This is a genomic window from Vibrio sp. 14G-20, from assembly GCF_026241515.1.
Lineage (GTDB): Bacteria > Pseudomonadota > Gammaproteobacteria > Enterobacterales > Vibrionaceae > Vibrio.
Genome location: NZ_JAPHPW010000001.1, coordinates 172,628 through 388,235, shown reverse-complemented (window position 1 = coordinate 388,235; position 215,608 = coordinate 172,628). Strand labels below are relative to the sequence as shown.

The 215,608-nt window shown below is 44.5% G+C and carries 179 protein-coding genes, 2 tRNA genes and 1 pseudogene (1 of these 182 only partly in view); 119 read left to right on the top strand and 63 right to left on the bottom strand.

What is annotated here, in order from left to right; all coding sequences use genetic code 11:
* Positions 1-429: 429 nt before the first annotated feature.
* The 9 genes from OQJ75_RS01730 (at position 430) to luxS (ending at position 10,977) form a co-directional block, all read left to right on the top strand.
* Positions 430-687, top strand: a complete 258-nt coding sequence (locus OQJ75_RS01730) for an oxaloacetate decarboxylase subunit gamma (RefSeq protein WP_010435831.1) — start codon at positions 430-432, stop codon at positions 685-687.
* A 31-nt stretch (positions 688-718) separates the two neighbouring features.
* A complete protein-coding gene (oadA, locus tag OQJ75_RS01725) occupies positions 719-2,503 on the top strand; it encodes a sodium-extruding oxaloacetate decarboxylase subunit alpha (protein ID WP_265970612.1) in 1,785 nt (594 codons plus the stop codon).
* Between the two features lie 9 nt (positions 2,504-2,512).
* Positions 2,513-3,643, top strand: coding sequence for a sodium ion-translocating decarboxylase subunit beta (locus OQJ75_RS01720; protein ID WP_004735495.1), 1,131 nt, complete (start codon positions 2,513-2,515; stop codon positions 3,641-3,643).
* Positions 3,644-3,815: 172 nt separating this feature from the next.
* Complete coding sequence (locus OQJ75_RS01715) at positions 3,816-4,769, top strand: NADP-dependent oxidoreductase (RefSeq protein ID WP_265970611.1); 954 nt, start codon at positions 3,816-3,818, stop codon at positions 4,767-4,769.
* Positions 4,770-4,775: 6 nt separating this feature from the next.
* Positions 4,776-5,237 (top strand): YqaA family protein, encoded by a 462-nt coding sequence (locus OQJ75_RS01710; protein ID WP_004741880.1) that lies wholly within the window; start codon positions 4,776-4,778, stop codon positions 5,235-5,237.
* Between the two features lie 9 nt (positions 5,238-5,246).
* The gene (locus tag OQJ75_RS01705) at positions 5,247-8,105 is read left to right on the top strand and encodes a M16 family metallopeptidase (protein WP_265970610.1); all 2,859 of its coding nucleotides are present in this window, start codon (positions 5,247-5,249) and stop codon (positions 8,103-8,105) included.
* A gap of 99 nt (positions 8,106-8,204) precedes the next feature.
* Positions 8,205-9,773, top strand: coding sequence for a glutamate--cysteine ligase (gene gshA, locus OQJ75_RS01700; RefSeq protein ID WP_265970609.1), 1,569 nt, complete (start codon positions 8,205-8,207; stop codon positions 9,771-9,773).
* 10 nt (positions 9,774-9,783) lie between these two features.
* The gene (locus OQJ75_RS01695; protein ID WP_017629422.1) at positions 9,784-10,434 is read left to right on the top strand and encodes a hypothetical protein; all 651 of its coding nucleotides are present in this window, start codon (positions 9,784-9,786) and stop codon (positions 10,432-10,434) included.
* Between the two features lie 24 nt (positions 10,435-10,458).
* Entirely contained in the window at positions 10,459-10,977 is a 519-nt protein-coding gene (gene luxS, locus OQJ75_RS01690; RefSeq protein WP_017056597.1) for an S-ribosylhomocysteine lyase, read from the top strand.
* A gap of 121 nt (positions 10,978-11,098) precedes the next feature.
* Here the strand turns inward: luxS and OQJ75_RS01685 are convergent, their stop codons facing one another.
* Positions 11,099-12,370 carry an HlyC/CorC family transporter gene (locus OQJ75_RS01685; RefSeq protein ID WP_248372811.1) on the bottom strand — a complete coding sequence of 424 codons (1,272 nt, stop codon included), beginning with the start codon at positions 12,368-12,370 and terminating at the stop codon, positions 11,099-11,101.
* 127 nt (positions 12,371-12,497) lie between these two features.
* Entirely contained in the window at positions 12,498-13,292 is a 795-nt protein-coding gene (locus tag OQJ75_RS01680; RefSeq protein ID WP_248372806.1) for a cytochrome C assembly family protein, read from the bottom strand.
* Positions 13,293-13,492: 200 nt separating this feature from the next.
* On the opposite strand from OQJ75_RS01680, the gene ffh reads away from it, so the two are divergent.
* From ffh to rplS, 5 genes are all read left to right on the top strand, one after another.
* On the top strand, positions 13,493-14,887 hold the full coding sequence (ffh, locus tag OQJ75_RS01675; protein WP_010435884.1) for a signal recognition particle protein: 1,395 nt from the start codon (positions 13,493-13,495) through the stop codon (positions 14,885-14,887).
* A gap of 212 nt (positions 14,888-15,099) precedes the next feature.
* On the top strand, positions 15,100-15,348 hold the full coding sequence (gene rpsP / locus OQJ75_RS01670; protein ID WP_004735508.1) for a 30S ribosomal protein S16: 249 nt from the start codon (positions 15,100-15,102) through the stop codon (positions 15,346-15,348).
* A gap of 24 nt (positions 15,349-15,372) precedes the next feature.
* A complete protein-coding gene (gene rimM, locus OQJ75_RS01665) occupies positions 15,373-15,927 on the top strand; it encodes a ribosome maturation factor RimM (RefSeq protein WP_265970608.1) in 555 nt (184 codons plus the stop codon).
* Between the two features lie 26 nt (positions 15,928-15,953).
* Positions 15,954-16,694, top strand: a complete 741-nt coding sequence (trmD, locus tag OQJ75_RS01660) for a tRNA (guanosine(37)-N1)-methyltransferase TrmD (RefSeq protein WP_265970607.1) — start codon at positions 15,954-15,956, stop codon at positions 16,692-16,694.
* A gap of 59 nt (positions 16,695-16,753) precedes the next feature.
* Entirely contained in the window at positions 16,754-17,107 is a 354-nt protein-coding gene (rplS, locus tag OQJ75_RS01655) for a 50S ribosomal protein L19 (protein WP_004735514.1), read from the top strand.
* A 363-nt stretch (positions 17,108-17,470) separates the two neighbouring features.
* On the opposite strand, the gene yacG is transcribed toward rplS, so the two are convergent.
* From yacG to nadC, 8 genes are all read right to left on the bottom strand, one after another.
* Positions 17,471-17,668, bottom strand: a complete 198-nt coding sequence (gene yacG / locus OQJ75_RS01650; RefSeq protein ID WP_004735515.1) for a DNA gyrase inhibitor YacG — start codon at positions 17,666-17,668, stop codon at positions 17,471-17,473.
* 81 nt (positions 17,669-17,749) lie between these two features.
* On the bottom strand, positions 17,750-18,490 hold the full coding sequence (zapD, locus tag OQJ75_RS01645) for a cell division protein ZapD (protein ID WP_265970606.1): 741 nt from the start codon (positions 18,488-18,490) through the stop codon (positions 17,750-17,752).
* Between the two features lie 26 nt (positions 18,491-18,516).
* Positions 18,517-19,131, bottom strand: coding sequence for a dephospho-CoA kinase (coaE, locus tag OQJ75_RS01640; RefSeq protein WP_265970605.1), 615 nt, complete (start codon positions 19,129-19,131; stop codon positions 18,517-18,519).
* A 2-nt stretch (positions 19,132-19,133) separates the two neighbouring features.
* Positions 19,134-20,003 carry a prepilin peptidase gene (locus OQJ75_RS01635; protein ID WP_108092801.1) on the bottom strand — a complete coding sequence of 290 codons (870 nt, stop codon included), beginning with the start codon at positions 20,001-20,003 and terminating at the stop codon, positions 19,134-19,136.
* Between the two features lie 67 nt (positions 20,004-20,070).
* Positions 20,071-21,300 carry a type II secretion system F family protein gene (locus OQJ75_RS01630; RefSeq protein ID WP_265970604.1) on the bottom strand — a complete coding sequence of 410 codons (1,230 nt, stop codon included), beginning with the start codon at positions 21,298-21,300 and terminating at the stop codon, positions 20,071-20,073.
* A gap of 14 nt (positions 21,301-21,314) precedes the next feature.
* On the bottom strand, positions 21,315-23,000 hold the full coding sequence (pilB, locus tag OQJ75_RS01625; RefSeq protein ID WP_265970603.1) for a type IV-A pilus assembly ATPase PilB: 1,686 nt from the start codon (positions 22,998-23,000) through the stop codon (positions 21,315-21,317).
* Entirely contained in the window at positions 23,000-23,488 is a 489-nt protein-coding gene (locus tag OQJ75_RS01620; protein ID WP_265970602.1) for a pilin, read from the bottom strand. Before OQJ75_RS01620 ends, pilB begins: the two co-directional genes overlap by 1 nt.
* A 254-nt stretch (positions 23,489-23,742) precedes the next feature.
* A complete protein-coding gene (gene nadC / locus OQJ75_RS01615; protein ID WP_265970601.1) occupies positions 23,743-24,633 on the bottom strand; it encodes a carboxylating nicotinate-nucleotide diphosphorylase in 891 nt (296 codons plus the stop codon).
* Between the two features lie 83 nt (positions 24,634-24,716).
* On the opposite strand from nadC, the gene ampD reads away from it, so the two are divergent.
* The 5 genes from ampD (at position 24,717) to lpdA (ending at position 32,876) form a co-directional block, all read left to right on the top strand.
* On the top strand, positions 24,717-25,316 hold the full coding sequence (gene ampD, locus OQJ75_RS01610) for a 1,6-anhydro-N-acetylmuramyl-L-alanine amidase AmpD (protein ID WP_265970600.1): 600 nt from the start codon (positions 24,717-24,719) through the stop codon (positions 25,314-25,316).
* 483 nt (positions 25,317-25,799) lie between these two features.
* Complete coding sequence (pdhR, locus tag OQJ75_RS01605; protein WP_016768209.1) at positions 25,800-26,561, top strand: pyruvate dehydrogenase complex transcriptional repressor PdhR; 762 nt, start codon at positions 25,800-25,802, stop codon at positions 26,559-26,561.
* Between the two features lie 62 nt (positions 26,562-26,623).
* The gene (aceE, locus tag OQJ75_RS01600) at positions 26,624-29,287 is read left to right on the top strand and encodes a pyruvate dehydrogenase (acetyl-transferring), homodimeric type (RefSeq protein WP_265970599.1); all 2,664 of its coding nucleotides are present in this window, start codon (positions 26,624-26,626) and stop codon (positions 29,285-29,287) included.
* A 26-nt stretch (positions 29,288-29,313) separates the two neighbouring features.
* The gene (gene aceF, locus OQJ75_RS01595) at positions 29,314-31,206 is read left to right on the top strand and encodes a pyruvate dehydrogenase complex dihydrolipoyllysine-residue acetyltransferase (RefSeq protein WP_265970598.1); all 1,893 of its coding nucleotides are present in this window, start codon (positions 29,314-29,316) and stop codon (positions 31,204-31,206) included.
* 242 nt (positions 31,207-31,448) lie between these two features.
* Positions 31,449-32,876, top strand: a complete 1,428-nt coding sequence (gene lpdA, locus OQJ75_RS01590; RefSeq protein ID WP_004735450.1) for a dihydrolipoyl dehydrogenase — start codon at positions 31,449-31,451, stop codon at positions 32,874-32,876.
* A 358-nt stretch (positions 32,877-33,234) separates the two neighbouring features.
* On the opposite strand, the gene OQJ75_RS01585 is transcribed toward lpdA, so the two are convergent.
* Positions 33,235-33,840, bottom strand: a complete 606-nt coding sequence (locus tag OQJ75_RS01585) for a LuxR/HapR/OpaR family quorum-sensing transcriptional regulator (protein WP_019824386.1) — start codon at positions 33,838-33,840, stop codon at positions 33,235-33,237.
* Positions 33,841-34,177: 337 nt separating this feature from the next.
* Here OQJ75_RS01585 and hpt point away from each other — a divergent pair, with 337 nt between their 5' ends.
* On the top strand, positions 34,178-34,708 hold the full coding sequence (gene hpt / locus OQJ75_RS01580) for a hypoxanthine phosphoribosyltransferase (protein ID WP_016784912.1): 531 nt from the start codon (positions 34,178-34,180) through the stop codon (positions 34,706-34,708).
* Between the two features lie 74 nt (positions 34,709-34,782).
* Here hpt and can read toward each other — a convergent pair whose 3' ends face one another.
* Positions 34,783-35,451, bottom strand: a complete 669-nt coding sequence (gene can, locus OQJ75_RS01575; RefSeq protein ID WP_248397756.1) for a carbonate dehydratase — start codon at positions 35,449-35,451, stop codon at positions 34,783-34,785.
* Between the two features lie 286 nt (positions 35,452-35,737).
* On the opposite strand from can, the gene OQJ75_RS01570 reads away from it, so the two are divergent.
* From OQJ75_RS01570 to OQJ75_RS01560, 3 genes are all read left to right on the top strand, one after another.
* The gene (locus OQJ75_RS01570) at positions 35,738-37,369 is read left to right on the top strand and encodes a SulP family inorganic anion transporter (protein WP_265970614.1); all 1,632 of its coding nucleotides are present in this window, start codon (positions 35,738-35,740) and stop codon (positions 37,367-37,369) included.
* Positions 37,370-37,705: 336 nt separating this feature from the next.
* The gene (locus OQJ75_RS01565) at positions 37,706-38,623 is read left to right on the top strand and encodes an ABC transporter ATP-binding protein (protein ID WP_265970597.1); all 918 of its coding nucleotides are present in this window, start codon (positions 37,706-37,708) and stop codon (positions 38,621-38,623) included.
* Between the two features lies 1 nt (position 38,624).
* Entirely contained in the window at positions 38,625-39,395 is a 771-nt protein-coding gene (locus tag OQJ75_RS01560; protein WP_176680421.1) for an ABC transporter permease, read from the top strand.
* A gap of 106 nt (positions 39,396-39,501) precedes the next feature.
* On the opposite strand, the gene panC is transcribed toward OQJ75_RS01560, so the two are convergent.
* The 7 genes from panC to sfsA form a co-directional block, all read right to left on the bottom strand.
* Positions 39,502-40,392: a pantoate--beta-alanine ligase gene (gene panC, locus OQJ75_RS01555; RefSeq protein WP_265970596.1), complete on the bottom strand. Its 891-nt coding sequence runs from the start codon at positions 40,390-40,392 to the stop codon at positions 39,502-39,504.
* Between the two features lie 8 nt (positions 40,393-40,400).
* Complete coding sequence (gene panB / locus OQJ75_RS01550) at positions 40,401-41,195, bottom strand: 3-methyl-2-oxobutanoate hydroxymethyltransferase (RefSeq protein ID WP_017059433.1); 795 nt, start codon at positions 41,193-41,195, stop codon at positions 40,401-40,403.
* Between the two features lie 22 nt (positions 41,196-41,217).
* Complete coding sequence (gene folK, locus OQJ75_RS01545) at positions 41,218-41,703, bottom strand: 2-amino-4-hydroxy-6-hydroxymethyldihydropteridine diphosphokinase (protein WP_265970595.1); 486 nt, start codon at positions 41,701-41,703, stop codon at positions 41,218-41,220.
* Entirely contained in the window at positions 41,700-43,055 is a 1,356-nt protein-coding gene (gene pcnB / locus OQJ75_RS01540; protein ID WP_016787820.1) for a polynucleotide adenylyltransferase PcnB, read from the bottom strand. The genes folK and pcnB overlap by 4 nt, the downstream gene beginning before the upstream one ends.
* A 195-nt stretch (positions 43,056-43,250) precedes the next feature.
* Positions 43,251-44,114: a tRNA glutamyl-Q(34) synthetase GluQRS gene (gluQRS, locus tag OQJ75_RS01535; RefSeq protein ID WP_265970594.1), complete on the bottom strand. Its 864-nt coding sequence runs from the start codon at positions 44,112-44,114 to the stop codon at positions 43,251-43,253.
* Positions 44,115-44,333: 219 nt separating this feature from the next.
* Complete coding sequence (gene dksA / locus OQJ75_RS01530; protein WP_004738189.1) at positions 44,334-44,780, bottom strand: RNA polymerase-binding protein DksA; 447 nt, start codon at positions 44,778-44,780, stop codon at positions 44,334-44,336.
* A 135-nt stretch (positions 44,781-44,915) separates the two neighbouring features.
* Entirely contained in the window at positions 44,916-45,659 is a 744-nt protein-coding gene (gene sfsA, locus OQJ75_RS01525) for a DNA/RNA nuclease SfsA (RefSeq protein ID WP_265970593.1), read from the bottom strand.
* A gap of 34 nt (positions 45,660-45,693) precedes the next feature.
* On the opposite strand from sfsA, the gene hrpB reads away from it, so the two are divergent.
* From hrpB to OQJ75_RS01475, 10 genes are all read left to right on the top strand, one after another.
* Positions 45,694-48,192: an ATP-dependent helicase HrpB gene (gene hrpB, locus OQJ75_RS01520; protein WP_265970592.1), complete on the top strand. Its 2,499-nt coding sequence runs from the start codon at positions 45,694-45,696 to the stop codon at positions 48,190-48,192.
* Positions 48,189-50,588 (top strand): penicillin-binding protein 1B, encoded by a 2,400-nt coding sequence (gene mrcB, locus OQJ75_RS01515; RefSeq protein WP_248397744.1) that lies wholly within the window; start codon positions 48,189-48,191, stop codon positions 50,586-50,588. The genes hrpB and mrcB overlap by 4 nt, the downstream gene beginning before the upstream one ends.
* A 38-nt stretch (positions 50,589-50,626) precedes the next feature.
* A complete protein-coding gene (locus OQJ75_RS01510) occupies positions 50,627-52,960 on the top strand; it encodes a patatin-like phospholipase family protein (protein WP_265970591.1) in 2,334 nt (777 codons plus the stop codon).
* 272 nt (positions 52,961-53,232) lie between these two features.
* On the top strand, positions 53,233-55,821 hold the full coding sequence (gene acnB, locus OQJ75_RS01505; protein ID WP_265970590.1) for a bifunctional aconitate hydratase 2/2-methylisocitrate dehydratase: 2,589 nt from the start codon (positions 53,233-53,235) through the stop codon (positions 55,819-55,821).
* A 267-nt stretch (positions 55,822-56,088) separates the two neighbouring features.
* Positions 56,089-56,457, top strand: coding sequence for a YacL family protein (locus tag OQJ75_RS01500; RefSeq protein ID WP_248389247.1), 369 nt, complete (start codon positions 56,089-56,091; stop codon positions 56,455-56,457).
* A 239-nt stretch (positions 56,458-56,696) separates the two neighbouring features.
* Positions 56,697-57,035, top strand: a complete 339-nt coding sequence (glnK, locus tag OQJ75_RS01495; protein ID WP_004738200.1) for a P-II family nitrogen regulator — start codon at positions 56,697-56,699, stop codon at positions 57,033-57,035.
* 27 nt (positions 57,036-57,062) lie between these two features.
* Positions 57,063-58,292, top strand: coding sequence for an ammonium transporter (locus OQJ75_RS01490; RefSeq protein WP_016790766.1), 1,230 nt, complete (start codon positions 57,063-57,065; stop codon positions 58,290-58,292).
* Positions 58,293-58,587: 295 nt separating this feature from the next.
* The gene (locus OQJ75_RS01485; protein WP_265970589.1) at positions 58,588-59,601 is read left to right on the top strand and encodes a Fe(3+) ABC transporter substrate-binding protein; all 1,014 of its coding nucleotides are present in this window, start codon (positions 58,588-58,590) and stop codon (positions 59,599-59,601) included.
* 244 nt (positions 59,602-59,845) lie between these two features.
* On the top strand, positions 59,846-61,471 hold the full coding sequence (locus OQJ75_RS01480) for an ABC transporter permease (RefSeq protein WP_260811003.1): 1,626 nt from the start codon (positions 59,846-59,848) through the stop codon (positions 61,469-61,471).
* Positions 61,471-62,499, top strand: coding sequence for an ABC transporter ATP-binding protein (locus OQJ75_RS01475; protein ID WP_265970588.1), 1,029 nt, complete (start codon positions 61,471-61,473; stop codon positions 62,497-62,499). Before OQJ75_RS01480 ends, OQJ75_RS01475 begins: the two co-directional genes overlap by 1 nt.
* Before the next feature lie 151 nt (positions 62,500-62,650).
* On the opposite strand, the gene OQJ75_RS01470 is transcribed toward OQJ75_RS01475, so the two are convergent.
* From OQJ75_RS01470 to OQJ75_RS01410, 13 genes are all read right to left on the bottom strand, one after another.
* On the bottom strand, positions 62,651-64,063 hold the full coding sequence (locus OQJ75_RS01470) for a phosphoglucomutase/phosphomannomutase family protein (RefSeq protein WP_017108736.1): 1,413 nt from the start codon (positions 64,061-64,063) through the stop codon (positions 62,651-62,653).
* A gap of 74 nt (positions 64,064-64,137) precedes the next feature.
* On the bottom strand, positions 64,138-66,543 hold the full coding sequence (locus tag OQJ75_RS01465; protein ID WP_265970587.1) for a GH36-type glycosyl hydrolase domain-containing protein: 2,406 nt from the start codon (positions 66,541-66,543) through the stop codon (positions 64,138-64,140).
* 129 nt (positions 66,544-66,672) lie between these two features.
* Positions 66,673-68,619, bottom strand: coding sequence for a beta-N-acetylhexosaminidase (locus OQJ75_RS01460; RefSeq protein ID WP_265970586.1), 1,947 nt, complete (start codon positions 68,617-68,619; stop codon positions 66,673-66,675).
* Positions 68,620-68,631: 12 nt separating this feature from the next.
* Positions 68,632-69,516 (bottom strand): N-acetylglucosamine kinase, encoded by an 885-nt coding sequence (locus OQJ75_RS01455; protein WP_265970585.1) that lies wholly within the window; start codon positions 69,514-69,516, stop codon positions 68,632-68,634.
* Positions 69,517-69,518: 2 nt separating this feature from the next.
* Positions 69,519-71,240 carry a glycoside hydrolase family 9 protein gene (locus tag OQJ75_RS01450; RefSeq protein WP_265970584.1) on the bottom strand — a complete coding sequence of 574 codons (1,722 nt, stop codon included), beginning with the start codon at positions 71,238-71,240 and terminating at the stop codon, positions 69,519-69,521.
* A gap of 98 nt (positions 71,241-71,338) precedes the next feature.
* Positions 71,339-72,334: an ABC transporter ATP-binding protein gene (locus OQJ75_RS01445; protein WP_017063264.1), complete on the bottom strand. Its 996-nt coding sequence runs from the start codon at positions 72,332-72,334 to the stop codon at positions 71,339-71,341.
* Positions 72,335-72,421: 87 nt separating this feature from the next.
* The gene (locus tag OQJ75_RS01440) at positions 72,422-73,405 is read right to left on the bottom strand and encodes an ABC transporter ATP-binding protein (RefSeq protein WP_009847564.1); all 984 of its coding nucleotides are present in this window, start codon (positions 73,403-73,405) and stop codon (positions 72,422-72,424) included.
* A 2-nt stretch (positions 73,406-73,407) separates the two neighbouring features.
* Positions 73,408-74,433, bottom strand: coding sequence for an ABC transporter permease (locus OQJ75_RS01435; protein WP_009847563.1), 1,026 nt, complete (start codon positions 74,431-74,433; stop codon positions 73,408-73,410).
* A gap of 2 nt (positions 74,434-74,435) precedes the next feature.
* Complete coding sequence (locus OQJ75_RS01430) at positions 74,436-75,422, bottom strand: ABC transporter permease (RefSeq protein WP_010436046.1); 987 nt, start codon at positions 75,420-75,422, stop codon at positions 74,436-74,438.
* 169 nt (positions 75,423-75,591) lie between these two features.
* Positions 75,592-77,274, bottom strand: a complete 1,683-nt coding sequence (locus OQJ75_RS01425) for an ABC transporter substrate-binding protein (protein ID WP_016768984.1) — start codon at positions 77,272-77,274, stop codon at positions 75,592-75,594.
* A gap of 708 nt (positions 77,275-77,982) precedes the next feature.
* Complete coding sequence (locus OQJ75_RS01420) at positions 77,983-81,372, bottom strand: response regulator (protein ID WP_265970583.1); 3,390 nt, start codon at positions 81,370-81,372, stop codon at positions 77,983-77,985.
* A 216-nt stretch (positions 81,373-81,588) separates the two neighbouring features.
* Positions 81,589-82,611 (bottom strand): 16S rRNA (guanine(1207)-N(2))-methyltransferase RsmC, encoded by a 1,023-nt coding sequence (rsmC, locus tag OQJ75_RS01415; protein WP_265970582.1) that lies wholly within the window; start codon positions 82,609-82,611, stop codon positions 81,589-81,591.
* Between the two features lie 110 nt (positions 82,612-82,721).
* A complete protein-coding gene (locus OQJ75_RS01410; protein WP_004734536.1) occupies positions 82,722-83,807 on the bottom strand; it encodes an AI-2E family transporter in 1,086 nt (361 codons plus the stop codon).
* Between the two features lie 76 nt (positions 83,808-83,883).
* Between OQJ75_RS01410 and OQJ75_RS01405 the strand changes: the two genes are divergently transcribed.
* Positions 83,884-84,009 (top strand): hypothetical protein, encoded by a 126-nt coding sequence (locus OQJ75_RS01405; RefSeq protein ID WP_004734537.1) that lies wholly within the window; start codon positions 83,884-83,886, stop codon positions 84,007-84,009.
* A 142-nt stretch (positions 84,010-84,151) separates the two neighbouring features.
* On the opposite strand, the gene hemL is transcribed toward OQJ75_RS01405, so the two are convergent.
* Positions 84,152-85,447 carry a glutamate-1-semialdehyde 2,1-aminomutase gene (gene hemL / locus OQJ75_RS01400; protein WP_010436060.1) on the bottom strand — a complete coding sequence of 432 codons (1,296 nt, stop codon included), beginning with the start codon at positions 85,445-85,447 and terminating at the stop codon, positions 84,152-84,154.
* A 296-nt stretch (positions 85,448-85,743) separates the two neighbouring features.
* Here hemL and erpA point away from each other — a divergent pair, with 296 nt between their 5' ends.
* The 3 genes from erpA to OQJ75_RS01385 all read left to right on the top strand — a co-directional run bounded on the left by erpA (position 85,744) and on the right by OQJ75_RS01385 (position 90,579).
* A complete protein-coding gene (gene erpA / locus OQJ75_RS01395; RefSeq protein ID WP_004734539.1) occupies positions 85,744-86,085 on the top strand; it encodes an iron-sulfur cluster insertion protein ErpA in 342 nt (113 codons plus the stop codon).
* Positions 86,086-86,354: 269 nt separating this feature from the next.
* The gene (locus OQJ75_RS01390; protein WP_265970581.1) at positions 86,355-87,479 is read left to right on the top strand and encodes an efflux RND transporter periplasmic adaptor subunit; all 1,125 of its coding nucleotides are present in this window, start codon (positions 86,355-86,357) and stop codon (positions 87,477-87,479) included.
* A gap of 10 nt (positions 87,480-87,489) precedes the next feature.
* On the top strand, positions 87,490-90,579 hold the full coding sequence (locus tag OQJ75_RS01385; protein ID WP_265970580.1) for an efflux RND transporter permease subunit: 3,090 nt from the start codon (positions 87,490-87,492) through the stop codon (positions 90,577-90,579).
* Between the two features lie 103 nt (positions 90,580-90,682).
* Here OQJ75_RS01385 and OQJ75_RS01380 read toward each other — a convergent pair whose 3' ends face one another.
* Complete coding sequence (locus tag OQJ75_RS01380; RefSeq protein ID WP_265970579.1) at positions 90,683-91,972, bottom strand: peptidoglycan DD-metalloendopeptidase family protein; 1,290 nt, start codon at positions 91,970-91,972, stop codon at positions 90,683-90,685.
* 129 nt (positions 91,973-92,101) lie between these two features.
* On the opposite strand from OQJ75_RS01380, the gene tyrS reads away from it, so the two are divergent.
* Together tyrS and OQJ75_RS01370 are read left to right on the top strand one after the other, a co-directional pair.
* Positions 92,102-93,289 (top strand): tyrosine--tRNA ligase, encoded by a 1,188-nt coding sequence (gene tyrS / locus OQJ75_RS01375; protein WP_017059402.1) that lies wholly within the window; start codon positions 92,102-92,104, stop codon positions 93,287-93,289.
* A 441-nt stretch (positions 93,290-93,730) separates the two neighbouring features.
* Entirely contained in the window at positions 93,731-94,576 is an 846-nt protein-coding gene (locus tag OQJ75_RS01370; RefSeq protein WP_265970578.1) for a magnesium transporter, read from the top strand.
* A gap of 135 nt (positions 94,577-94,711) precedes the next feature.
* Here OQJ75_RS01370 and dacB read toward each other — a convergent pair whose 3' ends face one another.
* Together dacB and OQJ75_RS01360 are read right to left on the bottom strand one after the other, a co-directional pair.
* On the bottom strand, positions 94,712-96,130 hold the full coding sequence (gene dacB, locus OQJ75_RS01365) for a serine-type D-Ala-D-Ala carboxypeptidase (protein WP_265970577.1): 1,419 nt from the start codon (positions 96,128-96,130) through the stop codon (positions 94,712-94,714).
* A 111-nt stretch (positions 96,131-96,241) separates the two neighbouring features.
* Entirely contained in the window at positions 96,242-97,288 is a 1,047-nt protein-coding gene (locus tag OQJ75_RS01360) for a porin (RefSeq protein ID WP_265970576.1), read from the bottom strand.
* 513 nt (positions 97,289-97,801) lie between these two features.
* Here OQJ75_RS01360 and greA point away from each other — a divergent pair.
* On the top strand, positions 97,802-98,275 hold the full coding sequence (gene greA / locus OQJ75_RS01355) for a transcription elongation factor GreA (protein ID WP_017059397.1): 474 nt from the start codon (positions 97,802-97,804) through the stop codon (positions 98,273-98,275).
* A 125-nt stretch (positions 98,276-98,400) separates the two neighbouring features.
* On the opposite strand, the gene yhbY is transcribed toward greA, so the two are convergent.
* The gene (yhbY, locus tag OQJ75_RS01350) at positions 98,401-98,697 is read right to left on the bottom strand and encodes a ribosome assembly RNA-binding protein YhbY (RefSeq protein WP_265970575.1); all 297 of its coding nucleotides are present in this window, start codon (positions 98,695-98,697) and stop codon (positions 98,401-98,403) included.
* Positions 98,698-98,811: 114 nt separating this feature from the next.
* On the opposite strand from yhbY, the gene rlmE reads away from it, so the two are divergent.
* From rlmE to OQJ75_RS01265, 17 genes are all read left to right on the top strand, one after another.
* Positions 98,812-99,441: a 23S rRNA (uridine(2552)-2'-O)-methyltransferase RlmE gene (rlmE, locus tag OQJ75_RS01345; protein ID WP_017059396.1), complete on the top strand. Its 630-nt coding sequence runs from the start codon at positions 98,812-98,814 to the stop codon at positions 99,439-99,441.
* 107 nt (positions 99,442-99,548) lie between these two features.
* Positions 99,549-101,516 (top strand): ATP-dependent zinc metalloprotease FtsH, encoded by a 1,968-nt coding sequence (gene ftsH / locus OQJ75_RS01340; protein WP_265970574.1) that lies wholly within the window; start codon positions 99,549-99,551, stop codon positions 101,514-101,516.
* A gap of 87 nt (positions 101,517-101,603) precedes the next feature.
* Positions 101,604-102,434, top strand: coding sequence for a dihydropteroate synthase (folP, locus tag OQJ75_RS01335; RefSeq protein ID WP_248372687.1), 831 nt, complete (start codon positions 101,604-101,606; stop codon positions 102,432-102,434).
* 21 nt (positions 102,435-102,455) lie between these two features.
* Positions 102,456-103,796, top strand: coding sequence for a phosphoglucosamine mutase (gene glmM / locus OQJ75_RS01330; RefSeq protein WP_248397710.1), 1,341 nt, complete (start codon positions 102,456-102,458; stop codon positions 103,794-103,796).
* 278 nt (positions 103,797-104,074) lie between these two features.
* Complete coding sequence (secG, locus tag OQJ75_RS01325; RefSeq protein WP_017633282.1) at positions 104,075-104,407, top strand: preprotein translocase subunit SecG; 333 nt, start codon at positions 104,075-104,077, stop codon at positions 104,405-104,407.
* A 16-nt stretch (positions 104,408-104,423) separates the two neighbouring features.
* Positions 104,424-104,508 (top strand) — tRNA-Leu (locus tag OQJ75_RS01320).
* 53 nt (positions 104,509-104,561) lie between these two features.
* A tRNA-Met gene (locus tag OQJ75_RS01315) sits at positions 104,562-104,638 on the top strand.
* 234 nt (positions 104,639-104,872) lie between these two features.
* Positions 104,873-105,328 (top strand): ribosome maturation factor RimP, encoded by a 456-nt coding sequence (rimP, locus tag OQJ75_RS01310; RefSeq protein WP_004738265.1) that lies wholly within the window; start codon positions 104,873-104,875, stop codon positions 105,326-105,328.
* Positions 105,329-105,363: 35 nt separating this feature from the next.
* Complete coding sequence (nusA, locus tag OQJ75_RS01305; protein ID WP_010436132.1) at positions 105,364-106,851, top strand: transcription termination factor NusA; 1,488 nt, start codon at positions 105,364-105,366, stop codon at positions 106,849-106,851.
* A gap of 22 nt (positions 106,852-106,873) precedes the next feature.
* Positions 106,874-109,564: a translation initiation factor IF-2 gene (gene infB, locus OQJ75_RS01300; RefSeq protein ID WP_248372674.1), complete on the top strand. Its 2,691-nt coding sequence runs from the start codon at positions 106,874-106,876 to the stop codon at positions 109,562-109,564.
* Between the two features lie 134 nt (positions 109,565-109,698).
* Positions 109,699-110,112 carry a 30S ribosome-binding factor RbfA gene (rbfA, locus tag OQJ75_RS01295; protein ID WP_017065964.1) on the top strand — a complete coding sequence of 138 codons (414 nt, stop codon included), beginning with the start codon at positions 109,699-109,701 and terminating at the stop codon, positions 110,110-110,112.
* Complete coding sequence (truB, locus tag OQJ75_RS01290) at positions 110,112-111,065, top strand: tRNA pseudouridine(55) synthase TruB (RefSeq protein WP_017059233.1); 954 nt, start codon at positions 110,112-110,114, stop codon at positions 111,063-111,065. The genes rbfA and truB overlap by 1 nt, the downstream gene beginning before the upstream one ends.
* Before the next feature lie 217 nt (positions 111,066-111,282).
* The gene (rpsO, locus tag OQJ75_RS01285) at positions 111,283-111,552 is read left to right on the top strand and encodes a 30S ribosomal protein S15 (protein WP_010436144.1); all 270 of its coding nucleotides are present in this window, start codon (positions 111,283-111,285) and stop codon (positions 111,550-111,552) included.
* A 378-nt stretch (positions 111,553-111,930) separates the two neighbouring features.
* Positions 111,931-114,051, top strand: a complete 2,121-nt coding sequence (gene pnp / locus OQJ75_RS01280) for a polyribonucleotide nucleotidyltransferase (RefSeq protein ID WP_172379966.1) — start codon at positions 111,931-111,933, stop codon at positions 114,049-114,051.
* A 124-nt stretch (positions 114,052-114,175) separates the two neighbouring features.
* Entirely contained in the window at positions 114,176-115,099 is a 924-nt protein-coding gene (gene nlpI, locus OQJ75_RS01275; protein ID WP_048605659.1) for a lipoprotein NlpI, read from the top strand.
* A gap of 153 nt (positions 115,100-115,252) precedes the next feature.
* A complete protein-coding gene (locus OQJ75_RS01270; RefSeq protein WP_265970573.1) occupies positions 115,253-115,660 on the top strand; it encodes a MarR family winged helix-turn-helix transcriptional regulator in 408 nt (135 codons plus the stop codon).
* An 89-nt stretch (positions 115,661-115,749) separates the two neighbouring features.
* On the top strand, positions 115,750-117,087 hold the full coding sequence (locus OQJ75_RS01265) for an MATE family efflux transporter (RefSeq protein WP_265970572.1): 1,338 nt from the start codon (positions 115,750-115,752) through the stop codon (positions 117,085-117,087).
* Between the two features lie 84 nt (positions 117,088-117,171).
* Here the strand turns inward: OQJ75_RS01265 and OQJ75_RS01260 are convergent, their stop codons facing one another.
* The 3 genes from OQJ75_RS01260 to OQJ75_RS01250 all read right to left on the bottom strand — a co-directional run bounded on the left by OQJ75_RS01260 (position 117,172) and on the right by OQJ75_RS01250 (position 121,302).
* Complete coding sequence (locus OQJ75_RS01260) at positions 117,172-118,050, bottom strand: U32 family peptidase (RefSeq protein WP_176680389.1); 879 nt, start codon at positions 118,048-118,050, stop codon at positions 117,172-117,174.
* Positions 118,051-118,068: 18 nt separating this feature from the next.
* Entirely contained in the window at positions 118,069-119,082 is a 1,014-nt protein-coding gene (gene ubiU, locus OQJ75_RS01255) for a ubiquinone anaerobic biosynthesis protein UbiU (protein ID WP_017068227.1), read from the bottom strand.
* 180 nt (positions 119,083-119,262) lie between these two features.
* Positions 119,263-121,302: a bifunctional diguanylate cyclase/phosphodiesterase gene (locus OQJ75_RS01250; protein WP_248389290.1), complete on the bottom strand. Its 2,040-nt coding sequence runs from the start codon at positions 121,300-121,302 to the stop codon at positions 119,263-119,265.
* Between the two features lie 258 nt (positions 121,303-121,560).
* On the opposite strand from OQJ75_RS01250, the gene ubiT reads away from it, so the two are divergent.
* From ubiT to deoD, 12 genes are all read left to right on the top strand, one after another.
* Entirely contained in the window at positions 121,561-122,088 is a 528-nt protein-coding gene (gene ubiT / locus OQJ75_RS01245; protein WP_265970570.1) for a ubiquinone anaerobic biosynthesis accessory factor UbiT, read from the top strand.
* On the top strand, positions 122,072-122,575 hold the full coding sequence (locus OQJ75_RS01240) for a GNAT family N-acetyltransferase (RefSeq protein ID WP_265970569.1): 504 nt from the start codon (positions 122,072-122,074) through the stop codon (positions 122,573-122,575). The genes ubiT and OQJ75_RS01240 overlap by 17 nt, the downstream gene beginning before the upstream one ends.
* Positions 122,576-122,773: 198 nt before the next feature.
* On the top strand, positions 122,774-123,172 hold the full coding sequence (locus OQJ75_RS01235) for a DNA polymerase III subunit psi (RefSeq protein ID WP_265970568.1): 399 nt from the start codon (positions 122,774-122,776) through the stop codon (positions 123,170-123,172).
* The gene (gene rimI, locus OQJ75_RS01230) at positions 123,165-123,620 is read left to right on the top strand and encodes a ribosomal protein S18-alanine N-acetyltransferase (RefSeq protein ID WP_265970567.1); all 456 of its coding nucleotides are present in this window, start codon (positions 123,165-123,167) and stop codon (positions 123,618-123,620) included. The genes OQJ75_RS01235 and rimI overlap by 8 nt, the downstream gene beginning before the upstream one ends.
* A gap of 173 nt (positions 123,621-123,793) precedes the next feature.
* On the top strand, positions 123,794-125,374 hold the full coding sequence (prfC, locus tag OQJ75_RS01225) for a peptide chain release factor 3 (protein ID WP_265970566.1): 1,581 nt from the start codon (positions 123,794-123,796) through the stop codon (positions 125,372-125,374).
* Between the two features lie 105 nt (positions 125,375-125,479).
* Entirely contained in the window at positions 125,480-125,635 is a 156-nt protein-coding gene (locus OQJ75_RS01220; RefSeq protein WP_265970565.1) for a DUF5363 family protein, read from the top strand.
* A complete protein-coding gene (locus OQJ75_RS01215) occupies positions 125,616-126,428 on the top strand; it encodes a TatD family hydrolase (protein WP_265970564.1) in 813 nt (270 codons plus the stop codon). The genes OQJ75_RS01220 and OQJ75_RS01215 overlap by 20 nt, the downstream gene beginning before the upstream one ends.
* 204 nt (positions 126,429-126,632) lie before the next feature.
* The gene (locus tag OQJ75_RS01210) at positions 126,633-127,895 is read left to right on the top strand and encodes a NupC/NupG family nucleoside CNT transporter (RefSeq protein ID WP_017058833.1); all 1,263 of its coding nucleotides are present in this window, start codon (positions 126,633-126,635) and stop codon (positions 127,893-127,895) included.
* A 528-nt stretch (positions 127,896-128,423) separates the two neighbouring features.
* Complete coding sequence (gene deoC, locus OQJ75_RS01205) at positions 128,424-129,200, top strand: deoxyribose-phosphate aldolase (RefSeq protein WP_010436196.1); 777 nt, start codon at positions 128,424-128,426, stop codon at positions 129,198-129,200.
* A 110-nt stretch (positions 129,201-129,310) separates the two neighbouring features.
* Entirely contained in the window at positions 129,311-130,639 is a 1,329-nt protein-coding gene (gene deoA / locus OQJ75_RS01200; protein WP_265970563.1) for a thymidine phosphorylase, read from the top strand.
* Positions 130,640-130,715: 76 nt separating this feature from the next.
* A complete protein-coding gene (locus OQJ75_RS01195; RefSeq protein ID WP_060982612.1) occupies positions 130,716-131,936 on the top strand; it encodes a phosphopentomutase in 1,221 nt (406 codons plus the stop codon).
* Between the two features lie 65 nt (positions 131,937-132,001).
* Complete coding sequence (gene deoD, locus OQJ75_RS01190; protein ID WP_017066980.1) at positions 132,002-132,721, top strand: purine-nucleoside phosphorylase; 720 nt, start codon at positions 132,002-132,004, stop codon at positions 132,719-132,721.
* A 97-nt stretch (positions 132,722-132,818) separates the two neighbouring features.
* Here the strand turns inward: deoD and OQJ75_RS01185 are convergent, their stop codons facing one another.
* Entirely contained in the window at positions 132,819-133,430 is a 612-nt protein-coding gene (locus tag OQJ75_RS01185; protein WP_076655999.1) for a YtjB family periplasmic protein, read from the bottom strand.
* A gap of 109 nt (positions 133,431-133,539) precedes the next feature.
* Here OQJ75_RS01185 and serB point away from each other — a divergent pair, with 109 nt between their 5' ends.
* Positions 133,540-134,520 carry a phosphoserine phosphatase gene (gene serB / locus OQJ75_RS01180; protein WP_265970562.1) on the top strand — a complete coding sequence of 327 codons (981 nt, stop codon included), beginning with the start codon at positions 133,540-133,542 and terminating at the stop codon, positions 134,518-134,520.
* Between the two features lie 113 nt (positions 134,521-134,633).
* Here serB and OQJ75_RS01175 read toward each other — a convergent pair whose 3' ends face one another.
* Positions 134,634-136,979 carry a PilZ domain-containing protein gene (locus tag OQJ75_RS01175; protein ID WP_265970561.1) on the bottom strand — a complete coding sequence of 782 codons (2,346 nt, stop codon included), beginning with the start codon at positions 136,977-136,979 and terminating at the stop codon, positions 134,634-134,636.
* A gap of 161 nt (positions 136,980-137,140) precedes the next feature.
* Here OQJ75_RS01175 and radA point away from each other — a divergent pair, with 161 nt between their 5' ends.
* A complete protein-coding gene (radA, locus tag OQJ75_RS01170) occupies positions 137,141-138,523 on the top strand; it encodes a DNA repair protein RadA (RefSeq protein ID WP_248372591.1) in 1,383 nt (460 codons plus the stop codon).
* A gap of 234 nt (positions 138,524-138,757) precedes the next feature.
* Entirely contained in the window at positions 138,758-140,845 is a 2,088-nt protein-coding gene (fusA, locus tag OQJ75_RS01165; protein WP_265970560.1) for an elongation factor G, read from the top strand.
* Between the two features lie 150 nt (positions 140,846-140,995).
* On the opposite strand, the gene OQJ75_RS01160 is transcribed toward fusA, so the two are convergent.
* From OQJ75_RS01160 to OQJ75_RS01130, 7 genes are all read right to left on the bottom strand, one after another.
* On the bottom strand, positions 140,996-141,844 hold the full coding sequence (locus OQJ75_RS01160; RefSeq protein ID WP_265970559.1) for a hypothetical protein: 849 nt from the start codon (positions 141,842-141,844) through the stop codon (positions 140,996-140,998).
* Positions 141,841-144,228 (bottom strand): pilus assembly protein PapC, encoded by a 2,388-nt coding sequence (locus OQJ75_RS01155; protein WP_265970558.1) that lies wholly within the window; start codon positions 144,226-144,228, stop codon positions 141,841-141,843. Before OQJ75_RS01155 ends, OQJ75_RS01160 begins: the two co-directional genes overlap by 4 nt.
* Positions 144,229-144,267: 39 nt before the next feature.
* Positions 144,268-144,945 carry a fimbria/pilus periplasmic chaperone gene (locus OQJ75_RS01150; protein WP_265970557.1) on the bottom strand — a complete coding sequence of 226 codons (678 nt, stop codon included), beginning with the start codon at positions 144,943-144,945 and terminating at the stop codon, positions 144,268-144,270.
* A 54-nt stretch (positions 144,946-144,999) separates the two neighbouring features.
* Complete coding sequence (locus OQJ75_RS01145) at positions 145,000-145,548, bottom strand: hypothetical protein (protein WP_266067079.1); 549 nt, start codon at positions 145,546-145,548, stop codon at positions 145,000-145,002.
* A gap of 168 nt (positions 145,549-145,716) precedes the next feature.
* Complete coding sequence (locus OQJ75_RS01140; protein ID WP_265970555.1) at positions 145,717-146,355, bottom strand: response regulator transcription factor; 639 nt, start codon at positions 146,353-146,355, stop codon at positions 145,717-145,719.
* A 237-nt stretch (positions 146,356-146,592) separates the two neighbouring features.
* Entirely contained in the window at positions 146,593-146,808 is a 216-nt protein-coding gene (locus tag OQJ75_RS01135; RefSeq protein WP_017095477.1) for a VF530 family DNA-binding protein, read from the bottom strand.
* A gap of 45 nt (positions 146,809-146,853) precedes the next feature.
* Positions 146,854-147,804 (bottom strand): LysR substrate-binding domain-containing protein, encoded by a 951-nt coding sequence (locus OQJ75_RS01130; protein ID WP_265970554.1) that lies wholly within the window; start codon positions 147,802-147,804, stop codon positions 146,854-146,856.
* 103 nt (positions 147,805-147,907) lie between these two features.
* On the opposite strand from OQJ75_RS01130, the gene OQJ75_RS01125 reads away from it, so the two are divergent.
* The gene (locus OQJ75_RS01125) at positions 147,908-148,114 is read left to right on the top strand and encodes a DUF1127 domain-containing protein (RefSeq protein WP_265970553.1); all 207 of its coding nucleotides are present in this window, start codon (positions 147,908-147,910) and stop codon (positions 148,112-148,114) included.
* Positions 148,115-148,220: 106 nt separating this feature from the next.
* Here the strand turns inward: OQJ75_RS01125 and OQJ75_RS01120 are convergent, their stop codons facing one another.
* From OQJ75_RS01120 to OQJ75_RS01110, 3 genes are all read right to left on the bottom strand, one after another.
* On the bottom strand, positions 148,221-149,126 hold the full coding sequence (locus tag OQJ75_RS01120; protein WP_265970552.1) for a LysR substrate-binding domain-containing protein: 906 nt from the start codon (positions 149,124-149,126) through the stop codon (positions 148,221-148,223).
* A gap of 338 nt (positions 149,127-149,464) precedes the next feature.
* Entirely contained in the window at positions 149,465-151,153 is a 1,689-nt protein-coding gene (locus OQJ75_RS01115) for an AMP-binding protein (protein ID WP_265970551.1), read from the bottom strand.
* A gap of 83 nt (positions 151,154-151,236) precedes the next feature.
* Positions 151,237-151,980 carry a helix-turn-helix domain-containing protein gene (locus OQJ75_RS01110; RefSeq protein WP_265970550.1) on the bottom strand — a complete coding sequence of 248 codons (744 nt, stop codon included), beginning with the start codon at positions 151,978-151,980 and terminating at the stop codon, positions 151,237-151,239.
* A gap of 194 nt (positions 151,981-152,174) precedes the next feature.
* Here OQJ75_RS01110 and OQJ75_RS01105 point away from each other — a divergent pair, with 194 nt between their 5' ends.
* From OQJ75_RS01105 to OQJ75_RS01025, 17 genes are all read left to right on the top strand, one after another.
* Positions 152,175-152,366, top strand: coding sequence for a Flp family type IVb pilin (locus tag OQJ75_RS01105; RefSeq protein WP_265970549.1), 192 nt, complete (start codon positions 152,175-152,177; stop codon positions 152,364-152,366).
* Between the two features lie 169 nt (positions 152,367-152,535).
* Positions 152,536-153,066: an A24 family peptidase gene (locus OQJ75_RS01100; protein ID WP_265970548.1), complete on the top strand. Its 531-nt coding sequence runs from the start codon at positions 152,536-152,538 to the stop codon at positions 153,064-153,066.
* 37 nt (positions 153,067-153,103) lie between these two features.
* Complete coding sequence (locus tag OQJ75_RS01095) at positions 153,104-154,453, top strand: AAA family ATPase (protein WP_265970547.1); 1,350 nt, start codon at positions 153,104-153,106, stop codon at positions 154,451-154,453.
* The gene (gene cpaB, locus OQJ75_RS01090; protein ID WP_265970546.1) at positions 154,446-155,195 is read left to right on the top strand and encodes a Flp pilus assembly protein CpaB; all 750 of its coding nucleotides are present in this window, start codon (positions 154,446-154,448) and stop codon (positions 155,193-155,195) included. The genes OQJ75_RS01095 and cpaB overlap by 8 nt, the downstream gene beginning before the upstream one ends.
* An 8-nt stretch (positions 155,196-155,203) precedes the next feature.
* A complete protein-coding gene (locus OQJ75_RS01085; protein WP_265970544.1) occupies positions 155,204-156,658 on the top strand; it encodes a type II and III secretion system protein family protein in 1,455 nt (484 codons plus the stop codon).
* The gene (locus tag OQJ75_RS01080; protein ID WP_265970543.1) at positions 156,648-156,920 is read left to right on the top strand and encodes a hypothetical protein; all 273 of its coding nucleotides are present in this window, start codon (positions 156,648-156,650) and stop codon (positions 156,918-156,920) included. Before OQJ75_RS01085 ends, OQJ75_RS01080 begins: the two co-directional genes overlap by 11 nt.
* A 16-nt stretch (positions 156,921-156,936) precedes the next feature.
* Entirely contained in the window at positions 156,937-158,205 is a 1,269-nt protein-coding gene (locus OQJ75_RS01075; protein ID WP_265970542.1) for a TadE/TadG family type IV pilus assembly protein, read from the top strand.
* A 2-nt stretch (positions 158,206-158,207) separates the two neighbouring features.
* Positions 158,208-158,636 (top strand): TadE/TadG family type IV pilus assembly protein, encoded by a 429-nt coding sequence (locus tag OQJ75_RS01070; RefSeq protein WP_239828660.1) that lies wholly within the window; start codon positions 158,208-158,210, stop codon positions 158,634-158,636.
* Positions 158,633-159,133 carry a TadE/TadG family type IV pilus assembly protein gene (locus OQJ75_RS01065; protein ID WP_265970541.1) on the top strand — a complete coding sequence of 167 codons (501 nt, stop codon included), beginning with the start codon at positions 158,633-158,635 and terminating at the stop codon, positions 159,131-159,133. Before OQJ75_RS01070 ends, OQJ75_RS01065 begins: the two co-directional genes overlap by 4 nt.
* Before the next feature lie 26 nt (positions 159,134-159,159).
* Entirely contained in the window at positions 159,160-160,380 is a 1,221-nt protein-coding gene (locus OQJ75_RS01060) for an AAA family ATPase (protein ID WP_265970540.1), read from the top strand.
* 33 nt (positions 160,381-160,413) lie between these two features.
* Positions 160,414-161,865, top strand: coding sequence for a CpaF family protein (locus OQJ75_RS01055; RefSeq protein ID WP_265970539.1), 1,452 nt, complete (start codon positions 160,414-160,416; stop codon positions 161,863-161,865).
* A 9-nt stretch (positions 161,866-161,874) separates the two neighbouring features.
* On the top strand, positions 161,875-162,840 hold the full coding sequence (locus OQJ75_RS01050) for a type II secretion system F family protein (protein ID WP_265970538.1): 966 nt from the start codon (positions 161,875-161,877) through the stop codon (positions 162,838-162,840).
* Between the two features lie 3 nt (positions 162,841-162,843).
* Entirely contained in the window at positions 162,844-163,815 is a 972-nt protein-coding gene (locus OQJ75_RS01045) for a type II secretion system F family protein (RefSeq protein WP_265970537.1), read from the top strand.
* Positions 163,812-164,816: a tetratricopeptide repeat protein gene (locus tag OQJ75_RS01040; RefSeq protein ID WP_265970536.1), complete on the top strand. Its 1,005-nt coding sequence runs from the start codon at positions 163,812-163,814 to the stop codon at positions 164,814-164,816. The genes OQJ75_RS01045 and OQJ75_RS01040 overlap by 4 nt, the downstream gene beginning before the upstream one ends.
* Before the next feature lie 34 nt (positions 164,817-164,850).
* On the top strand, positions 164,851-166,614 hold the full coding sequence (locus OQJ75_RS01035) for a hypothetical protein (RefSeq protein WP_265970535.1): 1,764 nt from the start codon (positions 164,851-164,853) through the stop codon (positions 166,612-166,614).
* Positions 166,611-167,540, top strand: a complete 930-nt coding sequence (locus tag OQJ75_RS01030) for a glycosyltransferase family 2 protein (protein WP_265970534.1) — start codon at positions 166,611-166,613, stop codon at positions 167,538-167,540. Before OQJ75_RS01035 ends, OQJ75_RS01030 begins: the two co-directional genes overlap by 4 nt.
* 9 nt (positions 167,541-167,549) lie before the next feature.
* Complete coding sequence (locus OQJ75_RS01025; protein ID WP_265970533.1) at positions 167,550-168,263, top strand: class I SAM-dependent methyltransferase; 714 nt, start codon at positions 167,550-167,552, stop codon at positions 168,261-168,263.
* A gap of 75 nt (positions 168,264-168,338) precedes the next feature.
* Here the strand turns inward: OQJ75_RS01025 and chrA are convergent, their stop codons facing one another.
* Positions 168,339-169,487 carry a chromate efflux transporter gene (chrA, locus tag OQJ75_RS01020; RefSeq protein WP_265970532.1) on the bottom strand — a complete coding sequence of 383 codons (1,149 nt, stop codon included), beginning with the start codon at positions 169,485-169,487 and terminating at the stop codon, positions 168,339-168,341.
* Between the two features lie 101 nt (positions 169,488-169,588).
* On the opposite strand from chrA, the gene OQJ75_RS01015 reads away from it, so the two are divergent.
* Positions 169,589-170,515, top strand: coding sequence for a LysR family transcriptional regulator (locus OQJ75_RS01015; protein WP_265970531.1), 927 nt, complete (start codon positions 169,589-169,591; stop codon positions 170,513-170,515).
* 234 nt (positions 170,516-170,749) lie between these two features.
* Here OQJ75_RS01015 and OQJ75_RS01010 read toward each other — a convergent pair whose 3' ends face one another.
* On the bottom strand, positions 170,750-171,823 hold the full coding sequence (locus OQJ75_RS01010) for a LacI family DNA-binding transcriptional regulator (RefSeq protein WP_146454864.1): 1,074 nt from the start codon (positions 171,821-171,823) through the stop codon (positions 170,750-170,752).
* A gap of 248 nt (positions 171,824-172,071) precedes the next feature.
* Between OQJ75_RS01010 and OQJ75_RS01005 the strand changes: the two genes are divergently transcribed.
* Positions 172,072-174,174, top strand: coding sequence for an alpha-galactosidase (locus OQJ75_RS01005; RefSeq protein ID WP_265970530.1), 2,103 nt, complete (start codon positions 172,072-172,074; stop codon positions 174,172-174,174).
* A 102-nt stretch (positions 174,175-174,276) separates the two neighbouring features.
* Complete coding sequence (locus OQJ75_RS01000) at positions 174,277-175,974, top strand: solute:sodium symporter family transporter (RefSeq protein WP_265970529.1); 1,698 nt, start codon at positions 174,277-174,279, stop codon at positions 175,972-175,974.
* A 167-nt stretch (positions 175,975-176,141) separates the two neighbouring features.
* On the opposite strand, the gene OQJ75_RS00995 is transcribed toward OQJ75_RS01000, so the two are convergent.
* Together OQJ75_RS00995 and OQJ75_RS00990 are read right to left on the bottom strand one after the other, a co-directional pair.
* Positions 176,142-177,482 (bottom strand): MATE family efflux transporter, encoded by a 1,341-nt coding sequence (locus OQJ75_RS00995; protein ID WP_265970528.1) that lies wholly within the window; start codon positions 177,480-177,482, stop codon positions 176,142-176,144.
* Between the two features lie 281 nt (positions 177,483-177,763).
* On the bottom strand, positions 177,764-178,846 hold the full coding sequence (locus tag OQJ75_RS00990) for an ABC transporter ATP-binding protein (RefSeq protein ID WP_265970527.1): 1,083 nt from the start codon (positions 178,844-178,846) through the stop codon (positions 177,764-177,766).
* Between the two features lie 296 nt (positions 178,847-179,142).
* Here OQJ75_RS00990 and OQJ75_RS00985 point away from each other — a divergent pair, with 296 nt between their 5' ends.
* The 4 genes from OQJ75_RS00985 to OQJ75_RS00970 all read left to right on the top strand — a co-directional run bounded on the left by OQJ75_RS00985 (position 179,143) and on the right by OQJ75_RS00970 (position 185,597).
* Positions 179,143-180,063, top strand: coding sequence for a carbohydrate ABC transporter permease (locus tag OQJ75_RS00985; RefSeq protein WP_265970526.1), 921 nt, complete (start codon positions 179,143-179,145; stop codon positions 180,061-180,063).
* The gene (locus tag OQJ75_RS00980) at positions 180,063-180,914 is read left to right on the top strand and encodes a carbohydrate ABC transporter permease (protein WP_004734435.1); all 852 of its coding nucleotides are present in this window, start codon (positions 180,063-180,065) and stop codon (positions 180,912-180,914) included. The genes OQJ75_RS00985 and OQJ75_RS00980 overlap by 1 nt, the downstream gene beginning before the upstream one ends.
* A 177-nt stretch (positions 180,915-181,091) precedes the next feature.
* Positions 181,092-182,318, top strand: a complete 1,227-nt coding sequence (locus tag OQJ75_RS00975) for an ABC transporter substrate-binding protein (RefSeq protein ID WP_265970525.1) — start codon at positions 181,092-181,094, stop codon at positions 182,316-182,318.
* Between the two features lie 162 nt (positions 182,319-182,480).
* The gene (locus OQJ75_RS00970) at positions 182,481-185,597 is read left to right on the top strand and encodes a beta-galactosidase (protein ID WP_265970524.1); all 3,117 of its coding nucleotides are present in this window, start codon (positions 182,481-182,483) and stop codon (positions 185,595-185,597) included.
* Between the two features lie 126 nt (positions 185,598-185,723).
* Here the strand turns inward: OQJ75_RS00970 and OQJ75_RS00965 are convergent.
* Together OQJ75_RS00965 and ebgR are read right to left on the bottom strand one after the other, a co-directional pair.
* A pseudogene (locus OQJ75_RS00965) lies at positions 185,724-185,879 on the bottom strand (amino acid permease); the annotation flags it as partial.
* Positions 185,880-186,302: 423 nt separating this feature from the next.
* Positions 186,303-187,286 (bottom strand): transcriptional regulator EbgR, encoded by a 984-nt coding sequence (ebgR, locus tag OQJ75_RS00955; RefSeq protein WP_017069515.1) that lies wholly within the window; start codon positions 187,284-187,286, stop codon positions 186,303-186,305.
* A 393-nt stretch (positions 187,287-187,679) separates the two neighbouring features.
* Here ebgR and galE point away from each other — a divergent pair, with 393 nt between their 5' ends.
* From galE to galM, 4 genes are all read left to right on the top strand, one after another.
* Positions 187,680-188,690: a UDP-glucose 4-epimerase GalE gene (galE, locus tag OQJ75_RS00950; protein ID WP_265970523.1), complete on the top strand. Its 1,011-nt coding sequence runs from the start codon at positions 187,680-187,682 to the stop codon at positions 188,688-188,690.
* 228 nt (positions 188,691-188,918) lie between these two features.
* Positions 188,919-189,974 (top strand): UDP-glucose--hexose-1-phosphate uridylyltransferase, encoded by a 1,056-nt coding sequence (locus OQJ75_RS00945; protein WP_016784956.1) that lies wholly within the window; start codon positions 188,919-188,921, stop codon positions 189,972-189,974.
* A 231-nt stretch (positions 189,975-190,205) separates the two neighbouring features.
* A complete protein-coding gene (gene galK / locus OQJ75_RS00940) occupies positions 190,206-191,366 on the top strand; it encodes a galactokinase (RefSeq protein ID WP_004734423.1) in 1,161 nt (386 codons plus the stop codon).
* Between the two features lie 111 nt (positions 191,367-191,477).
* Positions 191,478-192,557, top strand: a complete 1,080-nt coding sequence (gene galM / locus OQJ75_RS00935; protein WP_050619971.1) for a galactose-1-epimerase — start codon at positions 191,478-191,480, stop codon at positions 192,555-192,557.
* Between the two features lie 233 nt (positions 192,558-192,790).
* Here galM and OQJ75_RS00930 read toward each other — a convergent pair whose 3' ends face one another.
* On the bottom strand, positions 192,791-193,789 hold the full coding sequence (locus tag OQJ75_RS00930; protein WP_265970522.1) for a substrate-binding domain-containing protein: 999 nt from the start codon (positions 193,787-193,789) through the stop codon (positions 192,791-192,793).
* Positions 193,790-193,986: 197 nt separating this feature from the next.
* Between OQJ75_RS00930 and OQJ75_RS00925 the strand changes: the two genes are divergently transcribed.
* The gene (locus OQJ75_RS00925; protein WP_265970521.1) at positions 193,987-194,319 is read left to right on the top strand and encodes a tRNA-binding protein; all 333 of its coding nucleotides are present in this window, start codon (positions 193,987-193,989) and stop codon (positions 194,317-194,319) included.
* Positions 194,320-194,365: 46 nt separating this feature from the next.
* On the opposite strand, the gene OQJ75_RS00920 is transcribed toward OQJ75_RS00925, so the two are convergent.
* On the bottom strand, positions 194,366-194,920 hold the full coding sequence (locus OQJ75_RS00920) for a gamma-glutamylcyclotransferase family protein (protein WP_017063327.1): 555 nt from the start codon (positions 194,918-194,920) through the stop codon (positions 194,366-194,368).
* A 288-nt stretch (positions 194,921-195,208) separates the two neighbouring features.
* Here OQJ75_RS00920 and OQJ75_RS00915 point away from each other — a divergent pair, with 288 nt between their 5' ends.
* Positions 195,209-196,393 (top strand): NnrS family protein, encoded by a 1,185-nt coding sequence (locus OQJ75_RS00915; protein WP_050619970.1) that lies wholly within the window; start codon positions 195,209-195,211, stop codon positions 196,391-196,393.
* Between the two features lie 91 nt (positions 196,394-196,484).
* On the opposite strand, the gene OQJ75_RS00910 is transcribed toward OQJ75_RS00915, so the two are convergent.
* Positions 196,485-197,495, bottom strand: coding sequence for an adenosine deaminase (locus OQJ75_RS00910; RefSeq protein WP_265970520.1), 1,011 nt, complete (start codon positions 197,493-197,495; stop codon positions 196,485-196,487).
* A gap of 354 nt (positions 197,496-197,849) precedes the next feature.
* On the opposite strand from OQJ75_RS00910, the gene OQJ75_RS00905 reads away from it, so the two are divergent.
* Positions 197,850-198,167, top strand: coding sequence for a DUF3622 domain-containing protein (locus OQJ75_RS00905; protein WP_004734416.1), 318 nt, complete (start codon positions 197,850-197,852; stop codon positions 198,165-198,167).
* Between the two features lie 195 nt (positions 198,168-198,362).
* Here the strand turns inward: OQJ75_RS00905 and OQJ75_RS00900 are convergent, their stop codons facing one another.
* Positions 198,363-199,409, bottom strand: a complete 1,047-nt coding sequence (locus OQJ75_RS00900; RefSeq protein ID WP_265970519.1) for a succinylglutamate desuccinylase/aspartoacylase family protein — start codon at positions 199,407-199,409, stop codon at positions 198,363-198,365.
* A gap of 271 nt (positions 199,410-199,680) precedes the next feature.
* On the opposite strand from OQJ75_RS00900, the gene OQJ75_RS00895 reads away from it, so the two are divergent.
* On the top strand, positions 199,681-200,220 hold the full coding sequence (locus tag OQJ75_RS00895) for a DUF3332 family protein (RefSeq protein WP_065205066.1): 540 nt from the start codon (positions 199,681-199,683) through the stop codon (positions 200,218-200,220).
* 165 nt (positions 200,221-200,385) lie between these two features.
* On the opposite strand, the gene OQJ75_RS00890 is transcribed toward OQJ75_RS00895, so the two are convergent.
* A complete protein-coding gene (locus OQJ75_RS00890) occupies positions 200,386-201,858 on the bottom strand; it encodes an aminoacyl-histidine dipeptidase (RefSeq protein WP_265970518.1) in 1,473 nt (490 codons plus the stop codon).
* Positions 201,859-202,933: 1,075 nt separating this feature from the next.
* Between OQJ75_RS00890 and OQJ75_RS00885 the strand changes: the two genes are divergently transcribed.
* The 14 genes from OQJ75_RS00885 to pgpA form a co-directional block, all read left to right on the top strand.
* Positions 202,934-204,223: an NCS2 family permease gene (locus OQJ75_RS00885; protein ID WP_004734411.1), complete on the top strand. Its 1,290-nt coding sequence runs from the start codon at positions 202,934-202,936 to the stop codon at positions 204,221-204,223.
* 84 nt (positions 204,224-204,307) lie between these two features.
* Positions 204,308-204,772 carry an oxytetracycline resistance phosphoribosyltransferase domain-containing protein Tet(34) gene (tet(34), locus tag OQJ75_RS00880; RefSeq protein ID WP_265970517.1) on the top strand — a complete coding sequence of 155 codons (465 nt, stop codon included), beginning with the start codon at positions 204,308-204,310 and terminating at the stop codon, positions 204,770-204,772.
* Between the two features lie 89 nt (positions 204,773-204,861).
* On the top strand, positions 204,862-206,115 hold the full coding sequence (gene frsA / locus OQJ75_RS00875) for an esterase FrsA (RefSeq protein WP_265970516.1): 1,254 nt from the start codon (positions 204,862-204,864) through the stop codon (positions 206,113-206,115).
* Between the two features lie 144 nt (positions 206,116-206,259).
* Entirely contained in the window at positions 206,260-206,649 is a 390-nt protein-coding gene (crl, locus tag OQJ75_RS00870; protein WP_017060787.1) for a sigma factor-binding protein Crl, read from the top strand.
* 76 nt (positions 206,650-206,725) lie between these two features.
* Positions 206,726-207,910 carry a glutamate 5-kinase gene (proB, locus tag OQJ75_RS00865; protein ID WP_012604650.1) on the top strand — a complete coding sequence of 395 codons (1,185 nt, stop codon included), beginning with the start codon at positions 206,726-206,728 and terminating at the stop codon, positions 207,908-207,910.
* Positions 207,911-207,976: 66 nt separating this feature from the next.
* Positions 207,977-209,227 carry a glutamate-5-semialdehyde dehydrogenase gene (locus OQJ75_RS00860; RefSeq protein ID WP_265970515.1) on the top strand — a complete coding sequence of 417 codons (1,251 nt, stop codon included), beginning with the start codon at positions 207,977-207,979 and terminating at the stop codon, positions 209,225-209,227.
* A gap of 156 nt (positions 209,228-209,383) precedes the next feature.
* Positions 209,384-209,833 (top strand): transcriptional regulator NrdR, encoded by a 450-nt coding sequence (nrdR, locus tag OQJ75_RS00855; protein ID WP_004734394.1) that lies wholly within the window; start codon positions 209,384-209,386, stop codon positions 209,831-209,833.
* 40 nt (positions 209,834-209,873) lie between these two features.
* A complete protein-coding gene (gene ribD, locus OQJ75_RS00850; protein ID WP_265970514.1) occupies positions 209,874-210,962 on the top strand; it encodes a bifunctional diaminohydroxyphosphoribosylaminopyrimidine deaminase/5-amino-6-(5-phosphoribosylamino)uracil reductase RibD in 1,089 nt (362 codons plus the stop codon).
* A 46-nt stretch (positions 210,963-211,008) separates the two neighbouring features.
* Complete coding sequence (locus tag OQJ75_RS00845) at positions 211,009-211,665, top strand: riboflavin synthase (RefSeq protein ID WP_004734396.1); 657 nt, start codon at positions 211,009-211,011, stop codon at positions 211,663-211,665.
* Between the two features lie 108 nt (positions 211,666-211,773).
* A complete protein-coding gene (gene ribBA, locus OQJ75_RS00840) occupies positions 211,774-212,883 on the top strand; it encodes a bifunctional 3,4-dihydroxy-2-butanone-4-phosphate synthase/GTP cyclohydrolase II (protein WP_048615539.1) in 1,110 nt (369 codons plus the stop codon).
* Positions 212,884-213,163: 280 nt separating this feature from the next.
* Positions 213,164-213,634: a 6,7-dimethyl-8-ribityllumazine synthase gene (ribE, locus tag OQJ75_RS00835; protein WP_004734398.1), complete on the top strand. Its 471-nt coding sequence runs from the start codon at positions 213,164-213,166 to the stop codon at positions 213,632-213,634.
* A complete protein-coding gene (gene nusB / locus OQJ75_RS00830) occupies positions 213,634-214,101 on the top strand; it encodes a transcription antitermination factor NusB (RefSeq protein ID WP_004734399.1) in 468 nt (155 codons plus the stop codon). Before ribE ends, nusB begins: the two co-directional genes overlap by 1 nt.
* 114 nt (positions 214,102-214,215) lie before the next feature.
* Positions 214,216-215,190: a thiamine-phosphate kinase gene (gene thiL, locus OQJ75_RS00825; RefSeq protein ID WP_265970613.1), complete on the top strand. Its 975-nt coding sequence runs from the start codon at positions 214,216-214,218 to the stop codon at positions 215,188-215,190.
* Positions 215,190-215,608, top strand: partial view of a phosphatidylglycerophosphatase A gene (pgpA, locus tag OQJ75_RS00820; RefSeq protein ID WP_265970513.1) — the 5' portion only. Its footprint extends 88 nt past the window's final position; only the first 419 of its 507 coding nucleotides appear in the window; its start codon is at positions 215,190-215,192; the stop codon falls past the right edge of the window. The genes thiL and pgpA overlap by 1 nt, the downstream gene beginning before the upstream one ends.

Sequence of the window (215,608 nt, the reverse complement as noted above, 5' to 3'; positions counted from 1 at the left end):
AGTACCTGGCTACGAACCAGGCGGTCGGAGGTTCGAATCCTCCAGGGCGCACCACATTATTAGAGAAAGCCTCGTTTTTACGAGGCTTTTTTTATGCTTGCTGTAAATTTGTTGCGACAATGTTAAATTTACGGTTTTTTTAACTTGTTGTATTTAAAGTAATTCTTGATTGCTTCTTTGTTATTCCACCTTTCTCATATCATTTCCCAGAAAAGCCCCGTTTAAGTCACAGTTTAAATATCTAAAAATGACTCATTTGACAGATTTATGTGATCTGATAGGCGAATAATTAACCTTATGTGTGCGTTATCCGTAACAGAACCTTAAACAAAATTGACAAACTTTTACCAATCGAGATAATCCATGGGTCGGGATCACTATTCGCTGAAATCCTGCACCTATGTCAGGATGACGAAGAAAGGAAGCAACATGACTAATATTGGAAGCCTGCTAGGAGATGCAGCAACTCTAATGATAACGGGAATGTCCGTTGTCTTTATTTTCCTAACTATTCTAGTTTACCTCGTTCGGTTGATGTCAAAACTGGTACCAGAAGAAGTACCTGAACCGATCGCAGCACCTAAAAAAATTAAAAAATCACAATCAAACCCTTCTGCTGTTAGTCCACAGGTAGTGGCAGCAATTTCGGCCGCGGTTCACCAATACCGTGCGTCTACTGCTAAGTAGCATTTAAAGGATTAAAAAGGAGTTTATGAGCATGTCTAAACCACTAGCTATCACTGATGTGGTACTTCGTGACGCGCACCAGTCACTATTTGCTACACGTATGCGTATCGAAGATATGCTGCCTATTGCGGCAGAACTGGATAAAGTTGGTTACTGGTCTTTAGAGACTTGGGGTGGCGCGACGTTTGATTCGTGTATCCGTTTTCTTGGAGAAGATCCGTGGGAGCGTTTGCGTGAGCTGAAAAAAGCGATGCCAAACACACCAATGCAGATGCTACTGCGTGGTCAAAACCTATTGGGCTACCGTCACTACGCGGATGATGTAGTAGAAAAATTTGTTGAACGTGCCCATAAAAACGGCATGGACGTATTCCGTATCTTTGATGCGATGAATGACGTACGTAACTTTGAAAAAGCAGTGAAAGCAACGATCGACGTTGGTGGCCACGCTCAAGGTACCTTGTCTTACACAACCAGTCCGGTTCACAACTCAGATACTTGGGTTGATTTGGCCAAACGTCTAGAAGACCTAGGTTGTCACTCACTATGTATCAAAGATATGTCCGGTTTATTAAAGCCGTATGAAGCGGAAGAGCTGATTACACGTATCAAAGCATCGTGTGACGTTCCTCTAGCGCTGCATAGCCACGCGACAACCGGTCTATCGACTGCAACAGCGGTTAAAGCCGTTGAAGCGGGTATCGACATTCTAGATACCGCTATCTCTTCAATGAGCTGTACTTACGGTCATACGCCAACCGAAACGGTTGTTGCGATGTTAGAAGGTACAGAGCGCGACACCAATCTCAAACTAGACCAAATCGAACCAATCGCAGCTTACTTCCGTGATGTACGTAAAAAGTACGCGAAATGGGAAGGTCAGCTGAAAGGTGTCGATTCTCGTATCCTGATCGCTCAAGTTCCTGGCGGCATGTTAACTAACATGGAAGGCCAACTTAAAGAACAAGGCGCAGCCGATCGCATGGATGAAGTTCTAGAAGAGATCCCACGCGTACGTAAAGAGCTGGGTTACATTCCTTTAGTAACACCAACGTCTCAGATTGTCGGTACTCAAGCAGTTATTAACGTTTTAACCGGTGAGCGCTATAAGAGCATCACGAAAGAGACTGCTGGTCTACTGAAAGGTGAATACGGTCAAGCACCTGCTGAAGTGGATGCTGAACTGCAAGCGAAAGTTCTAGACGGTGCAGAGCCGATTACTTGTCGTCCTGCCGATTTACTTAAGTCTGAAATGGATACGTTAACGACGGATCTGTTAGAGAAAGCGAAATCAGAGGGTATCTCTCTAGCTGAAGATACGGTTGATGATGTACTGACTTACGCGCTCTTCCCACAAGTGGGCCTTAAGTTCCTTAAGAACCGTCGTAACCCTGAAGCATTTGAACCTGCACCGACTGCAGAAACGGCAGCTCCTGTTGCGGCTACACCACAACCTGTTGCTGGTGGTATTGAAAGCTACAGCGTGAAGGTTGATGGTCAAGTTTATGATGTTGAAGTTGGTCCTCAAGGTGAACTGACATCGGTATCTCCATCAGCGAAACCTGCACAAGCGGCTCAAGCAGCACCTGCTGCGGCTTCTGATGCAGAAGCCGTTCCAGCTCCGTTAGCGGGCAACATCTTCAAAGTTATCGTTCAGCCGGGTGCTGAAGTGGCTGAAGGTGATGTGCTACTGATCTTGGAAGCGATGAAGATGGAAACCGAAGTTCGTGCTGCTCGTGGTGGTATCGTTCAAGAGTTAAATGTTAAAGAAGGCGATGCAGTTACTGTAGGCGCTCCACTACTAAGCTTAGCGTAAGGGAGTCCTATGGAAGGATTGATGACCTTATGGTCTGAAACAGGTATTGCTAACTTTGAGTTCGGCCAGATCTGTATGATGTTGGTCGGTTGCTTACTGTTGTTTTTGGCAATTCGTAAAGGATTTGAACCGTTACTTCTACTACCGATTGGTTTTGGTGCCGTATTAGCAAACATTCCAAATGCAGGGTTTACTGATCCTGGTGGTTTGCTTTATTACGTTTACTACATTGGTATTGAAACGGGTATTTTCCCACTGCTGATCTTTATGGGTGTAGGTGCAATGACGGACTTCGGTGCGTTGATTGCTAACCCTAAAACGTTATGGCTAGGGGCTGCAGCTCAGTTTGGTATCTTCGCAACGCTATTTGGTGCGATCTTGCTGAACTATGTTCCAGGAATGGAATTCTCAATGGCCGATGCTTCGTCAATTGCGATCATTGGTGGTGCCGATGGCCCAACCGCGATCTTCTTAGCAAGTAAACTATCTCCTGATCTTTTAGGTGCCATTGCGGTAGCAGCTTATAGCTACATGGCTTTGGTTCCTATTATTCAGCCGCCAATCATGAAAGCGCTAACGACGCCGGAAGAACGCAAGATTAAGATGGCGCAGTTACGTCACGTTGGTAAAGCCGAGAAGATCCTTTTCCCGCTTGCTGTACTACTGATGACAATTCTGTTCCTACCTTCAGCAACACCTCTAGTGGGTATGTTCTGTTTAGGTAACTTAATGCGTGAAGCGGGTGTAGTTGATCGTCTTTCAAAAACAGCTCAAAACGAACTGATTAACGTCGTGACTATTTTCCTAGGCCTAGGTGTTGGTTCTAAGCTTCAAGCGGATACGTTCTTGAACTTAGAGACACTGGGTATTCTAGGTTTAGGTGCGGTGGCGTTCAGTATCGGTACGGCGGGTGGCGTATTAATGGCTAAGCTACTTAATCGCTTCTCTAAAGAAGACATCAACCCACTGATTGGTGCGGCTGGTGTATCAGCGGTTCCTATGGCGGCTCGTGTTGTAAACAAGGTTGGTCTTGAGGCAAACCCTCAGAACTTCTTGTTGATGCATGCAATGGGCCCGAACGTGGCAGGTGTACTTGGTAGTGCGGTTGCCGCAGGTATTCTATTAGCTCTCGTGGGCTAATGAACTGCTTGGTCATGTGTCGTTACGTTAATTGGTCGTCAATTTACGAATGAGCGGTTAACTTCGCCTTATTAAATGGTTTATAGTCAAAGGGATGCTTTCGCATCCCTTTCTTTTTTATCAATTAGGGTGTTTGCTCTCTAGGGCTTTTATCAATCAAGGAAATGTGGAAATGGAAAACAAACAGATTGCGATTACTCAATTCGGCGGCGTCGAAAACCTAAGTATTCAAACCAGTGCTATTCCTGAGCCTAAGACTGGAGAAGTGGTGGTTAAAGTTTCCTTTTCGGGCATTAATCCGATTGATGTGAAAACCCGTGCCGGCCTTGGTTGGGCAGCAGCACAAAACAAAGACAATCTTCCTTGGGTGCCGGGTTACGATATTTCAGGTCAAATTGTCACACTAGGCGATCAGGCTGAACGCTTTACTATTGGTGATAATGTAGCAGGCTTTATTGGTTTTCCGCTGCAAGGCGGCGGTTATAGCCAATATGTGAGTGTTCCAGAGGCTGCATTAAGCATGGTTCCTGATTCGGTTACTCTAGAAGCGGCAGCTGCATTACCACTAGCCAGCCAAACAGCAGCACAGGCACTCAACAAAGCTGAAGTGAAAGAAGGTGACCGCGTGCTCATCTTAGCGGGCGCAGGCGGTGTTGGTCATCTAGCGGTTCAAATAGCGGTGGCAGCGAAGGCTGAGGTTTACACAACCTGCAGCGAAGCCAATCTTGATTACCTTGCGACGTTAGGTGCTCACGCGATTAACTATAAGTTTGCGCCAGCATCAGAAAGAGTATCTGATGTCGATGTACTGATTGATTTGGTCGGTGGCGATACCGCTCTCGATGCGTTGAAGTGCCTGAAAGATGACGCAAGAGTCGTGACAGTCCCCACTCTATCTGCAGAATTGATCTGTGAAAAAGCAACACTATTGGGCTTTACGGCATCAGGCATGTTGGTTGAACCAAATCCTGAGCAAATGGACACTATGCTTTACATGGTCAGTGTCGGATTGCTCAAAACAGAAATTCAAGGTATCTACCAGTTAGACGAGGCGAAGTCGGCGCATCTACAAGTTGAAACCGGACACACCAGAGGCAAGGTGCTACTTAAAATGCAAGAAAGTTGATATGCAGTGCTAGAATTTTTTAACTCTCTTTTTGAAAATATCGCGCTGTGGTTCTCGGACTCGGCGCTGTGGGTACTCTTCATCAGTGGCTTCTTGAGTGCCACGTTACTACCCGGTGGTTCAGAAGCTAGCCTTGTGGCTGCATTGAGCTTAGATCAGTTCTCAACATCGTCGATTATTCTCATAGCGACACTTGGTAACACGTTAGGTGGCCTGACCAATTATTGGATTGGTTTGTGGCTGCCCAATCGAACTCAATCTGAAAAGCATGGTCATAAGGCTATGGCTTGGCTGAGCCGTTATGGTTACTGGACACTGTTATTCAGTTGGTTACCCGTTATTGGTGACCCTTTGTGTCTCGCGGCGGGTTGGCTGAGAATGAAATTTATCCCTAGCGTTATTTTGATAGCGATTGGTAAAGCCGCTCGCTACAGCTTACTTGCTGCTATCTACTTCGGTTTTTTCTAAGGAGAACCTATGAAAAAGGTTTTACTTGGTACATTTTCTCTTATCGCCATCGCTGGCTGTTCTTACAATGTACCTAGCTCAACACCCTTCTTTTCTTCGCTTCCGGAAGGGGTCACCTTGTTAGAAGAAGTTAAGCCTTCTAAAGATAAAGTCGTGATTCCGTATGCGAAATATCAGCTTGAAAATGGCTTGACCGTTATTCTTTCTCCTGATGATTCCGATCCGTTGGTGCATGTTGATGTCACTTATCACGTAGGTTCTGCACGTGAGCAGATTGGTAAGTCAGGCTTTGCTCACTTCTTTGAGCACATGATGTTCCAAGGTTCTGAGAACGTTGGTGACCAACAGCACTTTAAGATCATTACCGAGGCTGGTGGCTCGTTAAACGGCACGACTAATCGTGATCGAACTAACTACTTTGAAACCGTTCCATCTAACCAACTTGAGAAAATGTTGTGGTTAGAATCAGATCGCATGGGCTTTTTGTTGGATGCTGTTTCTCAGAAGAAATTTGAAGTTCAAAGAGGCACGGTTAAAAACGAACGTGCTCAAAGTTATGAAAACCGTCCTTATGGCTTGATGTGGGAACGTATGGGTGAAGCGCTTTACCCAGAAGGTCACCCTTACTCATGGCAACCAATTGGTTATGTTGAAGATCTTGACCGTGTCGATGTTAATGACCTTAAGGCGTTCTTCCTACGCTGGTACGGCCCAAATAATGCGGTACTGACTATCGGTGGTGATATCGATGTTAATGACACGCTAGAATGGGTTAACAAGTACTTTGGTCCTATCCCTCAAGGTCCAGAAGTTAAGGCTGCTGAGAAACAACCTGCAGTGCTGACTGAAGATAAGTACATCACCTTAAAAGATAATATTCGTCAGCCGATGGTGCTTGTGGGGTGGCCAACCACTTATCGTGGTGAAGAAACACAAGCTTCGCTAAATGCACTGTCTAATGTTTTAGGTTCTGGTACCAACAGTTACCTATATCAAAACTTGGTTAAGACGCAAAAAGCGGTGAGTGCAGGTTCATTCCATGACTGTGCTGAATTGGCTTGTACCATGTATGTTTATGCGATGGGCGACTCTGGTAAAAAAGGGGATTTGACGGTTCTTAATAAAGAGTTGATGGATACCTTAGAACAGTTCTCGAAAGAAGGTGTTGAACAAGAGCGCTTAGACCAAATTACCGGTATGGCTGAAGCGGATGCGGTTTTCGCTCTGCAAAGTGTTAAAGGGAAAGTCTCACAGCTGGCTTCGAATCAGACCTTCTATGGTCAACCGGATCGTATTGAATCGCAACTTGATCAAATCCGAGCGGTAACACCAGAAAGCGTCAGTAAGGCATACCAAGATTTCATCGAGGGTAAGCATAAGGTGACACTCAGTGTTGTTCCAAAGAAGCAGCTCGATCTCGCGGTTCGTGAAGCTACATTCACCACTCCAGCTCGCACGTTACCTGAATATGCCAAGGTCACTGAAGATCAGCTTGATTTCAGAAAAGCACCGAACACATTTGATCGCAGCGTTATGCCAGAAGTGAACTTTGGCGTTGAAGCGACTATGCCTGAGCTGTATCGCATGCACTTTTCGAACGGCACTGACTTGATTGGTACTGTGACTAGTGAAACGCCGACAGTACAGTTACAAATTCAACTTCCAGCTGGCGAGCGTTATGTTCGCAAAGGGCAAGAAGGCTTAGCGAACTTAACGGCTTCGATGATGGAAGAGGGGGCGACTAAGCGAACGGTTGAAGAATTACAGGCTACCTTAGATAAGCTAGGTAGCAGTGTGAGCATTAGTGCGGGCAGTTACACCACAGATATTTCAGTCTCGACGCTAGAGAAAAATCTGCCTCAAACCTTAGCGATTGTGCAAGAGGTTCTATTTGAGCCTAAGTTTGATGAGCAAGACTTTGAACGTGTTAAGAAGCAGATGCTTGAAGGCGTTGTCTATCAACACCAACAGCCAAGCTGGATGGCTTCTCAAGCAACTCGTGAAGTGCTATTTGGCGACAGCATTTTTGCTCGCGCAAGTGATGGCACTAAGGAATCTCTATCGAAATTGACCTTAGACGATGTGAAAAAATTCTATGCGCAACATTACACACCAGAAGGTGCCAATATTGTTGTTGTTGGAGACATCTCGAAGAAAGAGGTAGGGAAACAGCTACAATTCTTTGAACAGTGGCAAGGCGATGCGGCACCACTAACGCGTCCACAGATCGTCAAAGAGCTTTCTGGTCAGCACTTGTATTTAGTTGATAAACCGGGTGCGCCGCAAAGTATTGTTCGTTTGGTGCGTAAAGGCTTACCTTTTGATGCGACCGGTGAGTTGTATTTGAGCCAGTTGGCTAACTTTAATTTAGCCGGTAATTTCAATAGCCGTATCAACCAGAATCTACGTGAGGACAAAGCCTACACTTACGGTGCTAACGGTTACTTCGCCAGTACGCGTGAAACGGGCGCGGTGGTATTCAGTGCTCAAGTGAGAGCTAATGCGACGGTTCCATCGATTCAAGAGTTTATCTCTGAGCTAAATGAATTTAGTCAGAGTGGATTAACTGACGAAGAGGTGAAATTTATGCGCCTTGCCGTCGGTCAACAAGATGCACTTAAATACGAAACACCAAGTCAAAAGGCTGGGTTGTTGAGTAATATTGTTGCGCTGAGCCTTGACGAAGATTACCTGCAACAACGTAATCAGATAGTTGAAACTGTCTCAAAAGAGACGTTAAACGAGCTATCTAAGAAATGGTTTGACCCGAATGATTATCAAATAATTGTTGTTGGCGACGCGGCTTCGCTTCGTCCTCAACTAGAAAAGTTAGATATTCCAATAGAAGAGCTTGAAATCATTCGTTAGAGTACACATTAAAGGGGGAGGAAAAAGACTCTATTTTTCTCCTCCGACCTAATTTATGATAGTTCTAATCAGAACGATATAAGATAAGTGAACTGAATTTTGACTGATTTTGCTGCGCGACTAAAGCAAGTTGCAACCAACCCTAAGACCTTCTCTCAATTTGGTCGTGGTGTTGAAAGGGAAACGTTACGCTACACGGAAGATGGGCATCTTGCGATTGGGCCGCACCCAAAGGCTTTGGGATCTGCGTTGATGAACGGATGGGTAACGACCGATTTTTCTGAGTCGCTACTGGAGTTTATTACGCCTGTTTCTAACGACGTTCCGACGCTTTTGAATCAGTTGTCTGATATCCACCATTTCACACAAACCAAGTTAGATGGCGAAAAGATGTGGCCGCTTTCTATGCCTTGTTATGTAGGCAGTGAAGATTACATTCAGCTAGCGCAATACGGCACCTCTAACAATGGCAAGATGAAGACTCTATATCGTGAAGGCTTAAAGCGTCGCTACGGTAGCCTGATGCAGATCATTTCAGGTGTTCACTTCAACTTCTCTTTCCCAGATAGTTTTTGGGATAGCCTTTTTGGAGAGCAAACCGAAGAAGCGCGTTGTGAATCTAAGTCCGATGCTTACTTTGGTTTGATTCGTAATTACTACCGTTTTGGTTGGTTAATTCCTTATTTCTTCGGTGCTTCACCTGCACTATGTCCTTCTTTCATCAAAGGCAGAGAGACAAAGCTACCTTTTGAAAAAATTGGCGAGACGCTGTATCTACCAAAAGCAACGGCACTACGTCTGAGCGATCTTGGCTACACCAACAGTGCTCAAAGTGTATTGAAAATTGGCTTTAATAGCCTAGACCAGTACCTAGAGGGATTGAACCAAGCGATTCGCACACCATCGGAAGAGTTTGCCGAAATTGGTACCAAAGTTGATGGTGAATACCGTCAGTTGAATAGCAACGTTCTTCAAATCGAGAACGAGCTTTATGCGCCAATTCGTCCTAAGCGTGTGGCTAAAAGTGGTGAGAAGCCATCAGAAGCACTAGCTCGTGCTGGTGTCGAGTACATCGAGGTTCGCTCTTTAGACGTAAACCCATTCAGCTCAATTGGTATCAATGAGCAACAAGTTCGCTTCTTAGATTTATTCCTAACTTGGAGTGTGTTAACCGACTCTGCTGAGATGGATAACTGCGAACTTGAATGCTGGCGTGATAACTGGAACAAGGTGATCTTAGAAGGTCGTCAAGTTGGTCTAGAATTGCAAATCGGTTGTCACGGTGAGCGACTGTCTCTGCAAGATTGGGCGAAGCGTGTCTTCAAAGATCTGCGCTCTATTGCCGAGATGATGGACGCTGAACAAGGTGGTCGTGCATACCAAGAAACGTGCGATACGCTTGAAGCTTGGATTGACAACCCAGAGCTGACCATTTCTGGCCAGTTGCTAGAAGAGACCAAGATACTGGGTGGTTTGGGGAAAGTGGGCTGCGCGCTTGGTAAAACATACGCTCAGCAACACAAAGCACACCAATACAAAGTGTATTCAGCAGAGTTGATGGAAGCAGAAGTTCAACGCTCTGTGACAGCTCAGCAACAAAGTGAAGAAGCAAGCACTCAAGATTTTGATAGCTTCTTAGCGGATTATTTTTCGTATTTAAAAGCATAGCGAGACGTTGGTGGAAAGGAAGCAAGCCTTATTAGGTCAGCCTACTCGTGTGAGTAGTAAATGGTTACCTGTAGTGACTGTTGGTGTTGTCTCTAGCCTATTGGTTGGATGTGCAACGCCACCGCCAAAGCAGCAAGATAATTTGTGTAGCATCTTTAGAGAACACCCTTCGTGGTATGAAGATGCACTCGATATGCAAGAAGAGTGGGGCACACCGATCAACGTAGCGATGGCTTTTGTGAAACAAGAGAGTAGCTATCGTCATGATGCGCGCCCGCCTAAAGATTACATTCTTGGCTTTATTCCGTGGGGTCGTGTGAGTAGTGCCTACGGTTATGCACAAGCTCAAGACCCTGCTTGGGAAGATTTCCAAAAGGCGACCAATAACGGTGGCTCAAGAACCAACTTTGATGATGCATTGATGTTCATCGGTTGGTATACCAGCGAAACGCGTCGTCAATTGGGTATCTCGTTATGGGACCCATATAACCAATATCTGGCTTATCATGAAGGCCGTGGTGGTTATAAGCGCAAGTCATACAACAGCAAACCATCGCTGATTAAGGTGGCGCGTAAAGTTGAACAGCAAGCAAAAGATTATGGATGGCAGCTGAAACAGTGCCGCAAAGAACTAGAAGACAATCGAAGCTGGTTTTTTTAAAGCCAGACGTCATGGAGAAGAGCAATGCCTTTATTAGATAGTTTCACTGTTGATCACACACGCATGAACGCCCCTGCCGTTCGTGTTGCTAAAACAATGCAAACCCCAAAAGGGGACACCATCACTGTGTTTGACCTGCGTTTTACCGCGCCAAACAAAGACATCCTATCTGAGAAAGGTATCCATACTCTAGAGCATCTATACGCTGGTTTCATGCGTAATCAATTGAACGGTTCAGATGTAGAGATCATCGATATCTCACCTATGGGTTGCCGTACTGGTTTCTACATGAGCCTGATTGGTACGCCTACAGAGCAACAAGTGGCTGACGGTTGGTTGGCGGCTATGCAAGACGTACTGAAAGTTGAGAACCAGAATAAGATCCCTGAGCTGAACGAATACCAATGTGGTACCGCGGCAATGCACTCTTTGGATGAAGCGAAAGAGATCGCGAATGCAATCATCGCTGCAGGCATCTCTGTAAACAAGAATGATGAACTGGCACTACCAGAGTCGATGCTACAAGAGCTTAAAATCGACTAGTCATTGATAGCTACCCTAGATATAGATAGGGCGAGTTAGATACTAAAAGGCCCGGTTCAATGAACCGGGCCTTTTTCGTCAACGTATTTTAGGGCGAGACAGAGATTCAGTGATAACTCAGTTAGCCGTTCACGATCTGTGGGAACACACGTACCAGCTTGATACGGTTCTCTTCGAGTTCTACGATTTCCATTGGATGACTGGCAACCTGAACACTCAGATGACTCTCTGGAATATCTTCAAGGTGCTCCAATATTAAACCATTCAGTGTTCTTGGGCCATCGGTAGGCAATGCCCACTGCAAGCCTTTGTTGATGTCTCGGATATTGGCACTGCCTTCAATTAAGAAGCTGCCATCGCTTTGCGGCGTGATCTCTTCAGATAAGCTTGGTGCAATTGAAGTGGTAAACTCACCAACGATCTCTTCCAGAATATCTTCCAAGGTAACCAAGCCGTTGATGTCGCCATACTCATCAACAATCAAACCGATACGCTGTTTATTGCGCTGAAACTTAAGCAGTTGAATGTTGAGTGGCGTCGCTTCAGGAATAAAGTAGATCTCATCTGCCGCACGCAGCAGGGTCTCTTTATTGAATTCGTTTTTTTCCAGCATTAAGCGGTAAGCTTCACGCAATCTAAGCATACCAACCACTTCATCTATTTGATCACGATAAAGAACCACACGACCATGAGGAGAGTGAGTCAGTTGGCGAACAATTGATTTCCAGTCATCATTGATGTCGATGCCGGTGATTTCATTACGAGGCACCATGATGTCGTTCACGGTCACGTGCTCTAAATCTAGAATCGACACCAACATATCTTGGTGACGCTGAGGGATTAGGCTACCTGCTTCATTTACCACGGTTCTAAGCTCTTCTGAGCTCAAGTGGTCCGTTGCGTCATGGCTGGCTTTGACGCCTAAGATACGAATGAAGCCGTTAGTAATGAAGTTCACTAAGATCACCAATGGCGACAGAACCTTCATTAGTATCATCAATAGGATACTACTCGCGTAAGAGACACGCTCAGGAAATAAAGAGGCGATGGTTTTTGGTGTTACCTCGGCGAAGACGAGGATCACGAGAGTCAGTACACCTGTAGCGATAGCTACACCGATATCCCCGTAGATGCGCATACCAAGAATAGTAGCGATCGCAGATGCAAGAATGTTGACGAGATTGTTGCCGATGAGAATGAGGCCAATCAATCTGTCTGGGCGGTTCAGAAGTTTTTCTACGCGTTTGGCACCTTTATGACCCGTATTGGCCAAGTGCTTTAAACGGTAGCGGTTCAAGGACATCATGCCCGTTTCGGAACCAGAGAAATAACCAGAAATTACAATGAGACACGCGAGTAGCGCAAATAAGATACCCGTTGATATGTCGTCCAAAACTATTCTTTTCCTATTTGTGTATCTTGATTAATTTATGACCGAACATGGTCGAGATGTCAATTGAATCTAACGGACTCAATATTTTAAAGGCAAGGTGTGTGAGACCTTGCCTTTATTTTACAGACTAGTTCAGGATGATTTCCTGAACGAAGCGGCTACCGAAGTAGGCTAATGTGAGCATGCTGGCGCCCGCAAGTGCGAACCAAGTGACTTTCTGTCCACGCCAACCTTTTTGGTAGTGACCCCATAAAAGAATGGAGTAGATAACCCAAGCGATAAAAGACAATACCGCTTTGTGCGCCTTTCCTTGAGCAAACATATCTTGTACGAAGATAAGGCCTGTCAATAAAGTACCCGTTAATAAGCCATTACCAATCAGAATGATCTTGAAAAGCTGTCTTTCCACCATCATTAAAGGAGGTAGGTTAGGGTTTATCACTAAGGCTTTTTTCTTTTTAAGTTTGTGATCTAGCCACGCAAGTTGCAGGGCGTATAGCGCGCCGATGGTCAGCGTTGCGTATGAGAATAACGCCAAAGAGATGTGTACGAGCAGTTTTGGATCGTTCTCTAAATGCTTGATAAAGGTGCTTGGAAGAAAAGTAGCCGCCATCAAGTTCAACGCAGCGAAGCTATAAACAACAGGCAAGATGAACCACAAACGGGTTTTGAGCATGGCACCGCTCATTACCACAGAGATAATTAAACTGATTAATGAAGCAACGTTCAAGATACTGAGGTTTTGGCCACTGGCATTAAAAATCAAATCGCCAAGCAACAAAGCATGAAAAACTAGAGCAAGTAATGCGCTGATAAACACCGTTTTTACACGGATCCCTGTTTGATGCACGAGACCTGGAATGATCGTGGAAATTGCCATTATATAAAGAAAGGCTGCTGCGATCGCAATAAGACTGTCCATGGTATCCATTTAAATGATTACTAATCGGTGAATTATACCTCGCATCGCTCTTTGGGGCTATGGTGAACCTCATTCAATTCCAAGTGAATAATGTCTCACATCACAAGCACGGATGATTAACGCTCTACAACGGGTATGACTCTAATCCACGCTAATGTATACTCACAGTAATAGTCGCAGTTTTGAGCGAAGAGAAAACTATGTTTGATAATTTAACGGATCGTCTATCCAAAACGCTGAAGAACATCAGCGGTAAAGGTCGTCTGACCGAAGACAATATTAAAGAGACGCTGCGTGAAGTACGTATGGCGCTACTTGAAGCCGACGTTGCACTGCCCGTTGTCCGCGATTTTGTTAAGCGCGTAAAAGAAGGCGCTGTGGGTGTTGAGGTATCTAAATCTCTAACGCCTGGTCAAGAATTCATTAAGATCGTTCAAGCTGAACTTGAAGCTGTGATGGGTGAGTCTAACGAGGCTCTTAACCTAGCAGCGCAACCGCCAGCAGTCATCTTAATGGCGGGTCTACAAGGTGCGGGTAAAACCACATCGGTAGGTAAGCTATCTAAGCTTCTAACTGAGCGTGACAAGAAGAAAGTCTTGGTTGTGTCTGCCGACGTTTACCGTCCAGCGGCGATCAAACAGCTTGAAACGTTAGCAAGCGATGTTGGCGTAGACTTCTTCCCATCTTCAGCTGATCAAAAGCCTCTTGATATTGCAAACGCTGCAATCGACCACGCGAAGAAGAAATTCTACGATGTGCTACTTGTCGATACTGCTGGTCGTTTGGCTATCGATGAAGAGATGATGGGTGAAATCAAAGAGCTTCATACTGCAATTAAACCAGTAGAGACACTGTTCGTTGTTGATGCAATGACAGGTCAAGATGCTGCGAATACTGCAAAAGCCTTTGGTGATGCTCTACCACTAACCGGTGTTATCTTGACGAAAGTGGATGGTGATGCGCGCGGTGGTGCTGCTCTATCTGTTCGTCATATCACAGGTAAACCGATTAAATTCTTGGGTGTTGGTGAAAAAACTGACGCACTAGAACCGTTCCACCCAGATCGTGTTGCTTCTCGTATCCTTGGTATGGGCGACGTACTGTCTCTTATTGAAGACCTACAGAAAAACGTTGATACCGAGAAAGCAGAGAAACTGGCTAAGAAGTTCAAAGAGAAGAAAGGCTTTGACCTTGAAGACTTCCGTGAACAGCTAGGACAAATGCAGAACATGGGCGGAATGATGGGCATGATGGATAAGCTTCCTGGCATGTCTCAGCTACCGGACAACGTAAAAGATAAAGTTGATGACAAGATGTTCAAGCAAATGGAAGCGATCATCAACTCTATGACAATGAAAGAGCGCCAGCGTCCTGACCTAATCAAAGGCTCACGCAAGAAGCGTATTGCCGCAGGTTCTGGTACTCAAGTACAAGATGTAAACCGTATGCTGAAACAGTTCACTCAAATGCAGAAGATGATGAAGAAAATGCAGAAGGGTGGAATGAAAGGCATGATGCGCAACATGCAGGGCATGATGGGCGGCGGTGGAGGTATGGGCGGAATGGGTGGTGGTTTTAACCCGTTTGGCCGATAATCTACAAATGTAAGCTTTAGCTGCGTTACTTTTCATAGTGTTAGCCGTGTCACAGAAAGTGTTCGGTGGCTATGTTGGTGAAAAAATAGCTAAAGCCCTTGCATTGCACCGGAATAAGAGTAAAATTCCGGGGCTTTAATTTGGCACGAGACCCCAAGCTATTTACTTATACTTGGGGTTAATTATTTTATTAAGAAAGCAAAGAGGACGACATGGTAACCATTCGTTTGGCACGTCACGGTGCAAAGAAGCGCCCATTTTATCAAATCGTAGTTGCGGATAGCCGTAACTCTGTAACTGGCCGTTTCATCGAGAAAGTAGGTTTCTTTAACCCTACAGCTCAAGGTCAAGAAGAAGGTCTACGTCTAGACCTAGATCGTGTTAACCACTGGGTTGGTCAAGGCGCATCTCTATCTGATCGTGTAGCTAAGCTAGTTAAAGACGCTCAAAAAGCGGCTTAATTCTTTTTTAAAGAGAAATAGCTTATGTCGATGAAGGGTAAAGAAACGATGAGCGAGCAAAGCAATAGAATTGTCATGGGTAAACTTGGGTCTACCTATGGTATTCGTGGCTGGCTTAAAGTGTTCTCCTACACAGACAATGCTGAAAGCATATTTGATTACAGCCCTTGGTATTTAAAGCTAAAGGGCGAGTGGGTTGAGTATAAAGTTGAAAGCTGGAAACGTCATGGCCAAGGTTATGTATGTAAGCTAGCGGGATTAGATGTACGTGAAGACGCGCAACTGATGACCAACTTTGAAATTGCTATTGACCCTGCTTCATTACCTGAATTGTCAGAAGATGAATTCTACTGGCGCGAATTGTTTGGTATGCAAGTTTTTACCACTAAAGGTTACAACCTTGGTGAGGTCACTGACCTATTAGAAACTGGCTCAAACGATGTTCTAGTAATCAAAGCAAATCTTAAAGATGCTTTTGGCCAAAAGGAACGGTTAGTACCGTACCTTGAAGAGCAAGTGATCAAGAAAGTTGATCGCGAAGCTCGCCGGATCGAAGTTGACTGGGATCCTGGATTCTAACTCCAAATTACAGAGCGAGAGAACACATGTGGGTTGGCGTAATTAGCCTGTTTCCTGAAATGTTCCGTTCTGTTACTGATTTTGGAGTAACAGGTCAAGCGGTTAAGAAAGGTCTTTTATCTATTGAGACATGGAATCCTCGTGATTTCACTCATGATAAACATCGCACTGTTGATGACAGACCTTACGGTGGTGGTCCTGGCATGTTAATGATGGTTCAGCCTTTGCGCGACGCTATCAAAACTGCCAAGCAAGCAGCACCGGGGAAGACGAAAGTTATCTATCTTTCACCTCAAGGTCGTAAACTCGACCAGAAAGGTGTTGAAGAGTTGGCAACAAACGAGAATTTACTTCTTATTTGTGGTCGCTACGAAGGGGTAGATGAGCGCATTATTGAATCTGAAGTCGACGAAGAATGGTCGATTGGAGATTTTGTGATGACGGGTGGTGAACTACCAGCCATGACGTTGATTGATTCAGTCTCTCGGTTTGTTCCGGGTGTACTTGGGGATTTCGCGTCAGCAGAAGAAGATTCTTTTGCAAATGGTTTGCTAGATTGCCCTCATTATACGCGCCCTGAGGTGCTAGACGATAAAGATGTACCATCGGTACTCAAGTCTGGAAACCATAAGGATATTCGTCTCTGGCGGTTGAAACAATCGCTGGGCCGAACTTGGCTAAGAAGACCAGAACTCCTGGAAAACCTAGCTCTGACTGACGAACAGGAACAATTACTGGCTGAATTCATTAAAGAGCATCGCTCTTAACGAAAAGCAAGCAGTAACCTATTAAATTTAGTATCAGTTTATTCTAGGAATTTATACAAATGAGCAACATCATCAAGGCTCTTGAAGAAGAGCAACTAAAATCAGACCTTCCTAAATTCGCACCAGGTGACACTGTTGTAGTTCAGGTTAAGGTAAAAGAAGGTGACCGTGAGCGTCTACAGGCTTTCGAAGGCGTTGTAATCGCTATTCGTAACCGTGGTCTACACTCTGCATTCACAGTTCGTAAGATTTCGAACGGTGAAGGCGTAGAGCGTGCGTTCCAAACTCACTCTCCAATGGTTGATAGCATCGAAGTTAAACGCCGTGGTGCAGTACGTCGTGCCAAGTTGTACTACCTACGTGAGCGTTCTGGTAAGTCAGCTCGTATTAAAGAGAAGCTTACTAAGAAGTAATTCTTTTTGCATTCTATCGATAAAAGCGGAGCCATTTGGCTCCGCTTTTTTGTGTCTGCCATTTGGAGCTTCGCAGGTAAGAGAACCCAACTCACTCATCCCTCACTCTTGAGGATGACGAATGATAAATCTTTATAGCCTGTCGAACAGCTAGGGAGTTTTTTGTTACTAATCTTATGGGGCAACCAGGTCTGTCATTCCCTAGACTGACGAAGGAATGAGTAGGGAATCTCTACTAGCGCCGTGTTATAGGTAATAAAAAAGGATTGACGTTAAACGCCAACCCTTCAAAATTTACTCGTTACGCTAAGTGGTTAAGTGGTTAAGTGGTTAAGTGGTTAAGTGGTTAAGTGGTTAAGTGGCTTAGTGTGGATCTTCCGACCAACCATCGCTATCCGACATATCCGGTGCGCCAGCAATACTGTTCTCTTCGTCTGCCCATTCTCCAAAATCAATCATCTGACATTGCTTGCTGCAAAACGGGCGATGTGGGCTTTGTTCACCCCATTCAACGTCAGCATTACATTGAGGGCATTTAACGATGGTGATTTTTTTCGACATAGTGATTCTTTATTTGGAGGTATAATAACAATGAGTTTAGGCCTGAATAAGTACTCAAGCCAAACGATAAAAGACAATTAATTAGGTGCAGATTGCTAATTCAAATTCGATGTCTTGAGTGCAGGCTTGCCCAGTTTCAAAGCTCACGAACTTAACAGCAAAACGGTTCTTGTGACCTGAGATCATCGGGTAGGCACCGTATTGCATTGGAATAGAAAGGCGAAGGATATTTGCTTCATCAGCATCGCTCTGGAAGAAACCAGCACGCGCAATCTGATCTTTAAAATGACCTGTTTCTCTAGTGAGTTTCAACCATAGCGTGAGCGCTTCATACAAAGGCTGTAGGCTATCCATCCACGTTTTTGCGTCTCTCACTCTCTTATCGAGAGGAAGGTGTAACCAATAATGCAGTGCGGGTAAATCAAAGCAGCATGAGCCACCTGGAAGATTAAAACGTTGGCGAATTGCACTCAGGAAGCGGTCTTCCTTCAGTGATTGACCAAAACGCTCTGCTTGCATTAGATCACGATAGATATTACCAATGTCATTAAGCAGTGATGTCAGCATTTCTTGATCGACACCTTCAACATCCAACCAACTTTTGTAGGTCACACGTTGCTTCTCAATATCTTTTGCGAGTTCGCTCTTGAGTTGGATCTGTTCGAAGATTTCAATCAGATCAAAGATGGAACGGAAAAAGAGTTGATACTGTTGAGCATCGGAAAATGTAGAAGACAAGTGTAGCTGCCTCAAGAGTGATTCGACTCTTAAGTAGATGCGTGTTTTCTCATTTAGCGGATGTTCAAATTTATGGGTGATCATCGAGCAAACCTTCATTCAACATTGTTCTATTCTGACCCATCTACAGCACTGATTGCCAGATACTTTTGATGTAAATCTGTGATTTGAGGCAAAAGTTCTTGGTTTTTAGTATGGTTTTTAATCACGTCATCTGCAACTGCTAAGCGTTGTTCTCTTGAAGCCTGTGATTTTAAAATTGACGCAACTTGTTCCCTAGAAACATTATCACGACTCATCGTTCGTTCTATTTGCACTTCTACTTGCACATCAACAATTAATACGCGATCGGCCATGCCTTGCATTTGGTTTTCGACCAATAACGGTGCAACTAATAAACCATACGGGGATGTGATTTTAGACAGGTCACTGTCAATTTTGTCACGGATCATGGGATGAAGAAGATCATTGAGCCACTGTTTCTCTTTAGGATCCGAGAAGATAAGCTCACGAAGTCTACTTCGGTTTAGTGTTCCATCTTCAAGCAAGATAGACTCACCAAAGTGTTCTGTAATCTGTTTTAAGCCGTCACTGCCCAGCGCAACCACTTCACGTGCTACGATATCAGCATCAACAATATCAATATTAAAATGCTCATTGAACAGGTTAGCGACTGTAGTTTTGCCACTGGCGATACCACCGCTTAATCCGATAATGATTGCCATGGTTAAATTCCTAGTACAGAAGTGAAATACCAACCCATGATGTCGTTACCCCACATCAAGCTTACCCATCCCGCAATCGCAAGGTAGGGGCCAAACGGAAAGGCTTTATCTATGCCCTGCTGTTTCAAGCGAAGTTGAATCAAACCAAACACAAGACCAACAAGCGAAGATAAAAGGATGATCATTGGTAGATGTTGCCAACCAAGCCACGCCCCTAATGCCGCTAACAATTTAAAATCACCGTAACCCATGCCTTCTTTGCCTGTTAATAGCTTGAACAGCCAATAAACAGACCAAAGCGCTAGGTAACCAGCCATCGCTCCAACGACGGAATCTTGCAGCGATACCGGGCTGATATTAAACAGTGCTAAAGCGATACCAGACCAAACTAAAGGCAAGGTGATTTGATCTGGCAATAACATAGTATCGAGATCGATAAAGGTCGCGGTAATCAAAGCAAAGGTGAAAAATATCAGCGCAATCGCGTAATAACTGAAACCAAAGTGGCTAGCAACTACGGTACAAAGTATCGCCGTAAGCAGTTCGACCAAAGGGTAGCGAGCACTGATTGGGTTAGCACAGCTATGACATTTACCTTTCAAGAACAACCAGCTTAGTACTGGAATATTATCGATGATTCTTAATTGGGTTTTGCATTTGGGGCAGGTAGAACGAGGAATGCTGAGATTGAACTTCCCCTCTGGCGCTGGAATTTTATATTGAGAGAAATACTCCGAGCACTCTTGTTGCCACTCTCGCTCCATCATAATCGGTAAACGATGTATGACCACGTTGAGGAAGCTACCGATAAGAAGGCTAAAAATGAAAGCTAATACGGGGAATAGCCAAGGATAGTAGTGAAATACTTCCATAGTGTCCTTTACCACTTGATCTATATGAGCAGAAGTTTGCTACTCATGGGTGTTTAGTTGCTTTTGGCTATCCTAACACACTCATAAGATTAAAGATCGGTAAGTACATCGCAACCACAAGCCCGCCAACAACCGTCCCCAAAAATACGATGATCAATGGCTCTAAGATCTTGCCCAGATTATCGACGGTGTTGTCTACTTCAAACTCGTAAATTGAGGCCACTTTATTAAGCATGTCATCAAGGTTGCCGGACTCTTCACCAATCATCACCATCTGCAGTACCATTTCGGGGAAGGCATTTGTATTACGCATCGCGATATACATTGGCATACCTGCAGCTGTTTCACGGTGAACCTCAATGATCGCCGATTCATAGTGCAGATTACCTGCGGTCTTTGCGGTGGTTTTGAGGCTCATTAAGATGGGAATACCAGAGCTAAAGCTGGTTGATAAGGTGCGGCTGAACTTGGCGATAGAGGCCTTTGCCATTACGCCACCAAGTACAGGAAAGCGTAACACTAAGCGGCTGGCTGATAGTCGAATCGAGTAAGAACGTTGGCACAGTTGATGAACAACCAGCGTGGTAGCCCCGATGCCTAGGGCGGTATAAAAACTGTAAGTTTGCATCCAATGAGACAGGTCGAGGACTTGTTGGGTGAACCAGGGAAGATCGGCACCAAAGCCTGAAAACATCGATTCAAACTCTGGGATGACCATGGTTAGCATGAGATAGGAGACGGTCAGCGCAACCGTGACCACCATTGCTGGATAGATAAGCGCTTTCACCACCTTAGCTTTTAATTGTTCACTTTTTTCACGATATGTCGCTAAGCGTTCAAAGACTTGTGCGAGGTTGCCGGAAAGCTCTCCCGTGGCGACTAGGTCGGTGTAGAGATCGTCAAAGTGGCGGCTTGCGGTTCGCATCGCTTTTGATATCGGGGTTCCTGCCTCAACGCCCTTACATATATGAGACAAAATAGATTTCATTTCAGCTTTGCGGTGATTGTCTGAGACTAGCTTGATGGCTTGTACAATAGGCACACCCGTAGCCAACATAGTCGCGAGTTGCCTAGTTAAAACGGTGATGTCCTTAGCTTTGACTCGGTGTGTTATGCGAGTGATTGCGGAGATACTTTTCTTTTTGATTTTCTTAATTTGGATATGCTGCTCTTTGAGCTTCTCTCGCACTTCTAATTCGGTGAGCGCTAAGCTCTGCCCAGACACTTTCTTGCCAGAACTATTGATTCCCTTCCAATGGTAGTTTTTTAGTTGTGATTGTTTGCTTTTACTACTCATTTTCGCTCCGTGAATTATAGGTATAGAACACGTTGTAGCTCTTGATAACTGGTGGTGCCTTCAAGCAGTTTATCTAGCCCTGACTCTTGTAAAGTTCTCATGCCTTCTCGACGTGCGAGATCTTCAATCGCTAGCGCATTGGGTTTATTGATAAGGCTAGTTTTTAGCTTGTCGGTAAACGGCATCATTTCATAGATACCCACTCGACCTGAGTAACCTTGGTTACATTCATTACACCCTTGAGAGTTAGCTTTGTAGATTATTTGGCTGTTAGGAATCGAGTGACGCAGAAATATGTCCGGCGAGTCGTCTGTTTCTTTGCAATGGTTGCACAAGCGTCTTGCCAGTCGTTGGGCTATGATTAGGCTCAATGACGAAGCAAGGTTGAAGGGCTCTATTCCCATATGAGCAAGCCGAGTCACGGTTTCTGCGGCTGAGTTAGTGTGCAGTGTTGAAAGAACTAAATGCCCGGTTTGGGAGGCTTTGATCGCGATTTCGGCGGTTTCTAAATCTCGGATTTCTCCAACCATCACGATGTCTGGGTCTTGTCGTAAAAACGATCGTAGTGCCTCGGCGAAACCAAAGCCAATCTTAGGCGTCACTTGTACCTGATTGATACCACACAGGTTAATTTCTACTGGGTCTTCAGCTGTTGAGATGTTGCGTTCAGAGGTGTTGAGTACTCGAAGTCCAGTATAAAGAGAAACCGTTTTACCGCTGCCGGTTGGCCCGGTCATTAAGATCATCCCTTGCGGGCGCTTTAGTGCATTGAGGTAGAGGGCTTTTTGAGCCTCGCTGTAACCGAGCTTGTCGATATCGAGATTGGCCGCACTGCTATCAAGCAATCGCAGTACGATCTTCTCGCCCCATAAGGTAGGCAGCGTTGATACGCGCATATCAATTGCCAGTTCGTCATTTAAACGCAGTTTGATACGGCCATCTTGAGGCAAGCGACGTTCGGCAATATCGAGTTTAGCGAGGATCTTTAAGCGAGCTGACAGACGACGGCTTAAATGAGAGGCGGGTTGTTGGATTTCAACCAATATGCCATCACAACGCAGGCGCACACGGAAATTTTCTTCATAAGGTTCGAAGTGGATGTCCGATGCGCCTTTACGTACCGCATCAACCAGGATCTGATTGATAAAGCGACTCACAGGAGAGTCATCTTGGCTGAGATCTTCAATCGACGTTATTTCGTCGTCAGATACCTTCACGAGGTTAGCTAGCTCATCTTGGGTTATCTCTTTACGCTTAGAATCTTGCCCGGAAATAGAGCGGCCATACAGCTTGCGTATCGCACCTTCTAATTCAGAGTAGTTTGCGACAACCAATTCAACTTGCAATCCTGTCGCAAAGCGGAAGTCATCTTCAGCCTGTAAATCCGTAGGGTCGGCAGAAGCGAGTGTGAGAGTTGAGCTAGAAACTGAAATCGGGATAGCACGATACTTAGTAATCAGTTCACGAAGTCCTAATTGTTCACACAGGGATTCGTAGTCAGTATTGACTAATCGTACTAACGGTAAGCCGAAGATGGTTTTAATGTTGTTTGCTAAGGAATCGCCGCTGAAGAAATCCAGAGCGAGTAAAGCTTCAGGTGTAGATATACCTGAAGCTTCCACATGTTCCGCAACAGCTTGTTCCTGAGTCAGGCTAAGTAAGCCAGCCTGACGGAGAACGGTTGGGAGGTTGGTTAGCATTATGTGTTTGGACAGTAATCAGTCGAGCCTAAGTCACAAGCAACGATCCAAGTCACGCCATGTGTAGTTAACTTAGGTGTTATTGTTAAGGTTCCAGATTTTTTAAGACCAGCTTTCCCTTTTGTTGCGTCAACTGTTGCTGTAATTGTTCCTGTAATTGTGGCTGCTGCAGAGCTTGTTGCTGCTGCTGTCACTGTAACAGTAGAGGCGACAGCAAATTTATCGTTCGCAGATTTATCGAATGTTTGAGAGGCTGGAACTCCATTACCGCCTGAAGAACATGCTGTGTTACCACTTAATAAACAAACACTTACGCCTGTTTTTATTGCGGATGAAGCATTTAGCATTTCAGATGCATGCGTTTTGTTTGTATAGTTTTGATAAGCAGGTACAGCAAATGCTGATAAGATCCCAATAATCGCAACCACAATCATCAATTCAATCAGCGTAAAGCCTTTCTGATTTGTTCTTTTACTTTTGTTATTCATTGTTCTATTCCATTGTTTAGTTTATTTCAGTGCAGGCACTGGTTGATTGAAAGAATAGAAGTCGGAATGGGGAAGTGGAATGAGATTCAGGTGTGGTCGCGAGTGGTTTGGTATTTATTAGTGTGATGTTTCATATGGCGCGCAAAATTATGCGATCGACTTAAATAAGTGATTGAAATACTGATAATTTAAGCAATAAAAAAGCACGGTATTTAACCGTGCCTTTAAAGATAAGCTATTTATATTTCAATAAATTAAGCTTTGAATCTCATAGATAAATCCATTGCTTTTAGGTGCTTAGTGAGTGCGCCTACCGAGATGTAATCAACACCCGTTTCAGCGAACTCTGCAATAGTGTCTAAAGTTACATTGCCTGAGTTCTCTAGTGCCGCACGGCCAGCGTTAATTTTAACGGCTTCACGCATCATGTCTGTGGTGAAGTTGTCTAGCATTATGATGTCTGCGCCAGCGCTGATCGCTTGCTCTAGCTCTTCTAGGCTCTCAGTTTCTACTTCAACAGGTTTACCTGGATTAAGCTCTTTTGCCGTAGAGATAGCTTTCTCAATGCCACCACAAGCGATGATGTGGTTTTCTTTGATTAGGTAAGCATCGAATACACCAATACGATGATTGAAACCGCCACCACAAGCGACTGCGTATTTTAAAGCGCTGCGTAGGCCTGGGATGGTTTTACGCGTATCTAACAGGCGGCATTCTGTGTGCTTGATTTTATCTGCGTAGGTTGCCGTCGTCGTCGCGCAGCCAGAAAGCGTTTGAATGAAGTTCATTGCATTACGCTCACCCGTTAACAGCGCGCGTGCTGGGCCAGTTAGCATGCAAAGCGTTTGGTTTGGTTCAACCTTGTCGCCATCTTCTACATTCCACTCGATCGTTACTTCACCGCCCAATTGCTTAAACACTTCATCAGCCCAAGCTTTACCACAGAACACGCCGTGCTCACGGGTAATGATGGTCGCGCTGTTGATTGCGTTTGCTGGGATTAGACTTGCCGTGATATCAGCCTCTGGATCGAGTGTTCCGCCTAGATCTTCTCGGATAGTCTCAGCGACTGCACGAGTGATCTCTAGAGGCAGTTGCTCTTTTAAGTAGTCAAGGCGTTGGTGGCTGTTATGTGTGTTTTTCATCGCAAATCTAATCTTGAAAGGGAGTGGGAATGGAATGATACTCTTGCTTAACTTCAAATTAAAGAGGCTAGCACGACGGCTCTATGGGCAAAGTCACAATCTATTGTGTTAGCGGAAAAGAAAGTGAGATTAAGATGACGATCAGCTCCAACGGATGGTATGACAACGCTCGGCATGTTCCTTCCCCGTATTTTGATGCTAGGCCTAGTGTCGATGATATTTCTTTGCTGGTGGTTCACAATATTAGTTTGCCTCCCGGTGAGTTTGGAGGCCCGTATATTGAACAATTTTTTACTGGGAAATTGAACCCCGCTGAACACCCGTTTTTTCAGGTGATTCACCAAATGGGCGTGTCTGCACATTGTTTGATTCGTCGTGATGGTGAAGTGGTGCAGTTTGTTTCGTTCTTAGACCGAGCTTGGCACGCTGGCCAGTCGAGTTTTGCTGGGCGTGAAAGGTGTAATGATTACTCTATTGGTATTGAACTTGAGGGCAGTGACTTTGTGGCTTATACCGAGCAGCAGTATCAATCCTTGTCGCAGCTGACTGATACTCTAATGTCGAATTTTTCAGAGATCACAGAACAACGCATCACTGGCCATCAATATATAGCGCCTCTACGTAAAACTGACCCTGGCTTGGTGTTTGATTGGCAGAAATTTAAAGGAAAGCTCAAAGCCTAAGCCTCAGTTTTTGATAATGGCCTTACCGCTGTTGGGTGTTGATTAGTCAACGCCTAGCATAATGACTTGTGAATTTTTGTTGTTGCTATGTAAATAAAGTGGTGGAGAGAAGAGCATCAATAAATTGAGAGTGTGACGAGCTTATCAAACACATGTTTATTAAAACTTATGAACAGAATTTCTGTCTCTAATGTGCGCTCGGTTCGATTTTTGACCTAGTTTGACTAATCTTTCTGAAACAATTCATTTTTATCCTGAAACTTTCTAGCACGAATCCTCCCCAAAAGTATTACCTCTGTAAATGGTAAGACCAATTTGGTTGCTGTTTTAAATTTCATTTGTTAAATCGTGGTTAATTCACGCTGCATTCTATGATGCAGGTCAATTTTACGCTGGACAGTGGCGTTTTAATTATGTTAATTTCTGCCCAACTTAAAATTGGTAATACCAATTGTCAGCGAAGAAAAAGAAGAATAACAAACTATGGCTTATCAAAGGATTCGTCAGCCAAAACTCTCGGACGTTATCGAACAAGAGTTAGAAAGGTTGATAGTGGAAGGAACACTGGCTCCAGGGCAGCAGCTGCCGCCTGAGCGCGAACTGGCGAAACAGTTCGATGTGTCTCGTCCTTCAATCCGAGAAGCGATACAACGTTTAGAAGCAAAACGCTTGCTTACTCGCCGTCAAGGCGGAGGTACGTTTGTGAGCGAAAATATCTGGAAAAGCTTTTCAGATCCTTTGCTTAATTTGTTGTCATCCCATTCTGAAACCCAACTAGACTTGTTGGAATCGCGTCATGCGATGGAAGGGATTTCGGCTTACTTTGCAGCATTGCGTGGTACTGATGAAGACTTTGCTCGAATTCAAGCATGCCAAGAAAAGATTCATGGTGCGCAAGATAAGGGTGATATTGAAGCCGAATCTGCAGCAGTGATGGCTTTTCTTATTGCTTTAACAGAGGCTGCACACAATGTGGTGTTATTGCACATTGTTCGTAGTTTGGCTCCGTTACTCGAACAAAACGTCTTAGAGAATTTAAAGCTGTTGCATCGTCGTAAAGACGTTGTGGAGAAAGTGAGTATACATCGAGCTAACATTGTGGATGCGATCGTTTCAGGACAGCCAGAACAGGCACGTGAAATGTCACATTCTCATTTAGCTTACATCGAAGAAACATTGCTGGATTTGACGAAGGAAGAGTCGCGTCGCGAACGTTCTCTACGTCGAATTCAACAGGGTAAATAGCCGTAATACTTCGGCTTTTTACGTGTTTAGTAGAATCCAACTAACAAAAAGGATAGATCGCCATGTCTGACATGAAGCATGACGTTGATGCTCTGGAAACTCAAGATTGGTTAGAAGCTCTTGAGTCAGTAGTACGTGAAGAAGGTGTAGAACGTGCACAGTTTTTACTAGAACAAGTTCTAGATAAAGCGCGTTTAGATGGTGTTGATATGGCTACAGGCATCAACACAAACTACATCAACACAATTCCAGCAGCACAAGAGCCAGCTTACCCTGGTGACGTAACTCTTGAGCGTCGTATTCGTTCGATTATTCGCTGGAACGCAATCATGATCGTATTGCGTGCTTCTAAGAAAGACCTAGACCTTGGTGGTCATATGGCTTCTTACCAGTCAGCAGCAGCGTTCTACGAAGTATGTTTCAACCACTTCTTCCGTGCTCCAAACGAGACTGACGGTGGCGATCTAGTTTATTATCAAGGTCACATCTCTCCAGGTATCTACTCTCGTGCATTCGTTGAGGGTCGTCTAACTGAAGAGCAGCTAGATAACTTCCGTCAAGAAGTGGATGGTAAAGGTATCCCTTCTTACCCGCACCCGAAACTGATGCCTGAGTTCTGGCAGTTCCCGACAGTATCTATGGGTCTAGGTCCTATCTCTGCGATCTACCAAGCGCGCTTCCTTAAGTACCTTGACGGCCGTGGCCTGAAAGAAACTTCAGCGCAACGCGTATACGCGTTCCTAGGTGACGGTGAGATGGATGAGCCAGAATCACGTGGTGCTATCTCTTTCGCTGCGCGTGAGAAGCTAGACAACCTATGTTTCCTAATCAACTGTAACCTACAGCGTCTAGACGGCCCTGTAATGGGTAACGGTAGCATCATTCAAGAACTTGAAGGCCTATTCAAAGGCGCAGGTTGGAACGTTGTTAAAGTTATCTGGGGTAGCAACTGGGATTCTCTACTGGCTAAAGACACGACTGGTAAGCTTCTTCAACTGATGAACGAAACTATCGATGGTGATTACCAGACATTCAAATCTAAAGATGGCGCATACGTTCGTGAGCACTTCTTTGGTAAGTACCCAGAAACAGCTGCACTAGTTGCAGACATGACTGACGACGAAATCTTCGCACTTAAGCGTGGTGGTCACGATTCTTCTAAACTGTTTGCTGCATTCAACAATGCAAAAGAGACAAACGGTAAGCCAACTGTAATCCTAGCTAAAACTGTAAAAGGTTACGGCATGGGTGATGCAGCTGAAGGTAAGAACATTGCACACGGTGTTAAGAAAATGGACATGACTCATGTTCAACATCTACGTGATCGCCTAGGCCTAGAAGACATCCTTTCAGATGAGAAAATCGCTGAACTTCCATACCTAAAACTGGAAGAAGGTTCTGCTGAATACGAATACATGCACGCTCGTCGTAACGCTCTACACGGTTACACACCTCAGCGTCTGCCAAAATTCACTCAAGAGTTCAAAGTTCCTGAGCTAGACGCGTTCGCTCCTCTACTGGGTGAACAGAAGCGTGATATCTCTACAACTATGGCTTATGTACGTACGCTAAACATTCTTCTTAAAGATAAGAACATTGGTAAGAACATCGTTCCTATCATCTGTGATGAAGCTCGTACATTCGGTATGGAAGGTCTATTCCGTCAGATTGGTATCTACAACCCACACGGTCAAGACTACACGCCTGAAGATAAAGGCATCGTTTCTTACTACAAAGAAGCGACTTCTGGTCAAGTTCTTCAAGAAGGTATCAACGAACTAGGTTCTATGGCTTCATGGGTTGCAGCTGCAACGTCATACAGCACAAACGATCTACCGATGATCCCGTTCTACATCTACTACTCAATGTTCGGTTTCCAACGTATTGGTGACATGGCTTGGTTAGCAGGTGACCAACAAGCTCGTGGTTTCCTACTTGGTGCAACTGCAGGCCGTACAACGCTAAACGGCGAAGGTCTACAGCACGAAGATGGCCACTCGCACATCATGGCGAACACAGTACCTAACTGTATCTCTTACGACCCAACGTTTGCTTACGAGCTAGCGGTTATCATGCAAGACGGTATCCGTCGCATGTACGGTGAGAACCAAGAGAACGTTTACTACTACCTAACAGTAATGAACGAGAACTACGCAATGCCAGCAATGCCTGAAGGCGCTGAAGAAGGCATTCGTAAGGGTATCTACAAGCTTGAGTCTTACTCTGGTACTAAGTCTAAAGTTCAGCTAATGAGCTCTGGCACTATCATGAACGAAGCGCGTAAAGCCGCTCAAATCCTGAGCGAAGAGTACGGCGTAGCATCTGACGTATTCTCTGTAACGTCGTTCAACGAACTGACTCGTGACGGCCAAGCGGTAGAGCGTGACAACATGCTTCACCCAGAAGCTGAAGAGAAAGTACCGTACATCACAACTGTTCTTGGTAACGAGCCTGCAATCGCAGTAACGGATTACATGAAGAACTACGCTGAGCAAGTACGTGCATTCATGCCTTCTGAGTCTTACAAAGTACTTGGTACTGACGGTTTCGGTCGCTCAGACAGCCGTGAAAACCTACGTCGTCACTTCGAAGTTAACGCTGGCTACATCGTAGTTGCAGCTCTAACTGAACTGGCTAAACGTGGTGATATTGATAAGTCTGTAGTTGCACAAGCAATTGCTAAGTTCGATATCGACACTGAAAAAACTAACCCGCAATACGCATAAGACTGGCATTAAGGTAGGTAAATACAATGACAATCGAAATTAATGTACCAGACATCGGTGCTGACGAGGTTGAAGTAACTGAGATTCTTGTAAACGTTGGCGACAAGGTTGAAGAAGAGCAGTCACTGATCACTGTTGAAGGCGACAAAGCTTCAATGGAAGTTCCTGCGTCTCAAGCGGGTATCGTTAAAGAAATCAAGATTTCAGAAGGTGATTCTGTTTCTACTGGTTCTCTTATCATGATCTTCGAATCGGAAGGTGCTGCAGCAGCACCGACTGCGCCAGCAGTTGAAGCGGCGGCACCAGTTGCAGCTGCTCCTGCAGCCCCTTCTGTTGCGAACGAACTGAAAGAAGTTCACGTTCCTGACATCGGCGGTGATGAAGTTGAAGTAACTGAAATCATGGTTGCTATCGGTGACGCAGTAGAAGAAGAGCAATCTCTTCTTACTGTTGAAGGTGACAAGGCTTCAATGGAAGTTCCTGCACCATTCGCTGGTATCGTTAAAGAAATCAAGATCGCTTCTGGTGATTCAGTATCGACTGGTTCTCTAGTAATGGTATTTGAAGTAGCGGGCTCTGGCGCTCCAGTTGCAGCAGCTCCTGCTCCAGCGGCGGCACCAGTTGCAGCGGCTCCAGCAGCATCAGCTGAAAAAGAAGTAAACGTTCCTGATATCGGTGGTGACGAAGTAGAAGTTACTGAAATCATGGTAGCGGTTGGCGATACAGTAGAAGAAGAGCAATCTCTAATTACTGTTGAAGGCGACAAAGCTTCAATGGAAGTTCCTGCACCATTCGCTGGTACAGTAAAAGAAATCAAGATTGCAGCTGGCGACACAGTGTCAACTGGCTCTCTAATCATGACTTTCGTTGTGGAAGGCGCAGCACCTGCTCCTGTTGCAGCACCAGCACAAGCAGCAGCTCCAGCGGCAGCACCTGCTCCTAAAGCAGAAGCACCTGCAGCAGCTGGCGACTTCCAAGAGAACGGTGACTACGCGCACGCTTCTCCTGTTGTTCGTCGCCTAGCTCGTGAATTTGGCGTTAACCTTTCTAAGGTTAAAGGTACTGGTCGTAAGAGCCGTATCCTTAAAGAAGACGTTCAGTCTTACGTTAAAGATGCACTTAAGCGTCTTGAGTCTGGTGCAGCGGCATCTGGCAAAGGCGGCGACGGTTCTGCTCTTGGTCTACTACCATGGCCAAAAGTTGACTTCAGCAAGTTCGGCGAAACTGAAGTTCAGAAGCTTTCTAAGATTAAGAAGATCTCTGGCGCTAACCTGCACCGTAACTGGGTAATGATCCCTCACGTTACACAGTGGGACAATGCAGACATCACTGAGCTAGAAGCATTCCGTAAAGAACAGAACGCAATCGAAGCGAAGAAAGACACTGGCATGAAGATCACTCCACTTGTGTTCATCATGAAAGCTGTTGCGAAAGCACTAGAAGCATTCCCAGCGTTTAACTCTTCTCTTTCTGACGATGGCGAAAGCATCATTCTTAAGAAGTACGTAAACGTGGGTATCGCTGTTGATACACCAAACGGTCTAGTTGTTCCTGTTTTCAAAGACGTGAATAAGAAAGGCATTTACGAGCTATCTGAAGAGCTAATGGCTGTTTCTAAGAAAGCACGTTCTGGTAAGCTAACAGCGGCAGACATGCAAGGCGGTTGTTTCACAATCTCTAGCCTTGGTGGTATTGGCGGTACTGCATTTACTCCAATCGTAAATGCTCCAGAAGTAGGTATCCTAGGTGTATCTAAGTCTGAGATTAAGCCAGTTTGGAATGGTAAAGAGTTCCAACCACGTCTACAGCTTCCACTGTCTCTATCATACGATCACCGTGTGATCGATGGTGCAGAAGGTGCACGCTTCATTACTTTCTTAAACAGCGCACTATCTGACATTCGTCGTCTAGTACTGTAATTGAGAAAGTAATTATTAAGGTGACTTTCGGGTCACCTTAATTCTTTATATAAAGACTATTTTTAGAGAACAGTTTCCTGCATTTCTCATAATCTGATGGGGAATTGTTGTCTAGCTCACAGGCTAACTTAAAGCTACTTTCACACTGTTAACATCTCTGTAAAATGTTTCCTGTTTGAAAGCCCAATAATTTTAAGAATATCTACTCAGCCTGTTAGGGATAATGACTACAAGAGGTCACAATGAGCAAAGAAATTAAAGCCCAAGTTGTTGTACTTGGTTCAGGCCCTGCTGGTTACTCAGCGGCATTCCGTTGTGCGGATTTAGGTCTAGAAACAGTACTAGTTGAACGTTACAGCACTCTTGGTGGTGTATGTCTAAACGTTGGTTGTATTCCATCAAAAGCACTTCTTCACGTATCTAAAGTAATTGAAGAAGCAAAAGCGATGGCAGAGCACGGCGTTGTATTCGGCGAGCCACAAACGGATATCAACAAAGTTCGTATCTGGAAAGACAAAGTAGTTGATCAACTGACTGGCGGTCTTGGCGGTATGGCTAAGATGCGTAACGTTACTGTTGTTAACGGTTTCGGTAAGTTTACTGGTCCTAACAGCATCGAAGTTGTTGGCGAAGAAACGACAACAATTAACTTTGATAATGCAATCATTGCAGCGGGTTCTCGCCCAATCAAACTTCCTTTCATCCCACATGAAGACCCACGTATTTGGGATTCTACGGATGCACTAGAACTAAACGAAGTACCAGAAAAACTGCTTATCATGGGCGGCGGTATCATCGGTCTTGAGATGGGTACGGTTTACCACTCTCTAGGTTCTAAAGTTGAAGTTGTTGAGATGTTCGATCAAGTTATCCCAGCTGCGGATAAAGACATCGTTAAAGTCTTCACTAAACGCATCAAGAACAAGTTCAAGCTAATGCTTGAAACTAAAGTGACGGCTGTTGAAGCGAAAGAAGACGGTATCTACGTTTCAATGGAAGGCAAAAAAGCACCAGCTGAAGCTGAGCGCTACGATGCTGTTCTTGTTGCTATCGGTCGTGTTCCAAACGGTGCACTTATCGACGCTGAAAAAGCGGGTATCGAAGTTGATGAGCGTGGCTTCATCAATGTTGATAAGCAAATGCGTACTAACGTTCCTCACATCCATGCGATCGGTGACGTTGTTGGTCAACCAATGCTTGCTCACAAAGGTGTGCATGAAGGTCACGTAGCTGCTGAAGTTATCTCTGGTAAGAAGCACTACTTCGATCCTAAAGTAATCCCATCAATTGCGTACACTGAGCCAGAAGTTGCTTGGGTAGGTAAGACTGAGAAAGAAGCGAAAGCGGAAGGCCTAAACTACGAAGTTGCTACTTTCCCTTGGGCTGCTTCTGGTCGTGCAATCGCTTCTGACTGTGCCGACGGTATGACTAAGATGATCTTCGATAAAGATACTCATCGCGTAATCGGTGGTGCTGTTGTTGGTACTAACGGTGGTGAACTTCTTGGCGAAATCGGCCTAGCAATCGAAATGGGTTGTGACGCAGAAGATATCGCTCTTACTATCCACGCTCACCCAACTTTACACGAGTCTGTTGGTCTTGCTGCGGAAGTATTCGAAGGTTCAATCACTGACCTTCCAAATAAGAAAGCAGTGAAAAAGAAAAAGTAAATACTCTTCATACTTGAAGCCGCAGCGTTGTTAACTGCGTAAGTTCACCCTAATCACATAGTAAATCTATGCTCATAGGGCTGAACTTTAGTTACTTAACAAAGAAAGGGTCGCCTAGCTGCAACTCCAATTATTTTGAGTATATCTAGATTATAAAAGCCGCTGATTCGTCAGCGGCTTTTATATGCCTGAAGAAAAGAGCAGAAACATTTCACTTCGAGATGCGAGTACTCTGTGCTCGGGATACGAAGAGCGACTTCACTCGACAAAAAAGGGCTGACCCATTAGGCCAACCCTTAAATCATTTTACTCGAATCTCGAATCTCGAATCTCGAATCTCGAATCTCGAATCTCGAATCTACTTATAAATGCACAGCATATTTAGGTAGCTATCCGTTAAGCTTGAAAGCTCTTCAGGCGTTTCTACACGTTTCGCTTGGATGAATAGCGAGTAGCAAATGCCGTGGAATAGGTTCGCTAGATGTTTAGGATCGTGATCGTCACAAACTTCTCCGCGTTCAATCGCTTTGCTAAACATGTTTTGTACTAACATTTGGTTAGTGCGGTTCGTTGTTACGAACAGCGGCCATACTTCATCACGAGTCGAAGCGCTCCATTCGAACCACACATTTAACCAATGGCTATCTTGAGCCACTAACGTCACCATTTCAGTCGCAATATTATGTAGGTTTTGTTTTGCGTGAATATCCAGATCGATATTGTCCGAAAGGAAGTTAGAGAATTGGCGAACCACGTGATTAAGCACTTCATCAACCAGATCTTCACGGGTAGGGAAGTAGTTAAATACTGTTGCGACAGACACCTGAGCGATGTCTGCAATATCAGCGTGTCCACCACGACCAATGCCGCGGCGAGAGAATACCTCAAGAGCGATTTCCATCAATTGAAGTTTTCTTTTTAAAGGTGAAAGCCTAGTTCTAGGTCTCTTAGATATTGAGTCCATTTTATTTTCCTTGCCAACGAAATTTTTATATTAATGATTTTATTATTATTTAAGCCAAGATGAGTGTAATGGTGCATATGCGAATGGTCAATCCTTTCCGCTTGTTTTATAGACAGTTAAATCAAACTTGATACATGAAGCGTGATCAGCATTGATGTGAAAGGAGACGAGTATTGGATAAGGCACCAGCGCACATTTCGTTGAGAATCTGACAGTAAATTCGAACCATAAGGTGGTGTGGGTATTTGAGCAGTGCTAGACTTACGCACAAAATTGAGCGACACAACTGACGAAACTGTCAACATTCGTCGCAATCACCAAATAGAATGAGAGCAGTATGAAGCATACAGTTGAAGTCATGATCTCTGAGCAAGAAGTTCAGGATCGAGTGAACGAACTAGGCAAACAGATCACGGAACACTACAAAGGTAGTGAAGATCTAGTTTTAGTTGGCTTATTGCGTGGATCTTTTGTCTTTATGGCGGATCTTGCTCGTGCTATCGATTTAACTCACCAAGTTGATTTCATGACCGCGTCTAGCTACGGCAACGGCATGGAAAGCTCACGTGATGTTCGTATTTTGAAAGACCTTGATGATGATATCCAAGGTAAAGATGTTCTACTTGTAGAAGATATTATCGATACAGGTAACACGCTGACTAAAGTGAAAGAGATTCTGAGTCTACGCGGCCCTAAGTCTATCGAAATTTGTACACTGCTAGATAAGCCTTCTCGCCGTGAAGTGATTGTAGATACAAAATGGATTGGTTTTGAAATCCCAGACGAGTTCGTTGTTGGCGTAGGTATCGACTACGCACAAAAATATCGTCACCTACCGTACATCGGCAAGGTAGTACCTCAAGAGTAATTATTACGCTTGTGGTTTAGAAATCATTAAAAAGCCCGCTTGATGCGGGCTTTTTGTATTTATTACGGAAAGGGTTAGCTTTGTTGACTAAGAAGAGGCGTCGTTAAGATCTTATTTAATGCATCTAAGTGACTGTTCTCTAAGGTATCGTTACTTGAGCAACGTACGCCAAGGTCCTGCAGTTTGCCATCGGCAATACCATAAACCACACCGTGGATTTCAACTTCTTGGCCGCGCTCCCACGCATTTTGCATAATGGTTGAGTTACCTAGGTTATAAACCTGTTCTGCGACGTTAATTTCGCACAACTTGTCACCCCATTGCTCACGAGGAAGCCCTTCGATTTGCTTACGGTATTTTAGGTAATTATCACGGATGTGAAGTAACCAGTTGTTGATAAGACCAAGTTTAGGGTTATCAATCGCCGCGTTAACACCACCACAGCCATAGTGACCACAGACAATGATGTGTTTAACTTTGAGTACATCGACGGCGTACTGTACCACTGAGAGGCAGTTTAGGTCGGTATGAACCACTTGGTTTGCCACATTTCGGTGAACAAACAGTTCGCCAGAGTACAAACCAGTGAGACGCTCCGCCGGAACACGGCTATCTGAGCAGCCAATCCATAGAAAACCAGGGCTTTGACCCTCTTCAAGCGTTGTAAAATACTCAGGTCGTTGAGAGCGAATTTCTTCTGACCATTTAGAGTTGTTTTCAAAAAGCTGTTTAATCTCTGGCATTTTGCGTCTTACATCCCTTAATTAAGAATCTCAACTATACACAATGTTACAAATTCAATCTCGTAAAAACTGTGTCAAATAGTACTCATCTGACGTGTACTCGTCGTTAAAATCATTAACTTAGCATAGAAGCTATGATCCGGTTATAAGACATGAATAATGTGATTGAATTAACACTTTCTGAACACTTGATACATTTGTTAAAGTGATAAGGTTTGTCATTTCATCATCAGGAAGGTGTGTTTTGTTTGGAAGTCGTTTTACGGATATCAATCTCAAAGGGGACATGTTCGGTGGTGTCACTACAGCCATCATCTCATTACCTTTAGCATTGGCATTTGGTGTTGCTTCTGGCGCGGGTGCGGAAGCAGGCTTATGGGGCGCCATCATGGTTGGCCTATTTGCAGCTTTATTTGGCGGTTCCAGCAGTTTGATATCAGAGCCTACCGGACCCATGACGGTGATCATGACGGCGGTGATCACCAGCATGGTCGCTAAATATCCTGAAACTGGCATGGCAATGACCTTTACCGTTGTGATGATGGCGGGGGCATTTCAGATATTACTTGGGACATTAAAGCTCGGAAAGTACGTTACTTTGATGCCATATAGCGTGATCTCCGGATTTATGTCGGGTATCGGCGTTATTCTAATTATTTTGCAGCTGTCCCCTTTATTAGGACATGCCGCCCCCTCTGGTGGGGTGATGGGCACGCTCTCTGCGCTTCCAGATACATTGGCTAATCTTAAAATCAGCGAGCTGTTTTTAGGAGCATTGACGCTCGGTATTCTTTTCGGTTTTCCAGCCAAATATCGTAAGTATGTGCCTGCTCAACTGGTCGCTTTGGTTGCTGTGACACTCTTGTCCGTTATTATTTTTGATACCGATTCTATTCGCCGTATCGGAGAAATCCCTGCTGGTTTGCCTTCTCTTGTTATTCCTACCATCAGCGCAGAACAGTTCACGACTATGGTTATTGATGCCTTGGTGCTTGGTACGCTTGGCTGCATTGATACGCTTCTTACCGCGGTTATCGGAGATTCACTGACTCGTAAAGAACATGACTCAGACAAAGAGCTTCGTGGCCAAGGCATTGCCAATATGATCTCTGGCCTGTTTGGTGCGCTACCTGGCGCGGGTGCCACTATGGGTACTGTGACTAATATTCAGGTGGGAGCGCGTTCTCCGCTTTCAGGTGTTATTCGAGCTTTAGTACTTGCGCTAGTGGTATTGGTTGCGGGTGGCTTAACAGAGCCGATTCCAATGGCAGTGCTGGCTGGTATCGCGATGTATGTTGGTTTCAATATCCTAGATTGGAGTTTTATCCAGCGTGCGCATAAGGTCAGCTATGCGGGCATGGGCGTGATGTACGGTGTCATGTTACTGACTGTATTTGTTGACTTGATTATTGCGGTTGGACTGGGCGTGTTTATCTCGAATATTCTGATTATTGAAAGATTGAGCCGAGAGCAAGCCAGACAAGTTAAGGCGATCAGTGATGGTGATGATGAAGACGATATCCCATTGACCGATAGCGAACGTCAGTTACTCGATAGTGCCAATGGCAAGGTGTTGTTCTTCTATCTTTCTGGCCCGATGATTTTCAGTGTTTCAAAGGCGATTTCACGCCAGCACTCAAGTATCTCTGACTATGAAGCGATGATTCTAGACCTGACAGATGTACCTATGATTGATGTCACTGTTGGCCTTGCGCTAGAGAATGCGATTAAAGATGCATTGGATGCGCAGTGTGAGGTGTACCTGCTGTGTCCTAATGAGAATACTCGTCAGCAACTAGAGAAGTTCCACGTGATTGACCTAGTGCCTAAATCCAACACTTATCGATTCAGATATGAAGCCCTGACGGCAGCAACAAGCTATGTCGACAGAGATGAACATCAATTTGAGTCAGTTTAATTATTCTGTAATAAGATGACATGAATGAGCTGATATGAATAAGCTTTGGACGCTCACTTCAAGGTTGATCATTAATGCCGTTAAGTGAATAACTTAGCGGCATTTTTTATATTTATTGAACGTTGATTTGGCCTTCACGTAGCCAGCATGCTTATTTTTTTCGAAAGAAACTCTCACACGATATTTGTATTAATCGTCAATCAACGATAAACTTGTTTGCAAAATGGCCGAGTAAACAAGTTTGGGTTAGTTTTCTGCTAGCTCGTTTTAAGCATTACTCTCTTCCTCAAGCTCGGTCGTCTACATCTTATCTATAGCAAATGGCAGTCTATCTCTATGTATGCATTAGAAATTGAGCAATTAAGAAAAACTTATGCTGGGGGCTTCGAGGCTCTTAAGGGCGTTAGTTTACAAGTAAAAAAAGGCGACTTTTACGCGCTTCTTGGTCCAAATGGTGCGGGTAAATCTACGACCATTGGCGTTATTTCTTCTCTGGTTAACAAAACATCCGGCAAGGTTAAGGTGTTCGGTTACGACATTGATACCGATCTGGAGTTGGCGAAACAGAACTTAGGCTTAGTACCACAAGAATTTAACTTTAACCCTTTCGAAACCGTTGAGCAGATTGTGCTGCAACAAGCGGGTTACTACGGCGTGCCGAAAGCTCTTGCTAAAGAACGCGCGAAAAAGTACTTATCTCAACTCGATTTGTGGGAAAAGCGTGGCGAACGTGCGCGTAACTTGTCTGGTGGTATGAAGCGTCGTTTGATGATTGCTCGTGCACTGATGCATGAACCTCATTTGCTGATCCTTGATGAACCAACAGCGGGTGTTGATATTGAGCTGCGTCGTTCTATGTGGGAATTCCTGAAAGAGATCAACGAGAAGCAAGGCATTACCATTATCTTGACCACGCACTACCTAGAAGAAGCGGAAATGCTGTGTCGCAATATCGGTATTATTAATCGTGGCGAGCTGATTGAGAACACAACCATGAAAGCGTTGCTAGGTAAGTTGAGTGCCGAAACCTTTATTCTGGATCTTGAAGAGGGTGCGACGGAACCTAAGCTAGAAGGCGTGAATAGCCAAGTTATGGTCAATGGCTCGCTAGAAATTGAAATCGACAAGAACCTCGGCTTGAATACCATCTTCGCTCAGTTGAGCGATCAACAGGTGAAAGTCCTCTCTATGCGTAACAAAGCAAACCGTCTAGAAGAGCTATTCGTGAGTATTGTCCGTGAGGGGAGTAAATAATATGTACAGCCTATATTGGACAGCTTTCTGTAGTTTATTAACTAAAGAGATCAATCGCTTTACGCGTATCTGGGTGCAAACTCTAGTGCCGCCAGCGATTACTATGACACTTTACTTCATCATTTTCGGTAACCTAATTGGTGCGCGTATTGGTGAAATGAACGGCTTTAGCTACATGGAATACATTGTTCCTGGTTTGATCATGATGTCGGTGATCACCAACTCATATTCGAATGTGGCATCGTCGTTCTTTAGTGCAAAGTTCCAAAAGAACATTGAAGAGCTACTCGTAGCACCAGTACCTAACTATGTGATTATCGCTGGCTTCGTGATGGGCGGCGTGGTGCGTGGTTTGTTAGTGGGTACTATCGTAACCTTCGTATCACTGTTCTTTGTTGACCTACAAGTCGATCATTGGGGCGTGATCATTGCGACGGTATTCCTAACTTCAGTCGTGTTCTCACTAGGTGGTCTGATTAACGCGGTGTTTGCTCGCACGTTTGATGACATCTCGATTATCCCTACCTTTATCTTAACGCCACTGACTTATCTTGGCGGTGTGTTCTACTCGATCAGTTTATTGCCTGAGTTTTGGCAAGGTATATCGAAGCTGAACCCTATCGTGTACATGGTAAACGCGTTCAGATATGGCTTCTTGGGTGTGTCAGATGTGGGTATCGTGACGTCATTTGGCGTACTAGGCGTGTTTATCGTGCTGTTGTATGGTATTGCACACTACCTAGTGACAAAGGGTATCGGCTTACGCAGCTAACCTTTGGTTAATCTAAGTAACAGGTAAAGAAAAAGGTCGATATAACATCGACCTTTTTTATGTTTTGCGTTTGGTGTTTTTGTTTTGCGTTAAGAGCAGAAGCCGACTATTCAGTCGCTTCTTCTTTCACTTCTTCTTTGGTTTCCGTTACCAAATCGAGAACTTGGTTATCGATAAGACGGGTCTTACCTAGGAAAGCCGACATTAGAATCACAGCTTGAGTTGATTCTGAAGTGATCGCTTGCAGAGTTTTAGCATCACAAATGAAGATCTCGTCAGGCTGAAGATCTGCAGCACGTAGCTGGTCAGTAGCATCTTCAATCACTGATGAGTAATCATCGCGGCCACCACGAATAGCGCTGCTGATCCAGCGCATAGTACGCGCTAGAACGGGCGCTCGTTGGCGCTCGTCAATCGTTAGGTTGCTATTGCGAGAGCTCATTGCCAAACCATCCATTTCACGAACGGTCGCAACGCCGACAACTTCAATGTCTAACGCTAAGTCAGTGGTCATCTGGCGAATAACAGCAAGTTGCTGGAAGTCTTTCTCGCCGAAGCATGCAAAGTCTGGCTGAACGATATTAAACAGTTTAGTGACAATGGTTGATACACCGCGGAAGTGACCTGGACGTGAGGCACCTTCAAGCATGTGAGATATGCCAGGCACCTCAACAAATGTCTGTTTGTCTAATCCATCTGGGTACATCACCTCTGGTGCTGGTGTAAATACTAACTCAACACCTTCGCCTGTTAGTTTGCTTAAATCTGCTTCTAACGTTCGAGGGTAGTTGTTTAGGTCGTCAGCACGGTCAAACTGCATTGGGTTTACAAAGATGCTTACCACAACGATGTCGGCCAGTTCACGAGCTTTCTTTACCAGAGTCAGGTGGCCTTCATGCAGGTTTCCCATTGTCGGTACAAAAGCAACCGTACGTCCATCACGCTTAAACTGTTTAATCTGCTCACGAAGAGCCGCTATTTCAGCAAAAGTTTGCATACTTACTCCTAAGCGATTGTATGAGCTTCATCAGGGAAGCGCGCGCTCTCTACTTCTTCTTTGTATAGAGCTACTGCCTTACGCATATCACCTGTTTCTGCTAGGAAGTTCTTAGAGAACTTCGGCATGTAGTTCGCAGAAATACCGAACATGTCATGCATAACCAAGATCTGACCATCGGTAACATTACCTGCACCGATACCGATAACCGGTACGTCACAAGCTTCTGTAATTCGTTTTGCCAATGAAGCTGGCACACATTCAAGTAGAACGATTTGAGCGCCTGCGTTTTGCAGTGCTAACGCGTCAGCAACCATTTTGTCTGCTTGCTCGTCGTCACGACCTTGAATCTTGTAACCACCAAAAATGTTCACAGACTGAGGCGTTAAGCCTAAGTGTGCACATACTGGTACTGCACGTTCTGTTAGCATCTTCACAGTATCAACCAACCAGCTTCCGCCTTCGATTTTTACCATGTTCGCACCAGCACGCATTAAAGTCGCAGCACTCTCACAAGCTTGCTCTGGAGTCGCGTAGCTCATGAAAGGCATGTCAGCCATAAGAAGACAGTTTGGGCTACCAGCACGTACTGAGCGAGTATGGTAAGCAATGTCTTCAACGGTTACTGGTAATGTGTCGTTATGGCCTTGCAAAACCATACCCAGTGAATCACCGACAAGCAGCACTGGCATTTCTTGGCTTTCGAATAACTGAGCAAAGCTCGCATCGTAAGCTGTCGACGTCGCGAATTTACGGCCTTCACGTTTGCATTTGATCAGGTCGTTAATGGTTACTTTTTTCATTGGTTTTCCTTAATGCGCTTGGCTATTGTTGCCAAACATTGAGCCCGTTTTTATCTACTGTTTTCAGTAGTTCTGTCAGCTCAGTCCCATCAGGGAGTTGTAAACTTGGTGCGATTTCAGCAAGCGGATAGAGTACAAACTCTCGTTCTTTCATTCCATAATGAGGAACGATTAAGCGCTCTGAATCGATCACCTCATTGCCGTATAACACAATGTCGAGATCCAAGGTTCTTGGCCCCCAACGTTCGTCTTTACGGACGCGCCCTTGCTCTAGTTCGATCTTTTGAGTGCAATCAAGTAGTTCAATTGGCGTTAATTCGGTTTGGACAGCGACTACCGCGTTAATGTAGTCGGGTTGATTTTGCGGTCCCATTGGAGTGCTACTATATAGCTGAGAGGTCGCAATAAACGTTGATCGCGGTAGGCTTTTTAGCGTTTCGATAGCCAAATTTGCTTGGCTAACTGGGTCGGCAAGGTTGCTGCCGACCGCAATGTAAGCCGTTATCATTCGGATTGCTTACTCTTTTTGTTTCGGTAAGTCTTACGGCGACGATGGCCTGACTTTGATGGTGCTGCAACGTCGTTAGCCATTGCTTGGCGCATGTTGCGACCAGCAGTCTGATAACGCTCCCACCATTTTGCTAACTCTTTGGTTTCGCCACCTTCAATCTCACCACGCATTTCTAGGAAATCGTAGCCTGCACGGAACTTGTTGAGCTCCATTAAGCGAACGGCACGTTTACCATTGCGGCGAGGCAGTCGCAGTTGCAGTTGCCAAACTTCACGAATAGTTGCAGTGTGACGACGAGGAATCGCAATCGATTTTACTTGCTGATCAAGGATGATATTGCTTGCTTCCATGATCGCATCGTAATGAGCCATACCTTGCTCAGCGACAAGTTTGTCAGCGAGCTTGTTCATTGGGTACCAAAGAATCGCAGCAAACATAAATGCTGGGTTGACTCGCTTACCATCTTCAATACGAAGGTCTGTTGAATCGAGGACCAAATCAAGCATCTGTTCTGTGTGAGAATCGTAACTCTCTGTAAAGTGCTCAGCTATTGATGGGAACATCTGTTGGAACAGGTTGTACTCGCGCATCAAGTGGTAGGTTTCTAAACCGTGGCCTGATTGCAGTAACTTCAGAGACTCTTCGTAAAGGCGTGCTGCTGGGATATCTTTTAGCAGGTGTGCAAGCTCTTCGATAGGGTCGGCAGTATCTTCTTCGATGTCGAAATCCAGTTTAGCGGCGAAGCGCATTGCACGTAGCATACGTACTGGGTCTTCGCGGTAACGCGTTTCTGGATCGCCAATCAGGCGTATTAGTTTATCTTCTAAATCTTCTACGCCACCAGCGTAATCGTGGATGCTGTAGTCTGCAATGTTGTAGTACATCGCATTAATAGTGAAGTCACGACGTTCTGCATCTTCATCAACATTGCCGTATACGTTATCGCGTAGCAACATGCCTTCTTCCGATTGGGCAGAAACGTTTTTCGATGGTTCCTGATGGTGGCCACGGAAAGTCGCTACTTCAATGATGTCTCGGCCAAACATGATATGTGCTAATCGAAAACGGCGACCAATAAGGCGACAGTTTCTAAATAGGTGTTTGATTTGTTCTGGCGTTGCGTTGGTCGCAATATCAAAATCTTTTGGCTGAGAGCCTAATAAGATATCGCGTACACCACCACCGACTAAAAACGCGTCAAAACCCGCACCATTCAGGCGATATAACACTTTTAGTGCGTTGTCACTGATCTGCTTGCGTGAAATATTGTGCTCTTGACGAGTATAAATATTCAGTGCTAATTCGTGGAATCCGCGTTGTTCGCTTGGGGTATTGTCGTTTGTATTCATTAGTTTAGAACAAAGTAGGTATCGCCAACTTTGTTTTTCTCTTAGTCCAAAGTGGTAGTGCAGAGTTTAATTGCGGCTAATAATAGCTTAGCGCGAGCCATTTGAGAACATCGTCTGCTTAACCACTGTGGTTGGTTATGGCATTTTTATGTGTCGTTTTTGCTATTTGCCGTGATTTTCGAGCTAATTACAGTGCTATTTTTGTAAACTATCAGGTAACTGATTGACGTTCCATTGCAGGCAGCCCCACAATAAAATCTCGTCAATTGAAGCACTCAAAAGGGCTTCGGTGATATCAAAACCTAAGAATCGCATCGCGTTAATTAGCGTCGGTTTCGGATTGGCGAGATCTATCGCAGTTGCATGATTTTGTTTTGACAGTTTATTACCCAAGCCATCGGTTGCCAATGGTAAGTGCAAGTAACTGACTGTTTTTTGTTTGAGTGTTTTATACAAACTAATTTGACGGCCTGTCGGCTCAATCAAATCAGCTCCTCGCACAACCTCTGTGATGCCTTGGTCGATATCATCGAGCACGACAGCCAAGTTGTAAGCGAATAAGCCATCTCTGCGCTTTATGATGAAATCTTCTTCAGCCAACGCTTTAGGGATTTCAATCTTGCCGTGACGAACATCGTCAAAAGACTCGACTGGAAAGTCCATGCACAAGCGCACGGCTTGTTCGCCGGAATCAATCAAACCGGCATGTCGACAACGGCCAGTATAAAATCCTCCTAAGGACTTTATCTGTTTGCGGGTGCATTGGCAGTAATAAGCTTGGCTGTCCGCGACCCATTGGTCGATTTGTGCCTGATAAAAGTCATGACGCTGACTTTGATAAACGACTGCGCCATCCCAAAATAGGTGATAAGCCTCAAGTGTCTTAAGAATGAGGTCTGCAGCGCCGGCCATTTCTCTTGGTGGATCTAGGTCTTCCATACGAACTAACCATTTTCCTTGGTTAGATTTCGCTTGAAAGTAGCTACCAAGAGCAGCAACAAGTGAGCCAAAATGAAGAGGACCTGACGGTGATGGTGCAAAGCGCCCGATATAATTCATGAGTGAACAACCTAATCTAAATGGTACCGCAGTAGCCGATTCTTAAGACGTTTAACAAGAGCTTTAATGCGTAGAACTAAGCTTCAATCTCTATAAACAAGGTTTGATTTATAGAACCAAGGCTTAAAGCTGCTATTTACTATCAAGCGTGTGAAATACTTCGCTTGGATAACAAACAAAAAAGGGAGCCAAGGCTCCCTTTCTTTACATCTGCAAGAATTAACCTTGCATCTGTTTCTCTTTGATCTCTGCAAGTGTTTTACAGTCAATACAAAGATCAGCAGTTGGACGAGCTTCAAGGCGACGAATGCCAATCTCGATACCGCAAGAATCACAGAAGCCGAAATCGTCTTCTTCGATCTTGTCTAATGTCTTCTCAATTTTTTTGATAAGACGACGCTCACGGTCACGGTTACGTAACTCTAGGCTGAATTCTTCTTCTTGAGAAGCACGGTCAACTGGGTCTGGGAAATTCGCTGCTTCGTCCTGCATGTGGTGCACAGTACGATCAACTTCTTCCCTGAGCTGGTTGCGCCAAGCTGCTAAAATTTTTGTAAAATGTTCCGTTTGCTCAGGTGACATGTACTCTTCACCTGGCTTCTCTTGGTACGGTTCAACACCTGCGATGGCTAGGATGCCTAGCGCTTTTTTCTTAGATTCTGGCATACAGCATCTCCTATTTACACCTAGTCAACTGCAAAGCAGCTAATTTTAAGGCGGGTATCTATAGCAGAAAGAACGAATGGTGGCAAATACTCTTACTAAAACTTGCAATCAATGTGATTAGTTCAGCATCTTTGCTTAGCTATTGATAAATTCAACAGCTTGTTTTAGTTGTATTTGAGTACTGCTGAGCTCTGCTTTATAGCAAAGCACTTCAACTCCAGCGTCTTGTGCTTGTTTTAGTAATAACGAATATTTGGCGTCTATATGGTGTGCCGCGGACACTTTTTCAATGCCTGAATGCAAAACAGTGAATAAAAGTACGGCTCTATTTCCAGATTCGACCATTTCTGTGAGTTCACGCAGATGTTTTTGGCCTCTGGTTGTCACTGCATCAGGGAAAAAACCTTGTCCCTTCGTAGACGTTTCTTGTTTAGTTGACGTTTGTTGCTCGTCGAGCAAAGTGACGCTTTTTACTTCAATATAACAAGGTGGCTTTTCGTTATCTTCAAGCAGAATATCAATTCGACTATTCTCACTGCCATACTTAACTTCAGTCCGTAACGCGTTGTATCCTAAGAGTTCAACTATAGTCCCATTTTCAATTGCTTCCACTGCAAGCTGGTTTGCTCGCGCAGTATTTACACAAATACGGTGACCTTTGTCTGTTTCTGAGATCTCCCAGCTGTTTGGGTATTTTCTTTTTGCGTTATCTGATGTTGAGTACCACACCGTATTGCCAGGAGTCGCACATCCTGTCATCGCTCCAGTGTTAGCGCAGTGAATAGTACGCTCGCTGCCGTCAGGAAGTTGGATGTCAGTGAGAAAGCGTTTATAGCGTTTAATAAGAGTCGCTGACTCTAATGGAGGATTGAAGTGCATATTACTTATTTAGACAGGTAGGTTTTTATGTACAATGTTGCCAACATTACACCACAAGGTTCTCCCATTGCCACAACTGCCCATAGAAGCTGTGATGCCAGATCTGCTCGCTGGCGTAGAAACACACACTCAACTTATTCTAAAGGCCGCTCCCGGTGCGGGTAAGTCAACATTCTTCCCTTTACAGTTAGTTAAGACCAACGCCGTTCAAGGTAAAATTATCATGCTTGAACCGAGGCGTTTGGCGGCAAGGAATATTGCTACTTACTTAGCGAATCAATTGGGAGAAAAGGTGGGAGAGAGCATTGGTTTTAGAGTTCGTGGTGAATCTAAAACCAGTAGTTCAACTCGCTTGGAAATCGTCACCGAAGGGATCATGACCAGAATGATCCAAACCGACCCTGAATTGACTGGAGTTGATATGGTGATCTTTGATGAATTTCACGAGCGCAGTATTCATGCAGATACCGCATTGGCCTTTAGCTTAGAGATCCAAGATGCGTTGCGTGACGATCTAAAAGTGGTTGTGATGTCGGCAACCTTAGATCAACAAGCGCTGCAATCTTTGCTACCGAATGCCAAATACGTTGAATCACAAGGTCGTACTTTTCCGGTCGATTTCCGTTACCAGCCTTTGACTGCCAATGAATATCTAGCTCCTAAAATGGCCAACGTGATTCGCTCTCTGATGGAGAAAGAGTCAGGCTCACTTTTAGCCTTCTTACCGGGCGTTTCTGCGATTAAGCAAGTCGAATCTCAACTGGAACAACTCGCTAGCGATATCGATGTGTGTCCTTTGTATGGCCAACTCAGCTTTTCTCAACAGCAGAAAGCGATCGCGCCATCAGAGAAAGGGCGTCGAAAGGTGGTGTTAGCGACCAATATTGCTGAGACTTCTTTGACGATTGAAGGTATTCGATTGGTGGTCGATTCCGGGCTTGAACGTGTGGCGAAGTTCGATCTTAAAACCGGCATAACTAAGCTTGAGCAAGTGAAAATCTCTCAGTCTTCTGCTGAACAACGAGCGGGTCGAGCGGGACGAATTGAAGAGGGCTTGTGCGTTCGTTTGTACAGCGAAACGCAGCTGATGCAGCAACTTGCTGTACCAGAACCTGAGATTCTTCATTCTGACTTATCTTCGCTAGTGTCTGAATTGACGCAATGGGGGGCTGTGAGTGCCGATGATCTGCAATGGTTAGACGTTCCACCAAAAGCTTCTATTGGACAAGCCAAGCAACTCTTACAGACTCTTGAATTGTTAGACGATAATGGTCAATTTACGGCATTAGGAAAACAGGCCCAACGTTTAGGTTTAGAGCCTCGTATTGCCAGTATGTTGGTTAAAGCACAACAAGGTAGTTCCGCTTTATTGAATGTCGCGATTGTTGCCGCTGCTTTGCTTGAAGAGCCTGAACGCAACGTCACCGATATTCAGCACTCTTTGCATCGACTTAAGCAAAGAAAACACTCGAAAAATAGCGTGGTGATGCAGCGAGCGAAAAGTCTCGCGAGCAAACTCAATCATCACTTAGATTTGTCACAAGTCGACGAATCATTGCTACCATTAGTGCTTTGTTTTGCCTTTCCAGATCGGATTGCACAAGTGAGAAGCGCGACCAGCAATGCTTTCCTTCTGGCGAATGGTCATGGCGCTGAGGTTCGTGACGATGACCCATTGGCGAACAATGACTATGTCGTAGTGATTGATTTAATGCGCAGTACAGGGCGAGCCAGTCAAATTTTCTTAGCCACTTCGGTTGATATCTCGCAGTTAGAATCTGAATTTCCAAAACTGTTTGTGCGTTCCGATTACGCCGATTGGGATGAGAAACGTGGCCGTTTAGTTGCCGAGCAGCGAGTGTCTTTGGGTAAGTTGATTATCAGTACCAAAGCTTTACCCGATCCCGATGCTAATCAGGTGAGCCAAGCGCTGCTCAATTATGTCGCTCGATGCGGATTGGATCGCTTACATTGGACACTTTCGGCTAAGCAGTTGGTTGAGCGTGTACGCTGTGCAGAACTTTGGATGCCAGAGCATGATTGGCCAGCGATGGATGACGCGAGTTTAATTGAACACCTTGATGAGTGGCTATCACCCTATCTGAATGGCATTAAGTCGGCAAAAGGGCTGGCTAGTGTTTCGATTGAACAGGCATTGTCTGCTTATCTTGGCTGGCCTTTGAATCAAGAAATCGACCAATGGCTGCCAACGCACTATCTGATGCCGACAGGCAGTAAGAAGGCTATTCGTTATCAATATCAGTCTGAACCAGTGATCTCAGTGCGAATGCAGGAAGTCTTTGGAGAACAAGACTCGCCATTGATCGCGCAAGGGCGTAAAAAAGTAGTGCTTGAGCTACTTTCTCCAGCACAGCGACCACTGCAAATTACTCAAGATTTAGCCGGCTTTTGGGCTGGCGCGTACAAAGAAGTACAAAAAGAAATGAAAGGCCGTTACCCAAAACATCCTTGGCCGGATGACCCTGCTAATCATGTAGCAACCACTAAAACCAAACGACAGTTGAATCGATGATGACCAAAATGTTAACGCCGAAAAAGGCACCACCTAAAAAAGCGCCAGCAAAGAAGTCACCAGCGACAAAAGCCAAGCCAAGAAAGCCTAGAGCAGCCGCGAAGAAAAGTAAGGCAAAGACCAAGAAAACGGGCAACAGAGGTTGGCTGAAGATCCTATGGGGCATTTCTTGGAAAGCGGGCTTGGCGCTTGCGGCATTGCTGTTGTTCGTCGGCATTTATCTTGATTCTGTGGTCAAACAGCGTTTTGAAGGTCAATTGTTTGATTTGCCAACGGTCGTTTATGCGCGAGTGCTAGACCTGTCTCCGGGAACTCCGGTAAGTTTGGTACAGGTTAAGAATGAGCTCGATGTACTTAATTATCGTAAGGTGAATGCTCCTCGTCACCCTGGCGAATACTCTTCTTCTTCAACCAAGATTGAAATGATTCGTCGTCCATTCGAGTTTGTCGATGGACCGGAAGCGGATCGTCATGTGATGCTGCATTTCAACGGTAACGAGTTAACTCGTATTCAGTCGCTAGAGAAGAAAGGTGACATGGGTTATCTGCGTGTTGAACCGAAAATGCTTGGCATGCTTGAGAAAAGTAACGATGAGCAGCGCCTGTTCTTAAAACGTAATCAATTCCCAGAAGTGATGGTTGATGCCTTATTAGCAACCGAAGACCGAAACTTCTATCAACACGATGGTGTGTCGCCACTGGCCATCGCTCGTGCAATGGTCGTTAACGTCAAAGCCGGGCGAACGGTACAAGGTGGTAGTACGCTGACACAACAGCTGGCAAAAAACCTGTTCCTGTCGAGTGAACGTACATTGTGGCGTAAGGTTCGTGAAGCTTACATTGCACTTATTTTGGACCATCGTTACAGCAAAGACCGTATCCTAGAGGCTTATTTAAACGAGGTTTATCTTGGGCAAAATGGTGGGCAAGCGATCCATGGTTTCGGTTTAGCATCTCGCTTGTACTTCGGACAGCCAATTCAAGAGCTCCGCATCGATCAGCTAGCACTGCTTGTTGGTATGGTGAAAGGGCCATCGTATTACAATCCGGTTCGTTATCCTGAGCGTACTAAGACTCGACGAGATCTGGTTCTTCGCTTGTTGATGCAGCAAGACATATTAACTCCGCGACAATACGAAGAGGCGGCGAGTCGTGATTTGGATATTCAAGACAACCCACGCATTGCTAGCCGTCAGCCAGCTTACTTCCAACAAGTAAACATTGAGCTTAAGAAGTATGTCGGCGACCGATTTGAGGCGAAAAAAGGGATTCGAGTCTTCACCTCTCTGGATCCGGTCTCTCAAGACAAGTTAGAGAAGTCGATTGCTCGCAAGGTGCCTGATTTATCGAAAACCGCAGGTAACAAACTGGAAGCTGCGGCTATTGCCGTGGATAGAAATACCGGTGAAATCCGAGCGATGGTCGGTGGTAAGCGTACTGGCTACGATGGCTTTAACCGTGCCTTGAACGCGAGTCGTCCTATTGGTTCTTTGGTTAAGCCTGCAATCTACTTAACCGCATTGGAACAACCCCAGAAATACACGTTGGCGACAACATTGAAGGACACTCCACTGAGCTTGAAAGGCAGTAAAGGTAGCGTATGGAGCCCAAGAAACTTCGATCGTAAGTTCCGTGGCGATGTGCCCTTGTATGTGGCGCTTTCTAAGTCTTACAACGTACCTACCGTTCGTTTAGGCATGCAATTAGGCATTGATAGCGTTTCAGATACCATTGGAAAGTTGGGTGTCGATAAAAATGAAATTCGTCCAGTACCGTCGATGTTTTTGGGTTCGTTTTCACTGACTCCATTCCAAGTCGCGCAGATGTACCAAACCATTACCAACTCTGGTCGTATTGCACCTTTGTCTGCACTTCGCTCTGTCGTTGATAACGATGGCGAGGTTCTGTATCAATCGATTCCTCGCGTATCACAAAGTGTTGACCAACAAGCCGCTTGGCTAACAACCTATGCGATGAAACGTGGAGTGTCGGAAGGTACTGGTCGCTTCCTACAAGGTCAGTTTGCATGGGCAGGGTTAGCCGGTAAAACGGGAACCAGTAACGATAGCCGAGACAGTTGGTTTGTTGGTGTGGATGGACGTGAAGTAACCACAATTTGGCTAGGGCGTGATGACAATAAGCCGACTAAGCTTACTGGTTCGAGCGGTGCGCTGCGTGTCTATGCTGATTACCTGAAGCAAAGAACGCCCGAGCAGTTATTGCTGCCTTGGCCGACAGGGATTGCGACTGCCAGCTTTACTCGAACTCCCGAAGGCGCTTTAGAGTTTGACTGTGATGGTACCGTTAAATTGCCAGTTTGGGATGAAAGCGGGAACATTAAAAAGGGCTGTGAAAGTCAATCAAAACAGTGGCTAAAGAAGCTTTTTCAGTGGTAAAGTCGTAACAGAAAACAATGACAAGGATAGTTTAAAGAATGATTTCTCGTTGGTTAGTGAGCAGCTTAGGTGTTGTAGGTACAGTGATCAGTTTTCAACTGTTTGCATCCACCGCGACACAGGTTGATCAACCTCAGCAGGCTGAACAAGTTAGTAAAAGGCCAACCGTTGCTGTCGTTCTTGCGGGGGGTGGGGCAAAGGGTGCAGCTCACATTGGTGTGCTTAAAGCCCTAGAAGAGATGCAAATCCCGGTTGATTACATTACCGGCACTAGTATGGGCTCATATGTTGGTGGTCTTTATGCGACAGGGATGAGCGCAGACGAGATCGAGAGCTTTATTTATACGGTCGATTGGAATCGTGGCTATCGCGACCGCGTTAACCGTAGTGATCGCCGTGTGCGTGATAAAGAGTATGAAGATCGCTATCAATTGAACACCGATCTCGGCTTAGGTTGGGGCGAAATCAAAGCAAGGAAAGGGGTGGTGCAAGGCCAGAATATGTTGCGTATTCTGCGCGAGACCACAGGTAATCTATCCTCATTCGATTCTTTCGACCATCTTGCTATCCCATACCGTTCTGTCGCAACCGACATCATCGAACTTGAAGAGGTGGTCATCGACCATGGTCACCTTGTTGATGCCATGATGGCCAGTATGTCAGTTCCTGGGGCTCTTCCCCCTTATGCCCTAGATGGTCGAATGCTAGTTGATGGTGGTGTCACCAATAACATGCCAGTCGACGTTGCCAGAGCGATGGGAGCAGACATCGTCATTGCGGTGGATATCAGTACCAACTACAAAGGCAAAGATGATTTTACGAATTTTCTTGCCGCAGCTGACCAACTCTCTAATTATCTTGTTCAACGCAGCACCCAAGAGCAAGCTGAAACACTAACAGACGATGACGTCTTCCTGCGCCCTGATGTTGGGAAAATGGAGACGACTGACTTTGATAAAATGCCATCGGCTTTCCTAGCTGGCTATGAAGCCGCCAAGCAGCATACTGATGAACTTTCCAAGCTATCGCTCTCAAATGCCGATTATCAGCATTATATAGAGGATAAACAAAAAGCACGCAGACAGCTAAAACACGGCGATAAGACCGTCGTTGACCGGGTTGTTATCAACAACAATACCCACTACTCAGATAAGTTGCTCGAAAATCGCTTAAACCTTGATTCAGGTAAGATCTTAAAGACCAGTGAAATTGAATCTAAAGTGCAAGACCTCTATGCGTTAGATAGATTCGAGTTGGTGACTTATGAATTTGACACCGTGGATGGCGAGGATCAACTAAAGGTCGATGTGAACGAAAAATCTTGGGGTCCAAACTATCTCAACTTTCGATTCTTTCTTGAAGATGATTTCTCTACTACCAGTCAGTACTCGATCGGTGTTTCAGCCAACTTTACTGATATTAATAAGCATGGTGCAGAGCTAAGAACCAATATCGAGATGGGAACGGACAAACGAATTGAAGCGGAACTTTACTCGCCATTCTTTTCGAGTCAAAAGCTGTTTACTTCGGCATCGGTTGTTTACAGCAAAGAGAACAGAAACCTACCCGCAAATATTGATGATATTGAAGAGCCGACACTGGACGTAACGAAAGATTATCTCCCTATGACGTATAGTGAATATGTCGGTGAATTGGCATTAGGCTATCAACCGACCTTGTGGCAGGAGCTGAAATTTGGTGTTCGTTATACTGATGGGGATGTTGAGGTTTCTTCGTTACCTTCATTGGGCAATGGTGGTTACAAGCGTATTGGTGGCTTCATGGGTTACCGATTGGATACTTTGGATAATTTCAGCTTACCGACCAAGGGTTACTTTGTCGATTTAGAGTACCTTGTTTCTCATGATGACTTTCAGAATGATACTTCTATTAACGAAACAGAGTTGACGTCTGAGAGCGATACTGTTTATGAGTTTTCGGCTAATTTAATGGCTGCAAAGAGTATCGATAAGCATACTTTAGTCGCAAAGCTTGATTACGGTATTGTAGAAAGTAAAAACTCGATTTTTCCTGTTGCCCCTAAAGAACTCGGTGGCTTTTTAAACCTGTCAGGTATTCCAAGGAATAGTATGATAGGTCAGAACTTGGCCTATACCAGCCTTATCTATCGTTATAAGTGGTTTGAAAATGACTTCGGCCTCTTTGAATCACCATTCTACGTGGGTGCATCCATTGAGCATGGTGGCGTTTGGTCGAACAATGATTTGAGTATTGATGAGGCGCCAATGTACACCGCGGGTTCTGTTTTCGCGGGTGTCGATTCGCCAATCGGGCCGATCATTTTAGCTTATGGCCGAACTGAAGATAACTTCGATTCGGTGTATCTGATTGTAGGTACTTCCTACAAATAATCATGCGTAGAGTCGCCATTTAAGTGCGTAATTAGGCAAAAATAGTGGGACTTTCGTCTTAACTTGCTATGTTGGTCAAAATGATAAGATTTTAATTTAACGTTAAATTTGCTATTCTACCGCCCACAGTTTGGCCTCTATGATGCCGCTCATCAATACAAATTGAATGACAAAAATGGCAATGGAGAGCCAAGTTTCCAAGGATGTTCACTTCTTTATTTTACTAATAATTATGAAGGTAAGAAGTGAACCGCAATGAGAGGAAAAAAGTCGTGCTTGAAGCCTACCGTAAACACGTCGAAGAACGTGCTGCCGAGGGAGTTGTCCCAAGACCACTAGATGCTGAGCAAGTCGCTGGCCTAGTTGAACTTCTGAAGAATCCACCTCAAGGTGAAGAAGAAATCATTCTTGACCTTCTAGAAAATCGCATTCCACCGGGTGTAGATGAAGCTGCTTACGTAAAAGCTGGCTTTCTTACGGCTATCACTAAAGGTGAAGTAACTTCTCCACTAGTGAGCAAAGCAAAAGCTGCAGAACTGCTTGGTACTATGCAAGGCGGTTACAACATCGAATCTCTAGTATCTCTACTAGACGATGCAGAGCTTGCTCCAATCGCTGTTAAAGCGCTATCTCATACCCTACTGATGTTCGATGCGTTCTATGACGTAGAAGAGAAAGCGAAAGCTGGCAATGCATTTGCGCAACAAGTGCTTCAATCTTGGGCTGATGCTGAATGGTTTACAGCGAAAAACAAAGTAGCGGAAAAGATCACCGTTAAAGTATTTAAAGTTACCGGTGAAACTAACACCGATGACTTATCTCCAGCGCCTGATGCATGGTCACGCCCTGATATCCCAGTACACGCAAAAGCGATGCTGAAGATGGAACGTGATGGTATTACTCCTGATGAACAGGGTAGCGTTGGTCCAATCAATCAAATTGAAGAAATGCAAAAAGATGGCATTCCACTGGCTTACGTTGGTGATGTTGTTGGTACAGGTTCTTCACGTAAATCGGCAACAAACTCAGTACTTTGGTTCATGGGTGAAGATATCCCATTCGTACCAAACAAGCGTACTGGCGGTGTTTGTCTTGGTGGTAAAATTGCACCAATCTTCTATAACACAATGGAAGATTCAGGCGCACTACCCATTGAACTGAACGTACAAGACATGAACATGGGCGATATCATTGATATCTACCCGTACGAAGGTGTTGTTCACAAGAACGGTTCTGTGATTTCAAATTTTGAGCTAAGCAAAGTACTTCTTGATGAAGTGCGTGCTGGTGGCCGTATCCCACTGATCATCGGTCGTGGTCTAACGGGTCGTGCTCGTGACGCACTAGGTCTAGAAGAAACGGATTTGTTTGCTAAACCAATCGACCCATCGGCATCTGATAAAGGCTACACGCTAGCTCAGAAGATGGTTGGTAAAGCATGTGGCGTTGAAGGTGTGCGTGCTGGTCAGTACTGTGAACCTAAAATGACGACAGTCGGTTCTCAAGATACTACCGGCCCGATGACGCGTGATGAGCTTAAAGATCTGGCGTGTCTTGGTTTCTCTGCAGACCTTGTAATGCAGTCTTTCTGTCATACATCTGCATACCCTAAACCAGTCGATGTAAACACTCACCATACGCTACCTGATTTCATCATGAACCGTGCGGGTGTTTCACTTCGCCCGGGTGATGGTGTTATCCACTCATGGCTAAACCGTATGCTTCTTCCTGATACTGTAGGTACAGGTGGTGACTCGCATACTCGTTTCCCTCTAGGTATTTCGTTCCCTGCGGGTTCTGGCTTGGTAGCATTTGCTGCGGCAACAGGCGTTATGCCTCTTGATATGCCTGAATCTATCTTGGTTCGCTTTAAAGGTGAAATGCAACCGGGTATCACGCTACGTGACCTAGTACATGCCATTCCTCTTTACGGTATCAAGCAAGGTCTACTAACGGTAGAGAAAGCAGGTAAGATCAATGAATTCTCTGGTCGTGTACTAGAAATTGAAGGTGTTGAGCACTTATCTGTTGAGCAAGCATTTGAGCTTTCTGATGCATCTGCTGAGCGTTCTGCTGCAGGTTGTACGGTTAAGCTATCTCAAGAGTCTATCGATGAGTACCTGAACTCGAATATCGTTATGCTTAAGTGGATGATTGCTGAAGGTTACGGTGATGTTCGTACGATTGAGCGTCGTATTACGGCAATGGAAGAGTGGTTAGCGAACCCTGAGTTGCTATCTGCTGATTCAGATGCGGAATACGCTCATGTTATCGAGATCGATCTTGCTGACATCGATCAGCCAATCCTATGTGCACCAAACGATCCAGATGATGCTCGTCTTCTTTCTGACGTTCAAGGCACTGAGATTCAAGAAGTGTTCATCGGTTCTTGTATGACGAACATCGGTCACTTCCGTGCTGCAGGTAAGATGCTAGAAGAGTTTAACGGCTCGCTAAATACTCGCCTATGGGTGGCTCCGCCAACGAAGATGGATAAAGACCAACTGACAGAAGAAGGCTATTACGGCATCTTCGGTCGTGCTGGGGTACGTATCGAAACTCCGGGTTGTTCGCTGTGTATGGGTAACCAAGCACGTGTTGCAGACAAGTCGACAGTAATGTCTACGTCTACTCGTAACTTCCCGAACCGCTTAGGTAATGGCGCGAACGTTTATCTGGCTTCTGCTGAGCTTTCTGCTGTTGGCGCGATTCTAGGTCGTATCCCAACGAAAGAAGAGTACTTAGAGTACGCTGAGAAGATTAATGCAACGGCTGCTGATACATACCGTTACCTGAACTTCCATAAAATGGGTCAGTACACAGAGAAAGCCGATACGGTTATTTTCCAAGAACCAGCCTAGTTCCTCGTCATATTTGTAGCGGCAGCGTTGTTGACTGCGTACGTTCACCCTAATCACATAGAGCTTCCATGCTCATAGGGATGAACGTACTTGTCGCCTAGCTGCCACTCCAACTATTTAGAGGAACCCAAATGATAGAGCGTCTACTTCGGTAGGCGTTTTTTTATGTCTGCATGTTAGATGCCGAGCGACTCGATCTCTTGATGACTTCGCTATATACTCTCGCCTCATTTTTAACCCTATCTGTCATTAGTGCGCGGAGCCTTTATGGAATTTGAATTTACTAGAAACACTCTAATGGGTGAATACTATGTGAAATGCAGCATGGACCATGAGATTGTTGGCCGTTGGCTTCAAGAAGAGATCGGTAAAGATAGGCAGAAATTAGAACATGTGATGGCGTTAATTGAGCAATCTCGACAGGATCTGAGCAATGAAGTGACGTTGCTTGGCAAAGAGATCAGTCTTGCGATTAATGAAGATGAAGTAACGATTCAAGAAAACGTGTTAACGCATGAGCAAGAGATGGAAGAGGGCAGTGAGTTCGACTTCTATAATTGTGAAAGCCAAGCAAGCTGTGGAGTCGAGGATTTCGAACGGCTCATAGAACGCTGGATGGATTTTTTAGGTTACTAGTCTTGAACACCTATTTGTTAGTTATTTAGAGCTTTGAATGCTCTGTTGCCCAAAACTGGAGCAATAAGAGCATTACGCATTAAGATAGTGAAAAGGCCGCACCATATTGGTGCGGCCTTTTTCTTTATTACGACCTTATTATATTTATATAGTTTAAAATCAGTCACTTAACTTTTTGGCACGCTACTTGGATTGTAATAAGAGAATTAACGGATTAAGTAAGAATTTAAGGAACGAATATGAAATTAATAAATGCCATTGTTAAGCCATTCAAATTAGATGATGTACGCGAAGCGCTCTCTGATGTGGGTATTGAAGGTATGACTGTTTCTGAAGTGAAAGGCTTTGGTCGTCAGAAGGGACACACTGAATTGTATCGCGGTGCAGAGTACCAAGTGGATTTCCTACCAAAGGTGAAACTAGAGATTGCTACCCAAGCTGAAAATGTTGACCGAGTTGTTGAAGCGATTAGCCAAGCGGCACACACCGGAAAAATCGGCGATGGCAAAATTTTTGTGTATGACTTAAGCCAAGCCGTACGAATTCGTACTGGTGAAATGGATGCTGAAGCACTTTAAAGAATTACAAGGACTGGAGATTTTAATATGGAACTTACAACAACAGTAACGGAACTACGTTACGCACTAGACACTTTTTTCTTCCTCATTTCAGGTGCGTTGGTAATGTGGATGGCAGCAGGCTTCGCGATGTTAGAAGCTGGCCTAGTTCGTTCAAAGAACACCACAGAAATTTTAACTAAGAACATCTGCTTGTACGCGATTGCTTGTACAGCTTTCTTAGTGGTTGGTTACAACATCATGTATGTCGACAACGGTGAAGGCGGTTGGTTGCCATCATTTGGTACTCTAATTGGTACACAAGGTGAAGGTGCAGACCACTCTCTAGAATCAGACTTCTTCTTCCAGGTAGTATTCGTTGCAACAGCAATGTCTGTAGTTTCTGGTGCGGTTGCTGAGCGTATGAAGCTTTGGTCATTCCTAATCTTCTCTGTAGTACTAACAGCGTTCATATACCCAGTTGAAGGTTACTGGACTTGGGGCGGTGGTTTCCTATCAGAAGCGGGTTTCAGTGACTTCGCAGGTTCAGGTATCGTGCACATGGCTGGTGCAGCAGCAGCGTTGGCTGGTGTTCTACTACTCGGCGCTCGTAAAGGTAAATACGGTAAGAATGGTGAAATCTTCCCTATTCCTGGTTCAAACATGCCACTTGCAACGCTAGGTACATTTATCCTTTGGTTCGGTTGGTTCGGTTTCAACGGCGGTTCTCAACTGATGGTTTCGGATTTTGAGAACGCAACAGCAGTAGGTCAAATCTTCCTTAACACCAACGCAGCAGCAGCAGCTGGCGCAATCGCAGCACTACTAGTATGTAAAACAACTTGGGGTAAAGCAGACCTAACAATGATTCTAAACGGTGCGTTAGCTGGCCTAGTAGCAATCACTGCAGACCCTCTATCACCATCACCTCTATTTGCTGTAGCGATTGGTTCGGTATCTGGTGCATTGGTTGTATTCAGCATCATCGCTCTAGACAAAGCTAAGATTGATGATCCAGTAGGTGCTATCTCTGTACACGGTGTATGTGGTTTCTTCGGTCTAATGGCTGTGCCACTAAGCAACGCTGATGCGACGTTTGGTGCTCAACTAATGGGTGCAGCAGTAATCTTTGCATGGGTATTCGGTGCGAGCCTAGCAGTATGGGCAGTGCTTAAAGCAACAATCGGTATCCGAGTAACGGAAGATGAAGAACTTGAAGGTATGGACATGCACGATTGTGGTGTCGGCGCTTACCCTGAGTTTGTTTCTGTAAAATAATCAACAGTCGTCGCCTAATCTGAATGGGTTAGGTTGGACAAAGAAAGCCCCGCAACTCTTGTTGCGGGGCTTTGTTGTATTTACGCTTGCACAATATATAAACACGAGCGTTGAAGTTAGGCTCATTGTTTAAGGGGAATGACAAGACACAAAGTTGAAATGGTTTGTTACAAAAGTGAGGGTTTAAATGGTCTGAGTAGACGGATTTTTTGTTGGTCGTCATTGTAATTATGTTACTGATGAATATAATAACGCAACTGATATAGATTATCATTTCGATATAAAGGATTTTACCATGAAAAAACTGCTAACACTTTCAGCTCTAGCGTGTGGTGTAATTGCCCCGACAGCAATGGCTGCGGAAGAAGTAAACGTATACTCTTACCGTCAACCTTTCCTTGTTGAGCCAATGTTCAAAGAGTTCACAAAAGAGACTGGCATTAAAGTAAACGTTAAGTTTGCTAAAAAAGGTTTAGCAGAGAAGCTGGCTCAAGAGGGCGAATACAGCCCAGCTGACGTTGTCTTAACTGTCGATATCAGCCGTCTATCTGAGCTAACTAAACAAGGTCTGGTTCAATCTGTAGAGAGCGATGTACTTGAAAAGAACATCCCAGCTCAATACCAAGATACAGATAACGAGTGGTTCGCTCTAACAACTCGTACACGTAGCGTTTATTCTTCACGTGAACGTGTTGGTCGTCTAGGTGAAGAGTTCACTTACGAAGATCTAACTAAGCCTGAGTTTAAAGGCAAAATCTGTACTCGTAGTGGCAAGCACCCATACAATGTTTCTCTAGTATCTTCGATGATTGCTCACAAAGGTGAAGTTGAAACGAAAGAATGGCTAGAAGGCGTAAAAGCAAACCTAGCGCGTAAGCCTCAAGGCAACGACCGCGCGCAAGTTAAAGCGATTAAAGAAGGTCTATGTGATGTTGCTCTTGGTAACAGCTACTACCTAGGTAAAATGGTTAATGATAAAGAGCAAAAAGCTTGGGCTGACTCTGTTTACATTAACTTCCCTAACCAAGAGACTACAGGTACTCACGTAAACATCTCTGGTATGGCAATGGCTAAATACTCTCCAAATGAAGAGAATGCCGTTAAGCTGATGGAATTCCTATCTGGTAACACAGCGCAAAGCATGTACGCAGAAGTGAACTACGAATACCCAGTGAAAGCAGATGTTAAACCTTCTGAGCTTGTTGCTTCATGGGGTGAGTTCAAAGCGGATACTATTTCTCTAGATGAAATTGCAAACCACCACGCGGCTGCAATCAAGCTATTAGACGAAGTTAAGTTCGATCTATAATTTATTACTGTAGGCTTCGGCCTAAGTAAAATGACAACCTCAAGTCGCCATTTTGGCTACTTGGGGTTGTTTGTTATTGGAAAATCACTTTTTGATACAAAGCACTCCGTTGATCCCTTGAGTTATTAGTATCTCACCTTGAAGTCATTAGAGTATATGGGTATAAATAACCCCACCATTAAAAGGATATGAGATGTATTTGCAAGTGCATTTGTGTTTCATTAAGCCTCGTTGTAGTTAGGCGATGAAAGAAAAGAATTATTTATGGAACACCAGTAGTGGTATTATTGCTGTATTACTGGTTTTACCGATCTTAGCGATTTTTATGACGGCTGTTGGAGAAACAGATGAGCTATTTTCTCATCTGATGTCCACAGTGATGCCTACCTATGCCTACAATACGGTGGTTTTAGTCATAGGAACCATGTTCCTGTCTTTAGTTTTTGGTATTCCGTCAGCTTGGGTTATGGCAATGTGTCGTGTCCCTGGAGAGCGCATTTTGCAGTGGGCACTCGTCCTGCCATTAGCAATGCCGGGTTATATTGTTGGGTATATTTTTACCGATTGGTTCGACTTTGCTGGTCCTGTTCAAGTGCTACTGCGAGACCTTACTGGGTGGGGGCCCGGAGAGTATTGGTTCCCGGATATTAGAACCTTATCCGGCGCTATTATCGTTTTGTCTCTCGTTCTCTATCCTTATGTTTATTTGCTGTGCCGCGCGGCATTTATGGAGCAAAACGTCTCCTTATTGCAATCCGCTCGTTTGCTAAAATGCTCACCTTGGGAAAGCTTCCGTCGTATCTCCTTACCACTTGTTCGTCCATCAATGGCGGTCGGTTTATCGCTTGTTGCGATGGAAACCATCGGTGACTTTGGAACCGTGAGTTACTTTGCGGTAAATACTTTAACGACTGCGGTTTATGATACTTGGCTAGGCTACTCAAGCTTAACGGCAGCAGCGAAAATATCGGCAATTATGCTGGTTATCGTGATCCTATTATTGAGCTCAGAGCGATACAGTCGCCGTAAGCAGAAGCTATTCCAGAATCAATTTAGCAGCCGTGAAGATTTTCGTTACAACCTCTCTGGTTGGAAAAAATGGCTGGCACTATTTTGGTGCTGGGGATTAGTTTGCGTTGCGTTCTTGTTCCCTCTTGGTCAGCTCATTATTTATGCCTACAAATATTTTGCTCAAAGCTGGACCCCTGAATTCAGAGAGTATGCCGTTAACAGCCTTTATGTGTCGGTGGTTGCTGCGATTATTGGCGTGATTATCGCGATGATTGTTAACTTCAATCAACGCGTTAGCCCGAGCAAGAAAAATCAGGCTTATATGCGCCTCGCTTCTATGGGCTATGCCGTTCCAGGCACCGTGTTAGCGATTGGTGTGATGGTACCTGTTTTGTTCATGGATCACTTAGTCAATGACATTGCGAAAGTGATGGAGTGGGGACGACCTGGTTTGATCTTCTCTGGTTCCATGTTCGCGCTAATCTTTGCCATGGTCGTGCGCTTCTCGGCAGTGGCAATTGGCAGTATTGAAAGTAGCTTGAGTAAAGTCTCCCCTTCATTGGATATGGCTTCCAAAACCATGGGTTGCAATACCAACCAGATGTTACGCCGTGTTCATTTACCTTTGATTAAACGTGGCGCATTGATCGCTGGCTTACTGGTGTTTATCGAATCAATGAAAGAGTTAAATGCGGCATTGCTGCTGCGTCCTTTTAACTTCGAAACATTGGCGACTTATGTTTATAACTATGCCTCAGATGAGCACCTAGAATTGGCGGCGATGCCTGCTGTATTATTAGTGTTGGTGGGTTTAATTCCTCTGATCATCGTAAACCGTTCCTTGGAGCAGAAAAACTAATGAGTTGTGCATTATCAATTAAAGATCTGACTTGTAAGTATGAGTCGCAAACCATTTTGGAAGCGCTCTCGTTAGAAGTTGAGCATGGTGAAATTGTTTGTCTTCTTGGTGCTAGTGGTTGCGGTAAAACGACCTTACTTAAGGCGATTGCCGGCTTACTTCCATTGAGTAGCGGTGTGATGAGTTTAAACTGTCAAACCATTGATGATGGCAAGAATTGGTTGCCACCAGAGCAGCGTAACATTGGTATGATTTTCCAAGATTACGCTCTGTTTCCGCACCTGACGGTAAACCAGAATGTTGGTTTTGGCTTGAAAGACCTTTCTGAGCAGCAAAAGAAAGACAAGGTTCAAGAGATGCTGGAGCTAGTTCACTTGGGTGAGTTTGGTGACCGCTACCCGCACCAACTTTCAGGTGGTCAACAACAACGTGTCGCAATTGCTCGTTCTTTAGCGTACAAGCCAGACTTATTGCTGTTAGATGAACCATTCTCAAACATCGATACTCAGGTTCGTCATGAGCTGATTTCTCAGATTCGTAAGATCTTTAAGAAGCAGGGTGTTACAGCTATCTTCGTTACTCATAGCCGTGAAGAAGCGTTCGCATTTGCAGATAAGATGGCAGTAATGAACCACGGTGTGATTGAGCAGTATGGTTCGGCATCTGAGTTGTATTTCCATCCTTCGAGTAAGTTCGTTGCAGACTTTTTGGGCGGCGGTAGCTACCTTAATGCACAGCGTATTTCAGAGCATGAATTTGAAACCAGTTTAGGTATGGTTGAAGCCAAACCGCAAACGGAGATTGAATTCGGTAATACGTGTGAACTTCTGTTAAGACCCCAGCATATCCAAGCAAGTTACGAGCAGGATAGTGCTATTTCAGTGCTAGAACAGCAATTTATGGGCGATCACTGTCGTTATGTAATCGAAGCGCATGGTCAGAAGTTGTTAGCAACCTCGTCAGAAGCACTTGAAGTGGGTATGCCGGTCAACGTAAAAGTCGATACCAAAGGCGTATTAGCTTTCTAACTAGGTACAACTCATAGTACCGTTAATTCTCGATGAATCATAAAAAAGCCCAGCACTTTAATCTAAAGTACTGGGCAAAAGTTCTTCATCTATAGGGCTAACAAGGCAGTGATTTGCTAAGTCCCATACAAGACTGCTGCGCTCTATAAGCCTATAGAGATAGGAAGTCTTTCACTTTTTGAAGAACATGTTCTGCAGTGTCTTTATCTTCCATTTCTGCGAAGATTCGTAGTAACGGCTCTGTTCCTGAGAAACGAGCAATTACCCAACCGCCATTCTTGAAGTACACCTTGGCACCATCTTCATAGCTGACTTTTTCAATTTCATATTCAAATTCAGGCAGTTGCTTCTCGACGTAGATCTTAGTGTAGAGCGCTTCTTTCTCTGAAGGTTTAAACTTACAATCGCCTTCTGCGGTGTAGGCATAGCCATATTTAGAGTAAATCTCATCAAGCAGTTCAGACAGCTTCTTGCCTGTCACACTGATCATCTCAACGAGTAAGCTTGAAGCAAATACGCCATCCTTACCTTTGATGTGACCACGAATGGTTAAACCACCCGAACTTTCGCCACCAATCAGAGAGTCATCGGCCTCCATTTGCGAACTGATGTGCTTAAAGCCTACAGGAACCTCAAAGCTCTTCTCACCATGATCTGCCGCCACTTTATCAAGTAGATGTGTGGTTGCGATATTACGTACTACAGAGCCTTTCCAGCCTTTGTATTCCAGCAGGTAGTAATAAAGCAGTAGCAGCACTTCGTTAGGGTGAATGAAGTGACCTTTCTCATCGATGATACCCAAACGGTCGGCATCGCCATCGGTACCAATACCAATGTCGTAACCTTCAGCCGCAACTAAGTGCTTCAAGCGATACAGCGTTGCAGCACTTGGCGAAGGCATCAATCCGCCAAAGTCTGGGTTTTTACCATCGTTGATTACATCAACATCACAACGAGCGCTGATTAACACGGTTTGCAGTGCGTTTTTCGCTACACCAAACATTGGGTCGATCAGGACTCTTAGGTTGGCTTGTTTAATCGATTCGATATCAATCGCGTTGATGATCGAGTCAACAAAGGCGTTCATCGGATTGATGATTTCAATCTCTTTGTCATTCAATGCTTGTTCAAAATCGACTCTGACAACATCTTCACTGGTCAGTGTCGAAATTTGTTGTTCGATCTTTTCTGTGATGATCTCGTCAGCATCACGGCCACCTTCAATGAAGATCTTAATACCGTTATAGTCTGCGGGGTTGTGAGAAGCAGTAATACACGCAGAGTAAACACACCCCATCTCTTTCGCTTGGAACATCACGATAGGAGTCGGAACGAACTTGTCGATAAAGCTCACTTTGATGTTGTTGGCTGCCAATACTTCAGCAAACCAGCACGCGGCTTTATCTGACAGGAAGCGGCGGTCGTAACCGATCACGAAGCCGTTCTTCGCTGCATCTTCATTATTGATGATGTTAGAGAGTGCTTGTGCCACTAAGCGGACGTTTTCTCTAGTGAACTCTTCACCAATAAACGCGCGCCAGCCGCCAGTACCAAATTTAATCATTAGAAAATCCTTTTAGTCTCACCACCTCAAGCCAGTAAAGACTTGAGATAGGAGCTGTTCATCAAATTAAGTGATTAGCCGAGTACAACGATAACTTCGTTTACGCTGCCTTCGGCTTGTACTGGGATTGCGCCTTCAATCTGCTCACCGTTAATCGTGATAGAGGCAGCGCCCTTACTTACTGCATTCGGGTTTTGAACGGTGATGTTGTAAGTTGCACCGCGCCATTGACGAGTTACCTCGAATTCTGGCCAATCCGTTGGGATACAAGGATCGACGGTTAAACCTTCAAAGCCTGTGCGAACACCAAGAATGAAGTTAGTTACCGCAAAGTACGCCCAACCCGACGTACCCGTTAACCAAGGGTGGTTTGCACGGCCGTGGTCTTGATGGTCTTTACCCATGATGAATTGCACGTACGAGTATGGTTCTGCGTAACGTGTTTCAATCATGTCGTTTTGGTTGTATGGGTTAAGTGCATCGTAGAATTTCATCGCACGGTCACCACGACCTAACTTAGCTTCTGCTACCCAAGCCCATGGGTTCGGGTGAGAGAAGATAGCGCCGTTCTCTTTAACGCCTTGGTAAACGCGAGTCACAAAGCCGATATCGTCGTTTGGTGTAGCAAACGATGGAGAGTTTAGGTGTAGGCCGTATTCAGAGAATAAGTTCTCATCGACTGCATCCATCGCTTTCTCGCCACGCTCTTGAGATACCGCGCCAGATAGGACCGCTAGCGTGTTTGATTCAAGGTGAACTCGACCTTCAGTTTGTTGAGCTGTACCAATCTTGTCGCCATTTTTAGTCAGACCACGGATGTACCAGCCACCCTCGTCATCCCAAAGGTGTGTTTCACAAGCTTCGCGAACGTTAGCTGCCATTTCAGTGTATTTAGTAACGTCAGCGTCGTTATTGCGGAACTTAGCCAGGTCTAAGAATTCTTGTAGAGCCCAGAAGTGTAGGAATGAAACCATTGAAGATTCACCGCCACCTAGGTTCAAACAGTCATTCCAGTCTGCGCGAAGACCCTTACAGATACCTGTTTGACCTACGTATTCTGCAGAGAAGTTAAGTGCGGCTTTCATGTGTTCGTAAACCGTTGCTTCACCACCGTCTGCATATGGAATCACTTCGTCAAAGAAATCGTGTTCACCCGTTTCCATCACGTACTTGATGATGGTTGGTACGATCCATAAGTGATCATCAGAACAGGTATCATCAATACCGTGGATCTTGTCGTCGTCTGAAGGTGTTGGAACAACCGTTGGTGATTTTGAAGGTTCAACGTCAGCTTTCTCTGGATCGAACCAGTCAGGATCGAACAAGTGTAGCCCGTAACCCGCTTTCACTTGGCCACGAAGCAGATCGATAATGCGTTTCTTGGTCATTTGTGGGTTGGCATGAGGTACTGAGATCGCGTCTTGCGCCGTATCACGGTAACCAAGTCCAGTACGGCCACCGACTTCAATGAAGGATGCAAAGCGCGACCAAACCACACAGGTTTCTGCTTGGTAAAGCGTCCACGTGTTGATCATGGTGTCCAAGCCTTCGTTTGGAGACTTAACTTGGAACTTGTTGCAGCGCTCGTCCCAGTGATCTTTGATGCCTTGGAATGCTGCGTCTACGTTTGCTGTGTCTTGGTATTTCTCACGTAGGCGCTCACCGTTGCCTTTGCCGATACCTAGTACATATGCAAAGCGAACCTCTTCACCCGGTTGAATCGTAAATTGCTTATGCAGAGAACCACAGTGGTTGTAACAAGTTTGCGCGCTGTTAGAACACTTGCCATTTTCAACCGCAATTGGGTTTGCTTCGTCACGGTACATGCCAAGGAAGTTGTCACGTTGTCCGTCGTAGCTGTCTGGCGAGAAGGTTGACGCTAGGTAGTAGAAGCCTTCAAAGTCGTTAGTGTTGTAGTACAAGTCATATTCCAGAACACCTTCTTTGTAAGACGTGCCCGCAGAGTACAAAGACATCTGATGGTTCTGGTTATCTGACTGAATGTGACTGAAAGAGAACTCAACAAATGAGAAAGTGCTGATGGTTCTTGGCTTGTCAGTGTTGTTCTTTAGGACTACATCCCACACTTCCGCATCTTCGCCCTTAGGAACGAATAGCGTTTTAGTTGCTGTAATGCCGCTGTATTCACATTTGAACTTTGAGTATGACAGACCATGACGAACTTCGTAGTTCGCTTCATCTAGGCTTTTTGCCACTGGTTGCCAAGAGATAGACCAGTAATCACCTGTCTCATCATCACGTAGGTAAACATAGTGTCCTGGACGGTCGAATGTACCGTTTGGACGGAATTTAGTAACACGGTTGTATTCCGGAGAGTTGTAGAACGAGTAACCGCCCGCATTGTGCGAAATCACGGTACAAAATTTTTCAGTACCTAGGTAGTTTGTCCAAGGTGCTGGTACATCAGGGCGAGTGATGACGTATTCGCGATTGTCGTTATCGAAATAGCCGTATTTCATTGTCATTTCCTTTTTAACAAACTGCATCTATGCAGCTAATTTTTTAAATAGTGATGCTGAGTCTTATCAAACTGAGCACCTTAATTTGAGTCAGCAACCGCTCGATGTGAGTGTCGCTTTGGTTTTGTTTTATTGAGCTTTCCAAGGGTTGCGATAGTCAACATTGAGTCTGTCGAGTAATGGCAAGTGCCCTTTAAGGCGAGATAGGTAATCTAGCCAGTTTCGGTTGTTTTTATGTGTCCAACATCCTTCAGCTAAAGCGCTAATTCTTGGGAATACCATGTAATCCATACGCTTTTGATTGGTGACGATCTCACACCATAGAGCACACTGAATTCCGCGGATCCGCTTACGAATTGGGTCGGTGTCGGATATTTCAGCAAGCGCTTCGTAGGTATAAGCTTGTTCTAATGGGATAACGGCAGCCCAATCTACGCCCGGCTCCTCCGGTGCATAATCTTGGGTCATGTCGAGGTAGGTAAACTGTGCCGGTTGCAGTACCACATCAAAGCCTTGGCGAGCGCAATTCACTGCAGCTTCTTCACTGAGCCACGAGTAGATGATGGTCTCTTTACTGACTTTGTCGCCGTGTTGTGCTTCTTCCCAGCCCACCATGCGCTTACCTAACTGCTTAAGCTTGTTCTCGGCATAGCGGAATAGATGGCCTTGTAGCTCTTTGCTGTCTTGATATTGATGTTCTTTCATCAGAGCTTGAGCAGCAGGGCTGTTGCTCCACACGCCCGGTGGTACTTCATCTGCGCCCATGTGGATCAATTCGCTAGGGAAAAGCTCTGCCACTTCTTCAATAACGGCATCTAGGAATTGGTAAGTACCCGGTAAACCTGGATTTAGCACGTTGTCGTTGTAGTGCTGAATGCTCTTGTATTGTGTGGTGTCTGCTTGCTCAACTAGCATGTCTGGCAGTGATTTGATCGCGGCGCGACAGTGTCCTGGGATATCGATTTCAGGAATAACCGTGATACTGCGCTGCTCAGCATATTCAATCACTTCACGAATCTGTTGTTGCGTGTAGAAGCCGCCATAATTGTCAGCAATGTGGGTGTATTGCGGTTCTAGTGCATGATCAGGGCCACGCCAAGCGCCGATTTCAGTAAGCTGAGGTAGGCTCTTAATCTCAATTCTCCAACCTTCATCGTCAGTTAGATGCCAATGAAAAACGTTGAACTTGTAGTGCGCCAGTTGATTGATTAAGCGCTTCACTTGCTCTACCGAGTGGAAGTGACGAGCGCAGTCCAACATCATGCCTCGGTATTTGAAACGAGGCTGATCGGCGATTTTGCAACATGGCACAGAGAAGTTCTCGGCATCCAGTTGTTGTACCAATTGAATTAAGCTTGCTACAGCGTGTGTGAAGCCCGATTGGCTACCTGATTCAACCATTATTTGTTGTGCCGTGACGGTGAGCTTGTACTCGGCTTCGTCTAACGTCGGGTTGCTGCGAAATAGAATGTCGCAACTTTCGTCTTTTGAAAGTTCAGTTGAAAGCGCGTTCGAAAGAGATAGTTCAAAGGTAGAAAGCAATTCTTGTTGCAGCCAAGATACCGCCTTATCAGCAAGGTGAGATTGAACCTCAATTCTGCAGTCGTTATTTAGCGCGAATCTACCTTGCTGAAATTCGATCTGATTCGGCTGAGGAATCAATGCCACTTCAGCTGCGCTTACTTCAGGAATTTGATTGCGTTCACGGTATGGCGAAGCCAGTACAATGGGTGATATCGCGACAGGCAGTACCGATGTTTCTCCATCATGATGTGATTGGATAAAGGCATCATTCAAGCCATCCGAATAGAAACGGAATGGTGCACTTTGAATACTGAATTCAAGGTAGTAATGGTTATTGGCCTTTAACACTGGCGAACTTGGTTTGAACGAGCAATAGCTTCCAACTTGAGTCAGTTCACCTTGCGATAAACTCTCAGGAAGGATGAATCGGTCAAAGGCAAAATGCAGTGACCAATCTTGTACGTCAAGATCACTTAAGTTATGTACCGTAAGGCCAAATCGGCAGTTATTTTTTTGTTCAGAAAGAACAGCTAAGTCGATGCGATAATTCATATAACTTCCCTGCTAAGCCTGTTGATACAAGTTGTGTTGTGGTTTCCCGGCAAACATCAATGCGCCTTCAATAGCGTCGAATTGAGGTTTAACTACCCATTGTTGTACTGGTGGTGATAGCCAGTTGAGAATACGCTCAGCGATACTTCCCATTAAGCACACCTTGTCAGCGCCTTTTCGATGAAGTGCCAAGACAAACATTTCGATATCAGCCGCGGTTTGCTTGAGCATCTCGATAGCCAGTTCATCGCCTTCGTTAGCGAGTTGAAAAATCACTGGCGAGAATTGGCCGTAATCCTTTGGAATCGCGCCTTTCGACCACTCCACAATGGCATCCACATCATTATTAAAGTGATTCATGACATGTAGAGTCAGTGGGGTTTTGCTGCGAATACCGTCTTCTGCAAGCAAGACTTGTTGAATCAAACGAAGGCCCATCACTGCGCCGCCGCCTTGGTCCGAAATTGGGAATTCACGACCGCCAACCACATGTTGCTCGCCGTTGTTCAGGTAGATACCACATGAACCTGTACCACCGATCATGATTGCACCGTCTTGGCCATTGTGAGCACCAATGCAAGCGCCGTAAGCGTCGGTATTTAGTGTCATGCTTGCGAAAGGGTGTGCTTGTGCCATGAAGTCGAGCCATGCTGATTTTTGCTCTGCGCCAGCCAGTGCAAGGCCGACATGCATATTGGAAAAATGATTTGAGTCGAGTTGCCCTTGCTGCGCCGCTTGATTAATCGCATCAATAATTGAGCTCATCGCAACATCTACACCTAAAAGGATGTTGGCACTGCCACTTTTCGCTTCACCAATGAGTTTGCCTTGTTCATCTCTAATTCGAGCTCGGCAAGAAGTGCCTCCACCATCAATACCTACGTAGTAAAGAGTCATGATTATTGCTCCTTACACTGTGCTAAATGGTTGAACTGTGCTGCTGTTGCCAGTAAGTACCACGCGCCATGAGGAATCCATTGTTCGCCCCAGCGCCAGTTTTGTAGCATGTCGTCTTTTTGAGCTGGTGGATTGAATGCGATGTCTTGTTCATCGTCAAAGCCCGCCGTGATGCCGTTGCAGATCCCGCCTTTCGCATTAAAGAAACCAAGCTGAGGTAGGTAATCTGGGTTGTTATGGCCATGACCATCAAGCATGCACATATGGTATGGGTTGAGGCCCAAGATCCAATCCAGGCTGTTTTGTGAAAGCTGGGTTAAGCGCTTTTGAAGGTCGGCATCTTGAATATGTGGTTGAACTAAGTACGCCATGGCCGCAATTGAGCCAAGACGCGCGTTTTCGCCTTGCCACCAGTAGCCTGTTTCGTTCTGTTGAGCGACAAAGAAGGCATCGCGCTTATCACCATCGACAGACTTAACGTATTGTCTTGGGTAGCCAAACGGGTTGATGACTTTGTCGGTAATATTGATTTCGAACTGACATGCTTTTTCAACAACCGTGCGCGCTTGTTCTTTCAGTTCTACACTGGTTTCATTGTCGATGTACTCGCACAGAGCAATCACTGGAAGGCCAGCTTCAGCTGCATGGAAATAAGGGCGAGAGCCATCAGAGTTTGCCGACCAAAAATTCGAAAATGAATCATCGGATTGCTGACGAGCGATCAAGCGACTCGCCCAAATTCTTGCTTCTGATAGATATTGAGAATCTTGTGTAACTCGGAACAACTCGTTGGCAGCGAGTAGGGCGCAATACTCATCGATGATGTTCTCTTCACCGTCATTTAGGTATTGCAGATTGTTCTCTTTTAGATGCCAGTAACCTTTCGCAGCTGTATCAAGATAGGTTTGGCTAGAGTAACTGCCAGAGGTTTCAAGTTCAGAAGCTGCGGCCAATGCTGCAATAGCAACACCGGCACCTTGTCGATAGCCCGCTTGCAAATCGGTAGACTTATGACCTTCTTGAGTGGCATAAGCGCAGATGTCGCGCTGATTGATATCTTTGCTCCATTTGTCGAATACCGTCATATAGAAGTATCCGTCAGCGTCTTGCATACGCACTAAAAAGTCGGTACCGAACAGAGCCTCTTCCGTTAGACGAGTCATGGAAAATTTTGGGAAGTCTGGGTTATGGCTAGTTAAGCGCACGCTTTTAAGCATGTTCCAAACAACCATAGGAATCTGTTGTGGGTTGAGGTAGTTGCCATAAGACAGGTGGCTAAAGTACTTGCTTACATCACCTGATGCATCGTACCAACCACCATGGACATCGACGTATCTGTCGGTGCCGAGAATTTGTGCTTGTCGATCTTTCTTGTCAAAAGTACCGCCACAACGTTGAGACTTAAAGTAATGAAGCACATCAGAAAATGTGTGGTTCATTAGTAGGCTGTTGCCAATCTCAAACACTTCTGAACGTAGGTTATCAAAGCGCAGATAGTAGCGACCCGATTCGGTAAATGAACTGAAATCGATTGTGAAGAATTGTCCTTGATGCCAGTTTGCTACGCGGCCTTGTTTTACAACATCAAAGTTGCCCACAGTAATGTGGTTGTCGGCACATACCAAAAGTGCAGTCGTACTCGATAAACGAGCCTTTTTAGTTTGTAAGATCGCCTGCTTGGGAGCCGAAGATTCGTAGCCAATATGGTTGGTCAATAACAGCATCAATGTTCTCCAAAGGTCCTAGTTTCTTTTGGCTAGGTACCTGAATTGGTTTGGATATGAGTAGTTAGGGTCCGAAGACCCTAACTCAGTCTTAATGTTTAGCTTTCGTGTAGGTAACAACGAACAAAGTGGTTGTCGGCTAATTGAGTCACACCCGGTAGTTGCTCTTTACACTTGTCCATCGCGTGAGTACAACGGCCTGCAAACGGACAACCTGCTGATACTGGTGTCCAAAGTGGAATCTCACCTTTGTTACCTGCCAATTGTTCGTGGATCGATTTCTTAGGATCTGGAACGGCAGAAACCAGTAGTTGGGTGTAAGGGTGTTGAGGGTTAGCAATAACGTCGTCGGTATCGCCCCATTCCACCATGTGACCGACGTACATAACTGAAAGATCTTCAGCAATGTAACGAGCCGTTGCGATGTCGTGAGTGATGTAAAGCAGAGACATTTGCTTCTCAAACTTCATCTCTTCCATCAGGTTCAAAACACCAGCACGAATTGAAACGTCTAGCATTGAAGTTGGCTCATCAGCTAGAACAACCTCAGCACCAACCGCGATGTTACGTGCTAGGTTGACACGTTGACGCTGACCACCAGACAGTTGGTGAGGGTACTTTTTCGCTGTTTCTTTTGGTGGGATCAGGCCCACTTGCTCTAAAAGATCGTAAACGCGTTCTTCTAGTTCTCTCTTATTGCCCGGAGTTACCTTCTTGTGGATCAGCAGTGGTCGAGCAATGTGGTGGAAAATATTGTGTGTTGGGTTGAGTGAACCAAACGGGTCTTGCCATACCATCTGCACGCCTTCACGGTAATGCATAAGATCTTTTCTGCTTGAGATCTCTTGGATATCACGGCCTTTGTATTCGATCGTACCGCCCGAAGGCGCGTACATTTTTGCGATCATTTTTGCTGTTGTTGATTTGCCTGAACCAGACTCACCAACGACAGCTAGACCGCGGCTTTTGTACATCTTGAATGACACATCGTTAATCGCACGCATCATTGGGGTTTGAATTGTGGTACTGCTTATTGGGAAGTCTTTTACGACATTCTTGCCTTCTACCAATAATTGACCGAAATCTTTGCTCATAATTGTCTCCAGAATCCTTATTCGCTTTGCTTGCATTTCGGCGGTCGAGCCGCCTTATTCGTTATTCACGCTGAATCAGCGTGCAAGCTATAGCTTCCTTTGTACTATTGGGTCACCGTACAGGTGGCAGTTAGACAAATGCCCCGGGTCGATAGAACGCAGCTTGGTTGGTACCTTGGTACACGTTTCATGTACACGGTCACAACGAGCTTGGAAACGACACCCTTCAGGAATCTCTAACAAGTTCAGAGGGTTGCCCGGAATGCCCGCTAGTTTTGTCTTTGGCCCTGTTAGTGGAGGGAAAGAACTTCCCAGCCCTTTGGTATAAGGGTGGTAAGGGTTTTCTAGAATATCTTGAGCATTAGCAACCTCGATAAGTTCACCTGAATACATGATGCCGATGCGGTCAGAGAACTCGACCATCAATGATAAGTCATGGGTGATGAACAGAATCGAGAAGCCAAATTCTTCTTTCAGTGCATAGATCTTTTGTAGGATTTCGCGCTGAACAACCACATCAAGCGCGGTCGTTGGCTCATCCATAATGATCAGCTTTGGATTCAATGCTAACGCGATAGCAATAACCAAGCGCTGACGCATGCCGCCAGAGAATTGGTGAGGGTAGTCACTCAATCGGCTTGGGTGAATATCGACAATTTCAAGTAAACCTTCAGCGCGTTGCTTAGCTTGCTCACGAGTCATGTTGGTGTGACGCATAATTACGTCACAGAACTGCTCTTCCATTGGTAATACTGGGTTGAGTGCGTTCATCGCACTCTGGAATACCATCGACATCTCGCTCCAACGGAATGCTTGCATACGGTCATCACTGTATTCAAGGATGTTCTCACCATTGAAGATAACCTCACCACCACTGATGTAAGCGGGCGGCTTATGCAGACGCATAAGAGAGAAAGCAACGGTTGATTTACCACAGCCAGACTCACCAGCTAGGCCGAATACTTCACCTGGAGCAATGTCGAAACTTACGTTGTTACACGCACGAACATCGCCAGACTCTGTGATGTAATCCACGCATAAATTGCGGATAGAAATTAGTGGTTCAGACATGATTATTTATCTCCGCTCCAAAGTGCATTTTGTGGTGGTAGTTCTGGTTCACGTTCTTCTTTGTCTTGTGCTGCTAATTTCTTCCAACGCTTCATGCCTTTGTGAGAACGCAGTTGCGGGTTGGCAATTTCATCGACAGCGAAGTTAAGTAGAGCAAGACCAGTTACAAGTAGTGTCAGTGCGATACAAGGAGCCAATAGTTCCCACCAAGCGCCAATCAGCATTGATGAAGAGGTTTGAACGTTGTAAAGCATGATGCCCCAGCTGATTGTGTTCGGGTCACCAAGACCTAGGAACGAAATCGTTGCTTCCATCATGATTGCGTACATCACCGAACCGATGAAGCTCGCGCCAACGATAGAGATAAGGTTTGGAAGAATCTCTACGAAGATAATACGGAATGAAGATTCACCCAGAACTTCAGCGGCTTTTACAAACTCTTTTTCGCGCAGTGCTAAGGTTTGGGAACGAACAACACGCGCACCCCAAGCCCAGGACATAAAGCCGATAACCAAGGTTATGGTGAGTGGCCCTGCCTCACCGATAAAGGCTGCAACTACGAACAGTAATGGGTATTGAGGAATAACCAGCATGATATTCATTGCGGCTGTCAGAACATCATCGACACGGCCGCCAAAGTAACCCGCAGAAACACCGATCACTGTTGCGAGTAAACATACGGTAAGACCTGCACCAAAACCTACAGCAAGAGATACGCGTGCGCCGTATACCACTTGTGACCAAACGTCACGACCCATACGAGTTGTCCCCAGTACGTGGTCTGCCTTCTTAGACATTATCAATGTACGACGATCGTCTGCTAGGTTTTGAGCAACCCAGCCATCAGGGTTAGTTTGTGCAGACTTAACCACGAAGCCAGGGTATTCGTGTGGATTACCTGTACGTTTGTCTGGCACATGTTTTGTGATCAATGGAGCCGCAATAGCACCAAGAATAAAAATACTTAGGATGATGACGCCTGTTAGGGCCATCGGGTTACGCCAAATGAGTTTTAGAATATCTTTCATGATTATTTACCACCCTTACGAAGACGAGGGTCAAGAACAACGTAAAGCATGTCTGCAACTAAGTTAAAGAACAGCATGAATAGCGTCATGATAAGCAGTTGACCTTGCAGTACTTGGTAGTCACGAGCGTTAATTGCGTTGAAAAGTACGCTGCCAAGACCAGGGTAATTAAAGATGATTTCGATAATCAACTGACCACCGATTGCCATACCTAGTGACATCGAAAGTGCCGTCACACTTGGTAGCATCGCGTTACGAGCTGCGTAGTTGAATACTACTCGGTTTTCGCTCAAGCCTTTGCCTTTCGCCATGGTGATGTAGTCTTCAGCTAGCAGGTTGATCATGTTGTTACGCATGTTTACTAGGAAGCCACCAATCTGAACAATAGATGCACATAGCAAAGGTAAGAAGGCGTGGAAAGCGACATCTTTAATGAATGCCCAGCTTGTCCAATCCGGAATCGTACCTGCGGTATAGGCGTAGCCGGTTGGGAACCATTTCAAGCCGATTGCGAAGGTAAACAGCGCAATCATGGCAATAACAACTTGAGGAACAGCTTGGAGAATCAGCATCCCTGGAGTTACAAATGCATCGTATTTACTGCCGCGTTTCCATGCTGCGAAAATACCTAGGATTGAACCAATAGAGAAAGAAAGAATAACCGCTGTGCCAGCTAAGAAAAGCGACCAACCGAATGCACCACCCAGCAGTGTATTTACTGAAAGTGGGTAGAATTGGATTGATGTACCAAGCTCCCAGCTAAGAATGTTCTTCATGTACGCCACGTATTGAACTAATAAGCCGCCATCAACGAAGCCTAATAATTCTTTCATTGCAGCAATACGTTCAGGAGTAACTTGAACAGAAGCGTTCGCAAACATCATGGTAACTGGGTCACCAGGCATTGCTCTTGGAATAATAAAGTTTAACGTCGCTGCAACTAATAGCGCGACAAAATAAAATGACAAACGTCTTAAAAAATAACCCATAACTCACACCTTACTCACCCAGATTGTTTCCCTGTTTCTGGATTCAGGTCGCTCCTAGCGAAATTTGGAACGAAAAACCCCCTGACGACTAGCGCCATACTTTCAATTGAGAGTGTGGGGATTTTTATAAGCGGCGTAAGAGGTTACGCCGCAAAGATTGAACGATTACCTATTTAACTGGTTTTAGGTCCAGTACATGAAGTAGACGCTCTGGAATACCAGCCCAAATGTTTGGGCGGCCTTTTGGATTTTCTTCGTTCCACCAACCAGTGAATCGAGTTGTGTTGTATTGGTACATGTAAGCACCAGACATCACAGGGATTGTCACTTGGTCTGCAGCGATAATTTGCTGGATGCCATGTGCAATATCTAGCTGTTCGTTCTTGTCAGCTGTTTTGTAGAAGCTGTTTAGAAGACCATCTAGCTTGTCGTTTTTGTAGAAGTGCATAGCGAAACGAGGCATACCATCACCAGATTGTAGTGATGAGTTGTAAGCACTGTTCCAGTACGTGTATGGATCCGCACCGTGGAAGTAGTTTGTGTATGCTACGTCGTATGTACCTTCAAGCATTGCTTGGTTGTAAACAGAGAAGTCAGGCGTACGAGCTTTCGCTTTAATGCCGATTTCGTTTAGCTGTTCTACCGCTAGTTGAACTGTGTTGTTGAAGTCAGTCCAGCCATTTGGCGATTGGATCATTAGTTCGAAAGACTTACCAGATGGAGTATCAACAAAACCATCTTTGTTTACATCTTTGAAGCCAGCGTCAGCAAGAAGCTTCTTCGCACCTTCAGCGTTGTAAGTGTTGAAGCCTTTGTACTTGTCATGAGTTTTTTCATCAGACCAAGCTTCAAACGCGTAACCAAGACCCGATGCGAAATCGTTCACAGTACCGCCGCCGTAGAATGCGATATCGATGATAGTTTGACGGTCAAGAGCCATAGAGAAAGCACGACGGAATTCAACGTTGCTCAATGCTTCATGCTTCGCAGCATCTGGGTGCTTGAAGTTAACTATGAATGCTTGTGTGCCTGCTGGCGGGTACCAGTAATGGTGTTTCGGGCTCGCTGCTGCGTATGTACGGTCGATATCTGGAACGAAAGAAGATGTCCAATCCATCTCACTGTTTACAACTTTACCTAGGAACTGGTCGTTGTTCGCAATTTGTGGAACACGTAGACAGTCAACATCTAGATTGTCAGCATCCCAGTAGTTCGGGTTTTCACACTGAATGTAAAGTTGAGCTGTAAACGTATCGATTTCTGTAAATGGACCAGAACCCACTGGATTTTCATTAGTGAAAGTTGATGGGTCTTTAATGTCTTTCCAGATGTGCTTAGGTACTACTGGTACTTTAGCAATCTCATAAGGTACGTTCGAGTTTGCTTCTGTTAGGCTGAATTTAACTTGGTGATCGTTCAGCTTTTCTACAGAAGTTACCCAAGAGTTGATACCAGACTGGTCAAGCTCTGGCTTCTCTTTTACAAGGTTGAAAGAAAAAACAACATCATCAGCAGAGAAAGTTTCTCCATCAGACCATTTAACACCCTTACGAATGTCGAAAACAACGCTCATCAGATCATCTGACATCTTGAAGTTTTCAGCTAGACGGAACACTGGAGTGTTACCGTGCATTTCGTTAAATACTACTAGCGGCTCATACATGAAGTCAGTTGTAGTATGTAGGTTAGTAGCACCAAGGTACGGGTTAAAGTTACGTACGAATGTAGTGTACTCTTTCGGGTGAACGGTCAGTTCGCTGCGTTCTGCAGCAGTTGCTACTGATGCAAAACCTGTTGTAGCAGTTGCAATAATTGCTGTTGCTAGTGCTGTTTTTTTTATATTGGCAAGCATAGCTGTTCCTTACTATTTGCTTTCATTTCACTAATGGATTGAATGTTATCTGTCGCTAATTGTTTAGTAGATACACACTCTAGTTAAAGGCCTACCTCTTCTTCGTTGCTCCAGATTCATCGTTGATTCTGAGAAGTGGTAAGAGTGGCCTGTAGGCCTTTGGCAGGAGTAAGAAAACACCTTATCGATGAATTAATCAAACTCGTTTCCCGTCAAAAACGTTAAAAATACACAGCCCCACGTCATTAACGTCAAAATAGGGTGGTTTGATGGTTTTTTGTGCGTAATTGTTAGAGTGATGTGACTCGCAGTTGAATTTGCAGTGATACTTATTTGTTAGTGCTTACTTACTTGAATTGCACTTTATTATATGGGTTTGTTTGGTTTTTATGTAATTGTAGATCTTGGTCACTTGCTAATTTCACGTTAAATTTCTCTAGAAAATTAAATCTGCCGTTCTGTTGTGACTCGCTTCTCAAACTGCAACAAAGAGTAGGGGAATAGTGAAATGCAGCCAAGAATAAGCTTAAAAATAGCGGTTGAACTGGTGATTGTTTAAGCTTGAGCAACGTGTCATTTTGCTTGTTTAATATCGTGAAAGAAGTGTATTTGAGTAGACGTTATTGTGCTTTATCGCAAATGATACTCACAAAAAAGCCCACGCTAGGTGGGCTCCATGATTCACAGCGTTGTGATCTTACTTCAAGGTTAACTAGTCAGTAGCTTCTGTAGTTTATCCCTTAGCATCTCAATATGAGTTCTTTCTGGTGTTTGTTCTTTACAGTGCTCAAGTATGAATTCGATTGAGCTTAGCACCGTTCGCCAGCGAGGCGTTTTCGGTAGGGTTTCGACGCGTAGGTATTTGTCTAGCGTTCGAGTTTGCAGGGTGCTGCGGTCTAAATAGACGCGCCACAAGCCACTCTTCTCGGCGAAAGCAAACTTGGTTTCCCCAGTCACCGATTCCCAGTAGATGATGGCATTAGTCATTACATCGACTAGTACTTCACGCATCAGCTCTTGTTTGTTTTTACCTTCACCGCTCGCTTTATCAGCAAGGCGAGTAAACTCACCGCCAAGTTCCTTGAGCTGCTGTAGTTTATCTTTGTCACCTTCAAAGGCGTAGCTTGAAAGTGCCTCAACCGCGGTTTCAAGATTATTAACTCGGTTTGAGTTAATACCACCACCCACATTAAAGATATACATGGTGTCGAGCCCTGAGCCTTCAGGTAGCTTAAGGATGTCACTTGGTATGCGCTGACGTGTGTCATCTATGTAGATATCAATATCACCACAGTAATGGGCTTGTTCCACTTTAAGATATTTAGGCGCTATAATCTCGTCGGCCATTGAGCGCTTAAGTTGCTCTTGCCCGCGCCTAAATAGTTTCGCTGCCGCTTCGTTGGCGAAGCGAATACGTTGGTCATCACGAATACAGATAATGGCTTCAGGGGCTGATTCTAGTTGTTCTAGCAGTCGACCTTGAGTTTCCAACAGGTTAGCTTCAACCATGGCGCGGTGTTTGAGCTCCAGTTGCAGTTGGTCATTCTCAAGGCGTCTTTGCTCGGCTTTACTTGCTGATAGATGCGCTGTGATTCGAGCGGCCAGTTCCTGTTTGTTAAACGGCTTGGATAAGTAATCGTTGGCACCTGCTTCAAAGCCACGAACACGGTCTTCTGCTTGATTAAGAGCTGTGAGCATGATGATTGGCAATTGTGCATGATCGTATTGCTTACGCAGTGCTTCACAAACCTGATAGCCGCTCATACCTGGCATCATGATATCGAGCAGAAGTAGCTCTGGTTTCTCTTTCTCGATTAACTCGATGGTTTCAGGGCCGTCACATGCGGTACGAACTCGGTAACCTTCCAATTTTAAGAAGCTGTCTAGCACGCGCAGGTTGACCGGCTCATCGTCAGCAATCACTAACAACGGACCATTAGGGTCTTCATTGATAACACTGTTTTCTTGCTGAGAGTTATCAATTAAATCTGGCGCTTGGAAATGTGAGTAGCTCCCTGATTCATTGTAACTATCCAATTCTTCTTGGGTAGCTAGAGGTAATGTGAAGCTGAATGTGGTCCCAAGCATTGGTTGACTACTCACGTACAACGAGCCGCCCATTAGTTCAATGAGCTGACGGCTAATGGATAACCCAAGCCCTGCACCTTGGCGATAGTTACTTGAATCTTGGCCTGCTTGAATCAGTGGTTCAAAGATGTGTTCTAGGTATTCTGCTGGGATACCTTGGCCTGTATCGACAACTTGTACACGAATGTTGTCGTCGATAACGCTTGCTGAGATAACAATCTTGCCTTCGGATGTGTACTTGATAGCATTGCCAACCAAGTTATACATGACTTGCTCAAGTCGTTGAGGATCGGATGAAACGAGCCCTAAATCACTCGGCACTTGGTTAATGATACGGATTGGCTTGTTACCTAACAGGTGATGAGATAACTCAAGTACCAAGCTGGTGGCAGCAGACAAATCAACGGCTGATTTCTTAATGTCCAAGCTGCCATAGCGCATTTTGTGGTAATCGAGCAGGTCATCAACCAAGGTTGCCAATCTCTGACCACTATTGATGATGATATCCAACTGGTACTTCTGGTTGGCAGGAATAGGGCCGTTGGCACCAGATATTAGTGCCTCTGCGATACCAACCATGCCATGCAGTGGTGTTCTGAGCTCATGCGAAGTCGTCGCCAAGAATTCATCTTTCAGTTTATTGGCAAGCTGCAACTCTTCGTTTTGCTTTTGAATGGTCTTAAGGTTGTCCTCTAGTTCATCGTTTTGGCTCTTGATCAGCTGCATCTTTTCACGAATCGATCGCTGCATTCTTTCGAAACTCACCGCCAAGCGACCTATTTCATCTTTGCGTTCTGTATTGATCATGGTTTCATCAAGATCTCCCGCCGAGACTTTCTCAGCAGCCCACGTCAGTTTAAGTAGTGGGGAAGTGATAAAGTTAGACAGATAATGCGATGCGACAAACACAAGAATGATCGCTGTTAGCATAACGATCACGAAGATCTTTTCTAGCTGATGAATACGAGCAAAGGCTTCTTTTTCTGGAAGTTCCACGACCAAAGCCCATGTTGCGTATTTAAGATCAATAGGAGTGTAGGCCGCGATGATCGCTTGATCTTGAGTGTTATCAAACGTCCCAACGGCTGTTTCTCCGGCAAGTGCCTTATCGACAACATCCAAACTCAAATTAATCGACTCTTGAGAGTGCGCAAGGCTGCGAGGCAAGTGATCGTCACCAACCAAAAGGGTTTGAATATTTGAGCGCTTATTTAAATCGGCGATCAGCTTAGTAATGCCGTTAATCGGTAGTCTAAACATCGCATAACTGTGTAGATAGCCCTGTTGTACGATAGGCGCACCTAACCATGCGGTTTGTTTTCCGTCTTCGTCTTTAAAGTCGGAAACAATAACGGGCGTGTAATCTTCGTTGGATTTACGTTTGTCTTTGACGTCTTTTGCTAAGCGTTGAAAGGTAATACCGAGATTTGAATCTTTGTATTTTCCAGTCAGCAAATTGGTGCCATAATCGTCATTTTTAAACACCGAATAAGCCACATTGCCGTTAATATCAACCAATAAGATATCGTCAAAATCGGAGCGTTTCAGCAGCTCTAGGTAAGCGTTATGGTAGCGCTTGTGCAGCAGACGATAACGTTCACTGCCTATAAAGCTGCTAGATTCTGGAAGAATCGATGTTTTAATTTGATCGCCGGAGCCTTGGATGTAGCGTTGCTGAGCATTGCTGCGTGCCTCGTCAATATCTAAACCGAGACGCTGGAAGGCGTTGATCAAACCATAAAAGCGTCCGCCACTGGCATTGGCCAATTCTGAGCGAACAAAGCCCATGACTTGGGATTCTTGAGCTTGCAGGTAATCGACAATTTGCTGTTGCTTAGTATCACGGACCGAAACAAGGTGTGAGGTGCTTTGTTCCTGAAGATCCTGACTGTGCGATTGAAGGAAAAATATCGCGATAAGTGTCACTGGGGTAATACTGAGGACAAGAAATGCCAACATTAGGGTATTTTGAAGGCGCTTAAACTTCTGCTTACGATAGAATCTAAACATAAATTGGGTACTACTTTCCTTTGATGTACTGCTAAAAGGGGCGAAAACAAGTACAGAGAATAGAATTAACGGGTTCCAATTTAACGAAATTAACGAGTTTTTTTACTTTGACAAGTAAGTGGTCTTTAAAGCGTGTGCAAAAGCTCATTTTTATAGAGTTTTGACAAAAACATGAGCAGACAGCGCAGATAATGACCCTGCGCTGTGCTAGATAGGTTATTTGTTTGCGTGATAGATCGCGAATTTAGTGGTCTTATTTAGAGTCGCGCATTTTCCAAACGCCTGTTCAATAATTGGAATATATTTTAAGAAACTGTTCGCAACAATAATCATCTCACCAGAACGCTTCAAATGCTTAGGAGCCTGAGCAAGTAAGGTTTCAGTCGCGCTGTAGCTAGTGTCCAAACCTGAATGGAATGGTGGGTTACTGATGATGAACTGGTAGTCTTCTGCAGTATCAGAATAGACATCTGAAGCGAAGACTTTACCCGTTAAACAATTTGCTTCTAGCGTCGCTTGGCTTGATGCGACGGCAAATGCACTGATGTCGCACATTTCTAGCTCGATATCAGGGTTGCGAGATACCATTACTGCGCCCAGTACGCCTGCACCACAGCCAAAGTCGAGTACTTTGCCTTTTAGTTTTGGAAGAGTATCAAGCAGAAGTTGGCTACCAACATCGAATTGACCATGACTGAAGACGCCAGGCAGGCTTTTTACCGTCAGAGGTTGGTCATCAATGTTAACAGTGTAGGTCTTAAACCAGTCTTGCAGGTTGAAAGCTTGTGGCTGTTCGAAGCATTGGCCCCAGTAGAAAGAGCAACGACGTGCTGAATCGTATTTAACGACTTTGCCGTAAGGAGCAAACATCTTCTCGATGCTTTTCACGCCTGAACGGTTCTCACCAACCACGACGATCTCGGTATCTTTGCCTAGCTTGGCAAATAGCATCGCCAACAAAAATTCTGCTTCCGCTTTGGCTTTCGGCCAGTACAGCATCACTAAGTCAGCTTTGGTCTCTTCGGTAAACTCTGAACCGTAAAAGCGTTGGATGCTGCTATAACCTTCAAGCTGACGGTAGTAGCTGTAATTAGAGGTGAATACAGATACAGATTCACAATGCTTGGCTAACTCAACAGGGAACAAGTCTTCTGCCTCTCCTGCAACTAAAACATGTTTGCCTTCAAAGTAGGCGAGTTGGCGTTGAGCAATCTGGCTTGGGGCAATATAAGCTGACATAGGACACTCTGTTGAATCGTTAGCAAAAAATGAGGGCGGATTTTCGCATAATCCGCCCAAAGCTTGAAGTGTTTAATACTCGTTCGGCAAGTAAGTGATTGAAGAGCGGTTTAACTCTTGTCTTGCTGATTTAAAAAGTCCTTAAACTCTTCATCGTAGATGTTGAATAGGACAATGGTAATCGCAAAAATCAGTGGGCCGTAGATAAGACCAATTAGGCCAAACAGTTGAATACCGCCCAATAGTGAGAAGAAGATCATTAGGGTATTCATGCCTGCACTGCCTTGCATTAGCAGCGGACGTAGCAAGTTATCAATTGAACCAACAATCGCTACACAGTAAACCGTTAGGAAAATCGCCCACGTGGTATCACCAGTTAGGAACAAGTAAGTTGCTGCTGGGATCCAGATTAATGCGGTACCCACCACAGGGATGAAAGAGGCAAAGCCCATCATAGTGCCCCAGAAGAGTCCTGGGAAACCGGCAATCCACATACCTAAACCGCCCGCAAAACCTTGTGCTATTGCGGTTAAGAATGAACCCATTACAGCTGATTTTGATACTTGCTCTATCTCTGTTAGAAGTTTGTCTTCTTGGCTACGAGACAGCGGAAGAATATGACGAACCACACTGATGATTTTGTCGTGATCTCGTAATAAGAAGAACAAAACAAACAGCATCAAGAAGAAATCCATCAAGAAGTTGGTCGCATCACCAAGGATTTTCGCACTGATACCAACCAGTTTTGAACCAAAGCTGGTCGCAAACTCACCGACTTTCTGTGCGATGGCTTGAGGCTCAATGTTGTCGAAAGGCAGGTAGTTATTCACAAACGACAACGCTTTGACCACCAGTGGGTGAGCAAACAGAGTCTGAATGCCGCCGTGTGTTACCCATTGGTAAGTATTTTGAGAGAACAGAGAACCTTGCTGAACAATTGCTGCGAATACTGCCAATAAAGGGATAACAATAATGAAAGTCAGAATCACACAAGACAGCAGAGAGACGATGTTTTCTTTATTTGGGAGCTTTTTTTCAAGCCACTCATGGATTGGGAACATCAATAGTGAAATGATAAAGGCCATCACGATTGAGTTGACGTACGGCTCGATAAGCAGGTAACAAGCATAAGCCGCCGCAAGTAGGGCAATGATGATCACCCAGTGGCTGGTATTGATTTTGAGTTTTTCTGACACGTTAATGGTCTCTATATTTGCGTTCTGAGTTTATAATGGCTGCAAAACAGAGAGTTAGCAATGAGGAGTTTTGATAATGGGATGCTGTAATAAAGATAAGAAATGCCAAGACGAAGAACAGCAAACAAAAAAAGAGATCCCTTGGTTCAGAATGTTCCTTGGTACCTTGATGTTGTTGGTTTTCCTTTTCTGGGAACGTTAATCGCTTTTAGCTCAGCTTTAGCCTTAATCGACGGCCAAAAAAAGCTGTCATGTTTGTGGCTAATGAACGCTATGTATAAAAAAGGGCTGCATTTAATGCAGCCCTAAATTCAATCGGTTAGCGACTTATAAAGTGCTTTCGACTATTTGCTCTCAGCAGCGATGATCGCAAGAGAGCGGTCAGCAGCTTCTAGTGTTGCATCCAGTTCTTTAGAACCATGAGCAAGAGAAGTAAAGCTTGCTTCGAATGCTGAAGGTGCAAGGTAAACACCGTGATCTAACATTAGGTGGAAGAAGCGCTTGAAGCGTTCTACATCACACTTAGTTACATCTTCGTAGCACGTCACAGTTTCTTGATCTGTGAAGAAGAAACCAAACATACCGCCAACTTGGTGAACTAGCATTGGGATGCCGTGCTTGTCAGCAAGTTGCTTGAAGCCTTTTGCCAACTGCTTAGTTTTTGAAGCTAGACGCTTTTCGTTGCCTTCTTCTCGTAGAAGGTTCAAACATGCGTAGCCAGCAGCCATTGCAACAGGGTTACCTGAAAGCGTACCTGCTTGGTAAACTGGGCCCGTTGGTGCGATGTATTGCATCACGTCTTTACGACCACCGAAAGCACCCACTGGCATGCCGCCGCCAATCACTTTACCAAGACACGTTAGGTCTGGCTTGATGTTGTAGTAAGCCTGAGCACAACCTTCAGCAACGCGGAAACCTGTCATTACTTCATCAAAGATTAGCAATGCACCCTCTTGGTCACAGATTTCACGTAGACCTTCGTGGAAGCCTTCGACAGGAGGGATACAGTTCATGTTGCCCGCTACTGGTTCAACGATGATACAAGCGATCTCGCCTTTGTTTGCTGCGAAGATTTCACGTACTGAATCTAGATTGTTGAAGGTTGCTGTTAGCGTTAGTTTCGCAAAATCAGCAGGTACGCCAGGAGAGCTTGGTTGACCTAAAGTCAGTGCGCCAGAACCAGCTTTTACAAGTAGGCTGTCTGCGTGGCCGTGGTAGCAGCCTTCAAACTTAAGAATCTTGTCACGACCAGTGAAGCCACGAGCAAGACGAATCGCACTCATGGTTGCTTCTGTACCTGAGCTCACCATACGTAGCTGTTCCATCGATGGAACCATCTCAGATACAAGTTCAGCCATTTTGATTTCAGTTTCGGTTGGAGCACCGAAGCTAAGGCCGCGTTGAGCTGCTGCAATCACAGCATCACGAATAACAGCGTGGTTGTGACCAAGGATCATTGGACCCCAAGAGCCAACGTAGTCGATATACGCTTTACCATCAGCATCAAAAATAAGTGGGCCGTCAGCGCGTTCAACGAAGATTGGAGAACCACCTACGCCATTGAATGCACGAACTGGAGAGTTTACGCCACCAGGAATAGTTTGCTGTGCTTTTTCGTATAGCTCTGCTGATTTGGTCATTGATATATCCTCTTTTGACTGTCGGACCAATTGGCACGCATTGTACCTATCCAAAATCCAAGTAGGAATGCTTTCGCCCAGATAATCACCCGAATCTGGTTGTTTTGTGTGGTTACACGTTTTAATTGTTAGATATTGGCGAGTTTACAGCGGTAAAAGGACCGATCCGGTGGTGAATACTTGAACGTTTCAGTCAGGTATTAGATAATCATCAGAATATAAGAAAATACTCAACAACTATGGTCTCGAATTAGATTTGTATCATGTTGTTTTTGACACAGGTAAGAGAGGTTGTCGTGAGCGAAGTAAATATCCCATTGTCTTTTTCTGATGCAGCAGCTACCCGCGTACAAACGCTAATTGCTGAAGAAGAAAACCCAGAACTAAAACTACGTGTATATATTACAGGTGGTGGTTGTAGTGGTTTCCAATACGGCTTCACATTTGATGAAAAAGTAAATGATGGCGACACTACGATTGTAAACAGCGGTGTAACGCTAGTTGTTGACCCTATGAGCCTACAGTACTTGATGGGCGGCATGGTTGATTACACAGAAGGCCTAGAAGGCGCACGTTTCTTTGTGAACAACCCGAACGCGACAACAACATGTGGTTGTGGCGCATCATTCAGCGTCTAGCATGAGTTGAAAATAGCTTGAGCTCAAAGCTGCATTAGATACATTTCAAACGCCGAACTTATGTTCGGCGTTTTTTTTTACCTAGTAACTTATTACTTTTCAAAGCATTCCTCTCATTTTTAGTACACGGCATATTTTTTAAACTGTCGATAGCGTCCAACTTCGTTTGGTTTTGGTCTGTTAAGGTTACCTATGTGTATCAGGAAGTTGCACATGACAGTGTTAAGCCATTTAGCGCGTCTTAATCACATCGGACAAAAGGATTTGTTATGCCCACTCTATTTTCTAACTCACCACTTTTTCAGAAATTGAAGCAGCCATGGCTGGTTTCTCTGACTCTAGTTGTGTTGTTGTCTATCTGGCTTGGGTTAGGCGCAGGGCAAGCAGAAGAGTCACCTGAAAAAAAGGCGACAGAAATCCCGTTGGCTAAGGTTTCCTTTCAAACATTCACTTCATCACCGACCTTTAAAACCATTGATTTATACGGTCGAACGGCGCCCGATAGGCATGCTCGATTAGGAGCGGAAGTTGCGGGCAAGATTGTCAGGTTGAACGTTGTGAAAGGCGATGCGGTTAAAGCAGGGCAGGCTATTGCTCAGATCGATAAAGGTGATTTGGAAATACAGTTAGAGCGAGCATCGGCTTTATATCGTTTGAAGCAGAAAGAGTTCAAAGCGGCGCAGTCACTTAAGAAAAGAGGTCTGCAAGGTGAGATCGCCTACACCACAGCAGAGGCATCCTTAACTGAAGCTAAGGCCATGATGCGCAATGCGGAATTGGCTTTAAAGAATACTGTTATTACCTCGCCTTTTTCGGGTGTGGTTCAAGATTTGAAGGTCGAGTTGGGTGATTTCGTTGGTGTTGGAGACCCTGTAGCTGGTGTGATTGACCTTGATCCTTTGGTTATTGAGGCCGATGTCAGTGAACGCCATATCCAACACCTGTTAGTCAATCAATCTGCTTTGGTTCGCTTGTTAGGGAGAGAAGAGGCGGAAGGGCGCTTGCGTTATGTATCTAGAATCTCCTCGGCCTCAACCAATACTTTCCCTATCGAGATTGAAATCGATAACTCCGATGGTCTGTTACCTGCGGGTGTCAGTGCTGAAGTAACCCTCAATCTAGAAACAAGAGACGCAATCAAGATAACACCGGCGATGCTGGCATTGGATGAGGCGGGTAACCTCGGGGTCAAAACCTTGGTCTCTGCTAGTGACTCACCAACGGTGAAGTTTGTGGGCATCCAATTAGTAAAGGCAGAACAAGATGGAGTGTGGCTCACTGGGCTGGGTCAACGCGTCGATATCATCACCGTAGGCCAAGGTTTTGTGCGTGATGGTGATTCTGTGATTGCTGTTGAGCAAGGTGCTGAACCCTCTAACGTAACCGCTGAGTAGGAGATTGCCGATGTATTCAATTATTGATGCAGCTTTGTCTCGTGCTCGAACAATGCTCTCCCTTTTGGCGCTTATTCTTGTTGCAGGTGTTATTACCTATATCACGATACCCAAAGAATCGAGCCCTGATATCACCATCCCGATTATTTACGTTTCTGTCGGGCACCAAGGTATTTCGCCAACCGATGCAGAACGTTTATTGGTTAGGCCGATAGAACAAGAGCTGAGGTCGATTGAGGGCGTAAAAGAGATGACGGCAACCGCAGCTGAAGGCCACGCCTCTGTGGTGTTGGAGTTTAATGTCGGCGTCGATCTCACCAAAGCGATGGCCGATGTGCGTGACGCGGTTGATCTGGCTAAACCAAAACTGCCAGAAGACAGTGACGAGCCGACCGTAAATGAAGTAACACTCGCGTCTGAGCAACCTGTGTTGTCAGTTGTTTTGTTTGGTACCGTTCCTGATCGCACCATAGTGCAAATTGCCCGAGAGCTCGGAGATAAATTAGAAAGCTATCGCCAAATCCTTGAAGTCGATATTGCGGGCGATCGTGATGACATCGTTGAGATCATTGTCGATCCGTTATTGATGGAGAGCTATAGCTTAGATCAAGCGGATATCTACAATCTGATCGCTCTGAACAATCGAGTCGTTGCCGCAGGTTTTGTTGACACTGGCTACGGACGTTTCTCTGTCAAAGTCCCTTCGGTGTTTAATTCCTTAAAAGACGTGCTTGAGTTGCCTATTAAAGTGGATGGTAAACAGGTAGTCACTTTTGGCGATGTCGCCACGGTTCGTCGAGCGTTTCGAGATCCTGAAAGCTTTGCTCGTTTAGATGGCAAATCTGCGGTGGTGTTGGATATCAAGAAGCGTGCAGGTGAGAACATCATCGAAACAGTTGAGCTAGTCAAAGCGGTAATGGCTAGTGCTCAGCAACAAGCGGAATGGCCCAATAACCTGTTGGTCAAATACACCTGGGATGAATCTAAAGATGTGAAGATCATGCTTAACGATCTTCAAAATAATATTCTATCTGCCATTATTTTGGTGGTTATCGTTATCATCGCGATTCTTGGTGCGCGTACCGCTTTGTTAGTGGGTATTTCAATCCCAGGCTCCTTTCTTACCGGGTTACTGGTCCTTTCCGTGTTTGGCTTAACCGTCAACATCGTAGTGTTGTTCTCTCTGATTATGGCAGTGGGTATGTTGGTCGATGGTGCGATTGTGGTGACCGAGTTTGCAGACAGGCGAATGCAAGAAGGTGAAGGGCGTAAAGCCGCTTACCGAGATGCAGCGAAACGAATGGCGTGGCCAATAACGGCATCAACGGCTACAACCTTGGCTGCATTTGCTCCGTTACTGTTTTGGCCGGATGTGACGGGTGAATTCATGAAGTTCCTACCATTAACATTGATTGCCACGTTAACTGCTTCATTGATTATGGCGTTGCTGTTTGTTCCAGTCCTAGGTGGCTTGATCGGTAAACCTCAATACGTATCACCCCAAAGCCAAGCGCGAATGGTGGCATTGCACAATGGCGATTTCTCACAAGCGACGGGTTTAACCAAGGCGTATTACCACACGCTTTCGATTGCGATTAAACACCCATTTAAGATTCTTTTCAGTGCGATATTACTCGCAGTTGCGGTTGCTTTTACTTATTCAAAAGCGGGTCTAGGTGCTGAGTTTTTCCCAGAAGTGGACCCTCCATTCTTCAACGTCAAAGTTCGATCTCATGGTGATCTGTCTATTCAAGAAAAAGATTTGATCATGCGCGATATTGAACGAAAGATGCTCAATCATGATGAGTTTGACACGGTTTATACACGTACTGGCGGTGATGACCAGATTGGTTTGATATCGATTACTCCCGTTGATTGGCAATACCGCCGCAGTGTTAAGGCGATCATTGAAGAGTTAAAAGTGCAAACCGATCAATACGCAGGGGTCGAGATTGAATATAAGTTTCCAGACGCGGGGCCTCCGGTTGAAAATGACTTAGTGATTGAACTCTCAGCCAAAACTCCCGAGCAGTTAGATCAGGCGGCCAAGATCGTCAGAAACTGGGCTGATGGTAATCAGGCACTGACTAACATCAGCGATACTGCGAGCAAAGATGGTATTGATTGGAAGGTGGATATCCGCCGAGATGATGCTGCGCGTTTTGCAGCAGACGCGACCTTGGTGGGTAATACCGTCCAATTCGTGACTAATGGATTAAAGATCGGTGATTACCTCCCTGATGACTCATCAGAAGAAGTCGATATCTTAGTGCGTTACCCGAATGATAAGAGAGACATTGGCCGCTTTGACCAGTTAAGAGTCAAAACACCGGCTGGTCTTGTTCCGATCACCAACTTTGCTCAGATTGTTCCCGACCATAAGCAAGATACGATTAAACGCCTCGATGGTAAGCGTGTGGTGAACATCATGGCTGATATGGAAGAGGGTTATAACCTTGCCCTTGAATTGCCAAAGATTGAGCAAGCGTTAAGCGAGTTGGGCTTACCGAGTAGCGTTGAGTTCCGTATCCGAGGTCAAAATGAAGAACAAGAAAATTCTTCAGCCTTCTTACAAAGTGCTTTTTTGGTTGCACTGGCGGTAATGGCGTTGATTTTGATTACTCAGTTCAATAGTTTCTATCAAGCGTTTTTAATTCTTAGTGCGGTGTTGTTCTCAACAGTTGGTGTGTTTGTTGGTTTGCTTATCTTCCAACGCCCGTTTGGTATCGTGATGTCTGGTATTGGAGTGATTGCACTGGCAGGTATAGTGGTGAATAACAACATCGTGCTGATCGATACCTATAACCAGTTGATTAAAAGGGGCTTAGATAAGCGAGATGCGATTCTGAGAACGGGTGTGCAACGTTTAAGACCAGTAATGCTGACCACGGTTACCACCATTTTAAGCTTGATGCCGATGGTGCTAGAGATGAACATCGATTTGATTAACCAAAAAATTGAGTTTGGTGCACCGAGCACTCAATGGTGGTCGCAACTTGCTACGGCAATTGCGGGAGGTTTAGCATTCGCTACAGTCTTAACCTTGGTACTGACGCCTTGTCTGTTAATGCTAGGGCGAGACAAGAAGCCTGAAAAATAGTAGATACAGTGGTTCGATGAACATAAAGAAGAGCGCCTTAATGGGCGCTCTTCTTTTGGTCTTTATAGTGATTAGGCTTTCAATCTAATTGGTCGCGAGTAACCTAATTAGTCGCTAGTAACTGGCCGTATCGCTCAAGGTTATTCAGTCTAATCTCTGAGTTCGCAATAAATGTTGCTTTTGCTTTACCCGTTAACGACTTAGATTGAGGCAACTTAACGGTACGCGCATTCTTATGTACGCCATTGACCAAGAATTCATAGTGTAAGTGCGGGCCAGTCACTCGGCCTGTACCACCCAAAGTACCAATTGTTTGGCCTTGTTTTACGCGCTGACCGGTTTTAACCATACGTCGCTTCATGTGTAGGTACTTGGTGATGTAGGTGTTGCTGTGGCGGATGAACACGTAGTTACCATTGAATTGGTTGTAACCCGACTTCTGAACAATACCGTCACCGGCTGCCCAGATAGGCGTGCCAACAGGAGCTGCGTAGTCAGTACCTCGGTGAGCTCGAACCTTACCGGTTACGGGGTGTTTCCTGTTAGGATTAAAGTTCGATGTTACGCGACGAAAATCAATCGGTGAGCGTAAGAACGCCTTCTTCATTGCTCGACCATTTTCATCGAAGTAGTTGCCGCTCTTATCATCTAATACCGCGGTAAATGAATCGCCTTGGTTTTTGAATACGGCTGCCATGATCTTACCGCGACCAACCACTTCACCTTCAACTACTTTTTCTTGGTATAAGATTTTGAAGCTGTCGTTCTTACGAATATCTAACGCAAAGTCGATATCCCAACCGAAGATGCCCGCCAGTTCCATAATTTGGTTTGCAGTTAAACCTGCGCTTACGCCAGCGTTCCAGAAATTAGAGGTGATGTTGGCTTCGGCATAATTGTATTGGTAGGCCACTTCTTTTTTGTCGAAGCTAGAGGAAAATGAATCGCCAGACTTAGTGATCTTAAAGCTTTCAAACGCACTAAGTTGTCGTTTTAACAGAATAAGGTCGTTGTTTTCATCGAAGCCGAACTGCAATACATCGCCAGGTCTTAGATTAGACAGCTGTTTCTTAATATCATCATTGGTATTGAGTAGCGTGAGCAGCAAGCGATATGAGAGGCCAATACGCTCAAATAAAACCGAGGTGCTTTCGCCAGAACGAACAGTGTATTTCTCCCAATTGAGCACAGCTGTCGGCGGTGCATCACTTGAGCTAATAAGCGCAGAGGCATTGATAGTCAGTGGGTAATGTTTTCCCACAACTAAAGCGCCCGAATCGTCACGCAAACTGTTGACGTCGGGGAGTAAGAAAATCGCGACGAAAATTATGGCACTAAAAAATGCGATAAAAGCCCGGTGCAAAATAGGAAGGCGTGCAAAAATAGACAACATGTTCCGGTTCGTTCTGTAAATATTATGAAAATCGACGACGGAATAGTGTAACTGGTTTCAAAATACATCGCTATTCAAGTAAGATGTCTAATTAATGTATTTTTGCCAAATCTGTGGGAGTGAACAAGAATGGCGAGTATTGAAGCTGCACTAGCCGAGATCAAACGTGGCGTAGAAGAACTGATTCCAGAAGACGAACTGATTGCTAAATTAAAAGAAGGTCGTCCTTTACGCATTAAACTGGGTGCCGATCCAACTGCTCCAGATATCCACCTAGGCCATACGGTTATCTTTAACAAGCTTCGTGCTTTCCAAGAGCTTGGTCATGAAGTGACATTTCTTATCGGTGATTTCACTGCAATGGTTGGTGACCCATCAGGTAAGAACTCAACGCGTCCACCGCTAAGCCGTGAAGACGTATTGAAGAATGCTGAAACTTACAAAGAGCAAGTATTCAAGATTCTAGATCCTGCGAAAACACAAATTCGTTTCAACTCTGAATGGCTATCTGAGCTTGGTGCTGAAGGAATGATTCGTCTTGCTTCTAACCAAACTGTTGCTCGTATGCTTGAGCGTGATGACTTCAAAAAGCGTTACGCTGGCGGTCAGCCGATCGCAATCCACGAATTCATGTACCCACTTCTACAAGGTCACGACTCTGTTGCACTAGAGAGCGACGTTGAGCTTGGCGGTACTGACCAGAAGTTTAACCTTCTAATGGGTCGTGAACTGCAAAAAGCAGCTGGTCAAAAACCACAAGCGGTACTGATGATGCCACTACTTGTTGGTCTAGACGGCGTTAAGAAGATGTCTAAGTCTGCGCATAACTACATTGGTATCAGCGAAGCACCAAGCGAGATGTTTGGTAAGATCATGTCTATCTCTGACGATCTAATGTGGAGCTACTACGAGCTACTGTCTTTCCGTCCTCTTGAAGAAGTTGCGGAACTGAAAGCTGGCGTTGATGCAGGTAAGAACCCGCGTGACGTTAAAGTGCTTCTTGCTAAAGAGATCATCGCTCGTTTCCATAGTGAAGCAGATGCTGAAGCCGCTGAGCAAGAGTTCGTTAACCGTTTTGCTAAGAACCAAGTTCCTGATGAAATGCCAGAATTCGAATTCGAAGCTGGTCTGCCAATTGCGAACGTTCTAAAAGAAGCAGGTCTTGTAAACTCGACTTCTGATGCGATGCGTATGATCAAGCAAGGCGCGGCTAAGCTTGAAGGCGAGAAGATTGAAGACAGCAAATTCGTACCTGAAGCAGGTACTGCCGTTTACCAAGTAGGTAAGCGTAAGTTTGCTCGTATTACTATTAAGTAATAATGCACATCAATAATTGAACCAAAGGCATCCACGGATGCCTTTTTTATTGACCCCTATTTATTGACAGAAAGTTGACGAAACTTTGAAACGCCTATTGCTACACTATGCGCGCTGTCAAATAGACAGTAATTCTGGAGATTTTTATGAACAATACCGACCATCCTCCTAGTTTGAATGGAGAAGAATAACCTGTCTCGGTATTGATCTATTGTCCTGCCGTTCAGGTAGGGTATCTTTGTTTTTTCCCCTCATTCTTTTCCACACTCTAGATTCTAACAAGTAGACACACCAGTAGTTTTTAGCTCTTGGTGCGCCTAGTTATACGCTCTTAGTGCGCTTGGCTACATCCTCTTGGTGTACAAGTTATATGCCCTTGGTGTACTAGCTATAGGCTATTTGTTTTGATGGTCGTTACCTTTGCCAATCGGGAGATTCGCCATGACGGTAATGAACAACACTTTTTTATCTATTGAAGCTCTGTACTCAGAGCAAGACATCCAAGCTGTATCGAATGCATTTCAACAGTACGGACGTGAACAACAAATTAACCTTTTGAACCGAATGCCGCTCGAAGATGCGGTGCTAGTGCTGGGGCAATGCTCTTTGAGTACGATTCAGACTTTACTTAGTGAGCTAGAAGAGCAGGGCTTTGAGAAGCGCTCTCGACATCTAGCTCACCAACTAGGGCTGATTTACTCAGAGGTGGAGCCTCAACAGGGTTACCTTTCAACTGGAGTCATGAGTCACGTTAGGCAGCGTATCGGTTGGATTATTGCGTTAGCACTATTGGGAATTGTCTCAGGGCTTATCATTGCTCAGTATGAAGACATTCTCAGTCAGTTGGTTCTTTTGGCAATCTATATGCCGGTAATTGCAGCTGCTGGTGGTAACACCGGAACACAAGCCGCGACTTTGGTCATCAGAGCTTTAGCCACAGGTGAGTTGAAAAAACGCCAATGGGCGAACGTTCTTTGGAAAGAATTTAGAGTTGCTATCTGCTTAGCACTTGCGATTGCCTTGGTGATGATAGGCCGCATATTACTGTTCAGTGATAACCAATCAACGGGCGGTTACGATATTAATATGATTGCTTACGCGATTGCTGTCGCTCTGTTTATTCAAGTGACAATATCAACTGTGCTAGGCGCTGGGTTACCGATTGTTGCTCGGTTATTCAAGTTAGATCCTGCGGTGCTGGTGAGCCCTGTACTGGCTTCAATTGTCGATATTTCAGGGATGTGGATCTACTTCACTGTAGTGAATTCATTTTTGGGCATTGCTTAACGCCTTCAAATAAATACTTTGGAACAAAAAGCACTTCCGAAGAAAAACACCTTAGAAACAAAAATGGCGCTGAAGATTTAAGATCTTCAGCGCCATTTTTTATTATCTAATTAACAGTCTTTTACAAGTCAATCGTTATTGAGGTTTGCTCTGTGTTTGACTGAATTCAACTACATCGGTGTAGAAAGCACGTTCAAACTGGGCAATAGGTGCTTCGACTGGTTTGTCTGGGACTGGCTTATCAGGGAAGTAATCACGCACAAACTGTACGAAGATCGAATTTGGATTACCTGACTTATCTAAACCAAAACCTGCCATGTTATAGCTACCGTACAACGAACCACTTTTCGCAATAATATTGCCTTGGATTGGTGCCTTTCGCATGCTTTGACGATATTTGAGCGTGCCATCAGTGCCTGATGTTGGCATTGCATCAATGAGGTTGAGTTGTTGGTCGTGATCCCAGATGTAATGCAGAACCTGAGCCATGCTTTGCGAGGTCATGCGGTTATTCCTCGATAACCCTGAGCCATCAACCAACTGAGCTTTGCTTAGGTCAATGTTGGCCTTGGTCAGTAATATCTGCTTTATCGCTTCGGTGCCGTTATTGAAACTACCAGGCTGGACATAAAACGTTGCACCCAGTGTTTTGGTTAGGTTGTCTGCGATTAGGTTGTCTGATTTCTTTAACATGGTATCGAGCAGTTCAGGAAGCTTTTCAGAATGATGGCTTGCGACTAGCGTTGTTTTGTCTGCTTTAGCTTTTTTACCCACAATCACATCGCCATTAACTTGAATTTTCAGCTCTTTAAGCAGCGAGGTCACGACTTGGTAGGTATAAAGCTCTGGATTTTGAATCGCGAACTTGAGCGGTAGTGGCTTCTTACGCTCTACTAAGCAGCCAGAGAGCTTGTAAGCGTTGTCTGGAGTAGTAATGAGCTCTAAGTCGCATTGTGTGGCTTTCTGCCCTGAGCGAGTTACGGTGGCAGCGGTGGTTGTCACGTCTATTGGATAATGAGCTGGGACATATACCCGTGTCGAACCGTTATCTTTCGTATAAATAGAGGCTTGTGCGCAGTTGCTGTCTAAGGTCATCGAGCTAGAAGGTGCGCTGTAACAAACGCCTAGAATGTCCCAAGGCCAACCAACTGCTCGTTGATAGCCTGTATAAGCCGAGTTATCGAGGTATAAGTTGCCTTTGATGGTTTTAGATTGCGACTTAGCGTATTGAGCTAAAAGGCTTTTTAGATCTTCTCGTTGTAGTGTTGGGTCACCGCTGAATGAGATCACAGCATCTTCATTAGAACGAGCTATGCTGGTTGTGTATTGAAAGTCATCCCCTAACTCCAACTTAGCCGCCAAAGCCGTAACCAGTTTTAAAGTGCTGGCTGGTGGATAAAAGCCATCACTGTTGATATTCATTTCATTTGAACTGCCACTTAAAGATTCTAAGATCAGGCTTGTGCTACTGCCATCAGGCAGCTTATCTAGAGGGGCGTAAGCGAAAGCGCTAATGGAAAAACTACATACAAGTAATGTGGATAGAAGGCGCATAGAAGATTTCTTGGATGGCTGATGTTTTCAGTATACAGATATACAAAACGCCCGCTAGATAGCGGGCGTTTTGATTCTCAATTAACTAATTAATCAATTAGATAATCAGAATTAGAAGTCGTAACGTAGACCTAGAGCTAGCTCGTCTTCAGCGTCTGCTTTAGATGCAGGACCGTTAACAAGACCAACAGAACCTAGCTTGTCACCTTCAGAGATTAGGTTGAAGTTGTACGAGATGTACGTACGGAAGTTAGGCTTGAAGTAGTAAGTCGCATCGATAGCAACGTTGTCAGCTGAAGTTTCACCGTCAGTTTCTGCGTTGTTGTATGTTAGCGTAAATGCAGTCTTATCTAGCGTGTACGCAGTTGCAAATTCGTAACCAGTGTAGTCGCCATTTTTATCTGCTAATTCACCGTCAGTGAATACACCTGCGAAGTATAGAGCTTCAGTGCGGAAAGATGCCGCTAACATGTATTCGTTTTGCTCGTTTTGGTCAGCGTAACCCGCACCTAGCTTAAAGCCAGAATCGCCGATTGCGTAAATACCAGATAGAGAGTAGCCATCTTCGTTGTTGTCTGCGTAACCGCCGTCAACAGCGTCAGCACGATCTGCAAAGCGGTAACTTGCTTTAACACCTAGATCTTGGAATTGACCTTTGTAAGAAAGCATGTTGTCTGTACGGTCTGCTGCTGCAATTTTGTATGCCGCTGAGTTACCGTGGTAAGACATGATATCGGTAAAGTCTGTGATTACGCCTAGCGCACCATCGTTCTTACCGTATGTTACTTCACCGAATGCACCGCCGATACCAGCGTAAGTGTAACGGTGGTCAATATCGCTACCAGAAGTTGTGTCGCCGTCAACAACTACTGTGTTGTCAGCTGTAGTGTATTCACCTTCGTAGAAACCAACGCCGTATAGGCCGTCTTGGATTTCAACTTTACCTAGGAAGTTTAGACGTACACGAGAGTTGTCTTGTGCAGCGCCATCTTTTAGAGATAGACGAGCTTCCGCACGACCACCGATCTCTAGAGAAGTGCCGTTTGAGCTGTATACAGAAGTACCGTCAATACCACCAGCTTGTTTACCGTCCGCTGCCACTGCGTTAGTAGCAAGAGCTGCAGCAGATACAGCAAGCGCGATCATAGTCTTGTTCATGTTATTATTTCCTAATTACTGTCCATAGAAGTTTTATCAAGGATTTGAACCCTTTTGTGTATTGCCTGTATTAATCAGGCTTCATAATCATGATTAGAACAGAAGTCTGAAAAATGCCAGTGCAATCCATGGGTTACTTTTTACCTCTAAAGTTCCATGGTCAGTTAGTAAAATGATATAAAACTAAAAAATGAACACTGTTTTATTATATCTATTGTTGTTTAAGTGTTTGTTTTAAAGTTATTTTTATAAAAGTGTGATCTGTGTTTATTTTGTTTGTTTTTTGTTTTTTTAGGTATTTAACTCTCTACTTATTGATGGGGGAGTTATTATTCATTTTTGTGATGTCTGTAATTTAGACCTAGATAAAGCTTTTATAACGCAAAGTGGAATAAAGGTGATTTAGCCATAAAGTTTGTTTACACTAAGCCAAATCGTTTTGTTTCTATCACCCAATAAATGCGTTGGGTGTATTTATGTTGGCCAAAGAAAGCTTTGGCATAGAGGTAAAAAATGGAAAAGGTTCCAATGACAGTACGTGGCGCTCAGCAGCTACGTGACGAATTAGATCGCCTACTTAAGCTACGCCCTGTTATCTCAGCAGCTATTGGTGAAGCACGTGAACTAGGTGACTTGAAAGAGAATGCTGAATACCACGCCGCTCGTGAAGAGCAGGGTATTTGTGAAGCTCAGATCCGTGATATTGAATATAAGCTATCACTGGCTCAGATCATCGATGTAACGCAAATGGATAATACGGGCAAGATTATCTTCGGTACGACAGTGACACTGATTGATGTGGATACCGATGATGAGTTCCGCTACCAAATCGTTTCAGAAGACGAAGCAGACATAAAAACCGGTCGTATTTCAGTGAAATCGCCAATTGCTCGCGGCCTTATCGGTAAGATGGAAGGCGACGAAGTCATGATCTCTACCCCTGGTGGTGACAAAGACTTCGAAATCGACAAAGTAGAATACATCTAATTGAATTTTCTTTGTTTCTGATAAGTAAAAAGGTCGCTAAATGCGACCTTTTTCGTTTCTCACGCTACACTAACAGATAAGCGCTGTGGCTTCCTATTAGTGAAGTTAGCTTATATTAAGCTCGCTTATTTACGTGGAATCTCGATTTTACGTGCTTCTGACTGACGGAACAGTACTAGAACTTTACCGATAGTCTGTACTTTCTCAGCTTTAGTTTCACGTACAATTGCATCGATAATCAGTTGCTTAGTCTCACGGTCTTCTGATGCAACTTTAATCTTGATCAGTTCGTGGTGGTCTAGAGCTAATTCGATTTCCGCTAGAACAGCTTCAGTAAGTCCATTTGCGCCCATTAGCACGACAGGTTTTAAACTGTGAGCTAGGCTCTTTAGATGCTGCTTTTGTTTGGTACTTAGGTTCATTACGCGGCCAATTTTATTTAGTATTAGGGTTGAAAAAACCTATTTTAACGCCATCTAAAGCTGAAGACTATAATTTATTCAGCAATTAGTACTTTCCTCCAATTTAGGTATCCAATGAGCAAACAGAAACACTCGGCCAGTTCAGGCCGTTGGTTGAAGGAACACTTCGACGACAAGTACGCAAATGAAGCAAGAAAGAAAGGCTATCGTTCACGTGCTTATTTCAAAATGGAAGAGATTCAAACGAAAGATAAATTGCTGTCTCCTGGGATGACCATTGTGGATTTGGGTGCAGCACCTGGCGGTTGGTCTCAATATGCTGCTAAGATTGTTGGAGACAACGGACAAATCATTGCGTGTGACTTGTTGCCAATGGATCCGATTGCTGGTGTTAGCTTTTTACAAGGCGATTTCCGCGAAGAAGCTGTGCTAGATGCCTTGTTGGAACGTATACAACCAAACATGGTTGATGTCGTGATGTCAGATATGGCACCGAATATAGCAGGTAACAATTCTGTGGATCAGCCAAGAGCTATGTATTTAGTTGAATTAGCTTTGGATATGTGTCGACAAGTTCTAGCTACCAATGGTAGTTTTGTTGTAAAAGTATTCCAAGGCGAAGGGTTTGACCAATACGTTAAGGACGTCCGTGAGATGTTTAAAACAGTAAAAGTTAGAAAACCCGACTCTTCTCGAGCTCGATCTCGTGAAGTGTTTATCGTAGCAACTGGTTACAAAGGTTAACGATTCTCTTCCAAGAGTGAGAGTTAACAACATGGCTACAGGTTACAAACTGTAGTACCCTACCTTTAATTACAATTAGTTATCGAGAGGCTTACACCTTGAGTGACATGGCAAAAAATTTAATTCTGTGGCTTGTTATCGCGGTAGTGTTGATGTCGGTATTCCAGAGCTTCGGCCCTGGGGAAAGTAACGGCAGAGCAGTAGATTACACCACGTTTGTACAGGAAGTTGGCCAAGGCCAGATTCAAGACGCACAGTTCAATAACAGCGAAATCACTTTCACACGTCGTGGTGGTGGCTCTAAGTATGTAACTTACATGCCTGTTTATGATCAAAAGCTACTTGATGACTTAATTAATCAAAACGTAAAAGTTCAGGGTACACCACCTGAAGAGCAGAGCCTGCTTGGCACTATCTTCATCTCATGGTTCCCAATGATCTTACTGATTGGTGTATGGATTTTCTTCATGCGTCAAATGCAAGGCGGCGGCGGCGGTAAAGGCGCGATGTCTTTCGGTAAGAGTAAAGCTCGAATGATGAGCGAAGAACAAATCAAAACGATGTTTGCTGATGTTGCTGGTTGTGACGAAGCAAAAGAAGACGTGAAAGAGCTTGTGGATTACCTTCGTGACCCAAGTCGCTTCCAAAAACTGGGTGGTAAGATCCCGACAGGTATCCTGTTGGTTGGACCTCCTGGTACGGGTAAAACATTGCTTGCAAAAGCGATTGCCGGTGAAGCGAAAGTACCGTTCTTTACTATCTCAGGTTCTGACTTCGTTGAAATGTTTGTTGGTGTTGGTGCATCTCGTGTGCGTGACATGTTCGAACAAGCAAAGAAAGCGGCGCCTTGTATCATCTTTATCGATGAAATCGATGCTGTAGGTCGTCAACGTGGCGCTGGTGTTGGTGGTGGTCACGATGAACGTGAACAAACACTAAACCAAATGCTGGTTGAGATGGATGGTTTCGAAGGTAACGAAGGTATTATCGTTATCGCTGCGACTAACCGTCCAGATGTACTAGACCCTGCATTACTTCGTCCTGGTCGTTTTGACCGTCAAGTTGTGGTTGGTCTACCAGATGTACGTGGTCGTGAACAGATTCTTAAAGTACACATGCGTAAAGTGCCATTATCGGGTGATGTGGAACCATCTCTGATTGCTCGTGGTACTCCAGGTTTCTCTGGTGCAGATCTTGCGAACCTTGTGAATGAAGCAGCGCTATTTGCTGCTCGTGGTAACAAGCGCAATGTATCTATGGTTGAGTTTGAACTTGCGAAAGATAAGATCATGATGGGTGCCGAGCGCCGTTCAATGGTGATGTCTGAAGAAGTGAAAGAGTCAACGGCTTACCACGAAGCGGGTCACGCAATTGTTGGTCGTTTGGTGCCAGAACACGATCCAGTGTACAAGGTGTCAATCATTCCACGTGGTCGTGCACTTGGTGTGACGATGTACCTACCTGAGCAAGACCGCGTAAGCATGTCTCGCCAACATCTAGAATCAATGATCTCTAGCTTGTACGGTGGTCGTCTTGCTGAAGAGCTTATCTACGGTAAAGACAAAGTTTCGACTGGTGCGTCTAACGATATCGAACGTGCAACTGATATTGCTCGTAAGATGGTTACGCAATGGGGCTTCTCTGAAAAACTGGGTCCTCTTCTTTATGCTGAAGAAGAAGGTGAAGTTTTCTTAGGTCGCGGTATGAGCCAAGCGAAACATGTTTCTGACGATACGACTAAGCTTATCGATGACGAAATTCGTATTCTAATCGACCGTAACTATGCTCGTGCGAAGCAAATTCTTGAAGAGAACATGGATATCATGCACTCGATGAAAGACGCGCTAATGAAGTTTGAAACGATTGATGCAGGTCAGATTGATGACTTGATGGAACGTAAAGACGACATTCGTGAGCCTGCTGGTTGGGGTGATCAGGCGAAAGCAGAACCTGCAAAGGAAGAAGCTAAACCTGAAGCGAAATCAGAAGAAGCAACAGCGGAACCAAAAGCTGAAGAGCCGAAAGTTGAAGAAGTTAAATCTGAAACAGATGATGCTCAAAACAAAGATTCTTAATTGCTAAGCTTTAAATTAAAACCCTGAGTACGCTCAGGGTTTTTCTGTTTCTAGCCCAAGATGTTTTTACCTTAAGACCCGCCTTCCATGATATTAAAAGCACATAATAAAACGCTCGTTTTAGACCGCCCACATGTGATGGGTATCCTCAATGTCACGCCTGACTCTTTCTCTGATGGCGGAAAATTCAATTCATTAGATAATGCTTTACTGCAAGCAGAACGAATGATTCAAGCTGGTGTTAGCATTATTGACATTGGTGGTGAATCAACTCGTCCGGGAGCGCCTGACGTAGCTTTAGAAGAAGAGCTCGCCCGCGTTATACCTGCCATTAAAGCAATTCGCGCTAAGTTCGATGTGTGGATCTCCATTGATACCAGTAAAGCTGAAGTAATGCGTCAAGCCGTTGAAGCGGGCGCTGATTTGATCAATGATGTGCGCGCATTACAAGAGCCCGGAGCTCTAGAAGCGGCCTCCGATGCTAAGGTTCCTGTTTGCCTGATGCACATGAAAGGTCAGCCAAGAACCATGCAAGCCAACCCAAATTACGATGATGTCCTAACGGATGTTGAAGCGTTCTTAAAAGAAAGGGTGGAGGCTTGTGAGGCTGTTGGCATATCAAAAGAGCAGTTGATTCTGGATCCTGGTTTTGGTTTTGGTAAAACCATTGAGCATAATTACCACCTATTAGCGCACCTTGAAAAGTTTCATACGCTTGGGTTGCCAGTCTTAGCGGGGATGTCGAGAAAGTCGATGATCTTTAAGTTATTAGACAAAGCCCCAGCAGATTGCATGGTCGCTAGCGTTACTTGTGCGACCATCGCTGCAATGAAAGGTGCACAAATTATTCGCGTTCACGATGTAGAAGATACATTGGAAGCGATGAAGATAATCGAAGTGATGAATAACAATCACTAATCATAATTAAGGAAAATCAATATGTCTGATAAGAGACGTTACTTCGGCACAGATGGTGTACGTGGCAAAGTTGGCCAGTACCCGATTACACCTGATTTTGTTCTGAAGCTTGGCTGGGCTGCAGGTCGTGTTCTTGCGAAACAGGGCACAAAGAAAGTCATCATTGGTAAAGATACTCGTATATCTGGCTACATGCTTGAGTCTGCGTTAGAAGCTGGCCTTGCTGCTGCTGGTCTTCAGGCTACGTTTACTGGCCCAATGCCAACACCTGCTGTTGCTTACCTAACTCAAACCTTCCGCGCTGAAGCGGGGATTGTTATATCTGCATCGCACAACCCTTACTACGATAACGGTATCAAATTCTTCTCTTCTGAGGGAACAAAACTGCCAGATGATATCGAGTTGGCGATTGAAGCAGAATTGGATAAAGACATCGAATGCGTTGACTCATTCGAACTTGGTAAAGCGGTACGTTTGAACGATGCGGCTGGCCGTTACATCGAGTTCTGTAAGAGCACATTCCCAAATCAGATGACACTTGCTGGAATGAAGATTGTTGTCGATTGTGCACATGGTGCGACTTACCATATTGCACCTGCTGTATTTAAAGAACTAGGTGCTGAAGTAATTGCGATTGGTGTTGAGCCAAACGGTACTAACATCAACCACGAAGTAGGTGCGACGGATGTTCGTGCTCTGCAAGCAAAAGTACTTGAAGAAAAAGCGGCCTTAGGCCTTGGCTTTGATGGTGATGGTGATCGTATCATTATGGTTGACGAGCTAGGCAACAAAGTTGATGGTGACCAAATTGCTTACATCATTGCTCGTGATGCACTGCGTCGCGGTGAGTTGAAAGGTGGCGTTGTTGGTACACTAATGACCAACCTTGGTATGGAAAACGGCCTTAAGCAGTTAGGTATTCCGTTTGTACGAGCTGCTGTTGGTGACCGTTATGTAATGGAACAGCTTCTTGCTAAAGGCTGGAAGATCGGTGCCGAAAACTCGGGTCACGTTATCCTGCTAGATAAAGTGACGACGGGTGATGCTATCGTTGCTGCTCTGCAAGTATTGGCTTCAGTTGTTGATAGCGCAATGACACTGAATGAGTTGTCTCAAGGTATGACGTTATACCCTCAAGTTCTAGAAAACGTTCGTTTCAGCGGAGATTCAAACCCACTAGAAGCCGAAGCGGTAAAAGCAGCGGTTGTTGAAGTAGAAGCTGAGCTTGGTGAGAAAGGTCGTGTGCTATTACGTAAGTCTGGCACAGAGCCACTACTGCGTGTCATGGTTGAAGGCGAAGATGCTGAGCTTGTTCAATCATCAGCACTTAAGATTGCAGATGCAGTAAAAGCAAACTGCTAATTTAGTGCTTTACTCAGCAGGTACAATCAAGAGTACCTGTACGTAAAAACGGTTAAATTATAGAGTGGTCAAAAGGGGCATAAATGAGTTTCGTGTCGCTTTTGGCCTTTTTTTAACCGTTCACTTGGTAAAGGCTTATTTTTTAGCAAATTCTCCTTGTCAGCCATCGTCGCATTCGCTAGTATTGCTCGGCCTTCAGTTAGGAGGTCGCTAGCCTTGTTCTTAAAAATAGTTTTTTGAACGGCGCTGGCTCAACAATTAGGAACATAGGTGGAAAAATGTTTACAGTTCTACTTGTGATTTACCTGTTGGCAGCGCTTGGTGTAATTGGCCTAGTGTTGATTCAACAAGGTAAAGGCGCAGATATGGGAGCCTCTTTCGGTGCTGGCGCTTCAAACACTGTGTTTGGTGCTGGTGGCTCAGGAAATTTCCTTACCCGAATGACTGCAATTTTTGCAACTACATTTTTTATCCTTAGCTTAGTGCTTGGTAATATGTCTACACATAAGACTGAGTCACAGTGGATTGACCCGACCCAAGGTCAGGTAATTCAGCAAGCTGATGATGCAGTGAGTGAAGTTCCATCGCAAGGCGATGAAATTCCACAATAATCTGTAAAGATTTGATGCCGAGATGGTGAAATTGGTAGACACGCTAGCATGAGGTGCTAGTGCCTTAGGGTGTGAGGGTTCGAGTCCCTCTCTCGGCACCATGTTTACAAACTTGTAAAACATCTTGTTGGGCGTATAATGCTCGCAAGTCGGACGCGGGATGGAGCAGTTTGGTAGCTCGTCGGGCTCATAACCCGAAGGTCGTCGGTTCAAATCCGGCTCCCGCAACCAATTTCAATGCTATTATATAGCTTGTATTGGTAGCAAGTTTGCACAGTGTGAACCTCACTGTGAGTTAAGTGTGATATCAAATATGATGACACTTAACATATAAGGGTCCAGCAACAAAAACCCCGGCTTATACGGGGTTTTTTGTTATCTAAGCATTTGTAAATGTATTTAGATAATGTTTGCTTGGAATTTAAATTGGGCTTTGAGCCCTTTTTTTGTTTCTGGAGTGGTTAAATGACTGGTTTAGAAAGACAACTTACTGAAATGCTTGACGCTCCAGTAGCAGCATCAGGTTATGAGTTAGTTGGATTAGAATTTATTCGTGCTGGTGAGCACTCAACGCTACGTATTTACATTGATTCACCAAATGGTATCAATGTAGATGATTGCGCTGAAGTTAGTCACCAAGTAAGTGCCGTAATGGACGTTGAAGATCCAATTTCAGTGGCTTATAACCTTGAAGTGTCTTCACCAGGTTTAGAGAGACCACTGTTCAAAGCAGAGCATTACCAACAATTTATTGGTCACGAGGTAAGCATCGTTTTGAAAATGGCTGTCGGCAACCGTCGTAAATGGAAAGGTGATATCCAATCTATCGAAGGCGAGACAGTGAAAGTATTGGTTGAAGGACAAGAAGAAGAATTCGTCCTGAGCAATATTGCGAAAGCTAACCTGATCCCTAAATTTTAGTTCTCCTAGAGAGAAGAGCTTAAGAGGCTAGATTAATGAACAAAGAAATTTTGGCGGTAGTAGAAGCTGTTTCTAATGAGAAAGCAGTTCCTCGTGAGCGTATTTTTGAAGCGCTTGAAATCGCGCTTGCAACAGCAACCAAAAAGAAAAGCGAACTAGAAATTGAAGTTCGTGTTGAAATCGACCGTAAAACGGGTGATTTCGAAACTTTCCGTCGTTGGGAAGCTGTTGAGGAAGTTGAATTCCCAACAAAAGAAATCTCTATTGAAGCTGCAAAGTACGATGACCCAGAGATCGAACTTGGCGGTTTCATTGAGGATGATATCGAATCAGTAACGTTTGACCGTATTACGACTCAAACGGCTAAGCAAGTTATCGTACAGAAAGTACGTGAAGCTGAACGCGCTCAAATCGTTGAGCAGTTCATCGATAACGAAGGCGAGCTAGTCACTGGTGCAGTTAAGAAAGTTAACCGTGACACCGTTATTCTAGACCTAGGTAACAACGCTGAAGCGGTAATCCTTCGTGATGACCAACTTCCTCGTGAAAACTTCCGTCCAGGTGACCGTGTTCGTGGTCTTCTTTACGCAGTTAAACCTGAAGCTCGTGGTTTCCAGCTTTTCGTTACTCGTTCGAAGCCAGAAATGCTAGCTGAACTATTCCGTGTTGAAGTGCCTGAAATTGGTGAAGAGCTAATTGAACTTAAAGGTGCTGCACGTGACGCTGGTTCTCGTGCTAAAATCGCTGTGAAAACAAACGACAAACGTATTGACCCTGTTGGTGCGTGTGTTGGTATGCGTGGTGCTCGTGTACAAGCTGTTTCTAACGATCTTGGCGGTGAGCGTATCGATATCGTTCTTTGGGACGATAACCCGGCTCAATTCGTAATCAACGCTATGGCTCCTGCTGACGTTGCATCTATCATCGTTGATGAAGATGCACACTCTATGGATATCGCTGTTGAAGCGGATAACCTAGCACAAGCGATTGGCCGTAGTGGTCAAAACGTACGTCTAGCTTCTCAACTAACGGGTTGGGAACTGAACGTGATGACTGTTGCTGATCTCGAGAAGAAGCACCAAGAAGAAGCTGTTGCTTCTATTGAAAACTTCATGAAGCACCTAGACATCGAAGAAGACTTTGCTCAAATGCTTGTTGAAGAAGGCTTCTCTACGCTTGAAGAAGTAGCATACGTTCCTGTGAACGAGCTTCTTGAAGTAGACGGTCTAGACGAAGGTATCGTTGAAGAACTACGTAACCGCGCAAAAGACGCACTGACTACTCTAGCGCTAGCGAAAGAAGAAACTTTCGACGGTGTTGAGCCTGCTGAAGACTTACTTGCACTTGAAGGTCTTGAGCGTGAAATGGCTTACAAGCTAGCAGCAAAAGGCGTTGCGACATTGGAAGACCTAGCTGACCAAGGCGTTGATGAACTAGAAGGCATCGAAGATCTAACTGCAGAGCGTGCAGGCGAGCTAATTATGGCTGCGCGTAACATCTGTTGGTTCGGCGACGAAGAATAATTCAGCAAGGAGAGAAAGCGGTATGACACAATTAACAGTTAAAGCACTGAGTGAAGAGATTGGTACGCCAGTTGACCGCTTAATTGAACAACTTGCTGATGCAGGCATGAAGAAAGCAGGGTCGGATCAAGTGACTGATTCAGAGAAGCAAACATTGCTAACGCACCTTAAAAAGGAGCACGGCGATACTTCAGGCGAAACAGAACCGACTCGTTTAACTCTTCAACGCAAGACCCGCAGCACGCTAAGTGTTGCCGCTGGAGGCGGTAAGAGTAAGGATGTTCAAGTAGAGGTACGTAAAAAGCGTACTTACGTGAAGCGCAGCACTATTGAAGATGAAGCGAAACGTGAGGCTGAGGAAGTAGCTAATCGTGAAGCGGAAGAGAAAGCACAACGCGATGCTGAAGAGCAAGCGAAACGTGATGCTGCAGAGAAAGCACAGCGCGAAGCCGAAGAAAAAGTAACACGTGAAGCGGATGCAAAACGTGATGCTGAAGAGAAGGCTCAACGCGCACAAGCTGAAAAGGCTAAAAAAGACATGAATTCAAAAAATGCAGACGCTAACGCACAAGCGAAAAAAGAAGCGGATGAACTTAAAGCTCGTCAAGAGCAAGAAGCAACTCGTAAAGCAGAAGCTGAAGCAGCTAAGCTTGTTGAAGAAGCTCGTAAGTTAGCAGAAGAGAACCAAGAACGTTGGTCTGAAGAAGAGAAGAAGAAGAAAGAGCAAGAGAAATCTGCGGATTACCATGTGACTACTTCTACTTACGCTCGTGAAGCTGAAGATGCGGCAGATAAGAAAGATGAGAAAGCACCTCGTCGTCGCAAGAAGAAAGCAGCTCCTGCTAACCAACCTGCAAACAACCGTGGTGGTCGTAACCAACGTGGTCGTGGCGGTAAAGGTAAGCTTGCTAAACCAACTTCAATGCAGCAAGGCTTCGATAAGTCAGCAACTGTTGCTAAATCTGACGTTGCTATCGGCGAAACTATCGTTGTTTCTGAACTGGCTAGCAAAATGTCAGTTAAAGCAACTGAAGTTATCAAAGTAATGATGAAGATGGGCGCTATGGCGACTATCAACCAAGTGATCGACCAAGAAACAGCACAACTTGTTGCTGAAGAAATGGGTCACAAGGTAATCCTACGTAAAGAAAATGAACTTGAAGAAGCAGTACTAGCTGACCGTGATAGCGATGCTATCGCTGAAGGTCGTGCTCCTGTTGTTACTATCATGGGTCACGTTGACCACGGTAAAACTTCAACACTTGATTACATTCGTAAAGCACACGTTGCTTCTGGCGAAGCTGGCGGTATCACGCAGCACATTGGTGCTTACCACGTAGATACTGACAACGGCATGATCACTTTCCTTGATACTCCTGGACACGCGGCGTTTACCGCTATGCGTGCTCGTGGTGCTCAAGCGACAGATATCGTTGTACTTGTAGTTGCAGCAGACGATGGCGTAATGCCACAAACAATCGAAGCAATCCAGCACGCGAAAGCGGCAGGCGTTCCTCTGATTGTTGCTGTGAACAAGATCGATAAAGAGGGTGCAAACCCAGACAACGTTAAGAATGAGCTAGCTCAATACGACGTTATCCCTGAAGAATGGGGCGGTGAGAACATCTTCGTTCACATCTCTGCTAAACAGGGTACAAACATCGATGGTCTTCTAGAAGCAATCCTTCTTCAGTCTGAAGTTCTTGAGCTTACAGCGGTTAAAGAAGGCATGGCGTCTGGTGTTGTTGTTGAATCTCGTCTTGATAAAGGTCGCGGTCCAGTTGCAACAGTACTAGTACAGTCTGGTACTCTGAACAAAGGCGACATCGTTCTTTGTGGTCAAGAGTACGGCCGTGTTCGTGCAATGCGCGATGAGAACGGCAGAGACATCGAAACTGCAGGTCCATCTATCCCTGTAGAAATTCTAGGTCTTTCTGGCGTACCTGCATCAGGCGACGAAGCGACTGTTGTACGTGATGAGCGTAAAGCACGTGAAGTTGCGAACTACCGTCAAGGTAAATTCCGTGATGTTAAACTAGCTCGCCAACAAAAAGCGAAACTAGAGAACATGTTCGCGAACATGACGGCTGGCGAAGTTGCTGAGCTTAATGTTGTACTTAAAGCTGACGTTCAAGGTTCTGTAGAAGCGATTGCTGACTCTCTACTGAAACTGTCTACTGACGAAGTTAAAGTGAACATCGTAGGTTCTGGTGTTGGTGGTATTACTGAAACTGACGCAACTCTTGCTGCAGCTTCTAACGCTATCATCCTTGGTTTCAACGTTCGTGCTGACGCAACTGCGCGTAACACGGTTCAGAACGAAAACCTAGATCTACGTTACTACTCAATCATTTACCAACTGATTGACGAAGTTAAACAGGCGATGGGCGGTATGCTTGCTCCTGAATTCCGTCAAGAGATCATTGGTCTTGCACAAGTTCGTGACGTATTTAAGTCGCCTAAACTTGGTGCAATCGCTGGTTGTATCGTTACTGAAGGTACGATTAAGCGTAGCAACCCAATCCGTGTACTTCGTGAAAACGTTGTTATCTACGAAGGTGAACTAGAGTCACTTCGTCGCTTTAAAGATGACGTTCAAGAAGTTAAGAACGGTTACGAGTGTGGTGTCGGCGTTAAGAACTACAACGACGTTCGCGTTGGTGACCAGATCGAAGTATTCGAAATCGTTGAGGTTAAACGTACTCTAGACTAATCAGTCTGTACGACTCGACATATTGACTAAGGTTACTAACATTACTAGTAAAGGTAATAAGTAATCGGTTGTTGAATACACCATGGGGGGCTGGTAATTACCAAGCCCCCCATCTTTCTAAGTGAGAAAAGAAAATGTCAAAAGAATTTAGCCGCACACAACGTGTGTCTCAGCAGCTTCAAAAAGAGCTTGCGCTTATCCTACAACGTGAAGTTCGTGACTCACGTATTGGTATGGTAACTATCTCAGACGTAGAAGTGTCTCGTGACCTTGCTTACGCAAAAGTGTTCGTGACTTTCCTATGTGTTGGTGAGCAAACACCTGAATCATGTCTTAAAGCTCTTAAAGAGCATGAAGTGCCAGTTCGTATGGCTCTTGGTAAGCGTATTCGCCACCGTCTAACGCCTGAAGTTCGTTTTACTTACGACAACACCCTAGTAGAAGGCATGCGTATGTCTAACCTAGTGAGTGAAGTTCTGAACGACGACAAGCGTAAGCAAGAAGAAGCTGGCCGCACTGACGAAACTCAGTCTAAGGGCGAAGAGTAATGGCTCGCCGTCGTAAAGGTCGCCCTATCAACGGGGTAATTCTATTAGATAAGCCGACTGGCATTTCGTCTAATGATGCACTGCAAAAAGTAAAGCGTATTTACTTTGCAGAGAAGGCAGGGCACACCGGTGCTCTGGATCCTCTTGCGACTGGCATGCTGCCAATTTGTCTTGGTGAAGCAACAAAGTTCTCTCAGTTTCTTCTAGATTCTGATAAGCGCTACGTTGTTATCGCTAAGCTTGGTGAGCGTACCAATACCTCTGACTCTGACGGTGAAGTGGTAGAGACACGTGATGTTAACGTAACTCAAGAACAACTGGAGCGTTGCATTGCGAGCTTCAAAGGTGAAACCGACCAGATTCCATCAATGTTTTCAGCATTGAAGTATCAAGGTAAGCCTTTGTATGAATACGCACGTGCAGGTATCGAGGTTCCTCGTGAGTCTCGTAAGATCACTGTGTACTCTATTGAACTGCTTCGCTTTGAAGGCGATGAAGTTGAAATGGAAGTGCATTGTTCGAAAGGCACATACATCCGTACAATTACCGACGATCTTGGTGAGATGCTAGGTTGTGGTGCTCACGTGACCATGCTTCGTCGTACTGGTGTTGCAAAGTACCCGTATGAACGCATGGTTACCTTAGAACAGTTGAACGAAATTCTAGAGCAAGCACAGGCGCAAGAAATTGCCCCGAAAGAGCTGCTTGACCCACTGCTGATGCCAATGGACACTGCCGTTGAAGACTTACCAGAAGTAAACCTGAACGCGGAACTGACTGACCTAGTTCAGCACGGTATGCCAGTTCAGGTTGCTGGTGCGCCTACTGAAGGCACGGTTCGCATGACAAGCGGCGAAGAGAAGCTGTTTGTCGGCGTTGCTCAGATTGCTGAAGATGGCCGAGTTGCACCTAAGCGTTTGGTTGTTTTCAGAGATGAAGAACCACAAGCTTAGCGCTTAAGTCGAATCAGATAGTAGCTGTTCGTGTTTAAAGCGATCAAATAATTCAGAAAGCGGGCTCTTAAATTAAGTGGCTCGCTTTTTTAGTTTTTAAGATGTTCGATTGTTATTGCACCAATTCATAAACTTCCCTATAATCCTCGGCTCGCGTAGCGGCTGAATCAGAGATTGGCTGCTACAAATATAAACTTACTCTTATCAGGAGAGATTTATGTCTCTGAATGCAGAAACTAAAGCAGCAATCGTTGCAGAATACGCACAATCTGAAGGCGACACAGGTTCACCAGAAGTACAAGTAGCACTACTTACTGCTTCTATCAACCACCTACAAGGTCACTTCAAAGCGCACAAACACGATCACCACAGCCGTCGTGGTCTACTACGTATGGTTTCTAGCCGTCGTAAGCTTCTTGATTACTTGAAAGGCAAAAACCTTGCTCGTTACCAAGACCTAATCAAGCGTCTAGGCCTACGTCGCTAATAGCGATGTCTGCAAAGACAGTTTGAAGAAAAGGAGCATTTATGCTCCTTTTTTTGTGCCTGTAAGAAAATGCTAGGCTGGATGGTCAGAATATCATCTGGCTTTTTCTGATAGGAAATATATCTCCTAATAAAAATAGTTTATACTACGCCCGCCTATCGCGTTTTCAGCGTTTGGCAATCAACCTCTCAAGATATTACAGTCACAGATGTCGGCCAATAGGTCGCGACTATTCAAAGGCGGATTTGGTCCTAATTCGGCGTATGAACTCATACAAAGAGTCACCATCCTAAGTCCCTTTTCACTAGTCGCGATTGGTAATGTCTTGAGTCATTATTCACTTAATCTAAAGTCTGACTTTAGAGCTAAGGATATACAATGTTTGAAAAACCAGTTGTAAAATCGTTCCAGTACGGTAACCACACCGTTACTCTAGAAACGGGCGTAATTGCACGTCAAGCTACTGCTGCTGTAATGGCGACTATGGACGATACATCAGTATTCGTTTCTGTTGTTGCTAAGAAAGAAGCAGTTGCAGGTCAAGACTTCTTCCCTCTAACAGTTAACTACCAAGAGCGTACATACGCTGCGGGTAAAATCCCTGGTGGTTTCTTCAAGCGTGAAGGTCGTCCATCTGAAGGCGAAACACTAACAGCTCGTCTGATTGACCGTCCAATTCGTCCACTTTTCCCAAGTGCGTTTAAAAACGAAGTTCAAGTTATCGCTACGGTTGTTTCTATCAACCCTGACGTAAACCCAGACATGATCACTATGATCGCAACGTCTGCTGCACTTGCTATCTCTGGTGCTCCATTCAATGGTCCTATCGGTGCTGCACGTGTTGGTCACATCGACGGCGAACTTGTTCTTAACCCATCAAATACTGAGCTTGAAAACTCTAAACTAGACCTAGTTGTGTCTGGTACAGAAGGCGCAGTACTTATGGTTGAATCTGAAGCCGATAACCTATCTGAAGAAGAAATGCTTTCAGCGGTTGTTTACGGTCACGACCAACAACAAGTTGTAATCAAAGCGATCAACGAATTTGCAGCTGAAGTTGCAACTCCATCTTGGAACTGGGAAGCGCCAGCAGTTAACACTGAGCTTAAAGCTAAAGTTGCTGAGCAAGCTGAAACTCGTCTATCTGACGCGTACCAGATCACTGAGAAAATGGCTCGTTACGAGCAAGTTGGCGCAATCAAGAACGACGTTGTTGAAGCTCTAATTGCACAAGATGAAAACCTAGATGAGCGCGAAATCCGCGGCATGCTTGGTTCTCTAGAGAAAAACGTAGTACGTAGCCGCATCATCGCTGGCAACCCACGTATCGATGGCCGTGAAAAAGACATGGTTCGTGCGCTAGACGTACGTACTGGTGTTCTTCCACGTACACACGGTTCTTCTCTATTCACTCGTGGTGAGACTCAAGCACTTGTTACTGCAACGCTTGGTACGCAGCGTGATGCTCAAATTATCGATAGCCTAATGGGTGAGAAGAAAGACAACTTCCTTCTACACTACAACTTCCCTCCATACTGTGTAGGTGAAACTGGTTTCGTTGGTTCTCCTAAGCGTCGTGAAATTGGTCACGGTAAGCTTGCTAAACGTGGTATCCAAGCAGTAATGCCTTCTGTTGAAGAATTCCCATACACAGTTCGTGTTGTATCGGAAATCACAGAATCTAACGGTTCTTCTTCAATGGCTTCTGTATGTGGTACATCTCTAGCTCTTATGGATGCTGGTGTTCCAATCAAAGCTTCTGTTGCGGGTATCGCAATGGGTCTTGTTAAAGAAGGCGACGATTTCGTTGTTCTTTCTGACATCCTTGGCGACGAAGATCACCTAGGTGACATGGACTTTAAAGTAGCAGGTACTAACGCTGGTATCACTGCACTTCAAATGGACATCAAGATCGAAGGTATCACTAAAGAGATCATGCAAATTGCTCTTAACCAAGCGCAAGGTGCACGTAAGCACATCCTTTCTGTAATGGATGAAGCTATCTCTGGTGCTCGTGAAGATATCTCTGAATTCGCTCCACGTATCCACACAATGAAAATCAGCTCTGATAAGATCAAAGATGTTATCGGTAAAGGCGGCGCAGTTATCCGTGCTCTTTGTGAAGAAACGGGTACTACAATCGAAATCGAAGACGATGGCACAATTAAGATTGCTGCTACTGAAGGCGCAGCTGCTAAAGAAGCTATCCGTCGTATCGAAGAGATCACAGCTGAAGTTGAAGTTGGCCGCATTTACCAAGGTAAAGTTGCTCGTCTAGCTGACTTTGGTGCATTCGTTACTATCCTTCCTGGTAAAGATGGTCTAGTACACATCTCTCAAATCGCTGACAAGCGCGTTGAGAAAGTGTCTGACTACCTAACTGAAGGTCAAGAAGTTCCTGTTAAGGTTCTTGAAATTGACCGTCAAGGCCGTGTACGTCTAAGCATGAAAGAAGCAGTTGAAACGCCAGCTGAAGGCGAAGCACCTGCTGCTGAGTAATTCTCAGTGTGTCGATGGTGATATCGCTTTTTAGTGATTTCTAACCTATCGTCAACAAAGCATGTTATAAAGGGGAGCATATCGCTCCCCTTTTTTATTGCGGTCATAACAGGAGTAATTATTTGTGAAATGGTTTCAAACCGCGAGTATGTGTTTACTGCTTGTACTAACAGGTTGTGCGACAACATCAGATAACACCTCACGTTGGGTTTATCCACCGATGGCTGTGCCACTGCAACCAAGCGTTCAGCAAGAAGTTCAAATTGCACGTCTTAGTCAGTTATTACAGCGCCCAGATTTGAACGATGAAGTTCGAGCTAAGATGCTGTTTGAACGTGGTAACTACTACGACAGTGTTGGCCTACGTGATCTCGCGCGCCTCGACTTCAACCAATCTCTTTCATTGAACCCTGCTCAACCTGATATCTTCAATCTTTTGGGTGTTTACTTTACGCAGGTAGGGGAGTTTGATGCGGCTTATGAATCTTTTGATTCAACGTTAGAACTTGATCCTGCAAACTCTTACGCAGAAAGAAACCGCTCTATCGCGCTTTACTATGGCGAGCGTTACGACTTAGCCAATGAAGAGATGATGAAGCACTATGCCGATGATCCTAGCGATCCGTTTCGCGCCCTTTGGTTGTACATCATTCAGCATGAACTAACGCCAGAGCAAGCTAAGCTTGATTTGCAAAAACGTTATGAGAGCCGTGATGAGCAGTGGGGTTGGGTATTAGTCGCGATTATGCTTGATGACATTACTGAAGAGCAGGCTTTCAAGGCGATATTAACCGGTACTCGTGACAACACGTTACTTGCGCAGCGCCTAACAGAGACGTACTTCTACCTTGCTAAGCGTTACCACATGAATGGTGACTACGCGAATGCGATCTCTTTGTACAAGTTAGCGGTTTCTTTTAACGTGTATGAATACGTAGAACACCGTTACTCTTTCTTAGAGTTAAGCCGTATCTTCACCACGCTTAAAGCCGAGCACTTAGCGCAAGTTAAGCTGGCTGAGGCCGAAGAAGAAGCTAACGCTAAGTAAACAACACATTTTGATTCCGAAAAGCCGCTGCCTGTCAGCGGTTTTTTCATGCTCATTTTTTATGACCTTCATCCCGTTTTGATTGCTTTTTATTTAAACAATACTAGAATAGTTAGCCTTGCTAACTAAATGCCGTTCTTTGATTAGGTGAGTATGCTGAACCAGAATTTAGAAAAGATTGAGCGCTTCGCCTCTAAGATATGGCGAACTCAGGTAAATGAAGATCCTATTTGCCAATTGAGCTTCAATGAGTATGACTATTTGAAGGTCATTCAAGCCTCTCCTGAACCGATCCGATTGACTGATCTTGCGATTGAGATGCAGGTGACCAAGCCTTCAGCAACCACTATGGTTCAAAGGTTAGAGAGAAAGGGTCTTGTTGAACGTGAAGCTTCGCTCGAAGATGCGAGGTCTAAGTTGGTCGTACTGACCAGTAAAGCTGAAGTCGGCTTAGAAGAAGAAAGTAAGATCTATCAGGTCATGGCACAGATACTGGAAAGTCGTTTGTCTGAGCAAGAATCTCAACAGCTAAACCTATTATTAAATAAAGCTTTGAAGTAAATAATTTAGATATTTAGTTAGCCTTGTTAACTAATTTTTCGAGTCATGTCTTGTTGATATGCGACTCACAAATGAAAGTAGAGTAAGAAATGAGTAACTCAATTAGTCGCCAGTTTTGGCGATACACAATCCCTACCGTGGCGGCCATGTTGGTTAATGGCCTGTACCAAGTGGTGGATGGCATTTTCATTGGCCGCTATGTGGGGGCTGATGGACTTGCAGGTATCAATGTTGCGTGGCCTGTGATTGGTTCGATTCTCGGTATTGGTATGTTGGTGGGTGTGGGTACAGGTGCGCTTGTCTCAATTCGCCAAGGTGAAAAAGATGCCCAAGGCGCTAAGCAGATCTTAGCAACGGGCTTAACCTTGTTGTTAGCGATAACGCCTATTGTCTCTGCATTGCTGTTTTTGTTTTCTGATAACTTCTTGCTTTGGCAAGGCGCTGAAGGGCGAGTATATGAACTTGGCCTGCAGTACTTACATATCCTAATTGGTGCCAGTGTCTTCACGTTAGGTTCGATCGCGATGCCGTTTCTACTGCGCAACGATGACAGTCCGAACTTAGCGACGATACTGATGATTGTTGGTGCAGTGATTAACATCGTACTCGATTACCTGTTTATCGCTCTTTATGGTTGGGAGTTGATGGGCGCAGCATTAGCAACAGCGATTGCCCAGTTTGTGGTAACGGGCCTTGGCTTGGCTTACTTCTTCTCACGTCGAGCAAACCTACGTTTACGTTGGAATGAGTTGAGACTGAAGCTGGATGTGATTCCACAAATCTTCGCGATTGGTACATCAAGCTTCTTTATGTACGCTTATGGTTCGATGATGGTGGCGCTGCACAATGCGTTGTTCTCTCAATATGGCGACCAGTTGATGATTGGTGCTTACGCGATTTTGGGCTACATCGTGACGGTTTACTACCTCACGGCTGAAGGTATCGCCAACGGTATGCAACCATTGGTGAGCTACAACCATGGTGCGCGTAACCAAGCGAACATCCGTAAGTTACTTAAGATTGCGATGCTGAGTTCAGTATTGATTGGTGTGGCGTTTGTGTTGCTTCTCAACGCGTTCCCACGTGAGTTTGTGTCAGTCTTTAACTCGGACGAACCACAGTTAGTAGAGTACACAGTGTTGGGTATTCGACTACACATGTTTGCATTGGCGCTGGATGGTTTCTTAGTGGTAGCGGGTGCTTATTACCAAGCGGTAAACAAGGGCAGCAAGGCGATGTTTGTGACGATAGGCAATATGCTTATTCAGCTGCCTTTCTTGTACATCATGCCTAAGTTGTACGGTGTGCCGGGGATCTGGATTGCGTATCCACTGTCTAACATTGCGTTAAGCGTGGTGGTGATGGTGATGCTCTACAAAGACGTAAAGAAGCTCGATGCTTCACCGATGGAAACGGTGACGGCATAGGTCGCTTCTATTAAGTCGAACTAAAAAGGTCTAGCGAATGCTAGACCTTTTTTGCATCTGTAGCTGATAGGTTTAATTATCGAACTAGATGTTTTTTACGTCTAAACCTGCAAGTTGATGCCAGTAACCATTACATTGGCGGCTTTCAATCTTCATCGGGTTTTGACCTTGTTCGTTAGCTCTGAAGTTATTAATTTCAGAGAAGGTATCGATGCCTAGCGGGCTTAAACGAACCACATCAACCAAGTCGTGCATGTTGGGTAAATCATTCACTAGGTTGTAGCAGTAACCCGATTGGGTCTGGATACCGTTAAGGTTGAATACCGATTGGCCTTCTTGGCTCTCGACCTGTAGTCCGGTTGGGTATTTGATACAGCAGGTTTCACAATCGTCTTTCGCTTTATTTTCTGCACGAGCCGTAAAGCAGCGTGCTGAGTAAGCAAGAGGCAAGTAACCGTGGCTAAATACTTCGACTTCGAACTTGTTACGAATATTGAGCTCTTCACACTGTGTCATGACGTTGCTTAGCCATTCACGAGATAGCTCAACCGGCATACACCAACGTGTCATGCCTTGCTTCAAGAACAGGTTCAGCGTGCGCGCGTTGTAGGTGTTTACTGCTGGGCCGACCACGAAAGGTACTTTGCTTTCGCTTGCCAGTTGAATAGCAGACACGTCATTGGCTTCAATCGCGAAGTCACCGTTATCTATGTACTTCTTCATGATGTTGACTTCGCTTGGCGCTTCCAACAATGCCATGGTCGACAGCACCACTTGCTTACCTGAAGCAGACAGCTCTTTAGCGATGTCCATCCAGTGTTTCGCTTTCATCTCACGACGTTTTGAGCATACGGCTTCACCTAAGTAGATGATATCAGCAGAGCTTGATTTCGCTTGCTCATAGAAGCTTTCAACGTCTTGTTTTGGCCAAAAATAAAGTAGAGGGCCTAATGCGTATTTCATTGAGTTCTCCATTTGGCTCTATTGCCATTTACGGTGATAAGCGCCAAGCGTGGTTTGTGTACCTTCTGATACATTCGCCAGTGTCGCATTCCAAGCTTGTTCCACTTGGTATTGTTCTGGGTTCGCTAAGTAGCGATCGATAGCTGCGCGCCACGTACGGGTGACTTGTTCAACATAAGCAGGGCTGCGCTGGCGACCTTCAATCTTCACCGAGGCAACATTTGCTGCGAAAAGCTCAGGCAACATGGATAGCGTGTTGAGGCTCGTTGGCTCTTCAAGTGCGTGATAGCGCTTACGTTCACCATCGATCTCGGCTTCAAAACGGCCTTTACACAACGTTGGGTAACCAGCGTTTTCACCTGCTTCATACTTATCTATAAGGATTTCGTTTAAGCGAGACTCTAAGCCGGTTTCTGTTTCTTGCCAGCGAACATATTTCGCCGGAGAGCAAGCTCCAACGGTATTGGGTGATTCGCCAGTCATGTATGAAGAGAGGTAACAACGACCTTCTGCCATGATACACAAGCTACCAAAAGCGAATACTTCAAGGTCAACGTCAGAAGTGATATTACGAGAAAGCTGTTTGACCTGATGAATCGACAACACACGCGGCAGTACGACACGCTTAACGTTGAAGTTTTTATGGTAGAAGTCGATAGCCGCCGCATTGGTCGCAGATGCTTGCACTGATAGGTGCAGTTCTAGATCTGGATACTTATTTGCTGCGTACTCAAGTACCGCGATGTCTGCGATGATCAGCGCATCAACACCCAGTGCAGCAGCATTGTCTACGGCATTGGTCCAACGGTCGAAGCCATTTGGGTGAGCAAAAGTATTTAAGGCAACATGAATTTTCTTGTTGTGGTCATGCACATACTGCACAGCACGATCGAGCTTTTTACCCGCAAAGTTCAGGCCTGCAAAGTGTCGGGCATTGGTATCGTCTTTGAATCCGATATAGACAGCATCCGCACCACAATCAATAGCGGTTTTCAAAGCAGGTAAGTTACCCGCTGGGCATAAGAGTTCCATTTGCTCACTACCAGTAGAATTAAGTTGAAGCGAGCATTTTATGAAGAATTATGAATGACGGAATTGATGTAAGGCAGGTTTAGATGGATAAATCTGCTTTTACTCCGTTTGAGGTACTGACGAGTAGTAGTTTTATGTGTTGGTTTAGCTTTCGGAGGATGACGTATTCGAATCTTCTAATTAGTTCTTATGACGGCGGTTTTGTGCGAACAGCTCTTCGACGTCTTGTTTTGGTTGAGGACGATAGAAGTGGAAACCTTGAATGGAGCTACAGTTGAGGTTCGATAGCAGAGTCGCTTGCTCACTGGTTTCGACACCTTCTGCAACCACGGTTAAATCGAGAGACTTGCCAAGGTTAATGATGTTTTCAATCACAGTGATTTGCTTTGGTAGCGTATCGATATCAGAGATAAACGCACGGTCAATCTTAAGTTCATCAATAGGGAAGCGAGCTAAGTAAGACAGCGATGAATAGCCTGTACCAAAGTCATCGATGGACAAGGCGAATCCTAATCTCTTGATAGCGTTTAGCATTTGTAGCGTGTGTTCGCTGTCACTCATCACAGCACTTTCTGTCAGCTCAAAAGTAATCGCGCTTGGATCAAGCTCTGTTGAACGGAGTAGCTTTTCAACGTAATCAATTAGCTTTGGATTACCAAACTGCTCTGGAGACAAGTTGATCGCCACTCGACCAGGCAGGATACCTTGCATCTTCCAACGCTTAACTGTCGCAAATACTTCACGCATTACCACACGACCAAGCTGTTCGATAAGACCTGCACGTTCCGCGACTGGGATGAATGCAGCAGGGCTGATGTAGCCTTCAACTGGGTGCTTCCAACGAACCAGAGCTTCTGCGCCGTTGATGGTGAAATCACGGGCATTCACTTTCGGCTGATACCAAACCTCGAGTCCATTTTGTTGCAGTGCTTTTTGCAGCTCTATCTCAAGCCACAGTCGCATACGCGCTTCTTTGTTCATTTGTTCGTTGAACTTAATCAGACGATTACGACCACGATCTTTGGCTTCATACATTGCTGTGTCTGCATTTTGCAGCAAGATACGAGCATCAGTACCATCTTGAGGAAAGCTCACGCTACCAATCGAGCAGGCCAAGCGCTTGCTAAAGTGGTGAAGATCGAAGGGTTGATTGATCAGGGAAATGATCTTTTCAGCGAGCATTTCAGGTGTTCGCTGATGTTCAGGTTCTGGCAGGATAATACCAAACTCATCCCCGCCTAAATGCCCAATCACGGCCTTACGAGGCAGCAAGCGTTTAAGACGCGAAGCGACCTCTTTAATCACCTTGTCACCGATGTGATGACCCAGTGAGTCATTGATATTCTTAAAGTTATCAATGTCTAAGTAGAGCATCACCACCGGCGTGTCGTTGTGGATGAACTGCTCAAGACGCTTAGTAAAGCCAACTCGGTTGTAGAGCTTAGTCAGTGCATCGATATAGGCATCTTCACTGTTTGCCGGTGTATATTGTTTTGCGGTTTCTTGTGCGTCTTGGATAAGCACCAGCTGAGTGTTGCTTCCAAGAACGGTGGTGGAGTCGATGTTGAGCTGAACCTTACGTTCAAAGCCGCATCGGGCACCCGTTAAGCAAACCAAACCAGACTCAGAAATAATAGAGCTGAGGTTATTATTGAAGACTGTTTTGGTTTGTTCATCGATAAATAGGCGTCCCAATTCTTCACCAATTAACTCTGTGGTTGAGTTAAAGCCAAGCAAGCGCGCCGCTGCTGGGTTGGATGACAAGATGTAGTCACTTTCAACGAGCAGTAATCCATCTGGAAGTAGTTGAGATAGTTTGTGGAATTTGGCTTCGGACTCTTCTAAAGAACGGACAAGTACTTGGTTTTCTGAAGTGTCGAAGGCGTGAAAGACGATGTAGTCGGTTTTGTTGCCATTGGTAAGCGGAGATAGGCTGAAATGAAGGCTGGTATCGAGGTCAGTTTCGTTGAGGGTGACTTCGGCCTCAATCGTTTCGCCACTGAATGCACGCTCATAGTAAGGCTTGAGATGTTGGTAGAACTGTTCGCCCAATGTTTGGCGGTCATTCATGCCTGCAAGCTCTGTTTGACTCAAACCAGCAATATCGCAGTAACGCTCATTTACCATAAAATAGTTATGTTGAGCATCAAGTACTGCAAAAAAGAACGGACTATTTGCAGTTAGCTGGGTAAACCAATGTTGTAGTTGCTGGGGAGGCATCAAAGTACTACCAATTCTCCAAGAGCTTGAATATTCACTATCGATAAATATTTATTACTTTTTGTGTGGCTATCGATATTTACCTGTGAGTGCAGCGATCCGCTGTAATTCTCATTACCTGAGTTACTATAACTGTGATTTTCAGGATATTAAAGGTCGAGTATCAAACAGAAGTTAATTTGATACATAACAGTAACTGAGATCTCAACATCATCTATGATGCATTCCATATTATTGACAAAGTTACGGATAAGTCACGTGATAAACAAGATTCGCACTCAACTAGTTCAAAATGCCGCATCAATTTTGCGATCTCCAGTCCAGTTATTGCCTAGAACTGTACAAAAAAGAGCCTTGTTGGAGGCGCTTAAGAATGTCTTTAAGGAAGCTTTAGAGGACGGTGACTTTGAGTTTTTAGAAGACAAATGGCTGAAAGTCGCAATAAAAGATATGGGGTTAAGTTGGTGTATTAGCTACAAAAATGAGCAACTGGTTGTAGCTGACAAAGAGGTGGCTGAAGATGTAAGCTTTAGCGGCAATCTTAACGATCTTGTGTTGATAGCGGGGCGTAAAGAAGACCCAGATACGCTTTTCTTCCAACGTAGACTGTCTATTGAAGGCGATACCGAGCTCGGTTTAGAAGTCAAAAACTTGATGGATAGCGTCGATTTGGACTTATTACCGACACCTATGAAAACTTTGTTAAATCAATTAGCTGATTTTGTGCAGAAGGGGGTACAATCTCCAGATACACAAAGTGAGGTAATGAATGCTTATTCGAACTGAAGCACCGGCAGATATACTTGTCATTGATCGTTTATTGAAATCTGTTTTTGAAACAGATGCAGAAGCTAATTTAGTTATGAGCCTGCGTGAGAATAGTCATTTAACACTATCGTTGGTGGCCTGTTCAGACGAGGGTGAGGTGATTGGTCATCTGATGTTTAGCCCTATAACCTTAAATGGTCACGATCATAATTGGCAGGGCCTTGCGCCTCTTGCGGTGAAAGAAGAATATCGCAATCAAGGTATCGCCAAGTCATTAGTTGAAGATGCTTTCTCTACTTTGGTTGATTTTGGTTACCCAGCCTGCGTTGTGCTTGGTGATCCTGCTTACTACGGTCGTTTTGGTTTTAAGGCGGCGAGTGAGTTTGGTTTGAGTTGTGTTTGGGATGTACCTGAAGGTGCTTTCCAAGCGATTGAGTTGGTAGACGGTGCGTTTGCTGGACATACTGGTGAGATTGCTTACAGCCCAGAGTTCAACGACTTATAAGCTGATTTATCACGCAATAAGATACAAACTGATTTAGTCTAAATAAAGGAGCTTGATGCTCCTTTATTTTTTGTTAGTATCAGCCCAGTTCTAATAAGCTCTCTTTCAATAGAGGCAGCTTTCACAAAACTAGTTCTAACAAACTTCTGGTTTCAATAAACTTTGGCTCCAATAAACTTAAGGTTACTACCGCTAGATATGTCACAAACACACGCGCAATACCTACAAGAGATGGGCATTAGCCAATGGGAGCTAAGTCACCCAGAGCGTTTAGCAGGTTATGAATCTGAGTTGACTCATCTCTCTAACGATTGCAAGTTACTGTTGGTTTCGCCTGAAAAACCTCAGGAAGATCTCGCCGTAATGTTTGAGCGAGTACTCAAAAGTATCAAGTTCGACTTGTCTCAGGCTTTACACCTTCAACCACAACACTTGTCTACTGTGGATTTAGGTTCGGTTGAGTGGGTATGGTTTGCGGGTTGTGAGTCTGTCCAAGAACTGAAAGCTAAAACATTACAGTCACCATTACTGTCTGACATTAATGGTAATAACCAACACCGCCGCGACTTATGGCAACAAATTTGTGCTTATGACTAATCAATTACTACCAACTTCAGAACAACACCTCGACGCTATTTGGCAGATAGAACAGACCGCTCATTCTCATCCTTGGTCTGAAAACATGATCCGTGATCTTAATAGCCGTGGAGGCAGCCACCGTGTTCTAGAGGTGGATGGAGAAGTTGTTGGCTATTTCTATGCTCAGAACATTGTCGGTGAAGTGACTTTGCTGACGATAGCGGTTGACCCTAAGCAGCAAGGTAAAGGCTACGGCAAAGCTTTGGTTGAGCACTTTCTTGATATGTGTGAACAGGCTGACGCTGAAAGTGCTTGGCTGGAAGTTCGCGAAAGTAATGTGCATGCGTTTAATCTTTACGAGAAGGCTGGCTTTAATGAAGTCGACCGTCGTCGTAACTATTACCCAACCAAGCAAGGCAACGAAGATGCGATCATTATGAGCTATCTTTTTATGTCATTTAGTTAGGGCGTGTTACGTCTTTTAACCGACTAGATAACTAACCACAGAATTAGCCACAAAATAGGGTGTAAACTGACCCTTTAGAAAGTGACTCGCTTTCTGTATAATCCGCACACAGAATTCAAGGGCAAGTATTATCTACTTGCCCTTTTTACGCTTTAGATCAGCAAAGGGCGACTATGTCTTTCCAACAAGAAGTGAGCAAACGTAGAACGTTTGCAATTATCTCTCACCCGGATGCGGGTAAAACCACGATTACTGAAAAAGTTCTTTTATTCGGAAACGCAATTCAAAAAGCGGGTACCGTAAAAGGTCGTGGCTCTAACCAGCACGCTAAATCTGACTGGATGGAGATGGAAAAAGAACGTGGTATTTCGGTAACCACGTCGGTAATGCAATTCCCATACAATGATTGCCTAGTAAACCTACTCGATACTCCAGGACACGAAGATTTCTCGGAAGATACGTACCGTACACTAACAGCGGTTGACTCTTGTTTGATGGTTATCGATGCTGCGAAAGGTGTCGAGGATCGTACTCGTAAACTGATGGAAGTAACGCGCCTACGTGATACTCCAATCGTAACGTTTATGAACAAACTTGACCGTGACGTTCGTGACCCAATGGAAGTGCTTGATGAAGTGGAAAGCGAGCTAGGTATGGCTTGTGCTCCAATTTCATGGCCAATCGGTTGTGGTAAAGAGTTTAAAGGTGTTTATCACATTCATCGTGATGAAACGATCTTGTATGAATCTGGCCACGGCCATGAGATCCAAGAAGTTCGCATCATTAAAGGTTTAGATAACCCTGAACTAGACGAAGCTGTTGGCGAAGATCTGGCGAGCAGTGTTCGTGAAGAGCTTGAATTGGTTATTGGCGCATGTCCTGAGTTTGATCTCGATTTGTTCCTTGCTGGTGAACTAACGCCTGTTTACTTCGGTACAGCATTGGGTAACTTTGGTGTTGACCACATGTTAGATGGTTTGACTAAGTGGGCTCCGGGTCCTCAAACTCGTCAAGCTAACGAGCGTGATGTTGAAGCGACAGAAGAGAAGTTCTCTGGCTTCGTCTTTAAGATCCAAGCAAACATGGATCCAAAGCACCGTGACCGTATCGCATTTATGCGTATCGTTTCGGGTACTTACAACCAAGGTATGAAGATGAATCATGTTCGCACTGGTAAGAACGTAAGTATTTCGGATGCGGTAACTTTCATGGCGGGTGACCGTGCGCGAGCTGAAAAAGCGTATGCTGGTGACATCATTGGCTTGCATAACCATGGCACAATCCAGATTGGTGATACCTTTACTCAAGGCGAGAGTTTGAAGTTCGCTGGTATTCCAAACTTCGCGCCTGAGCTATTCCGTCGTATTCGTCTACGCGATCCACTAAAGCAGAAGCAACTTCTAAAAGGTTTGGTTCAGCTTTCTGAAGAGGGCGCAGTACAAGTATTCCGTCCTATGCAGAACAACGACCTGATCGTTGGTGCGGTTGGTGTACTTCAGTTCGACGTGGTTGTAGCGCGCTTGAAAGCGGAATACAACGTAGAAGCTATCTACGAAGGTGTTAACGTTGCAACAGCTCGCTGGGTTGAATGTGATGACGCGAAGAAACTAGAAGAGTTCAAACGTAAGAACCAAGCTAACCTAGCGTTAGATGGTGGTGATAACCTGTCTTACATCGCACCTACAATGGTGAACTTGAACCTAGCTTCTGAACGTTTCCCTGAAGTTCAATTCCGAGCGACGCGCGAGCACTAATTTCTCCGCGATCTATTCGAGTTTAAAAAAAACGTCTATTGTTCTGCAATAGGCGTTTTTTTATACGTTTTATTTAAGGTTTAAAGGCTGAGGTTAGAGGCAGTGATGTTGGGTTGGATAAAAGCTTGGATTGAGAAATACGATAAGTGGTGTGAGGAGCTTGGTTTAACACCTGAGAACAAGCGTAGCTGCGTGGCTTATCGTCGTGACCCTCAAGGACAACAAACAGAGAGTGGGGAAGATGACACAGCAAATAAGTGACTTTCCGCTGTTTGATACTCATTGCCATGCGGATTTTGAGGCGTTTGAGCAAGGCTTTACATGTGATCAAAGTATTGATGATTACCTAAAAGAAGCGAAACAAGCCCAAGTTGAGAAGCTGCTGATTCCTTCTATTGGTAAAAGTAACTGGAAAAAACTCGACAAAATCGCTCAATCGCACCCCAATATTTACTATGCATTAGGCTTCCATCCTTACTTTTTAGAGCAGGCCAATGACGAACAATTTTCGGAACTTCGCCAATTACTCTCTTCAAAAAACAGCCAATGTGTTGCGATAGGTGAGTGCGGGCTCGACTTTTTTGTGGACGTTGAACGAGAGAAACAAGAGCGTTTTTTCATCCAACAAATGGAGCTTGCGAAGGAGTTTGAGCTGCCTTTAATCATCCATGAGAGGAAGTCTTATAACCGACTTATTGAGTTGTTAAAGCAACACAAGTTTACCTTTGGAGGGGTGATTCACGGTTTTTCTGGGAGTGAACAGCAAGCTTTGGCGTGGATCAAGCTCGGTTTCTATATTGGCGTTGGTGGAACGATAACTTACCCAAGAGCGCAAAAAACACGCACAACCATCGCAAAATTGCCTCTTGAATGTTTGGTATTGGAGACAGATGCTCCGGACATGCCCATGTATGGAAACCAAGGAAATGTTAATCATTCCAAACATTTAGTTACGATCTTAAATGAACTTTTTTTGCTTAGAAAAGAGCCAAAGCAATCGATTGCAGCGCAAATTTGGCAAAATAGCCATCGCGCATTCGGTATATGTGAATAAAATCGAAGGTTTTTGTTTATCGTTTGCGTAAATTGCACTGAGCTTGTGATTTGGCTCACATTTGCGTGTGAATGGTACATGAATCTTCTACAAAAGTGTGAGGACGGCATTACTTTATTAGTGGTCGCATGAGTATAATTGCCCCCGCTTTATAGCCCCATTTTGTAACACGCCAATAAATAACTAATAAGGAAGTCATAAACTATGAGCCTGTTTATGAGCCTAGTCGGAATGGTTGCACTGATCGCAATCGCAGTACTACTATCTGACAACCGCAAAGCTATTAATCTAAGAACAGTGGGTGGCGCTTTCGCTATCCAATTCGCACTTGGTGCATTCGTACTTTACATCCCTTGGGGTCGTGATCTACTTGCAGGTTTCTCTGCTGGTGTAGCAAACGTGATCGACTACGGTAAAGACGGTACTGGTTTCCTATTCGGCAGCCTAGTTAACTTCTCAGTTGACGGTATCGGTTTCATCTTTGCTTTCCAAGTACTACCAACTCTGATTTTCTTCTCTGCACTTATCTCTGTACTTTACTACATTGGTGTTATGCAAATTGTAATCAAAGTTCTTGGTGGTGGTCTTCAGAAAGCTCTAGGTACTTCTCGCGCCGAGTCTATGTCTGCAGCAGCAAACATCTTCGTTGGTCAAACTGAAGCACCTCTAGTTGTTCGTCCATTTGTTCCTAAAATGACTAACTCTGAACTATTCGCAGTAATGTGTGGTGGTTTGGCTTCTGTAGCTGGTGGTGTACTAGCAGGTTACGCATCTATGGGTGTACCTCTAGAGTACCTAGTTGCAGCGTCATTCATGGCAGCACCTGGTGGTCTACTATTCGCTAAAATCATCAAGCCTGAAACAGATACGCCAGACGACAACATCGCTGACGAAATGGACGGTGGCGATGACAAACCAGCTAACGTTATCGACGCAGCAGCAGGTGGCGCATCAGTTGGTTTACAACTAGCACTTAACGTTGGTGCAATGCTACTAGCATTCATCGGTCTAATTGCTCTAATCAACGGTATCCTAGGTGGCATCGGTGGTTGGTTCGGTATGGAAAACCTAACTCTAGAACTTCTTCTAGGTTGGATCTTCGCACCGCTAGCATTCATCATTGGTGTTCCATGGGAAGAAGCAACTATCGCTGGTTCTTTCATTGGTCAGAAGACAGTTGTTAACGAATTCGTTGCATACCTAAACTTCGTACCATACGTTGGTGAAAACGCTCAAGTTGTTGCAGCAACTGGTCAAGTTATGTCTGAGAAGACTCAAGCTATCATCGCATTCGCACTATGTGGTTTCGCAAACCTTTCTTCAATTGCGATTCTTCTAGGTGGTCTAGGTGGTATTGCACCAAGCCGTCGCCATGACATCGCACGTATGGGTGTTAAAGCGGTAATTGCTGGTACTCTATCTAACCTGATGGCAGCAACAATTGCTGGCTTCTTCCTGTCTTTCTAATTAGTTAGAAATCGATATATAGACGCCATAATAATATCGCCCCGTAGCAAGAAATTGCTGCGGGGCTTTTTTGTTTTTAGGCCTAGTGATTCTTTGGCATGAGCATGAGCATAAGCATCAGCTTGAAGTCGACAATGGGTCTAGAATGTTTTTTTGAGATACAAACCGTTTGCGTTCTAAGGAGCACTACAATTTATTGATGGATACCTATAATGTATAAGCTAAAGGGATAGGATGTCTCTGTTGGCAAGAAAGTAACCTCGAAATCAACTCGAACGTTATTCTTCTGGGATTAAGCCAAAATTAGCGATACGCTATAGATGTTAGACACAACATGACTGATTTGTTGTGCCATAGACCAAACTGGTACTGTGCGGTGACAAGGATTGCAATTGGTAGCGAAAGTTATCAAGTCTTCAGGGAACCAAGTCCGTTCATTTGTGGCTACTGAGCATTACTAAAATATCCATCTATACTGGATGGAGGGCGAAGTAGTTAACTATTTGAATATATTGATCGGAGATAGAAATGAGCGATTTAAAAGCAGCAGCTCTACGTGCACTTAAACTTATGGACCTAACTACGCTAAATGACGACGATACTACTGAGAAAGTAGTGGCGCTTTGTCATGACGCGAAGACTGCAGTAGGCAACACAGCTGCAATCTGTATTTACCCTCGCTTTATCCCAGCAGCTAAGAAAGCGTTGCGTGAGCAAGGTACTCCAGAAGTACGCATTGCGACTGTAACTAACTTCCCTCATGGTAATGACGACATCGAAATTGCTGTTGCAGAAACAAAAGCAGCAGTAGCGTACGGCGCAGATGAAGTTGACGTAGTATTCCCATACCGTGCTCTTATTGCTGGCAACGAAGAAGTTGGCTTTGAGCTAGTTAAGCAATGTAAAGCAGCTTGTGGTGACATCACGCTTAAAGTGATCATCGAAACAGGTGAACTTAAAGAAGAAGCACTGATCAAGAAAGCTTCTCAAATCTGTATCGAAGCTGGTGCAGACTTCATCAAAACTTCAACAGGTAAAGTGCCAGTAAACGCGACTCCAGAGTACGCGCGCATGATGCTTGAAGTTATTCGTGACATGGGCGTTGCTAAAACAGTTGGTTTCAAACCTGCTGGTGGCGTACGTACTGCTGAAGATGCAGCACTATACCTAGCAATGGCTGATGAACTACTAGGCGCTGAGTGGGCAGACAACATGCACTACCGTTTTGGTGCTTCAAGCCTACTAACTAACCTTCTTAATACATTAGAAGTGACAGACCAAACTGCTGATCCAGCAGCATACTAATATCCCAATCGGGTGTAACAAGATTTAGTCTGTTTGATGGAGTGGCGTTAAGTCACTCCATATTACCTCTTTCCCTACAAACCATACTCACTAGAGTTTGGGAGGCACTAATGTATCTACCTCAAGAAATTATTCGCAGAAAACGTGATAACGAAGTACTGACCACAGAAGAAATTAACTTCTTCATCCAAGGTGTCGCTAAAAACACGGTTTCTGAAGGCCAGATTGCTGCATTCGCAATGGCTATCTTTTTTAATGAAATGACGATGCCAGAACGTATCGCACTAACATGTGCAATGCGTGATTCAGGCATGGTGATTGATTGGAGCCACATGAACTTTGATGGCCCAATCGTTGATAAACACTCTACTGGTGGTGTTGGTGACGTAACTTCCCTGATGCTTGGCCCTATGGTGGCAGCATGTGGCGGTTTCGTCCCTATGATCTCTGGTCGTGGTTTAGGCCACACTGGCGGTACACTAGATAAACTAGAATCTATCCCTGGTTACAACATTACGCCAACCAACGATGTGTTTGGTGCAGTAACCAAAGAAGCTGGTGTGGCGATTATCGGTCAAACAGGCGATCTAGCACCAGCTGACAAGCGCGTTTATGCGACTCGTGATATCACAGCAACAGTCGATAACATCTCGCTAATCACGGCTTCAATCCTATCTAAGAAATTGGCTGCTGGCCTTGATTCTCTAGTGATGGACGTAAAAGTCGGTTCAGGCGCATTCATGCCAACGTATGAAGCCTCTGAAGAACTTGCGAAATCTATCGTGGCAGTAGCAAACGGTGCTGGCACTAAAACAACAGCAATCCTAACGGACATGAACCAAGTTCTAGCGTCTTCAGCGGGTAACGCAGTTGAAGTCCGTGAAGCGGTTCAATTCTTAACAGGCGAATACCGTAACCCACGCTTGTTAGAGATCACTCTAGCATCGTGTGCTGAAATGCTTGTGCTGGGTAACCTAGCTAAAGATTCAGACGAAGCGCGTGAAAAACTGATGGCAGTACTGGATAACGGTAAAGCAGCAGAGTGCTTCGGTAAAATGGTAGCGGGCCTTGGTGGTCCAGTTGATTTCGTAACGAACTACGATAACTACCTAGAAAAAGCAGACATTATTAAGCCAGTGTACGCACTTGAAAGCGGTGTGGTATCAGCAATGGATACTCGTGCAATTGGTATGGCTGTGGTTGGTATGGGCGGCGGTCGTCGCGTAGCAACTGACAGCATTGATTACGCAGTCGGTTTTGATCACTTCATTCGTCTTGGCGAAGTAGCAAGTGAAGAGAAGCCATTAGCAATGATTCATGCTCGCAACGAACAACAGTGGCAAGAAGCTGCAACAGCATTACAAAATGCAATCACTGTGGGCGGAGAATATACAGCAACGCCAGACGTTTACCGTCAGATTCGTTCTGAAGACGTGTAAATAACAGGTATCGGTATACCTCGCGTATACCGATAAACAGAGTTCTGGAGCAAAGAGCAATAAGTTGGTGAAGAAAATGAAAAGAGCATTTATTTTAGTTTTAGATTCATTCGGTATCGGTGAAACAGCGGATGCAGACAAATTTGGTGATGTAGGTTCTGACACTATGGGCCACATCGCAGATCATTGTGACCAAGGTCTTGCAGACAATGCAGATCGTAAAGGTTCACTGACACTGCCAAACCTGTCTAAGCTAGGTCTAGCGATGGCTCACAAAGAGTCTACAGGTCGTTTTGCTCCTGGTATGGATGCAGACGCTGAGATCATTGGCGCTTACGGTCACGCTGCTGAGCTGTCTTCTGGTAAAGACACGCCATCAGGTCACTGGGAAATCGCGGGTGTTCCTGTACTGTTTGACTGGGGCTACTTCACCGACAAAGAGAATAGCTTTCCAAAAGAACTGACTGACCGCATCCTTGAGCGTGCAGGCCTGTCTGGTTTCTTGGGTAACTGCCACTCATCTGGTACGGAAATCCTAGATAACCTAGGTGAAGAGCACATGAAGACTGGCTTGCCTATCTTCTATACTTCTGCAGACTCTGTTTTCCAGATCGCTTGTCACGAAGAGACATTCGGCCTGCAAAACCTATTAGACCTGTGTCAGATTGCTCGTGAAGAGCTAGAAGATTACAACATTGGTCGTGTTATCGCTCGTCCGTTCATTGGCCCAGGTAAAGGTCAATTCGAACGTACTGGTAACCGTCGTGACCTTTCTGTTGAGCCACCTGCAGCCACCATTCTTCAGAAGTTGGTTGATGAGAAGGGCGGTAACGTTCACTCAATCGGTAAGATCTCTGATATCTATGCGGGTTGTGGCATCACTCAGAAAACCAAAGCAACAGGTATCCCTGCGCTATTTGAAGCAACCAAAGAAGCGATCAATGAAGCGGGCGACAACACTATCGTGTTCACTAACTTTGTTGATTTCGACTCAGCTTATGGCCACCGCCGTGATGTTGCTGGTTACGCAGCGGCACTTGAGTACTTCGATGGTCGCATCAATGAAATCATCGAAATGATGAAAGAAGATGATGTACTTATCCTAACTGCAGACCACGGTTGTGATCCGACATGGCCAGGTACAGACCATACTCGTGAGCACATCCCTGTGATTGTTTACGGTCAGAAGGTTCCAGCCGGTTCTTTAGGCCGTCGCGATACCTTCGCTGATATCGGTCAAAGCTTAGCGTCATACTTTGGTACATCGCCAATGGGACACGGTACAAGCTTTCTATAATAGTTAACGAAGAGAGAGGGAAACCTCTCTCTTCTTTTTTTGTTTTGAGATTAAGGATATTTTCAATGGCTACTCCACATATTAATGCTGAAATGGGTGATTTCGCTGACGTAGTTTTAATGCCAGGCGACCCGCTACGTGCTAAATACATCGCTGAAACCTTCTTAGAAGAAGTGGTTCAAGTGTGCGACGTTCGCAACATGTTTGGTTACACCGGTACTTACAAAGGTCGTAAGGTTTCGGTAATGGGACACGGTATGGGCATTCCATCTTGTTCTATTTACGCGACTGAGCTGATCAAAGACTTTGGTGTGAAGAAGATCATTCGTGTGGGCAGTTGTGGTGCAGTGAGCGAAGATATCAAAGTGCGTGATGTGGTGATCGGCATGGGCGCATGTACTGACTCTAAAGTGAACCGTATTCGCTTTAAAGGTCATGACTTTGCAGCTATTGCGGATTACAAAATGGTGCGCGCGGCAGAAGATGCAGCCAAAGCTCGCGGTGTCGGCGTAAAAGTCGGTAACCTGTTCTCGGCTGAGTTGTTCTACACGCCAGATCCAGAGATGTTCGAAGTAATGGACAAATACGGTATTGTTGGCGTAGAGATGGAAGCTGCAGGTATCTATGGTGTATGTGCTGAATACGGCGCAAAAGCTCTAACGATTTGTACTGTTTCTGATCACATCAAGACCGGTGAGCAAACCACATCAGATGAACGTCAAACGACTTTCAACGACATGATGGTTATCGCATTAGACTCAGTGTTGCTTGGTGACCAAGAATAATATTTATTTGTCTTAGCTTAGTAAGTTAACAGATAACAAAAAGCCCCGTTGCTGCCTGAGCGTCGGGGCTTTTTATTGGATCTTTGGAGTTTAGTCGTTATGAGCTTACATTCTTCAACAGTAAGTTCTCACCAGACTTAGTCGGTCTTCTGCGAATCAGCATGATGAACAACACGCCACTCACAAACCCCATCAACACCATACCGATCATGTAGCGATCACTTTTACGGTAGTGGTGATCAGAAATCGCCGTCATCTTACCTGTTTCAAAAGTCACTCGAATAAAGCCGATGATCGTTTTCTCTGGAGAATAAATAGGTTCGACTAATTGTTGTCTGCCGATACTTGCTGTTGAAAGTGGCGTATCCAAGCCTAGAACCTCGCGTACCGAGAGGGCTTTTTCACTCGAAGCCAGTCGAATACCCTCTGCATCATAGATGGTGGTATCGAACACCAGTCGGTCTTGAGATAGCTGGTTAGTCAGATCAAGTAATCGCTCTTGGTCTTGTTGCGTGATCATCTTGCTTGCTGAAAGTGATGCCTGAGAGATAAGCAGCTTGGTAAGAGTTTCCAACTGTTTTGCTTGGATCTTCTCGTTACCTTTACTGATCACGACCGTATTTTTAATCGTTACAACGAACATGGTAGCCAACAAAATGAGGGCTAGCATTCGTAAAGCGTTACGTATTGAGAACAATGATTCATTCATGTTTCACGAAGCCTGAAATAAACAAATGTTATGATTAAGACATATTGAGACTTGCGTTTTCAAATTGCAATAGGTTAACGTTTAGCATAGTTAATTAGGAATCATACACATGGACGCTCAGAAATATCTGCCGATTAAAAGGCATACAACATTATTAACTCGACTCCCCGAGACTCGTTTCGCTTCTCAACTCGCTAAGGCAAAGGCCAACTGGATTGTATTTGGCGAGTACCTATCTCCACAATATTTTGATGACATCGACTTTTTCACTGGCACTTACAACACCATTCTTGATACGTGGAAAGTTGGGCATTATGAAGTGGCACTAATGTCTGGAAACTTAACGCCGCTACATGAAGAAATCCTACAGGCTCTAAAGCTTGATTATGCTTGCCTTAGCGAGGTCCCAGACTTATCTAAGCCAGGTTTGATTGTGATGGATATGGATTCCACAGCGATTCAAATTGAATGTATTGATGAAATAGCAAAGCTAGCGGGTGTTGGAGAGCTAGTCTCTGAAATCACAGAGCGAGCAATGCAAGGTGAGCTCGATTTCGAACAAAGCCTACGCCAAAGAGTGGGAGCACTGAAAGGTGCGGATGAGTCGATATTAGAGCAAGTGCGTCAGTCTTTGCCATTCATGCCAGACTTGGTCGGACTGGTGAATACTCTGAACAAACTTGGTTGGAAAACGGCGATTGCATCAGGTGGCTTTACTTACTTCTCTGACTACCTGAAAGATACCCTTGATCTTGACCACGCTCAGTCAAACACGCTTGAGATCGTCAATGGTAAGTTGACGGGTGAAGTCTTAGGTGATGTTGTTTCGGCGCAGACCAAAGCGGATATCTTGGTAGAGTTGGCTGAAGAGTACGAATTGGAACTGCACAATACCGTTGCCGTTGGTGATGGTGCCAATGACTTGGTGATGATGGGCTCTGCAGGTTTAGGCATTGCCTACCACGCAAAACCAAAAGTAGAGCAGCAAGCTCAAACTGCTGTGCGTTACGCAGGTTTAGGCGGGGTGCTGTGTATCTTGTCGGGTGTATTGGCTAAGCAACAGAAGATCAGCTGGCAAGCGAAGCCTTAGGGGGCTCCCTAAGTGCTATTGGCTATGTATCTTATTTAGCAATAGTGGCTCAGATACAAAAAAGCAGGCTATCAGTCTGCTTTTTCTATTTTAAGTTAAGATGCGGTTCGAAGTTAGCGTGTTAGCTCCAATCGAATCAGCACTTCATCGGTAATGTCTTCAATCTCACCATAGCCGATAAAAGCGGTGATCTCGTTCTCTAGCTTTTTCGCTTGGTGCATGCTAATTCGTGCCAGTTCTTCTAAGTCCGATTGGAACAAGGTGGTCAATGGGTTAAAGATTGGCGCGGTTGTAACACGCAGCACATACACATCACCTAAGTGCTGCGCCTTCTTAATGAATAAGATGCGTTCTTTTGCCGAAGCGAAATCTTTCACGAGCTTGGTATGCACCGATTGGATCTTGTCACCAAACTTTACCGCAGCAATATAGACGTCATGATGTTTAGGCTCTGCGCCTTCGATTCTTTTCATTGGCTCAGCCAGTAATGAGCTAGTGTGACCCTTAAATATTGGCTCTAGTGAGAACTTTTGGTTGTGTCCAAGCTTAGCCAGTAACGTTAGGTGCTTATTCAGTGGGAAATTCACACCAATGATCTTACAGCGCAGCGTTGAGCTTGGCTTATCAATGAAGATCGGGTTACTGACCATCTTGCTTAGCAATATATTGTGCAACGATTCTAGCAACGAGTTCGTTGGCAGTATCTCTTGCTTCTTAATCAGTTTGCTTTGATTTTGGTCGATAAGCCCCTTAAGGAAAGCGATGGTACGCATTGTCTTGGTATTCTCGGCAATAACCAATTGCACGTTACGGCCATTCGGGCTCACTCGAATTACATGGTAAGGCACCGTGCTCAGTGGCAGGTTCTTGTCATAGAGCTGCAGTTCATTGAAGTTCACTAATACCGGATCATTAATCTTGAGTACCATCGGGTGTTCAAGGCTAATGCTCAGTCCACGCTTCGAGATATCTAAGGTGTGTCCGTTCGCCGCGGCGCCATCTTGTGATGTCAGTTGCAACGGTGACTTAAATTGGTATCTCGGCTCTTTACGACGAGTTTGAGAATCAAAGTAGATGCTTTGAATATTGCCTACGACAGTACGCGGGTGACGGAAGCGGTTCAATTCACTGCTTGGAATGCGTGGCTTTTCACTCAAAAGATAGTCAGCTGCACTTTCGTAATCGCCGATCTCTTGTAAAATTCCGCAATGCGTCAGTTGAGCTGAGCTTTGAGCCAGCGTATCCGAGTGTTTAGCTAATGCTTGTCGCTCGGTGTCTGAAAGTTCGAAAACCGAGAACTTGAACGCCTTCCAACTTTTACGTTTACCACCGATGTGCCAGAACAGTTGTCTTTGTTCACGAGAGGCTTCAGGCAGCATCATTGAATAGAACAAGGTCTTGCTTTGGTGTTCATGGGTAAAAGAGTAGATAACGTTACTGGTTCCCTTCACTCCTGGTTTCGCCAGCAGGTTCATACGTTGCTCGTTGAACAGGGTGCCCAGCGCTTGTTGATTACGCTCGTCGTGCCAGTATTGCCATAACGGGTGGTTGTTATCCGTCAGTAGGGCAAGCTTGAGTTCGCTACCGCTGAAGAACAAAGGCAGGTTACAGGTATGTTTTAGGTAGGTGTGTTCGATGCCTCGTGTACGAGTTCTAATGATCCTATCTTGGTTCTCATGGCTGGTTTTCTTACTGGTGCTATTTAAAGACTCATCAAGCAAACGAGCCACAATATTATTGTCGCTAACCTTGATGGTTCTTAGAAATTTGACCGCGTTGTTCTCGTATGATTCATCGATACCCAGAACACGAAATTCAACTGCTTGATTAACATCGTTTTCTTGGGACTTTTCGATAAGCTCTGAGAACTTAACGCTGATGATTTCACCGAGGTTGTATCGAAAGGCGCTCGGCACCTTGAACTTTGCACCCGACGGGGAGATATCAACCGTTACACCATGTAGGCTTTGCCCTTTCGATGTGGTGATCTCAACCTGCGAGCTAATCTTGAGTCTGTTCTCTTGACGCTTTAAGTCGTAACCTAGGTTAATAGCTTCCGCTTCATACGGGCTATTGGCGCTAGTAATATCGAGGTTACCTTGAGAAGACGTTTTAACAACGCTCAGAGGCTGAGTTCGCGGAGTCATGACTAGCTCCCATGCGCCTTCTGTGTAACCCTTAAACTTTTTAGTACCACGTTGGTATGCGTTTAACGCGATGTCATCGAGCCAGTGCTTACGGCCGTCTAACGTGAACTGACGACATTCATTATCAATGCGCCCACGTAAATCAATGCTCTTTGTACACGGAGCCATGATACGATTCAGTTCCATTTTAACCAGCAGTTTTAGAGACGGAGATTCGCCTTCTGTCATTTGAGAAAGAAGGAATTCGAAATCTTCGGCGTGGTAGGCCGGGATAAGACGTTCTGCTACAGATAGAATTTCAGATTGTTGCATACTTTTCTTGTTAGAATGGACGGTGCATTTATGTTATCGACTAGTTTAAATCGATCTTTAAGTATAAGTGGTATGACTGCAACGTTTATTTTCACCCGTACGGTCAAATAAGTCACAAATTGACAACATCATTGTGTAACTGAGTAAATTATTGAGGTTTTATGGCTAAGGCAAAACGAGCTTATGTGTGTAATGACTGTGGTGCTGACTTTCCACGTTGGCAGGGGCAGTGCAACGCATGTGGTGCTTGGAACACGATTACAGAAGTTAGACTAGCGGCTTCACCTCAAGTTGCGCGTAATGAACGACTCAGTGGTGGTTATGCGGGTGGCACAACAGAATCTTCGGTTCAAACCCTCTCAGAGATTGATCTGCAAGAAGTCCCTCGCTTTAGTAGCGGTTTCAAAGAGCTCGACCGCGTACTTGGTGGCGGTGTCGTTCCTGGCGCTGCGATTCTGATCGGTGGTAACCCAGGGGCGGGTAAATCAACGCTATTGTTGCAGACCATGTGTCAGCTCTCTTCTCAACTGCCGACTCTTTATGTGACAGGGGAAGAATCCCTACAGCAGGTTGCAATGCGCGCCTCTCGACTTGGGTTACCAAAAGAGCACTTAAAAATGCTCTCTGAAACCAACGTCGACAAAATCTGTCAGGTCGCAGAGAAAGAGCAACCTAAGATCATGGTTATCGACTCGATCCAAGTTATGCATGTTGCTGATGTTCAATCATCGCCAGGGAGTGTTGCTCAAGTTCGTGAGTCAGCAACCGCACTAACGCGCTATGCGAAACAGAATAACGTTGCTGTGTTCTTAGTGGGACACGTAACTAAAGACGGTACTCTGGCTGGCCCCAAGGTACTTGAACACATTATTGACTGTTCCGTGCTGTTAGATGGCGGAACCGATAGCCGCTTTAGAACGCTACGTAGCCACAAAAACCGTTTTGGTGCGGTTAATGAGTTGGGTGTGTTTGCAATGACAGGCCAAGGCCTGAAAGAAGTCAGCAATCCATCCGCTATTTTCTTGTCTCGCGGTGAAGAAGAAACCTCAGGCAGTTCCGTGATGGTGGTTTGGGAAGGGACGCGTCCACTTCTTGTTGAAATCCAAGCGCTGGTGGACTATTCGCAGCTGGCAAACCCGCGTCGTGTCGCTGTCGGCCTAGAGCAAAATAGGCTTTCGTTGTTATTAGCGGTGCTGCATAAACACGGCGGCTTACAAATGGCTGACCAAGATGTGTTTGTGAATGTCGTCGGTGGTGTTAAAGTAACCGAAACCAGTGCTGATCTTGCGTTGGTGATGGCTCTACTTTCAAGTTTCAGAGATCGCGCATTACCAAAAGATGTGGTGGTATTTGGCGAAGTAGGCCTAGCGGGTGAGATTCGACCGGTACCGAGTGGGCAAGAGCGTCTTAATGAGGCATTTAAACACGGCTTCAAGAAAGCGATTGTACCAGCGGCTAACATGCCTAAGGGGGGTATTCCTGGAATGCAGATCCATGGCGTGAAAAAATTATCAGAAGCAATTAATGCTTTTGATGAGTTGTAATTGAGCTCACTTCAGCTACTCTATACAGCAGAAATTCAGTCTAACTTAAACGCCAATTGCGCTTTAGATTAGCACTAAACTAAACAATCATTTAGATTGTTTCTACAGATTGCCTTTTTTTATATGTTAGAAAAAGGCAAAGTTTTTTAGTCCCAAATGCATGCAAAGCTATCAGTCTTCACAGATTGTGATATACTCTGCGCGCATTTTATATCCTATTAACAGAGTAAGACAATGGCAGATTTATCGAAATACAGAAACATTGGTATTTTCGCGCACGTTGATGCGGGTAAAACAACTACCACTGAGCGTATCCTTAAGCTAACTGGTCAAATCCACAAGACTGGTGAAGTACATGATGGCGAATCAACTACTGACTTCATGGAACAGGAAGCTGAGCGCGGTATTACTATCCAATCAGCAGCTGTAAGCTGTTTCTGGAACGGTCACCGTCTAAACGTTATCGATACTCCTGGACACGTTGACTTCACAGTTGAAGTATACCGTTCTCTTAAAGTACTTGATGGCGGTATCGGTGTATTCTGTGGTTCTGGTGGTGTTGAACCTCAATCAGAAACTAACTGGCGCTACGCTAACGAATCAGAAGTATCTCGTCTGATCTTCGTTAACAAACTAGACCGTATGGGTGCAGATTTCTACAACGTTGTTGACCAAGTTAAAAACGTTCTAGGTGCTACTCCTCTAGTTATGGTTCTACCAATCGGCCGCGAAGATGAATTCGTGGGTGTTGTAGACCTTCTAAGCCGTAAAGCATACGTTTGGGATGACACTGGTCTTCCTGAAAACTACGAAATTCTAGATGTTCCTGCGGACATGGTAGATGACGTAGAGCAATACCGTGAAGAGCTAATCGAAACTGCTGTAGAGCAAGACGATGACCTAATGGAAGCTTACATGGAAGGTGAAGAGCCTTCTATCGAAGACGTTAAGCGTTGTATCCGTAAAGGTACTCGTGACCTAGCATTCTTCCCAACTTTCTGTGGTTCTGCATTCAAGAACAAGGGCGTACAAATCGTTCTTGACGCTGTTGTAGATTACCTACCTTCTCCAACTGAAGTTGATCCTCAACCTCTAATGGACGAGAACGGCGAAGAAACTGGCGAACACGCTATCGTTTCTACAGATGAAACTTTCAAAGCGCTTGCATTCAAAATCATGGATGACCGTTTTGGTGCTCTAACTTTCGTTCGTATTTACTCTGGTAAACTGAACAAAGGTGACACGATTCTTAACTCATTCACTGGCAAAACAGAACGTGTTGGCCGTATGGTTGAGATGCAAGCTGATGACCGTAACGAACTAACTAGCGCACAAGCTGGTGACATCATTGCGATCGTTGGTATGAAGAACGTGCAAACTGGTCACACTCTATGTGATCCTAAGCACCAAGTAACGCTTGAGCCAATGGTATTCCCAACTCCAGTAATCTCAATCGCTGTATCTCCAAAAGATAAAGGCGGTTCTGAGAAAATGGGTATCGCGATCGGTAAAATGGTTGCAGAAGATCCATCTTTCCAAGTTGAGACTGACGAAGAAACTGGCGAAACTATCCTGAAAGGTATGGGTGAACTTCACCTAGACATCAAGGTAGATATCCTTAAGCGTACATACGGCGTTGACCTAACTGTAGGTGCTCCTCAAGTTGCTTACCGTGAAACTATTACTCAAGCAATTGAAGATAGCTACACGCACAAGAAGCAATCTGGTGGTTCTGGTCAATTCGGTAAGATCGATTACCGTATCAAACCAGGCGAAGCAGGTTCTGGCTTCAAGTTCAACTCTGTAGTTGTGGGCGGTAACGTTCCTAAAGAATTCTGGCCTGCAGTTGAGAAAGGCTTCGCATCTATGATGGAAAACGGCGTACTAGCTGGCTTCCCAACTCTAGACGTTGAAGTTGAACTTTTCGATGGTGGTTTCCACGCAGTCGATTCATCTGCTATCGCATTTGAAATCGCAGCGAAAGGCGCATTCCGTCAATCTATGCCTAAAGCTGGCGCGCAACTTCTTGAGCCAATCATGAACGTTGACGTGTTCACTCCAGACGATCACGTTGGTGATGTTATCGGTGACCTTAACCGTCGTCGTGGCATGATCAAAGATCAACAAGCTGGCGTTACTGGTGTTCGTATTAAAGCTGACGTACCTCTTTCTGAGATGTTCGGTTACATCGGTCACCTACGTACTATCACTTCTGGTCGTGGCCAATTCTCTATGGAATTCGCACAATACGCACCATGTCCAACTAACGTTGCTGACGAAGTGATTGCAAAAGTTAAAGCAGAAAAAGAAGCTGGTAAGTAATTAGCCCTTTTCTCAATTAGCTAAAAAAGCCCCGCAAGTGAAAGCTTGCGGGGCTTTTTGTATTTAGGGGTAAACTATTTAAGTTCATAGGTTTAGGTACATAAAACCATAAAGGCGAATGAATTATTACAATAAAGCCCTCTTATTTACTCACGGCATTACCGTTACTTTTAATGTTATGGTGTCAGAGTAAATCCCCGCCCGCGCGAAATCAGTGTTACCTACCTTTACTCGTAGCGGAATGTTTTTTCTATTGAGTTGTTGAGTACTTGGAACAGCAGAGCGAGAGTATCGGCTAACGTTCGCATTGTTCACGGTAAGCTGATAAGGGATTTGGTTTTCATGTTCTTGGGAATGTCTTAGTTTTCCATAGCGCTGTGATACTTCAATTTGAACATTAGCATTTGATATCAGAAGGAAATTCGTAGAGTAAGATTGATTGGTCGTGAGCTCTCCAAGAAGAAAACGATATTTGTTTTTACCTCTATTAACTAAATTAGAGTCCGCTGTGTCAGGGGAAAATGATACAAATGGGGCGACAGTTAAAGCGACCTTTTGAGTTTTGCGATATGTCTTATTTTCCTGCTTAAATTGGACATGGGCAGTACCATTGTAAGTGTTTGCATGCGCGACTTTCGCTTGTTCAACCTGTAACCAAAATTTCGTTATTTGCCCTTCAAGCGGAATAATCACCCCTTTACCTGACGCATAAGACAGTTGTGAAAAGCTTCTATTGAGAACTTTAATCGGCAACTTAGCATTGCTTCCTGCAGAGATAAACTGCTGGCTATTTTTGTTGTGTAGGTAAAAGGTAACGAACCTTGGTTGGCAGTTCTCTCTATTTTTCGCAAACTCGATATACATCGGTATGTAAGCGTTCATATCGCGCTTATAAGTAATATTGCTATTGTCTATTTTTATCGCCCAGTGATTAGCGCAATCGGCAAGCAGGGTAGGCGAGAACCACATTAGGCTTATTGCTATCAGTAGTCCTTTCATTGTGGACCTCCTTTTAGGTAAATATCAGGTAGGTAGATAAGGTTCTTATTGGTCTCCGGAATCTCAACCTGAGTATTTTCAAATGGGGTGATTTGTAGTGTATATAGGCCTGACGCTATATTTTCTAATACAAACCGACCACTTCGGTTGGTGAATAATTCATATGTTTTTTCTTCAGACGTAAATTTACCGACCTTGAGAGCAATGGCTTGGCCATCAGAGCTGTAAAGCTGCCCAATAATAGTTTTAGAGGCTTCTGACCCTACATAGATCAAATGGCCAGTTTGTGCTCCTGGGGTGATTTCATGCAAATAATCACCGATGTTATAACCTATAGGTGCTTCGGGAGAATCAACGTAAACGTTAGAAGCTTGGTGAGAACTGAGCCGTACGGCATTACTGAATGACTTCGTGGCGACGGCTTCAGCCGGTTGCTCGGCGAATGCATTTATCTCTACATCGGCATCTAATGTGTCATGAACTTTGACGATGGCGATGGGCCCGTTAATTGGGCGCGACCAGGTGGCAGCACCACTGGTGAACGTTAAAGAAGTGCTTCCTCGCAGAGCGGCAGTTTGGAAGGCATCACTATTGTCAGACTCATTGTGAGAGACTTCGCTTTCTAAATTAAAGCGGTTACCAATATAGTCCGCTTCCAAACCATAACGTTGAGTCGAAGATGTGCCCTCAGTTGTCAGTGCATAGCCATAGCTGCCTGCATAAACATCGGTATTTTTTTCAAACTGAGCTCGGTAAGAGTCTGGTTCATTTGAATAAGATGCGCTGGCATTGTAATCACCATTTTCTGAGGTCCAGTCCCAATCAAAAGAGAATAGATAGCGCTCTTCATTGATATTGTCATTGGGGTCGTCTTCTTGCTCTACGCCAAAAGTCATTGTGATGCTGTCCCATACCCAAGACAGCTCTCCCGACCCTAACCAACGAGGTTGTAGATCATCAAACTCTTCGTAGCTGCCGTTAAAAATGAGAGTGAAATTGTATGGCATGGATATGGAGTATCGAGCGTTAGTACTGTAACCCGTATCACCAACATCCGTTTGCCACGGTAGCGTATAATAGTTGTCTTGGTATTCGTAGCTTAGTTGGAGGTTTGGTGAACCATAGCTTTGGCTACCCCAAATTTGATGCGAGTAATCAATGCTATAAATAGAACCGACAGCATTGTTGAATGCATTGTTTTGTCCACTGACTCGAAATGCTATGTTGCCAAGATCAGTACCAAAGGTAGATATAATACCGAGCTGCTGGCCATCGGGGTGATACAAGCCATTAACACCAACGGTCGTTGTGTCTGACAATCCATAGTCGTAAAAACCATTCGTTACCCATTGATCTTTGTCATAAGAAAACTTTTGGTCAATAAAAGAAGAGACTAGCCCACTATAGAAACCAAAGTCAGAGATACCAGCTCGAAGTAAGCGGGAGTTAAAAAACTGGCTATAAATAATGGTATCAGTACGACCAGATTGATACGTCAGCTCAAGACGAATGTCGTTGTTACCCGAACTTAATGGGAAGTCATCTAAGGAGTAGCGTCCTGGAGGAAGGCGAATTTCACTGTAGAAAGCGTCATTAATATAAATCTCTACATTAGCACTTTCATTAAGAACTAAAGGTTGTGTTCCGCCATTTTGGATATTCCTTGTAGGTTGTAAATCTTGGTAGAGCCTTTCAAATGCAACTCCGCCGTTTGCTACACTAGGGATATGTCCAGCGTTGGTGTTCGTTATATCTCCAAGTGTAAGTCGCCACGGGTATTGAGGTTTATCTATAAAAAGTCGGAACTCTCCTCGGTATAAGTCACTCGATACATTATTCCCGCCATCAACAAAAAGAGGAAGATCAATATTGACTCCCTCAACCCCTCCAATATTGGCAAAATTGAGCCATTGTATCTCCCAATCTTGCAGTTCATCGTTGTTGAGTTGTGTGTACTCTGTAGAAAGGTTAAAGCTGTTCTGCCACACCCAAAATGCAGGCTCCGAGTAATTCGCTAGGTCATAAGAGCCTGTGAAGTTTATATCGTAAATTTTGTTTTTGTCAGTATCGATGGCAAGATTAATGCTGAGTTGGGTAGGGTCATAGGTAGCATTTATCCCTAAACGAGACAGCTGATCTAAAGTGATGGTTGGAGATGAAAATTGAGTGAGTGACTGGATCGTTTCGTCGGTAACAATATCGGCAAGTAATGTTTTTAAAGACTCGACTTCAAGGCTGCGAATTGTTTGCCCATCAGATTCTGCAATCACTTCCCCAATCGACAGATCGCCTCTTGATACCGGGAAAGGGAAACTCCAAAACTGTTCAGCAACAGAGGTATTGAAGAGAAATACGATGAGTAGCAGTAGATCGCGACTTTTCATGACTACCTCGGTATCAGTGTAGGACCTCTAATCGCAGCATTAATCGTTACTGACACTTATGCTTTTAATTGAATTGAGAGCTTCTGGGAATTCATACGTCATTGTGCGAGAAGGCATAACGTAGTCGCTATAACGACCTCTGTTTAGGTTACTCCATGTTACAACGGTTTGATTTTTCCCGGATAAGGTGAAATTTAGGGTGCTGAGGTCTAGCACTCTGCTTCCGGTGTTCTTAACGATTAGAGAGTGATCCTTTTCGAAAGTAACTAGGGCCTCTGGGGTGCTGCCTACTGGTGAGACAAACACTAACGTTGCAAATTCAAGTAGCATAGTTACATTACTTTCTTCGTCTACGTCATCTTCAAATTCCAACTGGGTGAAGATAACTCGATACGTCACTGTTTTATCGATTGGACCGCTTGGCATAAATCTAACTCGGAACAGTTGAGATTGATTTGCTTTGACAATCGCTTGAGGGGGAAGAATTAAAAATTCATCTTCTGCTGGAGTGAGAGTTTCGACATTGTCAGCATCTCGTTCCATCTTGAACACAGTGGCTTCAACGGCAATGGAGTACTCTTCAGGATTCGTAATGGTGTAATTATCTTGAGTATTTTTCCCTCTGTCTTCCAGTTCTAGATACATGGGGCTGACTTCATAAGCGCTAGTTAGTTGGCTAAAAAAAGCGGTTAGCATCAACAATGTTAATCTTAACATAGACATCCTCTGTAATTTTGGCCTTGAACAATAGGTTCAAGGCCATAGACATAATTATTGTGCTGTTAATCTAAATTTGATCTTACCTTTATAAGTACCAGCTCTTGCAAACCCTGCGTCTTCTGGGGTTACTTGTACTTCATGTCGACTAACCGCATTAGCCAAGTGAGCAGAAGTTGAACCTAATGTGAAGGTATCCATTGTTTGCCCTTGGGTTAATGAGCCCACACTACCGATATTAACAGCATATGCGATGGTTTCAGATCCATTGTGGTTGCCAACGCCCTTAAAGTCTTTTTTAGTAACCTTAACATCTAAGTTGTCACCATAATTACACCAAGCTCTTAGGTGGCCAACGGTTACTGCATTATTGACCGACTGGTTTGTTATGTTCAGTGCTGTTTGGCGAGCATTTTGAAGAACGTCACTAACGGCAAAGTTTTTACCCACGCGCAACAAACATCGTTTAGGCACTTTGCCTTGTAACTTAATTTCGTTCTTACTTACTTTACTAAGGTTGTCAAAATTAATATGTGTCCAAGCTGCGTTAGCTCCGAAAGTCATACTAGAAATCATCGCTGCCAAAATTAGTTTTTTCATCATTCAATCCCTCGTTAGTTGAGATGCATACCCGTGCATCACCTCTAAAGACTACGAGGGAACAGTTAGTCAAACCTCATCACATGGAGTGAAAAATATCGTTTGCATAGGGTGAGTTTAGAATGAGTTTTGTTATATTCCACTGTTCTTGTGATCTTATTGTGTCGGCTCCTAATTGGAGTTTTTTACCTGAGCAAGAAGTTCATATCTGGATCGTAAGTTTAATTTACGAAGTAAGTTTGATGAGTGAGTTTTCACTGTATTGATACTCACGTGTTGCTGAGATGCTATCTGAGAGTTTGAAAGCCCCTTTAGCATCAATGTGCAGGTATCCCTTTCCTTTTTAGTTAACTCTTTGTAATTAATTATATTTTCGCAAGCTGATTCATAGTTGGGTTCATTGCTTTGATAGGAAGAAACCAGTTTATTTAATACTGACCTTGGGAACCATATATCTTCTTGATAAACAGATAAAATTGCTTTCGATATAAACTCAAAGTGCTGACCGACTTGCCCTGAAAAGCCTTTCTCTAGCCATACTGTAGAGGTATTGTCATTTACATTGACTGCTAACCAAAATTCGTTTCTTTCATGTAGGATAAATCCGTATCTTTTGGGGCATGGCATTGTTTGAATATCAAATAAAACAACCGTTTCAGGTTCAAGTTTAGGTACTTGCACAAAGCATTGAGAATGAGTGATTTGCGCACTAGGAATAGATACCGAAAGTAGGTCTTTTATCACCCTATAGTATGAATTATTGCGGGTAAGGACATGAATGTCTAACGCGAGTTCAGAATCAACTTCCATGATTGACCTCTCTATTTACTCGTACACAAAATCTTTATTAATCGGTAGGTTAATGGGGAGTTATCCCACTGTCTCTGATTCAATAATATTAGTATTGATTGAGCATTATTCAATGGAATGGATGTGCTATTTGTTTTAAGTATTGAATTTCAAAGAGATATAATAAAATAGAATGAAATACGCACCAATGGGTTCATACTTTAGTACTGTAAATGGTGCGTTTGTTAAAGGTGGGGACTAGCTAGTTTTCAGTTGGATGTAGATCTGCTCTACTTTAGTACGAGCCCAGTCTGTTTTACGCAAAAACTTTAAGCTAGATTTAATGCTCGGGTCTTTTTTGAAACAGTTGATGTTCACCATGTAACTCAACTCTTCCCAACCGTAATGCTCAACCAATTCAGTCAGTAGCTTCTGCAATGTGATACCGTGAAGTGGGTTATTTTCTTGTGTCATGAGATGTTCTCGCCATTTATTTGAGCCCAGTATATCAGTTTCGCTTTATGAATTATCAGACCATTTAAGCTCGTAATCTGTCTCGATAATAGAAAGCTCTTCTCGACCTTTATTTCCAAATAACTGAACCTGACTTTGTATCCAAGCTTCAAAGCGTTTGATTTTCTCGCGATGAAAGTATCCAGCAGGCGCACATAGGAAGTAATTGTATTTGGGCTTAAGTGCGATGTTACCTATCCGTACCAGCTTCTTTTCCTGCAAATACCGATAAACCAAGCTGTGCTTAACCAGTGCGACACCTTGAACGGATAGCGCACCTTCCAAAACAAAATGCGAACCATCAAATTGCAGTGATGAGCGTCCTGCTTTCGCTCCCACAACATCTAACCATAGATTCCAATCCATATCAGGCCAGCGGTCTTCAATTAGCTCTGCTTTGTGTAGATCGTCGATGTCATAAATACCATGCTTCTCTTGATAGATAGGGTGGCAAACAGGGTAAACGATTTCGTCCATTAACCAACGAGATTCAATGTTTGGGTAGTTACCATGACCATATCGGACACAGACATCGACAGCCGAGTCTTCAAAGGTAACCAGTTTGTTGGTCGGTTCTATTAACATCGATAAATCTGGATGGCGGTCGCGGAAGTCGCCAATTCTAGGCACTAACCAATGTTGTGCAAAAGAGGGCACGGTAGAAATCGACAATTGAGTGGGATTGGGGTCTTGGTTTATTCGTCTTATCCCATCTTGAATATGAGCAAAGCCTTTCTTCGCTTGCAGATAGAGCACTTCACCTTCATGAGTTAATACTATTTTTCGGTGTTGGCGAATAAACAGGTCTGCGCCTAACCATTCTTCAAGTTGGCGAATTTGTTGGCTGACTGCTGCAGCCGTAACAAATAGCTTTTCTGCTGCGAGCTTAAAACTGCCAGTTTCAGCCGCGGTATAAAAATAATAGATCCCTTGGAATGGTGGGGTTCGTTCGCTCACATTAGTTTTCCTTAACTGAATGCCAGTATCTATCGTTTGTCGCCAATGCGTTGTTGGTCGATTATTGACCATAAGAAAGCAGAGCGTCAATAGGAGAACGATTATGAACACGATAACCGCGACATCAAATACTCATCATTCATTCTTATCACTGTTATCAGGTAAGAAATTCTATTCTAAATTTAGGACTTATCTTCAGAATCGTAGAACGAGAAAACACCTAGCTGAGCTATCGGATCATTTACTTGAAGATGTTGGTATTACCCGAGGCCAGGCTAATGAAGAGATGAGAAAATATTTTTGGGAATAACTAAACTTCACGCACATAACTCTTTCAATATAAAAGGAGTTACGTGAACGCGGAGTGTGATAGTAATGCTGAGTTATCTTTGCAAAGCCAAAGCCAAATCTAAAGTTTAGCTCTTAGATATTTCAGACACTTCTTCATGCAACCACTCAGTAAATGCCTCTATACGCTCTTTTCTCGGCGAGCTAGGGTCAAAACATAAGTTCACCTGAACACCAGGTGTCATGCCAATATCAAAGGGCTTCACTAGCAAGCCGCGTTCAATGAAGTCACCAGCTAAGCTGTCTGTTGCCAAGCAAACCCCATGTCCCGCCATGACCGTGGTTAACCCCATATCAAAGGTGCCTACTTCCATCCACTGAATGGTGCTGCTTTGAGTCGATATGTTTGCTTGCCTAAACCATTCCTCCCAAGGGAAACAACCGCTATCAAACTGAATCAGCCAACATTTGAGGAGTTGTTCAGGTGATGTGAAGTTCAAAGAGTTTGCGAGTTCAGGAGAACAAAAAGGGTAAACCGGTTCGTTGATTAGCATCTCAAGAGTCAAGCCTTCTTCAACGCATAGATCTTCGCCTTGTCGAATAGCCACATCAATCTCACCATGTTTTAAATTTGGGGTATCACACCCTGTTAGTATCTTAATTGGGATCTCTGGGTGCTTTACCGAGAACTTCCACAACCTAGGCAGTAACCAACGAGAAGCAAAAGAAGGGGGACTTCTAACAACAAGCAGCCCTTGAATAGGTTCTGATTGGATCTTATTTAACCCAAGCAGAACTTCTTGAAATCCATCAGAGACATGTCTAAAAAGTGTGTGCCCTTCATGCGTCAAAGTCATTGCACGCCCCTTACGAATAAAGAGCTTACATCCAACCTGTTCTTCTAACTGTCGAATCTTCTGGCTGACTGCTGCCTGAGTGACGAACAGCTCTTCAGCCGCTTTACTGTAATTGCTCAAGCGTGCTGCAACTTCAAAGTAACGGAGGCCTGAAAGGTGACGCAGTCTATTGTCCATAATCTCAGCTTATAGTTCTTGTTAATAATGGTTGTTCGATTATCGAACAGGTTGTTTTCATAATAGCGATAAATAAACAGGGAATACAAGAGAGAGAACATGAAAGCAATAACCTGTTGGGTCGGAATATTTGTTACTCAGGTACTTAAAATCAATGATAATACTAAGGTGAGGAAGGGGGCTGAATCTAGACAAGTTGTTTGCTTGGAATCGTTAAATTATCGAATGAGAAAGGATGTCGGTTTAGATTGCGAGAGTAGTAATGCTGCGGATTATACTAAGTACTTATAATGTGAACTTACAAAAAAGGAGCCGTACTGGCTCCTGCTCGATTTTGACTACTCTTCCCAAACCACGAGTTTATCTTTCGGCCAGTTATGACCCACTTCGTGATATTTCTGCTCAAGGATATGTCGCTTTATCTTAAGCGTTGGGGTTAACACGCCATTCTCAATGCTCCACGGTTCCTTAATCATCAATACACCTTTGATCTTCTCGTGTGAAGCGAGTTGTTCGTTCATCTTCTCGATAACACGCTTGGTCGTTTTCTCATAACGAGCTCGATCAAAATTAGGGAAGTCGTGTGGAACGACAAGTAGAATAGGGCCAGGTAAGCCTAAGCCTATCAAACACATCATTTCTACGCGGCTGTATTCAAAGAGTTTGTTCTCGATCGGAACGGGAGCAACAAACTTACCTTTCGCGGTTTTGAAGGTATCCTTCTTACGTCCACGAATCGTTAGGTAGCCTTCGCTGTCTATATCCCCGATGTCTCCTGTATGAAGCCAACCTTCTGAGTTAAAAGATTCTTGGGTCGCAATATCATTCTTGTAGTAACCAGAGAATAAGCCTTTGCCTCGAACTAGAATCTCTTCATCTTCAGCTATCTTGAGTTCGATCCCAGGGCCGGCATTACCGACCGTACCAATTTTATCGGCTCTGAATGGATAATTGAGCGTGCTGTAGGCGAAAGACTCTGTCATGCCCCAAGCCTCGGTAATGTGTAAACCAACGCTTTCGTACCATGCGAGCAGAGCTGGTGATACTGGCGCTGAGCCACAGCCGAGAACACGCGCTTGGTCTAACCCTAAACCATCAGCAAGCTTCTTCTTAATGATGTTGTTAATAAACGGAATCTTAAGTAAGAAGTTCAGTTTTTTCTGTGGCAACTTGTCTTGGATTCGCTGCTGGAACAGAGTCCATAAACGAGGAACCGAAATAAACAGTGTAGGGCGATGCATTTTCACATCATCAATAAAGGTGTCTAAAGATTCAGGGAAAGCTGTAACCACGCCCCCCATTACTGAAGAGCCAAAGATGTAAACGCGTTCTGTAATATGAGCAAGCGGTAGGTAAGAAAATAGGCGGTCGCCAGGTTGGATTCCAATATGGTCAATCAACCTTTGAACAGACCAAGTAAACGCGCCGTAGGTGAGCATCGCGCCTTTTGGTAATCCTGATGTACCCGATGTATAAACCAATGACATGAGCTTATCGTCGTGGTGCTGAGGTCGTTTACTTGAGGGTTCGTGTGTTTCGATGAGCTGCTCGAATGTGTGTTGGCATTTCGCGGCACTATCGTAAGGTAGTGAGATACTGACCAAGCTCGGGTTGTCATCGAGTACTTGTTGAGTCGCCTTAGGATCGTCAAGCTTACCTGCGATCACAATCTTACTTTCACTGTGTTCAATACAGTATTGAATGGTATCTGCACCAGCTGTTGGAAAGATTGGGACGCTGACAAAATCTCCTAACATCATGGCAAGATCACAGATAAACCACTCTGCACAGTTTTTTGAAACGAGAGCGACTCGATCGCCTGGTAGGGCTCCGAGTCCTTCTAATGCTGACGCCAGTTTTAGTGCTTTGTCGGCCACTTCTTTATAAGTGAATTCAACAAATTGGCGGTTAATTATTTGTTTTAGATAGACTTCATTTGGGCGTTCTTCTGCCCATTTTAAAATCATGTCATTGGGTGTAGGGAGAGCTGTTGCTTGTTCTTGGCTAAACTCGTTAGGCTGAATCATTGTCTAACTCCATGTTTTTCGCTAAGTTATTTTTGTTAAAATCATGTTAAATGTACCATGATTTTTTCTTTTAGGGAGTAAAATTAGCGTTTTCTGTTATCCGTGCAGGCACGTCTGTAACTTGCGGGCGTTACTCCCGTCCTTTTCTTAAAGATTCTTGAAAAATACGACACATCCTTGTATCCACATTGATAAGAAATGACAGCGATTTTTGATTCGGTATCGGCTTCGATTAACTTCTTGGCTAATAAGATTCGTTTATCGCACACAAAGTCTCTAAAGCTTACTCCAAAGTGTAGATGAAACTTCTTAGAAAAGTAGGTGGTTGAACAATGGCATTTTTCAGCGATCTCTGTTTCTCTTATCTCTTTGTTGATGTTGTCCATAACAAAGTTAACGACTTCAGAGGTAAACAACTTTGCAGGTAGTTGATTATTGTTGTTGGTATCTCGGTCGAGATCGAAGTGAGGATCGAAGATATGTTGCGTTTTAGTCTTAAGTTCTTCGAATGTACTGGTCAGATGTTTACTGTTTGTTTCGATAGTAAAGAATATATTCTTATGATTTCGAACGATATTAGGTAACGGTTTTGAGCAAATAATAACTATTCTTTTATTTAGGTTCTCACAAATAGCCAAAGCCATTGTAAGTAGTTGAAGTTTATCTGGCTTATTCAATATAAAAAACACTAACCTTACATCTAAGTTACTGATTATAGATATATCTTGTCCAAAGTTTTCAATAGGAAAGTAGTGGCTTATTTTATTGATAATAACAGCGTTAAAATCACTATTATTATCTGACAATAAAGGTGTTACTACTTTCATATAAATACCAACTCTATTTCATATTCAATTGTAAGTTTAAAAATAGATAAATTACTATTTGTAATAATTAGATTAGAAGTACCACAAAAAAGTGCAAGTGAATGGCAAAAAAATCCTAACCGAATGTGTGACTCACCTCTAGATTTACTTTACAGGTAAACAAAGCCTGATACGTAAATCAAGGAGAGGTTATCATGGATAAGTTTTTGAATAATTGTAAAGAATTCATGAAAGATGAAGAAGGGTTGACTGTTATCGAGTACGTAATCGGTGCAGCATTATTGGTATTAGGTCTAACAACTGTATTCTCAGGTTTAGGAAATACACTGGCAAATAAATTAAACACTATTGTTGCTAATGTTGGTACTACCACTTCGGGTGGTTGATACTATCATGGATAAGAAAAGAGTAAGACAGCAAAAAGGGCTTACTACGGTCGAATACGTGATTGGTGCTGCTTCACTTGTTCTTGCTGTTGGGTTCGTTTTTTCTGGAATGGCAACAGCCTTACTTAGTAAGTTCCAGAGTATTATATCGAGTGTATAAATAGAAAATATGATTAATGAGCCTTCTGCTTTTTGGGCGTTACTAATTGCAGTTTCGGTATACGATGTTGAGAAGCATCGTATACCTAATAAAATATTGACTCTTCTTTTGTTTGTTTATTTTTTGTCAATGTTTGATAGCAATTATACGTTGGATTTTTTCCTGTCTTCATTAGCAGGGTTTGTCGTACTTTTTGGGTTTGGTTTGCTTTTGTATTTTATGAGAGCGATGTCTGCAGGTGATGTGAAGTTATTGGGTGTTGTGGGATTGTATCTTGGGTGGGGACAAATACTTGATGCATCGTACTTTATTTTACTTGCTTCCGGGATGATCGGGACTTTTTATTTGCTGTATAACTATGCTAACTCGAGTAGTGTCAGTGTCAAAGGTTATTTTCAAAATAAACTTATTTTATTGGGTGGTGTTTCACCAGTAGAAAATAAAGATGATAGTTTTCATAATCGATACTTAAATAAAGTGACAATGCCTTTTGCCCCCTCTGTTGTCATAGGATTAGCGATGTATAGCTATTTTAATTAAAGCTGTTGTTGGTAAGCTTTGTGGAGAGGAATAATATATGGATATTATAGGGCGTACTGCTCCAACAACTTTGAAGCCTCAAATTTCAGCGCCAAGTGTACCTACATCTATTGAGATGCTGGGAGTTCCTGAAGTTGTTGTCGAAAACCTTGTTCTTAAGCACTTGTCAGCTTATCCAAAGTCGGATGTTTTAGAGCTTTCTAACTATTTGTGTGTCGTGACACATATTGTTGAAAGTGCTTTGGCCGTTTTAAGAAAAAAATCACTCATCGAAGTTTTCCAACCCGCAACAGATCTTACTCTTTCATCTGCATCTCACAGTCATGTCCGTTATTCCCTTTCTGAGAAAGGACTTGAAGAAGCTGATCTTGCCTTTAAACGTGATGCTTATTTAGGTCCCGCACCTGTTTCACTCACTCAATATAGTGACGTGGTAAAACAACAAGACCTGAGAGCAGAGCTAGTGACTCGGCCGCATGTTGAGGCTGCACTGGATGATGTATATGGTGTCGACAAAATGATTTCGGTATTGGGGCCTGCAATCAATTCTGGACGTGCGTTGTTGCTGTATGGGCATGCAGGGACGGGTAAAACATTTGTCGCAAGCCGTATTGTGAATGCTTTGCACACATCTGTATTTATTCCCTATGCAGTCTATGCATTAGGTAACATTATCAAGGTGTTCTCGGCGCAACATCACAAACCGTTGGATAACAACGGCAGCGATCAAAGTATCTCCCTCAAAGATCAATACGACAAGCGTTGGCTTAATTGTGAAAGACCAAATATCCAAGTTGGGGGGGAACTGACAATGGATATGCTTGAAGTGAATCATTCAGAAAATAGTCGAGTCTGGTTAGCACCAGTTCAAATGATGGCAAACAATGGGATCTTTATCATTGATGACCTTGGTCGTCAGCCCATGCCGGTAGATGCGCTTCTTAACCGTTGGATTGTACCGATGGAGTACTCATTCGACTATTTGTCGCTGCCTAATGGCCAGCAGATAACGATGCCATTTGTATTAACTCTTGCCTTTTCTACCAATCTAAACCCTAAGAAAATAAGCGATCCTGCCTTTTTACGTCGTTTAGGTTACAAGATTGAATTCAAGCCACTTAATCAGCGAGATTATGAAGCTTTATGGATGAGCGTCGTTGCTGATAAAGAGGTAGAGCTTCAAGACGGTTTTTTTGAGCGTTTGTCTCAAATGCACACGCTTTTGAAAGTGCCACTTTTCCCATGTTTACCGAAAGATCTCGTTGGTATAAGCAAAGACATTCTTTCGTTTGAGCAACTCCCACCTGTTATCACATTCGATATTCTTTCCATGGCATGGGAAGTTTATTTTACCTCTGATGGACACGAGGAAGAGAATAATGAATAAGAGTCAAGTTTTCCTACTGTTTTTACTGTCCGTAGTATTCGGCTTAGCGGCTGTATTTTTTGCTAAGCAATGGATGGATGATCAAGTTCAGCCAACCGTTGAAGTTGAAACGATAGAGCGTCACCCCGTTGTTGTGGCGTCTCAAGAAATAGAAGCCGGAACTATTATCGAGGAGCAGTTCTTAACCACAAGATTGATGGAAGTTGATTGGATTAATGAAAATAACTACTCGGATAAAGCGGAGCTAATTGGCAAGGTTGTTGCGAATACTATCTATGCCGGAGAGGTACTTCACAAGTTACGTTTTACCGTTCCCGGTGAAGGTTCGACACTTGCGGCACTTATTCCTGAGAACAAGCGAGCAGTGACGATTCGAGTGGATGATGTTATTGGTGTGGCAGGTTTCTTATTGCCGGGTAATAAGGTTGATATTCTCAATACCGTTTCTTACGGAAAAAATTCTGCGGCGACTCAAACAGTATTAAAAGACATTAAGGTGTTGGCGGTTGACCAAACAGCCAGAACCAAAGAAAACAGTCCGATTATCGTTCGTGCGGTAACACTTGAGATGACGCCGAAAGAGGCCGAGAAACTTCTCACGGCTAAAAGTAAAGGCAGTATTCAGCTGACTTTGAGAAACCCACATGAAGTTGAGAAAAAAGTGGTTCGTCGATATGTGCCTAGACCAAGTGTCACCATTATCAAAGGCACAGAAACATCTAATGTGCGCGTCAAGGATTGAGGTGAAATATGAGAATATTAATTGCGTGTGTTTTGAGCCTGATTTGTATTTCGACGGCCAGTGTCGCGGCGTTACAAACGGGAAAAACAGTCACGGTTCCACATCATAAATCTACGCATGTAGTACTGTCGGGAAAAGCGGCGAAGGTTTCTCTTGGTGATCCTGCAGTTTTAGATATTGTAATTTTAAAATCAAATGAAGTGTTTTTAATTGGTAAAAAATTAGGTGCGACAAACCTCATGGCTTGGGATTCACGAGGTCAGTTAATTGAGTCTATTAACATTGAGGTTACCCATGATCTTAATAGCCTCAAAGCTAAATTATATGAGTTCCTTCCTGATGAAACTATCGAGGTGCACAGTGCTCAGAATCGTTTATTGCTGAGTGGTCAGGTCAGTAATCAACAACAAATGAATGTGGCGATGCGAATCGCAGAAACCTATTCGTCGGGGCAGGCTGCTGACGAATCAAAAGAAAGCGGAAGTGAACAAGCTGCAGCGACAGGTGTTATTAACTTAATGTCTATTGGTGGTGCCCAACAAGTCATGTTAGAGGTAACTGTTGCTGAGGTTCAACGAAGCTTGGTAAGAAAGTTTGATGCGAACTTCCATTTCTTCCAAACCAGTGGGTCTGACTTTTCTTGGGGGGCGTCTTCAGTCCCCGCGGGGGTGTTAGGCGCGACTCCAATTTTCAATATTCCTACCTCTACTGATTACGGCATTCTAGGCTCTTTCATCGATAGTAATACCTTGTTTACTTTCGCATTGGATGTCGCGAAACAAAATGGTGTGGCGAAAGTTTTGGCTGAACCGAACTTAACCGCACTAAGCGGTTCCAAGGCTGAGTTTTTAGCCGGTGGTGAATTTCCTATCCCTGTGCCTGACGACGACGGTATTACCATTGAATACAAAGAATATGGGGTCGGTTTAAAGTTTATCCCGACGGTGCTTAGTGATAAAAAAATCAATCTGAATTTGGCTGTTGATGTCAGTGAAATAGCTAACAGTAGTTCGCTAACCATTGACCCTGGAACTACCAATGCGACTTACTTCATTCCACCGATTACGCGTCGTAGTGCATCTTCAACACTTGAGTTAGCAGATGGCCAAACTATCGGTATTGCGGGGTTGTTGAGTGAGAATGTTAGGGACATCAGTAACAAGATGCCAGGTTTTGGGGATGTGCCGATTTTAGGCCAGCTTTTCAATAGCCAAGAGTATGTATCTGGTGAAACCGAACTGGTTATTCTTGTGACTCCAAGACTTGCTAAACCAATCGATCGCACGAAAGTGACACTACCAACGGACGCTTTCGTCGACCCTAATGACTTGGAATACTACTTATTAGGTCGAAGTGCTTACATCGCTGAACCGTCCGAATCCACTTCAGAGCAGTCTCAATCGGCACAGGCCGTATCGCCAACAGATGGTGGTAGTGAAGGCTCATTTGGTCATGATTTATAAGGAGATAGATATGATTAGAATAATGATGGTCTCTCTCGTGATGGTGTTAGTTGGTTGTGCTAATGATGCCCGTCTAGGGCATTCCGTAGCACTAGTGAAAACAGAACAAACGTATAACCCTAATGCGACCCAAGAGAATTTACTCGAAGTACCAGATGGTACAGGGGAGCGGATGCAGGCTGGTTACGACCGATATGTTGGCAGAGGTGAAAATGATCTGTCCGGAAGCAGTAGTAGCCAGATCCTAGAAGATTTTAACTAAATCTGGAGGTACTCACATGTTGTATCGAGTATCACAAAGCCCTAAAAAGCAACAAGGCTTAGTTGTGGTGATGATTACTGCTGCCTTGTTGGTTTTTCTAGCGGTCTCAGCGCTAGCTATAGATATAAACCATATGGTTGTAAATAAAACGCGCTTACAAAATGCAGTTGATTCTGCAGCGCTGGCTGCCGCAACCATATTAGACAACAGCAAAGATAAAGATGCGGTAGACGCGGAGGTCGGTACGGCGCTTAATGCCATGGCGGCTTCAACAGGGAATCAAGAAATCGATTTCTCTACCGCTTCTATAAGCATTGATTATTCGAATGACCCACAGGATTTTACTGGCACGGCGACGTTCGGTGCAAGTGATGATGTTTATGTGCGAGTTCGCGTGGATGCACTAGAGATGGATGAATTTTTCATTCATATGTTTGGTCTTGATAAGGCAGTATCAGCAAGTGCCGTTGCTGGCCCCAGCTCAGGTCAAGATGTAGTTAATAACGTTGTCCCCATTGGTGTTTGTATTGGTGATGGCACTTCGGATAACGATATTGCTCCAGAAGATGGCTATCACGATGTGACAGGTGAAGAGATAGTTAATGTATTTGGCTATGAAGTCGGCACCGTTCATGCTCTTAAAGTAGGGGATAACAAACTATCTGAAATGGGTAATGGTAATTATCACCTATTGGATTTCGGCTCTGGTGGTAAAACAGTTAAAGAAGGTTTAGGCGGTAGTTATGACCAACCAGTTAAAATTGGTGAAGATATCACAACCAAACCAGGTGGCACGGTTGGCCCTACGGGCGATGGTCTAAACACTCGTTTTGGTGATTATGGTGGTGGTTTATCGGCATCTGATTACCCTTCAGATTATGTAACCACAGAACCTACCAATGAAATCACGATTGATGCCAGTACGGGAGAGATCGATTCTGACGGAAGTTATACCTATGCTCAATATGAGTCAGATACCAACGCCTGCATAGCAAGCGGTGGTTCTGGGTGTGCATCTAATGGTGTTGCTTGGCGAAGAATTTTACCGATCCCTATGGTTGATTGCTCAGGTAAAAGTGGTGGTGCAACCGACTTTACCGTGAACAAAATTGGCTGTTTTTTCTTGTTGCAAAAAGCACCAACTAACAACTCAGGTACACCCGCTGTTTTTGGTGAGTTTATCCATTCTTGCAGTGTTGCTGGTGGCTCTGGTAGTACAACGTCGACAACGGAAGGGACTTATAAGATTGTTCTGTATAAGGACCCCAATAGTGGGGAGTCTTGATCATGAAGCAATCTAATCAAGTTCAACAGGGGTTTGCTGCTGTAGAGATGGTCATCGCGACTCCTGTTTTACTGTTTTTTCTAGTATTAGTTCTAGAGCTTGGCAATATTCTTGTTCACTACAATGTGATATCGAAGTCAGTACAAAATGGCGCTCGTTATGCGGTTAGTGAAGTGTATGGAACCATTGGTGGAACCATCGCTCCGACGTCTGAGATTCAGAATGTCGTGGTCTATGGTCAGAACAGTGCGGGGACAGCTGTACTATCTTCATTGACGACATCGGATGTGACCGTAACCCCTCCTTCAGGCGATAGTTATGTACGAGTTAGTGTGACGTACGATTATGTTCCACTTTTCTTGTCTATTCCTTTTTCGAATGAGAGTTTTGCTGTTCCATTAAGTGTGACTTCTGTGATGAGGGTGCTGTGATGATAAGGCTTAAAAGAAGTATTAAAGGGCTGGCCATTATTGAGTTCACTCTGGTCTCATCGCTAATTTTTCTACTGCTTTTTCTCATTTTAGCATTGGGTGCCTATATATTTTCGCTGCAAATGGTCAGTGAAGCGACTAGGAAGGCTGCTAGATTGGCGACGGTATGTTACGTCCTAGATAGAGACAATATTGCGGGAATGGTGGTGAATGATATTCCTCTTGTTGGATTTACTAATGCGAATTTAGAAGTGGCTTACTTAGACGCGAGCGGGGTAGAGATTGCTTCTGATTTTGAAGCGAACTTCGGTGATATTAAATTTGTGCGTGCTAGGGCTACGGGTTATGGCATTCAGCTAATCAGTAACCTAAGCTTTTTAGGAAATAGTGGATTTTTAGCCGCCCCTGCGTTTGAAACAATACTGCCAGCAGAAAGTTTGGGAGTGGTGAGGCCTGAAACTGAAACTAGCACTAACATATGGAATAGATGCCCATAAGCGGTTATTTAAAAGGAGATGAATATATGGGGGAAGCGATCAAAATAACGCCAAATGAAAACGATAAGGATATGGCCCGTTTAAGAACGAATCTAAAGGTTTGGTTAGTCTACAGCACTGACGCCTTTCATTCGCATATGAGTCAAGAACTAAAAAAATGCCGAAATGTTCATGTGACCTCGTTTTCTCTTGCGGCAATGAGTGAAGAATACCTAAAAAGTGCAGATGTCCCAGAGCTTATTTTCGTTGAAGCTAATGGGAACTGGGCTCAAAAAATGGTTGAGTTGCAAGGGTATGATTTATCTTTAGAAGACAAGGACTTGTCTTTGGTTGTGCTCGGTGATGAAAGTGATAATGGGTCACTAAAAATCGCACTGCGTTTAGGCGCTTCAGATTTCTTGTCTCACAATGTGACCCTCACCGATTTACTTCCACTTTTAAAGAAAACGGCGTCTGAGAAGCTTGAGAACTCGAGTTACGGTGAGTTTATTTTATTCTTGAACACTAAAGGAGGGATGGGAGCAACCACCTTAGCGTTAAATACTGCCATTGAGATGGCCACGCAGCACCCTAACGAAGTGCTTTTACTCGATATCGATCTTCAATTTGGCGTGATACCTGATTATTTGAATATAACACCCACTTATAGTGTTTCGGATGCGATCAACAGTTCTAATGATTTGGATGAAATGTCTCTGGGTTCTTTGGTAAATAAACATGAATCGGGTCTCCATGTTCTAAGCTTCAAACATGAAAATAATGCTGATGATTTCGAGCAGGCACAGAAAATAGGTCGACTACTTCCTATATTACGTCGCTTTTATCCTTACGTGGTTATTGACCTGTCTAGAGGGTTAGATCATGTATTTGCATCTGCGATATCACCAGCAACTAAAGTGCTTCTGGTTTTACAGCAGAGTTTAGTGTCAGTAAAAAACACAAGTAGATTAATTAAGTCTCTGAAGTTTGAGTATGGCTTACAAAGCGACGCAATAGAGGTAATCCTTAATCGTTACGAAAAACGACATTCTATTAAGTTAAAAGACATTGAGCAGGCGGTGGGCAATCACGATATCCACCTGATGCCTAATGATTTTAAAGTGGCGCTAGAGAGTGCCAATTTGGGGCAGCCGTTAGTTCAGTCGAGAAAGAAAAGCTCAATTACTCGCTCTATCATCGATTTGTCTCATGTTCTATCACCACCAGAGCAAGAAGAAAAAGGGTGGTTGAAAAAGTTGTTTTCATAATGGGTTGATGAAAAGTAAACACGAGGGATTGTGATGTTCTTTAAACGAAAAAATGTAAATCCAGAGTTTGAAAAAAAAGTAGAACAGATTTCGCATGATTCAGAAGATGCCAATCCTGTTGACCGTTTATCCAATGTTGAGGCGTCTAGTCACTCTAGGAATATAGAAGCGAGCGTTGAGAAGGAAAAAGCAATTGATGAGGCTCGAAAGGTTTTAGAGCAGGAACTATCAATCAAACACTTCTTTCACAAGCAGTTGCTTGAAACGTTAGACTTAGGATTACTTTCGAGCTTGGAGAAAGAGCGCGCTAAGCTAGATTTGCACGAAGCGATCGTACAGCTAATGGCTGAAGATGGTAGCCATGCTCTGAGCGCAGAAGGTCGTAAACGAGTTATCAAGCAAATAGAAGATGAGGTTTTTGGTCTTGGTCCGTTAGAGCCCCTATTAGCCGATCAAACTGTGTCGGATATATTGGTTAACGGCCCTAAAAGTGTTTACGTTGAGCGAAGAGGTAAACTCGAAAAAACGCCCTATACTTTTCTCGATGATCGCCATCTAAGAAACATTATCGACCGTATCGTCAGTCAGGTTGGTCGTCGCATAGATGAAGCGTCACCTATGGTAGATGCCCGTCTAGTTGATGGGTCTCGTGTGAACGCTATTATCCCTCCTCTTGCGCTTGATGGTCCTTCTGTTTCTATCCGTCGTTTTGCTGTCGATCGTTTAACGATGGATAACCTGATTGACTACAATTCAGTTTCGCCTCAAATGGCTAAATTTGTTGAAGCTGCTGTTAAAGGCGAACTCAATATATTGATTTCAGGTGGTACAGGTTCAGGAAAAACCACTACATTAAACATCTTCTCTGGTTTCATTCCTCGAGATCAGCGAATTATTACCATAGAAGACTCGGCGGAATTACAACTTCAACAACCTCATGTAATTCGGTTAGAAACCCGACCTGCCAACCTGGAAGGTAAGGGAGAAATCAGTCAGCGAGAATTGGTTAAAAACACCTTGCGTATGCGACCTGACCGAATTGTGGTTGGGGAGGTGCGTGGTAGCGAAGCTGTTGACATGTTAGCGGCGATGAATACTGGTCATGATGGCTCTCTTGCTACCATTCACGCGAATACCCCTCGTGATGCCTTGAGTCGTGTCGAAAACATGTTCTCGATGGCAGGGTGGAACATATCGACCAAAAACTTACGAGCTCAAATCGCTTCGGCTATCCACCTTGTTGTTCAAATGGAACGCCAAGAAGATGGTAAGCGTCGTATGGTGAGTATTCAAGAGATCAACGGCATGGAAGGTGAAGTGATTACGATGTCTGAAATATTCCGTTTTCAGCGTAAAGGTATTGATGAAAACGGCAATATTATCGGTTATTTCACGGCAACGGGGGTTGTGCCTCAATACCATGACCAGTTAGTCAAACGTGGACTCGATCTGCCTTTCGAGCTCTTTAGTGAGACCAAAGGTTAAGGAGAGATTATGGACAATGTAAGCGTTTCATTAGGTCTATTGTTTATCGCAGTACTTTTTATTTCCCAAGCGTTGTTGTTACCTGCTGCGGGTAAAAAAGCGAAGCATAAAGAGTTGTCTCGTCGCTTAAAAGAGACGCAACGTAATATCGATGCAGAGAGTTTGTCACTACTCAAAGAACACTATAACAAAGAACTTTCCCCGTTGGATCGTAAGCTTATTGTTATCTCTTTCTTCGCGGGTTTGAAAAAAATGTTGGAACTCGCAGGTATGAAAGTGGCGTTAAGCCGGTTCTTACTGATTGTTTCTCTTTGCGCTGTATTGCTCTCATTGATATCGATAATGACCAACCAAGTGTGGTTCATAAGTGTCGCGGCATTCATCTTTGTTTGGGTTATTGCTTACCTATTTGTGCAACATCGAGTGACTTATCGAATGGCTCGATTCGAAGAACAACTTCCTGAAGCGTTGGATATTATTCGACGTGCCTTACAAGCAGGGCAACCGCTCGTTCAATCATTTAATGAGGTAGGCGAAGAGCTTCCGGACCCAATCGGTACCGAATTTAAGAACACCTATAACTTACTTAATTACGGTTATGATTTACGTCTAGCGATTTTACAGATGACAGAACGAGTACCAACCGTATCAATGCTGGCTTTTTCTAGTGCCGTAATGTTGCAAAAAGAGACTGGGGGTAACCTATCTGAGAACTTACAAAAGGTATCTGAAGTACTTAGAGCGCGTTTTAAATTGGAAAGGAAGGTAAAAACACTCTCTGCTGAAAGTCGTTTATCAGCATGGATCTTAACGTTATCCCCTTTTGGTTTGTTTTTCGCATTGCGGGTGGCTAGTCCCGAGTATATCGAACCACTTTATAAAGATCCGCGCGGTTTATCGATGGTCAGTGTCGGTATTGTTCTTTTGGCCATCGGGGCCTTGTGGATTAAAAAGATCATCAGCATAGAGATTTAACTTATGGAACTACTCAATATTGAAGTCTGGAAGCAGATGCTAGAAGAATTTGGGATCAGCTCTCAGGTGGTTATTTATGCGATGATTTTGCTCACTACTGTCTTGTTAACATTGACGGTTGGGTTTCTATTTTTAGGTGCACGATCTCCTTTAGACAGGAAGCTAAGACAAATATCTGAAGAGGGAAGTACGGATGGAAGGAAGCCCTATGATTTCTCAAATACGCTTGAATCATTAAGCCCTTTTATAAGTAAAGGGAACAAAAAGGATAATGAAACTTACTCAGAAAAGCTGATGCATGCTGGGTTCCATGAGAAGAATGCTTTGTCTGTTTTCTATGCGTTGAAAGTGCTGTCGAGCTTAGTCGGTGTTATCGCTGCTTTTATGGTTTATTACATCTCCTTGGGTGGCAGTTACAATAATTTATTGATTATGACGTGTGTTTTTCTAGGGACTTTTACGCCTAATATTGTACTGAGCAAGCTGCAAAAAGAACGTCAGAAAAAAATAAGAAATGGTGTCCCTGATGCGCTTGATCTTCTTGTTGTGTGTACCGAATCTGGGCTTGGTTTTAATGCTGCACTTGGTCGTGTTGCATCAGAGCTCTATGTCTCTCAGCCGGAGCTTGCGGATGAACTTGAGACTGTGTTTGCTAAAATTCAAGCGGGTGTCACCATGCCTGATGCACTTCGGCAACTTATCGAACGAACGGGTTTAGTCGAACTAGAAGGCTTGGTTTCTTTGCTTTCTCATGCATCGAGAATGGGGGGAAGCTTAGCGCAAACGCTACGTGATTATACGGAAGATTTTCGAGATAAACGCCAGCAAGCGGCAGAAGAGGTGGCAGCTAAAATACCGACTAAAATGTTATTTCCTATGCTGATATTTATTTGGCCTTGTTTTTTCATTGTCGCACTTGGCCCAGGACTACTTATCGTAATGGACGCATTGAGTGCGCCGGGAGCAAGTTTATGATGTTATACCATAAGTTCCTTCTACTTTTTCTACCAATACTACTACTTGGTTGTGCCTCATCTGATGAACCAACGAATCAATTTGATGCGGAATTGTACTCAGGTAAACCGATAGATACGTTAACGAATGATGACCCTCCTTTGAGTGAGAAAGAAGCGATCATGCGTGGTGACGCAGCATTAAGGGACAACAACATCGATCTAGCCTTGTATGAATACATCCGCTCACTGTCTTTTCCTGAGCAAGAGTTTCACGACAAAACGCTGTTTACTATAGGTAAAATCCATTCATCTCGTGGCAACGCGGCGCTTGCCGAGAAAGCATATTTGGCGGCCTTAGATTTCAATCCAGCACATACCGAGGTACTGGAGGAATTAGGCGTTTTGTATACGAAGCAGCGACGAACGGATGAAGGTCGAAGTTATTTCTTTAAAGCGATTAATGCCGACCAAGTTCGTTTGAAAAGCAGTGAAACGATTAAAAACCACCAAGCGTTAAGCCAAAGTGAAGTCGCTAGCTTGAAGGTCGACAGTATGTCTCCTGCATCAGCATATATGGGAATTGGTGTGTTGGAAGATGTCGACGGAAAGCATCAGATAGCTCAAGAGTACTTCAAAAAGTCACTGCAGATAGACAAAAACTCATTCAAAGCTCTGTTGAATATGGGCTACTCCCATTACATGTACGGCAATTACAAGGAAGCGTATCAGTACACGCGTTCAGCTCTAGAGTTAGAACCAAATAGTGAGAAGGCCCAAAACAATCTAGCCCTCATTTATCTGGCTTCCGGTGATGTTAAGAAAGCCACTAATATGTTTATGCGACATATGGATACGCCTGAAGCGTTGAATAATGTAGGGTATTTCCTAATATTACAAGGTAAGCCGGATGAAGCCGTTCCTTACCTTCAGCAAGCAATAGACAAGAAACCATCGTATTACAGAGTTGCGAACGAAAACTTAAACAGAGCATTAGCGGAAGTGAGAGAGATGGAGCAATAGTCGTTTAAATTTTGGCTCAGTGAAAAGGATATTCATGTCGCCTAAAAGTGAGAGTTTTAATAAAGATATCATTGTTATCTCTGTCATCTGGCTAGTTTGTGCCACAGTGATCTTTATTTACAAGTGGGAGAGTGTTTCAGCTCTTAACCTGAATGACAATGACGACTATATGCGTTTTGTTCAATTTCAGGACTGGATGGCAACTGGACATTGGTACCTAGAGCCAATGAATAATTTTAATGCCGCTGACGGCATTGTTATTCATTGGTCTCGCTTTCCTGATTTAATCTTATCGCTCGTAGCTTTTCCATTGTTGTTTATCGTCGATGATAATCTTGCTTATACAATATCAATTTCTCTTGTCCCTCTGCTTTACTTGCTACTTCTTTCTCTGTCATGCTTTTACCTAGCTGACCACCTCTTCGGTGCCAAGTATCGCTTTATTAGCATGATGTTTGCGATTTCTTCGCCTTCAATTATCCATTTTTTACCCGGTTCTATTGATCATCATAATATTCAGCTGGTCTTTGCGGCCCTATTTCTAGCTTTAACGCCATTGAATCATGAGCAGTTGCGCCATGCGTGGCGTGTTTATGCGCAATCTATCTTGCTGTCTCTATCTTTATGGACGGGGCTTGATAATGTTTTGCTATTCATGTTTTTTTTCGCGATTTACACCGTGTATTACGGTCTTGTTCGCCATGAGTGGTTTGGCTATATCTCTAAGTTGTATGCGAGTTCCGCTCTGTTTGGGATTTGTGCGATTTTATTAAATCGGCCTTACGATGAGTTTTTTGTTTTTAAGTACGACGAAATATCATTTGTTCTCATCATCCTTTTCTTTTGTGGTTGGCTTTTCGTTAATGTTTATCATCGATTAATGAGTGAAGATAAAAGCCTACTGCAAAAGGTTTTACTGTTCGTATCGCTTGCTGTTTTATTTTTAATACCAGTGGCAGTGCTTTATCCATCACTTAGCAGTGCGTTGTTAATTGATTACCCTCCGATACTTAAAGTGTATTGGTTAGACCAAGTGACAGAAGCGAAATCGATCGTTAGATACGTCACAAGTCATGGTTTTTTCTCGATAGAGAATTACGCTTTGCTGGTGATTCCTGCCACGTTATATCCGCTGTTTAAGAACAAAAACGACCACTGCACAATTTTGTATCTCATCTTTATGTTCAATTTAGCTCTTGCGATCTTTTGGCAGATTAGAGTAATGAGGTTGTGTTTTGTGCTAGCGGCTCCCCTGCAAGCATATGTGATTCTTCAGTTAGCAGATTACATCCGTTCCTCCATCATAAAAGCGACCGTTATTATTTCTGGAGCACCACTAGCGGTCGCCTTTGTCATTCTCGCGTTGTCGCCAACCGAAGAAATTACAACTACTCTTGATAAAGAAGAGCAATCATTGAATATCTATAAGGTGTTAAAAGATAACGATATAAATTCGCACACCATACTCTCAGGGATCGAAACGGGGGCTCCAGTGTTGGCAAAGACGGATAATCGAATTATTGCTGCTCCTTACCATCGAAATATTGTTGGGAACCAATTTCTTATTGAAGTGATGCTAGAGGAAGATCTGAGCTTAGCCGAAAGGAAAATCATAGAGAAAAGCATCGATATCATTGTTATTGGCAATGACCCGCATTTGTTGATTTTAAAGGACTCGGCGAGCGAGGAGGCATTTATCAATAAGCTGTACAGCTCAGATACGCCAACTTGGTTAGATGTTGTGTACGACAATATTGAAAATGGGTACCGAGTGTTTCGAGTCAGGGAGAGTTCATGAAGAATCAAACCATAGCGGTGTTACTCCCGTGCTATAACGAAGCCGGAGCGGTTGGAAAAACGGTGGCTGACTTCCAACGTGCACTACCAAGTGCGACGATTTATGTGTACGACAATAACTCCACTGATGGCACGGTCGAAGAGGCGCTGCAAGCTGGTGCTGTTGTTCGCCATGAGTATCGTCAGGGCAAAGGTGAAGTCGTGCGACGGATGTTCTCAGATATTGATGCTGACATTTATATTATGGCTGATGGTGATGATACCTACGACGCCTCCATTAGCCCTACACTGATTGAACAACTGGTTACTGAACAGCTCGATATGATCATTGGCAGTCGAGATCGCTCTTCCGAGGCTTATCCTGCAGGACATATTTTGGGTAATAAGATGTTTTCGACTCTGATAAATAAAGGGTTCAATGCTCAATTGAATGACGTTTTCTCTGGCTATCGAGTGATGAGTCGCCGGTTTGTAAAAACGGTCCCTATTTTCAGCGACGGCTTTCAAATTGAGACGGAACTAACCGTGCATGCATTGCACCACAATATGTCGATCAAAGAAGTACCCACTCATTATCACTCAAGGCCTGAAGGCACGGCGAGTAAGCTGAATACATTGAGTGATGGGATCAAAATCCTCAACTTTATTTTGTTCCTGCTACGAGATGTAAAGCCGATGTTTTTTTTCGGTGCTTTGTCGGTGTTACTTTGCTCTCTCTCATTAGGATTAGGGATTCCCGTTATCCTCGATTTTATTGATACCGGGCTCGTTGAAAGAGTCCCGACAGCTATTCTGTCTAGTTCAATTGCACTTATCGCGGTGATGTCTTTCTTTTGCGGCTTGATACTCGACAACGTGTCGCGTGGCAGACGAGAGATGAGGATCCTTTCAATACTAACAAGTCACGATCACAAGCCATCTCAATAGGATTCAGGAATGAGAATAAACAAGGATGAAGATAAGGAGTGGCTCGATTATTTGTCCCGTTTTAGTGATGAATATGACGAGCGAGTCTACGAAAGCAGTACAACAGGCTATGTGATGAGGGCGGGGCATATAGCGTGTGAGAAGCCTTTCAGTAACAGAGAGCATTTCTCGAAGGTGCTAGAAGTGGGCTCAGGAACGGGTGAACACTTGAGACATGTTCAGCATAGTTTTGACGAGTATACGGTCAGTGATGGTGATTCAGCCGCACTTGAAGTGGCAAAAAAGCAACTCAGTAACACGAGTACTTATGACAAGCTCGTTTTTAATGTAACGAATGCACGAGCGTTAGACTTTGAAAGTAACAGTTTTGATCGTGTTATTGCGACACATATATTGGAACACCTTTATGAGCCTCATCTTGTGATTAAAGAATGGCTTAGGGTATTAAAGCCGGGCGGCACTTTGTCCATTTTGATTCCTACAGACCCAGGTATTGCATGGAAAGTTGGCCGTTATATGACGACAAGAAAACTTGGTGTGAAAAAGGGGTGGAACTACGATTACATTATGGCGAGAGAGCATGTTAACCCTTGCAATAATTTGATCGCCTTTTTAAAGTATTACCTTCCTGATAATAAACACTCTTTTTGGCCACTAAGCCCAATCCCGCTCATTGATTGCAATTTGTTTTTTAACTTCCATGGAATCAAACCTGCTAGTTAAAGGTTCGGCGGCTCCTGTCGTTCAGTCGTAAGCAAGAAGTTAGGTGTTCACTAACTTCTTGCTTCGGTTAGGTTGTTAGTTAGCAAAGCCAGTAAGAGCGCCGAATAGCATAAACGTGCCGACAAGCCCTACGATTGGCATCTTGACCGTTTTCAATAGCCACACACCTACGATGATCAGAGCGAAGTCTAAACCGCTACTAACCGCACTTGTGAAGATTGGCTGATACAGAGCCGCAAGTAGTAACCCGACTACAGCTGCATTGACACCTGTAAGTGCACCAGCAACTAATGGTTTACTTGCAATTGCTTGCCAGTTTTTCAGTACACCCAATAGCAATAAGAAGCCCGGTAAGAACACAGCAATCGTTGTGAGTAGTGCGCCTGTGATCGGTGCTGACGGCATCAATACATAACCTAAGTAAGTCGCGAGTGTAAACATAGGCCCAGGTACTGCTTGTGCTGCTGCATAACCTGTTAGGAAGGCATCTTGAGACAGTTGGTCGCCAATACCATTTTGTAGCAACGGAAGTACCACATGGCCGCCACCGAATACTAAGCTACCTGCTTGGTAGAATAGGCCAAACACTTCAATACCTTGAGAGTAAGCACTGAATAGAGGCAGACCAACCAATAACGCAACAAAAATCACGAGAGGCGTTACCGATATTTTTTGTGCTGAAGGTGTCGTTTTTAGCTCTTGAGACGTCAAGAACTTACTACCAACCATCGCTGAAAATAGAAGCACTAAAACTTGAGGCCAGATGCCTGGAATCAGTAGCAGAACAATCGCGGTGATCACACACAAGGCGGTCGCTATCTTTGATTGGCAAAAGTTCTTGTACATACCAAAGGTTGCATCAGCTACAACCACTACCGCTAACAACTTAAGCCCGTGAATGATTGAATTGAAAAGTGGTGCTTCCAATAGTTGGTTGCTCACTAACGCCAATATCAGCATCAGAATCACAGATGGGGAAGTGAAGCCGACAAATGCAGCAATAGCACCTGTTAATCCACCTTTCTTGTAGCCAACCGCAAAGCCAACCTGACTTGAACCTGGGCCCGGTAGAAATTGACTAAGAGCGACAATCTGCCCGTACTCTTCGTCGGACAACCAATTCAGTTTCTCAACAAAGGTTTTACGGAAGTAGCCAATATGTGCTGCTGGTCCACCAAAGCTAATCCAGCCAAGCCAAAAAAAGGTTTTAAAAATTGAAAGCATGATCGATTCCAGATAAATGTTTAGCGTAATTTAGGTGGAGTTGAACTATGATTCAAATTAATTATTTTAATTATAAATATGAATGAAATAGGTTGCTTGGTATGGCTGATTTTAATTGGAAAGGGATCGATCTTAACTTGTTGATTGCACTGCAGGCTTTGTATAAAACGAATAGCGTGAGTAAGGCTGCCGAGCGTTGTTATGTCAGCCAATCTGCGATGAGCCATAGCTTACAAAGGCTACGAAAGTTGTTTGATGACCCTTTGTTTGAGCGCGTAGGTAGCAAGATGGAGGCGACCGATCGAGCCATTGAACTATCAAGCACCGTGGACGCGCTACTGAATACCATCCAGTCTGAAGTTCTGTTATCTAAATCGTTTGATGCCGAGACCTATAAAGGGACTTGGAAGATTGGTCTCACTGATTATGCCGAGCAGATGTTCGCTCCAATAGTGTTTGACCTAATTAAGCAATCCTCTCCTTATTCCCAAGTGGCGTTGTTCAATGTAAACCGGAGTAACTATCAGCAAGTCTTTGAAGATGCCAAGCTCGATATGACGATAGGCAGCTTTGGTGAGGTACCAAAGCAATATCGAACAAAGCATTTGTACACGGAACAACATGTTTGTTTACTTGATCAATCAGTTCTACCTATTGAAGAACCGATGTCGTTAGAACAATTTGTTGCGGTCGAGCACGCACTCGTTTCTCCGATTGGGTCTTTAAAGACAGGTGTGGATAGTCGTTTGAATGAACTCGGTCTCAGTCGAAAAGTGGCGATATCTTCCAGTAACTTTTTGACCGTTAAGCGACTAATCCGTGGTAGAGAACTGTTGTGTATTGTCCCCAAGCTAGTTGCGCGCAAGGATATCGATAACGAAGAAACCTTACTGGCTGTGAAACCACCGATTGGTGTTCCAGATTTTGATATCCAGCTTGTTTATAGAAAGACAAAGCATTTAGATGATAAAAACAAACTACTTAGAGAGTTGATTACTAATGCGATCTCATCTGTGATTTCCGAATAGTTTATTGTGTCGATTAATCGTCAAATTTATATGAATTAATTTTAGAAAAATACGGTTTATTACAAGAACCAGACTATACTTAATTTACGACTAAAAGCAGTCGTAAAGAATAGGATTTTTGATTTACCTAAGTAAAAAAATTGGTTATATCCTTATGATATAGCTTAAAAAACTACCAGGCTAAACGGACTTAGTTGGTCTTAAAAGCGCTAGCTCCCCCTAGCGCTTTTTCTTTTATGTCGATTCTGGCAAAAGGGTCTGAATCCTTTTTAGCAGTTGCTCGATCTCTTGTTTTTCATAGTGAGCCGTCACCTTAGGTTGGCTGCTTTCTCTTGGGAGTAATGCCGTTTCGATATGGTGCTGCAGTAAAGCATCTTGTGAGTTAGCGTTGAGCTTCTCTGCAAGTACCACAGCTTGTCGGCCAATCGTGGTGAAGTCCTGTTTGATTGTGGTCAATGGTGGATTAAAAAACGCACTGTCCTCGATTCCATCAAAGCCGACGACAGCAACCTTATCAGGGACAGGTATCTGCAGTTCTTGCAGTGCACGTAAAACCCCTAATGCCATCTGATCACTTGCCACTAACACGGCATCAAATACGGCTTGTTTAGCGACAGCTTCTCGAACGCCAAGATAACCACTTTCTGCTTGCCAGTTTCCTTGATATTGATACTGCACCTTACTCTCTGCATCTGATAACGCGGCTAACCAACTTTGATGTCGAATCTTTGAGGCGCTGGATTCGTTCGGGCCAGTGATTAACAGGAAGTCCGTTCGTCCGCTCTCAAGTAGATGTTGAGCCGCCAGTTTTGCTCCTTCCGCATGATCACCGCAAACATAGTTCACTTGGCTGTTAGAAGGGACATCAATGAAGATTAGGTTGAGGTGCTGATATTGTTCCACTAACAATTCTGCATCGGCACTCTTTAAAGGCACATTCAGAATAATGCTGTCGACCTGTTGAGCCATCAGTTCACGAATAGCCTCACGGGTGTTCGCGAGATTAGGCTCGGAAACAACAGAGAAAGCGACGCCATAACTCATATCATGAGCCTGCATTCGCACGCCATTGGCGATCATTGCTGCGCCATGCAGTGCCATATCGAGAGTGACTAAGCCAACGCTGGTGGACTTGGCTCGACTGAGCATTTGCGCACCTTTATTGGGTACATAACCAAGTTGCTTTATCGCGGCGTTAACCTTGTTGCGGGTGGATTCCGCGACGTCTTGTGAGCCATTGGTTACTCGAGATACTGTTTGGGTGGATACCCCAGCCAGTTTTGCTACGTCTTTGAAGGTGATACTCATCGCTCTGCTCATCGAATATTTTAGAGTGAAATAAGCCTACCGAAATTTACCAAACTAAACTCTGCTCACTCTCAAATAAATGTCTTTTAAAACATTAAAAATGTTTCCGGAAACAGTCGATCTTGTGCAAATTTTTCGAATGTTAAAGCCAATTTACATCACGATTTTGTCGGTGTTGGATACTAATTTGGCGTGATGGGTTCACTATTATTTCTATATTATGTTTACGAAAACAGTAGAGATTAGTAATGAACGAATTTATTCACTTAAAGAGTAAAAATCATAGTTTGATCATTAAATCAGGGCGTGTTCCAGAGGTTTTGCATTGGGGGGCAAAGATCGCAAGTATTGATGAAGATCTTCTGCTTTCGACAGAAAGACCGATTTCTCAAGCTCGACTTGATGTGGATGTGCCACTTTCTCTTTGCCCTGAGTTAGGCAGTGGACACTTTAACGCTCCGGGCATTGAAGGTCATAGAGAAGGGCTTGATTGGGCTCCCGTCTTTAAGACCGTTCGTTACGATGCCCAAGATCAAGAAGTGAGTTTTTTCCTTGAAGACAAGGTTGCTCTACTGGAGCTTAAGGTTGAGATCAAACTGGATTTCGAATCTGACGTCGTCCAAAAGCGTGTAACCGTCACCAATAAAGGCAGCAATAAATACTACTTGAACAAGCTTTCTTCAACGCTGCCATTGCCGAATCATGCAAACGAGCTCATGACGTTCCATGGCCGTTGGTGTCATGAATTTCAAACGCAACGTCAGCGTTTTGAACACGGCGGCTTCATGCAAGAGAACCGTCGCGGTCGTACTTCACATGAAAACTTCCCTGGCATGTTTGCAGGGACTCAAGGGTTCTCAGAGCAACATGGTTTGGTATGGGGATTTCATTTGGGTTGGAGTGGTAACCACCAAATGCGCGCGGATGTTCGTAGTGATGGTCGCCGCTTTGTTCAAGCGGGAGAGTTATTGCTAGCGGGTGAATCGATTCTAGAACCAGAGGCTACTTATCAGACGCCTTGGCTCTATGGCTGTTACAGCAATTCTGGCTTGAACGGTATTGCTCAGCGTTTTCAGCAATTTGTTCGTGACAACATTATTCAATTTCCAACCGATAAACCTCGTCCCGTTCACTTGAATACATGGGAAGGGATCTATTTTGATCACAAGCCTGACTACATCATGAAGATGGCAACGGAAGCGGGCGTAATGGGTGTTGAACGTTTCATTATTGATGATGGTTGGTTTGTGGGGCGTTATGGTGAACGCACGGCACTGGGCGACTGGTATTTGGATGAAGTGAAATACCCAAATGGCTTAGAGCCTGTGATTGAACATGTAAACCAACAAGGCATGGAATTTGGTCTTTGGGTTGAACCTGAAATGGTCAGCCAAGATTCGAATCTTTACCGAAACCATCCTGATTGGGTGCTTGGTTTACAAGGGTATCATCAACCATCTGGTCGTTGGCAATACGTGTTAGACCTACAAAATGAAGCGTGTTTTAACTACCTATATGAACGCCTCAATGCGCTGCTGACTCGATACAACATTACTTATCTTAAGTGGGACATGAACCGAGAGTTGGTTCAACCTGGTCACCAAGGTAAGGCTGCGGTACATGGTCAAACGAAAGCGCTTTATCGTCTTGTTGATGAGTTGAACCTAGCACACCCAGAAGTCGAGATTGAGTCCTGTTCTTCGGGCGGCGGCCGTATCGATTTTGAAATTCTAAAACGAACACATCGTTTCTGGGCATCGGATTGTAATGATGCCTTAGAGCGTCAAGCCATTCAGAAAGGCATGAGTTACTTCTTCCCACCAGAAGTGATGGGGGCGCACATTGGCCCAGCAGAATGCCACTCAACCAACCGTCGTCACAGCATCAATATGCGTGGTGTAACTGCACTCATGGGGCATATGGGTGTTGAGCTTGACCCTGTTAAAGAGTCACCGGAAGAGAAACAAGCATTCTCACATTACATCTCACTGCATAAGCAATTTCGTCATGTTTTGCATTCTGGTCGTAGTTTCCGAATGGATCCTTCGGACAAAAATCAGAATATTTATGGCGTTGAAAGTGACGATGAAATGCTGATCACCGTGTGCCAATTAGCGATGCCTGAATATGCTCTGCCTTCTCCACTTCGTATTAGCTGTGTGGAAGACAACGCGATGTATCAAGTGCAGTTAGTGGACATGCCAAAAACCAGTTTTCAATTGATGAAACAGCGCCCCCAATGGCTCGACAAAACGTTGACCCTGAGTGGCGATAACCTCAAGGAAATTGGATTGACCTTACCGATTCTAGACCCAGAGTCAGCCTTGATTGTTCATCTGAAAAAGATATGAAGCGTTAACTCTGAGCTCCCCCTACAAATAAAATTCTAAATATAAAAATATAATCGGCAGCGAGGAATTGCTGCCGCAATAACTAAACTTAAGGAATACAAAATGTCTATTACAGTTCTGCTGTCATTCTTGTTATTTACTGGTTTTGTTGTCGCGTTTACCTACAACAAAGTTAAAAATGACAAGAACACCTCACAAGACGGTTTCTTTCTCGGCGGAAGAAGCTTAACCGGTGGTTTGATTGCCAGCTCCCTAATTTTAACCAATTTAAGCGCGACTAGCTTTGTTGGCATGAGTGCACAAGCTTATACCCACAACATGAGTGTCATGGGTTGGGAAGTGGCGTCTGGTGTTACTTTAGTCATCATCGCTCTGATGCTGGTACCGCGTTACCTGAAGCAAGGGATAACGACGATTCCAGACTTCTTAGAGAGCCGTTACGACATGTCGGTGAAGAAGTTTGTGACGTTACTTTTCTTGTGCCAGTACGTCATCAATATCTTGCCAACCACACTTTATGCCGGTGCCGTTGTTCTGGGAGAGATCTTTGATGTTCAAGCTCTGCTAAACATTTCAGAGTTTAGTTCAATAGCCCTTATTGCGGCGACGATTGGTCTACTTGGCTTCTTTTACGCGATTTATGGCGGCCTAAAAGCGGTTGTGATTGCAGATACGATTAATGGCGTAGGCCTGATTGTTGGCGGCATGATGATCCCCGTGTTTGGTTTAATGGTGTTGGGCGAGGGCAGCTTTGGTGCTGGCTTGGATATTCTGCTTTATGCAGCGCCAGAGAAGCTGCAATCGGTTGGTACAGAGACTGATCCACTGCCGTTCTCAACCTTGTTTACAGGTCTTCTACTTGTGAACCTTTACTACTGGGGTACGGATCAATCAATCATCCAGCGTGCGTTGGGTGCTAAGAACTTAAAAGAAGGTCAGAAAGGGGTCATCCTTGCGGGTGCGATTAAGGTTATCTCTCCGTTGTTCCTAATCATTCCAGGCATCATCGCTTTTCACATGTTTGGTGCTGATGCGGGTAATCCTGATACCATGTACACCCGTTTAGTTAATGAAGTTTTACCTAAGCCGCTGGTGGGTTTCTTCGTAGCGGTCATGTTTGGTGCGATTTTGAGTACCTTTAATGGCGTGTTGAATAGCTCGACGACTCTGTTCGCATTGAACGTTTACAAGCCTTTGTTTGGCCAAGGCAAAACCGATGAAGAGCTAGTGGGTAAAGGGCGTATTTTTGGTGTCGTGATTGCGATTATCTCGGTATGTATCGCACCGTTCATCATGTATGCGCCAGAAGGTTTGTTCCAATACTTACAAATGGTAGCGGGCTTCTTCAGTGTGCCAATCTTCACTATCGTGTTTGTGGGTTATATCTCTAAACGAGTGCCAGCTCTAGCGGCTAAAGTGGCCTTGGTGGTATTTGTAAGCTCATACGCGGCAATGCAGTTAGTGTTCAAAACACCGATTCACTTCTTACACCAATTAGCGATTCTGTTTGTTGTCTGTACGGCGCTGATGTTCATCATTGGCTACTTTATGCCACGTGAAGATGATTACGTGATGCCTGTGAATGAAAATATCGATGTCACACCTTGGAAGTTCCGTTTCGAAGCTTCGACTATCATTCTTTACATGGTATTAGGTGCTTACGTGATGTTCTCTGATGTTGGTTTTGTCTCGGATGATCCAACCATCATGCAGGTGTACGGTGTGTGCGGCATTGTAATGTTAGTCGGTATTTTTGGCCGATTAGCAAAGCGTAAGAAAGCGCTTGAAGCTGCCGCATAACCTCCACTGAGCCTGCTATTCGTTCTTTTAAAATGAGCTTGATAAGTAAAAGGATCATAGTAGGCCAATAACTTTAAAGGCATCTCAATTGTAATGAGTGAGATGCCTAACATATTGTTTTTATGATTGGTTATTGTCTGGCTACTTACTACTTACTACTTACAAATTTACAAAGAAAAACGAGTCCATTTCTTCGCTCGCCAGCGACGAACCATAATCAATCCGCGGAACCATTCGTCCATCGCGATTGCCATCCAAGCACCAAATACGCCATAACCCCAATGCACACCAAGTAAATAACTCATCGCAACGCCAATGCCCCACATACTGAGAATGCCCATTTTGATAGGGAACTTAATATCGCCTGCGGCTTTTAAGCAAGAAATGAAAATCAGGTTAAATACGCGACCAGCTTCTAAAAGTATCGAGCCTGCGATGAGTGCGGCAGTCAGTGCGATGATCTCTGGGTCTTGAGTGAATAAATCCAAAATCTCGAATCGGAAAATATAGACCACGCAGGTAATGGTGATAGAGGCGATAAAGCCTACTACAAAGTATCGTTGTACACGGTTGGCTATCTCATCTATCCAACCTTTACCTATGTAATAACCCGTTTGGATTTGGCTACCTTGGCCGATGGCTAAGGCAAAGGCAAAAGAGAGACGTGCGATGTTTTGTGCGTAAGTAAACGCGGCCAGTGAAGACGTTCCCATCTGAACCACAAAGAAGGTAATACTGATTTGCGCCATGTTGTAAGAGAGTACTTCTCCAGCATTCATAGAGCCGATCTTCATGATTTTTTGATAGATAGCTTTAGGCACAGATTTGAACTGTTTCATCGGTAGGTCAATGCCTTTGTTTCTTACGACACCGATTAAGATCAATAAGCCGATCACTTGGCTAATAACTGTCGCTGTTGCAACCCCTTGTACGCCGTACACTGGCAACCCGAAAGGTTGGTAAAGTACGCAGTAGTTGCCGAAGATGTTGATAACACCTGCAATCATGTTGATGACCATCGGTGATTTTGAATAGCCATGGCTGCGTAGAATCGTGGTGAGAACGACACCTATCGTGACATTAAAGGTGAGAGCACCACTGATAAACAGATACTCTTGAGCGTACTGTTCGACTTGAGCTTCCAGTTGGTAGAGCGGAATAAAATATTCAGCACCAAGAATCGCAATCATACTGAGTAACACACCGGTAATAATGGCCAAGATAATGCTCGCCACGCCCACGTGAGCGCTCTCTTGAGTGCGAGAAGCACCGTTGTATTGTGCGATTAGGATGCCTGTACCACTGCTGACCATGGTTGAGACGATGATCAGAAAAAAGGATATCTGAGAGATAACACCAACGGCGGACACGGCTTTGTCTGAGTATCCCGATAACATGAATACATCGCTGGTGTTGAGTGCGGTTCTTAGAAGAACTTCGATAAAAATTGGCCAGGTGAGCGCAACGATTCCCATGCGTTTGTTTAGGGTGGAATCAGCATGAGGCATTTAGGTTTTCTCAGAAAGGGGTAAGCGACACTATAGTTTAGCCATTATTGAGTAAACGACTATCAAATTAATGTCCGGATAGCTATTAAGGGTAAATAAAGTTCGAATAAGCCTTCAGAGGCCAACATTTAGGTGTGAGTTATGAAACTTTTGAGAGATGTTTCATAAGGTAAAGAGGAAGAAAGTGGAAGCGTTTAACTACTTAAAAGTGGCACAAGAAATGAGTTTGAAATGAAGTGGTAAAGCTAGCGACATCGAGCTAGCTCTACCGTTTTTAAAGCCTAGTTAATACGCTGACCTTCAGCATCAAACAGATGGCAATCTTTTGATGCGAAATTTAAATTGAGAGACTGATAGCGTGCGACTTCTTGATCCCCAGGTAGATGAACTTTAAAGCTGTCTACACCACAAGATTGACCAAACATATAAGTGCTGTTGCCTAGCCTTTCTACGACCTCACTCTGGAACTCAATGGTGATATCCGACTCGCCATTAATCTCCAAATGTTCAGGTCGAATGCCGAGAGTGAGCTTTTGTCCTTCAACAAGACCATTACTTGGTAGTGGTAGCGTAATTTTACTCGAGCCATTTACGGTCAGTTGGGCATGAGTCTCAGAGATGTTATTGACCAAACAAGGTAAGAAGTTCATTTTCGGAGAGCCAATAAAGCCGGCCACAAACTCATTTTGAGGAGAGTGATACAGTTCGAGTGGCGAACCAACTTGTTCAACGCGGCCATCTCTAAGTACGACTATTTTGTCGGCAAGCGTCATGGCTTCCACTTGATCGTGCGTTACATAGATCATGGTGTTTTGCAGATCTTGATGCAATTTAGCGATTTGTAAGCGCATATCGACACGAAGTTCTGCATCTAGATTCGACAATGGTTCGTCGAATAAGAACACTCTCGGGTTACGAACAATTGCTCGACCGATAGCAACACGTTGACGTTGTCCACCTGACAATTCTTTAGGTTTACGTTTCAATAAAGATTCCAACTGAAGCGTTTTGGCTGCGCCCGTGACCTGTCTCTCGACGACTTCCTTAGCGACCCCGTTCATTTTCAGGCCAAAGCCCATATTTTCTTCAACCGTCATGTGCGGATAAAGGGCATAGGACTGAAATACCATCGCGACACCACGCTCGGCAGGATCGATATCGTTTACAAGATCATCACCGATATGAATCTCACCTTCAGTAATCTCTTCCAAGCCAGCAACTAAGCGTAAGAGGGTTGATTTACCACAACCAGACGGCCCAACGAATACGACGAACTCGCCGTTACTTATTTCTAGATCAACACCATGGATCGTTTGAACATCACCATATCGTTTGATGACCTGTTTTAAGCTGATATCAGCCATGCTCTCTCCTTGCTTCGTTGGACTACATCACTTTGCCTTTAAAACATACGCTTTCATCAGAAATTTGTTAGATGCCTCGCATGATTTATTGATCCGAGTCATATAAATATGACGATCTGTAGTGTTTTTTGTGGAAACGTTTACAAAAATAAAACATAACTGTGCGTAATATTATCAATAAGCCTAATATTTGAACGTAATCATTATAAATGCTGAGTTACTAGATGAAATTTAGAAATCTAGGTGGAAATTAACCAAATAGTAAATGAAGCTTTGAAGACAAGGAATTTCGGGAAATGGAGCAATCTGTGAAAACGATATACCCACAAAATCACACCCCGTCAGCTAAGAAGAAAAGACGCATAAGCTCTAAGGTGTCTCCTTGGCTGTTCTTAGCCCCGGCTATCGCTATCTTCTCTCTCTACGTTATCTATCCAATCTTGGACAGTATCTGGCTTAGCTTCTTTGAGTGGGATGGGCTAGGTGAAAAAGAGTGGGTAGGGCTGGAAAACTATCGTGAACTGTTTGATTCCGAGGCTTTCTACACTTCTCTAACGAATAACTTTCTTTGGTTGATCTTCTTTATGCTCGCGCCACCTTGTGGCTTGGCGATTGCCCTTTTCTTAAACCAACAAGTGAAAGGCATTCGTGTCGTTAAATCCTTATTCTTTTTCCCCTTTGTTATTTCTCAAGTGGTGGTCGGCCTCGTATTTTCTTGGTTCTATGACCCGTCATTTGGTCTTTTTAATATGGTATTGGGTGCCTTCGGTTTTGAGCCCGTTTCAATACTCGCTGACGAAGACTATGTGACTTATGGAATTATTGCCGCTGGTTTATGGCCACAAATCTCCTATTGCATGATCTTATATTTAACGGGGCTGAATAACCTAGATCCAGAACAGTTAGAAGCTGCTCGCCTTGATGGTGCGAAGAAATGGCGCATGCTCTGGTATGTGGTGCTTCCTCAATTAAGACCGGCGACGTTTATTGCTGTTGTGGTGACAGTAATTGGTGCCCTTCGTTCTTTCGATTTGGTGGCAACCATGACGGCTGGTGGACCTTGGGGAAGTTCGACGGTACTGGCGTATCAAATGTATGAAGAGTCTATTTTTAACTATCGAATGGGTTACGGTGCGGCGGTTTCAGTGGTGCTGTTTCTGATCATGGATATCTATATCGCTTACTTCTTGTGGCGCATGTTAAGGAGTGAAAAATAATGTTTCCGCAACCAATTCAAAAAGCCGGTCGCTTTACTAATATCAGTTACCGAGTCGCGTTACCTATCTCGATCGTGATGTGGTTGTTACCGCTTATCGCCGTGATGATGACGTCGATTCGTTCGATGGATGACATCAACAAAGGTAATTATTGGGGCTGGCCGAGCGAGATTCAGTTCATTGAGAACTATACCCAAGTTTTTACCTCGACTTCGATGGGGCAGTACTTAATCAATAGTTTGATCATTACATTGCCAGCAGTCGCAGGGGCTGTCGCTCTTTCGACTTTGGCTGGGTACGCCTTGGCGAAATACAACTTCAAAGCCAATGTTTGGATCTTTGCGATGTTTATCGCGGGCAACTTTGTTCCGTTTCAAATCTTGATGATTCCAGTGCGTGATTTAACGATTGGACTTGGCCTTTACGATACCCATTGGGCGCTGATTTTTTTCCATATCGCTTTTCAAGCCGGCTTCTGTACCTTGTTCATGCGTAACTTTATCGTCGGGATCCCAGATGCCTTGATCGAAGCGGCGCGTGTTGAAGGGGTAAGTGAATGGAAAATATTCTGGCATGTCGTACTCCCTTTGGTTCGCCCAGCTTTAGCAGCGTTAGCCGTGTTGGTGTTTACCTTTATTTGGAATGACTTCTTCTGGGCACTAGTACTGGTTCAGAGTGATGACGTTCGCCCAGTAACCGCGGGGTTGAGCTCACTTCAAGGCCAATGGCTGGCGTCTTGGCAGTTTATGTCGGCGGGTGCAGTGGTTGCGGCTATCCCACCGGTTGTGCTGTTTTTTACCATGCAAAAGCACTTTATCGCAGGTCTGACATTAGGTGCGACCAAAGGGTAAATAAAGAGATAAGAATCGATACACGAACCTAGCAATATCGGCTGTTATAAGCCGTTATTGCTACCGACATCCCGAATGGATGAATCATTGAAGAGAAACTAAAACACGAACCACCCTACGAGAGAAAACAATAAGAATTGGACTTAGAGAGCTTAGCTCCATAACAAGGACCTCAATATGAAATACGTGAAACATATCGCTGCCTCTGCAGTGCTCGCTGCCTCCATGTCTGCAACATCGTTTGCAGGCACCTTAGTCATCAACTCAGATGCTTCTGATCCAGCGCCAAAAGAGGCGTGGGGTGAGATCATTAACCGCTTTGAAAAAGAAAACCCAGATATTACGGTTAAGTACAATTTGTACGATCACGAGTCGTACAAAACAACGATTCGTAATTGGTTGGTTACTTCGCCGCCGGACGTGGTTTTTTGGTATGCGGGTAACCGAATGAAAGCCTTTGTTGACCGCGGCCTGTTTGAAGATGTTAGTGATATTTGGACAGACAACAATATGAAGCAAGACTTTGCGGCTGCCGCTCCTGCGATGACAGTACAAGGTAAGCAATATGGTGTGCCATACACGTATTACCAATGGGGTATTTATTATCGTAAAGACATCTTTGAACAATATGGTATCGGCGAGCCTAAAACTTGGGATGACTTGAAATCCGCATCAGCGACGCTCAAAGAAAATGGGGTAGCACCGTTTGCGATTGGTACTAAGTATCTTTGGACAGCGGCAGGTTGGTTTGATTACATCAACATGCGTACCAACGGCTTGGATTTCCACATCCAGTTGATGGAAGGCAAGGTGCCTTATTCTGACGAGCGCGTGAAGAAAACATTTGCGAACTGGGCTGAGCTTGTTGAGCCTGGTTACTATCTAGAAAATCACGCCTCTTATTCTTGGCAAGAAGCTCAGCCATTCTTATATAACGGGAAAGCGGCGATGTACCTCATGGGGAACTTCATTACGCCAAACTTCCCTGCTGAATTAGATGGCAAGATGGATTTCTTCCAATTCCCTGTGATCGATCCAAGTGTTCCTATGTCTGAAGATGCGCCTATGGATACGCTACACATTCCTTCTAAAGCAAAAAATAAGGAAGATGCTCGTAAGTTCTTAGAGTTTGTTGCTCGCGCTGAAAACCAACAGCTGATCAATGAGATGCTGTTACAAATTCCAACCAACAATAAAGCCAAAGCCAAGTCAGATCCGTTCTTAGATAAAGGTGTAGCAATGCTCGCTTCTACCGATGGTACGGCTCAGTTTTATGACCGTGATACCGATCCTGCGATGGCTAAAGAAGGCATGAAGGGCTTCCAAGAGTTTATGGTTCACCCTGATCGCATCGAAAAAATATTGAAGAAACTCGATAAGGTGAGTAAGCGCGCCTTTAAATAATTTGTTATTCGCCGCAGCGGTTCTCGCTGCGGCTTCTACTTTTTCTAAGTTTGTCATTGCTGGTGTTATTTCGTTGGCATTTGTCGCGTCCCAAGCGCGGTTTAAGCACTCAGTATCACTTGCAATGAATCACTTTGAACGGTTTATCGTAAGGAACACTCAATGAGAACTTTCTCTCAAATCATCTCTGCCCGTGAATGGGAAAACCAACACATCACTCATCATAACGTTGTTGAGGCTCATGCTCCTTTGAATGGTTACACCTCGTTGGCAGAGGCTGTGGGGAAGAACTCGTCACGCACCTTGTCTCTCAATGGGGTTTGGAAGTTTCAGCTGTTCGATTCGCCTGAGTTGGTCTGCGAAGAGTTTGTCTCTGAGCATTTTGATGATTCCTCATGGAAGTTGATCGCAGTGCCAAGCAACTGGCAGATGCAAGGCTTTGATAAACCGATCTATACCAATGTGAAATATCCTTTCGATGACAAACCGCCTTTTGTTCCAACCGACAATCCAACAGGGCTCTACCGAACGCATTTTAACTGCATGGAACCGGAGCTATTAGATACCCATAGGCTGACCTTTGATGGCGTGAATTCTGCATTTCATTTGTGGTGCAACGGGAAGTGGGTTGGCTATTCGCAAGACAGTCGATTACCGGCTGAATTTGACGTGTCTGAATACTTACAAGCAGGCGAGAACACGCTAGCAGTCATGGTGCTGCGTTGGTCTGATGGTTCTTATCTTGAAGACCAAGACATGTGGTGGCTCAGCGGCATATTCCGTGATGTGACTTTATTGAGAAAACCCAAGGTCGCAATCGAGGATGTTGGTATTGAGACTCAGCTAGATGCTTGCTATCGCGATGCAGTTTTAAATATTTATACGCAAATAACCAAGCACAGCAATGATGTAGAAAGCTGCTATAAGCTGAAAGCTGAACTTTATGATACTCAAGGACAGTTGGCTTGCGAACCTCAAATCGTGGGTTTTGGTGAGCGAGTTGTGGATGAAAAAGGGCCGTGGTCTGAAGTCGCTGAACACCGCATTTCAGTGGTGAATCCGAACAAGTGGAGTGCCGAGTCACCCTACTTATATCGCTGTGTGGTGTCATTGCTTGATGAACATGATGAGCTTATCGATTGTGAGGCTTACGATGTCGGCTTTCGAAGTGTTGAAATTACCGATAGTTTGCTCAAAGTTAACGGAAAACCGTTGCTGATTCGTGGCGTCAATCGTCATGAACATCACCCTGAATTGGGTCACACCATGACTCGAGAGGGGATGATTCAAGACATCAAACTGCTCAAACAAAATAACTTCAATGCCGTTAGAACCGCTCATTATCCGAATCATCCATTGTGGTATGAACTATGTGATGAGTATGGTCTGTATCTGGTTGATGAAGCGAATGTGGAAACTCATGGTCAATTTCCGATGTGCCGTTTATCCGATGATGCGTCATGGTTGAATGCGTACATGAGACGAATGACAAGGCTGGTGGAGCGCGATAAAAACCACGCCAGCGTGATCATTTGGTCGTTGGGTAATGAATCGGGTATTGGTCGCAATCACCATGCGATGTATCAATGGGTGAAACAAACTGATCCAACACGTCCCGTTCAGTATGAAGGTGGCGGAGCAGATACAGCAGCGACCGATATTTTATGTCCTATGTATGCGCGGGTTGATTGGGATTTACCTGTGGTTGAGAGTCAACCACAGGTGACACCTCGCGTGGGCATTCGTAAAGCGATAGCTCTACCAAACGAGCATCGTCCTCTTATTCTCTGTGAGTATGCCCATGCAATGGGGAACAGTCTGGGTAGCTTTGATAAATACTGGCAAGCGTTTAGAGACAACCCAAGATTACAGGGCGGATTTATCTGGGACTGGGTCGATCAAGGGGTCACCAAAACCGATTCGAGCGGCAAGCAGTACTGGGGGTACGGTGGTGATTTCGGCGACGATATTAACGATCGCCAGTTCTGCATTAATGGTTTGGTATTCCCGGATCGAACGGTACATCCAACGCTGCATGAAGTAAAAAAAGCGCAGCAGTTTTATCAGTTCAAGCTGGTTTCTGCATCACCATTGGTGATCGAGGTACACAGCGAATACTTATTTGTGGCCAGCAGGATTGAAACGTTGAATTGGACGGTTACCCAGAATGGTGTGGTGACGAGCGATGGTTGTATCGAATTGATGGTTGGTGCGGGCGAGAGTGTCCGGATAGAACTTAATGGTGTGACTATTCCTCATACGGCCAACGCGCTTAATTACCTCAATCTAGAAGTGGTATTAAACACCAATACTGCGTGGGCGAATAAAGGTCATGTGACGGCGATTGAACAGCTTACCTTACCCACTCAGCCGCAATTGATGTTGGATGCCAACCTCTCTCAATTCCCACCGAAAGTGACTGAAACCGACGCGCTGCTGACGGTGAGTGGTGATGCTTATCAAGTAGAGTTCGACAGATTATCTGGGACATTAGAGAGCTGGAAAATCAAAGGGGTGGAACAGCTTGCGAGTGGCCTTCGAGATAACTTTTATCGTGCACCATTGGACAACGATATCGGTGCCAGTGAAGCAAACCGCGTCGACCCCAATTCATGGATAGCACGCTGGCAGGCGATGAGGTTGGATAGGCTCACTCCAGAGTGTATCGAATTTTCATCCATCACTCAGAAATACGGGGTGTCGGTGACGGCAATAATTGCTCACACCGTGGAAGGGCAGGTTCGTTTGTTGTCGACTTGGCGGTACCAATTATTTACCGATGGTGAGGTTAAGTTAGATGTGGATGTACAAGCGGCGAAAGGTTTGCCATCTCTGCCACGAGTCGGTTTTGAGTTTGCTTTGAACCATGTACCTGATGGGATGGCATGGTTTGGTCGCGGGCCACACGAAAACTACCCAGACCGAAAAATGTCAGCTCATATGGGGCGATATCAGCAGAGCATTGAACGAATGCATACCCCGTATATTTTCCCTTCTGATTGCGGCTTGCGTTGTGATGTTCGAGAGGCAAAGATTGGTGAATTTGAAGTGAAAGGAAACTTCCATTTCTCAGTCAGTCGTTTTGGGTTACAGCAGTTACAGAAGGCAAAACACACTTGTGACTTAACCGAACAAGAACAGCTGTTTGTTTATGTGGATGGCTTCCATATGGGCGTCGGTGGCGATGATTCATGGACGCCAAGTGTCCATGATGAATACAAATTATTGAAAGAGCATTACCATTATCAGGTGCGCTTCTATTGTGGTAAACACAGTTAACGTACAGCGAATAAAGTAAAAGGTTCATGGTAGGTCAAATAGTCTAAATACATGTTCTTAAGTCATAAAAAAGGCACTCACTAAATGGAGAGTGCCTTAAGTATTCAATCAGAATGTAGGGTAAAACTAAGCGTTCACCGGTTCAGGTTTTGCTTCTAGTTTCTTCTCTTCTGGAGATAAGCTTTTCTCGTATTGACCGTACTTCCACCATGCGTAGCCAAGGAAGATCAAGATACCGCCCGCGTTGTAGAAGATTACGGTCATGATGTCTGTGCCAGTTGGGTTGTCTTATGGTACGAAAGGCACATCAATTGGGAATAGGAAACCTTCATCTGCGTATTGAAGATCGCCGTGGCCTTCCATTGGCCATGCAATAGTTGAAAGTAGCTGAACAGTTCTCTCTGAAACGTTTTTGCATTTTTTTCTTATGCATAATAGGTTCTTAGTGAATACGAGTATTTTTGGACTGAGGTAATTATTAGTAAAAGTTTTACTAAATGAAATTAGTGAAAACGTTTTACTTTAACTTCATCACGTTTTTTATGGTCTTTTTACAGTGCTGTGTGATCCACTTAAAAGAATGCTATTGGCTGTTTTATGCAGCAGGTTAAAGAGGGGGATATGTGTCGATTGATGTATGTGACGGGCACAAAAAAGGCCACCTTCAACAAAGGCAGCCTTTATTTATCTAATTGATATATTTAATTATTTTGTTGTATCGCGCAGCTTAAGTTTGCTTGGTACATAGACGCGTAATGGGATGGTTCGGCCGTCACGTACTTTCTCAATCAGCAGGTTAACGCCTTGAATTCCCATTAGTTCAGAGTGAATACGAACAGTCGATAAAGATGGGAAGGTAAATTTAGCTGTTGGGATGTCGTTTACACTGATCAGCGCAATATCTTCAGGAATGTTTAATCCGTGCTCATGAACTGCTCGTAAAACGCCAATTGCGATGGAATCTGACGCAATAAACATGGCTTTAGGGTAGTCACCTGTCGCGAGCATCTGTTTTGCAAGCTTGTAACCTGAAGAGCTAGAGAAGTCACCACGGTAGATGTCTTGCTCACTGACAACATTTTTGAGACCGCCATATTCAGCAAAAGCGACTTCACGAATATCAGGGGTGTTGACGTCGTCTTGGCCACCAATAAAGCCGATGCGCTCATAGCCTTGGTTGATAAAGAAGTTGGTGATCTCTTTGCTGATCAAAGCCAGGTCGATATCGACAGAGTCATAAGGTTCTGAGTGATCGGTAAAATCGACATAACAGATATTATCGCTCAGCTTTTTAGCTTGCTCGATAACCTCTGGTGTCATTCTACCCACCAACAAAACACCTGTGATTGGCGCTGAATTGATCTGTATTTTACTTTCATAACAGTTGGTTAGCTTAACTTCCATCTTTTCACACTGGGTTTCAATCCCGTGGCGAATCGATAGATAGTAAGGGTCGTTAACTTCCGCTTCTTGCTTGTAGTTATACAGTGCTAGGAAGTGATGGTTTTGTTTTTTACTGCTAACGGTTTTTCGTGAGCTGCTGGTTTTGTATTCCAACTTCTCTGCAATTTCAAAGATACGCCTTTTGGTCTCTTCCTTGACGCTTAATGTTGGATCTTCATTGAGAACCCTTGAAACTGTAGCCAATGATACATTCGCTTCAGTCGCGATATCTTTTAACGTTGCCATACTCACTTCCTGTTATTGGAACATTGCGCTGCTTTGAAATTGGTATTTAGTAAAAAAGCAATGCACCTCTTTATTCTACAGACCTATTGTAATCAAACTGGACGTCATTGCATTAACTTTTAGTAAAATAAATGCTCAACTCATCTGTGATGTCTCAAATCTAACTATCTATAATTATCTTATTAAAATTCAATGAATTAGAGGTTAAAGGCTATACATTCTCTCTATGTCATGAACAGCACCAATGATGAAAGTTAGTGTAAACGTTTACACTTCGTGGTTTTGATCACAGAATTATAGTCAAAATGGCTGCTACTATTTCTGACATACGGTGCTACTGAGCTGAATGTCAGTTCGAGTTAGCCCACGAATGACGACAAAGAGAGGTTGATTGTGAAAGTACTGGTTACGGGCGGCATGGGTTACATCGGAAGTCATACATGCATTCAAATGATACAGGCAGGTATGGAGCCGATCATTGTTGATAACCTTTGCAATAGCAAAGAGCTAGTGCTGGAACGAATCGAGTCGTTAACTGGCAAGCGACCAACGTTTTATCTTGGCGACATTCGTGACCAATCTTTTCTAGATAGCGTATTTTCAGAAAACGATATCCAAGCCGTGATTCACTTTGCTGGCCTGAAAGCGGTAGGGGAGTCGGTGGCTAAGCCTTTGGAGTACTACGATAACAACGTTAATGGTTCACTGGTGTTAGCTCGAAGCATGAAGAAAGCGGGCGTGAAAAGCATCGTATTTAGTTCTTCGGCTACCGTTTACGGCGACCCGGAAGTAGTGCCGATTACTGAAACTTCACCGATCGGCGCGACAACTAACCCTTATGGTCGCAGCAAATATATGGTGGAAGAGTGCTTGAGCGATCTGTTCAACGCGGAGAACGACTGGAGCGTGACTTTACTGCGTTACTTCAATCCAGTCGGCGCACATCCATCGGGCACTATGGGTGAAGACCCACAAGGTATCCCAAATAATTTAATGCCGTTTATTGCTCAAGTAGCCGTCGGTCGCCGTGAAAAACTGGATGTTTTTGGAAACGATTACCCAACAGTCGATGGCACAGGCGTTCGTGACTATATTCATGTAATGGATTTAGCGGACGGTCACGTCGCAGCACTAAAAGTGGTTGGTGAGAAAGCGGGCTTACACATTTACAACCTAGGTACGGGCAAGGGCTCAAGTGTACTCGAGATGGTTGAAGCCTTCGCACAAGCATCGGGCAAACCGGTTCCTTATGAACTTTGCCCACGCCGCGCTGGTGACATTGCCGAATGTTGGGCAAGCACTGAAAAAGCAGAGCGCGAGCTTGGCTGGAAGGCGACGCGTAGCGTGATGGAGATGACGGCGGATACGTGGAACTGGCAGTCGAATAATCCACAAGGTTACTAAGTAACTTTTAGGTTATTGAGAAAAGAGAGATTCCAGATATCTCGTACCTCGATTCTGGAATGACGGATGAGCATAAGGCTATGAAGCGGTTGCCTTTGCACAAATAGCACAACGAGATTACACGTCATTCCCTACAGTGAGGAACGAGCGTGATAGGGAATCTCCTTGTAGAAGAATTATTCATCTTGGTGAATTGACCAAGACACAAAATTTGAGAGCAATCTAAACATGTCAAAAGTTGAATTTAACCCAGTAGACCACCCGCATCGTCGTTATAACCCATTAACGGGTCAGTGGATCTTAGTATCACCGCACCGAGCAAAACGTCCTTGGAGTGGCCAAGATGAAAAACCATCGACCGCGCAGCTTCCTGCGTATGAGAAAGAGTGTTTCTTGTGCCCAACCAATACGCGTATCTCGGGCGACGAAAACCCAGATTACGACGGCACTTATGTATTCAGTAATGATTTCGCGGCGTTGATGCCTGATTCACCTGATGCTCCAGAGTCTGAAAACCCTCTATTCAAGACTCAAGGTGTTCGCGGGTTGAGCCGCGTGATCTGTTTTTCTCCGGACCACAGCAAAACGCTGCCAGAGTTACCAGTAAACAAGATTCGCGGTGTTATCGACACATGGAATGAACAGATTGAAGAGCTAGGTAAAGATTACCTATGGGTTCAAGCGTTTGAAAACAAAGGCGAGACCATGGGCTGTTCTCAGCCACACCCACACGGTCAGATCTGGGCAAACAGCTTTTTGCCCAACGAGATTGAACGTAAAGAAAAGCTACTGAAAGAGTACTTCGAACAGCAAGGCTCAAACCTATTAGTGGATTACGTTGAAGCTGAAATGAAAGACGGCTCTCGCACTGTGGTTGAAACTGAACATTGGATTGCTGTGGTGCCTTATTGGGCGGCGTGGCCATTTGAAACCATGTTGCTACCAAAAACACACATCCGTCGTATGAGCGAACTGACTGACGAGCAGCGTGATGATTTAGCGCTTGCGATTAAGAAGCTGACCAGTCGTTACGACAACTTGTTCCAATGCTCATTCCCTTACTCAATGGGCTGGCACTATGCGCCGTTCTTCGAAGAAGGTACGGATATCGATCACTGGCAGCTGCATGCCTTGTTCTACCCGCCATTGCTACGTAGTGCTTCGGTTCGTAAGTTCATGGTCGGCTACGAAATGCTGGCTGAGTCTCAGCGTGATTTAACCGCAGAACAGGCAGCGCAACGTCTTCGTGATTTGAGTGACGTTCACTACAAAGAGCAGGAATAGCCTACTTCGTAGATAACGAATGAGATTCCTGATATCTCGTTCCTCGATTCTGGAATGACGACAGGTGAGAAGCCCATAAGTTTAAGAGCTTAGAAGCTTAAAAGTTTAGTCGCTGATGTTGTCATTCCCTACCGTGAGAGACGAACGAGATAGGGGATTTAAAAGAATTAAAGTGGTGCCGTAAAGGGGCCATAACCAATTGAACAAAGAGTTTAACCAGAGAGTTTACTTATGTCTGACCTAATCCAAAACGTGAAAGCATCTTTTGAGCAAGTCCTTGGTTACCAAGCGACTCATATTATCCAAGCGCCAGGTCGTGTGAACCTGATCGGCGAGCACACTGACTACAACGATGGTTTTGTTCTACCGTGTGCCATTAACTACCAAACGGTAGTCGCAGCGGCTAAGCGTGACGACAACATCGTGCGCGTAGTATCAGTGGACTACGGAAATGCAGTAGATGAGTTCGACCTAACTCAAGAGATCACCTTCCAACAAGATAAGATGTGGGCTAACTACATTCGTGGTGTGGTGAAGTGCTTAAAAGGTCGTGGTTTTGAATTTACAGGTGCAGACATCTCTGTAACGGGCAACGTGCCTCAAGGTGCAGGTTTAAGTTCTTCTGCGGCACTGGAAGTGGTCATCGGTCAGACATTCAAGGTGCTTTACAACCTAGAGATCAGCCAAGCCGAAGTGGCGCTAAATGGTCAGCAAGCCGAAAACGAATTTGTGGGCTGTAATTGCGGCATCATGGACCAAATGATCTCTGCAGAAGGTCGCGCAAATCACGCGATGCTTTTGGATTGTCGTAGCCTAGAAACTCAAGCGGTTTCAATGCCAGAAGATATGGCTGTGGTTATCATCAACTCAAACAAGAAACGCGGCTTGGTCGACAGCGAATACAACACGCGTCGTGAACAGTGTGAAGAAGCGGCGCGCATCTTTGGTGTTCCTGCACTTCGTGATGTGACTATTGAACAGTTCAAAGCGAAAGAGTCTGAGTTGGATGAGATGGTTGCGAAACGTGCGCGTCACGTGATAACCGAAAATGACCGTACCGTTGAAGCGGCTCAAGCTCTGCGTACTCATGATATGAAACGCATGGGCGAATTGATGGCTGAATCACATGCGTCAATGCGTGATGATTTTGAAATTACAGTCAAAGAAGTCGACACCTTAGTTGAGCTGGTAAAACACGTGATTGGCGACCAAGGTGGCGTGCGTATGACTGGCGGTGGTTTCGGTGGTTGTATTGTGGCATTGGTTCCACCTGCATTGGTTGATGAAATTAAAACAACCGTTGAGCAGAAATATCAAGCGGCGACGGGTCTAAAAGAATCTATTTATGTGTGCCAAGCGAAAGACGGAGCAGGCTTAGTTGAAGTAATCTAAACGCTTCGAGACTTAATATAGAGCTTACCAAGTAAAAAGATCATGGTAGGCCAAATGCTAAAGCCTTTACTTCAGGTAGAGGCTTTTTACTGGCACTAGAAGGAATTTAGAATGACACAAGAGCAAAACCTGCATCAATCCATGACGCAGACTCCAGCCTATGATGGCCAACCCGCTCAGTTAGTGACGCTATCAAATACGCATGGCATGCAAGTGACATTCATGGATATTGGTGCAACATGGTTGAGCTGTATCCTGCCAGTAAAGGGAAACAAAAGAGAAGTTTTGTTGGGTGTTAACTCAATGGAGAACTTCGATAAACAAGCCAGCTATATGGGCACAACCGTTGGCCGTTATGCTAACCGCATTGCTAATGGTCGTTTCAAAATTGATGGTCAGAATTACAAGCTGGAAACCAACCAAGCGGGCAATACCTTACATGGTGGTCCGGACGGATTTGATAAACGCCGTTGGAATATTGCCGAGCAAACCGAAACGTCAGTGGTGTTTACTCTTGAGTCTGCTGATGGCGACCAAGGATTCCCGGGGAATTTGAATGTGTCGGTGCGTTATGACATCACCGAAGACAATCGAGTGTCCATTAATTACTCTGCAACCACAGACAAGCCGACCGTGGTCAACCTAACGAATCATGCGTACTTCAATCTACTTGGCGCAGAAGCCGGACACGATTGTTTGTCACACATTGTCAGCATCAACGCCAATCAATTCTTGCCGACCAATTCGGTGGGTATTCCGTTAGGTAATCTTAAATCGGTGAAATCGACCAGCTTTGACTTCAATCAGCCTATGATGATCTCAGAGCGTTTGTTGGGCGATGAACAGCAGAAAGCAGCAAAGGGTTACGACCACTCTTTCTTATTGGCTGATGGCTGCAAACGCACTCAATGTGCCGCGACCGTAACCTCACCAGATGCGCTCGTCACACTAAAAGTATTTTCAACCAAACCTGCAATGCAGCTATACACCGGAAACTGGCTTGGTGGCACACCAAACCGAAGTGGTGGCAGCTATGAAGACTACGCTGGTTTGGCGCTAGAAACCCAGTTCTTACCTGACTCTCCTAACCACCCAGAGTGGAAGCAGGACAGTTGTATTCTCAAGCCTGAACAAGAATATAACTACAGTACCTGTTACCAGTTTGAATTTTCGGGGGATTCTTCAAACTAGTACGCTCTAGCTCAAAGCGGTTACGCCAATATCTTTTGCTTGTGAATAGGACGATGTGAATTATCGCGTTGTTCTTGGGGGATGAGCAAAAGTGGCGCTCAACAAGAGTGCGGTTTATTAAGCGCGATTGTTGGGTATCTGAGTAAGGTAGGAAAGCCCTAACAGAAGCGATTCTGTTAGGGCTTTTTTTGTTTATTGCTTGGTGACCAGACCAGACCAGACCAGACCAGAACTTAGACTTTCTCTACCGAATTGCGGCGTACCAGAGTTGGAGAGAACATCATTGGTTCAGAGGAGGTGTTTTCACCTTTGGCTAAGTGCAATGCGAGTCGTGTCGCTTTCTCTGCCATCATCTGAATCGGGTAGCGAATGGTGGTGAGCTTTGGATGAACATAGCGGGCAATCAAGCCATCATCGAAGCCGATGATCGACATTTTGTCCGGCGCTTGAATACCGTTTTCATCAAGGACAGATAAAGCACCTGCTGCCATGTAATCGTTGTACGCCACAATGCCTGTGATTGGTAGTGACTTAGTCAGAAGGTTAGTCATGGCGTATTCGCCACCGTCACTGGTAGGTGCCGAGTATTCGATATAGCTGTCAGAGAGCGCTATTTTGTAATCTGAGAGTGCTGCTAAGTAACCTTGGATGCGCTCATCGGCATCTTCAATGCTATGCGAAGAGGCGATACAGGCAATGTTCTTATGGCCATGGCGGATCAGATATTCCGTCGCAAGATACGCGCCTTTTTTGTTGTCTAAGAAAATACAGCGGTTGGCAATCTCAGCAATATAACGGTTGATCAGTACTAAGCCTTTGACCTCTTTTGCATAGGCAATCAGTTCTTCGTCGGTGAGGCCTTTCGAGTGGATCACCAGGGCGTCACAACGGCTGTTAATCAGCAATTCAATCGCTTGTCTCTCTTCTTCACGATCGTGCGAGCCATTACCGACAAGGATATGTTTTCCGTTCTCACGAGCGACATTATCGACAGCCTTAACCAACGTGCCAAAAAAGGGATCGGAGATGTCACCGACCAATACACCAACAGTGTTCGTGCTTTGGCTTACCAGCGCTCGAGCATTGGCATTCGGTCGATAGCCGAGTTTAGACATCGCTTTCGTTACAGACTCTACCGAGCTTGCACTCGCCTTGGGAGACTTGTTGATCACTCGAGATACGGTTGCAACAGAAACACCAGCTTCCTTTGCTACATCTTTAATTGTTGCCATTTTTAACCTCTATACATTGCTGCATCTATTTAACACCGACAATGATAGTAAGGCAACGAAACTCTCATTTTACTTCCAGTAATGAGATCTTTACCGCTTGTAATTATTAGGCTTAATGCTAGTGTAAACATTTACATTTTACTTAATTTTAGTAAATGATTTAATGAGTAAAAACAAACCAATATAGGAAGTGAGAAATGGATACTGTCTCTTATGGTGACTTTGCTAAGTTAGAAATGCGTGTGGGTAAGATCATTGAGGTTGTGCGTCATGAAAACGCCGACAAGCTTTACATAGTGCAAGTGGATGTTGGTGACAAGACACTGCAAACGGTGACCAGCCTAGTCCCTTACTACACAGAAGAAGAGTTGATGGGTAAGCCGGTTGTTGTTTTGTGCAATCTAGCGAAGGCGAAGATGAGAGGCCACACTTCTGAGTGCATGTTGTTATGTGCAGAAACGGAAGATGAATCTGAAAGTGTATTGCTAACACCTGAACGTGCGATGCCTGCAGGTATTCGTGTCGTTTAAGCTCACTTTAGGTTGGTGAGTCAATGTGTTCACCAACCTAAATCTACTAGCTACGCACGGTCAGTATCAAGCCATCAATCACACTGTGGTGGTGATCGGAAACTCCAGCAAGGTTGCCGTATTTAGGCTGGTGGCGATCATTTTCTAATGGGTGATGCCAACCTTGTGTGTGTTTAACAAAGTGCGCCGCAAAGCTTTCAGACACCTCTAAACATCCTGCTAATACTGTATCGACATAGGTTTGAACGATAGGGCTGTTTTCGCAAGGTGCTTCAATCTCGTCTTTGATGTAAACCCAGATCGATTGATCCTGTTTGAACTCATCTTGGCTTTCTATCTGAGAGGCCTTTAATTCGATGCGGTGATAACCACGCTCACGGCGATCAAACTCAGCCAGTGCAATATCATCCACCTCAAGCAACACACCATTCACTTGTCCCTCGCCGAGATTGACGATCAAAGGTGATAACACATAGCTGTCATCGATCTTGCTCCAATGGCGAATTAAGCCATGAACAATCGCAGGGATCGCTTGCCCCGTCTGACCGGTAAGCTGGCGTGAAGATGAGTTGATTAAGCTGCCATAACCAAAAATATACATCGCATTCCTTGTCTGAGTTGTTCCATTTAAGTCTAGTCTTACTATATGTGGCGAGATACCAAAAGTCAGTAAGTTTCTATTTATACACCTATAGGTCTTTATGACTCTTTTGGTTGTGTTTTTTTGACTTGTTTATTGGCTAGTGAATCTCGTGAGTCGCTGTTTTTACTGGTTTTATCTAATTGGCGCGTTTCATGCAATGTGATCTGCGTATTGCATCGGGTTTGATGCACACCAAATTTGGTTTAGGTAATACCTTGGCCGCTTATCTGAGAATTAGGAGCGAGTTTGTTAAATATCACAGATAAAAGTGTAGAAGACGCGATTCCAGCCTACCTGCGTTTAGGCTTTCGACCTTTCTTCTTTTTAGGCAGTCTCTATGCCGTGATTGCGATTGTCGCTTGGGTCATCATGTTCCAAAACGGTCAGCCTGAGATTTTAAAAGTTCCTGCACTGTGGTGGCACGTACATGAAATGCTGTTTGGTTTCTCAATGGCGATAGTGGTTGGTTTTGTGTTAACGGCGGTACAAACGTGGACGGGTGTCAACGGCACCAAGCACTATCGATTAGCTGCGCTAGTCGGTTTGTGGCTCGCACCTCGTATTCTGTTTTGGACACCCGCACCGTTATGGTTGATCTCGTCGGTTGAGGCGCTGTTCTTAATCTTCGCCGCCTACGAAATTGGTTTCCGAGTCGTGAAGTCGAAAGGCTGGAAGAATCTATTCTTTGTGCCGCTGTTTATATTGGCTATCGTGGCGAACTTTGCTAGTTACGCGACCATAAAGGGCATGCCCCCATTTCCATCGTCTGCAGTTTGGCAGGCTATGTTGTGGTGGTTTACTTTGCTGTTATCAGTGATGGGTGGGCGAGTAATCCCATTCTTCACAGCACGTCGCTTTGATTTTGAAAAAGCACAACCACTGGTTTGGTTGGAATGGCTAGCTAATCTACCTTTGGTTGGTTTATTTGTGTTGAGCTTCTTCCCATTGACCTTTGCTCAAGTCGGCAATGAGTTGATGGTATTTGCAGGTGTGACACAGTTGGTGCGCTTTATCCGTTGGAAACCTTGGACAACGCTATCAGAACCTTTGGTGTGGTCGCTGCATGCGGCTTATCTATGTATCCCTCTCAGCTTGCTGCTACGCGGTTTGCTAGACAACCCGTTCGCGAGCCACAACATGCTGCACTTGTTTGCGATTGGCGGTTTGAGTGGTTTGATTCTGGCGATGATTACGCGAGTGACAATGGGACATACCGGCCGTGCTATCTATAAAGGGCCAAGTATGGCTTTGGCGTTCTCGGCTATTTTTATCGCGGCACTCGTTCGTAGTTTGGGTGTGACATTCTTCCCTGCGTATTTATTTGAGATGGTTAACATCAGCGCCGGTTTATGGACGTTAGCATTCGGGTTGTTTATCTGGAAGTTCGGCATGATGCTTTTAACGCCAAGAGTGGATGGTCACCCAGGCTAAGCCTATTGATTTTCGAACCCATTTTGAAAGGGAAGCACTGAGCTTCCCTTTTTTGATCGCAGTAAAGCTCCATTCTCAAAGGTCTATTCTCTTAGTGAGTATTCTCGGCAAGATATTGGCGCACTTGTGCAATGAGATCTTCTTTGGCGTGAGGCGAGATGAAACTCGCTTCGACAGCATTAATACTGAATTGCGCTAATTCGTTTTTAGTCAGTGGATGAGCATTGGCGACGGCGAGGAAGTTATCATTCATATAGCCGCCGAAGTAAGCTGGATCATCGGAATTGATGGTGACGCAAAACCCTTTTCTCAGCAACTCGACGATATTGTGTTCTTGCATGGTGTTGAAGACCTTTAGTTTGGTATTCGATAGCGGGCACACGGTTAGCGGTGTGCGTTTAGCGATTAGCTGTTCCATCAAGTCTTCATCTTCAACACAACGAACGCCATGATCAATACGGGTGATGCCTAATAAGCTCAGTGCGTCACTAATATTTTGCGCAGGGCCTTCCTCTCCGGCGTGTGCGACAGTCAGGAAGCCTTGGTTGATCGCCTCTTGGAATACATGTTTAAACTTCTCTGGCGGATTGCCCTGTTCTGATGAATCTAACCCAACGGCAATGATCTTAGCTTTATAGGGAAGGGCTTGTTTGAGCGTTTCAAAAGCGCTGTCTTCATCAAGGTGGCGCAGAAAGCACATGATCAGTTGGCTGCTGATGCCAAGTTCTTGCTCCGCTTGATTCAAAGCTCGAGTAATCCCGCCGACGATGACTTCAAAGTCAATGCCGCGTTCAGTGTGAGTCTGAGGGTCGAAGAATATCTCAGTATGAACCACATTATCTTGCTGGCACTTCAACAGATAAGCCCACGTCAGGTCATAGAAATCCTGTTCATGAATCAGTACGTTAGCGCCTTGATAATAGATATCGAGAAAAGACTGAAGATTGTGGAATTGGTACGCGTCTCTTACTTGGTTTGGGTTATCAAAGGGAATCGACACGTTATTGCGCTTGGCCAGTTGGAACATCAGCTCAGGTTCTAGCGTGCCTTCAATATGTAAATGCAGCTCAACCTTGGGTAAATGTTTGATGAAGCTATCCATAGCAACTCCTTAGCTATTTTAATTATGGGCGGAGTAGGCGAGACAGTAGAGTCTGTAAACCTGAGCCTGCAGGTTATCTCTTTCATTTATCTCTGTTTGAGCATAGTTCATTTCATTGTTGTCGATAAAATTGCACAGAAGTTGATGATGAATCGAGAGTTACGAACCCATTGAAATCCGGCGCAAACGATTTGCAGCATGGGAGTGTGATCCGCTGCAAATATTTGCAGCAATATTCATTGATTTGTGCTCTAATACCGCGCTTACCAAGGGATGGTGTTAAAAGATGCTCACTTAGATGGAGTTATCAAAGTGACCGATCCCTTAATGATCTCCCTTAGGAAAAAATAGAACATGTCTAAGAACAAAAAATTTGATATCCGCCTTACAGAAAAACGCAACGGTTGGTGTGCAGAGATTACTCGTCAAGTAACGTCTCGCAGCACAACAGTATCTAAGCGTGAGTCTGGTTTCGAAACTGAAGCTCTAGCACAAGAGTGGGCAGAGAAAGAGCTAGCATCTTTCATCTCAAACCAAGCAGAACGTAACGAGCGTAAATCAGAGCAGCGTAAAGAGCGTGACGAACTACGTCACACTAAAGAGCTTAAAGCTGAACAAGCACGTGAAGCACGCGCAAAAGCTCGTGAAGAAGAGCAAGAAGACGCTGAGTAATCCAGTGCACAATTAATTTACAGGTCCCTTAATTTTAAGATAAGGGACAAGTAAAAAAAGCCCCGATATAGCTTTTCTCTTTCTAGTTAAAAGTTTATCGGGGCTTTTTCATTTGTGGCATATTGGTCTGGATCACGTAACCACTGAATGGCTGGTGGCTACGTATCTGATTCACTAATTACCCGAAATCGGTCCTTAGTTGTTTAGCGCTGTCAGCCAATCGTCTTCCGCGACTTCTTCAATGTAACTCTCTACAGACTGTCCCACTTCATCATCATCTTGCTTGAAGTAAGCAATGTGGAACACTGCGTCACCTTCGTTTACCAACGGTAGAGTTTGTTGACCAATCACGATACCGCCTTTAGTGGTGATTACTTGGCCTTCTTGGTGACCCAATGGAGAACTGATGTAAGCCAGGGTTTGTCCTGTTTCAACTTGTTCGCCAAGCCTTACCATATTACGCAAAATGCCGTCTGATTCAGCGCGGATCCAACTGGTCGATTTACTCAATACTGGCTCTGGTAACTTCTTACGGTTAGGGCGCAGCATGCCGATTTCTTTCATCACTTGATGTACGCCAAGGTAACCCGCACGAATCGCTAGGTGATCAAAACGCAGCGCTTCACCACCTTCGTAAGTTAATACAGGAATACCTAATTTTTCCGCTTCGCTGCGCAATGAACCATCACGCAGTGGAGAATCTATGATCACGGGTGTTGCGAACGCTTTTGCGATGCGCAGTGTTTCAGGGTTCGACAGGTTTGCACGGATCTGTGGCAAGTTAGTACGGTGAATCGCACCCGTGTGAAGATCCAAAATGTAATCACAGTGCTTCGCTACGTTCTCAAAGAAGGTGTGAGCGATGCGTGATGTCAGTGATCCTTTCTCACTTCCAGGGAAGCAACGGTTCAGGTCACGACGGTCTGGTAGGTAACGAGACTTATGGATAAAACCAAATACGTTAACGATAGGCACAACAAGTAGTGTTCCTTTCAGTTTTTTTGGATCTATCGCATTGGTCAGTTGTCGTGCAATCTCAACACCGTTTAGTTCATCTCCGTGGATCGCCGCGTTTACCATCAGTGTTGGGCCCGCTTGGCGACCATGAATAATTTCAATCGGGATTGAAAGTGGAGAATGCGTGTAAAGCTGAGCCGCTTGCAGTTCAATCTCCATTCTCTGTCCTGGCTGAACAGTATAACCAAGTAATTCGAAGGGTTGATTAGGTTTTAGTCTTGCCATTTATGTTGTTCTCAACATGGTGATAATTCGTTAACACGGAATGTATCAATCGTTGATTTTTAGTACGAATCAATCGCTTTACGGTGACGACAAAACTTTTTTATGGAGGGGTTTCTTAATTGGTTTCTGTTTTTGATTTGGCTAGTTAGAAGGGGTTTAGAATTGTGAATTTCCTGACAATACATTGATTTAACGCTGATATTTATTGTTCGGTTGGTTGGTATTATCCATCGCCATTTTTTGGCGGCCAAATTCAAATATCGAGATCAAAATGAAAAAAACAATTTCAAAAGTTGTAGCACTAGCGGTGGTATCTGTTGCTCTATCTGGCTGTGTGGGTAGCAACGCAGTAACGGGTTACCTAATGAAGTTCAACATCAAGGCTGTTGACAACCGCTACGCTCGTGGTGGTTTGAACATACTACTTGCACCTGCGTACGGTCTAACGGTTGCTGCCGATTACCTAGTATTTAACTCACTAGAGTTCTGGACGGGTAGCAACCCACTAACAGGTGCTCCGCACATCTTTGATACTAAGACTGATACTTACCTTGATATCAACGATCAGCTTGATAAGTCACTGACTGAAGCGCCAGTAGGCCCGATCACGAGTGCCGATATGATTGAGAAAGGTCAAATGCAGCAGATCGACGAAAACACTATCCAAATGGACATCACTTACCAGTCTGGTGAGCGTGCGACGTTAATCGGTGTTCGTGATGGCGAGATGGTGACGTACTTCATCGACGGCGAAGTCGTAGCACAAACTTCAATTGATGAGCTAGAAAGCTACGCGGCTTCACGCGCTTAGTTATTTAGTCACAAGTAGCAGTGACAAAGATTAGATACAAAAACAGGTACTCATGAGTACCTGTTTTATTTTGTTCTTAATAAACGATGTTTACTGAAAAGTGCTATTTATTGAAGAGCCCATTTATTGGAAACACCATTTACTGAAAAACACTAGCGAATCGATTTATGCTTTTTCTGGGATCGCAGCAAGTAATGCAACCATTTGGTTCCAGAACAGCTCAACTGTGTCGATCTTCACTTTCTCATCAGGAGAGTGTGGGAACTTGATCGTTGGGCCGAAAGAAACCATATCCATGTTCGGGTAAGGTTCTTTGAACAGACCACACTCAAGGCCAGCATGGATAACCATGATGTTTGGCTTGTGACCGTAGATGCCTTCGTACATGTCGCGGAAGATATGCATGATCTCTGAATCTGCGTCTGGTTTCCAACCTGGGTAAGCACCAGAGAACGCGATGTTTGCGCCTGCTAGTTCAGCAACAGAGTGAAGCATACTTTCTACTTGGCTGCGACCAGAGTCGATAAGAGAACGGATCAAGCAAAGTACTGTGATTGAATCTTCTTCCGTTGTGATAACACCTACGTTTAGAGATGTTTCAACAACACCTTCAATCTCGTCACTCATACGAATCACGCCGTTTGGACATGCGTTAAGTGCCGCGATAAAGCGAGCTTGGTCTGCTGATGCTAGTGTGCCCATTTCAACTGAAGCTTCTTCGTTGAAGGTCACGATGCTGTCTTCTACTTTACCTAGCTCTGTTGAAAGCAGCTCTGTGTAGTAGTTGTATAGTGAAGCCAGTTTTTCTTGGTTTGCCGCAGGAACAGCAACCGTTACGAAACCTTCACGAGGAATTGCGTTACGAAGGCTACCACCTTTGAATTCGACGATACGAAGGTCTAGCTCTTTTGCGTGACCGGCTAGGAAGCGAGCAATCAGTTTGTTTGCGTTTGCACGACCAGTGTGAATGTCACAACCAGAGTGACCGCCTTTTAGGCCTTTTAGCGTTAGCTTGCGTGTTACGAAGTCGGCTGGAATTGCGTTACGTGCAATTTCAAATGTCATTGCGCCGTCGATACCGCCAGCACAACCCATGTACACTTCACCTTCTTGCTCTGAGTCAGTATTAAGAAGGATATCGCCTTCTAACCAACCGGCTTCAAGACCAAACGCACCAGTCATGCCTGCTTCTTCATCTACGGTTAGTAGAACTTCGATAGGGCCGTGTTGGATTTCGTTTGAAGCAAGAACAGCTAGGCAAGATGCCATGCCCATGCCGTTGTCAGCACCAAGCGTTGTGCCTTTTGCTGTAACCCACTCACCATCGATGTATGGCTGGATTGGATCTTTTGTAAAGTCGTGATCAGTGTCTTCGTTCTTTTGTGGAACCATATCGATGTGAGCTTGTAGCACGACACCTTTTTTGTTTTCCATACCCGGCGTTGCTGGCTTTTTGATGAATACGTTGCCCGTTGGATCACGGCGTACATCTAAGCCTTGCTCTGTTGCCCAAGCAATAATGTATTGAGCAAGCTCTTCTTCATGCTTTGAAGGGTGTGGGATTGAACAAATCTTATCGAAAAACTGCCAAATAGGGGCAGGGGACAATTTACTGATCTCAGAATGGAATTCAGACACGGATGACTCCTTTTTTATTTGATAACCATATATTTAGGATTTCTATAGGTGAAAACTTAGAACAAAAATCTAAAATATGGGTCTGTTTTGATGGCAACAGCATACCACTTGAGCGTTTTGACGAGTAGCGGTTCTAAACCTCAAAATCCTCAAATTTTGAAAGCGATCTTGTCTATCTGATCATTAATAAGTGAGCTGATGCTTATTGATGGCATAAGCAAACGTTTGTTTAGCTCTGTTCTGTAATTTAATTACATAAATAAGTTTGTAAAATAACCATAAATGGTAAAAAGTGTGACGCACAGCAAAAAATACTTGTAATCTTTTTTCTTTGAGGTATATTAATAACCAACTTCTGAGATGAAGAGTAAATGCTCAAAGGATGAGTCCGTTTTATCGCCTCCAAGGAACCGAGAAATCAAATTCGTTTTTTATTGATTTATTAAGGTGATAGTTATGAAAGGTTTACCATCTGCAATGTTCTGGATTAACAGCTCTGTTTACACTAGCAACTTTGCATACCCTACAAGCTTTGGTTACTAATACCGGAAGCATGTAACTCGAACAGTTTTGTTCACCCCTATATATTGGAATTCTTTTACAGCCCTTTTGGTTGACAGATTCTACCGCCACTCAGTTTTGAGTGGCGTTTTTTTTGCCTGCTACTTTACCGCCTGCTTTTTTATTAACTACTTTCATTCACCATTTCTCCGCTATTCGTTGCGGTCGTTTTTTGAACGCCAAGCTATCAATTCGCACCTTATTACTGATTCTGTTGGAAAATACATAACTCTTGTGAGTTTTGATTGAGAATTTGTGAGCTACATTCTTAATGAAAATAACCAATGGTCGAAAAAATAACCAAATTATTCCGCCGCCTTTTTTATTTTTAAGGTATTGTTTTTAATGGTAATTTGAATTTCCCCATTCTCTTTTAATCGTTCTGTTTAATACGGCATTCTGATAAATATTAATTAGAGCCTTAATTCTATCTGGAATTTGTTATTTGATAACTTTATAATCCACAGCCAATCGATTACGCAACCGTTTACTCTTACCCTTATAGGATTCGATAATGTTCGAAAAGCTATTCAAACTCAGTGAAAATGGCACCAATGTGCGCACTGAAATCATCGCAGGTCTAACAACCTTCCTAACAATGGCTTACATCATTTTTGTAAACCCAATGATTCTAGCTGACGCTGGGATGGACCATGGCGCTGTATTTGTAGCAACCTGTTTAGCGGCTGCTATTGGCTGTTTCATCATGGGCTTTGTTGCTAACTATCCAATTGCTCAAGCTCCAGGTATGGGTTTGAACGCTTTCTTTACCTATGCTGTTGTAATGGGTATGGGTTATACGTGGCAAGTTGCTCTGGCAGCGGTTTTCGTATCAGGCGTAATCTTCATCTTCTTAAGTATCTTTAAGATTCGTGAATGGATTATCAACTCGATCCCTATGTCTCTGCGTGTTGGTATCTCTGCTGGTATCGGCCTTTTCCTAGCGTTTATCGCGCTTAGCAATGCAGGCATCGTTGTTTCTAACCCAGCGACTAAAGTTTCACTGGGCGACATTACCGCGATTGCTCCTATCTTAGGCGCGCTTGGTTTCTTCATTACTATTGCTCTTGTTCACCGTGGTGTGAAAGGCGCAGTAATGATCGCGATTCTCGCTATCACAGCGATTGGTATTGCGATCGGTGACGTTCAATACGGCGGCATCATGTCGACACCACCGAGCCTTGCACCGACATTCATGCAGCTTGATTTCTCTGCTGTATTTGAAATCGGTATGATTTCAGTTGTATTCGCATTCTTGTTCGTCGATTTGTTCGATACAGCGGGTACTCTGGTTGGTGTTGCAACGAAAGCAAACCTAATCAAAGAAGACGGTAAACTACCGCGCTTGAACAAAGCACTGCTTGCTGACTCTACAGCAACATCTATTGGTGCATTGCTAGGTACATCAAACACAACTTCTTATGTTGAGAGTGTTGCGGGTGTTGCTGAAGGCGGTCGTACCGGTCTAACTGCTGTTGTTGTTGGTATCTTATTCCTACTGGCTCTTTTCTTCTCGCCACTTGCAGGTATGATTCCGGCTTACGCAACATCAGGTGCACTTTTCTATGTAGCAATTCTGATGATGTCTGGACTAGTTGGCATTGATTGGCGTGATCTTACGGAAGCCGCACCAGTCGTGGTAACATGTCTGCTTATGCCGCTGACGTACTCTATCGCTGAGGGTATCTCACTAGGTTTCATCGCTTACGCTGCAATTAAGCTGCTAAGTGGTAAAGGTCGCGACGTTTCACCTGCGGTATGGGTAATGTCCGTTATCTTTATTCTTAAATACATTTTCGCTTAATCGTCTAGATTTCTGCTTAATCGCTGAAGAGGCTATGTTTGAAATAGCCTCTAATAACATGACAAAATTATTAGGTTTTATACTATGAGCAACAAATTCATTATCACTTGGGACAACATGCAGACTTACTGCCGTCAACTTGCTGAAAAGCAAATGCCAGCAGAGCAATGGAAAGGCATCTGGGCGGTAAGCCGTGGTGGTTTGGTTCCTGGTGCAATCTTGGCTCGTGAGCTAGGTATTCGTCACGTAGATACGATTTGTATTTCTAGCTACGACCACGATCACCAACGTGATATGACAGTCGTTAAAGCACCAGAAGGTGACGGCGAAGGCTTCCTAATCGTTGAAGACTTGGTTGATAGTGGTGACACTGCACGTAAGCTTCGCGAAATGTACCCTAAAGCGAAACTGATCGCTGTATGTGCAAAACCATCTGGCGCTGATTTGCTAGACGAGTACATTGTTGATATCGCCCAAGATACATGGATTGAGCAACCTTGGGATACTAGCCTAAGCTACGTTGAGCCAGTAAATCGCAAGTCAAAATAAGCGTAAACTTAGTTTTTTGAGAAATGACCCTTTATAGGGTCATTTTTTTTTATATTATTAGTGACAACCATTTCTTATTAAGTATCCCAATGTCTGAACCAGAAGAAACGAGCTCGAACCTTTCGGAAACTTTGTTTGTAAAGCACAAGCAGGCGAAAGAGACCTCAATGTTGACACAATACATGCCTAGCTCTGAAGCGTTATTGGATGAGAAGCGTGAACAGCAAAACTCATCATGGTACCGAAACCTAAGACGTCTTCAGTGGGTCTGGCAAGGCGTTAATCCAATAGAGCAAGAAGCGGTATTGGCTCGCATCGCGTCATCAGATAACTCTCGGACAACCGATGAGTGGCTTGATACGGTCATGGGTTACCGAAGCGGTAACTGGGCATACGAATGGACCAAGCTGGGTATGCAGCATCAGAATCGTTCTAATGAAAAGAACGGTGAAGAGATGGCTGAAGAGCTGTTTTTAGCATCGCTGTGCTTCAGTATTGCGGGTTACCCACATCTCAAGAACGACAACTTGGCAGCTCAGGCTCAAGTGTTGGCCAACGCAGCCTATTCTGAAGCGATAAAGCACACTAAGTTGATCGTCAAACAGATTGATATTCCATACCAAAACAAGAAGATCAAAGCGAACTTGCACCTAACCAAGACAGATAAACCACAACCGGTTGTGATTGTCAGCGCGGGTCTAGATAGCTTGCAAACCGATATGTGGCGCCTGTTTAGGGATTATTTAGCACCTAAGAACATTGCTATGTTAACGGTAGACATGCCATCAATAGGGCACAGTGCACATTGGCCGTTAACAGAAGACTCATCTTGTCTTCACCAAGCGGTGCTGAATGAATTGCCTAACATTCCATGGGTCGATCACCATAAAGTTGGTTTGTTTGGCTTCCGCTTCGGTGGCAATGCGATGGTGAGATTATCTTTCCTTGAGCAACATAAGATTAAAGCGTGTATCTCTTTAGGCGCGCCAATTCACGACATCTTCGTTCATGCAGACAAACTGAAACAGATGCCTAAGATGCATTTAGATGTGTTGGCTTCGCGCCTTGGTAAAGGGGCGGTCGATATCAATAGCCTTTCTGGGCAGTTGATGGCGTGGTCACTCAAGGTACAAGGTTTGCTGTCAAACAGTAAAACCAGCGTTCCTATCTTGGCATTGGCTCTGGAAGGTGACCCGGTTTCACCGCCAATGGATAATCAACTGGTTGCTATTTACAGTGATTACGGAAAAGCGAAGAAAATCAAAGCTAAGTCAATTACACAAGGTTATGAGCAATCCCTCGAATTGGCGATAAAGTGGCTTGAGGATGAATTATTTAGATGACATTTCTCCTAAATTAGTTAAGCATGAAAAGTGTACAAACTAAGTACCTGATACTCAGCGATAATTTATAAAATCCAATTGCGTAGTTTCTACGTATAACAGTCTGAGTAGCGTCATTCTTAACATTGAAAATGGAGATTCAATATGTCAGAAGTGACACAACAACCTACGCATTACCGCTTGTTGAATGTTTTAAAGGCGATCGGGCCTTACTTAAGGGAACCGCAATCAGAAGAAGGCCACTATATCTTTGATTGCTTGTCTGTATGTGTGAACGATAAAAAATCACCAGAAGAACGCGAGTTTTGGGGCTGGTGGCTGGAATTGGATAAGTCGGAAGAGGGATATTCGGCGAAGTACAATATCGGCAAGTACAACATCGATGGTAACTGGGATTCTTTGCCGTTACCTAAAAAGGCGGTAGCTGAGGTCTCTCGAACTCAAGAAGCCTTCCACAAAAAACTGGTTGATGAACTTCAAAGTAAGTTTGAAATCAGTATCCAATTAGACGAAGAGTCTGTCGAATTCGTCTAATTTTAAAGGTTACTCTTCTATATAAAGCAAAAAGGTGCGATTTCGCACCTTTTCTGCTTGTGAATTCCCCTTTTGATTGCTAAAACATCACCTCTTATTTGTTTTATCCATAAAAGACTTCATGACAACAAATCATCAAAGCGGGACAACAACACAGCGTAAAACTGTCGTTGTTAAACTGGGTACCAGTGTCTTAACTGGTGGAACATTGGCATTAGACCGCGCTCATATGGTTGAGCTGGTTCGTCAATGTGCTGAATTAAAAAAACAAGGCCACTCTGTGGTTATGGTTTCGTCTGGCGCAATTGCAGCAGGACGTGAACACCTTGGTTACCCCGCACTTCCCAACTCAATGGCGAGCAAACAGTTGCTTGCGGCAGTTGGGCAAAGCCAGTTGATTCAAGTTTGGGAGTCTTTGTTTGCTATCTATGGTCTTAAGATTGGCCAGATGCTACTGACTCGTGCTGATCTCGATGATCGCGAGCGTTTTCTTAATGCACGTGACACGATCAACGCACTGGTTGAACACGATATTATTCCGGTAGTAAACGAAAACGACGCAGTAGCAACCAACGAAATTAAAGTGGGCGACAATGATAACTTGTCGGCCTTAGTGGGTATTTTGTGCGGTGCTGATAAGCTTTTGCTACTAACAGATCAAAAAGGCCTGTTTACGGCTGACCCTCGTAAAGACCCAAATGCTGAGCTCATCAAAGAAGTGAAAACCATTGATGACACACTGCGCAAGATCGCAGGCGGCAGCGGTACGACATTAGGTACCGGCGGCATGGCAACAAAACTGCAGGCGGCGGATATTGCTCGTCGTGCCGGTATTGAAGTGATTATTGCTGCGGGCAGTGCTGAAAATGTGGTGTTTGATTCACTGAGTGACAACCCACAAGGCACACGTTTCTTGCCTTTAGCGGAAGCGCTTGAAAACCGTAAACGCTGGATTTTAGCGGGCCCTGCTTCAGCAGGTGACATTGTGGTCGACGACGGCGCAGTAAATGCAGTCAACACCAAAGGCAGCAGCTTGTTGGCGAAAGGGGTTGTTCGAGTTAAAGGCGAATTCTCTCGTGGTGAAGTTACCCAAGTCACAGACAGCAAAGGCAAAGTAATTGCGCGTGGTATCGCCAGTTATTCAAGCCAAGACCTAGCAAAAATTGCAGGTAAGCACAGTAAAGATATTGGTGACATTCTTGGATACGATTATGGGTCAGAAGTCATTCACCGTGACGACTTAGTTGTAATCCAAGAGTAGCTCGTGATGATAAGGCGAATCGCCTTTTTGCATCCAAAGACAGACAGAATTTAGGGAGAGTTAAACGTGGATTTAACTAACATGGGTATCGCAGCAAAAGACGCTGCTTTCCACCTAGCGACCGCATCTACGGCGCAAAAGAATAAAGCATTGGCGATCATCGCTGATGAGCTAGAAGCAAACGCAGCAACGATTTTAGAAGCGAACGCGAAAGATATCGAATTAGGTCGCGAAGCAGGTTTAACCGACGCACTGCTTGATCGTCTACTTCTTAATGAAGAGCGCTTAACCGGCATCGCTAACGATGTTCGTAACGTAATTAGCCTGAATGACCCAGTTGGCAGCGAGATTGACAGCAAAGTACTGGAAAACGGTATGTCACTGTCTCGCCGCCGCGTGCCACTTGGTGTGGTTGGTGTTATCTATGAAGCGCGTCCAAACGTAACGATTGATATTGCAGCTCTGTGTCTGAAGACAGGTAACGCAAGCATTCTACGTGGTGGTAAAGAGACGTTCTTCTCGAACATGGAACTGGTTAAGGTTATCCAGTCTGCATTAGAGAAAGCGGAGCTTCCAGCCGCTTCTGTTCAGTACATCGAGAAGCCTGATCGTGAACTCGTTTCTCAACTGCTTAAACTGGATGACTACGTGGATATGATCATTCCTCGTGGTGGCGCTGGCTTGCATAAGATGTGTAAAGAGAACAGCACCATCCCAGTTATCATTGGCGGCTTTGGTATCAGCCATATCTTCGTTGATGAAAGCGCTGATCTTGAGAAATCTGTCGATGTGGTTGAAAACTCAAAAGTTCAACGCCCGTCAGCGTGTAACTCGTTAGATACACTGCTAGTGCATGAAGCGGTTGCTGAAGCTTTCCTAACTAAGCTGAAACAGCGTTTAGCAGGCAAGGTAACCTTGGTAGCCGATTCCAGTGCAAAGTCACTGCTAACAGGTTTTGAAGACCAACGTGATGCGGTTGAAGGCGACTTTGACACTGAATGGCTAAGCTACACGCTAGGCGTGAAAGTCGTTGCGGATGTGGCAGAAGCGATTGACCACATGCGTGTACACAACGCGAGTCACTCAGATGCAATCATGACTAACAGCCTAGAGAGTTCAGAGCGTTTCATTAACTCTGTTGGTTCTGCAGCGGTTTATGTGAATGCATCAACACGTTTCACCGATGGCGCACAGTTTGGTTTAGGTGCTGAAGTTGCCGTGTCTACTCAGAAATTGCATGCTCGCGGCCCAATGGGTTTAGAAGAGCTGACAAGCTACAAATGGGTAGGTAAAGCGAACTATTTAGTCCGCGGTTAACGCTGGTCGTTAATTTTACTCCTCAGCTCATTTTTGAAATGGCGATCGAGTAGCAATAATCAATGAATCACCACACAAAAGGGCCTTAATTGGCCCTTTTTCTTTCCTAACGTTTGGCAATTCCGTTACACTGATATTCAATTATTTGGAGGTGATATGCATTGTCCTTTTTGTTCAGAGAACGACACTAAAGTAATCGATTCAAGACTGGTAGCCGATGGCCATCAGGTTCGTCGTCGCCGTCAATGCCTTGCATGTAGTGAACGTTTTACTACGTTCGAATCGGCAGAACTTGTGATGCCCAAAGTCATAAAGTCGAATGGAAACCGCGAACCATTTAATGAAGATAAAATGGTGGGTGGTGTACAGCGCGCCCTAGAAAAACGCCCAGTGAGTGCTGATGCGATTGAACTTGCGATCAGTACGATTAAGTCACAACTCCGTGCAACGGGCGAGCGTGAAGTACCAAGCGAGATGATTGGTAATCTTGTGATGGGCCAATTGAAAGAATTGGATAAAGTGGCGTACATTCGTTTTGCCTCTGTTTACCGCAGCTTTGAAGACATCCGAGAGTTTGGCGAAGAAATCGCTAAATTAGAGGATTAACTCCTCAATCATGTCAAACTTTACTCCCCTAGATTTTCAAATGATGTCGCGTGCTATTCAGTTAGCCAAACGCGGCATTTACACTACTGCACCCAACCCGAATGTGGGTTGTGTCATTGTGCAAACCGATGGTCAGATCGTTGGTGAAGGTTTTCATGCCAAAGCTGGTGAACCTCATGCTGAAGTACATGCCATGCGAATGGCGGGTGATAAGGCAAAAGGTGCGACGGCTTATGTCACGCTAGAGCCTTGTTCTCATTACGGTCGAACGCCGCCTTGTGCTGAAAGTTTGATTAAGGCTCAAGTAGCCAAAGTGATTTGTGCCATGCAGGACCCAAACCCAAAAGTCGCGGGTCGTGGTATCAAAATGCTACGCGATGCGGGTATTGAGGTTGAAATCGGTTTGCTAGAGCAAGACGCTCTCGACTTGAACCCTGCATTTATCAAGCGTATGCAAACGGGCATGCCATTCGTTCAGTTAAAGATGGCCGCTAGCCTTGATGGGCAAACGGCATTGAACAATGGTCAAAGCCAGTGGATCACATCGCCAGAAGCGCGTCGTGACGTTCAGAACTACCGAGCAAAATCAGGTGCGGTGTTATCAACTAGCCAGACGGTGATTGAAGACAACGCATCGTTGAATGTTCGTTGGACGGAGTTGCCAAGCAGCATCAAAGATCATTACGCTGAAGACGAGCTGCGTCAGCCGATTCGCGTGATTCTTGATCGTCAAAACCAACTGCGTCCTGAGCTCAAGTTATTCCAGACTCCAACATCAGTGTTGAGAGTTGCCGAAGCGTCTGCTGATATTGAAGTCGGAACCACAGATGCAGGTCAGCTTGATTTGCACGATCTGATGCGTCAATTACCTGCAAATCATATCGACCATATTTGGGTCGAAGCGGGCGCTACATTGGCAAAAAGCTTGATTGAAGAACAGCTGGTGGATGAGCTAATCCTCTATTTAGCACCTAAACTTATGGGCAGTGACGGACGAGGTTTGATGGGCGCATTAGGGCTCACTTCAATGTCTGACGTTATTGACCTAGAAATTAAAGATGTTCGACAGGTTGGTGTGGATATTCGCATCGTGGCTAAACCAAGAGCGGAAAAACCACTCTCGAAATAGTTAATCCAACTACATACGTGTCGTTGACAACAAAAAGAGTTTTAAAATGTTTACAGGAATTGTAGAAGCCGTAGGTACATTGAGTGCAATCACTCCCCGCGGAGAAGACATCACCGTAACGGTTAATGTTGGTAATCTTGATATGGCTGACGTTAAGTTAGGCGACAGTATCGCTACCAATGGTGTTTGTTTGACGGTTGTTGAGTATAACGACCACAGCTACAGTGCAGACCTTTCGCTTGAGACCCTGAAAAAAACGGGTTTTGTCGATTACCAAGCTGGCGATAAGGTCAACCTAGAGAAAGCAATGCTACCGACCACGCGTTTCGGTGGTCATATTGTATCGGGTCACGTTGATGGCGTAGGTGAGATTGTTGAACGTAACCAAGTTGGCCGGGCGATTGAGTTCTGGGTAGAAATGCCAGCAGAAATCTCAAAATACGTGGCTCAAAAAGGTTCAGTAACGGTCGATGGTATCAGCCTGACAGTGAACGATTTACGCAAGAACGCATTCAAGCTGACTATCGTTCCTCACACTTCTTCAGAAACTACCATCGACCAATTCAATGTCGGTCGTAAAGTGAATCTAGAAGTCGATGTATTAGCGCGTTACATGGAGCGTTTACTGCAAGGTCAGCAACAAGAATCTGAGCCTGAATCTCGATTAACGATGGAATTCTTACAGCAGAATGGTTTTGCCTAACCGTTGATACAAAGTGCGTTAAGCGAGACTTTGTAAAGCGAAGCAATATCATCAGGTTTAAATAGTGTCGGTTCTAGGAAGCAGAACCATTTCAAAGGATATAGAACAATGCCAATTAGTACTCCTCAAGAAATTATTGAAGACATTCGCCTAGGAAAAATGGTTATCCTGATGGATGATGAAGATCGCGAGAATGAAGGCGATCTGATCATGGCAGCAGAACATGTTACGCCAGAAGCGATTAACTTCATGGCGATGTATGGCCGCGGCTTAATCTGTCTGACGCTAACCAAAGAGCGTTCAAGCCGTATGGGTCTAGCGCCTATGGTTCAAGACAACAATGCACAGTACACCACGAACTTTACGGTTTCGATTGAAGCGGCTGAAGGTGTAACGACGGGTATCTCTGCATCAGACCGTGCAGTGACGGTTCAAGCGGCAGTGGCGAAAGACGCGAAAGCGGCTGATCTTGTTCAACCTGGTCATATTTTCCCACTGACAGCGCAAGATGGCGGTGTTCTGACTCGCGCAGGACATACAGAAGCAGGTTGTGATTTAGCACGTCTAGCAGGCTGTGAACCAGCATCGGTTATCGTTGAGATCCTCAATGACGATGGCACCATGGCACGTCGCCCTGATCTTGAAGTCTTCGCTGAAAAACACGATATCAAACTAGGCACCATTGCTGACTTGATTGAATATCGCAACAACACCGAAACGACGATTGAACGTGTAGCACAGTGCCATTTGCCAACAGAGTTTGGTGACTTTGAGCTTGTGACTTACCGTGACACGATTGATAACCAGATCCACTATGCGATGCAAAAAGGCGACTTGTCTGAAGGTGCTCCTTTAGTACGTGTTCACCTGCATGATACGTTTACCGATCTGCTTCATTCAGACCGTGGTACTGAGCGTAGCTGGTCGCTAGATAAAGCGATGAAGCGCATTGGCGACGAAGGCGGTGTGTTGGTTATTTTGGGTAACGAAGAGTCGTCTGATTCTTTGATCCACAAAGTGAAGACGTTCGAAGCGCAAGATAAGAATGAGCAACCAACCATGGCGAAGAAGCAAGGTACTTCTCGTCGTGTTGGTGTGGGTTCTCAGATTCTACAAGACCTAGGCGTTCACGATATGCGTTTACTGTCTTCAAGCACCAAGCGTTACCACGCATTGGGCGGCTTTGGTCTTAACGTTGTTGAATACGTTTGCGAGTAGTCACTTGCATATGAGTTTGTAGCAACATAAATCAGTGATGATGCCGATAGTTCTTTTGGTAACCAATCTGGCCAAAAGAGCAAAGTCGCTAAGCCAGACTTACAGCGTGTTAAACACGTGAGCTTAGCGACTTGTTGTTCCCATACGGTTGGGAGCAACGCTGCGTTATCATCTTTACATCTCCGGTGTCCGTTCTTCTAAATTAGCATTAGATATTGCTCACAGTTTTGTGCTAGAATCCGGCGATTCTCACTTGATGAAAATAGTTAAAGGAAGGCTTATGAAAGTGATCGAGGGTGGCTTCCCAGCGCCAAATGCAAAAATTGCTATCGTTATTGCTCGTTTCAACAGTTTTATTAACGAAAGTTTACTTTCTGGTGCAATCGATACTTTAAAGCGTCATGGACAAGTAAGCGAAGACAACATCACTGTTGTTCGTTGCCCTGGTGCAGTAGAACTTCCACTTGTAGCGCAGCGCGTTGCAAAAACGGGTAAGTTCGATGCGATTGTATCTCTTGGTACAGTAATCCGTGGCGGTACACCTCACTTTGACTATGTTTGTAGTGAATGTAATAAAGGTTTGGCACAAGTGTCTCTGGAATTTTCTCTTCCAGTAGCGTTTGGTGTTCTTACTGTTGATACGATCGATCAAGCTATTGAACGCGCAGGAACCAAGGCTGGTAATAAGGGTGCAGAAGCAGCACTTAGCGCACTTGAGATGATCAACGTTCTTTCTGAAATCGATTCCTAATGGGGGCCAGTGTGAAACCAGCCGCACGTCGTAACGCACGTCAATTTGCTCTACAAGCAATTTATTCTTGGCAAATTACTAAAGAAAATATTGCTACCGTTGAAGAACAGTTCTTATCTGGTGGTAAGTATGATGAAGAAGAGCATCATGCTGCAGAACCTGCACTTGCTATGCCAGAAACAGACGTTGCATACTTCCGCGACCTACTAACTGGTGTTGCTCTTAGCCACATGGAACTTGATAGCAAGCTTCGTCCATTCGTATCTCGCCCTATGCAAGATCTGGATCTGATGGAACTAGCGCTTCTACGTTTAGCTATGTACGAGATGACTCGTCGCGAAGATGTACCATACAAAGTGGTTATCAACGAAGCTATCGAGCTTGCAAAAGTATTTGCAGCAGAAGACAGCCATAAGTTTGTTAACGGTGTGCTTGATAAAGCTGCACCGCACGTTCGTAAGAAATAAGACGTTCGTATATTGAATCTAAAGGTCAGCTTTTATGCTGGCCTTTTTTGTAACTAAATTCCCGTAATATCCATGATTACGGCGATTTTTATGAGACTAAAGATAGGGCATGTGATGTCTGGCGAATTTAACCTGATTGAAAAATATTTTGTAAATCGACAACCACAACGTAAAGACGTACTTCTGGCTGCTGGCGATGACTGTGCTTTGGTCAAAGCGCCGGGCAATGTTGAGATAGCGATCAGCACGGACACCTTAGTAGCTGGTACCCATTTCTTAGCGGAAGCGAATCCGGCTTGGGTGGCACACAAGGCGTTGGCTTCCAATATCAGTGACCTTGCTGCAATGGGCGCGACGCCTGCTTGGGTGTCATTTGCTTTAACCGTGCCTGAAATCGATGAAGCATGGCTTGATCCTTTCTGTGACTCCTTTTTTAAACTCGCAGACTACTTTGGTATTCAGTTAATTGGTGGTGACACCACCAAAGGCCCACTAAGCCTGACACTGACGGTACAGGGCTTTGTTCCTGAAGGACGAGCGCTGCGCAGAGATGGCGCGAAAGTGGGCGACTGGATTTACGTAACGGGCAACTTAGGCGACAGCAAAGCAGGACTAGAGGTGATATTAGACCCTGAACAGAACAAAGCTAAGCCTTATGCGTTAGAGCTTGAAGAGAGGCACTACCTGAGCACTCCACGAGTTTTGGCTGGCCAAGCATTGGTAAACCTTGCTTCGTCTGCCATTGATATCTCTGATGGTGTGATTGCTGATTTAAAACATATCCTTAAGCGTTCTCAAGTTGGTGCGAGTATTGATGTAAGCACGCTGCCTATCTCTGCAGAATTACGTCAGTTCGCTCCTGATATCATTTCAGCTCAGCAGTATGCGCTAACGAGTGGTGAAGAGTACGAACTGTGCTTTACTGTACCAGAAGAGAATAAAGGGTCGTTGGAAAGTGCTTTGTCACACACTGGTACAAAAGTCACCTGCATTGGCCAGATAAGACCTGTAGAATATTTTGAATTACACAATAATGGTGAACCACTAAGCTGGAACTTAACTGGTTACGATCACTTTAAGGTTAATTGATGACAAACCCACTATCTGCAATCTCTCTAAAAAACCCTTGGCACTTATTAGCAACGGGTTTTGGCAGTGGCTTATCGCCTATTATTCCCGGCACAATGGGCACGCTCGCGTCTATTCCGTTGTACCTATTGTTGGTTCAGTTACCGTTTCCTGCTTACGTTGCCGTGGTGGTGGTAAGCTGCATTATTGGTATTAAGATCTGCCAAATAACGTCTGATGATATGGGTGTGCATGATCACGGTTCTATCGTTTGGGATGAGTTTGCGGGCTTTTGGATCACCATGGGCCTAGTGCCGTTGTTGGGTATTCCTGTTAATGATTGGAAATGGCTATTCGCTGGCTTTGTTCTGTTTCGTTTTTTCGATATGGTAAAGCCTTGGCCAATTGGTTGGTTAGACAAGCGAGTTCACGGCGGCTT

Coding starts and splice junctions, on each gene's coding strand:
- OQJ75_RS01730 (WP_010435831.1), top strand. CDS start 430: ATGACTAATATTGGAAGCCTGCTAGGAGATGCAGCAACTCTAATGATA.
- oadA (WP_265970612.1), top strand. CDS start 719: ATGTCTAAACCACTAGCTATCACTGATGTGGTACTTCGTGACGCGCAC.
- OQJ75_RS01720 (WP_004735495.1), top strand. CDS start 2,513: ATGGAAGGATTGATGACCTTATGGTCTGAAACAGGTATTGCTAACTTT.
- OQJ75_RS01715 (WP_265970611.1), top strand. CDS start 3,816: ATGGAAAACAAACAGATTGCGATTACTCAATTCGGCGGCGTCGAAAAC.
- OQJ75_RS01705 (WP_265970610.1), top strand. CDS start 5,247: ATGAAAAAGGTTTTACTTGGTACATTTTCTCTTATCGCCATCGCTGGC.
- luxS (WP_017056597.1), top strand. CDS start 10,459: ATGCCTTTATTAGATAGTTTCACTGTTGATCACACACGCATGAACGCC.
- OQJ75_RS01680 (WP_248372806.1), bottom strand. CDS start 13,292: ATGGACAGTCTTATTGCGATCGCAGCAGCCTTTCTTTATATAATGGCA.
- ffh (WP_010435884.1), top strand. CDS start 13,493: ATGTTTGATAATTTAACGGATCGTCTATCCAAAACGCTGAAGAACATC.
- rpsP (WP_004735508.1), top strand. CDS start 15,100: ATGGTAACCATTCGTTTGGCACGTCACGGTGCAAAGAAGCGCCCATTT.
- rimM (WP_265970608.1), top strand. CDS start 15,373: ATGTCGATGAAGGGTAAAGAAACGATGAGCGAGCAAAGCAATAGAATT.
- trmD (WP_265970607.1), top strand. CDS start 15,954: ATGTGGGTTGGCGTAATTAGCCTGTTTCCTGAAATGTTCCGTTCTGTT.
- rplS (WP_004735514.1), top strand. CDS start 16,754: ATGAGCAACATCATCAAGGCTCTTGAAGAAGAGCAACTAAAATCAGAC.
- yacG (WP_004735515.1), bottom strand. CDS start 17,668: ATGTCGAAAAAAATCACCATCGTTAAATGCCCTCAATGTAATGCTGAC.
- zapD (WP_265970606.1), bottom strand. CDS start 18,490: ATGATCACCCATAAATTTGAACATCCGCTAAATGAGAAAACACGCATC.
- coaE (WP_265970605.1), bottom strand. CDS start 19,131: ATGGCAATCATTATCGGATTAAGCGGTGGTATCGCCAGTGGCAAAACT.
- OQJ75_RS01635 (WP_108092801.1), bottom strand. CDS start 20,003: ATGGAAGTATTTCACTACTATCCTTGGCTATTCCCCGTATTAGCTTTC.
- OQJ75_RS01630 (WP_265970604.1), bottom strand. CDS start 21,300: ATGAGTAGTAAAAGCAAACAATCACAACTAAAAAACTACCATTGGAAG.
- pilB (WP_265970603.1), bottom strand. CDS start 23,000: ATGCTAACCAACCTCCCAACCGTTCTCCGTCAGGCTGGCTTACTTAGC.
- OQJ75_RS01620 (WP_265970602.1), bottom strand. CDS start 23,488: ATGAATAACAAAAGTAAAAGAACAAATCAGAAAGGCTTTACGCTGATT.
- nadC (WP_265970601.1), bottom strand. CDS start 24,633: ATGAAAAACACACATAACAGCCACCAACGCCTTGACTACTTAAAAGAG.
- ampD (WP_265970600.1), top strand. CDS start 24,717: ATGGGCAAAGTCACAATCTATTGTGTTAGCGGAAAAGAAAGTGAGATT.
- pdhR (WP_016768209.1), top strand. CDS start 25,800: ATGGCTTATCAAAGGATTCGTCAGCCAAAACTCTCGGACGTTATCGAA.
- aceE (WP_265970599.1), top strand. CDS start 26,624: ATGTCTGACATGAAGCATGACGTTGATGCTCTGGAAACTCAAGATTGG.
- aceF (WP_265970598.1), top strand. CDS start 29,314: ATGACAATCGAAATTAATGTACCAGACATCGGTGCTGACGAGGTTGAA.
- lpdA (WP_004735450.1), top strand. CDS start 31,449: ATGAGCAAAGAAATTAAAGCCCAAGTTGTTGTACTTGGTTCAGGCCCT.
- OQJ75_RS01585 (WP_019824386.1), bottom strand. CDS start 33,840: ATGGACTCAATATCTAAGAGACCTAGAACTAGGCTTTCACCTTTAAAA.
- hpt (WP_016784912.1), top strand. CDS start 34,178: ATGAAGCATACAGTTGAAGTCATGATCTCTGAGCAAGAAGTTCAGGAT.
- can (WP_248397756.1), bottom strand. CDS start 35,451: ATGCCAGAGATTAAACAGCTTTTTGAAAACAACTCTAAATGGTCAGAA.
- OQJ75_RS01570 (WP_265970614.1), top strand. CDS start 35,738: ATGTTCGGTGGTGTCACTACAGCCATCATCTCATTACCTTTAGCATTG.
- OQJ75_RS01565 (WP_265970597.1), top strand. CDS start 37,706: ATGTATGCATTAGAAATTGAGCAATTAAGAAAAACTTATGCTGGGGGC.
- OQJ75_RS01560 (WP_176680421.1), top strand. CDS start 38,625: ATGTACAGCCTATATTGGACAGCTTTCTGTAGTTTATTAACTAAAGAG.
- panC (WP_265970596.1), bottom strand. CDS start 40,392: ATGCAAACTTTTGCTGAAATAGCGGCTCTTCGTGAGCAGATTAAACAG.
- panB (WP_017059433.1), bottom strand. CDS start 41,195: ATGAAAAAAGTAACCATTAACGACCTGATCAAATGCAAACGTGAAGGC.
- folK (WP_265970595.1), bottom strand. CDS start 41,703: ATGATAACGGCTTACATTGCGGTCGGCAGCAACCTTGCCGACCCAGTT.
- pcnB (WP_016787820.1), bottom strand. CDS start 43,055: ATGAATACAAACGACAATACCCCAAGCGAACAACGCGGATTCCACGAA.
- gluQRS (WP_265970594.1), bottom strand. CDS start 44,114: ATGAATTATATCGGGCGCTTTGCACCATCACCGTCAGGTCCTCTTCAT.
- dksA (WP_004738189.1), bottom strand. CDS start 44,780: ATGCCAGAATCTAAGAAAAAAGCGCTAGGCATCCTAGCCATCGCAGGT.
- sfsA (WP_265970593.1), bottom strand. CDS start 45,659: ATGCACTTCAATCCTCCATTAGAGTCAGCGACTCTTATTAAACGCTAT.
- hrpB (WP_265970592.1), top strand. CDS start 45,694: ATGTTGCCAACATTACACCACAAGGTTCTCCCATTGCCACAACTGCCC.
- mrcB (WP_248397744.1), top strand. CDS start 48,189: ATGATGACCAAAATGTTAACGCCGAAAAAGGCACCACCTAAAAAAGCG.
- OQJ75_RS01510 (WP_265970591.1), top strand. CDS start 50,627: ATGATTTCTCGTTGGTTAGTGAGCAGCTTAGGTGTTGTAGGTACAGTG.
- OQJ75_RS01500 (WP_248389247.1), top strand. CDS start 56,089: ATGGAATTTGAATTTACTAGAAACACTCTAATGGGTGAATACTATGTG.
- glnK (WP_004738200.1), top strand. CDS start 56,697: ATGAAATTAATAAATGCCATTGTTAAGCCATTCAAATTAGATGATGTA.
- OQJ75_RS01490 (WP_016790766.1), top strand. CDS start 57,063: ATGGAACTTACAACAACAGTAACGGAACTACGTTACGCACTAGACACT.
- OQJ75_RS01485 (WP_265970589.1), top strand. CDS start 58,588: ATGAAAAAACTGCTAACACTTTCAGCTCTAGCGTGTGGTGTAATTGCC.
- OQJ75_RS01480 (WP_260811003.1), top strand. CDS start 59,846: ATGAAAGAAAAGAATTATTTATGGAACACCAGTAGTGGTATTATTGCT.
- OQJ75_RS01475 (WP_265970588.1), top strand. CDS start 61,471: ATGAGTTGTGCATTATCAATTAAAGATCTGACTTGTAAGTATGAGTCG.
- OQJ75_RS01470 (WP_017108736.1), bottom strand. CDS start 64,063: ATGATTAAATTTGGTACTGGCGGCTGGCGCGCGTTTATTGGTGAAGAG.
- OQJ75_RS01465 (WP_265970587.1), bottom strand. CDS start 66,543: ATGAAATACGGCTATTTCGATAACGACAATCGCGAATACGTCATCACT.
- OQJ75_RS01460 (WP_265970586.1), bottom strand. CDS start 68,619: ATGAATTATCGCATCGACTTAGCTGTTCTTTCTGAACAAAAAAATAAC.
- OQJ75_RS01455 (WP_265970585.1), bottom strand. CDS start 69,516: ATGACTCTTTACTACGTAGGTATTGATGGTGGAGGCACTTCTTGCCGA.
- OQJ75_RS01450 (WP_265970584.1), bottom strand. CDS start 71,240: ATGCTGTTATTGACCAACCATATTGGCTACGAATCTTCGGCTCCCAAG.
- OQJ75_RS01445 (WP_017063264.1), bottom strand. CDS start 72,334: ATGAGCAAAGATTTCGGTCAATTATTGGTAGAAGGCAAGAATGTCGTA.
- OQJ75_RS01440 (WP_009847564.1), bottom strand. CDS start 73,405: ATGTCTGAACCACTAATTTCTATCCGCAATTTATGCGTGGATTACATC.
- OQJ75_RS01435 (WP_009847563.1), bottom strand. CDS start 74,433: ATGAAAGATATTCTAAAACTCATTTGGCGTAACCCGATGGCCCTAACA.
- OQJ75_RS01430 (WP_010436046.1), bottom strand. CDS start 75,422: ATGGGTTATTTTTTAAGACGTTTGTCATTTTATTTTGTCGCGCTATTA.
- OQJ75_RS01425 (WP_016768984.1), bottom strand. CDS start 77,274: ATGCTTGCCAATATAAAAAAAACAGCACTAGCAACAGCAATTATTGCA.
- OQJ75_RS01420 (WP_265970583.1), bottom strand. CDS start 81,372: ATGTTTAGATTCTATCGTAAGCAGAAGTTTAAGCGCCTTCAAAATACC.
- rsmC (WP_265970582.1), bottom strand. CDS start 82,611: ATGTCAGCTTATATTGCCCCAAGCCAGATTGCTCAACGCCAACTCGCC.
- OQJ75_RS01405 (WP_004734537.1), top strand. CDS start 83,884: ATGGGATGCTGTAATAAAGATAAGAAATGCCAAGACGAAGAACAGCAA.
- hemL (WP_010436060.1), bottom strand. CDS start 85,447: ATGACCAAATCAGCAGAGCTATACGAAAAAGCACAGCAAACTATTCCT.
- OQJ75_RS01390 (WP_265970581.1), top strand. CDS start 86,355: ATGCCCACTCTATTTTCTAACTCACCACTTTTTCAGAAATTGAAGCAG.
- OQJ75_RS01385 (WP_265970580.1), top strand. CDS start 87,490: ATGTATTCAATTATTGATGCAGCTTTGTCTCGTGCTCGAACAATGCTC.
- OQJ75_RS01380 (WP_265970579.1), bottom strand. CDS start 91,972: ATGTTGTCTATTTTTGCACGCCTTCCTATTTTGCACCGGGCTTTTATC.
- tyrS (WP_017059402.1), top strand. CDS start 92,102: ATGGCGAGTATTGAAGCTGCACTAGCCGAGATCAAACGTGGCGTAGAA.
- OQJ75_RS01370 (WP_265970578.1), top strand. CDS start 93,731: ATGACGGTAATGAACAACACTTTTTTATCTATTGAAGCTCTGTACTCA.
- dacB (WP_265970577.1), bottom strand. CDS start 96,130: ATGCGCCTTCTATCCACATTACTTGTATGTAGTTTTTCCATTAGCGCT.
- OQJ75_RS01360 (WP_265970576.1), bottom strand. CDS start 97,288: ATGAACAAGACTATGATCGCGCTTGCTGTATCTGCTGCAGCTCTTGCT.
- greA (WP_017059397.1), top strand. CDS start 97,802: ATGGAAAAGGTTCCAATGACAGTACGTGGCGCTCAGCAGCTACGTGAC.
- yhbY (WP_265970575.1), bottom strand. CDS start 98,697: ATGAACCTAAGTACCAAACAAAAGCAGCATCTAAAGAGCCTAGCTCAC.
- rlmE (WP_017059396.1), top strand. CDS start 98,812: ATGAGCAAACAGAAACACTCGGCCAGTTCAGGCCGTTGGTTGAAGGAA.
- ftsH (WP_265970574.1), top strand. CDS start 99,549: ATGGCAAAAAATTTAATTCTGTGGCTTGTTATCGCGGTAGTGTTGATG.
- folP (WP_248372687.1), top strand. CDS start 101,604: ATGATATTAAAAGCACATAATAAAACGCTCGTTTTAGACCGCCCACAT.
- glmM (WP_248397710.1), top strand. CDS start 102,456: ATGTCTGATAAGAGACGTTACTTCGGCACAGATGGTGTACGTGGCAAA.
- secG (WP_017633282.1), top strand. CDS start 104,075: ATGTTTACAGTTCTACTTGTGATTTACCTGTTGGCAGCGCTTGGTGTA.
- rimP (WP_004738265.1), top strand. CDS start 104,873: ATGACTGGTTTAGAAAGACAACTTACTGAAATGCTTGACGCTCCAGTA.
- nusA (WP_010436132.1), top strand. CDS start 105,364: ATGAACAAAGAAATTTTGGCGGTAGTAGAAGCTGTTTCTAATGAGAAA.
- infB (WP_248372674.1), top strand. CDS start 106,874: ATGACACAATTAACAGTTAAAGCACTGAGTGAAGAGATTGGTACGCCA.
- rbfA (WP_017065964.1), top strand. CDS start 109,699: ATGTCAAAAGAATTTAGCCGCACACAACGTGTGTCTCAGCAGCTTCAA.
- truB (WP_017059233.1), top strand. CDS start 110,112: ATGGCTCGCCGTCGTAAAGGTCGCCCTATCAACGGGGTAATTCTATTA.
- rpsO (WP_010436144.1), top strand. CDS start 111,283: ATGTCTCTGAATGCAGAAACTAAAGCAGCAATCGTTGCAGAATACGCA.
- pnp (WP_172379966.1), top strand. CDS start 111,931: ATGTTTGAAAAACCAGTTGTAAAATCGTTCCAGTACGGTAACCACACC.
- OQJ75_RS01270 (WP_265970573.1), top strand. CDS start 115,253: ATGCTGAACCAGAATTTAGAAAAGATTGAGCGCTTCGCCTCTAAGATA.
- OQJ75_RS01265 (WP_265970572.1), top strand. CDS start 115,750: ATGAGTAACTCAATTAGTCGCCAGTTTTGGCGATACACAATCCCTACC.
- OQJ75_RS01260 (WP_176680389.1), bottom strand. CDS start 118,050: ATGAAATACGCATTAGGCCCTCTACTTTATTTTTGGCCAAAACAAGAC.
- ubiU (WP_017068227.1), bottom strand. CDS start 119,082: ATGGAACTCTTATGCCCAGCGGGTAACTTACCTGCTTTGAAAACCGCT.
- OQJ75_RS01250 (WP_248389290.1), bottom strand. CDS start 121,302: ATGCCTCCCCAGCAACTACAACATTGGTTTACCCAGCTAACTGCAAAT.
- OQJ75_RS01240 (WP_265970569.1), top strand. CDS start 122,072: ATGCTTATTCGAACTGAAGCACCGGCAGATATACTTGTCATTGATCGT.
- OQJ75_RS01235 (WP_265970568.1), top strand. CDS start 122,774: ATGTCACAAACACACGCGCAATACCTACAAGAGATGGGCATTAGCCAA.
- rimI (WP_265970567.1), top strand. CDS start 123,165: ATGACTAATCAATTACTACCAACTTCAGAACAACACCTCGACGCTATT.
- prfC (WP_265970566.1), top strand. CDS start 123,794: ATGTCTTTCCAACAAGAAGTGAGCAAACGTAGAACGTTTGCAATTATC.
- OQJ75_RS01220 (WP_265970565.1), top strand. CDS start 125,480: ATGTTGGGTTGGATAAAAGCTTGGATTGAGAAATACGATAAGTGGTGT.
- OQJ75_RS01215 (WP_265970564.1), top strand. CDS start 125,616: ATGACACAGCAAATAAGTGACTTTCCGCTGTTTGATACTCATTGCCAT.
- OQJ75_RS01210 (WP_017058833.1), top strand. CDS start 126,633: ATGAGCCTGTTTATGAGCCTAGTCGGAATGGTTGCACTGATCGCAATC.
- deoC (WP_010436196.1), top strand. CDS start 128,424: ATGAGCGATTTAAAAGCAGCAGCTCTACGTGCACTTAAACTTATGGAC.
- deoA (WP_265970563.1), top strand. CDS start 129,311: ATGTATCTACCTCAAGAAATTATTCGCAGAAAACGTGATAACGAAGTA.
- OQJ75_RS01195 (WP_060982612.1), top strand. CDS start 130,716: ATGAAAAGAGCATTTATTTTAGTTTTAGATTCATTCGGTATCGGTGAA.
- deoD (WP_017066980.1), top strand. CDS start 132,002: ATGGCTACTCCACATATTAATGCTGAAATGGGTGATTTCGCTGACGTA.
- OQJ75_RS01185 (WP_076655999.1), bottom strand. CDS start 133,430: ATGAATGAATCATTGTTCTCAATACGTAACGCTTTACGAATGCTAGCC.
- serB (WP_265970562.1), top strand. CDS start 133,540: ATGGACGCTCAGAAATATCTGCCGATTAAAAGGCATACAACATTATTA.
- OQJ75_RS01175 (WP_265970561.1), bottom strand. CDS start 136,979: ATGCAACAATCTGAAATTCTATCTGTAGCAGAACGTCTTATCCCGGCC.
- radA (WP_248372591.1), top strand. CDS start 137,141: ATGGCTAAGGCAAAACGAGCTTATGTGTGTAATGACTGTGGTGCTGAC.
- fusA (WP_265970560.1), top strand. CDS start 138,758: ATGGCAGATTTATCGAAATACAGAAACATTGGTATTTTCGCGCACGTT.
- OQJ75_RS01160 (WP_265970559.1), bottom strand. CDS start 141,844: ATGAAAGGACTACTGATAGCAATAAGCCTAATGTGGTTCTCGCCTACC.
- OQJ75_RS01155 (WP_265970558.1), bottom strand. CDS start 144,228: ATGAAAAGTCGCGATCTACTGCTACTCATCGTATTTCTCTTCAATACC.
- OQJ75_RS01150 (WP_265970557.1), bottom strand. CDS start 144,945: ATGTTAAGATTAACATTGTTGATGCTAACCGCTTTTTTTAGCCAACTA.
- OQJ75_RS01145 (WP_266067079.1), bottom strand. CDS start 145,548: ATGATGAAAAAACTAATTTTGGCAGCGATGATTTCTAGTATGACTTTC.
- OQJ75_RS01140 (WP_265970555.1), bottom strand. CDS start 146,355: ATGGAAGTTGATTCTGAACTCGCGTTAGACATTCATGTCCTTACCCGC.
- OQJ75_RS01135 (WP_017095477.1), bottom strand. CDS start 146,808: ATGACACAAGAAAATAACCCACTTCACGGTATCACATTGCAGAAGCTA.
- OQJ75_RS01125 (WP_265970553.1), top strand. CDS start 147,908: ATGAACACGATAACCGCGACATCAAATACTCATCATTCATTCTTATCA.
- OQJ75_RS01120 (WP_265970552.1), bottom strand. CDS start 149,126: ATGGACAATAGACTGCGTCACCTTTCAGGCCTCCGTTACTTTGAAGTT.
- OQJ75_RS01115 (WP_265970551.1), bottom strand. CDS start 151,153: ATGATTCAGCCTAACGAGTTTAGCCAAGAACAAGCAACAGCTCTCCCT.
- OQJ75_RS01110 (WP_265970550.1), bottom strand. CDS start 151,980: ATGAAAGTAGTAACACCTTTATTGTCAGATAATAATAGTGATTTTAAC.
- OQJ75_RS01105 (WP_265970549.1), top strand. CDS start 152,175: ATGGATAAGTTTTTGAATAATTGTAAAGAATTCATGAAAGATGAAGAA.
- OQJ75_RS01100 (WP_265970548.1), top strand. CDS start 152,536: ATGATTAATGAGCCTTCTGCTTTTTGGGCGTTACTAATTGCAGTTTCG.
- OQJ75_RS01095 (WP_265970547.1), top strand. CDS start 153,104: ATGGATATTATAGGGCGTACTGCTCCAACAACTTTGAAGCCTCAAATT.
- cpaB (WP_265970546.1), top strand. CDS start 154,446: ATGAATAAGAGTCAAGTTTTCCTACTGTTTTTACTGTCCGTAGTATTC.
- OQJ75_RS01085 (WP_265970544.1), top strand. CDS start 155,204: ATGAGAATATTAATTGCGTGTGTTTTGAGCCTGATTTGTATTTCGACG.
- OQJ75_RS01080 (WP_265970543.1), top strand. CDS start 156,648: ATGATTTATAAGGAGATAGATATGATTAGAATAATGATGGTCTCTCTC.
- OQJ75_RS01075 (WP_265970542.1), top strand. CDS start 156,937: ATGTTGTATCGAGTATCACAAAGCCCTAAAAAGCAACAAGGCTTAGTT.
- OQJ75_RS01070 (WP_239828660.1), top strand. CDS start 158,208: ATGAAGCAATCTAATCAAGTTCAACAGGGGTTTGCTGCTGTAGAGATG.
- OQJ75_RS01060 (WP_265970540.1), top strand. CDS start 159,160: ATGGGGGAAGCGATCAAAATAACGCCAAATGAAAACGATAAGGATATG.
- OQJ75_RS01055 (WP_265970539.1), top strand. CDS start 160,414: ATGTTCTTTAAACGAAAAAATGTAAATCCAGAGTTTGAAAAAAAAGTA.
- OQJ75_RS01050 (WP_265970538.1), top strand. CDS start 161,875: ATGGACAATGTAAGCGTTTCATTAGGTCTATTGTTTATCGCAGTACTT.
- OQJ75_RS01045 (WP_265970537.1), top strand. CDS start 162,844: ATGGAACTACTCAATATTGAAGTCTGGAAGCAGATGCTAGAAGAATTT.
- OQJ75_RS01040 (WP_265970536.1), top strand. CDS start 163,812: ATGATGTTATACCATAAGTTCCTTCTACTTTTTCTACCAATACTACTA.
- OQJ75_RS01035 (WP_265970535.1), top strand. CDS start 164,851: ATGTCGCCTAAAAGTGAGAGTTTTAATAAAGATATCATTGTTATCTCT.
- OQJ75_RS01030 (WP_265970534.1), top strand. CDS start 166,611: ATGAAGAATCAAACCATAGCGGTGTTACTCCCGTGCTATAACGAAGCC.
- OQJ75_RS01025 (WP_265970533.1), top strand. CDS start 167,550: ATGAGAATAAACAAGGATGAAGATAAGGAGTGGCTCGATTATTTGTCC.
- chrA (WP_265970532.1), bottom strand. CDS start 169,487: ATGCTTTCAATTTTTAAAACCTTTTTTTGGCTTGGCTGGATTAGCTTT.
- OQJ75_RS01015 (WP_265970531.1), top strand. CDS start 169,589: ATGGCTGATTTTAATTGGAAAGGGATCGATCTTAACTTGTTGATTGCA.
- OQJ75_RS01010 (WP_146454864.1), bottom strand. CDS start 171,823: ATGAGTATCACCTTCAAAGACGTAGCAAAACTGGCTGGGGTATCCACC.
- OQJ75_RS01005 (WP_265970530.1), top strand. CDS start 172,072: ATGAACGAATTTATTCACTTAAAGAGTAAAAATCATAGTTTGATCATT.
- OQJ75_RS01000 (WP_265970529.1), top strand. CDS start 174,277: ATGTCTATTACAGTTCTGCTGTCATTCTTGTTATTTACTGGTTTTGTT.
- OQJ75_RS00995 (WP_265970528.1), bottom strand. CDS start 177,482: ATGCCTCATGCTGATTCCACCCTAAACAAACGCATGGGAATCGTTGCG.
- OQJ75_RS00990 (WP_265970527.1), bottom strand. CDS start 178,846: ATGGCTGATATCAGCTTAAAACAGGTCATCAAACGATATGGTGATGTT.
- OQJ75_RS00985 (WP_265970526.1), top strand. CDS start 179,143: ATGGAGCAATCTGTGAAAACGATATACCCACAAAATCACACCCCGTCA.
- OQJ75_RS00980 (WP_004734435.1), top strand. CDS start 180,063: ATGTTTCCGCAACCAATTCAAAAAGCCGGTCGCTTTACTAATATCAGT.
- OQJ75_RS00975 (WP_265970525.1), top strand. CDS start 181,092: ATGAAATACGTGAAACATATCGCTGCCTCTGCAGTGCTCGCTGCCTCC.
- OQJ75_RS00970 (WP_265970524.1), top strand. CDS start 182,481: ATGAGAACTTTCTCTCAAATCATCTCTGCCCGTGAATGGGAAAACCAA.
- ebgR (WP_017069515.1), bottom strand. CDS start 187,286: ATGGCAACGTTAAAAGATATCGCGACTGAAGCGAATGTATCATTGGCT.
- OQJ75_RS00945 (WP_016784956.1), top strand. CDS start 188,919: ATGTCAAAAGTTGAATTTAACCCAGTAGACCACCCGCATCGTCGTTAT.
- galK (WP_004734423.1), top strand. CDS start 190,206: ATGTCTGACCTAATCCAAAACGTGAAAGCATCTTTTGAGCAAGTCCTT.
- galM (WP_050619971.1), top strand. CDS start 191,478: ATGACACAAGAGCAAAACCTGCATCAATCCATGACGCAGACTCCAGCC.
- OQJ75_RS00930 (WP_265970522.1), bottom strand. CDS start 193,789: ATGGCAACAATTAAAGATGTAGCAAAGGAAGCTGGTGTTTCTGTTGCA.
- OQJ75_RS00925 (WP_265970521.1), top strand. CDS start 193,987: ATGGATACTGTCTCTTATGGTGACTTTGCTAAGTTAGAAATGCGTGTG.
- OQJ75_RS00920 (WP_017063327.1), bottom strand. CDS start 194,920: ATGTATATTTTTGGTTATGGCAGCTTAATCAACTCATCTTCACGCCAG.
- OQJ75_RS00910 (WP_265970520.1), bottom strand. CDS start 197,495: ATGGATAGCTTCATCAAACATTTACCCAAGGTTGAGCTGCATTTACAT.
- OQJ75_RS00905 (WP_004734416.1), top strand. CDS start 197,850: ATGTCTAAGAACAAAAAATTTGATATCCGCCTTACAGAAAAACGCAAC.
- OQJ75_RS00900 (WP_265970519.1), bottom strand. CDS start 199,409: ATGGCAAGACTAAAACCTAATCAACCCTTCGAATTACTTGGTTATACT.
- OQJ75_RS00895 (WP_065205066.1), top strand. CDS start 199,681: ATGAAAAAAACAATTTCAAAAGTTGTAGCACTAGCGGTGGTATCTGTT.
- OQJ75_RS00885 (WP_004734411.1), top strand. CDS start 202,934: ATGTTCGAAAAGCTATTCAAACTCAGTGAAAATGGCACCAATGTGCGC.
- frsA (WP_265970516.1), top strand. CDS start 204,862: ATGTCTGAACCAGAAGAAACGAGCTCGAACCTTTCGGAAACTTTGTTT.
- crl (WP_017060787.1), top strand. CDS start 206,260: ATGTCAGAAGTGACACAACAACCTACGCATTACCGCTTGTTGAATGTT.
- nrdR (WP_004734394.1), top strand. CDS start 209,384: ATGCATTGTCCTTTTTGTTCAGAGAACGACACTAAAGTAATCGATTCA.
- ribD (WP_265970514.1), top strand. CDS start 209,874: ATGATGTCGCGTGCTATTCAGTTAGCCAAACGCGGCATTTACACTACT.
- OQJ75_RS00845 (WP_004734396.1), top strand. CDS start 211,009: ATGTTTACAGGAATTGTAGAAGCCGTAGGTACATTGAGTGCAATCACT.
- ribBA (WP_048615539.1), top strand. CDS start 211,774: ATGCCAATTAGTACTCCTCAAGAAATTATTGAAGACATTCGCCTAGGA.
- ribE (WP_004734398.1), top strand. CDS start 213,164: ATGAAAGTGATCGAGGGTGGCTTCCCAGCGCCAAATGCAAAAATTGCT.
- nusB (WP_004734399.1), top strand. CDS start 213,634: ATGGGGGCCAGTGTGAAACCAGCCGCACGTCGTAACGCACGTCAATTT.
- thiL (WP_265970613.1), top strand. CDS start 214,216: ATGTCTGGCGAATTTAACCTGATTGAAAAATATTTTGTAAATCGACAA.